We start from the raw sequence: 227,837 nt of genomic DNA, 5'->3' as shown, positions 1-227,837 counted from the left end.
GATTTGGACACGGGGGCTACTCCTTGCTGAATGATGAATGACTGGACAAGTGATTGCGCGAACGCGTTGCCGGCCGGCTTACGAAGATGCTGCCGCCAGGCGCTGGAGTTGAAAATTTATGAAGTACACACTTCATTTTTTGATATCAAGAATTTCAGCTTGCTCGCAATTCCGAAAATCGAAATCAAAAATATCGTATGTTTTTCACCTTATTAGGTGAAAACCACTACTAAAACCAGGTTGGCTACCGGCCTCACTCTTTGCAAGAATAGAGCGTATACACTTTATTTTGAATTTATCGGAAACCCTAGGTCCGATTCTCGAGGCACCCCCATGACGACGAACTCCAGCACCTATCTCTACGGCGGCCAGGTCCATGCCAACGGCATCCGCCAGCACTACCTGCGCTATGGCGGCCCTGAGGGCGAACGCGCCGAACGCCTCGCGGTCATCATCATTCCCGGCATCACCAGCCCCGCCGTCACCTGGGGCTTCGTGGCCGAACGCCTGGGCCGCCAATTCGACACCTATGTGCTGGACGTGCGCGGACGCGGGCTGTCGGCGTCCGGGCCTGACCTGGACTATGGCCTGGACGCGCAAGCGGCCGACGTGACGGCGTTCGCGCAGGCGCTGGGACTGGAGCGCTATGCGCTGGTCGGCCATTCCATGGGCGGCCGCATCGCCGTGCGCGCCGCGGGCAAGAAGCCGCAGGGGCTGGCGCGCCTGGTCATCGTCGACCCGCCCGTCTCGGGCCCGGGCCGCCGCGCCTACCCCGCCAACCTGGCGTGGTACGTGGACTCCATCCGGCAGGCGACGCGCGGCATGACCGCCGAAGACATGCGGGCGTTCTGCCCGACCTGGACCGAACCGCAACGCCAGTTGCGCGCCCAGTGGCTGCACACCTGCCATGAACCCGCCATCGTCCAGAGCTTCGAGGATTTCGGCCGCGACGACATACACGCCAACCTTCCTGGCATCGCCTTGCCCCTGCTGCTGATGACCGCCGAACGGGGCGGCGTCGTGAGCGATGAAGACGTCGCCGAATGGCAAGGCCTGGCGCCGCAGACGCAGCACGTCCGGGTGTCGGGCGCCGGCCACATGATTCCGTGGGACAACGAAGCCGGCTTCTACGCCGCCTTCGGCGATTTCCTTGGCCACGCCGTGGACTGATACCGCGCACGGGACCTGCACGCCTCCATTCAGCCGCTTCAAGGAACCCTCATGTCCGTCAGCGATACCGATCTGATCCATGCCTGGAAACAGGTGCTCACCCTCTCCCGGCTGGAAGCCGGCCAGATTGTCACCGTGCTTACCGGCGCCGACACGCATCCGCAGACCCTGCGTTGCGCCATCGCCGCAGCCACCGACATGGGCGCGCGCGTCACCCGGCTGGACCTGCCGCCCGTCAACGCCGACAAGTCCATCAGCCGCGACGCCCTGGCGTATCTGGGCGCTACGCCACTTACCGGCAATGCCGCGGCCATCGCGGCACTGACCGCCAGCGACCTGGTGCTGGACCTGATGACACTGCTGTTCTCCCCCGAACAACACGAGATCCTGCAGACCGGCACCAAGATCCTGCTGGCGATCGAGCCGCCCGAAGTGCTGTGCCGGCTGGTACCGAACGAGGCGGACCGCGCCCGCGTGCAGGCCGCCGCCCGCCTGATCGAAGCATCGCGCCAGATGCACATCACGTCGGCGGCCGGCACCGATCTGCGCTGCCAGTTGGGCGACTTCCCCGCCATTTCCGAATATGGTTTCGTGGACCAGCCCGGCCGTTGGGATCATTGGCCCAGCGGCTTCGTGCTGACCTGGCCCAACGAGGGCCATAGCCAAGGCCGCGTAGTACTGGATCGCGGAGACATCCTGCTGCCTATGAAGGATTACGTGACCGATCCGATCGAGCTCGTGGTCGAAAATGGCTACGTCACCCGCATCAATGGCGGGCTGCAGGCCGACATTCTCAAGGAATACATGGCCGCGTATGAAGATCCCGAGGCCTATGCCGTATCCCACATAGGCTGGGGCCTGCAGCCGCGCGCCCAGTGGTCCATGCTGGCCCACTACAATAAGGAAGCCCATATCGGCATGGACGCCCGCGCCTTCGAAGGCAATTTCCTGTGGTCCATGGGCCCCAACAACGAAGCTGGCGGCAGCCGTACTACCGCCTGCCACATCGACATCCCGATGCGCCGCTGCAGCGTCGCCCTGGACGGCCAGCCAGTCGTAATTAACGGAGTCGTGCAGGATGCACCGGGACTGGCCCGCGCTGCGCGCCGAGGAGAGCTCAAATGAACGCGCCCCAGCAACCCGCCCGCATCGATGACACAGCCGGCGACATCTCCGCTTATGCGCGGCAGGGTTTCGGCACTCCGCTGCCGCTCAAAGCCCCCTATGGGCTGCTGATCATCGACTTCGTCAACGGCTTCGCCGACCCGGCCGTTCTGGGCGGCGGCAACATCCCCGAAGCCATCTCGCAGACGCGCCATCTGTTGGCCCACGCCCGCGCGCAAGGCTGGCCGGTAGCGCACAGCCGCATCGTGTTCTCGGACGACGATGCCGACAGCAATATCTTCTGCCTGAAGGTACCGGCCATGCTGGCGCTGAAAGAACACAGCCACAACAGCGCCATCGTGCCGGAACTTGCCCCCGCCCCCGGCGAGTATGTGGTGCGCAAGAGCACCCCGTCCGCCTTCTTCGGCACCATGCTGGCGCCATGGCTGGCGCAGCGCGGCGTTCAGACCCTGCTGGTTGCGGGCTGCGTCACCAGCGGCTGCGTGCGGGCCAGCGTGGTGGACGCCATGCAGGCGGGGTTCCGGCCGCTGGTCGTGTCCGATTGCTGCGGCGACCGCGCGCTGGGGCCGCACGAGGCCAACCTGTTCGACATGGCGCAGAAGTACGCCGCCGTCATGCCCATGGACCAGGCGATAACCGACACGCGGCCATGAACGGCGGCCCTGCCCATGGCGTCCGGTAATGCCGGCATAATCATCCACCGGCCCGGACTCTGTCAGCCCCATGAACCTGCCTCAACCTGAAGAAATGCCTGGCGCGCTGCTCGCCCATACCGACGCCTTGCTGGTCGTGCGCGAACCCACGGCCCCGCCGCGCCCCGCGCCCGGCCAGCCCGGTGTCGCGTCGGACTATGTCCAGGCTACGCCGGAGATCTTCATTGCGTTGCTGGGCGACAGCGGCCAGCCGTCCCAGGACACCGCGTCCGCCGGCTGGCGCGTGCTCGCCTTCAACGGCCACGTGGACCTGGGCACCGGCATCCGCACTTCGCTGGCCCAGATCGTCGCGGAAGAACTCGAGGTTCCCTTGTCGCGCCTGGAGATGGTGCTGGGGCACACCAATGCCGCTCCGAACCAGGGGCCCACCATCGCCAGCGCCAGCATCCAGATATCGGCGGTACCGCTGCGACGCGCCGCGGCCCAGGCCCGCGAACATCTGCTGATGCTCGCGGCTCGGCAATGGGACATCCCGCGCGATGCCTTGCGGGTGCGCGAGGGCGTCATCCGGCCCGCCGACGCCAACGACCCGCGGCAGCTGCACTATGGACAGCTGCTGCGCGGCCAGCACATACGGCTGCTCCTGGCACCCCCTGACCAGGAGGTCCGCCTCAAGCCCGCCCACGAATACAAGATCGTGGGACAGGGCGTCGCCCGCGTCGACATTCCCGCCAAGGCCACCGGCGAACTCAGCTTCGTGCACGACGTGCGCGTGCCCGGCATGCGCCATGGCCGCGTGATCCGCCCTCCCCATCCGGGGCGTGACGCCGGCAGCTTCATCGGCCGTTGCCTGGCCGATCTGGACCGCGACTCCGTCGCCCACCTGCCGGGCAACGTGCAGGTGGTGGCGCAGGGTGATTTCATCGGCGTGGTCGCGGATCGCGAGGAACAGGCGATCGCCGCCATGCGTGCGCTGAAAGTACGCTGGAAGCCTGTTCCGCCCGCGCCGCGCCTGGATGATCTCGAGCAAGCCATCCGCGCCAATCCATCGACGGCCCGGCCGCTGATCGAGGAAGGCGACATCGATACGGCCTGCGCCCGCGCCGCCACGCATCTGCGCCGCAGCTATGTCTGGCCCTATCAAATGCATGCCTCCATCGGCCCGTCTTGCGCTGTCGCCGACTTCAGCGGCGGCCGCCTGACGGTCTGGACCGGCACGCAGAATCCCCACATGCTGCGCGCCGACTTGAACCGCTTGCTCAAGCTGGGCGAGGATCGGATAGACCTGATCCGCCTGGAGGCCGCGGGCTGCTATGGCCGCAACTGCGCGGACGACGTCTGCGCCGACGCAGCGCTGCTGTCGATCGCCGTCGGCGCCCCGGTCCGCGTACAGCTCACGCGCGAACAGGAACATCAGTGGGAACCCAAGGGCACAGGCCAATTGATGGACGTGAGCGCCGCGATCGATGCCGACGGCGAACTGCTGGCCTATGACTTCGGCGTCCGCTACCCCTCCAACGACGCGCCATTGCTAGCCCTGCTGCTGACTGGCGCCATTCCCGCCGAACCTCGCACGCTCGAAATGGGCGACCGCACGGCCGCGCCGCCCTATCGTTATCCCAACCGGCGCATCGTCTGCCACGACATGGCGCCGCTGGTACGCGCATCGTGGTTGCGCGGGGTGTCGGCCCTGCCCAACTCCTTTGCCCATGAGTGCATGATCGACGAACTGGCGCACGCGGCCGGCGCTGATCCTGTCGAGTACCGACTGCGCCATCTGGAGGATCCGCGCGCCATCGCGTTGCTGCAAGCCACGGCCGCCCGCGCGCAGTGGCGCCCGATGACGCCAGGCAGCCGGGGCCGCCCCGGCGCCGATGGCCGCTTGCATGGCCGGGGCGTCGCCTATGCGCGCTACGTGCATAGCAAGTTCCCCGGTTTCGGCGCCGCCTGGGCCGCATGGGTCATCGACCTGAGCGTGGATCCGGCAAGCGGGCGCATCGACGTCGAGCGCATCGTCGTCGGCCAGGATACCGGCATGGTCGTCAATCCCGACGGCGTCCACCACCAGATCCATGGCAACGTCAATCAGACGCTAAGCCGCAGCCTGTTGGAGAAGGTCGTTTTCGACGACGCCGGCGTGGCCTGCCGGGAATGGGGCGGATACCCCATCATCGGCTTCAAGAACCTGCCTGCCATCGACGTGCTGTTGATGCCGCGCCAGGACGAGCCGCCCATGGGCGCCGGCGAATCCGCGTCGGTTCCCGGCCCCGCGGCGATTGCCAATGCGCTCTTCGACGCGACGGGGCTGCGCTTCTACGAAGCGCCTTTCACTCCTGAAGCCGTGCATGCCGCGCTATTCCCGGCGGCTCGCGACGCGTAAATTCCGCCTCATGGATTTAACGGGAATTCCCTGATACTCCCGCTCCGGCCCGCTGGCTACCATTCGCCGCACCTCAGCCTTCGGCTGATCGCTACAAATGCGCCGGATGGCGCGGAGACACCCATGAAAGCACTCAAACTGGCCGCGGCAGGCACCGCCTTACTCATTTCGTCCTTGACCGCCCACGCCGGCGCGACTTTCGAGGCGGTCAAGAACAAGGGCTTCGTCCAATGCGGCGTGTCCACCGGCGTCGCCGGCTTCTCGGTGAACGACAGCAAGGGCGGCTGGATCGGCCTGGACGTGGACCTGTGCCGCGCACTGGCCATCACCATGTTCGGCGACGCCTCCAAGGCCAAGATCATGGCGGTCAGCGCGCTGCAACGCTTCACCGCCCTGCAGTCCGGCGAAGTCGACGTGCTGCCCCGCAACACCACGCTCTCGCTGACGCGCGACACCACGCTGGGCCTGATCGGCGTGGGCGTGAACTACTACGACAGCCAGGGCATCATGGTGAACAAGTCCCTGAACGTGAAAAGCGCCAAGGAGCTGGACGGCGCCACGGTCTGCGTGCAGCCCGGCACCACCACCGAACTGAACCTGGCCGACTGGTTCCGCTCGCAGAACATCGTCTTCAAGCCTGTGGTCGTCGAGCGCCTGGACGAGATCATCCGCGCCTTCGCAGTGGGCCGTTGCGACGCCTTCACCGGCGACAAGTCGCAGCTGGCCGCGGCGCGCAGCAACCTGGAGAACCCGGAAAAGTACGACATCCTGCCGGAGAACTTCTCCAAGGAGCCGCTGGGCCCCATGGTCCGCCAAGGCGACGAACAATGGTTCAACGTCGTGCGCTGGACCATGTTCGCCATGCTGGAAGCCGAGGAGTACGGCATCACGTCCAAGAACGTCGACGAAATGCTCAAGAGCACCAACCCCAACGTGCAGCGCCTCCTGGGCGTGACGCCGGGGATGGGCAAGAACCTGGGCGTGGACGACAAGTGGGCCTACAACATCATCAAGAACATCGGCAACTACGGCGAGAGCTTCGAGAAGAACCTCGGCCCCAGCAGCCCACTGAAGCTGCCGCGCGGCCTGAACGCTTCGTACCGCGATGGCGGGCTGATGTACGGCTGGCCGGTGCGTTAAAGTCACAGCAGGACCACGCCAGGCATCGCCCGCTACGGCTTCGCGCCGTGGAACAGCGGCGATGCCTGGATTCTTTCCAACATGCCTCTAGCCGCGCTGGTCAACGGCCGATTCGCCCGCACGATCAAGCGCGTCTGCGCCGCCTCGAAGATGGGATTGGTGGTGCGCAGCGCCACCAACTCACCCCGAGCCACCTCCTTCACCACCGAGTTCGCCGACGTGAAGGTCAGCCCCAGGCGGCTTTCCACATAGCGCTTGAGCGTCACCACCGAGTTGGCGATGAAGCTGGGCGACAGCACGATGTTCTCCGATAGTTCCGCCATCTCGATCAGCTGGCGCAAGCCGAAGCCCGGCCCCATCAGCGCAATCGGATAACGCGCCACGTCCTTCAGCGTCGGCCGCTTGCGCTGCCGCGCCAGCGGATGATCCGGCCACGCGATCACGCACAACGGATGGTTGCGCGTGTGAACCACGCGTATGCCGGGGTCCGCCGGCGCGCCGAACACCACGCCAATATGGGCGTCGTCGTGCACCACGGCGCGCACCGCGTCGGAAGCGCCGGCCACTTTCAGCGAAACCCGCACGCCAGGATGCTGCCGGCAGAATTCATCCACCACGCCGCTCATCAGGATATCGACGAAGCCCTCGCTGGTGACGATCTGGATATCGCCGCGTTGCAAACCATTGACCTCGTCCAGCCGGGCCCGCAAGGCCTGCTCGCTGGCCTGCCGGTCGCGGCAGTGGTCCATCACAATCGAGGCCATGTCGGTGGGCACGATGCCCCGGCCCTTGCGCTCCAGCAGCGCCACGCCCAGCTCCGTCTCCAGCAACTGGATCTGACGGCTGACGATGGAAGGCTCCACCCCCAGGCGCTCGGCGGCGCCGCGCACCGATCCGGTCGTCACCGCCTCGAAGAAGTATTGCAGGCGCCGCGCGCTCAGTCCTCCGTCCATGCTTGTCCCCTTTTTCTACGATTTCTCTAAATCGTTGCCTTTTTGGCAACAAAATCCCTCGCAGCTTACATTGATTTACAGGGCTGCGATTGCGAATAATGCGCGTACTTTCAAATCCGCTCGGTTGCGAGCCGCAAGCTGGAAGCCAGCAGCGGCGGCAATGCGAGGTAACGCCCATTTCGAGCCTTTAAGCATGAAACTCTTCGCTTCGATCCTCGCTGCCGCAACCCTGAGCGTATTCAGTCAACAGGCCGCTTTCGCCTCGCCGGAAGCTGCCTACCCGAGCAAGCCCGTCAAGGTCGTGGTCGGCTACGCGCCGGGCGGCTCGTCCGACGCCGTGGCGCGGCTGATCGCCGGCCGCCTGTCGGACAAGCTGGGCCAGACCTTCGTGGTCGAGAACCGTCCCGGCGCCGCCAGCAACATCGCCGCCGCGACCGTGGCGCGCTCGCCCAACGACGGCTACACCATCCTGCTGGGCTCGAACGCCAGCACCATCAACGTGTCGCTGTACAAGGAACTGTCCTTCGACTTCCAGAAGGACTTCGCGCCGGTGGCGCTGCTGACGCGCTTTCCCAACATCATGGTGGTGAACAACACCGTGCCGGCCAAGACGGTGCAGGAGTTCATCACCTACGCCAAGGCCAACCCCAAGAACATTTTCTTCGCCTCGTCCGGCGCAGGCTCGTCGACCCGCCTGTCGGCTGAACTGTTCAAGATGATGACGGGCGTGGAAATGGAACACGTGCAGTACAAGGGCAGCGCGCCCGCCCTCACCGACCTGATGGCCGGCCGCATCCAGGTGATGTTCGACACCGCGCCTTCGGTCATGCAGCTCATCCAGGGCGGCAAGCTGCGCGCACTGGGCGTCACCAGCGCTACCGTCCAGCCCTTTGCGCCCGAGATCCCCACCATCGACGCCACCGTCAAGGGTTACGAGATGACGTCCTGGTACGCGCTGTTCACGCCTGCCGGCACGCCCGCCGGCATCGTGGAAAAGCTGAACAAGGAAGTCAACGCGATCCTGGCAGAGAAGGAAATCCAGGAGAAGCTCGCCGGCATGGTCGCCACGCCCGGCGGCGGCACGACGGAAGAACTGCGCCAGCACGTCGCTTCCGAAATCGCCAAGTACGCCGACGTCGTCAAGGCCTCTGGCGCCACCGCGGACTAAGCACTCGTACCATGCGCGTTTTCACCGGTTCGCTGTCCACGGAAACCAATACGTTCGCTCCGCTGCCCACCTCGCTGGATGATTTTGCCGACCGGGGCTACTACCCCGCAGGCACCCATCCTCCCGAGATGACCATCTTCAGCGGACCTCTGTGGGCAGCGCGCCAGCGCGGCGCGCAACACGGCTGGACCGTGATCGAAGGCATGGCCGCCGGCGCCCAGCCCGGCGGCATTACCACGCGCCATGCCTACGAGACTTTGCGCGACGAACTGCTGCGCGACCTGCGACAGGCCTTGCCCGTCGACATGGTGGTGCTGGGCCTGCATGGAGCCATGGTGGCCGACGGCTACGAAGACTGCGAAGGCGATCTGCTGGCGCGCGTCCGCGGCATCGTCGGCCCCGAGGTCGTCGTCGGCGCGGAGCTGGATCCGCATTGCCATCTGTCGGACGCCATGGTCGCCAACGCCGACATGCTGGTCGCCTACAAGGAATATCCCCACACCGACATCCGCGAACGCGCGCTGGAACTGGTGGACTTCTGCGCGGCAATCGTCGATCGGCGCATCGCCCCGGTTGCCGCCGTGGCCGACTGCGAGATGGTCGTCACCATCCGCACGCCACAGGAACCGGCGCGCAGCTATATCGACCGCATCAGCGCGCTGGAAGGCAGCGACGGCATACTCTCCATTTCCGTGGTGCACAGCTTCGCCTGGGGCGACGTACCCGACATGGGGACGAAGCTGCTGGTCTATGCCGACGGCAATGCCCAAGCCGCCCAGGAGCTTGCGCGGCGCCTGGCCGACGAGCTCATAGGCATGCGCGAAGTGTTGACGCCCATCTACCCCAAACCGGACGAAGCCATCGACCAGGCTCTGGCATATGGCGCAACGCCTGTCGTCATTGCCGATGCCGCTGACAATCCCGGCGGCGGGGGTGCGGGCGACTCCACCTTCCTGCTGCGCCGCCTGCTGCAACGGGGCGTGCGCAATGCGGCGATAGGCCCCATGTGGGATCCCATCGCCGTCCGCATCGCTTTCAGCGCTGGCGTCGGCGCGCGCTTGCCCTTGCGCATCGGGGGCAAGATCAGCCCCCTGTCAGGGGAACCGCTGGACTTGATGTGTACGGTCAAGGCGCTGACGCCGGACATGGTCATGACGGGCTTGTCCGGATCGCCGGCTGTCGTGGGGAATTCCGCCCTGGTCGAAGCAGATGGTATCGAGATCGTGCTGATCACGGTGCGGGCCCAGGCCATGGATATCGATGTGTTCACGCAGTTGGGGTGCCGGCTGGAGGAGAAGGCGCTGATCGTGGTGAAGTCGGCGCAGCATTTCCAGGCGTCGTTCTCGAAAGTAGCGCGGCATGTGATCTTTGCGGATGCGCCGGGGTCGGCGACGCTGGACCAGAGGAACCTGCCGTATAAACATATTCCTAGGCCAAAGTGGCCGATCGATATGTGACAAAATTTCCGGAACGCTGGCCCCCGGACGTCTTGTATTGAAGGGATACACAACAGTCGTCAGTGGTTCATCATCCGCGAGTTACCCTAGCCTAGCCAGCGCCAGTCCGCTGAATGCGTTACTCTCCCCCTCCCCAATTCAAGTCCGCAAGGAGCCCCAAATGGCACAAGCCTCCGCCCGCCACATCCTCGTCTCCACCGAAGCCAAGGCCAACGAACTGAAGACCGCCATCGAGAACGGCGCCGACTTCGCTCAGCTGGCCAAGGAAAACTCCAGCTGCCCGTCCTCGCGCGACGGCGGCAACCTGGGTACGTTCGGTCCGGGCCAGATGGTCAAGGAATTCGACACCGTGGTGTTCAGCGCCCCGGTCGGCGAGGTCCAGGGTCCGGTGAAGACCCAGTTCGGCTACCACCTGGTTGAAGTGACCAGCCGCAAGGACTAAGTCCAGCAGTAGTCTCAAAGAAAGCCGCCGCCAGGCAACTGGCGGCGGCTTTCTTTATGGCTCGCGCATCTGGGCCGCCGCTCTCAGGCAGTCCACGAACGCGGTCAATCCGGCGCTGTCACGGCGGCCACTGCGGGTGACGATGGCGTAGTCCAGCGCGACGCGGGGCGTAAGGGCCCGGAGCTGCACGCGCCAGCGCGTGCCGGTCAAGGCGGCAAACGAGGGTACGACGGCTTGGCCCAGCCCGGACTCGACCATGGCCAGGATAGTTTCCAGGTGGCTGTAGACGCGGCGCGGCGGGAGGTTCGCGACAACGGGCATGCGAGGAACGTGCCGGTCTATCAGTTGCTGGATGGGGTTGCTGGAAGGCAGCACGATGAGACTGGCGGGATCGAGCCGCTGCCAGGGCAAGGGAGCGCGGCGGGTCCGGGCGGCATGTTCGGCCGATTGCGCCAGCACCAGTTCGGCGGGGAACAACCCGCGGCGGCGCAGGCCAGCCGCCTTCTGGAAGAAGGCGCCGAAACCGGCGTCCAGGGTTCCGTCTTCGACACCCTGTTGGATCAGGCTGCGGTCCATGTCGGCCACTTCGACACGCCATTCCGGCTGTGCTGCCGAGCAGGCGCGCAGCACCTGCGGCAGGATGCTGCTGGCGATGAGCGGGGTGACGCCCACGCGCAGCACGCGCGCCTGCGGCGTACTGGCGGCGGCCAGTTGACGCAGCGTGCCGCCCAGTTCATCGACCATGCGCTGGGCGACGGGCAGGAGCGTTCGTCCCGCATCGGTGAGCAACACGGCGCGGGTGCTGCGTTCGAACAGGCGGCTGCCTATGCTCTGTTCGAATTCGCGCACCATGGCGCTCAGGCCGGCCTGCGTCAGGTGCAGTTGGGCCGCGGCCTTGGTGAAGCTGGCATGTTCGGCTACGGCAAGGAAGCCGCGCAGTTGGCGCAGGGAGAAATTCACGCGTGGACTACCAGATAATTAATAAAACTTCTTTGTTAATAGACAAGATAACGCAGTTTTACTTGTTTATCTGTTTGCGTTGCAATTGCGAAATGCGCTGCCTTCCGTCCGGATGGGCCTAGAACAAAAGCGCAAATGCGCCTACAGGAGACAAGCATGTTCCGATTCCCCCTGCGAATTGCCTCGGCATTCGCCATCGCGTGCGCGGCCCTTGCGCCGGCGCCCGCCGTCCAGGCTGCGGACTTCCCCGAGAAGCCGATCCGGCTAGTGGTGCCATTTCCGCCCGGTGGCCCGACCGACACGAGCGCGCGCCTCTTCAGCAAGACCATGGCCGAACAGCTGGGCCAACCGGTCATCGTGGAGAACCGTGCAGGCGCGGGCGGCTCGGTGGGCACCACGTCGGTAACGCGCGAACAGCCTGACGGCTACACGCTGCTATGGGGCGGCACCAGCAGCATGGTGGTGGCGCCTGCGCTCTATCCCAAGCTGGACTATGACCCCATCGCCTCCTTCACCCCTATCGGCATGGCGGTGCGCGGCCCGCTAATCCTGGTGAGCCGCCCCGCCCTGCCCAGTGCTGACCTCAAGGCGCTGCTCGACCTTGCTCGGCGCCAGCCGCTGACGGTGGCCTCGGCCGGCACGGGTTCGGTCGGCCATCTCACGGCCGAACTGTTCGATCGCAGCGCGAACGTGGACATTCTGCACATTCCTTACCGCGGCGGCGCGCCGGCGCTCAGCGACGTGCTGGGCGGCCAAGTTGATCTGTTGTTCGACACGGTGACTCTGCTGTATCCGCAGATCGCGGCGCAGAAGCTGCGCGCCTATGCCGTTACCGGCGCGCAGCGCTACCCGCAACTGCCCAACGTTCCCACCGTGGCTGAAGTGCTGGGCAAACCTTTCGAAGCCTATTCCTGGTTCGGTCTCATGGCGCCCGCCCACACGCCGCAGCCCGTCATCGAACGCCTGACCAAGGCGCTGGCCGCCGCAGCGCGCGATCCCGAGGTCAAGCGCCAGCTGGCCGACCTGGGCCTGGAGCCTGTGGGCGATACGCCGGAGCAATTTGCGCAATCGATCCGCACGGACCTGGACAAATGGACCCAGGTCGTCAAGCAAGCCGGCATCAAGCCTGACTAACCCACACCCCCGCAACATATGTCTCACAAAGCCTCCCCCCTATATCTCATCGCCGGCGCCGGCCTGGGCGGCCTGACCGCCGCGCTGGCCCTGCAGCGGCGCGGCTTGCGCGTGCGCGTGCTGGAGCAGGCACAGGAGCTGCGCGAAGTCGGCGCGGGCATCCAGCTCAGCGCCAACGCCAACCGCGTGCTGTATCAACTGGGTCTGGAACACGCCCTGACGGAGGTCGCACGCCCGACGGCCGGAAAGCGTATCCGCTTGTGGTCCAGCGGACGAACCTGGCCGCTGTTCGACCTGGGTGCGGAATCCGTGGCCCGCTATGGTTATCCGTACCTGACGATCTATCGCGCCGACCTGCACCGGATTCTGGCGCAGGCGGTGCAGGCCAATGACCCGCGGGCCATCACCCTGGGCGCCAAGGTCACCAGGTTCACGCAGGACGACACAGGCGTCACCGCCGTACTGGAGTCGGGCGAAAAAATCGAAGGCGCGGCGCTCATCGGCGCCGACGGCGTGCACTCGCGCGTGCGCGCCGCGCTGTTCGGCGCGGACGCCGCGGCGTTTTCTGGCACCGTCGCCTGGCGCGGCGTGATCCCGGCCGAAAAGTTGCCCGCGCATCTGCGCGAGCCCTATGCCTGCAACTGGGTAGGCCCGGGCGCCCACGTCATCCACTATCCGCTGCGGCAGGGAAAACTGGTGAACTTCGTGGGCATCCTGGAGCGCGACGATTGGCAGGTGGAGTCCTGGACCGAGCGCGGTAGCGTAGCGGAATGCGCGCGGGATTTCGCGGGCTGGCATGAGGATGTGCAGACACTGATCCAGGCGCTGGACGAACCCTACAAATGGGCGCTGATGCTGCGCGAACCGCTGCCTGAGTGGTCGCAGGGCCGCGTGACGCTGCTGGGAGACGCCTGCCATCCGACGCTGCCCATGCTGGCCTCGGGCGCGGCGATGGCAATCGAGGACGGCTATGTACTGGCGCGCGCCTTGGAGGCGCAGCCGGACGATGTTCCCCAGGCATTCAAACGCTACGAAGCGGCGCGCGTGGAACGGGCATCTCGCGTGGTGCGCGGTTCGGCCGAGAACGCTCGGCGCTTCCACAATCCGGCACTGGCACACGCGCAAGGCGCCGCCGACTACGTGGACCGCGAGTGGAACGAAACGCGCGTGCGTGAACGCTATGAATGGCTGTTCAGCTATAACGCGGATGAAGCGCCGATCTGACTCTGCCGCCACATGAAAAAGGCCGCCGCCGGGTCTATCGCTGGCGGCGGCCTTTTTCATTCGCATGGCCGCTGGGGCCAAGCGCGGCCTTACTCTTTGCCCGTCATCACCATATGCGCCAACGCGTCCGCATCCAGCCCGGCCACGTCGCGCTCGATGACCTTGGTTCCGCTCTTCAGGATCGCCACCCTGTCCGCCAGCGCCACCACGTCGGCCATGTTGTGGCTGATGAGGATCACAGTGCGGCCCTCTTCGCGCAGCTTGCGCACCAGGTTCAGCACCAGCGCCGTTTCCTTGACGCCCAGCGCGGCGGTGGGTTCATCCATGATGACGACGCGGGCGTCCCAGCGCAGGGCGCGGGCGATGGCGACGGCCTGGCGCTGGCCGCCGGACATGCGCTCCACGGGCCGGTCCATGTCATCGATGGGCACGGACAGGCGTTGCAGGTAGCCGCGCGCATCCTCGGCCATGCGGCGTTTATCCAGGATGCTGAGCGGCCCCACGCGCCGCACCAGTTCGGCGCCCATGAAGATGTTTTCCCAGATCGACAAGCGCGGAGCCAGCGCCAGATCCTGGTAGATGGTGGCGATGCCTTGCACCAGGGCGTCGTGGGGCGATCCGAACGCGACCTGCTGCCCGTTCAGGCTCATCGCGCCGGCGCTGGGTTCCTGCGCGCCTGAGATGATGCGGATGAGCGTGGACTTGCCCGCGCCGTTGTCGCCGCAGATGGCCATGACCTTGCCCTGGGGCACGTCCAGGTCCACGCCCTTCAGAGCTTCGACGGCGCCATACGACTTCTTGATCTGGCGTAGCGACAACGCGGCGGTCATGGCTCTTGGCTCTTACTTGGCGGGTTGCAGGAATTTCTGGACATTGCTGGCGTCGACCAGGACGGAGTCCATGAAGAGGTAGGGCCCGGCGGCGATGCTTTCCCTGGGTTCCTTCTTTACGACGATCCGGTCGATGGCGTAGATGGCCTTGGTGCCCATCTGCTCGAAGGGAATCATCATGGTCGCGGTGATGAGACTGTTGGGATCGGCGATGCGGCGGTAGGTCTCCGGGCTGCCGTCGACGGACACGAGCGTGATGTCGCCCTTTTTCATGCCCTGGGCCTGCAGCAGATCGTCGATGACATAGGCCTGGCCGTCGAACGAGGCCCAGATACCCTTGAACTGGCCCTGATGGCGCAGCAGCAGCGCCTGCATGCCGTTGCGCACATCGTCGCGCCAGCTCTGGGTGCGGGCCATGCTGAACTTGGCCAGGTCCTTGACGGCGGTGTTCTCGGTCAGGACGGCGTCCAGCATCTTGCCGCGGATGCGGGTGCCGGAGTTGCCGTCGAAGCGGGCGGACAGAATGTTGCCCTGGTAGCCCATCTTGCCCAGCATATAGAGGACGGACTGGGCGCCAGTGGCGTATTCGTTGACCTCGACGTCGAACAGCATGTGGGGGCTGGCGCCGGACATCACGCCGACGACGGGTATGCCCTTCTCCTTGGCGGCCTGCAGCTGCGCGTCGGTTTCCACGGGCTTGCCCATGGCGATGACGATGGCGTCGACCTTCTTGTTGACCAGGGTGTCGAGCTGTTCGGCCAGCTTGGGCAGCGAGCCTTCGGCGTTCAGCTGGGTCACGGTCCAGCCCTTGGAGCGGGCGGCTTCGGCAGCGGCGTTGGCGACGCGCGCGTGGGTTTCCGAAGACATCTGGAACGCGACGATGCCCACGTCGAAGGCGTGCGCCGCCGCGCCCATGGCCAGGGCCGGCACCGAAAACGCGGCCAACAGCAGATTGCGCATCAAGGATTTACGCATGGTTCTCTTCCCCTTCCGATCAGAATTTGAAGGCCGCTTTCTTCAGCACGGCCGATGACACCGCGACGGACGCGATGATGATGAAGCCCAGAACGATGTCCTGCACGTAATACGGCGCACCCATGAGGACCAGGCCGTTGCCCAGCACCTTGAGGATCAGCGCGGCGACCAGCGTGCCGGGTATGTTGGCATGGCCGGGGTTGAACATGGTCATGCCCAGCAGCACCGCGGCGATGGCGTACAGGAAGTAGTCACCAGCCATATTGGGCGCGGCCGAAGACAGGCTGGACGTGAGCAGCACGGCCGCCAGTCCCGCGCACAGGCCTGAAAGCGCCAGGCCTATGCTTTTCATGGCACGTATGTTGATGCCGGCCAGCCGCGCGGATTCGCCGGCCTCGCCGGTAGCGGTCATGCGGGCCCCGGTGCGGGTCCATTTCACCAGGAAGAACGCCAGCAGCACGGCGCCCAGCATCCACAGCACCAGGGCAGGAATGCCGAAGGGCTTGCCGCGCGCCAGGTCGGTGAAGGCGGCGGGCCAACGGCCCACATAGGACACGCCGTCGGTCAGCATGAAGGCGAAACCGCGCGCCATGGCTGCCATGCCCAGCGTCGCGATCAGCGAGGGCACGCGCAGCCGCGTGACGGCGATGCCGTTCACGAGGCCGCACAGCAGGCCTACGCCCAGGCCCGCGCCTATGGCCAGGAGCACCGGCTGGCCGGTATGCACCAGGGCGCCCGTGACGACCGCCGCGAGGCTGGCGACGTCGGCCACCGACAGGTCCAGTTCGGCCGTGACCAGCGCCAGCGTGAAGCCGATGGCAATGATGGCCAGGAAGCTGGTTTCCTTGGCGATGTTCAGAAGATTATTGGGCGCCGCGAAATTCGGGGCTGCCAACGCGAAGAAAACCACCAGGACCAATCCCGCGATTGCCGTGCCGTACTTTTCCAGGATGCCGCGCATCGACTCAACCCTTGCTGCGTTTTGCTTGTTATGTGGGCGCGTCACTGCGCCCCGCTGATGGCGAGGTAGTTTATACCTGGGCCATCAGCCCATGTCGATGCCGGCCAGCGCGCGCGATACTGGCGCCAGCGCGGCTTCCGCGGCGCGGAACTGGCGATACATGCGGCGATAGGCGTGCGCCCGCTCGGCCTGGGGTTCATAGCGTTGCGCCACGCGCACCAGCGCGTCCTGGGCGGCCGCGAAGCTGCCGTAGCGTCCCAGGCCCGTCCAGGCGGCGACCGCCGCGCCCAGTACGCCGGGCTGTTCGGCCTGGCCGACCACCAGAGCGCGTTCGCAGATGTCGGCCTTGACCTGGCACCACTGGGCATTGGACGCCGCGCCGCCGCCGAAGCGGATCTCTTCCACAGGACTGCCCAGTGCGCTTTCGGCGCGCTCCAGCACGATGCGGTTGAGAAAGGCCACGCCTTCCAGCACGGCCCAGGCCAAGTCGCCGGGGCCGTGGCGACGGTTCAAGCCCAGAAAAGCGCCGCGCAGGTGCGGATCCCAATACGGCACCCGTTCGCCTTGCAGATAGGGCAGGAACAGCGCCGGTTGCGGATCGCGCGGCGCATCGAGCAAGGCGTCCATGGCCTCGCCCACCCCGGCCATGCCTTCGTCGCCCAGGCGGCCCAGCAGCGGCAAGAGCCACGCCACCGTATCCGCGCCATTCTGGCCTGGCCCGCCGATCTGATGATGTCCGCCGCCCCAGTCCACCGTCATCAGGCCTTGCGCCTGCACCGGCTCGGCGCCCACGGCGCCGAAAACTTCGGTGGTGCCGGAGATGTTGTAGGCGTAACCCGGCCGCAGTGCGCCCAGGCCGGCCACGGCCGCCCAGGTGTCGTTGGCGCAAGCCACGACAGGACGTCCCGACAGACGCGCCAACGCGCCCGATAGACCCTTTTGCACGACGCCGACGACCTCCAGCGGATCGAGCAGACGCGGTACCCAGGCCGGATTGGCCCCCACCGCCGTCAGCAGGTCGGCGCAGTCCGGTCCGGCCGTGGCGGCCGCCGCCAGGCGCGCCATCGACACGGTGTCGCTCACGGTGCGTCCGGTCAGGCGGAAATTCAGATAATCCTTGGGTTCCAGCACCAGCCGCACCCGCGCCGCGTGCTCTGGCTCTGCGTGCAACAGCCAGGCCACGCGCGCCCAGGGATGGAAGGCGTTGATCTGTCCATGCTCGGGATGGGAGGACGGCATGGACGCGAGCCACGCGCCCACGTCCGCCGCCGCGCGCGTATCGCGCCAGGTGATCGCCGGCCGGATGGCAGCGCCGTGCGCATCGATGAAGACCTGCGTGCGCGTGACGCCGCAGATCGCGATGGCCTCTACCGCACTGAAAGCGGCGTCCGCCTGCGCCGCCAGCGCATCGGTCAGGGCTTGCAGCCCGTTCCACCAGGCATCGGCGTCGATCTCGTCCCAGCCAGGATGAGCGGCGGGGCTGGCACGCGCCGGACTTTCGATGAAGCACGAATGCGCGATGCCGCCGCGATCGTCCACCAACGCGGCGCGAAAGCGCGTGCCACCCAGATCCACTGCCAGGACGTAGCTCATGCCGGCACCTGCATCAGGCGGATCTGGCCGCGTCCGGGCTGCATGGCCCGCAGCGGGCGGAGGGTCTGGATATCAAGCATGGGAGGCAGCTTCTGCGTGATCGGATGGCCGTCGGAACGGGCGTTCCGGCATAGGCAAATTGTAGTCCTGTCAGGGCTGGCGCGCAGCGCTGGCGTCGAGCGTCGCTGCACCGCAGCACCGGAAATCCTATCAATTGATTATTTCTGTTCAGGTGACACGGGCCGCGGGCGTGGGACAGAATGGCCCACACCCGGAGGAGACAACCGGGGCCATGAAAACCATCAAGAACGCATGCGCAAGCGCGCAGCCCGAGGCCCATGAAAAAGTCCAGGAACAAGGTCATCATTACCTGCGCCATCACCGGATCGGTCCATACGCCGTCGATGTCGCCCCATCTGCCCGTCACGCCCGATGAGATCGCGCAGTCCGCGTTGGATGCGGCCAAGGCCGGCGCCGCCATCGTGCATCTGCATGCGCGCCAGCCCGATACCGGGCAGCCTACCCAGGACCCCGCGCTGTATGCGCAGTTCCTGCCCCGCATCAAGAACGCTTCGGACGTGGTGATCAACATCACCACGGGCGGCTCGCCCGTGCTGCCGCTTGCCGACCGCATGGCGCCCGCGCTGCAATTCAAGCCCGAGGTGGCCTCGCTGAACATGGGTTCGATGAACTTCGGCATGTATGAACTGCTGGAGCGATTCAAGGAGTTCAAGCACGCCTGGGAACGTCCGTATCTCGAAGGCAGCAATGACCTGATCTTCAAGAACACCTTCAAGGACATCGAGCGCATCCTGACCTCGTGCGGCGACAACGGCACGCGCTTCGAGATCGAGTGCTACGACATCGGGCACTTGTACACGGCGGCGCATTTCGTCGACCGCAAGCTGCTCAAGCCGCCCTTCCTGATCCAGTCCGTGTTCGGCATACGCGGCGGCATCGGCACGCATCCCGAAGACGTGATGATGATGAAGCGCACCGCGGACCGCCTGTTCGGCGACGACTACATCTGGTCGGTGCTGGCCGCCGGACGCAAGCAGACGCCGCTGGCGACCATGGCGGCCACCCTGGGCGGCAACGTGCGCGTGGGCTTGGAGGACTCGCTTTGGGACGGGCCGGGAGAATTGGCGCACTCGAACGCGGACCAGGTGCGGCGCATCCGCCGCATCCTGGAAGACCTTTCGCTACAGATTGCCACGCCCGACGAGGCGCGCGAAACGCTGCAATTGAAGGGCCGCGACAACGTCGCGTTCTGAACCAGATCCATTCAGTGGGGAGACAGACATGAAAAAGACATTGTGCGCAGCCGCGCTCGCGACGCTGTTGGGGACGGCCGGCATGGCGCAGGCAGACGACGGCGTGATCCGCATCGGCTTCATCACCGACATGTCCGGCCTGTCGGCGGATGCCGACGGCCCGGGCGGAGCCGAGGCGATCAAAATGGCGGTGGCGGACCTGGGCGGCGTGGTGGCGGGGAAAAAGGTCGAGGTGCTGGTGGCAGACCACCAGAACCGGGCCGACATCGCCTCGTCCAGGGCGCGCGAATGGCTGGACCAGAAGGGCGTGAACATGCTGATTGCGGGCGCCAATTCCGCGGCAGCGCTGGCGATGGCGAAAGTGGCCGAAGAAAAGAAGACGCCGTTCTTCGTGGTGAGCGCGGGCGCCTCCGAGCTGACGAATTCGCAATGCACGCCCTACACCGTGCACTATGTGTACGACACGGTTTCGCTGGCGCGCGGCACGGCCCGCGCGATGATGAAGGAAGGCAACAAGGACTGGTACTTCCTGACGGTGGACCACGCCTTCGGACACGCGCTGGAGCGCGATGCCTCAGCGGTGGTGCAGGCCGACGGCGGCAACGTCAAGGGGCGGGTCCGGCACCCGCTGAACGCGGCGGATTTCTCTTCCTTCATCCTGCAGGCGCAGGCATCCGGCGCATCGGTGCTGGGGCTGGCGAACTCGGCCAGCGACACCAGCAATGCCGTCAAGGCAGCCAATGAATTCGGCCTGACGCCCAAGATGAAGATCGCGGGCCTGCTGGTATTGATTACGGACGTGCACGCGCTGGGACTGCAAGCCGCGCAGAACATGTATCTGACCACGGCCTGGTACTGGGACCAGGACGACGCCTCGCGCAAGTGGGCCGCGCGCTTCGAAGCCGCCATGAAGAAAAAGCCGTCGATGCTGCAAGCCGGCGACTATTCCGCCGCCACGACCTATCTGAAGGCAGTGGAAGCCACCAAGAGCACCGATGGCGACACCATCATGAAATGGCTGAAGGCGAATCCGGTCAATGACTTCTTCGTGAAGGACGGAAAGATCCGCGCCGACGGCCTGATGGTGCACGACATGTTCCTGATGCAGGTGAAGAGCCCGTCGGAGTCGAAGGCGCCCTGGGACTACTACAAGCAGGTGGCCCGCGTGCCGGGCGATCAGGTCTATACCTCGCCGGCGGAATCGACCTGCCGTTTGATGAAGCCCTGAGCCGTAACGGCAAGGATCTGGCATGACTATGAAGAACGTTGTTCCGGGGGACATTTCCGCGTTGCCCGTGGATCTGTCCGGCAAGCGCGTCATCGTGACCGCGGGCGCCGCCGGTATCGGCGCGGCAATCGCCGCCGCATTCGCGGACCGCGGCGCCAAGGTGCACGTCTGCGATGTGGATGGGCAGGCGCTGGCGGCCTGCCCTCACCCCTGGTCGCGCGCCGACGTGAGCCGGCGCGAAGAGATCGACCGCTATATGCAGGAAGCGCTGGCGCAGCTGGGCGGCCTGGACGTGCTGGTCAACAACGCCGGCATCGCCGGCCCCACGGCAGGGATCGCGGACATCCAGCCGCAGGAACTGGACGCCACGCTGGACATCAACCTGGCATCGCAATTCCACACGGTGCGGCATGCGCTGCCGGCGCTGCGTACGTCGGGCGGCGGCAGCATCATCAACATCAGTTCGGTGGCGGGCCGCATGGGCATCCCCATGCGCACCCCCTACGCAGCGACCAAATGGGGAGTGGTGGGCTTGACGCGTTCGCTCGCGGTCGAACTGGGCGGCCATGGCATCCGCGTCAACGCGCTGCTGCCCGGACTGGTGGCGGGGCCGCGGATCGACCGCGTGATCGAGGCGCGTGCCCGGAACATGGGCCTGACCGTGGAAGAAGAGACCCGGCTGGAGTTGGCCGGCGTCAGCCTGCGGCAGTTCGTGCGGGCCGCCGACATCGCCAACATGGCTTTGTTCCTGGCCAGCCCGTTCGGAGCGATGATCAGCGGGCAGGCGATCAGCATAGACGGCGACCTGCAATCGCTGCCCTGGCAGCCGCCGGCGGAGTAGGACCGGCGTCTACTCCAGCAACTGGACCGTATGCGCATATACGCCCTGGCGGCGGTCCTGAGCCGTGGCGCGCAGGGCGTCCAGCAGCCGCTCGGCCAGGTCCTGCCCGCGCTCTTCCTTGCGGGTGATGAGGTAGAAATCGAACCACTGCCGCGACGCCAGGGGCCGGGCGACCAGATCGGGATAGGCCGCCACGATGTCCCAGGCGGAGAGCGCATTGACCAGGCTGATGCCCCGGACCGCCCGCACCGTGCCGGGCAGCAGCGACATGTGCGCCCGCATGCCCGAGCTAAGCAGCAGCGTATCCGCGATGTCGCCCTGGGCCACTACATAGTCGGACCACAAGGGCTTCACATAGGTGTCTGGCGGTATATCGGCCGCCGCGATGGTGTCGCGCCCGGCCAAGGGGTGGTCGCGATGCGCGATGGCCATGACGTCGGCGCGCAGAAACGGCGTGAACGCCAGGCGGGCGCTGTCGCGCTCCACCGCGCCCAGGCCGAAGTCCGCGCGCATGGTTTCGACCGCGCTGATGGCCTGCACGGATGATTCGATGTCGATGGAAAAAGGCCGGGTGCCGTTGGCGTCCAGATAGCGCCGCACCGCGTCGGGCGCGTAGCCCAGCGCCAGCGCGGGCGAAGACGCGATGCGCAGGCCGCGCCCGCCGAATTGTTCGATGCTGTGCAGGGCCTCGTCGATGCGGACCAGCTCGTCCAGCACGAACTTGGCCTCGCTGTACAGGTACTGTCCGGCCTCGGTCGGACGCAAGGTCTTGTGGGACCGGTCAAACAGCTGCACGCCGGTCGCGCCTTCCAGGCGGGATATCGCGTGGCTGACCGCCGGCTGCGTCAGGTGCATGGACTGCGCGGCCTGCCGGGTCGATCCGGTCATGACCACCGCGTAGAAAATGCGCAGGTCGTGAATATTGAAATTGCGCTTCATGCGGCGCGAGCCTCCCTGGGTGGTCGGTTGCCCGACTGCGCCCGGCCGGACGTCGATGGCCGGCCTGCGCGAGGCCTTCTTGTAGCCCAGACCGCCGCTAGTGTCGAACCTGGAGCGGGGAAGGCGCGGACCGCGCCTGCGGCGCCTGTCTGGCCCGCTCAATCTGCGGCGAAGTCCACTTGCCTTCCAGCAGCGCGGGCTTGGGCCAGTAGTACCGCAACGTGACCATGAAGGGCCCCGCCGGCGCGGGCAGCCAGTTGGACTCTTTGCCCTTGCCGGGCGACTCCGACTGGATGTAGATCGTGATGCCGCCATCGCGATCGCGTTTGAGCGACGGCAGCATGGACGAATTGATCAGGTACCGCTTGAGCGGATTGGACGCCAGCAGCTGTTCGGGCAGGCGATACATGGTCATGGACCAGAATGCGTTGACGGGCGGCAGGCTGCGCGGGGCGAAGCGCAAGGTGTATTTGTTGCGGCCGTCCAGCGGCTGGCCTGTGCTGTCGTTTTCCAGCACGGGATAGAGCGCTTCCTCGCGGCTGTTGCCGCCGATGCCGACCTGTGTGCCCGTGGCGCGCGCGAGGTAATCGTTCTTCAGCGTATTGCGGTCGCCGAAGAGCCGATCGGTCTTGCCATTCAGGGCCTCGCGGTTCTTGTCGATATCGTTCTGGCCGTCGTGCATGCCTTCCTGCAAGGCGCGGCGCAACGCGGGGTTCATGCTGTTGAAGTCGAACTCCCGGCCGGGTTCCAGGCCGATGCTGGCAAAGCGTTCGCGCAATGATTGTTCCGAAGAATGGGTCGGCGCGAACTGCAGCAGGAAGGCAAGCTGGTTGTAGAACTCCAGCGAACTGCGCATCTGCGCGGGCGGCTCGGGCGCTATCCAGTCCACCGCCGGCGCCGGTTCCGGCGCGCGCTGCTTGCGGTAGGCGGACAGCGTCTGGATCTTGTAGCGTGACTGGATGCGCTTGACGTTGGGCAGGTCGCCCGCATTAAAGAGCTGGGTGCGCCCGACCAGATTGACCAGATCGGTCTCCGACCGGATTACCTTGGTGATGCCTGCCGGCGCCTTGCCCTTCCAGCGCGGGCCGGCCACCAGGAACCGGCCGCCGCCATTGCCCGTGCTGCGGCTGCCGATGTAGGCGAAGTTGTAGGTGTACAGGTCCATCAGCTGCAGCACGAAGTAGCGGCGCGGCTCCATGGCGGGCACGGTGATGACCACGGGTTCGGCGCGCAGGTCCAGCACCGCGAAGGTGTACGGCGTGTCGGCGTTGGGCGTGACGAAGGCGGTGTCTTCGGGCGTGAAGACGCGCGCGACGTTGTTGACCGTATTGAACGGACCTTTGTACTGGGGGTTGTTCTTGTCGATGCTGAAGGCATGCATGGTCTGGTAGCTTGCGACCATGGGCGTGCCGTAGAGATAGGCTTCGCGGGCGATGGCGCGCGCCTGCTGCGCGGTGACGCCGTCGATGCCTACCGATTGCGAACCGCTCGAATCATGGGAGTTGAAGGCGCATCCCGCCAGTCCGCCCGCCAGCGCGGCCGCGACCATCAGGCGCGCCGCCATCAGCGCGGGACCGCTGCCGCGGACCTTGGAGGAAAATCCAGTGCTACTCTGGCTATCGCGCATCCGGTGCTCCAACACAACACTGCGTGAGGTTGGCGACGCCCATGCGGCCGGCATCGCATTCAAAGCGTAAAGTCCGGGGAATTCTGGCATATTTCCTGGCGATGTAGAAGAAACAGCGAGCCAGAACAGGAACAGCACCAGCCCATGCATACGCAAGATCCGGCCGCGGAATACCCGCAGATGAACATACGCGCGTCCTCTTACTTCGTGCTGCAGGCGACGCATGCGTGCACGCGCTGCGGCGAAGAAACGCCGGTGCACGCCCTGGCGGTGCCGCCCGGCCATCAATGCACGGAAGCCGACATCGAGCTGGACGAAGCCGATGCCGACAGCCCCGGGCTGAGCCCCACGGATTTCAGCACGTGGCTGTTCAGCCCGCCGCAATGGCTGGATATTGCCGATCCCGCGCTGATTTCCCAGACCGGGCTGCTGTCGCCCGCGGTGGCGCAGGCCATGCAGGCACTGTCTCCCCACTACCGCCAGAACCCCGACAACCAAGGGCAATGGACCAACTTTTGCGCCCACTGCGGCAAGCCGATATGGGAGGGCGATCTATACCCGACACCGGGCCAGGCTTTCAGCCCCGCGGACGCCGAGGCGGCCGCGCGGATCCAGGTCCGCAAGGTGGAAGAGCCATTCGAGGCCTACTACGGCATGTGCTGGACAGCCAACTACCGCAACAAGTGGCCGCTGTTCGCCCGCCTGGGCTACGAATACAGCGAAGCGGATTGACGGCGAGGGCGGCTCCGCACTCTAGCGGGACGCCTTGCCCGCCACGAATTCCAGCCCCTGCCTGGCCACGTCGAACACGGGGTAGGCCAGCGACTGCATCTTGATCATGGTGTCCAGCACCGCCGTCAACACCGGCTGCCCGCCCGCGGCTTGCGTCCACGCCTGGTAGGTGGGATGCGAGGTCAGCGGCGTGCTGATGGCCGCGCGCGCCAGCAGGCAGACCAGCAGCACCGCGGCCAATAGCGCCCCCGCCTTGACCAGCGGACTCCTGAAGCGCCAGCCGCTCGCAAGCTGCGCCAGCAGCAGGCTGGTCTTGCCGATGTGGACCAGAGCGCCCAGCAGCGACAGCGTCAGGGCGAACACGGGCGCGATCATGGCTTCATAGGCCTTTTTTCCTTCGGCCTCGCGCTTGCCGCCGGCGCCGTAGTCGCGGGCCTGGCTGCGGTAGTCCTGCAGGCGGTCCATGGTGCGGCCGGTGAGCACCGGCTGGTAGTAGCGCTTGTTGAATTCGTCCGCCGAGATCACGGCCAGCGTCAGGCGCGCCACCTTGTCCGGATAGCCCAGGCTCATGCGCCATTTCTTCTGCACGACCGGATGCGCGGCAAACGCCTCCAGCCCCAGGTTGGGCGGCATGCCCTCCAGTTCGCGTTGCAGCGCCTCGTCCATCTGCTTGCGGTACTTCTGCTGCGCCAGGCGCACGAAGTAGGCTTTGTCGCCGGTGCGCCAGGAATCGGGCACGTCCAGCCCCATCTTGCGCACTTCGTCCCGCACGCGCGGCGCCACGAAGCCGGGTACCAGCTCGCCGCTGCGGTCGCGCAGGCGGGCGCGGCCCCACTTGCGGTTCTTGGCGTCCAGCCGGTCCAGGTAGTGTTCCCAATCGCGCTCGGCGCGCGCCGGGATTCGCGCCAGTTCTTTCTGGTGGTTCTGGATGCCGCGCTCGTAGAAGTATTTGTGGCGGCCGCGGATATCTTCCTGGCTGTCGACGAAACGCTGGTACTCCGCGTCCCGCCCGCCCACGTTCTGTTCGATCACGGCGCGCACCACCTCGGGCGCGATCGCCATGGTCTGCCGGCGCGCCGCGTCGGATTGCGCGGCCATGTAGGACACCACGCCCACGAAAGCCTTGCCGGCCACCGACTGTGCGTTCTCGTCGGCCCATAGCCCATCGAGCATGCTGGCGCTTACGGTGCCGGTGGCCAGCCCTTGACGCAGCAAGGCGCCAGTAACGGCGGCGGCGCGGCTTTCAGCGGTGGAGCTGTCCACCAGGGAGTCGATCAGCTTGCGCTCCCCCTGATACACCGCGGTGATGATGGCCAGCGACACAACGATCAACAATGGCACCGTGATCCGCCATCGGCGGGTGCGCGCGAAAATGACGGGCCAGACCAGCAGGGCCACGGCAAAGCCCGAAATCAGGCGTCCCCATGCCTCGGCCGTGTCCACGCGGTTGCTGGCGTTTTCAGACATCACGTCCAGCAGCCAGGCGCTGAAGCTGAATTCGATGTAGAGATACAGCAGCGTGACCACGGTCAGGACACGCAGGCCGCGGGCCTTGGGATCGCGAGTCAGGAAGCGCTGGCGCAGGCGCTGCCAGCGGGTGGGCGGCGGATTGGGTGTTTGGGTGGCCTGCTTTATCTTGGCTGCGAGATTTCGTCTCAGCGCCTCGATCGATACTTCACTCATGGGGGAATTCTTGGGTTGCTATGACCGGAGGCGGCAGTCTGCCATCCCGCCTGCCTGCCGGTAAGCGGGAATACGCCGCGACTAGCGGCGAAGATCAGCGTTTAGGCGGCCTGGGCCTGGGCTTCGAGCCGTTGGACCGGAATCGCGACAATGGCGCTTTCGCTGGCGGAAGCATCCGTGGTCAGGTGCTGGATCAGGTCCACTGTGGTGGAACGGCGGGTCAGCATCAGGCAGGTGACTTCCTCGTCCGTGACGCGCGTGGCGTGCCAGCAGCCCGGGCGCATGCAGACGCCCTGCCCCTGCGGCACGCGGAATGCCGCGAGCGTGGCCAGGTCCGGACTGCCGTCAGCCGCGCTGCGCGCCACGACCTGGATGATCTCGCCCGTCAGCGGCACGATGGCCTGCTGCGTCAGCAGATGCTTTTCCAGGCTGGAGATTTCAAAGGACTGGCTGCGGTAGTTGACCCACAGCAGCTCGGCGTCGCCGCCGGCGCCGGTGTTGAACAGATGCTCCTGCCAGAAGTCAGTATCCGGATTGGAGAACAGCGGCACGCCATTGCCGTCCGGCATGGGCTTGCCCAGCATCCAACCGTAGGCCCTGAAGGCGTCCGGCGTCAGATCGTTGATGTCCAGCTGCTTGTCGCTCGTCATGCGGAACCCTGTGGTGGCTTGGTCGCGCCGCCGCGCTTGGGAAACTCGGCGTCGTAGTCGAATTCGCCGCGCGCGATGGCCTCGAGGATGGCGGCCCGCCTGTCGGCGGCGCGCTTGAGGTTGGCGGCGGTGGGCTTGGCCCGGATGCGTTCGACGCAATGCCGGCCTTCATAGAAGAAGCCGATCTCGATGGAAGACTCGGACGCGGGCCTGACCCCGTCGAATCCCTGGCGCATCGCCCTCTCCTGTTATAGCCGATGAAGATGCACATGATATCGCTTTACACTGGCCCGACACTCCTCACCCCAGGAAGCGCAACATGACTACCAATCTGTCGTCGCACTATCTCCTGCTGGACGCCTCAGGCGCCTGTAGTGCCGTCGAAGGCGGCAACGCCTTCTGGTCGCAGCCCGAAGAGGAACTGGAGCGGTTCGGCCGCGGCTGGCTGGTGTCCGAATACGCCTTCGAAAAGGACTGGCCGCAATGGGAAATGCACCCGCAGGCCGACGAGGTCTTGCGCCTGATCGAAGGCGCCGCGGAATTGCGGCTGGAATGGCCGACGGGCGAGCAGGCCGTGCGGATGCAGGCGGGCGACGCCTATGTGGTCCCCAAGGGCATCTGGCACACGCTCAAGGTGGCCGGTCCCTGCCGCATGCTGCACATCACCATGGGCGCGGGCACGCAGCACCGGCCGCTGTAGGCCACCCGCTATCCGGGCGCGCCCGCGGTGCGGACGCGGGGAATCTCGCGGTCGTCTATCGGCCAATGCAGCGCCGCCGACAGCACGCCCAGCGCCATCGCGCCCAGCCAGATCAGGTCGTAGGACCCCGTGGCCTCGAACACCACGCCGCCCAGCCACACGCCCAGGAAGGAACCGAGCTGGTGGCCGAAGAACACGAAGCCGAACAGGGTCGTGATGTAGCGCACGCCGAACACCTGGGATATCAGCCCGTTGGTGAGCGGCACCGTGCCCAGCCAGACAAAGCCCATGACCGCCGCGAACACATATACGGTCCACGACGACAGCGGCAGCAGCACGAACAGCGCGATGGCGGCCGTGCGCAGCAGGTAGATGCCGGCCAGCAGGTACTTGCGGCGGTGGCGTCCGCCCAGGACGCCGCAGACATAAGTGCCCATGACGTTGGTCAGCGCGATGATGGCCAACGCCGCCACCGCGTCGGACGCGCGCAGGCCTTTGTCCATCAGGTAGGCGGGCAAATGCGTGCCGATGAAGGCCAGCTGGAAACCGCAGGCCAGGAAACCCAGGTTCAGCAACCAGAAGCCGGGTTGGGCGAAGGCCTCGCGTATGGCCGCGGACATGGACAGCCCCGCCTCGCCCGCGGACGCGCCCTGCTCCCGGCCGGGAGACTCCCTCAGCGGCCAAGCCAGGGGCAGCAGCACGGCCAACGCCAGCGCGAACGACAGCAGGGCCGCGACCCAGCCCCAGCCGCTGATCAGCCATTGGGCGGCCGGCACCATGGTGAACTGGCCCAGGCCGCCGACGGCGCCCGCCACGCCCAGCGCCCAGCTGCGGCGCTCGGGCGCCACCAGCCGGCTGAGCGCGCCGTAGATCGCGGCAAATGCAGTGCCGGACAGCGCGATGCCTATGCATACCCCGGCGGTCCACAGGAACCCGGCGGGCGTAGTGGCATGCGCCATGCCTACCAACCCCAGCGCATAGAACACCAGCCCGCCCGCGATCACCTTGGCCGAGCCGTAGCGGTCGGCAATCATGCCGGTAAAGGGCTGGACCACGCCCCAGGTCAGGTTCTGCACCGCCAGCGCCATGGCGAAGGTCTCGCGGCTCCAGCCCCGGTCCATCGTGACGGGCAGGAGGAACAGGCCCTGCACGTGGCGCACGCCCAGCGCCAGGCCCATGATGACGCCGCCGGCCAGCACCAGCAGCAACAGCTGAGAAGCATCCAGTGAAGACTTGCGCAGGACGGGCATGGCGGACCTCGGCAGTGGAACGTCGCCTGCGTGCGAGCAGGCACCGGCGTCCATTACAGGGCCGCAGGACGCGCGCATCAACCGATTATTTTTTGTCCGCTGCATGCATGGCGGGAATGCCAGCGCTGCCCCTTTCCGGACAGCGGCGGCAGTGTTGTTAACGGTTTGTTTTCTACAGTTACATTTGCCGCGCAATTGCCCGCTGACGCTGGTTACAGTGCTGCCTTTCCCATCATTCTTGGCAGGCATACGACCATGTGGCACGCCCAGCCCGGCCTTTACGCTTGCGCGGTTGCAGCCCGCGCCGCTGCACAATGAAGACCCCGCTCGCCCTCAAACCCCTGGCGCTGGCCGTGGCGCTGGCCGCCCTGCCCGCCGTGCCCGGCGCGGCGCAGGCCAGGTCCAACTGGATCGACCAGTGCGCGCCTGGCTACAACGAATACAACGGCGCCAACCTGGAATGCCAGCAGGCCTTCCACGAAGGGCTGGCCGCCGTGCTGACCGGATCGGCCGATGACGACGCCGGCCGCTGGGGCTATCTCGACAAGCGAGGCCGCATGGCCATCGCGCCGTCCTTCCAGGAGGCCAAGTCCTTTCAGAACGGCCTGGCCGCCGTGAACCAGGATGGGCTATGGGGCTATATCGATACGCAAGGGCAATGGGCGATCAAGCCGCGCTTTTCCGAGGCAACGGGCTTTAACGCCGAGGGTTCCGCACTGGCCGAGGAAGACGGGCACGATGTGCTGATCGACCGCAAGGGCAACATCATCAAGACCTTCGAGCTGGGCACGCGCTCGTGGGGCTTCCAGCGGGGGCAGAAGCTGGCATCGATGGAGATGCCCATGCCGCCGCGCCTGTTCAATACCGCAACCGGCAAGGCGGCGACGCTGCCTGCCGGCGTCATGGCGCTGGCCGCGCCCAGCGGCGGCTACCTGCCCGCCCAGTTGCGCGATTCGCGCTACAGCGGCTGGTGGGGGCTGCTGGACGAGCAGGCCCGCTGGGCGATCGCGCCGGACGTGTTGCGCGCCCGCGAGCCCGCATTGCGCGACGGCGACGTGCTGGCGGTGAGCCGCGACGCAGGCTGGACGTTCGTGGATCCGCGCGGCAAGACCATCCACAAGCAGCGCTATGAGCACGTGCAACTGGCGGGACCTGGGCTATGGCTGGTCAAGCAGAAAGGCGCGGGCAAGGCGCTGCTGTTGAACGCCAAGCTCGGCGTCCAGCATGCATTCAAGGGCAACTACATCGGCCTGGATGAACGCGAGGGCTGGCGCGTCATGATCGATGACGAAGCCGTGCTGCTGATCGATCCCGCCGGCAATTTCCGCAAGATAGACGCGCGCCATGGCCGCGTGCAGCTGAGCAACGGGCAGGCCTGGGTGACGGCTTCCTTGCCGCCGCGCGCCGTGGATATGGCGGTCGACGCGGCCGAGGCCGCGGCAGTGGCAGCCGATGCCGCAGCGGCCGGCGCCGCCGCGGTCCCTGATGACGGTCCCGGAGAGGCGGTGGAGGCCTCGGCCGACGCCGCAATTGCGGCGCAGGAGGCGGTCGCCGCGGCAGCCGCGGCCTCGGAAGCCGAGACCGTGGCCGTCGACGTCGCCACGCCTGCCGCAATGGACGTGGCCGCCGCCGCAGTGGACGCCGCCGCGCAAGCGACGAGCGCGGATGCCGCGCCCGACACCGGCGGCGGCCTGCTGCAGATCTATACGCGCGAAGGCAAGCCGCTGCTGGACGCCGACACCGTCGCACGCCTGCAGGACTACGACATCAGGGCCTTTTCCGCGCGCGAGTCCGCACACGGCCGGGCCTTCGCGGACAGCTTGCCGCTGGCCCTGTTGCGGCCCCTGGACTACACGCAGCCTCTCGGCATACTGACGTCCAAGGGCAAGATCGTGACCAACCCGGACTGGGAGGACATGTCCAGCTATGACGTGACCATGCCCTTGCCGGTGCGCGCCGCCAACGGCAAGTATGGCGCCATCGACGCCGACGGCAACTGGGCTGTGCAGCCGCGCTACAGCGTCATCCATCCGTTCCGCGGCGGCTACGCGCAGGCGGGCGCGGGGCGCAGCCGCAGCGACGGCGACCAGTTGATCGACGCCCGAGGCAAGGCCGTCGCGGTCCCTGCCGAGATACTGGACGGCGCCAGGTATTTCGACGGCGAACTAATCCAGTACCGCGCGCCGGACGAAAACCGCGAGAACCGCTGGGGCATCTGGAATGTCGCCAAGGGTGCGCCCGCCGTCAAGCCGGTGTACGAAAGCATGGAGAAGTTCGAAGACGATTGGACCAAGGTCCAGCACCAGGACCGCTGGGGCGTCATGAACCGCGAGGGCAAATGGGTGGTGCCCGCCACGCAGGACAGCTCGTACAAACTCGAATACCTGGGCAACGGCCTCATGCTGGTCGAGGACAACGCTCCCGGACAACGCTCCCGCAGCTCTTTCGACACCACCTACCGCCTGGTGAACCTGCGCACCGGCAAGCCCAGCGAGCCCGTGACCGGCAAACCTGAGCGCCTGAAGGACGGACGCTACCTGGCCGCGCTGGCGGGCGGCGGAACCATGTTGTTCGACGCCAAGGGCGGCGCCACGCGAGTCTCCGACGGCCGGGCCAAGCGCACGGAGCTCTACCAGCACTGGCTCTACATCGAACATGACGACCGCGAGGGCGCCATCGATGCCCGCGGCAACATGAAGGTCCCCGCCATCTACGGCGAGTTCAATCCCTTCTTCGCGCAGCCCGAGGGACTGGCGCGCGCCTACAACGGCTCCGACTACCGCGTGATCGACCAGGAAGGCAAGACCGTGCTGGGCAAGCTGGGCGACGGCTCGCCGCTGGCAACCATGCAGCGCATCGTGTTCCACGACTCGGAAAATTCCGTCAGCATCATGACGGACCTGCAGGGCCGCGAGATCACGCGCATCGACGGCACCTACAGCGTGGAAGACCGCAGCGCCAACGAAGGCGTGGCCCCCTATCGCAGCCGCTCGGGCAACGGCAGGCACGGCTTCATCGATGCCAACGGCAAGCGCATCGTGGGACCGCACTTCGACACGCTGGGCCCGCTGAACAACGGCCTGGCGGTGGCGCGCCGCCTGCAGTATTCCGGCACGCTATATGGCTACATCGACCTGACGGGACGCTATGCGATTCCGCCCGTCTTTACCTGGGCCGGAAACTTCAGCGAAGAACGCGCGCTAGTCCGCAGCAACCATCAGGGCCGGAACACGCAGTACATCGATACCAAGGGCGTGCCCATCGCCACGTTCACCGAGGTATGCGACACGGTGACCATCCTGGACGACCAGGGCAGGATCACCTGGCCGCAGCAGAAAATGGATTGCCCCGTGGCCGACAAGTTCGAACTCGCCCCCGACAACGCCAAAGCGAAACAACCATGAAGTCACGCGCGATACGCACCACCCGCCTTGCCTGCGCCCTGGCCGCGCTGGGCGCGTCCCTGTCGGCGCATGCGCAATACTCGTACTGCATCGAGGAAAAGCCCTACAGCGTCGCAGCCGACGACGACATCAGTCCCTACGCCAACGGCTGCATCCGCACGCTGGCGGACCAACGCGCCGCAGTGCTGCTGCCGTCCGCGCTGGTGAACATCGACCGCGTGCCGCGCGATCATTCGCTGCGCCGCCATGCCTGGGGTTTCCTGGACCAGAACGGCCGGCTGGCGATTTCGCCCATCTTCGAAGCGGTGGGCGATTTCCGTCACGGCCTGGCCGCGGTGAAATGGAAAGGCAAGTGGGGCTTCATCGACACCAAAGGCCGGATGGCGGTGCCGCCGCGCTATGACGCCGTGCAGGACTACGCCGAGATCGGCCTGACCGTGGCCATACTGGACGGCCGCTATCTATTGATAGACCGCAAGGGCCAGCCGGTGGGCGCACCGTTGGACGAAGGCGTGCAGTCCTTGCACGTGGGCGCGGGCGTGCCGGCGCTGGCGACGGTGGAATACAAGCCGGAGTACCGCTCCAGCACCGGCGAACGCCGTTACAGCGATGCCGGCGTCAGCATCATCAAGTCCTATGGCAATGGCCTGTACATCGCCACCAACAAGGAAGGCCGGCACGGCCTGGTGGACCGGGACTGGAAGTGGGTGCTCGAGCCCGACTATCAGGACATCTCGGTGCCGGGCGAAGACGGCTCGATGGCCGTCGCCTATGCCGACGGCGGTGCGCTGCTGCTGGACCTCGATGGCAAGCCCGTGGGCGCTGACCAGGGCTATCGCAGCCTGATGCCCGTGACCAAGGCATTCTGGAGCGCCGAGCTCGGCCGCGGTTCCTATGTGGTGCTGGATAGCGGCGGCAAGCCCGTCGTTACGCTCAAGTCCGCCGAAGCGCAGGAATCGCAGCGCCACGGCGACGCCATCGTCTACCCCTCGGGCGGCAAGCAGATGGCGCTGGTTCCGGGGCGCGCGGAGCCGCTGACGCTGGGCGCGGGCCTGTTCGTGGCCGAGGACCAGAACGGCTACGTGCTGTTCTCGAACGAGGACCGCGTACCGGTTGGCCTGTTGACGCCGATGGGCAACTGGCTGCACGGCGAAACGGCGCCCGCCTGGCTCAAGGACACCGGCAGGATGGTGGTCAGCCAGGGCAAGCTGTGGCTCTTCAAGCAGGAAGGCGAGCTGCTCAACGTGCTGGACGATGAAGGCCGCCTGCTGCTCAAGCCCGAAACGGTGGAAGCCGCCAAGAGCCGCTCGCTCAAGGAGCTGCCGCTGGACATACCCGGCAGCGCACTGGGCCTGCTGGCCCAGGACCACTGCCAATGCACCGAGGACGGCGCCGGCCTGCTGCTGGCCGACGGCGGCATTGCCTCCGACCCGGCCTGGCGCAGCATCATCCCGCTGGACGGATCCGACGAGGATTACGGCGCGCAGGCGGATGCGGAAGCCGCCGGACTCAAGGCGGAGCAGCTGCGCTACGCAGCCCAGACCGCCGCAGGCCTGCTGCTGCTCGATGCCGTGGGCAAGCCCATGGATCTGCCCGCGCAGCAGCACATCGGGCCGTTCCGCCATGGTTACGCACCGGCCTACGCCGATGGCGTGAGCCGCATGCTGGACCGCAGCGGCAAGACCTACGACCTGCCCCGCGACTTCTTCGAAGCGCAGATCGTCGCCCCCGGCGTGGTCCGTTTCCTCAAGACCGCAGCCGAGGGCTCGCCCTGGGGCCTGTACGACTTCGTCGCCGGCAAGGAAATCGCCGCGCCCGCGTTCCAGGACATCGGCCTCTTCCAGGACGGCCAGGCGGTCGCCTCGCTGGGCCAGGATCGCGTCGGGATCATCGACCTTAAGGGCAAGTGGATCGTGCCGCCCAGCCACCACAGCGCGGAACGTATTACCGCCAAGATCTGGAAGCTGCGCCAGGCCGGCCCGCAGCAGGAAGAGTACGAACGTCCCGCCGCCGTCTTCAACGCCGAGGGCCGCGCGCTGACCGCCTTCCGGCCCAAGCTCTCGGTCGGCGTGGACAGCGAAGGCGCAATCGCAGCCAGCGACGACAAGCACCGCTGGACCATTGCGCCTGACGGCTCGCAAGCGGTGGACATGGAAGACGCGGACTACGTGCGCATGGGCGACTGGACGGTGTTGCGCCGCCAGCCGCGCCAAGGCTATCTGGACAGCCAGGGGCAATGGCAGATCGCGCCGTCCTCGGCCGTCGCCGGCGCCTTCCGCGGCGCCCCCGCCCGCGCCCTGCTGACGGGCGAAGACGGTCCGCGCCTGATCGACGACCAAGGCAAGACCGTGATCGCGTTGCCCGCCGGCGAATGGCGCTGGCCGCTGGGCTCCGACATGCTGCTGCGGCATTACTACGCGGGCAACCGGGAGATGACCGACTACACCGGCCTGGACGGCAAGAAGCGGCTTTCCGTCGAAGGCCTTGCGTCAGCCTATTCCGAAGGGCGCGCGGTAACGCGCGTGTCCAACCGCGGCATGCGCGCGCTGGACGGCAAGGGCGCGCTGTCCGGCCCGGCATTCGACGCGCTGGGCCCGCTGCACGAAGGCCTGGCGCCGGTCGGCATCGATAGCGGCTACGGCTACGTGGATGCGCAGGGCAAGCTCGCGATCGCCGCGGATTACCGGGTGGTCGCGCCATTCAGCAAGGGCCGCGCGGTGGTATCCACGCTGGAGCAATCGATGATCATCGATCCCTCCGGCAAACAGGTGGCGCGCGTGGAAATGGAATGCGGCATGCGCACGCTGTACGGCTCGCACAACCAGCGGCTGTGGCCGCTGAGCCTGCCGAGCCGCTGCCCCCGCTAGGGTCGCGCGCTTACTGCGTGTCCAGCGCCAGGTAGCGGCGCGTCTGCACGATCTCCTCCCGCTCCTTGAAGCTGGTGAGCTGATCGGCCAGCGCGCTGCTGTCGCCTGTCTGCTTGATGGCCGCAAGCGTGGCCTGCATGGCGTGGATGGCGGCGCGCTGCAAGTCCGACGGAATGATCGCCAGGCGGTAGCCCATGGCCGCCAGGTCGGCCAGCGGCGTGAGCGGCGTCTTGCCGCCGTAGAACATGTTGATCAGCTTCAGGCCCGGCAGGCGTTCGGCGATGGCGCGGATCTGCTCCAGCGTCTCGGGCGCTTCCACGAAGATCATGTCCGCGCCCGCCTTCAGATAGCGCTCGGCGCGAGAAAGCGCGGCCTCGAAACCTTCGACCGCAATGGCGTCGGTGCGCGCGATCACCAGCGCATCGGGGTCGCTCAGCGTCTGGCGCGCGATATGCACCTTGCGGCACATTTCCTCGGCGTCCACCAGGCTCTTGTCGTCCAGATGGCCGCAGCGCTTGGGGAAGGACTGGTCTTCGATATGGAAGGCCGCCACGCCGGCGCGTTCCATGATGCGCACGGTGCGCTCCACGTTGGCCGAACCGCCAAAGCCGGTGTCGGCATCGGCCACCACCGGCAGGCCGCTGGCGTCCACGATCTTTTCCACGCGGTCCATGACCTCGGTGAAGCTGAGCAGGCCGATGTCCGGATAGCCGGCTGCGCGCGCGATGGCGCCGCCGCTGGCGTAGACGGCGGAAAAGCCGGCCGCGGCCACCAGCCGGGCCGACATGCCGTCATAGGCGCCGGGCGCCACGACGATGTCGCGGGCCAGGCGCTGGCGCAACAGGGTGCTGGGTTTGATGGGGGCAGTCATGCGGATTCCTTTGCGGGTGTCGTCGATGTATGCATGATCGGCCCGTCGCAATAGAATGTCCAATATATGGAAAATTCATAATCAATACTTTCAAAGTACCAATATGGAACTGCGTCACCTGCGTTACTTCGTCGCCACCGCCGAGGCCCAGCACTTCACACGCGCGGCCGAGCAGCTGGGCATGGCGCAGCCGCCGCTGTCGCAGCAGATCCGCCAACTGGAGCAGGAAGTCGGCACGCCGCTGTTCGATCGCACCGGGCGTGGCGTTGCGCTGAACGATGCCGGACGCGCCTTCCTGGTCTGCGCGCAAGACATCCTGCAGCGGGCTGACGCCGCCGTGCGCACGGCGCAGCGGGCCGCGCGCGGCGAAGTCGGCGAACTGACATTGGGATTCACGGAATCCGCGTCCTTTAGCGGCGTGGTGACGGAACTGATACGGCAGTACCGGCAGCGCTATCCGGACGTGGAGATGACGCTGTCGCAGGGCGATAGCGAAACGCTGGTGACGCAACTGCGCAGCGGCGCGATCGACGCGGCCTTCGTGCGCCCGCCCTTCGCGCTGGACGGCGGCCTGGCATTCACGCAACTGGCGCAGGAACCGCTGGTGGTGGCGCTGCCGCTGGGCCACGCGCTGGCGCGGCGCAAGCGGCTGGCGCCTGCCGATCTGGAGCAGGAACGCTTCATCCTGTATTCGCGCAAATCCGGCTATGGACTCAGCGCCGACATCATGGCCGCCTGCCGCCAGCATGGACTGAATCCGCAGATCGGCCAGCGCGCGCCGCAACTGTCGTCGGCGGTGAACCTGGTAGCGGCGGGCATGGGCGTGGCCATCGTACCGAAATCGCTGCGCCATCTGCGTCCCGACGGCGTGGTGTACCGCCCTTTCGCGCTGGACTGGCCGCGCGCAGTGCTGGGCCTGGCTGTGCGCGAAGAAGGCGCGGGCGGGCGGGTACGCAATCTGCTGGCGTTGGCCGGCGGCTGAAGATCTTTACTCCCTCGCCAGCCGACGATTCAGCCTTCGTGCGATTCGTGCACAGCCACGGCGCCGCGTTTCCAGTAGCTGGCCGCGCGGATGCGGCTCTTGTCGACGCCATGCTGCGCAACCATGATTTCCCGCACGGCCTTGGCCGCGGCCGATTCCGCGGCCACCCAGGCATAGCCTTCGCCCGGCGGCAGCGTCAGCTCGCGCGCGGCTTCCAGCAACAGGGTGCTGTAGCCCGCCGCGGTGCCGTTGCGGTGCAGCCAGCGCACCGAGACTTGCGCTGCGGTAGCCAGCGGGATTTCGTTGGAAGCATCCGGCACTTCGATCAGCACCAGCGCCTGCGCGCTGGCCGGCAGCTCTTCCAGTCGGCGGGCGATGGCGGGCAAGGCGGTTTCATCTCCGATCAGCACATGCCAGTCGAAGCCCGTGGGTACGACGAAGGAGCCGCGCGGCCCGCCTATGCCCAGCAGTTGGCCCGGCTTGGCCTGTTCGGCCCAGGTGGACGCGGGGCCGTCGCCGTGCAGCACGAAGTCGATGACGAGCTCCTTGCGCGCCGCGTCGAAAAAGCGCGGCGTGTAGTCGCGGGCGGCGGGCTTGGGCATGTCCTCCGGGAACTTGATGCCGTCCGGTGTCACCGCCGGCAGCGCTGGCGGCAGGGAAGGATCGGCGGGAAAGAACAGTTTGACGTGGTCGTCGAACGAGGCGGACACGAAGTCCTGCAGTTCGTCGCCGGTGAAGGTGACGCGGGCCATCAGGCCTGCGACGCGTTCGACGCTGGCCACGGTCAGCGTGCGCATCTTCAGGTTGTGGCGGACGCGTTCGACATTCAGGTCGTTGCGGGTCATGGATACTCCAGGAATGAGGTCTTCAGGAACAGCTCTGTTCCGTGATGTCGGCAGTGGCGCGGGCCAGGATGACCGCGATGCGCCGCTGCTCGGCGGGCGAGGCGTCGGTGCGGTCCAGCAACGCGCGCTTGAGCGCCTGGCGCGCGGCCACGAACTCCGGCAGCCAGCCGGTGGCGGTGTCTTCGCCTTCGGGGCCGACGTTGCGCGGCTGGCCGCTCCAGGCCTGGCGCATCCAGTCCATCTTGCGCGCCACGTGCTTGAGCTTGTTGAACATCAGCGCCAGGCGTTCGCGATTGCCGTCCAGGTGCGCACGGCCCGGTTCCGCCAGGTGATAGCGCTTCTTCGCGCCCTCTTGCTCGACGGTGGCGTAGCCCAGCTCTTCCAGGTAGGTCAGCGCGGGATACACCATGCCGGGGCTGGGCGTGTAGAAACCGTTGCTGAGCGCACCCAGCGCCTTGATCAGCTCGTAGCCATGGCTGGGATTCTTTTCCAGCAGGCCCAGCAGCATCAGCTGCAGGTCGTCGGCGCTGACTTTGCGGCTGCGGGTCCAGCCGCGACCGTCGTCGCCGAAACCGCCCCCGAAGCCGCCGCCTTCGCCGCGCTCGTCGGCCGGACCGGAGAACCAGTCCCCGCCCGCGGCGGCGTGGCGCTGGTGGTGGCCATGGCCTTCGCCGTGGTGGCGATGGTGCGCATGGGGATGATGGGAATGGGAATGACCGTGGCGGCCCTGCGGCTTCTGGCGGGCTCGGCGCACGAATGCGGTAAGGAATTGGGCGTCACGCATGGTTTACCTCCGGTGTCTATCGTACGAGTTATATCTTACGACATATATCTTACGATATACCTGCGATAGTCCGGCCGTCAAGCGCGACGTTCGATCACCCCTGCCGCGATCCCTCCCACGATGAGCGCCATGCCCGCCAGCAGCGAAACGCTGACCGGCTCGTGCAGGAACAGGGCCGAGCACAGCAAGCCGAACACGGGTACCCCCAACAATCCGATGGAAGTCACGCCCGCGGGCAAGGCACGATTTACATTCACGGCAGCCCAGTGCGCCACCGCGATGCCGAAGACACCGGCATAGCCCAGCAGCCATGCCAGGTCGGCGCTCCACGCCACTTGCGGCGGACCTTCGGTTGCGTACGCCACGGCCGACAGTACGGCCGAAGCCAACAGGGCCTGCCACAGCGCGAGTTCGAAGGGCGGCGTAACCCAGCGGTGTGCGCGCACGTAGACGATATTGGCCGCCCAGCACAGCGCCGCCAGCAGGATCAGGCCATTGCCCAACAGGGCATCGCGATTGGTCCAGTCGAAGGCCAGCGGATTGAAGATGACGACCAGCCCCAGGAGGCCCAGCGCCAGCCCGGCCCGCCGGGCTGGCCCCACTGCCTCCCTCAGGAACAGCCAGGCGCCCGGTATCACCCACAAGGGCGTGGTGTAGGCCAGCACGGCCGAGCGGCCCGCCGGCACGTACAGCATGCCCAGGCTGACCAGCGCGGCAAACGCCCCCATGTGCAGCAGCCCCACGCTGAAAATCACCGGAAGGTCGGCCTTGACCGGCCGGGCCACGCGGCGCAGCGCGAGACCCAGCAACAGCAATGCGGCGGTGCCCGCGATGCTGCGCGCGGCCGCTGCCCAGATAGGCGTCATGTACTGCAACAGCAGCTTGTTGACGATCCAGGTGAAGCCCCAGGCCAGCACCTCCACGCCCAGCAGCAGCAAGGCGTGGCGGCGGGAAAGCGCAGCGGTGGACATGGCCGGCGGAAGCATCCGCGAGGACGCGGCGGTATGAAGATGCCCCGACTATAGGAGCCGCCCGCCACGGCTCCGTAGACCCACGGCGCGCCTATTCCCTGGTGCCACGTGCGGGCTTGGATCGGGCCGCTACGCGCCCCGCGAGCCAACGCTCGAACGCCGCCGCCTTGGGTTCGTCGGGCGCGGGCGCGTAGACCACCAGCCGCAGGTGCCGGCTCTCGTCCACCGACAAGGTGGAATGCTCGAACGCCAGCGCGCCCAGGGCTGGCAGGCAGAGGCTGCGCAGGCCCATGCAGGACCCGTGCACATCGTGTTCGCGCCACCAGCTCTTGAAGTCCGGCAATACGCGCTCCAGTTCATCCACCAGCTCTCCGACGTCCGGCGCCTGGCCCGCGCTGGCGAAGTCGCGCCGGAATGTGGACAGCATGGCGGGCGCTTGCGCTGGCCAGTCCACGAACAGTTCGCGCATCGCCGGATCCGCGAACAGCATCCACAACAGGTTCCTGCGGCCCGGGGCCTGCGTTGAAAAATTGAACACGCGGTCCGCGGCCGCATTCCACGCCACTACGTCCCAGCGCAGATTGAGGATGTAGGCCGGGCGCGTGGGCAGGTCGTCCATCAGGCGGCGCACCTGCGCGGGCACCGTGCACCAGGTGCGCCCCGGTTCCGATGGCGGACGCTGGTGCGCCAGCAGGTAGAGATGACGGCGTTCGGCCGCGTCCAGCTTCAGCACGCGCGCCAGGTTTTCCAGGAAGCCTGCCGACACGCTGATGTTGCGCCCTTGTTCGAACCAGGTGTACCAGGCCAGGCCCACGCCGGCCAACGCGGCCACTTCCTCGCGCCGCAATCCCGGCGTGCGCCGGCGGCCTCCCGCGGGCAGCCCCAGCTCGGCAGGACTGAGCCGTTCGCGGCGCAGCCGCAGAAATTCCGACAGATCGGCGCGGGTGCGCTCCAGGCGCTTGGGGGCTGCGGTTGCGGTTGCGGTCATGAGTCTATTGCACCTGGTAATAGCATAAACAGCTAAATTGTATAAGGCTAAAAGCCTCTCCAGAATAGCGCCCATCCTGACTCCGATGGCGCTTTCCATGTCTTCTTCCACACTCCCCTGCCCTGGCGCGCACGCCGCGCCGCAGCCCGCCCTGGGCCGCCTGGGCCTGGCCGTGCTGCTGTCTGGCGGCTTCATCACGATCTTCGATCTGTTCGTGGTGAACGTCGCCATTCCCAGCATGCAATCCACCTTGTCCGCCAGCTTCGCGCAGATCAGCTTCATCATCGCCGCCTACGAGCTGGCCTATGGCGTGCTGCTGATCGCGGGCAGCCGGCTGGGCGACCGCCATGGCCGGCGGCGCCTGTTCATGCTGGGCATGGCGGGGTTTGCGCTGGCCTCGGCGCTGTGCGGCCTGGCGCCCACGGCCGACACGCTGATCGCCGCGCGCATCCTGCAAGGCATGGCCGCGGCCATGCTGTTTCCGCAGGTGTATGCGTTGATCCGAGTCAGCTATCAGGGCCAGGAACGGCAGCGCGCCTTCGGCTTGCTGGGCATGACGCTGGGACTGGCGGCCATCGCCGGACAGGTGCTGGGCGGCTGGATCGTGCATGCCGACCTGTTCGGGCTGGCATGGCGCAGCATATTCCTGCTCAACGTGCCGCTGGGCCTGTTGGCGTGGCGACTGGCACGCCATATCCCGGAATCACGCGAGCCCTCGGCCGCCAGCATGGACTGGCCCGGTTCGGCGCTGGTGGGCGCAGGACTGGCCCTGCTGCTGCTGGCGCTGATAGAAGGTCCCGCGCGCCGCTGGCCCGTGTGGACGGTGGCCTGCGGCGTGGCGGCGCTGATCGCGCTGGCGCTGTTCGTGCGCATGCAGCGGCGTGTCGCGGCCCGCGGCGGCGCGCCGCTAGTTGACATGGCCTTGCTGGCGCAGCCGCGCTTCGCGGCGGGTTGTCTGCTGGTCATGCTGGTGTTCTCCACCGCCAGCGCCATGTTCCTCTGCTATGCGCTGCTGGTGCAGACTGGCTTCGGCCTGGACGCGCTGACGGCCGGCCTGATCTTCGCCCCCGCCAGCGTGGGCTTCGTGGCCGGATCGATGGCGGCGCCGCGGCTGGTGGCGCGCTTCGGCACGCTCGCCATCGCACTGGCCGCCCTGCTGTATGGCGGCGCCACGGCAACCTTGATGCTGCAGGTGGACGCGGCCGGCGCGAGCCTGGCGCCGTGGTCGCTGTTGCCGGCGCTGGTGTGGCTGGGCGCGGCCCAGGGCGCCGTCAACACGCCGCTGGTGAATCTGGCGCTGGGCTTCGTCGACGACCGCCACGCTGGCATGGCGGCCGGCGTGGTGTCGACCTTGCAGCAGGTGGGCGCGGCGCTGGGCGTGTCGGCGGCGGGCATGCTGTACGCCGGCGCACTCGATGCGCATGCCGCTGCGGGCGCGGCCGAACGTCATGCCAGCGCTTTTGCCAACGCCATGCAGTTCAATGTCGCCGCGATCCTGATCGCGACGATTCTGTTGTGGCGGCTGGGGCGCCGCTACTGATAGCTCATCGTGAACGTGGCCCGCGCATTGGCGGTTCCGACAGTCACGACCTCGTCGGTTTGCACGTAGCGCGCCGTCAACGGGATGGAAAAGACACTGGCTCCGGGCGACACGGTGCCTGCCTTCCATTGGCCAGGGTTGCCAAGCACGTTCGAGTCCGCGCCATATCCCAGCACCGTGGTGCCGCTCAATATTTCGACCCCGACACCCGTGGCGCCAGACCCGGGCGACAAGGTCAGCACATTGGAGCGGTTGCCAGGGTTGGTGGCGTCCGTCAACGTGGCGTACACGTCCAGCGAACTGAGGCCATCCCCGCCCTTGCAACTCAGATCGATCTTGAACGGCCGCTCAGGCGACGTAGAGCCAAGACCCTTGAAAGCCGTCTTGGAGACCACGCCGAGCGAGGTCTGGATGGTGTCCTTCGACGAAAAGGAGCAAGTCGGCGGTCTTCTCACGCGTACGGAGCTAGTCCCGCCGTACCGGAACGTGGCATAGTAATACTTGGTGCCTGCGGGGTTCCAGTAAGCGATATCGTTACAACACGCCAGCGTTCCAGAACCCACGTTCCCGGTCTTGATCAGTTCGTACTCGATCGTTACCCTCGGAGCTGCAACCCCTTCAAACGTACTCTCGCACACCGTCGGCCAATAATCCGAAACGCAGGACCTGTACCGGGACTTGATGCGAGCGCCTACCCCCGGAATGCCAGTATCGAATACCCCGTTCTGCGCAAGTTTTTCGAGGTCGATAATCATGGCGAAATCCACGGATTCCGCGTGCGAACATACGCCATTCCTGAGCGTCCGGGTGGTGCTAGTACCGGACCACATCACCTGACCGACGCCCACGTCGGCATTAAGCTCGATCGTGGAAGGAAGGACGATCCCCAAGACAAATGGAGTCTCACAGTCAAAACGAAGGTTGTTGTCGGCGGATGCGTTGGGAGAGAAGGCCTGCGATAGCAACGCGGCGCCAAGTAAAAGTAGTGCTCGAAACGTATTCATTGTGCGATTCCGGTTGAAGGTAAGTCCTGAGATGTCTAGCCGCAGTGGGTTTCGATCTGCCGATAGCTGTCCGGACCCATGCCTTTTTCCGTGGCCGGAAGTTCATAATCCATGCGGCATACATCGCCAGGCAGTTCGCCCCACTTGACGGTCAATTGGCCGCGGTCCTGCAGGCCGCGCGCCAGTACACGGCTTGCCTGCCCGACCAGACCGACTTCCACACCATGCTCATCCACCACGCTGGCGCCGAACGGCAGCGGCTTGCCATCGGCTTTCAGCACCTGCAGCATGGCCGACCGCCCCGAGACCGTGGCGTACCGCAGCATCGCGACCGCACCGGCGCGCGGCGCCACCTGCTGGCTGGTGACCTGCAGTTCCACATCGGTGGACAGCCCCTTGGGATCGATTTCCACCGTGTTCATGCGATACGGCGTCAGATGCGGCACGACGGCATATCCACGGCTGTTGACGCGCACGCCCGAGGCATTGAGCAGACGCGCGCCTTCGGCGTCGGGCGCTTCAACGATGCCGAAGGTTTCCGAAAGCGGCTGCGACAGCGTAAGGCCGCCCGGATGCGCGACGAGCGCCCCGCGCACGCCTACCGAGCTTTGCGAATAGCCCGTACCCACGCCTGCGCTGCCCGTGAATTCGGCGACCGGCGCGCGGTAGAGCATGCTGGCGCTGCCGCCGTTCATGCTGTCGCCCGAACCGCCGGAAGCATGGTCGGCGCTAAGGCTGTAGGACAGGTCATTGTCCTCGCCCGTGGAGCCGGACAACGTGCTTTGCACCCGCAAGCGGCCGTCGGAGTCGCGTCCGGCATTGGTCGACAGGCTGAGCGGATTGCTCTTGCCCAGCGGAATGCTGATGGTCGCGTAGACCGCGGTGCCCATCTGCTGCCGGCTGTCGCGCTGACGCTGGACGCTGATGTTGTAGCCCACGGTCTTGTACCGGTTCGCATAGGCGATGCTGTAGTTCACGTCGCGGCCATCGCGGTTCCAATGGTCCACGCCCGAGGCGGTCAGGTTGATGCTGCCGCGCTGCCCGCCCAACTGCTGGCTCAGCATGATCGAGGCGCGGTTGCGCTCGCGCACCATGCTGCCGGTATAACGGTACTGGCCATAGCCGTAGAGCGAATTCATGGCTTCGTTCAGGCCGTAGAAGCCGCTGGTGGAATAGCGGTACGCCGCGATGGAGACGTTGGTGCCAGTGTTGGGCAGGTTCTTTGCATAGCTGGCGCGCATGCTGGTGCCGGTATGCGTAGCGTCTGCCTGCGACAGGCGCGACTGGGTCGCGTCCAGGCCGAACGCTCCGGCCGACGTATTCAGGGCCCCGCCCAACAAGACCGAGGTGTAGTTTTGCGCCACCGTGGCGCCGGCATAACCCGTGACCAGATTGGACAGGCCGCGTTGGTAAGTAGCCTGCAGGAAATGCGGGCTTTTCGACAACTGCTTGTTGCGCACGGCGCCGCCGACCACGCTATAGCGGCTCACGCCCGGGCGCAGCGACATCGGCACGGCGGCGTAGGGCACCGAAAACCTGCGCACGCTGCCGTCGGCTTCCTGCACCGACACATCCAGGTCGCCGCCGTAGCCGGTGGCGTACAGGTCGGTGATTTCAAAGGCCCCCGGCGCCACCGTGGTTTCGTAGATGACCACCGAGTTCTGCCGGATGGTGACCCGCGCGTTGCTGTTGGCCATGCCGCGCACCACGGGCGCGTAGCCGCGCATCGAGTCGGGCAGCATGCGATCGTCGCTGGCCAGGCGTACGCCCTTGAAGGGCGTGGACTCGAACAGTTCGCCGCTGGTATAGGCTTCGCCCAAGGTGAGTTGGGACGACAGCGCAACGATTTCGCGCTGCGCGTAAGTCGAGATGTTCTGGTACTGGCGCTGGCCCTGGGAATCGAAAGAATAGGAGCCGTTGTGGCGCAGACGCCAATCACCCAGGTTGACGCCCGCGCGCAAGCCCAGATAGCCCTGCCGCTGCGTGCCGCCAAACGCCTTGTTGCGGTAGTTGTACAGGTTGAAGTCGTAATCGACCATGGCCGCGTTGACGCCTGAGTCCCATAGTTCCGGACTGACGTAACCGCGGGCGTGGCGGCTCATGGAGGCCTGGGGAATGCTGAGGTCCAGGCGCTGGTCGCCGAAGTCGAAATCGCTGCCGGCGTCCGCGGCGATCTCGTCCAGGCGCAGGCTGGCGTCTTGCGCCAGCTTTGCGGTCGCCTCGGCGGGCAGCTTGCCCAGGTCGACGCCGATGCGCTGCAACAGCTGACGGTCGAACACGGGCTGCGCCGCCGCCTCGCCGGCAACCGCCGCGAACGGCACATCGACGCGGCCCACATAGCTTTGGTTGATGAACAAGTCCACCGAATAGTTGCCGGGCGCGGCCATGTTTCCCTTGGCGAAGCGCGACAGGTCGGTGCGCTGGCCCGAGCCGCCCATCAGGAAGGCATCCTCGAATTCCACCGAAGCCACCATCCTTCCGGATGCGTCGGCCTCGGCGGCCTGCGCCACCCGCTCATGCGCAACCAGGGCCACCAGCAGTGCCGCGCAAAGAGGGGTCAGACGCAGACTGACGCTATCTCGCGTATGCAGGAGCTTTGAAAGGGTTTTCTTCATAACGGCGGAGCTGAAAGAGTGGATTCGATGAAAACGCTGGACAACACTCTCCCCGGGGATACCGTTACCGGCATCCCTCACAAGAGGAGTTTGGCGAGATGAGGGCCGCGCGCGTGCGCGGCTTAGCGTCCTAGCGCAGGGACGAGGCGGGTCCCGACATCAGCGGCAGGGAGCCTTCGACGTTCGCGCCCCAGTCGTTGATGCTGTTGAACTTGACCTGGGCGCCGCCTGCCGGCGCCGATGTCATTCCCGCGAGGGGAAACAACGTGGAGTCGCCCGGCTTGACGTAACCGGCTCCGGCATCGAAGGTCTGGCCGCCAGACTGCAGGCTGATCTTGCCCAGGTTCACGACATAGGGCGTGGGATTGCTGGCCTTCAGCGCATAGCCTTTGCCGGCCGCGGCGGGAGCGACCTCCCAACGCAGCTGCGCCGGCGCCTCGTCTGCCTGGCCCGGCAGGCCTTGCGGGCGATACATCACCTTGATGCGCGTGCGAAAGGCAAGCTGCAGGCGATTGGCGTCTTCGCCGGCCTGAGCCTTGGGCGGGACTTCCAGCACGTTAAGCCAGTACATGCTTTCCTTATCCTGCGGCATCGATTCCTTGGTGTGGATCAGACGCAGGGTCTGCCCCTTGCCGGGATCCACGCGGAAGATGGCGGGCGTCAGCACGAAGGGGACCTTCAGCGTTTCCGGCGCGTCGGTGATGCTGCCGTCGTCCAGCCACGACTGAACCAGGGCAGGCGTACGGCCGTCATTGCTCAGCTTGATGGTGACTTCGCGCTCCTGCGCCGGATAGATCACGCGCGTGCTGGAAATAACGACGCTGGCCTGCGCCTGGAGTGCAAAACAGCCCGCGGCAAGCGTTGCGGCGGCCATCAGGGTGCGGCGTAGAGTTTTCATGATGTAGCCCTTGGTGGTGGATGCTGCGTCTATGGTCGGTTTCCTTCCAAGCCGTCTCGGGGAGCGGGTGAGACGGCTTGCAGGGAAACACCTGCCTCGGCGGCCCCGGGAGGCGGCCGCCGAGTCGGCGCATTACTCGTAGGAGATCGAGTACTGCACGCGCGAGTTGGCGGCGCCGGCGGTGGCGTTGCCCAGCGAGTGGTACTCGACGAAGTAGTCCAGGTCAGCCTTGCCGCCGGACAGCGTCACGGTCTGCGAGTTCTGCTGGCCGATGGCCGCGCCGGCCATAATTTCGCCGAACGAGTTGTTCAGCAGGCCCAGTTCGACTTTCTCGGCGCCGCCGGCGTCAACGACCAGACGGCCGGTGGTTTGCGAAACGGTGGCGCCGCCTTCGAAGTGGACCGAAACCGGCTGGTCGGAGGTGCAGCCGCTCAGCGCAATCTTGAACGGAGTGCGGCCGGCGGTGGCGCCTGCGGCTTCCAGCGTCTTGGCCGACACGGCGGGCAGCGCAACGGTGAAGTTCTCGCCGCCGTTGCCGCCGTTGATCATGCAGGTATTGGCGGTGATGTTGCCGGTGAATTCGATGGTGCCGTCGGCGGCGTGGGCGCTGGCGAAGGAGGCGAGGCCGGCGATGGCCAGAGCAGCGGTCAGGAGGGTCTTTTTCATGATGAGTCTTTTGAGTTGGGTTTTGAGGTGAGGGAAATCGCCTTTGCGGGCGGATCTTTGCTGCGTGCGCTAGTGCTTGAGGGACCGTTGGGGACAGGTCTTTTCAGTTCGCGTACTCAACAACTGCATCGTAGATTTCGCGGCGCAGGCCGCCCATCGGGCTAGTCCTCTCCGATCCGGGCAAGACATAGGACTAGGCCCATTTTTTGGCGCAGGCCCTTTCAGCACCGGAAAAAGCGCCCGCAGCCGAGCCCGCCAGCGAGCGGGCGCAGTGGTCGACAATCAAGGGGAAAGATCCCGTCAGGACACGAACCCGGACCGGGAAAGTCGGCGCATGCGGGGCCGCGCCCGGAGAGATTTCAGGCGGACAGCACGGGCCGCAGTGGCGGCTGATCGAGAAAGGAACAGCGCCGCAGAATGCGGCGCTGACTCAGAGCATCAGGCGGCCGGGACCGTCAGCGGCACGCCCGGCTGGCTGGCCGAGCGCGTGCCCGGCAGCGGATGACAGGACTGCGGATGGTAGGTATGCACCAGCGACAGCTTCACGCGGTCGCTGGCGTTGCCCTGGGCGGCATGCAGGGTGCGGCAATGGAAGAACACCACGTCGCCCGCCTGCAGTTCGGGGCAGACCGCGCGGGCGATCCACTCGGCGTTCTGGGGCGCGTCGTCGCGGAAGAACTTCTGCTGGTCGAACTGTTCCGGCGCGAAGGCGGCCGCGTGCGAACCCGGGATGAAGGACAGGCCGCCGTTGGCGCGCGTTTCCGGGCCCAGCGCCAGCCAGGTGGACACCAGATCGGTGTCGGAAAACGACCAATAGCGGATGTCCTGGTGCCAGCCGGTCAGGCTGCCATAGGCCGGATGCTTGGTCATCACGCAGTTGTGATGCACGGTGGACAGCACCGGCGTTTCGCCGAAGTAGCGCCCCAGCCACTGGCCGATGCGGGAATCGGCGGCCCATTGCGCGAACAAGGGGTCGCGGCCATAGGCGCCGAGCAGGCGCCGCACGGTCAGCCCGCCTTCGGCCGCGCGCGACTCGGGCGCGCCGGGATAGCGCAGGTCGGCTTCGTATTCGATGGGCGCGACGTGGTCGCGCAAATGGCGTTCGGCAACGGCGCGCAGCGCCGCCACCTGTTCCGGGCTGGCGAACTGGCGCGCCACCACGAAGCCCTGCTCGCGCAGGACGGCTATCTGGTCATCAGGCAACAACATGGCATTCAAGCAGCAGGGGGTTGGGCGGGAGGATTGATGCGGGCGGCATCGCGTTCCTGCACCTCATGGTGCACCCATTCGCGCCACACCGCCACCAGCAGGGCCATCAGCACGGGGCCGACGAACAGCCCGACGATGCCCATCGTCTTCACGCCCCCCACCAACCCGAAGAAGGTCGGCAGGAAAGGCAGCTTGACCGGCCCGCCCACCAGCCGCGGACGCAGGGTCTTGTCGACGATGAAGAGTTCCACGCTGCCCCACACCATCAGCGCGATGCCCGCCACCAGATGGCCCGAGCCGACCAGATAGAGCGACACCAGCGTGAACGACAGCGGCGCGCCGCCGGGTATCAGCGCCATGAAGCCGGTGACCACGCCCAGCAGCACGGGCGACGGCACGCCCGCCACCCAGTAGGCGATGCCCAGCACCACGCCCTCGCCCAGGGCGATCAGGCCCATGCCGGTGACGGTGGAGTTGATGGTGGCCGGCACCACGCGCGAAAAGCGCTGCCAGCGGGCAGGCAGGATGCGTTCGCCCAGCACGTCCAGCTGGGCCACCATGCGGATGCCGTCCTTGTAGACGAAGAACAGCGTGATCAGCATGAACAGCACGGTCAGCAGCAACTGGAACACATTGCCCGTGGCCGCCAGGACCATCCGGTAGATATTGCCCAGATGCTCGCCGCTGACGGCCTCGACCAGGGCGCCCAGCGCATGGGGCTGGCCGATATAGGATTCCCAGTACTGGCTCAGGCGCTCGCCCACCACGGGCATGGAGGTGATCCAGTTGGGCACGGCCACGCCATGGCGGTTGGCGGCGATGGCCCAGGCGAAGAAGGTACTGGCTTCCTTGATGGCGTAGGACAGCGCGAACGACATCGGCACGATCAGCACGACGATCACCACCAGCAGCGCCAGCGAGGCTGCCAGCGCGTTGCGGCCGCCGCAGCGCGCGACCAGCCGCTGGTACAAGGGCCAGCTGGCCAGGCCGATGATGAGTGCGGCGAGCGCGGGGACCAGGAAACCGCTGAGGAAGTACACCCCCGCCAACAGCACGAGCAACAAAAGCCAACGGGCGATCAGGTAAGCGGGTAGTACAGGCTGCATGGAGCGGATCGACAGTAAGGACGTTGTAGGCTTTGACTGTCGGACTATACAGACGTTTCATGCAATTCGAGGGACGCAAGGTCTGTATTTACTACGGGGTTTCCCGTGATTCCCCAGGTGGAGGGCGGATCCGCCCCCCACGCCATGCGCTTACAACGCGTACTCCGCGGCCTCTTCGCGCGCGGTACGGCGGCGCGGCGGCAGGTATTCCTCCAGCGCAGGCCTGGGCGCGGCAGACGGCGCGGCGTTCGCCTGGCCAGCCCCGCGGGCGTAGACGCTGCAACTGGCCGCGGCCGGATCGGTCTCGTCGCGGCCGCTCAGTAGCGGGCAGCTGGCGAACAATTCAGCGGCCCAGTCGGTGAAGGCGCGCACCTTGGGCGAAAGCTGGCGGCTTTGCGGATACAGCACCGAAATCGCGGTGGGGCTGGGCTTCCATTGCGGCAGCACCTCGATGAGTTCGCCCGATTGCAGGTGCGGCAGCGCCATGTAACGCGGTGTCTGGATCAAGCCGAAGCCCTTGAGCCCGCAATCCAGGTAGGCGCCGGATTCGTTCACCGACACCACGCCCTTCATTTCGACTTCCTGGTGCTTGCCGTCGACCCGGAAATCCCAGGCGCAATTGCGGCCGGTACGGCTGGAGAAATAGTGCACGGCGTGATGGTCGCGCAGTTCGTCGATGCTCTGCGGCAAGCCATGGCGCGCCACATAGGTGGGCGAGGCGCAGGTCACGCTCTGCAGCGTGCCGATGCGGCGCGCGACCAGGCTGGAATCCTCCAGGTCGCCGGCGCGGATCACGCAATCCACGGCCTCCTGCACCATGTCGACCGGGCGGTCGCCCAGGCCCAGCACCAGCTCCACGTCGGGGTATTTGTCGTGGAAATCACACAATGAGGGGATCAGGATCAGCCGCCCGATGCAGGTTGGGGCATCGATGCGCAGCCTGCCCTTCAGGCGCAGGGCCGCTTCCTGGAAGCAGGCCTCGGTTTCCTCGACGTCGGCCAGAATGCGCACGCAGTGCTGGTAATAGCCCGCGCCGTCGGGCGTCAGGCCGATACGGCGCGTGGTGCGGTTGAGCAGGCGCACGCCCAAGAGGCGTTCGAGGTTCTGGATGATGGTGGTGACGGTGGTGCGCGGAAGCGAGAGGCTGTCGGCCGCCCGGGTGAAGCTATTGGCGTCCACGACGCGCACAAACACCTGCATAGCCTGAAAACGGTCCATGGCGACGGTGTCCTTTAGGGGAAATAGTCGGTGTGGACGGAGCATAACCCGATTTCGGCGTTGATTAGTCGATCCTTACGACTAGTGTTGCCGAAACATCAGGGTTTATCCGACCCCCTAAACCGCTCAGAATGCAAACCATCTTGAAGTGCCCTTGCCGCCAGGCGCCATCAAAGGGCAAGCCTATCCTCAGATTCCGGCACCCGCAAAGACCCGCCCCGATCAGGCGCCTTTGCCTGGGATGCGCAGCAGCATTGCATGTTGCATTGCAGCATTTCCGCCGGATCCCGAGGACAGGCCTGCCCCAGGCCGCCGCAGCCGCCTCCGCCCCCAGGCTCATCCAGGCAAGCGCGCTTTCGCCCCATCATCTCTCAAGGAAACACCATGGTTTCGCGCAATCGTATTGCTGTGCTCGCCGTCTTTGCCGCCATCGTCGCCGCTGGCGGCGGTTATGCCCTCTTCCGCGCTCCCGCTGGCGCCAATGCGGCGCAGGCGCAGACTGCCCCCACGGCGCCGCCAGTCGAAGTGGCCGAGGTCCTGAACAAGACCATCGTGGACTGGCAGCGCTACTCCGGCCGCCTGGAAGCCATCGACCGCGTCGACATCCGTCCCCTGGTGTCGGGCACCCTGACCGCCGTGCACTTCCAGGACGGCAGCATCGTCAAGAAGGGCGACGTGCTCTTCACCATCGACCCGCGTCCCTACGCGGCCGAGGTGGACCGCGCCGCCGCCGCCCTGACCGCCGCGAAGGCCCGCGCCTCGTATACCGCCAGCGAACTGGCCCGCGGCCAGCGCCTGCTGACAGACAACGCCATCGCCCGCCGCGATTTCGAGGAAAAGCAGAACGCCGCACGCGAAGCCGCCGCCAACCTGCAAGGCGCCCAGGCGGCGCTGGACTATGCCAAGCTGAACCTCGGCTACACCCGCATCGAAGCCCCGGTGGACGGCCGCGTGTCGCGCGCCGAGGTCACGGTGGGCAACGTGGTGGCGGCTGGCGCCGGCTCCGTGCCGCTGACCCGCCTGGTGTCGGTGTCCAAGATGTACGCATCGTTCGACGTGGATGAACAAACCTTCCTGCGCTATGTGAACCCTGCGCGCGGCGGCCGCGCCGGCGCCGTGCCGGTGGAGCTGGGCCTGGCCAACGAGGAAGGCTATTCGCGCACCGGCGTCGTGCAGTCCGTGGACAACCGCCTGGACACCACCTCCGGCACGATCCGCGTGCGCGCCGAGTTCGACAACGCCGACGGCCAGCTGCTGCCCGGCCTGTACGCCCGCGTCCGCCTGGGCGGCAGCGAACCGCGCCAGGCCGTGCTGATCGACGAAAAGGCCATCGGCACCGACCAGGACAAGCGCTACGTGCTGGTGCTGGACGACAAGAACCATGCCGTCTACCGCCAGGTCAAGCTGGGCGCCAACCAGGAAGGCCTGCGCGTGGTCGATTCGGGCCTGGCCGCCGGCGAACGCATCGTCGTCAACGGCCTGCAGCGCATCCGTCCCGGCGATGCCGTGACCCCCACCGTCGTCCCCATGGTTGCGGCCCAACGCAACCCGGTCAAGACCGCCTCGGCCACCCTGAACTGAGCCGGCGCGTCTAACGAGAACGTCCATGAATATCTCGAAATTCTTCATCGACCGGCCGATCTTCGCCGGCGTGCTGTCGGTCCTGGTGCTGCTGGCGGGCCTGCTGGCCATGTTCCAGCTGCCCATCTCCGAGTATCCGGAAGTGGTGCCGCCGTCCGTGGTCGTGCGCGCGCAGTATCCAGGCGCCAACCCCAAGGTCATCGCCGAAACCGTGGCCTCGCCGCTGGAGGAATCCATCAACGGCGTCGAGGACATGCTGTACATGCAGTCGCAGGCCAACAGCGACGGCAACCTGACCCTGACGGTCAACTTCAAGCTGGGCGTGGACCCGGACAAGGCGCAGCAGCTGGTGCAGAACCGCGTGTCGCAAGCGCTGCCGCGCCTGCCGCCGGACGTGCAGCGCCTGGGCGTGACCACGGCCAAGAGCTCGCCCACGCTGACGCTGGTGGTGCACCTGATCTCGCCCAATGACCGCTACGACATCACCTACCTGCGCAACTACGCGATCCTGAACGTCAAGGATCGCCTCGCCCGCATCACCGGCGTGGGCGAAGTGACGGTGTGGGGCTCGGGCAACTATTCCATGCGCGTCTGGCTGGACCCGCAGAAAGTCGCCCAGCGCGGCATGACCGCGAGCGAAGTGGTCGCCGCCATCCGCGAACAGAACGTGCAGGTCGCCGCCGGCGTCATCGGTGCGTCCCCCACGCTGGGTGACGTGCCGCTGCAGCTGAACGTGAATGCCCGCGGCCGCCTGCAGACCGAAGAGGAATTCCGCGACATCATCCTGAAGACCTCGCCCGATGGCGCGGTGACCTACCTGTCGGACGTGGCCCGCGTGGAACTGGACGCGCAGGAATACGGCTTGCGGTCGCTGCTGGACAACAAGCAGGCGGTGGGCATGGGCATCATGCAGTCGCCCGGCGCCAACGCGCTGGACGTGTCCAGCCAGGTGCGCGCCGCCATGGCCGAGCTGTCGCAGGACTTCCCGCCGGGCGTGGAATACCGCATCGAATACGACCCCACCCAATTCGTGCGCGCCAGCATCAAAGCCGTGGTGACCACGCTGCTGGAAGCGATCGCCCTGGTGGTGCTGGTGGTGATCCTGTTCCTGCAGACCTGGCGCGCGTCCATCATCCCGCTGCTGGCGGTGCCCGTGTCCATCGTGGGGACCTTCGCCCTGCTGCTGATGTTCGGCTATTCCATCAACGCGCTGTCGCTGTTCGGCATGGTGCTGGCCATCGGCATCGTGGTGGACGACGCCATCGTGGTGGTGGAAAACGTGGAGCGCAACATCGCCGCAGGCCTGAGTCCGCGCGATGCGACCTATCGCGCCATGCGTGAGGTCAGCGGCCCCATCATCGCCATTGCGCTGACGCTGTGCGCGGTGTTCGTGCCACTGGCCTTCATGACGGGCCTGACCGGCCAGTTCTACAAGCAGTTCGCCATGACCATCGCCATCTCGACGGTGATCTCGGCCTTCAACTCGCTGACCCTGTCGCCCGCGCTGTCGGCCATCCTGCTCAAGAGCCACCACGACAAGCCCGACTGGCTGACCCGTGGCATGAACCGCGTCTTCGGCCGCTTCTTCAACTGGTTCAACAATATGTTCGGCCGCGCGTCCGAGTCGTACGGCACGGGCGTCACCAAAGTGATCCGCCGCAAGGCCAGCGCCATGGGCGTGTACGCCGTGCTGGTGGCCGCCACCGTCGGCGTCTCCTATCTGGTGCCCGGCGGTTTCGTGCCCGCGCAGGACAAGCAGTACCTGATCGCCTTCACGCAGCTGCCCAACGGCGCCTCGCTGGACCGCACGGACGCGGTGATCCGCCGCATGAGCGACATCGCCCTGAAGGAACCCGGCGTACAGAGCACCATCGCCTTCCCCGGCCTGTCGATCAACGGCTTCACCAATAGTTCGAGCGCCGGCATCGTGTTCGTCATGCTCAAGCCCTTCGAAGAGCGCAAGAACGCCGCGCTGTCGGGCGACGCCATCGCGGGCTCGCTCAACCAGAAGTTCGCGGCCATCCAGGACTCGTTCATCGCCGTGTTCCCGCCCCCGCCCGTGATGGGCCTGGGCACGCTGGGCGGTTTCAAGTTCCAGATCGAAGACCGCAGCGCCGCCGGCTACGCCGCACTGGACAAGGCCAAGCAAGCCTTCCTGGAAAAGGCGCGCCAGACGCCGGAACTGGGCCCCGCCTTCTCCAGTTACGAGATCAACGTGCCGCAGCTGGACGTGGACCTGGACCGCGTCAAGGCCAAGCAACTGGGCGTGCCGGTGACGGAAGTCTTCGACACCATGCAGATCTACCTGGGCTCGATGTATGTCAACGACTTCAATCGTTTCGGCCGCGTCTTCCAGGTGCGGGCGCAAGCCGACGCGCAATTCCGCGCGCACGCCGACGACATCCTGCAACTGAAGACCCGCAACGTCGCCGGCGAAATGGTGCCGCTATCCTCGCTCGTCACCGTCAACCAGACCTTCGGCCCGGAAATGGTGGTGCGCTACAACGGCTACACCGCCGCCGACATCAACGGCGGTCCGGCGCCCGGCTACTCGTCCGACCAGGCCCAGGCCGCGGCCGAGCGCATCGCCGCCGAGACCCTGCCGCGCGGCATGAAGATGGAGTGGACCGACCTGACCTACCAGCAGATCCTGGCGGGCAACGCGGGCCTGTGGGTGTTCCCGATCAGCGTGCTGTTGGTGTTCCTGGTGCTGGCCGCGTTGTACGAAAGCCTGACCCTGCCGCTGGCCGTGATCCTGATCGTGCCGATGAGCATCCTGGCCGCGCTGACGGGCGTCTACCTGACCGGCAACGACAACAACATCTTCACGCAGATCGGCCTGATGGTGCTGGTGGGCCTGTCGGCGAAGAACGCGATCCTGATCGTGGAATTCGCCCGCGAACTGGAAATGAACGGCCGCAGTCCGCTGGACGCCGCCATCGAGGCCAGCCGCCTGCGCCTGCGCCCCATCCTGATGACGTCCATCGCGTTCATCATGGGCGTGGTGCCGCTGGTGCTGTCCTCGGGCGCGGGTTCTGAAATGCGCCAGGCCATGGGCATCGCGGTGTTCTTCGGCATGCTGGGCGTGACCCTGTTCGGCCTGTTCCTGACCCCCGTGTTCTACGTGCTGCTGCGCACGCTGGGCGGCAAGACGCTGCACTCCGCCGCGCCGCACGAGGCTCCCGTGTGCGTCCCGCACGTGGCCCCGAACGCGCAACCCGCCCAGCAACATCACGCCTGAGCCGGCTCACCACAGTAGCTAGACAGCGCCTTCCGCCCCCTAGGCGGAAGGCGCCCACAAGAGAATAGTCATCATGATCAAAAGACTGACCCGCGGTTCCGCCCTGCTTGCCGTCCTGCTCGTGCTGGCCGGCTGCGCGGTGGGCCCCACCTACGAACGCCCCTCGGCCGCGGTGCCCGCGGCCTTCAAGGAAGCCGCCCTGCCCGCTTCCGAGGCCGGCACCTGGAAGACCGCCGAACCGTCGGAAGACGCGCTGCGCGGCGCCTGGTGGAAAGTGTTCGGCGACGAAGGGCTGAACCAGCTGCAGGAAGAAGCCCAAAAGGCCAACCAGAACCTGCAGGCCGCCGCCGCCCGCCTGACCCAATCGCGCGCGCTGCAACGCGAAGCCCGCGCCGGCTTCTTCCCCAACCTGGACGCCGCCTTCGGCCCCAACCGCCAGCGCCCCTCGGCCGTGTCGCAGGGCCTGCCCGACGGCACCTCGACCAGCCCGGTCACGACTTGGCGCGCCCAAGGCGCCGTTTCCTACGAAGCCGACCTGTTCGGCCGCGTCGCCTCCACCTACGACGCCGCCAGCGCCGACGCCCAGCAAAGCGAGGCCCTGTACCGTTCCGTGCTGCTGGCCCTGCAGGCCGACGTCGCCACCACCTACTTCCTGGTGCGCGAACAGGACGCCGAATCGCAGCTCTACCGCCAGACGGTCAAGCTGCGCACCGACACCCTGCAACTGATCCAGCGCCGCTACGACGCCGGCGACATCAGCGAACTCGACCTGGCCCGCGCCAAGGCCGAACTTGCCAGCGCGCAATCCGAAGCCCTGGGCATCGACCGCCGCCGCGCCGCCTCCGAGCACGCGCTGGCCGTGCTGCTGGGGCGCGCCCCGTCAGACTTCGCCATGCCCGAGCAGCCCATCCAGAAGGTCGCGCTGTCGATCCCCGCCGGCCTGCCATCCACGCTGCTGGAACGCCGCCCCGACATCGCCGCCGCCGAACGCGCCATGGCCGCCGCCAACGCCCGCATCGGCGCGGCCAAGTCCGCGTTCTTCCCGCGCCTGGACATCACCGGCGCCTTCGGCTACGAGTCCTCGGACCTGGGCAACCTGTTCCAGTGGTCCAGCCGCACCTTCCTGCTGGGCCCGCTGGTCGGCGCCGCGCTGTCCATGCCCATCTTCGACGGCGGCCGCCGCCAGGCCGGCCTGGACCGCGCCCGCGCCGTCTACGAGGAAGACGTCGCCGTCTACCGCCAGACCGTGCTGAACGCGTTCCGCGAAGTGGAAGACAACCTGGCCAACCTGCGCATCCTGGCCGACCAGACCAAGGCGCAAGACGCAGCCGTCGACGCAGCCGCCCGCGCCGCCAAGCTCTCGCACACGCAGTACCGCGAAGGCTCCATCAGCTACCTGGACGTCATCGAAGCCGACCGCAGCGTCCTGCTGCAGCAACGCGTCGCCGTGCAGCTCAGCGGCGAACAAGCGCGCTCGGCCGTAGGCCTGATCCGCGCAATTGGCGGCGGCTGGGAGAACCCGGTGCCGCCGGAAACGGTGGCGTCGAAGTAAGAGGCAGGCGCGCCGCGGGCAAGACATGGCGGCCCGTGGCGCCAAGCGCGCAGCGCCTGCGACAGCAACCGCGACCGCAGTCACAGTCGCAGTCGCAATACCAAGCGTATGCCCCAGGTCGGCCGCCCGCGCGGCCGACCTGGGGCGGGCCCCGCAAGATCTTCCACCATCCGCCACCGGCGCCAAGAACGCCAAGCAAACCACCCGCCCCAACACCCGTAAAGATTCAACCAGCCGAGCCAGTCGCTTCGGCGGCCTGGCGTGCGCGGGGCGTCGATAAGCCCGAGGGAATCGGAAGGGAAGGCCGAAGGCCTGGACGACGATGACGAAGGGGAAGTCCGGAGCGAACGCTCCGGACCGCAATCGTTGCCCCGCGCACGCCAGGCCGCCGAAGCGACTGGCGCCTTAAGAACCAACGGAAGCCACAGAAACCACAGAAGCGGCGAAAGCAGCAGCAGCCAAAGAACCTACGGCCGCCCCCGCAGCCACTCCTCAAGATCAGCAGCCGGCAACGGCGGCGAAAACAAAAACCCCTGCCCCGCCGCACACCCCTGCTCAATCAAAAACCGCCGCTGCTCTTCGTTCTCGACGCCTTCAGCCACCACAGGCAGGCTCAGGCTCTCGCCGATACGAATCACAGCGCTGGTCAACGCCCGAGCCGCGTCATCGCTCTCCAGCCCCTGCACGAAACTGCGATCCAGCTTCAGTTCATCCACGATCAGTCGCCGCAAATGCCCCAGGCTGGAATAGCCAGTCCCGAAATCGTCCATCGACAACCGCACCCCCAAGCGATGCAGCTCCGCGATCGTCCGCAACGTACCCGCCGTCGCATCCAGCACCACGCCTTCTGTGATCTCCAGCATCAGATCCGCCGCCGCCAGCCCGAACTCGGCCAGCGTCGCCTCGATCAACCGCGGCAGATTCAGATTGTGGAAATTCGTCGCAGACAGGTTCACCGACACCGACGGCACCCGCAGGCCCTTCGCCCGCCAGACCGCCAACTGCGAACAAGCCTCGTGCACCGCCCAGTCGCCCAGGTCGCCGATCAACCCGCATTCCTCGGCCAGCGGCACAAAGCGCGCCGGCGAGATATCGCCCAGCGTCGGATGACGCCAGCGCGCCAGCGCCTCGACCCCGTACAGCTGACCGTTCTTCAACCCCACCTGCGGTTGATAGTGCAACCGCAAAGCCTTCGCCTCCAGCGCATCGCGCAAGGCGGCCTCCAGCGCCAGGCGCTCCTGCGCCTGCCGGTTCATTTCGGCGCTGAAGAAAGAGATGCGGTTGCGCCCCGCCGTCTTGGCCTGGTACATCGCCATGTCGGCATGGCGCAGCAACGTATCCATGTCGCGTCCGTTCTCGGGGAACACGCTGATGCCGATGCTGACCGAGGGATTGAGCGTGATGCCGCCCACCGAGAACGGCTGAGCCAAGGCGACCAGCACATGCTCCGCCGCCGTCGTCAGTCGACCGTGTTCAAAGTCCGGCATCAGCATCACGAACTCGTCGCCCGACAAGCGGCCCACGATGTCGGTCGCGCGCGCCAGGCGGCGCAAGCGCTGCGCCACGTCGCGCAGCAACGCATCGCCTATGGGATGGCCCAGCGTATCGTTGACCTGCTTGAAGCGATCCAGGTCCAGGAACAGAATGGCGACACGCTTGCGCTCGGGTTCAGCGCGCGCGATGGCCTGCTCGGCCTGCGCCAGCAGCAGGTTGCGGTTGGGCAAGCCGGTCAGTTCGTCATAGAACGCCAACTGGCGGATACGCGCGCGGGCCTCCTCGCGCTCCAGCGCCAGCGCGCACAAGTACACGCACACGTCCACCAGCCGGTGATGGAAATCGTCGGGCAGGCGCCGCTCGCGGAAATAAAAACCGAAGGTGCCTATGACCCGGCCATCGCTGGACTTGATCGGCGACGACCAGCAGGCCTTCACGTCGTCCGGCAGCGGCAGGTGTCGATAGTCGTCCCACAGCGGATCGGTGGAGATGTCCGGCACGATCACCGGCCGGCCCAGGAAGGCAGAGGTGCCGCAAGCGCCCGCCTGCGGCCCGATGGCCACGCCGTCCAAGGCGTCGGTGTAGGCTTGCGGCAGGCTGGGCGCGGCCAGCGGCCGCAGCAGCCCGGCATCGTCCACCCGCAGGACGCTGGCCGCGACTTCGGGCGCCAGACGTTCGACCTCGCGGCACACCATGTTCATGACCTCGACCACCGAGGCCTCATTGACCATGGCTTGCAGCACGCGGCGCTGCAAGACTTCGTGCACCTTGGTGGGCGTGATGTCCGTCAGCACGTCCACGATATTGACCAGGGCGCCGCGTTCGTCGAACACGGAGTTGGCCATCACCGACACCCACAGCGGGCGGCCGGCGCGATCGTAGACCAGCACGTCCTTGTGGTAGCCCTCGCGGCAGGCGATGCGGCGGCCCAGCTCTTCGCGCGTGCCGCCGTCCGGCCTGCCTCCGGCCAGCAGTTCGCCCAGCTCCTGGTTGACGGCGTCGCCGCGGGAAAAGCCCAGCATGCGCTGGAAGCCGTCGTTCACGTAGAGGATGCGGCCGTCCTTGCCCGACACCGCGACGGCATTGCCGGTTTCGTTGATGCCCAGCAACAGGAGCCGGATCTCTTCCTGGCGGTCGGCGTCCGCGATGGATTTGCGGGAGATGACGGAAATGCGTACGACATCGCCGGCTTCGCCGGCGATGGGCATGTAGGTGGCTTCGATCCAGACGAAGCCGCCGTCCTTCTTGCGATAGCGGCAGGTGCCGGTGAAGTGCTTGCCGCCCAGCAGCCTGGCCCAGACCTGCTCGCCGCCGACGATGCCCTTGCCTTCGTCCATGCTGTCGCAAAGCATGTCATGGCGCAGCTCCAGGGCCTCTTCGCGGGCATGGCCGACCAGGGCGAGAAAATTCGCGTTGGCGTTCAACAAGGAGCCAGCCGGATCAAAATCGAACAGCAGCAGCGCCCGATCCATGGACGCCAGATAAGTGGCGGAGTGCCACGCGGCGCCTTGAGGGCGCTCGTCGGTAACGCCTGGATAAGAATCAAGCATATGGGGCTCCATGCCGGATAACAGCTGATCCGGTTTCATCTGCGCTTCGGAAACCCGAGTTCGACGCGGTCGCGTCCGTCCTGCTTGGCCAGGTACAAGGCCTGGTCCGCACGGCTGAGCGTTTCAGAGAAGGTTTCTCCCAACTGGTGATATGCCATGCCTATGCTGACCGTCAATCTCAACACGCCATCCCCCACCGTGATTGCCAAGGCGCGCACCGCGCCAACCAGCCGGTCCATGACGCGCTGGGCATCCTCGGGCTGGGTGCTGGGCAGCAGCACCAGGAATTCCTCGCCGCCCCAGCGGCCGCATAGATCGTATTCGCGCAAGTTGTCGCCCAACGCGCCGGCCAGCTCGACCAGCGCGCGGTCGCCTGTTTCATGGCCATAGCGGTCGTTGACCGACTTGAAATGATCCACGTCCAGCATCGCCACCACGAAGGTCGATCCGCCGCGAGACACGCGCAAGACCTCCTGCTTGATCATTTCCATCAAGGCGCGCCGGTTCAAGAGGCCGGTCAAGGGATCGCGGTTGGAGGTTTCCTGCAATGCGGAGTTCAGGTCCCGCATCATGTTCTGGTAGTGGTCCGAGATGCGCGCGATGCGGGTCAGCCGGCGCAGTTGCCGGTCGAAACGGTCGCACAGGCCCAGCTCGCGTTCGTGCGCCATGCTCTGGTAGGCGTCCGACAGTTGGGTCACGCGCTCGATGCGCGCCATCTGTTCGGCCGTATGCCGCCAGAGCGCGTCCAGCGCTTCATGCAACGGATGGCCCTGATAGACCGGATCCGCCAGCAATTCGGCGATGCGCTTGTCCAGCTGGGCGGCGTCGGATTTCATTGGCGGCCGACAACGGAAAAGGGAAACGTGCAGTCTTCCTTGAATTCCTCGGCCAGTTCGCCGACGCGCTCATTGCGCATGTCGTAGAACCAGGTGACGCTGACCTCGCGGCCCTTGTTGTGGGCAGCCTCCAGCAGATCGAAGATGTCCATGACGGACTTGATGCTGCTGGTGTTCAGGTAGAGCAGTTCCAGCTCCAGCTTCAGGGGCGCGGCGCTGCTCAGCAGATAGGCTTCGACCCATTCGATGACGGGACCGAACAGCTCGAAGGAATTCTCGGGATAGGAGTCGCCGCGCATCGCCAGCACGCCGGCAGCGGTGTCGGCGGTGATGGCGGGCGTGGACTGGGTCCCGGGAATGTTCAAATCGTTCATTAGTTGCTCCAAATATATTCTTGGCCCGGCACGCCTTCAGATCACGACGCTCAGGCTGAAGAAGGCCTGCCCGGGCGCTGCGGCGGGCGTCAGGCTGGCCTCCAGCGGCGCGCCAGCGCGGCGGGCGATATCGATCAGCCCCAGGCCGGCGCCCGAGGCGACGCCCTGGGCGCGCGGCTTGTGCAGCTGCGCCTTGTACTCGGCCTTCAGCGCCGCCTTGTCCAGCGCGGCCAGTTCCTGGATGCGGGCGACCAGCGCCTCGCCGTCCTCCGCCTTGACCAGGTTGCCCGCCGACACCACGTAGCGGCTTTCATCGCGGCGGCCGATCACCACGGTGGCCGAGGCGTCCAGGTCGTCATGCAGCGCGGCGTACTGGCGGATGTTCTGGATCATCTCGATGTAGACGGAGAAAACGTCCATGGCCTCGGCCGGCCGCGCGTGCTCCGCGTTCAGATAGTTCTTGAGCGCATTGCCGATTTCCTCGATCAGGCTGCGGGAAGTCGGTCCGTTGAAGCACAACAGAGTGCGATTCTGGTTGAACCGTTCGCCCAATGCGTAAAGATCGGAGGCATTCATGGGGGTAACCGCCCTGATAACGTTTATTCGAAACGGAACGACAGCAAGGTGATGTCATCACGCTGCGGCCGCCCGCCTTGGTACTCTGCCAGCGCCTGGGTAAAGGCGGCCGCCTGTTCGGTTAACGGCCGGCGCGCGTGCGTCTTGAGCATTTCCGCGAACCGGGTATTGCCAAAGCCAAAGCCGTGTTCGCCTCCCGCCTGGTCCAGGAACCCGTCCGTGACCAGGTAGTAGGTCCAGCCGGACTCCATCCGCAGTTCGATGTTTTCGTAGGTCTCGGTGCGCTTGTCGCCCAGCGCCCGCTTGCCGCCGGGCACCTCGCGCAGTTCCTCGCCGTTGCTCGCGTACAGGCTGATCTTGGCGCCCGCATAGCGCAACCGGCCGCCCTGGCGGTCAATATAAACCAGGGCCGCATCCGTGTTCGTGGCCAGCGCACGGGGCAATTGCGCGTCGGCAAGCATGGCGCGGATGGCGTTGTCGGTGCGGGTCAGGATGGCGGCGGGGTCGGCCGGGCCGGCCTCGGTGATCGCCAGATCTATGGCGGCGCGGGCCAGCATGGTCATCAATGCGCCGGGCACGCCGTGGCCGGCGCAATCCATGATGCCCAGCAGGCAGTTGGCGCCGTCGGAGCGGAATACGTAGAAGTCGCCGCCCACCACGTCGCGCGGCTTCCACAGCACGAAATGGTGCGCGCCCAGGGACTGGGTAAGCTGGCGATCCGGCAGAATGGCGCGCTGGATCAGGCTGGCGTAATCGATGGAGTCGTCGATTTTCTTGTGCGCGGCGGCCATGGCGCGATTGGCGTCCTCGAGTTCGGAGGTGCGCTCGCGCACCTTGGTTTCGAGTTCAGCCGTGTGCTGGCGCACCTTGTCCGCCATCACGCCGAAGGCGCGGCTGAGGTCGCCGATTTCGTCCTGGCCGCCCGGAGGCAGGCGCACGTCGTAGCTGCCGTCGGCGATGGCGCGCGCCGACTGCTGCAGGCGGCGCAAGGGGCGCAGCATCAGGCGCTCGATGGCGTAGCCGAAGCACAGCAACATGGCCGCGAACAGCACCACCAGGCCGATCGCCGCGGGCCAGAGCCAATCCGTGTCCAGTACCCGGGCCGCGCCCAGGTCCACCACCGTCAGCACATGCCAATGCAGTTCCGGCATGTAGGCTACGGACACCAGCTGCCGGATGCCGTCCATCTTGACCCAGGCGGATTGCACCGACTGCGGGTCGGTCCGCGCCGCCTTCATGGCCGCGGCCAGCTCGGCGCGGCCCTCGCCGCCGTCCAGCAGGTTGAACACCGTGCCGCGGGCAGCGCCGCCCGCGCCCGAGTTGTAGGCAATGAGCGAGGCGTCCATGTGGGCCTGGATCGCGCCTTCCTCGTCGACGATGATCGGCGTGACCCCGGGCTGGCCGCTGTTGACGAATTCACGCAGGAATCCGCCTACGTCCAGACCGGAACCGGTCAGGCCGATGACCCGGTCGCCGTCGCGCACCTGGACGTTGATCCAGACCTTGGTGGTCTTGAGCTTCAGGTCCGGGTTGACGTTGATGTTGTATTTGGCGGGAGACGCCAGCGTCAGGTAGAACCAGGCGTCGTCGGCCGCGCTTTTGCTCAGCGTGTAGCGCGGCGTCTCGGACAGGGGCTGGTCGTCGTTGAAGTAATAATTGCCCGAGGCGGCGCTGGCGATGAAGTAGGCGCGTCCCAGCAGATCGCGGCGGTAGCCGTCGGCTTCGCGAAAGAACAGCTCGCGCGCGGCCGGGTCGCTTTCGTGCCGCAGCCAGCGGCGAGTGACCTCGCTATCCGCCAACCGCTGCGACAGGGCCAGTTCACGGGACACCGGCGCCAGGATGCGCTGGCGGTTCAATTGCGTGAAGTTGTCGGAGAAAGCCCGTCCGAAGTGCTCCCTGACCCCGTCCAGCACCTGCCAGCCGATCAGGGCCGCCGGCGCCAGGGCAACCAGGCACGCCAGCAACAGCGCCATCAACGATTTTCTGCGCAAACCCCATTTCGCCATGCAAAGTCTTCCTTACTGCCTGATAAGACGTAACGTGCGTGAAGGGGACGCATGGGCAGACTTTCGTTGTGTAACGATGTTTCGCCGCGCGCTTGCCCCGCTTGTCCAGCCATGAGCCTGTTGCAGGCGTACCCTGGAGGCACGTCCGGCGCGACAAGTGTAGAGAACAGTGGATCCAATTGAAACAGGAGCAAACGCTTGTAAGACGCTCGGGCGTCCTAAGTTGCACTACTGCAATGTAAATATCGATTTATTGCTTTTTATTTCACGACCGGCAGCGTTTGCCTGTTTACATTGCAGCTTTCTTGCTACACGCCCAGATAGCGTTCCCAGAGGCCGCGATCCGCGTCCAGGGCCTGGGAGTCCCCCGTCCAGACGACCTTGCCGCGCTCCAGGATCACGTGGCGGTCCGCCAGGCTCAGCAGCCGTTCGACGTATTTGTCGATGACCAGGATAGTCTGCCCGGCCTGGCGCAGGCGCGCCAGGCAATTCCAGATTTCCTCGCGGATCTTGGGCGCCAGGCCTTCGGTGGCCTCGTCCAGGATCAGCAGCCGCGGATTGGTGACCAGCGCCCGGCCGATGGCCAGCATCTGCTGTTCGCCGCCCGAGAGCTGGTTACCCATGTTGCGGGCGCGTTCGTGCAGGCGGGGAAAGAGTTCGAAAACGCGCTCCGGCGTCCAGGGTTCGCCGATGTCCGGGTTGCGGGCGGCAACGAAGGCCGTCAGGTGCTCGCGCACCGTCAGGTTCGGGAAGCACTGCCGCCCTTCCGGCACGATGGCCATGCCGACCCGGGCGATGCGGTCCGGACTCCAGCCGCTGATGTCCTGGCCCGCGAACTGGATCTTGCCGCCGCGCAGGGGCAACTGGCCGAACAAGGTGCGCAGCAGCGTGGTCTTGCCCATGCCATTGCGGCCCAGCAAGGTCACGACCTGGCCCGCGCCGATTTGCAGGTCCACGCCGAACAGCACCTGGCTGGCGCCGTAACCGCTCTTGGCGGATTCGATGGTCAGCATCACGCGGTCTCCTCGTCGCCCAGGTAGGCTTGCCGCACTTCCGGGTTGGCGCGGATTTCGTCGGGGGTGCCGGTCGCGATGACGCGACCGTAGACCAGCACCGACAGGCGGTCGGCCAGGCGGAACACCGCCTGCATGTCGTGTTCGACCAGCAGCATGGCGGCTCGGCCCCGCATGGATTCGATCAATTCGGTCAGGCGCACGGTTTCGTCGGGCCCCATGCCCGCCATGGGTTCGTCCAGCAGCAGGACGGCAGGCCGTGCGGCCAGGGCCAGCGCGAATTCGACCTTGCGCTGTTCGCCGTGCGGCAGGGTGCCGGCCGGGCGTTCCAGCAGGCTGGCGTCGATGGCGCATTCCCGGGCCAGCTCGCGCGCCTGCTCGTACAGGGCCGATTCGGCGGCGCGCGGCTTCCAGAAGCGGAAGCTGCTGCCGGCATGCGCCTGCACCGCCAGCACCAGGTTGTCCAGCACGGAGGATTGCTTGAAGATATTGGTGATCTGGTACGACCGCGACAGCCCGGCAGCCACTCGCTGATGGGCGTTCATGCTGGTGACGTCGCGTCCGCCTACCGTCAGCTTGCCCGAGTCAGCCGTCAACGTGCCGGACAGCAGATGGATCAGCGTCGACTTGCCCGCGCCATTGGGGCCGATGAGGGCATGGATCTCGCCCGGGTTCAGGGACAGCGACACATTGTCGGTGGCGACCAGCGCGCCGAAGCGGCGCACCAGTCCCGTGGCCTGCAGGGCCGGCGTTACAGCTGCGTTCATGATCCCGCCTTGCCGGATTGGGTGGCAGCGGCGCGGCCGCTGAACAAGGGGCCGAACAGCCCGACCAGGCCGCGCGGCGCGCCGAACACCACGCACAGCAGCAGCACGCCCAGGGGCAGGTGCCAATATTCGGTCCACAGGCGCAGCACTTCCTCCAGGGTCAGCATGACCACGGCGCCCGCCACGCCGCCATAGCGCAGGCCGATGCCGCCCACCAGCACCATGATCAGCAGGTTGGCCGACTGGGTCCAGTGCATCAGGCTGGGCGAGATGAAGAGATTATGGTTGGCCAGCAACGCGCCGGCCAGGCCGGCCACCGCGCCGCTCAGCGTGAAGGCCATCAGCTTGATGCGATAGACCGGATAACCCATGGATTCCATGCGCGATTCGTTTTCGCGTATGCCTTGCAGGGCGGTGCCAAAGCGCGAGGTCACCACGCGGCCGAACACCCACATGATCAGCGCGAACAGCGCCAGCACCAGGTAATAGAAGCTGACGTCATTGGCCAGGTCGATGCCCGGCAGGCTGGAGTAGCCCGGCAGGTTCAGCCCGTCCTCGCCGCCGTACTGCCGCAGCGAGATGAAGATGTAGAACAGCATCTGCGCGAAGGCCAGCGTGATCATGATGAAGTACACGCCGCGGGTGCGCAGCGAAATCGCCCCCGTGATGCAGGCCAGCACCGCCGCCAGCAGCATGGCCACGGGCCAGACGATCAGGGCGGACGTCACGCCCGACATGGCCAGGATGCCGACCGCGTACGCGCCCGCGCCGAAGAACGCCGCGTGTCCCAGCGCCACCATGCCGCCATAGCCCAGGATCAGGTTCAGGCTGGTCGCGGCCAGCGCATAGATCAGCACGCGCCGCACGAAGGAAATGTAAAAGTCCAGGCCCAACGCCGGCGCGACCAGGGGGAATACGGCCAGCGCGGCCAGCAGGACCACGGTCCAGATCATGGATTTCATGCTCAACCCCGCGCCGGAAACAAGCCGGAGGGCCGGAACACCAGCACTGCCGCCATCAATACATAAATGGCGATGGCGGCCAGCGTCGGTCCGACGCTGGAGGCCACGGCCGGGGAAAAGACCTGGCGCAGCAGCATGGGCAGGAAGGCCCGCCCCGCCGTATCCACCATGCCCACCAACAGTGCGCCGACAAAGGCGCCGCGAATCGATCCGATGCCGCCGATCACGATGCATACCAGCACCAGGATCAGGATTTCCTCGCCCATGCCCACCTGTACCGACGTGATCGGGCCGAGCAAGGCGCCGGCCACGGCGGCCAGCATGGCGCCCAGCACGAATACGCCCAGGAACAGCAGCGGCACGCGCACGCCCATCAGGGTGGCCATCTGGCGGTTGGACGCCCCTGCCCGCACCAGCACGCCCGCACGGGTGCGCGTCACGAACCAGTACAGGCCCGCGGCGGCGGCCACACCGAACACGATGATCATCAGGCGGTAGGCGGGATAGAGCAGATCGGGCAGCAGCCGGACCGGGCCGGACAGCGCGGCCGGCATGTTCAGCATGACGGGGGCCGGCCCCCAGATCATCTTGACCAGATCGTTGGCGATGAGGATGACGGCATAGGTGCCCAGCACCTGGGCCAGGTGGTCGCGCAGCGCCAGGCGGCGGATCAGCGTGAGTTCCAGCACCACGCCGACGATGCCGGTGGCGACTGCCGCCACCAGGACGGCAGCGGTGAATGAACCTGTGCGCTGCATGGTTTCGGCGGCGACATAGGCGCCGGCCATGTAGAGCGAGCCGTGAGCCAGATTCATGATGTCCATGATGCCGAACACCAGGGTCAGCCCGGCCGCGATCAGAAACAACATCAACCCAAACTGCAGACCGTTCAGCAATTGCTCGACGATCAGCGTAAACGTCATGAAGACTTCCCCCTGCCGCGAAGTGCCGATGGCCTGGTTCGCGGCCTAATCAATAGAGCCATCTGATTGCGCATCGCGTCCGCGCACCAGGCACGGCGCATGCAGCGGTGTCACCCGACCCGGATGCCGCGGAGCCGGCTTCGCCGGTCCGCAGGCATGCCCCCTTGAGGGGGAAGCGCGCAGCGCTTCGGGGGTGGGTCTTTCCCTCTACAGCTTACATTCGCCGACGTAGACGTCCTGGTACTTGTCGAACACCTTGCCCACCAGCTTGTTGGTAATGCGGCCGCTGCCGTCCTTGTCGACGACACGCAGGTAATAAGACTGGATGGGATAGTGGTTCTTGCCGTAAGTGAAGCTGCCGCGCACCGAGGGGTAGTCGGCTTTTTCAAGCGCGCGCACGATGGCTTCGCGGTCGGAGGCCTTGCCGCCGGCCTGCTTGACGGCAGCGTCCATGGCCATGATCACGTCGTAGGCCTGGGCAGCGTACACCGAGGGGTAGCGGCCGTTGTATTCCTTGCGGAAGGCTTCGACGAAGGCCTTGTTCTGCGGCACGTCCAGGTCATGCGCCCACTGCGCCGTGTTGTACATGCCCAGCATGGGTTCGCCCACGGCCTGGATCACGTCCTCGTCGGCCGAGAAGCCCGGGCCGATCAGCTTGACGCTTTGCGACAGGCCGGTCGAGACGAACTGCTTGACGAAGTTGATGCCCATGCCGCCCGGCAGGAAGATATAGACGGCGTCCGGCTTGGCGGCGCGGATCTGCGCCAACTCTGCGGCGTAGTCGATCTGGCCGAGCTTGGTGTAGACCTCGTCGCCCGGGGCGGTCTTGTAGCCGCGCTTGAAGCCGTTGAGCGCATCCTTGCCGGCCGGATAGTCCGGGGCCATGATGAACATCTTCTTGAAGCCGCGATCCGCCGCAACCTTGCCGGCCGCTTCGTGGAAGGCGTCGTTCTGGTAGGACGTGCCGAACCAGTACGCATTGCACTGCGCACCGGCAAACTGGCTGGGGCCGGGGTTGTTCGACAGGTACGGCACCTTGGCCGCGAACAGCGCGGGGCCCACGGCCAGCGCCACGTTCGAGCCGATGGGGCCGGTGAAGAAATCGACCTTGTCGCGCTGGATGTAGCGCGTCACCAGTTGGCGGGCCTGGTCGGGGTTGCCGCCCATGTCGGTCTGCACGAATTCGGCGGGCTGCCCGCCCAGCTTGCTGCCCAGTTGCTTGATGGCCAGGTTGAAGCCGTCGCGGGCTTCGGCGCCCAGGGCGGAGAACGGACCGGAGATGTCGTTGGCGATGCCGACCTTGATGGTGTCGGCGCCGGCCAGTGCCGGCACCAGGGCGGCGGCGGCCAGAAGGGAAGTGATCAAACGCATGGTGGTGTGCTCCGTGCGCGAGCCCGCGCAGAGGGTGTTCTTTTTTGAAATCGCGATTCGAAAAACTTCGTGCAGCACAGCCAAGGCTGGCGTGCTTCATAGTTTAGGTTTAAAGTATTCGGCAAAACAAGTCTAGGGTTTTTACCAAAGGGTTTTTACTAATAAGCTACCGCCATGGTTACCCTCCACCCAAACTATGAACGCGCCGTGCCGGATACCCGGCGCGACGTTCGCGCGACAGTACCCGACATCCCGCCGATACTCAAGAAGCGCGCCGCCGGCAACGCCGCGGCCCGCCTGACGATCCTTGATCGACAGCATCTGGCGCCCGCCCCTCATTCCCGGTAATTTCCATAGCCATGACCGACACCCCCGACCTGGAATCCCGCGCAGCGCCCGACGATCACCATGCGCTGCGCCTGTGGCTGCGCATGCTGACCTGCGCCAATCTCGTCGAGAGCGAGATCCGCAGCCGCCTGCGCAATGAGTTCGACACGACCTTGCCGCGCTTTGACCTGATGGCGCAATTGCAGCGCGCGCCCAAGGGCATGAAGATGGGCGAACTGTCGCGCCACATGATGGTCACCAACGGCAATATCACCGGCATCACCGACCAGCTCGAAAAAGAAGGCCTGGTGGTGCGCACCAAGGTCGAATCCGACCGCCGCAGCTCGCTCATCAAACTTACGCCGCTGGGCAAGAAGAGCTTCTCCCGCATGGCCCGCGCCCACGAATCCTGGGTCAAGTCCATGTTCGGCGACCTGCCCGAAAGCACCCGCAACGCGCTGTTCCAGGCCCTGGGCGAACTCAAGCTGCAAGTGGTGGCGACCCGCTCCGAATCCGCCAAGAACTGAACGCCCGCAGGCGCCCATGTCCGCCTGCGGATTGGCGCATAATTGCCGCCATGATTCCGGTTTCTCTTCCTGGCGGTAATTTCTACGTGCTGATGGCAGCTTCGCTGGCCTGCCTGGCCACGCTGCTGACCTGGCTGGCCGTGCTGGCCACCACGTCCAGCGCCCGGGAATGGCTTGGCGGCCACCGGCGTGGCGGCGCCGTCCTGATGGCCCTGCTTGCCATCGTCGGCGCCATCTTTCCCTATCAGCAGTTCAGCCTGTGGTTCTCGGCCCGGCAAAGCGCCCAGGCCGACGCCGACCGCAAGACCGTGCTGGCCCAGTCCACCCAATTGGCGGGAGTGGAGATGCCGGCCGGCACCGTGCTCAGCCTGGCCAAGCCAGGCGATCTGGCATCGTTCGATCTCGCCGTCTTCCCCGAAAGCAACCCCGCCTCCATCCAGGGCGTCGCGGCCACGCGCATGTTCCGCTACCCGGCCAGCAGCAAGCAGGCCGAGACCCTGTCGGTGGAGATCGCGCGCGACCAGGCGCAGGACGGCTGGCTGTGCGCGCATGGGCACCGCCTTGAATTCGTGCTGCACGATGGCCGCCCGCGCTTTGCCAGTTGCCATCTGGCCATCGGCAATACCCTGAACCAGCAGCCCGTGCCGCCCGGCGCCTGGCTGAAGGTCATCAATGGCGGCAGCGCCGCCGACGCGCCGCGCTGGCTGCTGCGCACCGAAGGCAGCGAGGCGCTGGAGGTGGGGCGCATGCCCATGCTGAAGGTGGACATGCAGCTGGACAGCCAGCGCCGCATGCTGGATTTCGAAGGCCTGCTGGCGCGCGAGACCGTACTGGGCGACATGACCTACCAGCCCGGCACCCGGGTGCTGGCCGCCAACCCTAGCCTGCCCGGCGCCCAGCCCGGCGACCTGCTGTTCTCGCCGTCGCGCGGACGTTCGGCGCGGCGCGCGGGCGGCGAGGACGTGCCGGCGGGCAAGTCGGTGCTGCAGTCCCCGGACGGCGCCGTGCGCAGCGTGCTGGGCAACCGCGAGGCCGGCGTGCTGGACGTCGCGGCCATGCGGATCGGCCCCTGACCGGACGCTGTCCCAATCCGGTGGGATAATACGAAGCTTTCCCCCGCGCGCCGCCTCGCCTGGCGGCGATTCCGTCCTGCTCATACATGAGACGAAGTCATGGCCGTTAATCTGCAGATCCCCTCCGAGTCCGAAATTTTTCCTGTTGCCGGCGTTGAAATCGGCGTTACCGAGGCCGGCATCCGCAAAGCCAACCGACGCGACCTGACCGTGTTCCGCTTCGCGCAGGGCACCAGCGTGGCCGGCGTGTTCACGCGCAACCGCTTCTGCGCCGCGCCGGTGCAGGTCTGCCAGGCCCACCTGGCCGCCGGCGGCCCGATCAGCGCGCTGGTCATCAACACCGGCAACGCCAACGCCGGCACCGGCGAAGAAGGCCTGCAAAAAGCCAAGGACACCTGCGCCGCGCTCGGCAAGCTGCTGGGCGTACCCGCGGCCGAAGTCCTGCCCTTCTCCACCGGCGTCATCCTGGAGCCGCTGCCGCTGGACCGCCTGGTGGCCGGCCTGCCCGCCGCCATCGCCGACCTGGGCGCCGACCACTGGTTCAGCGCCGCCCACGGCATCATGACGACCGACACCCTGCCGAAGATCTCGTCCGCCAAGGTGCAGATCGACGGCAAGACCGTCACCTTCACCGGTATCAGCAAGGGCGCCGGCATGATCCGGCCCAACATGGCCACCATGCTGAGCTTCCTGGCGACCGACGCCGGCATCGCCCAGCCGCTGCTGTCCAAGCTGGCCGGCGAAATCGCCGACGCCTCGTTCAACCGCATCACGGTCGACGGCGACACCTCCACCAACGACTCCTTCATCATCGCCGCCACCGGCAAGTCGGGCGTCGAAGTGAACGCCGAATCCGATCCGGCCTACGCCGCCGTGCGCGCAGCCCTGACGGCCGCCGCGCTGGAACTGGCGACCAAGATCGTGCGCGACGCCGAAGGCGCCACCAAGTTCATAACCATCCGCGTCGAAGAGGCCGGCACCACCGAGGAAGCGCTGAAGGTGGCGTACGCCGTCGCCCACTCGCCGCTGGTCAAGACCGCCTTCTTCGCCTCGGACCCCAACCTGGGCCGCATCCTGGCCGCAGTGGGCTACGCCGGGATCGACGACCTGGACGTGTCCAACATCCGCCTGTGGCTGGACGATGTGCTGGTGGCCAAGGACGGCGGCCGTAACCCCGCCTACCAGGAAGCCGACGGCCAGCGCGTGATGAAGCAGGCCGAGATCCAGGTGCGCATCGCCCTGGGCCGCGGCCAGGTCAGCGACACGGTCTACACCTGCGACTTCTCGCACGAATACGTGTCGATCAACGCCGACTACCGCTCCTGATCCGAAACTTCCGGGACTTCAGACGTGACCGCAACCGAGTTCTCCACCCTTATCCAGCGCGCCGAGCGCGTGCTGGCGCAGCTGGAAGCCTGGCTTCCGCCCGCAACGCCCGAAATCGACTGGACCGCCCACGCCTACCGCTGGCGCAAGCGCGGCGCGCGCGGTTGGCTGGACGCCGTACGCCACGTCGCGCGCATCGACATGGCGGACCTGCAGCACATCGAGCGCCAGAAGGGCATCATCGATCGCAACACCCTGCAGTTCCTGGAAAAGAAGCCGGCCAACAACGTGCTCATGACCGGCGCCCGCGGCACTGGCAAGAGTTCGCTGGTCAAGGCCATGCTGGCCGCCTATGGCGACCGCGGGCTGCGCCTGATCGAAGTGGACAAGTCCGACCTCGGCGACCTGGCCGACATCGTCGAGCTGGTCGCCTCCCGTCCCGAACGCTTTATTGTGTTCTGCGACGACCTCTCTTTCGAGGAAGGCGAGGCCGGCTACAAGGCGCTGAAGTCGGTGCTGGACGGGTCGGTGTCGGCCTCGGGCGACAACGTGCTGATCTATGCAACGTCCAACCGGCGCCACCTGATGCCGGAATACATGAGCGAGAACCTGGCGGCCAAGCATCAGCCCGACGGCGAGATCCACCCCGGCGAAACCGTCGAGGAAAAGATCTCGCTGTCCGAACGCTTCGGCCTGTGGCTGTCGTTCTACCCCTTCAAGCAGGACGACTATCTGGACATCGTCTACCACTGGCTGCGCGAGCTGGGCTGCCCGGAAGCGCAGATCGAACCCTCGCGCACCGAGGCGCTGCAATGGACGATCGAGCGCGGCTCGCGTTCTGGCCGCGTGGCGTACCAGTTCGCGCGCGACTGGGCAGCCCGTCATGTCTGAAAAGATCGTCGACGTCGCCGCCGGCCTGATCCTGCGTCCGGACGGCATGCTGCTGCTGGGACAGCGCCCCGAAGGCAAGCCCTGGGCGGGCTGGTGGGAGCTGCCCGGCGGCAAGCTCGAACCCGGCGAAACCGTGCTGGAAGCCCTGGCGCGCGAACTGCAGGAAGAAATCGGCATCCGCGTCACGCAGTCGCGCCCCTGGGTCACCTACGTGCATGCCTACCCCCACACCACGGTGCGCCTGGCGTTCTGCCACGTCACCGGCTGGGAGGGCGAACCGCGCAGCCTGGAAAACCAGCGCCTGGAATGGGTCGCCCCTGCGCAGGCCGCATCGGTGGGAGATCTGTTGCCCGCCACCCTGCCCCCGCTGCGCTGGCTGCAGTTGCCCACGTCCTACGGCATCAGCTCCGTGGGTTCCCGTGCCGGCGTGGCCGCGTTCCTGGGCCGTCTGGAAGCGGCTCTGGCGCGCGGCGTCAAGCTGGTGCAGCTGCGCGAACCGCAATGGCCGGACGGCGTGGCCTCGCCTTCGCTGCATGAAGTGCTGCAACAGGTGCAGAAGCGCTGCCGCGCCGCGGGCGCCCGGCTGCTGGTCAACAGCATCCATCCCGCCGCCTGGTGGCGCGAGGCCGATGGCGTGCATCTGCGCGCGGCCGATGCCGCCAAGCTCACGGCGCGCCCTGAACTCCCCGCGGGCGCGCTGGTCGGCGTGTCGGCCCACGACAATGCCCAGGTCGTCCACGCACGCGAACTCGGCGCCGACTTCGCGGTACTGGGTCCCGTGCTGGACACGCCCAGCCACCCTGGCGCGGCGACGCTGGGTTGGGAAGGCTTCGTCGCGGGCAATCGCGACGCCGGCATCCCGGTGTTCGCGCTGGGCGGCCAGTCCACCCAGACCGTATCGCAGGCGCTGCGCCACGGCGCGCACGGCATTGCAGGGATACGCGGCCTGATCTGAGCCGCGCGGCGGCTTTGCTGAAAGCCGCCGCCTGCCAGCTCCACGGGGGCATCCAACGGCTCCCTCTGGGGCAGCCCTCCGGCCCTCACGGGATTGACGCTACTCCGCGATTCCTTGCGGAACGCCGGCATGCGCCCTGCGCCGCGACACGCTCTCCCACGCCGCCACCAGAATCATGATCAACGTGGTCAAACCGCCCACCATGAGGTTGTCGGTCACAAAGGCCACGGGCGCCAGCACGGCCAGCAGCACCAGCCCCACTACGTGCGACAGCGGGAAGCGGCCGTAGACCACTGTCTTGTAAATACCGTTGCCCGCCAGGTATAGCGCCGGGCCACCGATCAGCGCGGCGGCCGCCGGCATGGCGATGCGCCCGTCCGGATGCAATATGACGAGTTCGTTGGCCACGGCGGACACGATCACGCCGGCGATCAGGATGACGTGCACATAGTGGAACCAGGCGCCGATGCGGCCTGGATCGTCGCTATGCACGATGGCCTCGCTGCCGTCACGGCTGCTGGTGTCGAAGTACACCCACCACATGGCGGCCGTGCCCAGGAAAGCCGCCAGCAACGCGATCAGCGCGGGCGCGTTCCAGCGCTCCAGGCCTGCCAGCGTGGCGCCGGTGATGAGCAGGGTTTCGCCCAGCGCCACGATGACGAACAGCTGGCAGCGCTCGGCCAGGTGGCCGCCCTCGATCGTCCATTCGCTGGTCGCGGAACGCCCCAGGCCGGGAAACCGAAAGCCGATCATGGGCGACAGATACTCGCAGGCCACCGCCAGCGCCCACAGCGCCAGCCGCGTGCCGTCCTGGGACAGTCCGCCCGCAATCCACAAGACCGCCGACACGCACAGCCACGCCAGCATGCGGCGGAAGTTGGGCGCCAGCGGATGCGCAGGCCCCAGGTGCAGCACGATGAATAGCGTGCGTCCCACCTGGATCAGTGCGTAGCTGACGGCGAACACCAGCCCCGTGGCGCCGAACGCGCCCGGCAGGGCGGCGCCAAAGACCAGGCCGGCCAGCATCACGGCGAACAGCATGATGCGCATGGGCACGGCGTCGGGATCGAACCAATTCGTGACCCAGCAGGTGTATTGCCAACCAAGCCAGACGGCGAACCACAGCACCAGGGAGTGGAGCGCGCCCAACAAGGTCAGATCATGCAGCAGACCGTGGGAGATCTGGGTGACCGCGAAGACGTACACCAGATCGAAGAACAGCTCGACGAAAGTGACGCGGGCTTCGTGCCCGTCGCGGCGGCGCAGCAGGTTGGCGCTTGCGAGAAAGGTCATGGCATGGGCCTCGCCTTGGGGATGATGGCGCAGCCAGATTAGCGCAAGGCGGGTCGTGCCGGATCGTCAAAAAATGCAAAGCCCGGCGGGCGTGGCGGCGATGCCACGGGCCGGATCTGCGCGGCCTTGCCGCCACCCGCAACAGCACGGAACCCAGCCGAAGCCGCACTAGGCTCGCAGCGACCTGCGGTAAGCCGTCATAGGCGGGAGACATGCGGCGCGCTATAAAAGGCGGGCGCCATACATCAGTCGAGGAGAGCGCCATGAAATCAGAATCCATCTATAAAACTTCCCATGGCCGCCCAGCAGGCCGGCACAAAACCGCCGCCCGGCCAGCCAGTCCGGCACTGGGGTACATCGTCGCCATCAACCAACGGCAAACGCCGGCGCCGGCGCCCGCACCCGCCGACACGTCCTGGGACTCCTGGTTCGCAGGCGAGTCCGTCACTGCCGACTTTCTCAACGACCGCGATCAACCCGTGGACAGGGCAGGAGGCCGCTCATGCCGCTGAAGTTCGTGCTGGACACGAATACCTGCATCTTTGCCATCAAGAACAAGCCCGACGCAGTGAAGCAGGCGTTCAACCGACGGCAGGGCCAGTTATGTATCAGCGCGATCACCGCCATGGAGCTCGCTTATGGCGCGGAAAAGTCCGCCGCCCCCACCCGCAATCACGCCGTGGTCGACGGCTTCCTGAAGCGCCTGGAAGTGCTCGACTATGACCATGACGCGGCAGCAGATTCCGGTCAGCTTCGCGCGGAACTGGCGCGCGCCGGAACGCCCATCGGCCCCTACGACGCCATGATCGCCGGCCACACCCACTCGCGCGGCCTGGTACTTGTTACGAACAACACGCGTGAATTTTCCCGCGTGCCCGGGTTGCGGCTGGACGATTGGACGCTGAAACACTGAGCCTGGGTGTCCGTCGCCCCGCTGTCGTGCCCCTGTCGTATCGCTGCGCCGTCCTATCGGCTACCTTGGTGACTCCGAACCAATGGAAAAAGCGCGAGGTCGAAAAGCGGCTGGGGCGACCGCTCTGACCCGCAGTCAATCAATCTTGTAATCCATCCAGGACGCAACCATCTCGCGCAACCCGCCGCCGTCGTCGAAGGCTTCGCGCCCGCCCTCGGCCTTGTTGCGACCCAGTTCCAGGATGTACATATAGTCGGACACCTCGGCGCAGCGGCGCACGTTCTGGTCCACCAGCACCACCGTCATGCCCTCGTCGGCAAAGCCGCGGATCAGCGTGTAGATCTCCTTGGAGATCTTGGGCGCCAGCATGGCGGTGGGCTCGTCCAGCAGGATGACGGACGGCTCGATCAACAAGGCCCGCCCGAACTCCACGAAACGCTGCTGTCCGCCGCTCATGCTGGAGACGGGGTCGTCGCGCTTCTGCGCCAGGATCGGGAAGCGGTCATAGACGGAGTCGATGCGCTGGCGCACGCGAGCCTTGTCCTTGCGGAACGGCCAGCAGCCCAGCAGCAGGTTGTCGTGCACCGACAATTCGCCAAACAGGCTGCGGTGCTGCGGCACGAAGGCCACGCCGTTGCTGGCGCGCTCGTGCGAGGGCTGGGCGCTGATGTCCGCGCCGCGCAGCGTGATGCGGCCGGTGCGCGGCGGCAGGAAGCCGAACATGGTCTTCAACACCGTGGACTTGCCGGCGCCATTGGGGCCGATGACGCCCGTCACCTTGCCCGCGCGCGCCTGGATGTTGACGTGGTTCAGGATGGTGATGTCGCCGTGGTAGGCCACGGTCACGTCTTCCAGCGCGAGTATCGACGTGCTCATGTCAGGCTCCCAGATAGGCTTCGACCACGCGGGGGTCGGCGCGCACTTGCTCGGCGTTGCCCTGGCTCAGGATGGCGCCTTCGTTCATGACGATGATGTGGTGGGACAGCTGGTAGATCGAGGTCAGGTCGTGCGACACCAGCACCACCGAGCAGTCGTGCTCGCCCGGCAGTTCGCGGATGACCGAGATCAGCAGTTGCGCCAGCGCCGGATTGACGCCCGCGAAAGGCTCGTCCAGCAACACCACCTTGGGTCGCGCCACCATGATGCGCGCCAGTTCCACCAGCTTCTGCTGTCCGCCGGACAGCTCCTCGGCGTAGTTGTGGCGCAGCCGGTGCAGCTCTACCTTGTGCAGCCAGTATTCGGATTGGGCGTAACGCTCGTCGGCGCTGCGGCCGGTCTGCTGCTGCGCGACCTCCAGATTGTCCAGCAGGGTCAGCTGCCGGAAGATGCGCGGCACCTGGAAGGTGCGGCCCACGCCCAGCCGCGCGACTTCGTGGATCTGCTTGCCGGCGATGTTCTGGCCGTCGAGCTCGATACGGCCCTCGTCCGGCGTGTAGATGCCGTTGATGCAGTTGAGCATGGTGGTCTTGCCTGACCCGTTCATGCCGATGACGCCCAGGATGGAGCCGCGCGGCACGTCCAGGTCCACGCCCTGCAAGGCGACCAGCCCGCCGAAGCGCTTCTTGAGATTGCTGACTTTCAACATGTGTCCGGCTCCTGTTAGCGCAGCGCCTGGCGGCCGAAGAGTCCGCTGGGCCGGATGAAGATGGTGGCGACCATGAGCGCAAAGCCGCAGATGGTGGCAATGGAAGGATTGAAGAACACCACCGAGACCTGCTCCGTGACGCCGAACAGCAGCGCGCCGACCAGGGCGCCCACCGGATGGCCCAGCCCGCCCAGCACGATGACGATGAAGCCGATCAGCGTGTAGTCGTTGCCCATGAACGGCGAGAACGCTGGAAACACCATCGCCACCAGCACGCCGCTGGCGGCGGCCAGGCCGATGCCCAGGCCGAAGGCCACGGCCGACAGGCATTCGGCGTTGATGCCCACGATGCGCACCGCGTCGCGGTTCATGATGATGGCGCGCAGCGCCTTGCCCAGCTGGCTGCGGTACAGGAACACCGTCAGCGCTCCGATGATGGCCAGGGCGATCACCAGCGCCAGGAGGCGCACGGTCGGGATCAGCACCGGCCCGAATTTCAGGAACACGGGCTCGATCTCATAGGGCAACGAACGCGCGTCGGCGTCGAACACCAGCAGCATGATGGCGCCCAGCATGATGGACACGCCGAACATCAGCAGCAGCGAGCTGATCTCGGGATCGTCCGCCTTGGACAAGCGCGGAATCAGCACGAAGTACAGCAAGTAGCCCGCCAGGAAGAATGCGGCGAAGGCCAGCGGCAGCGCCACCAGCGGATTGATGCCGGCGTACTCCATCAGATAGAAGGCGAAGTACGCGCCCAGCACCAGGAATTCGCCGTGCGCGAAGTTGACCACGCGCAGCACGCCGAAGATCACGTTCAGCCCCACGCCGATCAGGCCGTAGATGGCGCCCAGGATCAGGCCGTTGATCAGCCCTTGGATAATCAGTCCGGTCATGGCGGTTCCTCAGGCGATGTAGCGGCGCAATTGCGGCTTGCGTTTGATCAGGCTGCCGACGATGCCGCGCGGCAGGAACAGCATCAGCAGCACGATGATCAGGCCCAGCAGCAGCAGGTTCACCACCGGGAATTTCTGCCAGATCATGTGGTCGATGCCCAGTAGCGCCAGCGTGCCGACGACTGGTCCGAGGATGGTGCCGAAGCCGCCCGCCATCGCGTAGATGATGCTCTTGGCGGTGATCAGCACGTGGAAGGCGTACTCCGGATCCACCACGTTCGTGTACCAGGCCTCGATGCCGCCAGCCAGCGCCGGGAACAGCGCGGCCAGCAGCCAGGCCTTGAGGCGGGTGTTGGGCACGTGGATGCCGACGCAGGCGGCCGCGCCGTCGTCGTCGCGAATGGCCTTGAGCGCGCGGCCCAGGCTGGACACCGACAGCCAGGTGACGGTGGCAAGGGTGGCGCCCATCACCGCCAGCATGGCGTAGTAGCTATGCGTGGGGTTGTTGGCATTGGACAGGATGATGCCCATGCTGCCGCCGGTGAAGGACTGCGGCAGGTTGGAGATGATCAGCTTGACGATGGTGGCCAGCGCCAGGCTCACGATGCCGAAGTACACCCCGCGCAAGCGCAGCGTGGGCGCCAGCAGCAGCGCGATCGCCACGCCCACGCCGCCCGCCGCCAGCAGCGACGGCAGGATGGGCCAGCCCAGGATCTTGTAGCAAATGCCGGTGGCGTACGAACCCACGCCGTAGAACACCACGTAGCCGAACGGCAGATAGCCGGTGAAGCCGACGCAGATGTTCATGGCGCTGGCCATGGTGATCCACAACATCAGGTAGAACGCGAACGAGATGTTCGACGTGGCCATCGGAATCAGAGCCAGGCCCGCGGCCAGGCCGGCAAAGACGATGATGGCGATGCGGGTGCGCAACCGCATTGCGCGCTGATCCTGCGCGCGATGCGAGGCGGCGCCCGCCGCCAGGACGGGACTGCTGCTCATATGTCTTCCTCCGGGCCGTTTCCGGGTTGGACGGCCGCTTTATTTGGAGGCGATTATGAACAGTTCAAACCATAACTGCAAGTTAAGGACTAACCCTTATTTTCGGCAGGAAAGGCCTCGACAAGCACCCCGCGCAGCTCCTTGATGAACTCCAGGGCGATGGCCGAGGGCTCGCGGTTGCTGGCATAGACGGCCGAGATATTCAGGGGAATGCGCTCGGCCAGCGGCACGATGACCACGTCCGGCATGGTGTTCTGCATGACCGTGAACTCATCCACGATGGCAATGCCCACCCCGGCATTCACCAGGGCGCAGGCCAGCTGGCTCCATGGCACGTCGGCGCACATGCGGCACGGCAGGCCCGCCTGCTCGAAGGCGCCCAGCACCAGCATGCCGAAGGGCATGCGCGTCCCCACCACGATGTGCGGATGCGGCGACAGATCGGCCAGGCTCACCTCGGCACGAGCTGCCAGCGGATGCGCCCTGGGTATGGCGGCCACCATCTTCCCCACATGCAACGGCTGGGACGTCAGGAAAGGGTGGTCTGCCTGCATCACCACCAAGCCCAGCTCGGCCTCGCCCTGCAACACGTCGGTGATCAGCGTGGGCAGCGCCGTCGTGTTCAGGCGCAACAGCAGCTCGGGATGGCGCTGCTGGAAACGCGCCACGGCGCGCGGCACCAGGAACTGAGCCAGGCTGGGAATCGACGCCAACCGCAGCACCCCCGTGCCGTGCTCCGCCAGCGCGTCGGCCAGATCGTTGACGCGCTGCATCATGCGCTGCGTTTTCTCGATTTCCTCAAACAGGCTCTGCACTTGCGAGGTCGGCCTGAGCTTGCCGCGAACCCGCTCGAAGAGCGTCACCCCCATGGCTTTTTCCGTATGCGCCAGCATCCGGCTGACCGCCGGCTGGGAAATATTCAGCAGCCGCGCGGCGCCGCTGATGGACCCGGCCATGACGATGGCCCACAACATTTCGGTCTGTCGGTAATTCAATTTATTCAAGGCGTGCGCTCCATGCCTATTTGTTATACGCTATCTCGCATGTTGAGCAAACATTGCTCAACATATGGCCTGTGTCCGATGGTCCGCCACGGAACGCGGGGCCGCATACCAAAAACGATAGGAGACCTCCCATGCACGCTAGACCCTGGCTGTCCCGCATACCGGCGCTGGCCCTCGCCGTCGCCGCCCTGACCCCTGCCCTGGGCGCCGCCCAGACCTCGGACAAGATCCGCGTCGGCATGACCGTATCGTCGACCGGCAGTTTCGCGCTCGCCTCGCAGTCGGGCGTGCGCGGCGTCGAACTGTGGGTCGACGACGTCAACCGCCGCGGCGGCATCGAAGTCAAAGGCAAGAAATACCCCGTCGAGCTGGTCAAGCTGGACGACCGCAGCGACAAGCAGATGGTGACCCGCGTTTACGAACGCCTGATTGTCGATGAAAAAGTGGATCTGGTGTTCGCGCCCTTCGGCTCCACCCTGACCGCCGCGGCCGCCACGGTGACCGAACGCCTGGGCAAGTACATGATGGTCTGGTCCGCCGCCAGCGACGACCTGTACAAGCAAGGCTTCAAGAACATGGTGTCGGGTACGCAGATGCCGGTGTCGGCGATGCTGCGCGCGAACATGGAACTGGCCGCCAAGCAGGGCGTGAAGAAGGTCGCGCTGCTGTATTCGGACGAACCGTTCCCGGCGGGCCTGGCCGAAGGCGGCAAGGAGCAGGCCGCCAAGAACGGCATGGAAGTGGTGCTGTTCGAGAAGTACCCCAAGGGCCAGAAGGACTTCAGCACGATCCTGCAGAAGGCCCGTGCGGCCGGAGCCGAGGCGCTGGTGCCGACCTCCTACGAGGGCGATCTGATCAGCATGACGCGCCAGATGAAGCAGCTGGATATCAACTTCCCGTATGTCTTCATGGTGTATGCGTCGACGCCGCAATTCCAGGCCATCGGCGCGGACTCCAACTACATCTACAGCCACACCAACTACCACCCCGCGATCAACTGGAAGGTCAACGCCGGCCTGACGCGCGAGCAGTTCGCCGCCGCCTATGACCAGCGCTTCCCCAAGGCCGAGTTCCCGCCCGATTTCCAGACTGCTCTGGCCTATGGCGCGGGCGCGCTGACCGAGGAGATCGTCAAGCAAGCCGGCAGCACCGACGCCGCCGCGCTGAAGAAGGCATCGCTGGACCTGTCGGGCAAGCTCACCGTCATGGCCGGCCCCTACGCCATCGACGAGACGGGCAAGCAGCTCTTGATGCCCTTCCCCGTGGTGCAGCTGCTGCCGGGCAAGGGCATGGTCCCGGTCTGGCCGGCCGACGTGGCCACGCAAAAACCCGTCTACCCCGCCCCCGACTGGAACAAGCGCTGATCGCGCAAGCAGGAAGGCGGCGCGCGGCAGCCCGCGCGCCGCGCTGACATCACCCGAGGAAAACATGTCTGACATTGCATTTGCCACGCTCGGCGAACTTGCGCAGGGCCTGGCCGAAGGCCGCTACAGTTCGGTGGAGCTGGCGCGGCATTACCTGGACCGCATCGACCGCGCCAACCCGGCGCTGGGCGCCTACGTCAGCGTCGACCGCGAGGGCGCGCTGCGCCTGGCCGAAGCCGCCGACGCGCGCCGCCGCGCCGGCTATGGCCTGCTCGGTCCGCTGGACGGCCTGCCCGTCGCGGTCAAGGATCTGTGCGATATCGAAGGCCAGGTCACCACCGCCGGCTCGCAAGCCTGGCGCGAGCGCCGCAGCGCCACCACCGCCACCGCCGTGACCCGCCTGATCGACGCCGGCATGGTGGTGCTGGGCAAGACCCACATGGTCGAATTCGCCTTCGGCGGCTGGGGCACCAACCCCGTCATGGGCACGCCGCGCAACCCCTGGGACCTGGTGCGCGCCCGCATTCCCGGCGGTTCGTCCAGCGGCTCGGGCGTGGCGGTGGCCGCGGGCCTGGCGCCCGCCGCGCTGGGTTCGGACACAGGCGGCTCGGTACGCATTCCCGCCGCGCTCAACGGCATCACCGGCCTGAAAACCACGCGCGGCCTCATCAGCCTGTACGGCGCGGTGGCGCTGTCCCACACACTGGATTCCATCGGCCCGCTGACCCGCGACACCCGCGACGCGCTACTGCTGACCGCAGCCATGTCCGGACCCGACCCGCGCGATCCCGTGACGCGAGGCATACCCGCCTACCGCTACCGCGATCTGCGCGCGGGCGCCAAGCCGCTGGCCGGCACGCGCATCGCCGTCATGCCGCAGGCGCAGTACCCGATCGCCATCGACGCGGCGGTGCAAGGCGCGCTGGACGACACGCGGCGCGCGCTGACCGACCTGGGCGCGGAATGCGTGGAAGCCCCCTTCCCCTTCGATTTCCACGACATGATGCTGCGCAACGGCCTGATCATCGCCGCTGAAGCCTACGCCCAGCACCGCGACTACATCGAGGACGACAGCCTGCCGCTGGGCCGCTACGTGCGCGCCCGCGTGCTGGGCGGCAAGCAGACCAGCGCCGCCGACTACGTGCTGGCGCTGCAAGCCCACGCCCGCGCCTGCCAGGCCTGGCTGGACTGGATGCGCGACTACGACGCGGTCCTCGCGCCCTGCCTGCCGTTTGCCGCCTGCCCGCTGGAAGACGTGGACGAGGCCGCCACGCCGCTGGCCGCCTTCACCCGTCCCGGCAATTACGTCAATGCCTCGGGCCTGGCGCTGCCCGCCGGCTTTGCCGCGGACGGCATGCCCATCGGCGTGCAGCTGCTGGGCAAGCCCAATGGCGAAGACGCGCTGGGCCGCATCGGCATGGCATTCCAGGCGGCCACCGACTGGCACCTGCGGCGTCCGGATCTGTCTGCGATCCAGTTGTAGACCGACGGTTGTAGACCCCAGGCCACCAAGGCCGGCCCCTCAGCAAGACGGGCCGGCCTTTTTTTGCGTTCAACCCAGTCCGCAAGCCGGCCGCAGCAGCGCCTCCAGCCAGTCCGCAAACACCTGCACCCGCCGCGATGGAGATCGCCGCTGCGGATAAAGCAGCGTCATCGGCATAGGCGCGGGGCGGTGGTCGGGCATGACTTCGACCAGCTCGCCCGCGGCGATCTGCGGCTGCACGTCGTAGGCCGGAATCTGGATCAGACCCAGACCCGCGACGCAGCTGGCGATATAGGCTTCGGCGCTATTGACCGTGACCCGCCCACGCAGAGGCGCGGTCCGGGACACGCCGCCATCCAGCCATTCCCAGGGCGCAAGCCGGCCGGTGGACGGCGAAGCGTAGTTCACGCAAGCATGCCCCGCCGCCAGATCGTCCGGCGTCAACGGCACGCCATGGCGTGCCAGGTAGGCCGGGCTGGCGACGTTGATCAAGCCCAGCATGCCTATCGGCCGCGCCACCAGGCCCGAATCCGGCAACACGCCGACTCGCAACACGCAATCCACGCCCTCTTCGATCAGGTTCACGGCACGGTCCGTCACGCCCAGCGTGACGTCGATCTGCGGATAGGCCTCCAGAAAAGACGGCAACGCTGGCGCCACGATGAGGCGGCCCACGCGTCCGGGCACGTCCACGCGCAGCATGCCGCTGGGACCCACCGAACTGTGGCGAAAGAGGTTCTCGGCCTCTTCCATGTCGGCCACCAGGCGCAGACAGCGCTCATAGAAGGCCGCGCCTTCCTGCGTGGGCGCCACCTGCCGCGTGGTGCGGTTCAGCAGCCGCGCGCCCAGCCGGCCCTCCAATTCCTGCACGGCGGCAGACACCGTGGAGCGCGGCAGGCCCAGCGTGTCCGCCGCGCGCGAGAAGTTCGCGCATTCGACGACGCGGGCGTAAACCCGGAACAGATCTATGCGGTCCATGGGGCGGATGGCTCCTGCGAGGCCTGGCCTCACTGTTCGTGATTTCTGGATAGAGATACCAGAAATATCAGTTTTGTGCGGATTTTTTGGAATATATCATCGTCGGCACAAGGGCTCGCATTCGGCAGCCCGATAGCGGAGAGGACCATGGCAGACCACGGAATCAAAGGCAAAACCGTCATCATCGCGGGCGGCGCGAAGAACCTGGGCGGCTTGATCGCGCGGGACCTGGCGCAGCAAGGCGCGCGCGCGGTGGCGGTGCATTACAACAGCGCGGCCACCAAGGCCGACGCCGACGCGACGGTCGCCGCCGTCAAGGCCGCCGGCGCGCAGGCCGTCGCCTTGCAGGCCGACCTGAGTTCGGCCGGCGCAATGGAAAAGTTGTTCGCCGACGCGGTGGCCGCGGTAGGCCGGCCGGACATTGCGATCAATACCGTCGGCAAAGTGCTGAAGAAGCCCTTCACCGAAATCACGGAAGCGGAATACGACGAGATGGCTGCGGTGAACTCGAAGTCCGCCTTCTTCTTCCTGAAGGAAGCCGGCCGCCACGTCAATGACAACGGCAAGATCTGCACGCTGGTGACCTCGCTGCTGGGCGCCTACACGCCCTTTTACGCGGCCTACGCCGGCACCAAGGCGCCGGTGGAGCACTACACCCGCGCCGCGTCCAAGGAGTACGGCGCACGCGGCATTTCCGTGACGGCGGTAGGCCCCGGTCCCATGGACACGCCGTTCTTCTATCCGGCCGAAGGCGCCGACGCGGTGGCGTACCATAAGACCGCGGCCGCCTTGTCGCCGTTCTCGAAAACCGGGCTGACCGATATCGAGGACGTGGTGCCCTTCATCCGCTTCCTGGTGTCGGACGGCTGGTGGATCACCGGCCAGACGGTGCTGATCAACGGCGGCTACACCACCAAATAGGAGCGGCGCCATGCACGTACTGTTGACCATCGTCGGAGGCCTGCTGCTGCTGGCCGTGTTCGCGCTGTTCGGCAAGCAATGGGGCGGCGACGCCGCAGGCTCGATCGCCGCGGCCAAACTGTTCCTGCCCGCGTGGCTGCTGATGGCTATCGTCAACATGTGGGTCGGCGTCACGCGCGCCGGCTACACGGTGCGCGAAGAACTGCCCATCCTGCTGCTGGTGTTCGCGGTACCCGCCGCGGCGGCCTGGCTGGTCATCGCCTTCCTGCCGCGCGGGTGAAACGCTGGCATTGACCGCGCCAGCGCTCCATTCCGCATCCGCGCGGCCCGACCTCAGGGCTGCGCGGGAGCCGCCGCAGGCGCGACGGGATTGTCCGCGCGCGCTTGCGCTCCCGCGGCAGGCAGTCCTTCCCATCCGCCGCCCAGCGCCACGATCAGATTGACGCTGGCCGCGAAGCGATTACCCAGCAGGCTCAGCGCATTGCGTTCGCTGTTGAGCGCGGTGGCGTCCACCACCGCCACGCTCAGGTAATCGACCAGACCCGCCTTGTACTGGTTCTGCGTCAGGCGCAGCGATTCACGCGCCGCTTCGAGCGCGCGGCGCTGCACCACCTGTTCGTTCTCCATGACGCGCAACTGGATCAGGTAGTCCTCGACCTCGCGCAATCCGGTCAGCGCCGTCTGACGGTAGGCGGCCGCTTGCGCGTCATAGGACGCGCGCGCCTGTTCCACCTGCGCCTCGCGCGCGCCGCCATCGAATATCGTCAGCGCCAGCGCCGGTCCCAGCGACCAGAAACGCGCCGGCGCCGTCAACAGTTCCGCGAACTGGCCGTTGCGAAAACCGCCATCGGCCGACAGCGTCAGGCTGGGGAACCACGCGGCCTGCGCCACGCCGATCTGCGCATTGGCGGCGGCGGCGCGGCGTTCGGCCGCCGCCACGTCAGGACGGCGTTCCAGCAGCTCGGAAGGCAGGCCCACCGGGATCTGCGGCAGTTGCAGCGCGAACACCGTGGGCGGCAGGCTGAATTGCGACGGCGCCTGGCCCATCAGTACGGCGATGGCGTGTTCGAGCTGGCCGCGCTGCCAATCCAGGTCGATGGATTGCGCGCGCGTGCTTTCCACCTGCGTGCGCGCCACGGCCACGTCGGCCTGCCCCGCCACGCCCACGGCGTAGCGGTTCTGCGTCAGCTGCAGGGATTTTTCATAGGCCGCCACGGTGGCGTCCAGCAGGCGTTTCTGTTCATCCAGCACGCGCAATTGCAGATAGGCCTGCACCAGCGCGGCCTGCGCGCTCAGGCGCGTGGCGCCCAGGTCGGCCAGGCTGGCCGCGGCGCTGGCCTCCGAGGATTCCACGCTGCGCCGCACGCGGCCCCACAGGTCCACTTCCCAGCTGACGCTGCCGGTCAGTGAATACTGGTTCGAAACATTGCTGCCGGACGAAGTCGAAGAACCATTCTGCCCGCCGCCGCTGCCCGAGCGCGTCATGCCCGCGCCCGCGCCCACCGTGGGGAAGAAGCCGGCGCGCGCGCCGCGCACCAGGCCCAGCGCCTGCCGGTAGTTGGCCTCGGCCTGGGCCACGGTCTGGTTGGACGCGTTCAGGCGCTCCACCAGGCCGTTCAAGGTCGCATCGTCGTAGACCTGCCACCATGCGCCGCGCTCGGCCTGGTCCAGCGGCCGGGCGGGCTTCCAGCCTTCGACCTGGTCCTGCCCTTCCTTGTAGGCCGTGCCCACGTCCAGCGCCGGGCGCTGGTAATCGGGGCCGACCGCGCAAGCGCCCAGCAGCGCGCACAGCGCGGCCGCGGCGATGCTGCGGGGAAAGAACAGGTTGGGAACAGACTTGGCGTTGCGCATCATGTGGGTTCTATGGAAGCGAAGGACCCGTTCCTGGAAGCGCGCTTGCGCGCGGCCCAGAGACGGAAGCGGTCCAGGTAAAGATAGACCACGGGCGTGGTGTACAGCGTGAGGATCTGGCTCAGGACCAGGCCGCCGACGATGGTAATGCCCAGCGGCTGGCGCATTTCCACCCCGGCGCCGGTGGCGAGCACCAGCGGCAGCGCGCCGAAGATGGCGGCCATGGTTGTCATCATGATGGGGCGAAAGCGCGTCAGGCACGCCTGGAAAATGGCCTCGCGCGGATTCATCCCCTGGGTGCGCTCGGCGTCCAGGGCGAAGTCCACCATCATGATGGCGTTCTTCTTGACGATCCCGATCAGCAGGAACACCCCGATCAGCGCAATCAGCGTGAAGTCATAGCGCACCAGCAGCAGTGCCAGCAGCGCGCCCAAACCGGCCGACGGCAGGGTCGACAGGATGGTCAGGGGATGCACGAAGCTTTCATACAGGATGCCCAGCACGATGTACATGGTGACCAGCGCCGCCAGGATCAGCCAGGGCTGCTGCGCCAGCGTCTGCTGCAGGGCCGCGGCGGTGCCCTGGAAGCCGGCCTGGATCTGGTCCGACGGCAGGCCGATGCGCGCCACCGCCGCATCGATGGCGCTGGTGGCCTGGCCCAGCGACACGCCGGGCGCCAGGCTGAACGAGATGGTATCGGCCACGAACAGCCCCTGGTGCTGCACGCTGAGCGGCGCGTTGGCGTTTTCCAGGCGGGTGAAGGCCGACAGCGGCACGCGCGCGCCGGCCGTGGTGATGACTTCGACCTGCCTGAGCGATTCGATGTCCTGCGCGAACTTCGGGTCCACGCCCAGCACCACATGGTACTGGTTCAACGGCCCGTACATCACCGACACCTGGCGCTGGCTGAAGGAGTTGTTCAGCACCGTGGAAATGGTGGACATGCTGACGCCCAGGCGGGTCGCGGCCTCGCGGTCGATCACCAGATTGATCTGGCGGCCCTTGTCCTCGACGTCGGTGTCCACGTCGGTGATCTCGGGGATCTGCGCCATGGCCTGCTGCACCTTGGGCATCCAGGTGCGCAGCAATTGCAGGTCGCCCGCCATCAGCGTGTAGTCGTAAGAGCCCTGGCTCTGGCGCCCGCCGATGCGTATGTCCTGCTGCGACACCAGGAACATGCGCGCGCCGGGCATGTTCTGCAGCTTGCCGCGCAGCCGGTTGATGACCACGTCCGCCGAAACTTTGCGCTCTTCCAGGGGCTTTAACTGGATCTGCATGAAGCTGCTGTTGCTGCCGCCGCGTCCGCCCGCGTAACCCGTCATGCTCTGCACGGCCGGATCCGCCAGCACCACCTTGCGCAGCGCTTCCAGCTTGGGCAGCGTGGCCTGGAACGAGGTGCCCTGGTCGACCCGGAAAAAGCCCAGCAGCTGGCCCGTGTCCTGCTGTGGGAAGAAGCCCTTGGGCACCACGGTGTACAGATAGACGTTCAGGCCCACGGCCACCGCCAGGATCAGCATCATCAGGCGGCTGTGCGTCAGCGCCCAGCGCAGGCTGCGGCGGTAGCCGTCCAGCATGGCGTCGAAGCCACGCTCCGACCAGCGCGCGAGCCGGCCCGGCGGCTTCTCTTCCGGTGCTTCCTGACGCAACAGGCGCGCACACATCATGGGCGTCAAGGTCAGCGACACCACCAGCGACACCATGATGGCGGCCGACAGCGTCACCGCGAACTCGCGGAACAGCCGCCCGACCACGCCGCCCATCAGCAGGATGGGGATGAACACCGCCACCAGCGACAGGCTCATCGACAGCACCGTGAAGCCCACTTCGCGCGAACCGCGCAGCGCCGCACGCATGGGCGACATGCCTCGTTCCACGTGGCGCATGATGTTCTCCAGCACCACGATGGCGTCATCCACCACGAAGCCGGTCGCCACGATCAGCGCCATCAGCGAAATGGTGTTCAGCGTGAAGCCGCTGAGGTACATGATGCAGAAGGTGCCGATCAGCGACACCGGCACCGCCACGCTGGGAATGATGGCCGCGCGCCAGCGCCGCAGGAACAGCAGCACCACCAGCACCACCAGGCCCACCGCGATGATCAGGGTCAGCTCGGCCTCGTGCAGCGAGGCGCGGATGCTGGGCGTGCGGTCCTGCGCCACCGTCATGTGCGCGTCCGCCGGCATCAGGGCCTGCAGGATGGGCAACTGGGCGCGCACCGCGTCCACGGTTTCGATGATGTTGGCGTCGGCCTGCCGCCGCACGATCATCAGGATGGCCTTGCGTTCATTGAAGAAGCCGGTCTGGTACAGGTCTTCGACCGAGTCTTCCACGCGGGCCACGTCGGACACGCGCACCGGCGCGCCGTCCTTCCAGGCGACGATCAGCGGCCGGTATTGCTCGGCGCGGCTGAGCTGGTCGCTAGCCATGATCTGCCAGTGGTAGCGGTCATTCTCCAGCACGCCCTTGGGGCGATTGGCGTTGGCGTTGGCCAGCGTGGTGCGCAATTGGTCCAGCGAGACGCCGCGGTTGGCCAGCGCCCCCGGCAGCACGGTGACGCGCACCGCCGGCAGCGAACTGCCGCCCACCGTCACCTCGCCCACGCCATCCACCTGCGACAGCTTCTGCGCCACGATGGTCGAAGCGATGTCGTAGAGCTGGCCCTGGCTGAGCGTGTCGGACGTCAGCGCCAAGGTCATGATGGGCGCGTCGGACGGATTCGACTTGTGATACGTCGGGTTGCTGCGCAGGCTGGTCGGCAAGAGCGAACGCGCCGCGTTGATGGCGGCCTGCACGTCGCGGGCCGCGCCGTTGATGTCGCGCGACAGATCGAATTGCAGCGTGATGCGGGTGGAGCCCTGCGAGCTGCTGGAAGTCATCTCGGTCACGCCGGCGATGCTGCCCAGCGAGCGCTCCAGCGGCGTGGCCACGCTGGACGCCATGGTCTCCGGGCTGGCGCCCGGCAGGCTGGCCGACACCGAAATGGTAGGGATATCCACCTGCGGCAGCGGCGCCACCGGCAAGAGGAAGAATGACAGCAAGCCCGCCAGCACAACCGCCAGGCTCAGCAGCGTGGTCGCCACCGGCCGGACGATGAAGGGTGCCGACAGGATCATGACGCATCCTCCGCCCGCGCCTGGTCCACGCCGCGCCAGCGGCGCGACATGCGGTCGAACATCAGGTAGATGACCGGCGTGGTGAACAGCGTCAGCACCTGCGACAGCAGCAGCCCGCCCACCATCACCAGGCCCAGCGGCTGGCGCAGCTCCGCGCCCGTGCCGGTCGACAGCATCAGCGGCAGCGCGCCGAACAGCGCGGCCAGCGTGGTCATCAGGATGGGCCGAAAGCGCAGCAGCGCCGCTTCATGGATGGCCGCGCGCGGACTCAGCCCGCGCTTGCGCTCCGCGTCCAGCGCGAAGTCGATCATCATGATGGCGTTCTTCTTGACGATGCCGATCAGCAGGATGATGCCGATGATGCCTATCATGTCCAGCTCGGTGCCGCTGATCAGGAGCGCCAGCAGCGCCCCCACGCCGGCCGAAGGCAAGGTCGACAGGATGGTGATGGGGTGGATATAGCTTTCGTACAGCACGCCCAGCACGATGTACATCGTCACGATGGCGGCCAGGATCAGCCACAGGGTGCTGGACAGCGAATTCTGGAACGCCAGCGCCGCGCCCTGGAAGCGCGTCTCGACGCCGGTGGGCAAACCGATGTCGGCCTCGGCCGCGATGATGTCCTCCACCGCGCCGGACAAGGACGCGCCCGGCGCCAGGTTGAAGGACACCGTCACCATCGGGAACTGGTCCAGCCGGTTCACCGCCAGCACCGTCTTGCCTTCGCTGATATGCGCCACTGACGACAGCGGCACCTGCGCCCCGGTCGAGGTAGGCACGTGGATCTGGCCCAGCGAGGCCGGCGTCACCTGGAACTGCGGCTCGACCTCCAGCACCACGCGGTACTGGTTGGATTGCGTGAAGATGGTGGAAATCAACCGCTGGCCGAAGGCGTTGTAGAGCGCCTCGTCAATTACCGCCGCCGTGATGCCCAACCGCGACGCGGCGTCGCGGTCGATCTCGACCCAGGTCTGCAGGCCGTCGTCCTGCAGGTCGTCGGTCACGTCCTTCAGGCCCGGAACCTGGCGCAGGCGGTTCACCAGCTTGGGCGTCCATTCGCTCAACACCTTCAGGTCGGGATTGGACAGCGTCATCTGGTACTGCGTGCGGCTCACGCGGTCCTCGATGGTCAGGTCCTGCACCGGCTGCATGTAGACGGTCAGGCCATCCTGCTTGGCCAGCGCCTGCTCCAGGCGTCCCATCACCGTGCGCAGGTCGCCGTTGCGCTCGGCTTGCGGCTTGAGCGCGATCTGCATGCGTCCGGCGCTGAGCGTGGCGTTGCTGCCGTCCACGCCGATGAAGGACGATACGGCCTGCACGTCGGGATCTTCCAGCACCAGGCGCGCGGCCTCGCGCTGACGCTCCGCCATGGCGGGGAAGGAAATCGATTGCGGCGCCTGGGTGATGGCCTGGATCAGCCCGGTGTCCTGCTGCGGGAAGAAGCCCTTGGGGATCACCAGGTACAGCAACACGGTCAGCGCGAAGGTTGCCAGCGCCACCAGCAGCGTCAGCGGCTGATGCCGCAGCACGACCTGCAGCCAGCGGTCGTAGCCGGCGATCACGCGGTCGATGAAGGCGCCCGTAACCTGATGGAAGCGGCCGTGCTTCTGCTCGGATTCGGCGCGCAAGAGGCGCGCGCACATCATGGGCGTCAGCGTCAGCGACACCACCAGCGATATCAGGATGGAAACGGCCAGCGTGATGGCGAACTCGCGGAACAGCCGCCCCACCACTTCGGTCATAAAGAGCAGCGGGATCAGCACGGCGATCAGCGAAAAGGTCAGCGAGATCAGCGTGAAGCCGATCTGCGAGGCGCCCTTGAGCGCGGCTTGCAGCGGCGTCTCGCCTTCTTCGATGTGGCGGGCGATGTTCTCGATCATGACGATGGCGTCGTCCACCACGAAGCCGGTGGCGATGGTCAGCGCCATCAAGGTCAGGTTGTTGATGGAGAAGCCGGCCAGGTACATGATGCCGAAGGTGCCCACCAGAGACAGCGGCACCACCACGCTGGGGATCAGCGTCGCCGTCAGGCTGCGCAGGAACACGAAGGTCACCATGACCACCAGGGCCACGGCCAGCATCATCTCGAACTGCACGTCGGCCACCGAATCGCGGATGGTCTGGGTGCGGTCGGACACCACGCTCACGTCCAGGGTCGCGGGCAAGGCGGCGCGCAGCTGGGGCAGCAGCGCCTGGATCCGGTTGACCACGTCGATCACGTTGGCGCCCGGCTGGCGCTGGATGTTCAGGAGGATGGCGGGCTTGTCGCCGGCCCAGGCCGCCTGGCGCGTGTCCTCGGCGCCTTCGACGGCGCGCGCCACGTCGGACAAGCGCAGCGGCGCATTGTTCTTGTACGCGATGATCAGGTCGTTGTAGTCGGTGGGCGTCTTGAGCTGATCGTTGGCGTTGATGGTGGTGGACCGCTGCGGTCCGTCCAGATTGCCCTTCGGCTGGTTGACGTTGGCGCCAACGATGGCCGTGCGCAGGTCCGACAGCGACAGGCCGTTGGCCGCCAGCGCCTGCGGATTGACCTGTACCCGCACCGCCGGACGCTGGCCGCCCGCCACGCTGACCAGGCCCACGCCGGGAATCTGCGACAGCTTCTGCGCCACCCGCGTATCCACCAGGTCGCGCACCTGCGGCAAGGGCATGGTGGGGGACGTGATCGCCAGCGTCAGCACCGCCGCATCCGCCGGGTTCACCTTGTTGTAGGTCGGCGGCACCGGCAGGTCGCTGGGCAGCAGGTTCGAAGCGGCGTTGATCGCCGCCTGCACCTGCTGTTCGGCCACGTCCAGGGGCAGCGTCAAATTGAACTGCAGCGTGATGACCGAGGCCCCGCCCGAACTGGTGGACGACATCTGGTTCAGGCCCGGCATCTGTCCGAACTGCCGTTCCAGTGGCGACGTCACCAGCGAAGTCATCACATCGGGACTGGCGCCGGGGTACAGCGTCACCACCTGGATCGTCGGATAGTCCACTTCCGGCAGGGCCGAAACGGGCAGCAGCCGGTAGGCGATGAAACCGGCGATCAGGATCGCCACCATCGACAGCGTGGTGGCTACCGGACGCAGGATGAACAGGCGCGACGGGCTCACGATGTTTCCCGGCTTACTTCGACGGCGGCGTGGTGCCGGCCGGCGCGCCCGCGCCCAGGGTCTTGTCGCGGGTGGCGGGGATCACGTCCGAGCCGCCCACCACTTCCACCTTGGCGCCCGCGCGCAGACGGTCGGTGCCTTCGACGACCACCCGGTCGCCGGGCTGCAGGCCTTCGTTGACGGCCACCATGCCGTTATTGACGGCGCCCAGCTTCAGCTGGCGCACCTGCACGGTGTTGTCCTGCTGCACCAGGAACACGAAGGCGCCGGCCGAGCCTTGCTGGATGGCGGCGGTGGGGATCGCGGTCACGTCCTTGCGCGTGAGCACGTGCAGGCGCACGTTGACGAACTGGTTGGGAAAAAGCGCGTCGTCGGCGTTTTCAAAACGCGCCTTCAGCTTCAGGGTGCCGGTGGTGACGTCGATCTGGTTGTCCATCGTTTCCAGCTGGCCCGTGGCGATGCGCCGGGTGTCGGCGCGGTCATAGGCATCCACCGCCAGCGTCTTGCCGGCGGCGATCTCGGCGCGCACTTCGGGCAGCTGGGTCTCGGGCAGCGTGAACACCACGGAAATCGGCTGGGTCTGGGTGATCACCACCAGTCCGTTGGTGTCCGAGCTGGACACCAGATTGCCGCGGTCCACCTGGCGCAAGCCCAAACGGCCGCTGATGGGCGCGGTGATACGCGCGTATTCCAGTTGCAGGCGGGCGTTGTCCACGTTGGCCTGGTCGCTCTTGACGGTGCCTTCGTACTGCCGCACCAGGGCGGCCTGCGTGTCGACCTGCTGCTTGGCGATCGAGTCCTGCTTGTACAGCGCCTGATAACGCTGCAGGTCGCGCCGGGCGTTCTCCAGCTGGGCCAGGTTCTGCATCTGCGTGCCGCGCGCCTGGTCCAGGGCCACCTGGAACGCCCGCGGGTCCACCTGCGCCAACAGGTCGCCGGCCTTCACTTGCTGGCCCTCCTGGAAGGCCACTTCCACCAGTTCGCCGCTGACCCGGCTGCGCACGGTAACGGTGTTGTAGGCGGTGACCGTGCCCAGCGACTTCAGGAAGATATCGATGTCCTGCTTGGCGGCCGTGGCGATGCGCACCGGCACCGCGGGGGTCATCATGGCGCCCGCTGGCGGCCGGCCGCCGGGACGCCCCCCCGGGGCGCCCGCCCCGCCCGGCTTGGCCGCGGGCCGCAGCACCAGCCAGGCTATGCCCGCCACAACGAGCAATACCAGCGCCAGCCCAAGCAGGCGGCGGCGGGTCCAACGGGTGGGCGGAGATACGGGACGGCTATCAGGCATGGAACAGTTCCGGCACGGGCGGAGGAAAGCCGTATTGTGTACCAGACCGTCCCGGTTTCCAGCGCCGCGATCCCTGGTTGAAACTGGGAGCAACAGGAATCTGGGCGGAAGGCAAAGTGGGCCGCCTGGCCCCGCAGGCTTGGTCCGCCTTGCCCCATTCAAGCGCTGCTTGGTGGGTTACGCGCGTCGGACAACGGGCGGAGTTGCGCGAGGATGCTCGCGCTCCACCCATCCTATGAGGTGCAGAGCGTCATCTGGAAGGGGACGTCGCGGGCGACCTGCTGGGGCTTGAATTCGCCGTCCTGGGTGGAAAAACGTATCCAGATCATGTACTTATTGGCACTGATCTCGGGAAATGCGCCCTGGGCCGGGTCCAGCCAGACCCGCAGCAGCTGGAACTGCTTGCCGCCCAGCATCTGCTGGTAGGCGCCCTGCTCGCCCACGATGTCCGACTTGCGGCCCGATTCGCGCAGCAGGCGCAGGGCCAGGGTCAGGCCGTCATACAAAGGAATGAAGGGTGCCACCCAGGCCTGCAGGTCGGCGCAGCGGGAGGCCTCGGATTTGTTCTGCCAGGCGAAATACGAGGGCATGTCGACCTGCGTGGCGCTGCCCGGCACCGACAGGCGTCCGCGCAGGCTGGTCAGCCATTCGTTTTCGCGCAGGGACTGGCCGGTCTTGCCAGGCGCGGCCAGCGCCGTGGTCACCTTTTCCATTTCGCGCAGCATGGCTTCAAGCGCATCCTGTGCAACGCCGGGATGATCGCGCAGCCCGACCAGCGCCATGCGCTGGCGTTCCAGGTCTTGCAGGACCGCGCCTTTTACATCGGTGCGTTCGCAGGCGTCGAGCAAGTCGAACAGGGAGGTGACGGCGACCTGATGCAGGCGCGAGTCCCCCTCGCGGGCAAAGAAGAACAGCCTGTCGAACAGGTATTCCAGCCGCAGATAAGCGCGGATGCGCTCATTGAAGGGGTATTCGTAAACGATCACGCTTCTTTACAGGCCCATCTGTGTTTGGCCGGCTGGGCCAATGTTATTCAGGGGTGCCGGCCTAGCGCGGAGCTTGCCGGCCCGTCGTGCTCGCCAGCGCCAGCCAGCGGTCATGCAGGGTCTTCGCCTGCGCGCGCAGTTGTTCCGGCGTAGTGCCTGCGTCATTGACGATGACGTCGTCGGCGACTTCCAGACGGCTTGCCCGCGCAGCCTGTGCCGCCATGATACGCCGTATGGCAGGCTCCGTCAGCCCGCTGCGTTGGCGCACCCGCGCCACCTGCGTCTCCGGGTCGCAATCCACCACGCAGATGCGGTCCAGGCGCGAGCGCCAACGCGGCAACGATTCAACCAGCAGCGGCACCACGAAGACCAGATACGCACCGGTCGCAGCCGCGGCCTGGCGCTCGGTCTCCTGCCCGATGGCGGGATGCAGCACGGCCTCCAGCCGCAAGCGCACCTGTGGATCCGAGAACGCCTGATCCCGCATCCACGCGCGATCCAGCGCCCCGTCCGGCGTCAATGCCCGCGGGCCGAACTCGCGTTCTATCGCAGGCATGGCCGCACCGCCCGCGGCGGTCAGCTCACGCGCGATCTCGTCGGTATCGACCAGCGTCGCCCCCCACTCTGCAAGCATGTCCGCCACCCGGGTCTTGCCCGATCCGATGCCGCCCGTCAGACCTATCTTCAACATACCGCCCATCCCATGGAGGACATGAACCGCCCTATTGCAAAAACCGCCCCAAGCCGTGCTCGCCGCCCACCAGCAGCGTCACGACGCCCGCCAGCGCAAGATAGGGACCAAAGGGCAATGGCTGCCCGCGGCTGGCGCGGCCGCTCAAGGTCAGCGCGCCGCCGATCAGCACGCCCAGCAACGATGCGCTCAGCAGCAGCGTCGGCAGGGCTTCCACGCCAAACCATGCGCCCAGCGCGGCGAGCAGTTTGAAATCACCATAGCCCATGCCCTCGCGCCCCGTCAGCAGGCGGAACACATGAAAGATAACCCACAGGAAGACGTAGCCCGCCACCGCCCCCACCACCGCCATCTGCAGGCTGGCATAGGCATCGAACAGATTGACCAGCAGCCCGGCCCAGAGCAGCGGCTGGGTCAATGCGTCGGGCAGCAGTGTGGACTCGAAGTCGATCCAGGCCAGCGCCACCAGCATGGCCGACAAGCCCATGGCGGACAGCGCCAGCGGCGTGGCGCCGAACCGCCAGGCGCATGCAGCGAACAGCGCGCAGGTCAGCAGTTCGATGGCCGGGTAGCGCCACCCGATGGCCACGCCGCAAGCGCCGCAGCGACCCCGCAACAGCAGCCAACCCAGCAGCGGCAGCCGCCGCCAGCCCGCCACGGGGGTGTCGCAGGCGGGGCAGTGCGATGCCGGCGACCACAGGCCATAGCGCCCCGCCGCAAGCGGCTTGCCCGAGGCTTCCTGGCAGTGCGCCTGCCATTCCTGCTCCATCATGCGTGGCAGCCGGTGGGTCAGCACCGTCAGCCAGTTGCCGACGAACAAACCCGCCAGCGCCGCCAGGCCGATGAACAGGCCCAGAGGCAGGTCGAAGACATGCCGCATCGCCGTCATCCACACGCGCGGCACTGGGCCGCAACGGCGCCACGCCAGGAGCTGGCGATAGTGCGCGGGGCAGGCTGGCGGCGGCCGTGTCGTAAATAGTGCATAAAGTGTTGAGGATGCCCAAGTGCGGCTAAGGGGAACGTATCGAATCTTCGCATAAGTGCGTAAAATCGGAGACAGACTCACCACACGGATAAGCTGCCATGACCGCGCGCGTAGAAATCGGTACCCGCTCCCGCAAACTCAGCGTCATGGGGCTGCTGCTCGCAGGCACCGCATTGGGCGCAGCTGGCTGTGCCCAACAGAAAACCGAAGGCTACTACGACCCTCCCGCCGAAAGCACCGTGACCGACGCCCAGTACCAGGGGTCGGGCGCGGGATATCGCAGCGTCATCCGTGCGCCGTCGCAAGTGCAGATCGCGCTCAAGCCGGATGCCCCCCGCAAGAACCAGAATCAGGCCGCCCAGGCCGCCGCCGGCGGTCAGACCACGGAAGACGGCCAGGCAGTCCCGGCAGACACCGAGCACACCACCTCGGCATCCGCCGCAAGCGCGCCGGCCGCCGCCAGCCCGGCAAATCCCAGCGCGCCCAATCCGGCCGTGCAGAGCCTGGTGCCGCAGCCGCAGACCTACATGGGCACCCTGCCGTGCTTCTCGCCCGCCATGCAGTGCACCGCACAGCGCGTGACGCTTACGCTGGCGCCCAATGGCCGTTGGCGCGGCCGCGTGGCCTACCTGGAAAACGATCCCAAGAAAGGCCCGCCGGTTACCGAGCAAGGCTGCTGGGATGCCACCGACGAGCGCCCGCCGCGCGTCATCCTGATGGACAGCAAGGGCAATGGCCGCGCGGAATTCGTAGTGGCTGCCAACAACGTGCTGCGCGTGCGCTCCATTGACGGCCAGACGCCCAACCTGAACTACAACCTGACCCGCCAGCCTGATCTGGACCCGATCGACGAATTGGCCAAGGCGGCCGCGCCCCAGTGTCCTTGAGGCCCTCCGGCGGCTATTGAGTACGCCGCCTGCGCAGCCTTCCTACCCGGGCCCGACGAACATCACGTTCGCCGGGCCCGGTGCTTTTGGACTACCCGGCCTGGCTGTCTGGGTCGGCGCCAAGATCGGAACGGCGTGCAGCGGGACTTGCCAGGCATGGGCTGTACGCTGGCGTCGGCGGTTCATGCAGCACATAGGTCGGACTGACGCTGCCGGGCGGGGGCATGGAAACCAGCGCATGCCGGCGGTCCGGCCCAGCCGCCCCAGGCACGGGCGAGGCGCCGGAACGGCCGTGCTCGCACAGCCGGCACGCCAGTTGCATGGCGTTGCGCACTTGCAGCTTGGTGAAGATGCGGGAGCGGTGGGCCTCGACCGTGCGCAGCGAAATGCCCAGGTCTATGGCGATGACTTTATTGGGGCGGCCGGCGGCCACATAGGTGACGATTTGCCGTTCGCGGGGAGTGAGGGAAGAAAGAACGGCTTCCAGATCGGGACGGGGAGCTTGCATGGGGCGGCTCGCTTGCAATGTAGGATTGCACCGAGTCTGACCCGCCTCCCGCCACCACGTAAGCTGGTAGTTCTTTCAGGGGTGGACATGGACGCCACCCCCGCGGCCTTGCCGTCTCAGGCCGTGTAGGCCAGTTCCAGATTGTCGATCAGGCGGGTCGTGCCCAGCTTGGCGGCCGCCAGCGCCACCAATGGTTCGCCGGCCTGCAGGTCGGCGGCTTCGGGACGCTTGAGGTCGCGTTGGCGGCGCAGAGCCACGTAGTCCACCTGCCAGCCGCGCCGGGTCAGGGTCTCGACGGCTTCGCGCTCCAGGGCGGCGGCATCGCGTTCGCCCTGGGCCAGGCGCTCGTTGGCGTGCCGCAACGCGGCATACAACGCAGGCGCCTCGGCGCGGTCGGCGTCGCTGAGGTAACGGTTGCGCGAGGACAAGGCCAGGCCATCTTCGGCGCGCACGGTCTCGTGCGCCAACACTTCGACGGGCAATTGGAATTGGCGACACATGTTGCGCACCACCATCAGCTGCTGGTAGTCCTTCTTGCCGAACACCGCCACGCGCGGCTGCACGCAGGAGAACAGCTTCAGCACCACGGTGCTGACGCCTTCGAAGAAGCCGGGGCGGAACTCGCCTTCCAGGATATCGCCCAGGTCGTCCGGGGGCTGCACACGGAAGTTCTGCGGCTCCGGATACATCTCGCGCTCGTTCGGCGCGAACAGCACGTAGACGTCGCGCTCGCGCTCGAGCTTCTCGATGTCGGCGGCGAGCGTGCGGGGATACTGGTCGAAGTCTTCGTTGGGACCGAACTGCAGGCGGTTCACGAAGATGCTGGCCACCACCGGATCGCCATGCTGGCGCGCCAGCTTCATCAGGGACAGGTGGCCTTCGTGCAGATTGCCCATCGTGGGCACGAAGGACACGCGATTCTGGCCGCGCAGGTGATCGCGCAATTCCTGGATGGTGTGTACGACTTTCAAGGAGTTTCTCCGGGGTTGGGAGCAGCCCGGTGAGGATCAGGCCGCGACCGCCGACACGCTGGTGTAGGCCAGGCGCACGTAGATGGGAGCATAGGGCTCGGCCTGCGTAATTTCCAGCAGGGACTCGCGCGCCAGCTCCAGCATGGCGATGAAATGCACGACGACCACCGCCGCGGGCGCGCCTTCGCGGACGCGCTCCATGAACAGGTCGCCGAATTCCATGAAGCGCACGTCGTTCAGGCGCCGCAGGATATGCGTCATGTGATCGCGCACGGACAACTGTTCGCGCGTGATGTGGTGATGCTGGTTCAACTTGGCCCGCTTCATGATGTCGGCCCACGCCGCGCGCAAGTCGTCCACGCTGACCTCGGGCAGCATGCGCTCGACGCTCAGGTCGGCCACCGCCTGGCTGCTGACGAAGTCGCGGCCCAGCTGCGGCATCGCGTCCAGCTTCTGGGCGGCCAGCTTCATCTGCTCGTATTCGAGCAGGCGGCGCACGAGTTCGGCGCGTGGATCTTCCGGTTCTTCGCCGGTGTCGGTCTTCTTGACCGGCAGCAGCATGCGCGACTTGATCTCGATGAGCATCGCCGCCATCAGCAGGTACTCTGCGGCCAGCTCCAGGTTGTGGATGCGGATCTGCTCCACATACGACAGATACTGCCGCGTGACATCCGCCATGGGGATGTCCAGCACATTGAAGTTCTGCTTGCGGATCAGGTAGAGCAGCAGGTCGAGCGGCCCTTCAAACGCTTCCAGAAACACTTCCAGCGCATCCGGCGGGATGTACAGGTCCGTGGGCATCTGGAACAGCGGCTCGCCATACAGGCGCGCGAACGCCACGCTGTCGATCGTGTCAGGGGTGCTGTCGACGGGCGGTTCCACTAGCGCGGCCAGGGCGTCGCCCGGGACGGAAGCGTTTTGGGCCATGATTGCCGCAATGGGCTCAGTCGGCCTGGTAGACGTACGGCTTTTGCGGCACGCGGGCCGCGCGGAAGCCTTCCAGCAGCTCCGAGTCCTGCGGTTTGTCCCAAAGGCGGGCGCGGCCCTCGCGCTGGCGCTCTTCGGTGCCAGGATGCGATTTCTTGTAGTCCTTCAGGAAAAGGGTGATCTCGGATTCGTAGTTGGTCGCCATGGCACCAATTTCAATGGGTTTCGGATGTAGGGAGTTTACTTCACGGCGGCCCACCCCCCGGCGTTACAATCTCGCGGCACCCATCGCCCCCGCCCGCCATGTCCGCAGAAACCGCAGCAGCAGCCCGCCCCGCTCCTCTTTCCAGTGAGCAAGCCGCGCGCGCGGCGCGCATGATTCCCTTCATCGTGGGCTGTGCGCTGTTCATGCAGATGCTGGACGCCACCGTGGTGGCCACTGCCCTGCCAGCCATGGCCCACGCCCTGGGTTCGACCCCGGTACGGCTGAACGTGGCCATTACTTCCTACCTGCTGTCGGTGGCGGTATTCGTACCCGTCAGCGGCTGGGCGGCCGACCGCTACGGCGCGCGGCGGGTGTTCGTGGCGGCGATCGGCCTGTTCACGCTCAGCTCGGTGGCCTGTGCGCTGTCCCAGGATCTGCCGCAACTGGTCCTGGCCCGCATCGTCCAGGGGATGGCGGGCGCAATGATGGTGCCGGTGGGGCGCATCATCCTGCTGCGCACCGTACCCAAGCAGGACTTGCTGAAGGCCATGTCCTTCCTTTCCATTCCGGCCCTGCTGGGCCCCGTGATCGGACCGCCGTTGGGCGGCTTCATGGTCACCTACATGTCCTGGCACTGGATCTTCCTGATCAATATCCCTATCGGTATCCTGGGAATTTTCCTGGTGCTGCGCTACGTCGCGGAAATCCGCGAGGAAGCCGCCCCGCGCCTGGACTGGCCGGGCTTCCTGCTCAGCGCGATCTGCCTGGCGACCCTGGTCAGCGGTTTCGAGGCCATCGGCCGCGACGTCATGCCGCCGTCCGTGCTGCTGGGGCTGATCGCGGTCGGCACGATCTGCGGCCTGCTCTATGGCTGGCATGCCAAGCGCACCGAACACCCCATCATCGACCTGTCGCTGATGCGGATCCCCACCTTTGCCATCTCCACGCTGGGCGGCAACCTGTGCCGTTTCGCCGTGGGCGCCACGCCCTTCCTGCTGGCCATGCTGCTGCAGGTGGGTTTTGGCCTCACGCCGTTCGCGGCGGGCCTGATCACCTTCGCCAGCGCCGCGGGCGCACTGCTGATGAAGTTCGTGGCCACCCCCATCGTCAAGCACTTCGGCTTTCGCCGGGTCCTGACCGTGAACGCCGTGCTGGCGGGCGCGTTCATCGTGGTCTGCGGCGCCTTCACGCCCACCACGCCGGTGTGGCTGATGATCGCGATCCTGCTGGTCGGCGGCTTTTTCCGTTCGCTGCAGTTCACCGGGGTAAATACGCTAACCTATGCCGACATCCCCCCGTCCAAGATGAGCCGCGCCAGCAGTTTCGCCGCGATGGCGCAGCAGCTGGGCATCAGCCTGGGCGTGGGCGTGGCCGCGGTGACGCTGAACATCAGCATGTCCCTGCGCGGCGCGGAAACGCTGGCGATCCGCGATGTCGTCGCGGGCTTCATCGTCGTCGGCGTGCTGTGCATGGCTTCGACCTTCTCCTTTAGACGCCTCGACCCTCTGGCCGGGGCACACCTGAACGGCGCCAAACAAAGTGACGACGAATGAATTTGTCCTAGCCCTGGACCAGGGCACGACCAGCTCCCGCGCAATCGTGTTCGACCGTGAGGGCGTGGTGCGCGGCGTGGGCCAGCGCGAATTCCGCCAGCACTATCCGCGGCCGGGCTGGGTCGAGCACGATGCCAGCGAGATCTGGCATAGCCAGCTGGACGTGGCGCGCGAAGCCCTGCGCAATGCCGGCGCGACCGCCGCCGACATCGCCGCCATCGGCATCACCAATCAGCGCGAAACCACCCTGATCTGGGAACGCGCCACCGGCCGCCCGCTGGCGCGCGCCATCGTCTGGCAGGACCGCCGCACAGCGCCCATGTGCGACCAGCTGCGCCAGGACGGCCACGCCGATTTCCTGCAATCGCGCACCGGCCTGGTGCTGGACGCCTATTTTTCCGGCACCAAGCTCGCCTGGCTGTTGGATCACGTGCCGGGCGCACGCCAGATGGCCGATCGCGGCGAACTGGCCTTTGGCACGGTGGACACCTGGCTGATCTGGCAACTGACGGGCGGCGCGGTGCACAGCACCGACCCGAGCAATGCCTCGCGCACCATGCTGTTCGACCTGCACACGCAGGACTGGAACGACGAGATCCTGGCGCTGCTGAAGATCCCGCGCAGCGTGCTGCCCACCATCGCGCCCAGCAGCGCGGTGGTGGGTGAAGCCCTGCCCGAATGGTTAGGCGGTTCGATCCCGATTGCCGGCAACGCCGGCGACCAGCAGGCCGCCACCTTCGGCCAGGCCTGCTTCACGCCGGGCATGGCAAAGAACACCTACGGCACCGGCTGCTTCATGCTGATGAACGTGGGCGAAAAACCTGTGCAGTCCCACAACAACCTGCTGTCCACGGTAGGCTGGGGCCTGCCGCAGGCCGGCAACAGCGGCTGGCGCCCGACCTACATGCTGGAAGGCGGCGTGTTCGTGGCCGGCGCGGCGGTGCAATGGCTGCGCGACGGCCTGGGCATCATCCAGCGTTCGGAAGAAATCGAATCCCTGGCCGCCAGCGTGGCCGACACCGACGACGTCTTCATGGTCCCGGCCTTCGCCGGCCTGGGCGCGCCGCACTGGGATCCGTATGCGCGCGGCACGCTGGTGGGCCTGACCCGCGGCACCACCCGCGCCCACATCGCCCGCGCCACGCTGGAATCCATCGCTCTGCAAAGCGCCGAACTGCTGACCTGCATGAACGGCGACAGCGGCATCGCGCTGACCGAGCTGCGCGTGGACGGCGGCGCCGCCCGCAACGACCTGCTGATGCAGATGCAGGCGGATTTGCTGGGCGTCCCGGTGGTCCGCCCGCGCGTATCGGAATCGACGGCGCTGGGGGCCGCGGGGTTGGCGGGGCTGGCGGTAGGGTTCTGGTCGGGGCTGGAGGAGTTTGCCTCGAAGTGGCAGGCTGAGCGAACGTTCGAACCGACTTGGCCGGAGTCCGTGCGGGCTGCGCGGATGAAGCGGTGGCGGCAGGCGGTGGAGTTGTCCAAGGGGTGGTCGGATAGTGCTGGGAAGTAGGCGGGCTTTGTCGCTTCTGGCGATGTTGCTTCGTGGTATTGAGCTCGGCCGAGGCTGCGTTTGCATGGTTTCGAGGCGCCGTTCCAGTGCTTCGTAGGCCGCCCATCGGCGCGGGCGGCCGAGAATGACATACGTGATTTCTTGAATCTCGATTGTGTTCGCTTGCGCGAATGCGGCGAGTGGTTTGCTAATGGTCGCCAGCTCATGAGGGATGGGCGGTGATGGATGGCGCGCGGTGGCGAACTGCTTGCGCATGCTGACCGTCACGCGCGCCACCCATCCCGCACTGACGTTGAATGACGATGGTTGGCCAACCGACGCGCTTCAACGTCCCGCATACCCAAAATCACCAACCACCAGCGCGCAGCGCCAACACGCGACGCAAGACACCGCGTAAGCCCCAAAAGGCCGCCCGCGCGGCCGGCCTGGGGCGGGCCCCGCAAGACACGCCCCCAACCACTGCTCTAGCGGCACGACAAGCCAAGACGCACGTAGTCCGTCGTCGCGGGCGGCGTGGCGGCTCGCAACCTCGATGCGCCCGAGGGAATCTGAAGGGAAGGCCGAAGGCCTGGACGAAGATGACGACGGGGCAGTCCGGAGCGAACGCTCCGGACCGCAATCGTGGGCGCGAGCCGCCACGCCGCCCGCGACGACGGACGACCTACGAAGCGCCTATGCGCTACAGCACACTCGAAATCGCATCCCGCGCCTGATGAGACAACTCCAGCCGCGTAGGCAAACTCCCGTCCGGATGCCGCGCCGCCAACGGCGGCAGGAACACCACTTCGACGGCCAGTCCCGTCACCCCCAGCACCCGCCAGAGATTCGCGACCAAGGACTCTTCCCCCACGAACGCCGCGTAACCGCTGCGCTTGCCATGCTGCAGGAAGCGCAAGGCCACGGGCTGGATCTCGACGGCGGCCGAACGCGCCGGCTCGAACAGGCTGGCGTGGAAGGGCAGCAGTTCGAAACCCTCGCTCGTCGTGCCTTCGGGGAACAGCCCCACCGCGTCGCCCTGCTTGAAGCGGGCTTGCATGGATTCACCCATGGCGTGCACCGCGTGGCGCTGGCCGCGTTCGATGAAGAGCGTGCCGGCGCCGGCCACCAGCCAGCCGATGATCGGCCAACTGCGGATTTCGCTTTTGGCGACGAAGGACGTGGCGCGCGCCGAGTTCAGCACGAAGATGTCGATCCAGGACACGTGGTTGGCCACCAGCAGCACCGGACCGGTCAGGCGCGGCTCGCCCTTGAGGACGACCCGCAGGCCACAGAAAGCCATCAGGCAGCGCGACCAGCGGCGGTTCAGCCAGGCACGTGATTTGGGGCCGATCAGGGGATATACCAGGCCTACACACAAGAGGCCGAAGAGAATCCAGGGCACCACGAGGAACAGCCTAAGGACAAAGCGCAGCAGCTTCAAACCGGAGTCTCCCAGGCCAGGCTGCCACCTACCACGGTGGCGCGTACGCGGCCGGGCAGCATCATACCCGCGAACGGGGTATGGCCGCTGCGGCTTTGCAGCGCGCCGGGCATCACCAGCCATTCGGCTTCCAGATCGGCCAGGCACAGGTCCGCTGACGCTCCCACGCCCAGATGGCCGGCGGATGCGGCCAGCGGAGAAACGCTGGCCAGCACCGCGGCGGGGCCGCAAGTGACCCGCGCCAGTGCTTCGGGCAGAGGTCGGCGGTGGTCGCGCGCCCACTTCAGGGCCAGGGACAGCAGCAGCTCCAGTCCGGTAGCGCCGGGCTCGGCCAACGGGAACGGCACGGCTTTGGCGGCGTCGTCGATCGGATTGTGATCGGAGCACAGCGCATCGACAGTGCCGTCGGCCAACGCGGCCTGGATCGCGTCGCGATCGCGCTGGCCGCGCAGCGGCGGGTTCAGGCGGAAGTCCGTGTTGAAGAAGCCGATGTCCACGTCAGTCAGGTGCAGACTGTGGACGGACACGTCGGCCGTGACCGGCAGGCCCTCGCGCCGGGCGGCGCGCAGCAGTTCCAGGCCAGCGGCCGAGGACAGCCGCGTCAGGTGCACGCGCGCGCCGGTGGCGCGCTGCAGTTCAAAAATGGTGTGCAGGGCCACGGTTTCCGCCTGCGGCGGCAGCCCTTCGAGGCCCAGGCGCTCGGCGTAGGCGCCGCTTGCGGCGACCGCGCCGCGCGCAAGCCACGGATCCTGTGGTCGCAGCCACAGCGCCAGGCCCATGCCGCTGGCGTAGCGCATCGCGCCCCAGAACACGCGCGTATCGGCGATGCCTTGTTCGCCGTGCGTATAGGCGAGGCAGCCCGCCTGCGCCAGCAGGCCCATCTCGGCCAGCGTTTCGCCGGCCAGTCCCACCGTCATCGCGCCCAAGGGATGGACCCGGCATTGCCCGGCCTCGGCGTGGCGCATCAAGGCCTCGGCCTTGCCGGGTTCATCCAGCGGCGCGCCAGGGTCCGGTGGCAGCACCAGCCGGGTGACGCCACCGGCAAGCGCCGCGCGCAGTTCGGCAGCGGCGAAGGCCGCCGCGCCCGGTTGCGTGACGCGCGCGGACAAATCGATCAGGCCCGGCAACACCGCCAGCCCGCTGGCGTCCAGCGAGCGATCCGCTTGAAAACCGTCGGGCGCGCGGCCCACGGCGACGACGTGGCCGTCGGCGATGTAGAGGTCGTGCTGTCCGTCCACCGCGTTGGCGGGATCGATCAGCCGGCCATTGGCGATATGCAGCCTCACGACGCGTCTCCGGTCAGCAATTCCAAGGCGGCCAGACGCAGATGCTGCTCGATATCCTCCAGCCGCGCCTCGATGGGCGCCAGGCTGGCCGACACATCGCCGTCGACCTCGATGCCGGGCGTCAACACGCCCGCCGGCAGCAGCAGGGCATCGGAGCGGGCCGCGGCCAGGGCATCCGGCGTCAGGCCGTAGGCCTGCGCGTATTCGCGTGCGGAAGGGAGTTGCGCGCCGCTGATGCCTTCCACTTGCAAGGGCAGCGCGATGATGACGTCTGCATCCTGCAAGCCCTCGCGCAGCGAGGCGCAGGCGCGCACGCCGAGCTGCGGCAGTCCGTCGGGCAACAGGGTGCGCGGCGCGGCGGCGCGGACTTCGGGCACGCCCAGCGTGGTCATGGCATGGATGACGGAACGCGCCACGCGCGAGTGGCGGATGTCGCCCACCAGCGTCACGGCCAGGTTGGTCAGGTCCTGCCGCGCGTCGAGCATGGCTTGCACCAGCGCCAGCGCGGGCAAGGGATCGGCGTGGCAGCCGTCGCCTGCGTTGAGGATGCGCAGGCCCGGCGCCGCGTGCGCGGCCGCGCAATGCGCCGCGCCGCTGGCGCCATGGCGCAGCACCAGCAGGCCCGGGGCCAGGCGCGAGACGGTTGCGGCCAGCGCGTCGCCAGCCTGCGGATCCAGCATGACCGCAGACAGCGACACGCGCTGCGCGGCGGCGGCAAAGGCATCGCGGTCTTGCGTGGACTCATCGGGCAGGCACAGGAATACCGGCATCGCGGACGACGGGCCGGCTGGCGCCTCTCCCGTTGTATCGCCGCGCGCCGCCCAGGCGCGCGCCGCGTCCAGCAGCCGTTCGACGTGCCTGCGGGGCAGCCCTTCGGTGGTCAACAGGTGTATCAGTTCGCCGCGGCGATCGAGTTGCGGATTGAGCATAGGCAGTCCGGACCGCGTGCATCAAGCCGCAGGCAGGGTGTCCAGGTATCGTTGCAGGATAACAGCCGCCGCCATCGCGTCGTCCGCCGCATGGGTGCCCAGCAGGCGCTGCGCCTCCATGCTGGAACCGCGTTCGTCGACCAGTTCGACGGCGAGGCCGAAGCGGCCGTGCAATTGATTGGCAAAGCGGCGGCAGCGCGCGGTGGCGGGTTGCTCGCCGCCGTCGGCGTCCAGGGCCAGACCCACCACGACACGGTGGGGCTGCCACTCCTGCAAGAGCGCCGCGATGCGGCCGAAGCGCGCCTCGCGGACTTCGCTGAAGATGATTTCCAGCGGACGCGCCTGGCGCGTCAGCGTATTGCCGATGGCGATGCCGATCTTCTTCTCGCCGAAATCGAAGGCAAGCAGGGTCTCTTCAGGCATGTCCGGCATCGCCCGCCAGCATCACCGGATCGATGCCCAGCAGCTTCAGCGCGGCCGGATAGCGTTCCTCGGGGGGCACGTCGAAAATGATGTCGTCGTCAGCGCCCACGCTGAGCCAGGCGTTCTGCGCCATCTCGCTCTCGAGCTGGCCCGCGCCCCAACCGGCATAACCCAGCGTGACCAGCATGCGGGCCGGCCCCTTGCCGTCGGCCACGGCCTGCAGCACGTCGCGCGAGGTGGTCAGCGCCATGTCGCCCAGCTTGATGCTGGAGCTGTAGTCGCCGGCCGGCGCGTGCAGCACGAAACCGCGGTCGGTCTGCACCGGACCGCCAAAGAAGACCAGGGTGTCCTTCACGGGACCGATCTCGAGCGTCAGGTCGATGCGCTCGAACAAGGTGCCCAGCGTCAGGTCGGTGGGCCGGTTGATGACCAGGCCCAGCGCGCCACGTTCGGTGTGTTCGCAGACATAGATGACCGAACCCGCCAGGCTGCCTTCCACCATGCCGGGCATGGCGATCAGGAACTGGTTGGCAAAATTGGCTGCCTGCGTCGCGGCGTCTTCGTGATGTTTTTCCGTCATGGCAACCCCTACATGGGTAATCTGAAAGAACCGTGGGGAGGCCGCGCGTATCCAGCAAGCATCATGCCTGGCGGCAGTCGGGTCCACGGTTGCGAGGGATGGGGCCTAGCCCCATCTTACGAGCCTTGGCGGAATATGTCGGCGCTATGGCCTCAGATTTCCATCAATTCGAAGTCCTCTTTGCGGGCGCCGCATTCAGGACAGACCCAGTTCGGGGGCACGTCTTCCCAGCGGGTGCCGGGCGCAATGCCTTCGTCGGGCAGGCCGGCCTCTTCGTCATAGACCCAGCCGCAAATCAAACACATCCAAGTACGCATAGTTCTCTCTTACATCAATCCAGGCCCTTGCCCGGCATCAGGGCAAAGGTGAGGGGCTTCCATTAGAATGGGGACAATCTTACCGAAACCCAATAGGGGTTCCCCTGATTCACCGCAAATGAGTCCGGGCGCCCCCCCACTCTAACGCTGTCCAAGTGGCCCCCGTTACTCCCCCTCTCGTTTTGGTCTTCGGTCCGCTCGATCCCTCGGGTTCCGACGGCTTGCCGGCAGATGCCGTCACTTGTGCCGGCCTGGGTTGCCATGGCCTCGCGGCCGTGACCGCGCTGACCGTGCGGGATACCGCCGGCATCGAAGAAATCCATCCCGTTACACCCGACCTGCTGGACGATCAGGCACGCTGCCTGCTCGAAGACATGTCCGTGCAGGCCATCAAGGTGGGCGGACTATACACCGCGGAAACCGCCAGCGTCGCAGCGCAGATCGCCGCCGATTACAGCCAGGTGCCGCTGGTCCTGCATCTGGGCCAGCGCGCCCAGCCGCCGGCCGACGCCGCCGACGAGGACGATGCCGACGACCTGCTGGCCGCCACCCTGGAGCTGGTGCTGCCGCAGACGGACCTGCTGATCATCGAGCACCTGCGTCTGGCGCAGTGGCACGCCGACGGCGACATTGATATCGGGGACGCACCGACACCCATGCACGCCCTGCTGGCGGCGGGCGCGGAATGGGTCCTGGTTCTGGGCAGCCCGCAGCGGCCCGGCCACTACGCCAACATGCTGCTAGGCCCCAACGGTCAGACCGCCACCCTGCCCTGGCAGGCGCCCCCGGACCGCAACGGCGACGCCGGCGGCGTGGCCGCCACTGCCATCGCGGCCATGCTGGCTCGCGGCCTGGAAATGCCGGAAGCCGTGCGCCAGGGGCTGGCGCACGCCGACGCGGCAGTCGCCGCCAGCTTCCTGCCGGGCATGGGCCGGCGCATTCCCAACCGGATTCCCTCCCAATGAAAGCGCTGCGCTTCCCCACTGGCCTGTATGGCGTCACCCCCGAATGGGACGACACCGATCGCCTGCTGCTGGCGGTGCGCCAGGCCGCCGCGGGCGGCATGCGCTCGCTGCAGCTGCGCCGCAAGAACGTGCCTGACGCCGTGCGCGCCGCCCAGGCCCGCGCGCTGGCGCCGCTGTGCCGCGAGCTGGGCGTAGTCTTCCTGATCAACGACGACTGGCGCCTGGCGCTGGAAGTGGGCGCCGACGGCGCGCACGTCGGCCGCGAGGACGAAAGCCTGGCGCGAATCCGCGCCGAGGCCGGTCCCGACCTGATCCTGGGCGGCTCCAGCTACGACGACCTGGGCCGCGCGCAGGAACTGCTGGCCGCGGGCGCCGATTACATCGCCTTCGGCGCCATGTATGCCTCCACCGTCAAGCCCGACACCGTGCGCGCGCCGCTGTCGGTGCTGACCGAAGCCCGCCGCCTGACGGACACCTGCGACGCCCCCCGGCCCGCGGTCGTCGCCATCGGCGGCATCACGCCCGACAACGCGCCGTTGGTGGCCCAAGCGGGCGCCGACGCCATTGCCGTCATCACCGCGCTATTCGAAGCGCCCAGCATCCGCGCCGCCGCGGCCGCATGCTCCGCGCCCTATTCCGCAAACCCCAACCGCAAGCCTTGAACGCCATGTCCAGTAACGCTCAGCTTTTCGAACGCGCCTGCCGCAGCATCCCCGGCGGCGTCAACTCGCCCGTTCGCGCCTTCCGCTCCGTGGGCGGCACGCCGCGCTTCATCAAGCGCGCGCAGGGCCCGTACGTGTGGGACGCGGAAGACAAGCAGTACATCGACTACGTCGGTTCCTGGGGCCCGGCCATCCTCGGCCATTCGCATCCTGAAGTGGTGCGCGCCGTGCAGGACGCGGCGGTCAACGGCCTGTCCTTCGGCGCTCCCACCGAAGCGGAAATCGAGCTGGCCGAAGTGCTGATCTCGCGCCTGCCCTCGCTGGAGCAGGTGCGCCTGGTCAGCTCGGGCACCGAAGCGACCATGACGGCCATCCGCCTGGCCCGCGGCGCCACCGGCCGCGCCAAGATCGTGAAGTTCGAAGGCTGCTACCACGGCCATTCGGACAGCCTGCTGGTGAAGGCGGGCTCGGGCCTGCTGACCTTCGGCAACCCCAGCTCGGCCGGCGTGCCGCCGGAATTCGTTTCGCACACGCTGACCCTGGAATACAACAACCTGGACGCCGTGCGCGAGGCTTTCGCCCAGCATGGCGCCGACATCGCCTGCATCATCGTCGAGCCGGTCGCCGGCAACATGAACCTGATCAAGCCGGCCCCTGGCTTCCTGGAAGGCCTGCGCGAGGTCTGCACGCAGCACGGCGCGCTGCTGATCTTCGACGAAGTCATGACCGGTTTCCGCGTCGGCCCGCAAGGCGTGCAAGGCCTGACCGGCGTCAAGCCCGACATCACCACGCTGGCCAAGGTGATCGGCGGCGGCATGCCGGTGGGCGCCTTCGGCGGCAGCGCCGAGATCATGAAGCACATCGCCCCGCTGGGCGGCGTCTATCAGGCCGGCACGCTGTCGGGCAACCCGGTGGCCGTGGCCGCGGGCCTGGCCACGATGCGCCTGATCGCCGCTCCGGGCTTCTACGACAAGCTGTCGGCCCAGACCGCCAAGCTGGCCCAGGGCCTGCAGGAACGCGCCCGCGCCGCGGGCCTGGCCTTCTCGGCCGACTCGGTGGGCGGCATGTTCGGCATCTACTTCAGCGATAAGGTCCCGACCTCGTTCGCCGAAGTCTCGGCCTGCGACACGGCGGCGTTCAATCGCTTCTTCCATGCCATGCTGGACCACGGCGTGCACTTCGCGCCGTCCGCCTTCGAAGCGGGCTTTGTCTCGGCCACGCACGACGACGCGGTGATCAAGTCCACCCTGGACATCGCCGAAAAGGTCTTCGCGTCCATGTAACGACGCCGGGGAGCCGGCCCGCGGCCGCTCCCCTTCAAGGCGCCTTGTAGTGCTCGTACAAGGCGGTCACATCCCGCACGTACGCCTGGGTTTCCGCATAGGGAGGCACGGCGTCATATTTGCGCACCGCCCCTTCCCCCGCGTTATAGGCCGCCAGCGCCAGATCCAGCCGGCCCGGATACTGGTCGATCAGCCGGCGCAGATGGCGCGAGCCCGCGTTCACATTGGTCGCCGGATCCACCAGCGCCGTCTCCACGTCAGCCACTGAAAGCAGCGGCGCCGCGGTGGCAGGCATCAGTTGCATCAGGCCCAGCGCCCCCTTGGGCGAACGCGCATCGCTGCGAAAGCCCGATTCGATTGCGATCACGGCCCTGAGCAAGGCCTGGTCCACGCCCGACTCCCGGGCCGCCCGGGCAATCAGCCCATCATGCGCCTGCGGCACCTTCAGGTCTTCCCAACGCTGCGCGCGCGAGGCAGAGGCCAGCGTCACCAGGCGCGCGCCATCGCCGGACTTGGGCTCGCAGTCCAGACAGACCTTCATGCTGCTGCCGCGCCAGGCGGTCCTGGCCTGCGCCCGCTTGTAATACTTGGCGTAACCCGTGGGCACCTTCATCGACCGCCACACGCCATAGGGATCCTTGTAGCGATAGATGTCGGCCGCCTGGGCGGAACCGGCGGGCGCCAGGGCCAGAACGCCGCTCACCAGGGCCGCCAGCGCCGCCATGCCCGCGGCGCGCGCCGCGAAGGCGCGCAGGGCCGGCAGGACGGGACAGGGATGGCGGTGCATGGGCGGCTCCGGCGGCGTCCGAAGACGCGGAATCGAGCTCCTATGCTGCTGCGGCAACGCCCTTTTGTCGCTAGTACCGACGCCCTAGTCCTGCCCGGACGGTCGCCATCCCAGGGGCAAACAGGGGCAGAACTAGGGCATGCGGCGGAATTTGCCCCACCTACTTTCCAGTAGCCTATAACGCTTGGGATAGAATATGACTTAATATTTCCTATGATTACCAAATAATTTCACCTGGCAGAAACACCAGGCTGGAGAGAGGCAAGATGGACGCAGAAAACACGCTCCGGCTGACGCTGGACGCCACGACCAACGTCCTGACGGCGGTCTACACGCCGCCCGCGCGTCCCGACTCGGCGGATTCCGCCCTGGCGCCCGCCTCGCCAGCCGAGACAGACGGCGCAACCGCCCTGGACACCGAGGTCAGCGTCGCGGTCGACGACGACGAACCGCGTCCCAACGTCAATGCCGACCTGCCCAGCTGGGACACCCTGGCAGCGGCGGCCGTCGCTCAGGGCTGGGGTGCCGAGGCGCTGGACAGCCAGGCCGTCCTGACCTTCATCGACCTGTGCCGCCACGCCAACGAAACCGTGAAGGCCCCGGTCGGCCAGGTCATCGACGGCTCACTAGAGCTGGAACTGGACGCCGAGCGCATGTCCGCCCTGCTAACCCTGCTCCCGCCCAAGGGCGGCAAGCCCGTCACGTTGGAAGCCGTGCGCCAGGTGCTGGCCGAACGCGGCATTGTCCACGGCATCCTGGAACAGGAGCTGATCGACGCCGTCACGCAGGGCCGCCGCGAAACCACGCAGATCGCCCGCGGCACGCCGCCCACCCGCGGCACCCCGACGCGCTTCGAAAGCCTGCTGGACCGCCTCAAGCCCCGCGGCCAGGATATCGACGAACTGGCCCAGGTCGACTACCGCGACCTCGGCAGCCTGCTGCTGGTCACGCCCGGCATGCCACTGATGCGGCGCACGCCGCCCCTGCCCGGCGTGGACGGCAGCACCGTGCTGGGCGAACCGATCCTGCCCAACGAACTGCCTGACACGCCGTTCGCCAGCGACCTGTCCGGCGCCGCCGTCGACCCGGAAGATCCGCTGCTGCTGCGCGCCACCATCGCCGGTACGCCCACCCTGGTCAGCCACGGCGTGCAGGTCAATCCGCTGGTCGAAGTCGACGCCGTCAACCTCAGCACCGGCAACATCCATTTCGAAGGCTCGCTGCTGGTGCGCGGCGACATCGCCGCCACCATGGAAGTCCACGTGACGGGCGACGTGATGGTCAACGGCACCATGGAAGCTGCGCTGGTCGAGGCCGGCGGCAACGTCACGGTCAAGGGTGGCATCATCGGCCTGGCCGAAGCCCTGCAAGACGCCACCGCCGCCGCGCGCACCGCGCGCGTCGTCTGTGGCGGCGCACTGCGCGCCAAGTTCATCGAAAACGCCGTCATCAGTGCAGGCAAGGACGTAGACGTGGAGCGCGAAATCCGCCAGAGCAGCATCGCGGCCGGCGGCAGCGTCAACGTCGGCCCGCCCAACACCCAGCAAAGCGCCATCACCGGCGGCCAGACCCGCGCCATGCAGGCCGTACGCGCCGGCACTATTGGTTCGCCCTCGGGCATCCCGACGCTGGTGCAGGCCGGCCTGGATCCGCATGCCGACATCAAGCGTTCGGCATTGGCGCGCAAGCGCCAGAAGATGCACGAGGAAAAATCCAAGCTGGAGCAACTGCTGATGTTCCTGAAGGCCAATCCTCAACGCGCCCCGGGCGACGTAGCCGACCGCGCCCGCAACACCCACGTCAAGCTCAGCCAGGACCTGCTGGCGCTGGACGCGGAGGAAGCCCAGCTGGTGCTGGACCTGCAGCCCCTGGCCAGCGCCACCATCCAGGCCGCGCGCCGCTTCTGCGGCGGCGCGACGATTCAGGTGGGCAACAAGGTGCAGGAATTCCTGGAAGACCAGATCGGCGGCAAGGCCGCCGTCGAAGAAGGGCAGATCGTCATCCGCTGATCCTGCCCGCTGGCGCCCTCAGGGCGCCAGCTCCTTGAACCAGGCGCGCGGCGAAATGCCGCGGTCCGGCCCCAGGATGGAAAAGCCGCCGTCCACGGGTATGTCCACACCCGTCATCCACGAAGCCGCGTCGGAGCAGGCGAAGCACACCGCCGCGGCGATCTCCTCGCCCGACCCTACCCGCCCCAGCGGATGGAAATGCGCTCCCACCGCGTCCGCCGCCGGACGCGAACCGCCCGACAACTGTTCCACCGACGGCGACCAGGTCCAGGCCGGCGACACCGCCAGCACGCGCACGCCGGCCGGCGCCAGCTCCACCGCGAAGTTCTTGGTGATCTGCAGCAGCGCCGCCTTGGACGCCGGATAAAGCGCGCGCCCGGCCGCGCCGAACTTGCCGCCGGTGCTGCCCATGTTCACCACCACGCCGCCGCGCGGCAGCAGCGGCGCAGCCAGTTGCGTGAAGATGGCCGCCGACACCAGGTTGGTGTCCAGCGTGTTGTGCCATTCCTCGCGCGACGAGGCCAGGCCCCGGTCCGCGTACTGGCAAGCGTTGTTGACCAGGATATCCAGCCGTCCGAAACGCGCCACGGCAGCATCGATGCAGCGCTGTATCTGCGCGTCCTGCCCGATGTCGGTTTCGCAATACAGCGCACGGCCGTCCAGCTCGTCTTCGAGCTTGCGGCCGGCCTCGGCGTTGCGCCCGACCAGCACCACGTTGACGCCAGCCGCGGCCAGGCCGCGCGCGATGTCCGCGCCCAGTCCCTGGGTGCTGCCAGTGACGATGGCGGTCTTGCCGGCCAGCCCGGGAAAGCCTGTGAAATCCATGATGAATCCTTGATCAATGAGGCGCGGCGGCCCAGCGCACAGCTTCCGCCACCGGCCCGGTTTGCGCAATCAGGCGCATGCTGGCCAGCGACGCGTCGTGCACCGCCGGGTCGGCGGACGCGCAGGCGTCCTGCGCCACCATGACCTCGAAGCCGATGTCGGCCGCATGGCGCACCGTGCCCTCCACCACCGAATGCGTGGCGACGCCTGCCACCACCAGCCGACGCGCGCCCAAGAGCCGCAGGGTCTCTTCCAGCGGCGTGCCGTAGAAGGCGCTGATGCGGGTGTGCTTCACCACGAACTCGCGCGCGCTGCCGGCCAGCGGCTGCAGCCCCTCGTAAAACGCGCTGCCCCACTGCCCCTCCGGCACCGCGCCGATGGCGGCCACGTTGCGGAAGATGGGGCAATTGGCCATCAGGTCGGCGTAATCCGGCCGGAATGCGATGCGCACGTGCACGATGGGCAGATCATGCGCCCGCGCCCCCGCCAGCAGGGCCGCCGCGTTGTCCAGCAGGCGCTGGCGCGCCCCGCTGTCCGCATCCAGGCCGACACGGATCTTGCCCTCGGGGTGCAGCACGTCGTTCTGGAAGTGCAGCGCCAGCACCGCGGCGTCGGTCGCAGTCACACGAACACCTCGAACACGTCGTGCACGTCGTCGCAATTGACCAGATCCACCCGCTTCATGCGGATACGCCAGCTGTCGCCCTCGGCGGCCAGCTTATGGGTATAGCGGCCCGCCAATTGGCGCGGCTGGCGCTTGCGCCATTCGGTCATCTGGAAGGTGGAATGCACCACCAGATTACCGCCGGCGTCCACGCCCTCGATCTCCACCGCGCCCACCAGCCGCGCGCTGCGCGTGGGCGGCTGCTGCGACCAGTTGCGCGGATGCTCCAGCCGGCGGATGCGCACGTCGCGCAGCATGCGGTCTTCCCAGAACAGCGAGATGTGGTCGTAGGGGCTCTGCTGGCCCGCCGTGCGCGGCATCCAGTACATGCCGTCGGCGGTCCACAGCGCCTGCCAGTCCTCGTAGCGGCGTTCGTCCAGCAGGCGGGCCTCGCGGTACAGGAACTGCGCGATGCGGTGATAGGCGTCGGCCGGGACCTCGGCCGGCGACAGGCCTTCCGTGCTCACGTCGAAATCAAGGTCTAGCAGCATGAGCGGTCTCCGGTGGCGGCTTCGGCGGCGGCGGGGCCGGCTTCCATATAGGTCTTCCAGGCGTCGAACTGGTTGCGCATGGGCAGCTCGCTGGTGCCGTTGACCGACACCAGGCCTTCGCTATCGCTGCGGTCGCTGCCGTGGTAGCGGTGCATGCTGACCCATTCACCGCCTCTCGTGGCGTTGCCTTCCTGGCAGCGGTTGTAGAGTTCGATGTCGTCCGGCATGACGTTGGACGAAGGCGAGTTAATGACGTTGGCGTACAGCATGGCGCGCTTGAAAACGCCGTCCGGCGCGCCCTTGCAGCGGAAGGTCTGAATCTCGATCATGGTGCGGTCGACGGCGATGGGTCGGATCACGCGGAACTGCTGGAACACCGTGTGGGGCGAGCCGCTGCCGTAGATCACCGTGTTGTGGCGGTTCATGCCCAGGATCTCGCGGGCGCGCGTCTCGCCATAGGCGGCGGTCAGGGTTTCGAAATGCGCGCGCGACACCGGGTCGCGCTCGGCCGCGCCCGGATTGAAGATGCCTTCCATGTAGCCGTGGCCGTTGGGATAGGCGCGCAGCTCCAGCTTTTCCCAGAATTCGTAGGGTTCGCCGTTGCCGTCCATGATGTGCAGCTCCAGCGGCATCTCGCCCATTTCCTTGGCTTCGTCGCGGGCCGCGGCATACGACGATTCATGCGTGACGCGGGCATGCATGGTGTCGTGCAGGTTCTCGTAGAACACCTTCCAGTTGGAACGCTGCATGACGCGGAAGATGCCACCGGCCACTTCCACCTCGCCCACCGGCGAACGGTCGCAAAGATTGTCGATCGACGAGCGCACGCCGCCCAGGAAGTGTTCCAGCGCCGGGCCGTCCTTGGCCTGGCTGGCGAATACGAAGCCGCGATAGCTTTCCACGCGCGCTACCCGGCGCATCGAAAAGGACGGATCGGCGGGATCGTAGGCCGTACCCTCCAGCCCCTGCTTCAACGGCACGCCCAGATGGCTGCCATCCAGCTTGAAGGTCCAGGCGTGGTAGGGGCAGCGGAAGAACTTGCCGACGCAGCCTTCGCCGTCGGCCACTACCTTGGCGCCCTTGTGCGGGCAGCGGTTGTACAGCACATGCACGCGGCCGTCGGTGGCGCGCACCATCAGCACGTCCTGGTCGCCCAGGCGCGTGGTGTGGTAGTCGCCCGTCTTGGGCACCTGGCTTTCGTGCCCCACGTAGATCCAGGCGCGGCCATAGATCCGCTGCATCTCCAGGTCGAAGATGGCGGGGTCGGTGTAGACGCCGCGGTGCACGCTGTCGCCGCGCACCATCGCGGCCAATTGCTCTTCGGTGTATGACATGTCCGGCTCCTACTTGTTCTCGCTTTCTTTCCAGCGCGCCATCAACGTGTTCGACGGCAGGGTCTCGTCCAGCAGCTTGGCAGCGGTCTCGCGACCGGCCACGGGCAGGCCCTTGGGGTCCAGCAGGCCCACCTGCACCAGCACGCTGGCCTGGTCCCAATAGATGTGCTCGTGATAGAGCTTGTCGCCGCGGAACTTGACGATGGCGATCAGCGGAATCTCCACGTACTTGCCCGTGGGCTTCACGCCCGGCAGCAGCCAGTCGATCTCGGTGGTGTGCGTGAAGCAGAACAGCAGCTCGTCCACGATCTGCGTCGCGCCCACCGTGCGCGACAGCGGCACCAGGCGCGTATCCGGCGGATTGCTGTTGACGAAGTGATGCTGGTAGAAGCGGCTCAGCTCTTTGTGGCCCACGCCCCCGGTCATGGTGGGAATGTGGTTAACGTAGGGTTCGGCCACCATGGTCGCCATGGTCGCCGCCACATCGCGCGTGCCGAATTCGTACTCGCAGTGCTTGTCCCACAAGTACGAATAGTCGAACTCCGGCCCGATGGCGCGCTGCAAGGCCGCCATGCTGCGCTGATGCGCCATCAGCGCCGAAGGCTTGTCGTAATGGTCCCCGCCCGTGCGCGCGAACGCATGGTCCATGCCCGGGTAGACGTAGATCTGCACCCCGGGCTTGTTGCCCAGCGCTTCCAGGATGCGCTGACGCGCCTCGGGCGGACAGAAGCCGTCCTGCTCGGCGATGTGCAGCACCAGCCGGCCGCGCAGTTGCGCCGCTTCGTCCAGGCTGTTCTCGATGCCTACGCCGTAGTAGCCGATGGCCACGTCCACGTCGGTGCGGCAGGCGGCCAGGTAGGCCAGCTTGCCGCCCAGGCAGTAGCCCAGCACGCCCACCCCGCCCTGCTGCTCAGGCAGCCCGCGCAGCGCGGCGATGGTGGACGCGATGTCCTTCAGGCCCAGCTCTACGTCGAATTTCTGGTAAAGCTCGAAGGCGCGCGGCATATCGGCCGGGCCATCGGTCAGCTGGATGCCCGGCTGCTGGCGCCAGAACAGGTCCGGCACCAGCACCACATAACCTTCCTCGGCCAACAGCTGCGCCGCGCGGCGCATGAAATCGTTCACGCCGAAGATCTCCTGGCACAGCACCAGGCCCGGGCCATGCCCGGACGCCGGCACGGCCAGATAGGCGCCGAAGGACTTGCCGTCATGCGAGGCCACCGTCACTTCGCGCGTCGTAATGTTCTGGGTCATACGTATCTCCTTGTTGCGGATGTCCGCCCTACTTCATCTGGCAGGCTGCGGCGAAAGGGTCCTGATACTGGGTCAGCACCGTGCCCGACAGCTTATTGGACAACTTGCCCCCCGCCCCGGCCTCGACGATGCGCAGGTAATAGTTCTGCACCGGATATTGGTTGCGGTTGAACTTGAAATCGCCGCGCACCGACTTGAAGTCCGCGCGCCGCAGCGCCGGACGCAGCGCGTCCGCCTCCAGCTTGCCGCCGGTCTGGCGCACCGCGCTGTCCAGCAGCATGGCCGCGTCATAGCCCTGCGAGGCATACAGCGTGGGGCTGCGGTTGTAGGTCTTCCGGAAGTCCTCGACGAACTTGCGGTTGGCGGGGTTGTCCAGGTCCGAGGCCCACTGCGAGGTATTGCGCATGCCCTCGATGGGCGCGCCCACCGCCGCGATGGTGTCCTCGTCGCCCGAGAAGCCCGGCGCCAGCAGCGCGATCTCCTTGGACAGGCCGGCGCCGTTGAACTGCTTGATGAAATTCACGCCCATGCCGCCGGGCAGGAAGAAGAACACCGCGTCCGGCTTGCTGGCGCGCAGGCGCGTGATCTCCACGCCATAATCCAACTGCCCCAGCTGGGTGTAGATCTCTTCGGACAGCCCGCCCTTGTACAGGCGCTTGAAACCGTTGAGCGATTCGCGTCCGCCCGGATAATCCGGCGCGATCAGCGCCACGCTCTTGTAGCCCTGGTCTGTGGCGTACTTGCCCATCGCGGCCGGGATGTCCTCGTTCTGCCATGCCACCGCGAAGAAATTCGGATTACAGCCTGCGCCCGCATAGTTCTCCGGGCCAGTATTGGTGCTCAGGTAGATGGTGCCCGACTGCAGGATGGCCGGCATCACCGGCAGCAGCACATTCGAGAACACGATGCCCGTCATGACGTTCACGCGGTCGCGCTTCAACAGCCGCTCCACCGCCTGGCGGCCCGTGTCCGCCTTCTGCTGGTCGTCCGCCACCACGACTTCCGCCGGCAAGCCGCCGAGCTTGCCGCCCGTATGTTGCAGCGCCAGGTTGAAGCCGTCGCGGATCTCGTTGCCCAGCGCCGCGCCCGGCCCCGACAGCGTGGTCAGCAAGCCGACCTTGACCTTGTCCGCCGCCGTCGCGCCCGCCGCCGCCGTCATGCACACCAGCGCAGCCAGCGCGCGCCGGCTCCATAGATTCCGATTCATGAGCCACCCCGTTATCCCCGCCTGGCCATGCCGGCGGAAAGCTGACAGAACCCGTCTGCCGTCGGTTAACGCATGCTGCCGAACAACGCCGCCAGCTTACGCGCCGCGGCGGCGCCCTCCAACCTGCACGCGAAGGGCCTGCCGGCTAGATTAGGCCGCGCCAGGGGGCCGCTCTATCCGGATTCCGTCAGCCTTATCCGGGAATCACTTAATTCCAAGTCCTTGACGTTTAAATTACCCTCGGCAGTGACACGGGAGCGTTCCCGTCCCGGAGGCATCCATGCACGGCTGGTCCCGACTTACGCTTGCGCCGCTGTTCAAGCGGCGCGTCTTCAGCTCCACCCAGCAGGACGAGACGCGCACCCTCGTATCTGAAGCCCTGAAGGAACACCGTCTCACCTGGAAGGGTGGCCGCGTCGATGCCGAACTGAACCGGGGCCGCTTCGGGTCGCTGACGGTCTGTACGCTGCGCTACGGCGCCGAAGTCCACATCGAACCCGACCGCCTGCAGGATTTCATGCTGGTCCAGGTCCCCCTGAGCGGCCGCGCCTGTATCGAATGCGGCAACGACCGCGTCGACGCCGACCCCGACTGCGCCGCGGTCATCGCCCCCAACCGCCCGCTCAAGCTGCACTGGGAAGCCGGCTGCGAACAACTGCTGCTCAAGATCCCCCGCGGCAAGCTCGAAGCCATCGGGCAGCGCGCATTCGGCGAAGCCGCCACCAGGCCGCTGGATTTCAGCCCCGCCCTGCGCCTGGATAATCCCGTGGGCGCTGTCTGGCGCAGCATGGTCGAAAGCCTGATCCACCTGTTGCCCACCCTGGATGACGGCGCCCCCCGTCCGCCCGCGGCCTGGCTGGAACACCTGGAAGACACGCTGGTGCTGCACCTGCTCTACAACCAGCCCAACAGCTGGCAGGCGCACGCCGGCATCGCCCCCGCCGTCCCGCGCCGCCTGAGCGCCGCCGAAGCCTATATGCGCGACCGCCTCGCCGCTCCGCTCACCCTGGCCGACATCGCCCGTCACGCCGGCGCCAGCGCCAGCGCGCTGACGCGCCTGTTCCAGGAACACCGCAACACCACGCCCATGAACGCGCTGCGGGCGCTGCGGCTGGACGAAGCCAGAAGCCGGTTGCGCACGCAGACAGGCGCCAGCGTCACCGAAGTGGCGCTGGGCGTAGGGTTCGGACATCTGGGGAGGTTCTCGGAGTATTACCGGGAACGTTTCGGGGAACTGCCGCGCGAGACGCGGCGGGTGATGGAGTAACTCAAGCCACCCGCGCTCCTCCGATGGAAACCACCGTCGCGCTGAAGTCCTTCAGCAACGTCTCCCTGCGCGCCGCCACGCTCTCCATCGCGGCCTCCTTCACATGCCCGTACCCCCGGATGTCCTCGGGCAAGCTCGCCAGCGCCACCGCACGATCCAGATTCCCGCGATTCAATTTCGACAGGATCGCCGTGATCGTCTCCCGGTACTCGCGGATCAGTTCGCGTTCGGCGCGGCGCTCGGCCGTGTAACCGAACGGGTCCAGTTTCGTGCCGCGCAATCTCCGCATCCGCGCCAGCACCCGGAACACGCGCAACATCCCCGGGCCATAGCTGCGCTTGATCAGGCGGCCTTCCTGGTCGCGCCGCGCGAACAGCGGCGGCGCCAGGTGGAAACGCAGCTTCCAGTCGCCTTCGAACTGCGCTTGCACCCGTTTGAGGAACTCTCCGTCCGAATACAGCCGCGCGACTTCGTACTCGTCCTTGTAGGCCATCAGCTTGAAGTAGTAGCGTGCCACCGCCAGCGCCAGCCGGTTGGTGCCCGTGGCCTCGCGCTCGGCGCGCGCCACCTTGTCCACCAGTTCGGTGTATTGCAGGGCGTAAGCCTGGTTCTGGTAGTCGGTCAGGAAAGCCTTGCGCACCGCCACCACCCGCTCCAGTTCGCCGGTCGGCTTCTTCAGTTCCATCACCGGACTGACGGCGCGCGGGCGCTTGAGTTCGATGATGCCTTCCGGCCGCGACGGCGCGCCGCCGTTGGCGATCAGGCGCTTCACGTCCGCCAGGTCGTGCGCGGCGCGGCGGCCCCAGGCAAAGGCTGCCAGGTTGTTCGGCACCTGCTGGCCGTTCAGTTCGATGGCGCGCAAGAGCGCCTGCTGCGACAGCGGGATCCAGCCCTTCTGGTAGGCGTAGCCCATCATCAGCGGATTCGAGTAGATCGCGTCGCCCAGCAAGCCCAGGGCCAATGCGGCGGCATCGACGGTGGCCAGGTGCTCCTTGCCGCAGGCGGACGCCAGGTCTGCGGTCAGGTTGGCGCCCGGCAGCGTCCAGTCCGGATTGCCGACGAAGGCCGCGGTCGGCGCGGTGTCGCTGTTGAGCAGCACGCGGGTGCGCTCCGGATTCACCCGCGCCATGGATTCGGCGCTGGTGGCCACGACCAGATCGCCTGCCAGCAGCAGGTCGGCCTCGCCCATGGCGACCCGCGTATTCAGCAGGCGGTCCGGCGTCTGCGCCAGCACCACGTGCGAGTACACCGCGCCGCCCTTTTGCGCCAGGCCCGCCATGTCCAGCACCGAACAGCCCTTGCCTTCCAGGTGCGCGGCCATGCCCAGCAACTGGCCTATGGTGACCACGCCCGTGCCGCCCACGCCGGCGATGAAGACGCCGTAGGGCTGATGCAGTTCGCGCGCCGCCGGATGCGGTACGTCGTCGTCGATGGCGCCGTCCTGCGCCAGGGCGTCCGGCTTCTTGAGCTTGCCGCCTTCCACCGTCACGAAGCTGGGGCAAAAGCCCTTCAGACAGGAGAAATCCTTGTTGCAGCTGGACTGGTTGATCGTGCGCTTGCGGCCGAACTCGGTGTCCAGCGGTTCCACCGACAGGCAGTGCGATTTCTGTGAACAATCGCCGCAGCCTTCGCACACGCGCTCGTTGATGAGCACGCGGCGGGCCGGATCCGGGTAGGCATTGCGCTTGCGGCGGCGGCGCTTCTCGGTGGCGCAGGTCTGGTCATAGATCAGCACCGATACCGCGGGATGCTCGCGCAGTTCGCGCATGACCGCGTCGAGTTCGTCGCGATGCCGCACCGGCACGCCTGGGGCCAGTCCCTCGACATGCTTGTACTTGTCGGGATCGTCGGTGACGACGATGATTTTCTCGATGCCCTCGGCCGCCACCTGGCTGCTGATCATGGGCACGCTCAAGGGGCCGTCCACCGGCTGCCCGCCCGTCATCGCCACCGCGTCGTTGAACAGGATCTTGTAGGTAATGGGCACCTTGGCCGCCACTGCCGCGCGTATGGCCAGCAAGCCCGAATGGAAATAGGTACCGTCGCCCAGGTTGGCGAACACGTGCTTTTCCTCGGTGAACGGAGCCTGTCCCACCCAGGGCACGCCCTCGCCGCCCATCTGTGTAAAGACATCGGTGCTGCGGTCCATCCAGCGGACCATGTAGTGGCAGCCTATGCCTGCCATCCCGCGCGAACCTTCCGGCAGGCGGGTCGAGGTGTTGTGCGGACAGCCCGAACAGAACCAGGGCTTGCGCTCTTCGACCACGCGCGGGCGCGCCAGCGCCTGTTCGCGACCGCTGATGAAAGCCAGGCGCGCCTCGATGCCGGCGCGCACGTCCTCGGGCAGTTCTAAGCGCAACAGGCGCGCGGCGATGGCGCGCGCGACCATCGCGGGCGAGAACTCGTAGTGCGCCGGCAGCAGCCAGTTGCCCTGCGGCACCGACCATTCGCCGCCGTCCTTGTCGTCGAACTTGCCGACCACGCGCGGAATCTTCTTGCCGCTGCCGATCCAGCTGAACAGTTCTTCCTTCAGCTGGTACTCCAGCACCTGGCGCTTTTCCTCGACCACCAGGATCTCGTCCAGGCCTTCGGCGAAATGCTGCATGCCGGTGGATTCCAGCGGCCAGACCATGCCGACCTTGAACAACCGCAGGCCGATGCGCTGGCATACGGACTCGGACAGCCCCAGGTCGGACAGCGCCTGGCGCGTGTCCAGATAAGCCTTGCCCGAGGTCATGATGCCGAAGCGCGCATCGCGCTGCGGCACGTGCCAGAGTTCGCGGTTGAGCTTGTTGGCGCGGGCATAGGCCAGCGCGGCATAGAGCTTGTAGTCCAGCAGGCGGGCTTCCTGCTGTAGCGGCGTGTCGGGCAGCCGGATGTTCAGGCCGTCGGCCGGCAGCAAAAAGTCCTGCGGCAGCAGGATCTCCACGCGATGGGGATCCACGTCCACGGAAGCCGAGACTTCGACGATGTCGGTGATGCACTTCATGCCCACCCAGACGCCCGCGTAGCGGCTCATCGCCCATCCATGCAGGCCGTAGTCCAGCACTTCCTGCACGCTGGACGGAAACAGCGCGGGAATCATGCAGGCCTTGAGGATGTGGTCGCTCTGGTGCGGCAGGGTCGAAGACTTTGCGGGGTGGTCATCGCCCGCCACCACCAGCACGCCGCCGTGGCGCGAGGTGCCGGCCGCGTTCGCGTGCTTGAAGACGTCGCCGCAGCGGTCCACGCCAGGCCCCTTGCCGTACCACATGCCAAACACGCCGTCGTACTTGGCGCCGGGGAACAGGTTGACCTGCTGCGAACCCCACACCGCGGTGGCGGCCAGGTCTTCGTTGATGCCCGGCTGGAACTCGACGTGATGCGCCTTCAGGTACTTGGCCGCCTTCCACATGTTCTGGTCCACGCCGCCCAGCGGAGAGCCGCGATAACCCGACACGAAGCCCGCCGTGTTCAGGCCGGCGCGCGCATCGCGCACGCGTTGCATCATGGGCAGGCGGACCAGGGCATGGATGCCGCTCATCCAGGCGCGCCCGGATTCCAGGGTGTACTTGTCGTCCAGCTGGACGGATTCAAGCGCGGCACGCAAGGCGGGCGAAACAGGAGCGTTCATGTCGACTCCAAGGGATCCAGGAACCCCGGCCGGCTACGCGCGACACCCTCTTGAAGCGCACGCGGGCGAGCAAGGGACGTGAATTGCGGGCGCTGGCGCGCTTCTGTTTCCATTGTTTGTAACCGCTAGCCCCAACCCGGGCAATAGGGCGATGCGATAATTGCCGCCATGGACTTCGCCCCTCGTATCGTCGACTGGCAGCGCCGCCACGGCCGCCACGATCTCCCCTGGCAAAACACCCGGGATCCTTACCGCATCTGGCTCTCCGAGATCATGCTGCAGCAGACGCAGGTGGCGACGGTCATTCCCTATTACGAACGCTTCCTGCAGCGCTTTCCGGACGTCGCCGCGCTGGCGGCGGCCGCGCAGGAAGACGTGATGCCCTACTGGGCCGGACTGGGCTACTACGCCCGCGCCCGCAACCTGCACCGCTGCGCGCAAGAAATCGCGCGCGACTGGGGCGGACGTTTCCCGCCCACGGCCGAAGCCATCGCCACGCTGCCCGGCATCGGCCGTTCCACCGCCGCCGCCATCGCCGCGTTCGCTTACGGCGAGCGCTCGCCCATCCTGGACGGCAACGTCAAACGCGTATTCACGCGGCACTTCGGCATCGCCGGCGATCCCGCCAAGCGTGAAGTCGAACAGAGGCTGTGGGCGCTGGCCGATGCGCAGGTCGAGGCCGCGCCCGGCCTGGACATGGCCGCCTACACGCAGGGGCTGATGGACCTGGGCGCCACGCTATGCACGCGCGGCAAGCCCGCCTGCGAGGCCTGTCCCGTGGCGGACAGCTGCGTGGCCAAGCGCGAGGGCCGCCAGGCCGAACTGCCCACGCCCAAGGCGCGCAAGGCGATCCCCGAACGCGAGACCTGTATGCTGGTCCTGCGGCACCAAGGCGCCTTCCTGCTGCAGCAGCGGCCCGAACCCGGCATCTGGGGCGGACTGTGGAGCCTGCCCGAATTCGACGTGTCGCAAGACCCCGACAGCGCTTCCCGCGCGCTGGGCCTGGAGCCTGAACAGCGCTTCGAGCTGGCGGCCTTCGCCCACACCTTCACGCACTACCGCCTGCACATCCGGCCCTGGCTGGTGCCGGTGCGCGCAGCCGGGCTGCGCGAGTCCGCAAGGCCGGAGCGCTGGGTGCCGGCGGATGAACTGCCGTCGATGGCGCTGCCGGCGCCGGTGAAAAAACTGCTGCAAGGACTGGTCGAAGCCGGGATGCAGGACAGCCTGTTCAAGGGCTGATCTTTCAGGGCTGCGCGCCCCCGCCCAACAAGATCACCAGCTTCAGGTCCGGATGCGTCGCCAGCCGGAACGTGATCTGCTGGTAAGCCAGCTTGCCGCGGCCCGGATGCAGGAACTCACGCAGGCCGCCTTCGCGCTCGACCACCGCGTGGCGCGTCCACCAGTGGGCGAACACCGGGCTTTGCCGGTTCAGGTTGTCCAAGAGCGCCAGCACGGCCGGCTCGTCCAGATGCGCGCCGGCGTCGGCGCGGAATTCCGCCACCACGCGGCGAGCGCGCTGGTCCCAATCCACCACCAGCTCGCGGGCGGCGGGGTCCAGGAAGATATAGCGCAGCAGGTTGGGCTCGGCATCGCGCGCCGGCCAGTTGTCGAACAGGTCGCGCAGGGGCTCGTTGTAGGCCAGCACATTCCAGGCGCGGTCCAGCACGTAGGCCGGGGCGTTGATCGCGTTCACGCATTCCTGCAAGGGACCCGGCGCGCCGGCGTCGTCGCGGGCATGCTGAGGGTCGGCGCAGTCGGCCAGGTCGAACAGATAGGCGCGTTCGGCGCGGGCCAGTTGCAGCACGCCCGCGATGCGCGACCAGACCGAGGGCGATACCGACACTTCCCGCCCCTGTTCGATCCAGGTGTACCAGGTGACGCTGATGCCGCAAAGCTGGGCGACTTCCTCGCGCCGCAGTCCGGGGGTGCGGCGGCGCATGCCTTCGGGCAGGCCGGCCATCTGGGGCGTGATGCGGGAGCGGGCGCTGCGCACGAATTCGCCCAGCGCCTGGCGGCGCAGGGGGGAGCCTTCGTGACCGGCGGCGCCGGCTTGGGGGGAAGTAGTCATACCAGGATGAGCAATGGACTTGTACGTGTATGGGCGGCCGCCTATCTTAGCGCCTGGGCCGCCGCTTCCAAATGCTTTCCGCCCCTGTACCGGCCCCAGCCACCCAAGGATTCCCATGACCGCCAGTACCCATGACGCCGCCGTCGACCGCCAATTCAGCCCGCGCGCGACCGCCTATCTGACCAGCGCCGTACACGCGCAGGGCGAAGACCTGCTGCAGATGGCCGACATCGCCGCGCAGCATCCCGAAGCCCGGCTGCTGGACCTGGGCTGTGGCGGCGGCCACGTGAGCTTTCACGTGGCGCCGCAGGTCAAACACGTCACCGCCTATGACCTGTCGCAGCAGATGCTGGACGTGGTCGCCGGCGAGGCCGCCAAGCGCGGGCTGGCCAATCTGGCCACCCGCCAGGGCAAGGCGGAGTACCTGCCCTTCGGCGACGGCGAGTTCGACCTGGTGATGTCGCGCTACTCCACCCACCACTGGCAGGACGCCGGGCGCGGCCTGCGGGAAGCCTTCCGCGTGCTGAAGCCGGGCGGCATCGCCGTGTTCGCCGACGTGGTGTCGCCGGGCGAGCCGCTCCTGGACACCTGGCTGCAAACCATCGAGGTGCTGCGCGACACCTCGCACGTGCGCGACTACTCGGTCGCCGAGTGGACCCGCATGCTGACCGAGGCCGGCTTCACCCTGCAGGGTCTGACACCGCGCCGCCTGCCGCTGGAGTTCCAGTCCTGGGTTGTGCGCATGCGCACCCCGGAGACGCTGGTGGCGGCGCTGCGCCACATGTTCGGCATCGCGCCGGACGTGGTGCGCGCGCACTTCGAGGTGCAGGACGACGCATCCTTCACCAGCGACACGGCGACCATCGTGGTGAGAAAGCCGGGCTGATTCCTGCTGCGGCGGCGGGACCTGCTCGACAGCGCCCGCTTCCCCCTGTATAGGTACGGATTCGACAGAATCCCGCACAGGTAAGGAAGCGTCATGTCCGATACGTCCAAACAGTCATTGCCCGCCGCGTCCCCTGCGGACCTGACCGTCACCGAGGCCGCGGCCCTGATCCGGCAGGGCCGCCTCACCAGCGTTGCGCTGACCCAGGCCTGCCTGGACCGCATCGAGGCGCGCGCCGATCTCAACGCCTTCATCACCGTGGACCGCGCAGGCGCGCTGGCCCAGGCCCGCGCCCGGGATGCCGCCCGCGGCCAGGCGGACCAGGCCGCGCTGCCGCTGGCGGGCGTGCCCATCGCCATCAAGGACAACATCCACGTTGCCGGCCTGCCCAACACGGCCGGCACGCCCGCTTTGAAGAATTTCCGTCCGGCCGAGGACGCGCCGGTGGTGCGCCGCCTGCGCGAGGCGGGCGCCGTCATCGTGGGCAAGACCAACATGCACGAACTGGCCTTCGGCGTGTCGGGGTACAACACCGCCTTTCCCGGCGCGCACGGCGAAGGCACGCGCAATGCCTATGACGCGCGCCTGATCGCTGGCGGCTCGTCCTCGGGCAGCGGCGCGGCGGTGGGCGCGCGCCTGACGCCGGCCGCGCTGGGTACGGACACGGGCGCCTCGGTGCGCCTGCCTGCCGCGGTGAACGGCGCGGTGGGCTTTCGCCCGTCGGTGGGCCGCTACGACGGCGCCGGCATCACGCCGATCTCGCACACCCGCGATACGCCGGGGCCCATCGCCAACAGCATGGACGACATCGTGCTGCTGGACGCGGTGCTGACGGGCGACCGCCAGCCCTTGTCCGCCCTGCCGCCTGCCGGCATGCGCCTGGGCCTGTGCGACTACTTCTGGAAGGACCTGGATCCGAAGGTGCAGGCCGTCACGGATGCCGCGCTGGCCAAGCTGCGCGCGGCCGGCGTGCAACTGGTCGAACTGGAAATGCCGGGCCTGGAAGCCAGCAACGCCGCGGTCGGCATGCCAGTCTGCCTGTACGAACAGAAGGGCGACCTGACCGACTATCTCAGCCGCTACGGCACGGGCCTCAGCTTCGAACAGGTGGTGGCGCAAATTTCCAGCCCGGACGTCAAAGGAATTTTCGACGGCCTCATCGTGCCTGGCGTGCTGCCCCTGCCCACGGGCGAGGCGCTGCCGCTGCAGCCGCTTTATGAACGCGCCATGGCGACGCACCGCGACGAGCTCATCGGCGTGTACCGCCGCGCGTTCCAGGAGCATGCGCTGGACGGCCTGCTGTTTCCCACCGTGCCGATCCCGCCGATGGCCGCCACGCCCGAGGCCAGCAGCTTCGAGAGCTTCGGCCGCCTGGCGCGCAACGTCGATCCGGGCAGCAACGCCGGCCTGCCGGGGCTGAGCGTGCCTGCGGGCTTGGCAGCGGACGGACTGCCGGTGGGATTGGAAGTCGACGGGCTGCCGGGCGAGGACCGCAAGGTGCTGGCGGTCGGGTTGGCGCTGGAAAGCGTGCTGGGGCGCTTGCAGGGGCCGGGACGTTCCGGCGGCTGAAAGGCGCCTCATGCAAAAAAATCGCCAGCCGGTTCACGGGCTGGCGATTTTTCTTCGCGAGATGACGCGTTGCGTCGGCATCAGCCTTTCAGGCAGGTGCTCATGAAGGTCTTGCGCTTGTCGCCGGTCAGTTGCTGCGAGCTGGCCTTGGCGTTGCAGTCCTTCATCTTCTGCTGCTGCGGCGTGAGCTCCTTGGCGGGCGCGGCGGTTTCGCCCTTCAGGCAACTGCTCATGTAGGCCTTGCGGTCGTCGCCCTTCTTGCCTTCAGCGGACTTGTTGCAGTCGGCCATGCGCTGCTGTTGCGGCGTAGGCGTCTTGGCGGTGGCGGGAGCTGCGGGGGTCTGGGCAAGGGCTGCGCCAGCAAAACAAGCGGTCAACAGAAAGGCCGAGGCCAACTGGCTGGTACGGGAAAGCATGGGTTCCTCCCTTGGCGCCCGCGCGCCTGGACTCAGTCGCAAAGGCGGGCCGCACGATCCGCCGGCCCAATCGCCGGCCCGGTCATGATCGAACAAACCCGAACCCTGCGCAAGAGTGCGGAAAGTCAAGAATCGCCAAGGCCTTACATGCCCCTGAAACCACCGGCCGCTTCCCTCGTGGACAGGCCATCCACGCAGGCGAATTTGCGACCAATCCAAGCACCCTGTTACCCATTCATCCCTTTGCCCCGTTGTGTACACGGCGGGAAAGGTGTGAGATAAGCATGCCCCCCAAGGTAGAGGAGGCATTGACCGCCCTGCGGACCCGAACGGCGTCCGACTGCGCGGCTGCACAGGAGACCATGATGAAACTTGCCCTTGCTTCGTTCGCGCTGCTTGCCGGCCTGTCCGGCGCCGCCAGCGCGCAGAGCCTGGTCTACGGCGTCACGCTGGGCAATGTCCAGGCCGTGCGCGACGTCAACCAGAACGTGTCGGCCATCACCGGCCTGCTGTCCAACCAGTCGGCGCGGCACATCAACAGCGCCATGCTGACCTTCGTGCTGTACGACTCGCAGGGCCGCGAGATCGGCCGCGTTCGCGACGACGTCATCGGCCCGCTGGCGCCCGGCCAGATCAAGCAGATCCGGGCCGTCACGCCGCTGCAATTCGCCCGCGTCACCGCGCTGGACGTCGACGCCCGCTAGGCGCCCGCCAGGCGCCCGTTATGGCCCGCCTGCCGGAAAAAACCCTGATTACTTCAGGGTTTAGACAGCGTGGCGCAAGGTCAAATATGGGAAAATTCCGTTCGTCGACTCAATAAAAGGGGCTTCCACACGAAGCCCCTTGTTGCGTGCGCCGACGCGCCAGCACGCCTGGCTCCAGCTACGAGGAAGAAAAGATCATGTTTCCAAAAAGACTTACCGAAGGCTATCAATCTTTCCTGGGGGGCCGTTTCCCTTCGGAAAGCAGCCGATACCAGAAGCTGGCCGAATCGGGGCAAAACCCGGAAATCCTGATCATCGGGTGCTGCGACTCCCGCGTGTCGCCTGAAGTCATCTTCGACGCCGGCCCCGGCGAAATGTTTGTCGTGCGCAACGTCGCGAACCTGGTCCCGCCCTGTGACCCTGACTCGGAATCCTCGTACCACGGCACCAGCGCCGCGATCGAATTCGCGGTCAACGGCCTGAACGTCAAGCACATCGTGGTGCTGGGCCATGCTTCCTGCGGCGGCATCCGCTCGTTCTTCGACGACGCCAAGCCCCTGACCAAAGGCGATTTCATCGGCAAGTGGATGTCGCAGATCGAACCCGTGGCCGAACGCCTGGGCCCCGGCACCGGCGACCGCCAGGCCAACCTGAAGCGCCTGGAACTGGCCGTGGTCGAGCACAGCCTGAACAACCTGATGACCTTCCCCTCCATCCGCCGCCGCGTCGAAAAGGGCGAACTGGAACTGCACGGCACCTACTTCGGCGTGGCCACCGGCCTGCTGTACCTGCGCGACCCCGCCACCGGCGAATTCAATCCCTGCCTCGAGGCGCCTGCGGCCGCAGCCTGAGGTTGGACCGCGGGCGGGCCTTACACCCGGTACGCCTGCGCCAGCCTCTCGTAGTTGTTCTTCAGGATGATGCCCGCGTAGTACACGTGTTCGCGCATCAGGTCCTCGGCCCGCGCGCCGTCGCGGGCGATGATCGCATTGACGATGCGGTGATGGTCGTCATGCGATCGCAGGATGATCCCGTGGTCTTCCCACAGGATGATCCGGTCGGAGGCGTAGGGGATAGCCTGCGCCTGCGTCGCGAAGCGCCGCACCCAGGGGTTGCCCGCCGCTTCCAGGATGCCGTTGTGCAAGGTGATGTTCACCTGCTGATACGGCAGATGGTCCTCGGCCAGCAAGACCCCCTTGCCCAGGATCCGGTCCCCTTCGTCCAGGCAATTCTTCAGCACCGCCACGGCGTCGTTCGATAGCCCGCGCAAGGCCGCCTGCCGGCAGGCCAGCCCTTCCAGCGCCGCGCGCACCTCGTAGGCCGCCACGATTTCGCCGATGTCGTAGGCGCGCACCGTGTAGCCGCGCTTGGGCAGATGCTCCAGCAAACCTTCATTGCCCAGCGTCGCCAGCGCCGCGCGCACCGGCGTGCGCGACACCCCCAGTTTTTCCGCCAGCGGGATTTCTTCCAGGCGGGCGCCAGGGCTGAACTTGCCGTGCAGCACCCAGTCCCGCAGCGTGTCGGTAACGTGTTGAGATAGCGTGTCCATAGCCGCATTGTATACATGAAGAATACATAGGGCGTCATGCGCCTTATTAGTTTTCGGAACATCTCCGTAAAACACGATGTAAATCAAGCAACACTCCGGGTAAGCCCCTATACCTGCGAATCATCCATGTATACATAATCGCAAAAAATTCAAACCAGCGGCCAGGTCCCACCCTAGGCGGACAGCACGCTACCAGGAGACAGCATGTCCAATGTATCCACGCCGGCCGGCAAGGGCCCGGCTCCCCGTCTTGCGCTCGTCACGGGCGGCGGCGGCGGCATAGGCGCCCGCATCTGCCAGGAACTGGCCAGCGCCGGCTTGCGCGTCGTCGTCTCGGACGTGGACGCCGGGCGCGCCCGCCGCGTGGCCGACGAGCTGGGCGCGCCGCACGCGTCGCTCGCCTTCGACGTCAGCGATGAGTCCTCGGTCGAAAACGCGTTCGAACAGATCGAAGCGCAGCACGGCCCCATCGCCGTGCTCGTCAGCGCCGCCGGCCTGCTGCTGTTCCAGGAAAACGGCGAACGCCCGCTCATCAAGGACACCTCGCTGGACATCTGGGAACGCAGCTTCGCCGTCAACGCCCGCGGCGTGTTCCTGTGCGGCCGCGCCTACCTGCGCCGGCGCGAGGCCGCGCCGCTGGCGCACGGCCGCATCGTCACGTTCACCTCGGTTGCGGCGCAGCTGGGCGGCTACCGCTCCAGCGCGTCTTACATCGCGGCCAAGTCCGCGGTGCTGGGCCTGACCAAGGCCATGGCGCGCGAATCCGCGCACCTGGGCGTGACGGTCAACGGCATTGCCCCCGGCCTAATCGACACCGACATGCTGCGCAGCACCGTCACAAGCAGCGGCGCGCTGGCCGCCGCGGCGCAGGCCATTCCGCTGGGCCGCATCGGCACCGTGGACGATGTCGCGGCCGCCGTGCGCTTCCTGGCGTCCGAAGAAGCCGGCTACATCACCGGCAGCGTCATCGACGTCAACGGCGGCTACCGCATGCAGTAAGGCATTCCGGCGGCCAGGCCGGCAACGCAGCAAAGCGCCACACCCAAACAAAGGCGCGCATCAAAAAAGAACGGGAGACAAAGATGAAGAAAAGCAGTCGCTACGCAGCCGCCGCCGCGCTATGCGCATGGGCGCTGAGCACGGGCGCGCAAGCGCAGCAGGAACCGGGCATCACCGACAAGACCATCAAGATCGGTCTGTTCGCGCCCTTGTCCGGCAGCGGCATGGCCTACGGCTTTGACGTGCTGAACGCCGCCAAGATGTGGTACGCCAAGGTCAACAAGGAAGGCGGCGTGCACGGCCGCCAGATCGAACTGGTGATCGAGGACGACCGCTGCAACGCCAACGACCTGGTCGCCGCGGTGAAGAAGCTGAACGAACAGGACAAGGTGTTCCTGCTGAACGGCGGTTCCTGCTCGGCCGCGGTGGTGGCCTCGCGCGAATACGTGGAACGCGAAAAGGTGCCGCTGGTCATGCTCAACGCCTCGGGCGACGGCGCGCTGTATCCGCCGTCCAAGTACATCTACGGCGCCTTCTCCATCTCCCAGCACGCCGTGGGCGGCTCGATGGTGCAGTTCGCCGCCGAGCACCTTAAGGCCAAGAAGATCGGCTACATCAACCATGACGACGCCTACGGCGGCTGGAACCTGGAGGCCGCGCAGGCCCAGGTCAAGCAGCTGGGCGACGCATCGCTGCAAGTCCAGTCGGTGAACCCGAACATCACCGACGTGACCGCGCCCATGCTGAAGATCCGCGCCGCCAACGCCGACGTGCTTCTGCTGACGACATACGCCCGCCCCGCCGCGCTCATCATCAAGAAGGCACAGGAACTGGGCTGGAACAAGCCTATCGTCCTGGCGGTGAACGGCACGGCCGACCTGAAGCAACTGGTGGAAAACGTGGGCAACAAGGACGCCTTCAAGAACGTCTACATCCAGGAAGTGCTGTCCGACGTGCCGGGCGGCGCCAAGCTGACCTGGGTGTACGACATGTACAAGCAGGCCTACCCCGACCTGGCCGCCAAGCCTGGCCATCCGCAGACCTACATGCCTTACGGCCTGCCGCCCGCGATGGCGGTGGTCAACGCGCTCAAGGCCGCCGGCCCGCAGCCCACCCGCGAAAAAGTGCTGCAGGCGCTGGAAACCATGAAGTTCGACTCCGGCGTCATGGCCGGTCCGATCGAGTTCGGCCCGAACGACCGCGCGGCGCAGGAATCCGCCATCTACATCAAGTTCGACGGCACCAACATGTCGCTCGTGCCCGGCGCCTTCAAGAGCGTCTGGCAGTACCAGAAGTAAATCAGCGGCCCGCCTTGGGCCTGGCCCGCGCGCTGGCGCAGCAGCGCGCGGGCTGCCGGAGAACATCATGAGCTTTGCCGATATCTGGCTGTTCCTGCAGCAGGGGGTGCTGTCGGGATTGGTGACGGGCAGCGTGTACGCGCTGCTGGCGGTCGCCGTAGTGATCATTTTCAAGACCACCGACGTGCCCAATTTCGCCCAGGGCGAGATCTTCATGGTCGGCGGCTACATCGCCCTGTTCCTCACCCTGGTAATGGGCTGGCCTTATCTCGTCGTCATTCCCATCACGCTCGCCGCCGTGGCCATCCTGTCCGGCCTGTTCCAGCGCGTCGTGATGGAGCGCGTCATCGCCTCCAAGGGCGTGGGCGTGCAGATGGTGATCGCCACGCTGGGCCTGGCCTATGCGCTCAAGGGCCTGGTGCGCCAGACCGGCCTGGGCGACACGCCGCGCTCGTTGCCGCCGCTGGCATCAACCGACGCCATCATCATCGGCGACGCGGTGCTGACCCAGCTGGACCTGGTGATCTTCGCGGTCGCCGTGACGGTGATGCTGCTGCTTTTCGGCATGTTCACCTATACCCGGGTCGGCCGCGCCATGCGCGCCGTGGGTATGAATCCCAAGGCCGCCCGGCTGGTGGGCGTGAACCTGACCCGCATCCGCATGCTGGTGTGGGCGCTGGCCGGCCTGATATCGGCGGTCGCGGCGCTGCTCATCACGCCCAAGATCCTGATCACCCCCGACATCGGCCACATCGCCATCCTGGCCTACGCCGCGGCCATCGTGGGCGGCATCACCAGCCTGCCTGGCGCGGTGGTCGGCGGCTTCGTGATCGGTGTGGCCGAGAACCTGGTGGGGCTGTTCATTTCGACCAATGCCATCGTGGTTGCGCCTTTCGTGGCCATCATGGTCGTGCTGCTGCTGCGTCCGCAAGGGCTCTTGGGCGGCAAACTGCAGGTGAAGAAAGTATGAGCAAGAAAATAGACCATGCGCTGCTGGCGCTGATGGCCATCGTGCTGGCGATCCTGCCCTTCGCGGCCAGCGGCTATGTCATCTACGTGGTGAACCTGCTGATGGTGTTCGTGGTGTTGGCGCTGGGCCTGCATCTGGTCATCGGCGAAACCGGGCAGTTCGCGCTATCGCACGCCGCCTTCTACGGCGTGGGCATCTATACCGCGGGCCTCATCAACAATCTGTGGCATCCGCCCTTCTTCATTTCGATCATCGCGGGCGGGCTGCTGGCCGCCGTGCTCGGCTATGTGATCGGCGCGCTGGCGCTGCGCATGCGCGACATCTACCTGGCGCTGTCCACCTTCGCCTTCGGCGAAGCGATGCAGTGGGTGTTCCTGAACTGGCAATCGGTCACCAACGGCTCGAACGGCTTCCGGATCTCGCCGGCCACGCTGTTCGGCTACGAACTGGTGTCGGACGCCAAGGCCTATCCCTTCGTGGTGCTGATCGCCGCGCTGTTGCTGTGGGCCACCATTGCGCTGTCGCGCTCGCAACTGGGCTCGGCCTTTCGCGCCGTGCGCGAGAGCGACGTGGCGGCCCAGGCCATGGGCGTGAACGTCAACGCCATCAAGCGCACGGCCTTCACGTTGTCCGCGGCCTATGCCGGCATCGCCGGCGGCATGTACACGACCTTCGCCTCGTTCATCCACCCGGAGAGCCTGGGCTTTCAGACCACCATCCTGATCCTGACGATGGTGGTGGTTGGCGGCATCGGGTCGGTGCGCGGCGCCATCGCGGGCGCGTTGGCCTTCGGCCTGATCTCCGAGCTGCTGCGCCAGGCCCTGTCGTTCCAGGAAATCATCTACGGCGTCATTCTGATGGGCTTCATGATGTTCGCGCCCAAGGGCTTGTTCGCCGGCCGAGGTGCGCGCGGACGGGCACCGGCGCCGGCTGCGCCCTTGCCTTCCGCCACGCGCCCGGCCGCGGCCAAACCGACCCAAAGGAGCGCCGCATGAGCAGCCATCCCTATCTGGACGTGCAAGGCCTGACCGTCAAGTTCGGCGGCCTCACCGCCATCAACGGCCTGTCCATGCAGGTCGAGCGCGGCCGCATCCACGCGCTGATCGGCCCCAACGGCGCGGGCAAGTCCACCACCTTCAATTGCATCTCGCGCTATTACCGTCCCAGCAGCGGCAGCATCCGGTTCGACGGCGCGGACATCACCCGCAAGAAGCCGCATGAAATGGCGGCGCTGGGCGTGGCCCGCACCTTCCAGAACCTGGAGCTGTTCGGCGCGCTCAGCGTGCGCGAAAACGCCCTGCTGGGCACCTATGCGCATGGCGCCGACAGCGCAGGCAAGCTGCTGCGCCCCGCTGCCGCGCAGACGCGCGAGCGCGTCGAGCACCTGCTGGAGCGCGTCGGACTGGCCGACTTCCTGGACACGCCGGCGTGCAGCCTGGACTTCGGCCGCCAGAAGATGCTGGAGCTGGCGCGCGCCCTGGCCATATCGCCCAAGCTGCTGTTGCTGGACGAACCGGCGGCCGGCCTGCGCAACCGCGAAATCGAAACGCTGGACCGCCTGCTGACCGAACTGTGCGAACGCGACGGCATCACGGTGCTGCTGGTGGAGCACGTCATGCAGCTGGTGATGTCGATCTCGCATCGCATCACCGTCATGTCCTTTGGCGAGAAGATCGCCGAAGGCACGCCTGCCGAGGTGCGCAGCAACCCGCGGGTCATTGAAGCCTATCTGGGCAAGGGAGCGGCCGGTGGCTGATTATTTGCTTGAAGTCGATGCGGTATCGGCCGCCTACGGCAATATCCGCGCGCTGCAGGACGTATCGCTGAAAGTGCCGCAGGGCGCCATCGTGGCGCTGCTGGGCGCCAACGGCGCCGGCAAGTCCACCACGCTGAACGTGATCTCGCGCCTGGTTGCGCCCACCGCGGGTAGCGTGCGCTTTGCGGGCGAACCCATACACCGCCTGGCGGCGGACGCCATCGTCGGACGCGGCATCGTGCAGGTACCGGAAGGCCGCGAGATCTTCCGCGAAATGAGCGTGCGCGAGAACCTGGAGATGGGCGCCTACCTGCGCACCGACCGGGCCGCGGTGCGGCAGGACCTGGACATGGTGTGCGACACCTTCCCGCGCCTGCGCGAACGCTACGAACAGAAAGCCGCGACGCTGTCCGGCGGCGAACAGCAGATGCTGGCCACGGGCCGCGCCATGATGGCGCGCCCGCGCATGATCTTGCTGGACGAACCCTCGATGGGTCTGTCGCCGCTGGTGGTCGAACAGATCTTCGACATCGTGCTGCGGCTGAACCGCGAGCAAGGCATCACCATCCTGCTGGTGGAGCAGAACGTGAAGCTGGCGCTGTCGGTGTCCAGCTACGCGTACATCCTCGAAAACGGCGAGATCGCGCTGGAAGGCGAGTCCGCCGCGCTCGCCAGCGACGAAGGCGTGCAGCGCGCCTATCTGGGCGCCTGACGCGCCGAAAGGACCGACCATGATATCGATGCAAGACAAGCGGGTGCTCGTGACGGGCGCGGGCCGCGGCCTCGGCGCGGCAATCGCGCTGGGCTTCGCCAGGCAAGGCGCTGCCGTCATCGTCGCCGATGTGGATGCGGCGCTGGCCGCAGCCACGGTGCAAGCCATCCGCGCCGCGGGCGGCAAGGCCGCCGACGCGGTGCTGGACGTGACGGATGCCGCCGCCGTGCGCGACTTTGCGCAACGGTCCGCCACCGAACACGGCAATCTGGACATCCTGATCAACAACGCCGGAATTTCGGCGCGCGCCCCGTTCGACGATCCCCATACGCCCGAGATCTGGGACCGTCTGATGAGCGTGAACCTGCAAGGCACGTTCAACGTCACCCACGCCTTCGTCGAACAGCTGAAAGCCACGCGCGGCGCCATCGTCAATCTGTGCTCCATCGTGGCCTACGGCTGCAGCATCTCGACCGCCGGCTATGTGGTGTCCAAGGGCGGCGTGCGCTCGTTCACCGAGGTACTGGCGCGCGACCTGGCGCCGCATGGCGTGCGCGTGAACGCCGTGGCTCCCGGCCTGATGGAAACCGAGATGACGGCGGGCCAGCGCGCGCAGGCGCAGGGCACGGACTGGTACATGCAGCGCGCGCCCATGGCCCGCGCGGGGCGGGCCGACGAGATCGTGGGTCCGGTCCTTTTCCTGGCCTCGGACATGGCCAGCTACGTGAACGGCGTGGTGCTGCCCGTGGACGGCGGCTACCTGGCCGTGTGAGGAAACATCATGAATCTGGGCACGGCATTGGTTACGGGCGGCGCTAGCGGCATGGGTCTTGCCATCGTGGAGCGGCTGGCGCGCGATGGCTTTCGCGTCGTGATGGCCGACCGCAACGCGGAACTGGCCGAAAAAGAGGCCGAGGCGCTGCGGGCGCAAGGGCTGGACGTGGAACACCGCGTGGTGGACCTGACGGACGAAGCCGCCACGCGGGCGCTGGCGCGTTCGCTTGCGCCGCTGGCCGCGCTGGTCAACAACGCGGGACTCTTCGACGAGCGCAAGTTCTTTGAGGTGGACAGCGCCGACTACCGCCGCGCCTTTGACGTCAACCTGCTGGCGGTCGCGACCTTGACGCAGGAGGCCGCGCGCGACATGCCGCCGGGCGCCAAGATCGTCAACATCGCCTCGCGCGCCTACCTGGGCGCAAAGAACCACCCGCACTACGTGGCCTCGAAAGCGGCCTTGGTCGGCTACACGCGCGCTTCGGCCATGGAACTGGCCCCGCGCGGCATCCTGGTCAACGCCATCGCCCCCGGCCTCATCGACACCCCGCTCTTGCGCAACCTCACGCCCGAACGCCTTGCGGCGCAACTGGCCCTGCAGCCCACCGGCCGCGCGGGCCAGCCGCAAGACATCGCCTATGCCGTGTCCTTCCTGGCCGCGCCGCACATGGACTTCATCACCGGCCAGGTCATCTTCGTGGACGGCGGAAAATCGCTGGGCGGCTCGGGAGCATAGGCAGCATGGAAGGCATTACTTGGGACAAGGAAGTCGACGCGCTGGTCGTCGGCTCGGGCGCGGGCGGCATGGCCGCGGCGCTGACGGCGCGCGAGGAAGGACTGGACGTGCTGCTGGTGGAAAAGACCGGCCGCATCGGCGGTTCCACCGCGATCTCAGGCGGCGCGCTGTGGATACCGCTGAACGCGCAGACAGAAGCCGCCGGCCATCCGGACAGTTTTGAAAAGGTCTGGACCTATCTGGAACAGACCGTGGGCGCGGCGGCCCCCGACGACATGAAGCGCGCCTATCTCGAAGCCGGCCCGCGCATGATGGATTACCTGGTGTCGCGCGGCATCCTGGATCTGGCGGCGCGCACGGCCTCGCCCGATTACTACCCCGACCTGCCCGGCGCCGCGATGGGCGGCCGTTCGCTCGACCCGCTGGAGTTCGACGGCCGCAAGCTCGGCGGCGATTTCCGTTTCCTGCGGGATCCCCTGAAGGAATTCACGGTGCTGGGCGGCATGATGGTCAACATCACCGACGTGCGTCATCTGCTGCGCGCCACGCGTTCGTTCGCGGCCTGGCGCCACAGCATGAAGCTGGTGCTGCGCTATGCCGCCGACCGCGCGCGCGGCTATCGCCGCGGCACCCGGCTGCTGCTGGGCAATGCGCTGGCCGCGCAGCTGTTCCACGGCATGCTGGCGCGCAAGATCGAATACTGGCTGGACACGCCGGCGCTGGCGCTGCACCGCGATGCAGCGGGCCGCGTGCTGGGCGCCGCGGTCCGGCGCAATGGCAAGTCGTTGAACATCCGCGCGCGCCGCGGCGTGGTGATGGCCACGGGCGGCTTTCCCTGGGATCCGGCGCGCCGCGCGCAGAGCTATCCTCAGCCCACGGGTCTGTGGTCCATGTCGCCGCGAGACAACGCCGGCGACGGCATCCGCCTGTCGGAAGCCGCCGGCGCCGCGCTCGGCTCGGGCCACGCCAGCCCCGCGTTCTGGGCGCCGGTCTCGCTGCTGGAATCCGCGGACGGCAAGCCCCTGCATTACCCGCACCTGGTGTGGGACCGGGCCAAGCCGGGCCTCATCGCGGTCAATGGCGCGGGCCGGCGTTTCGTGAACGAATCCGCCTCGTACCATGAGTTCGTGCAGGCCATGTACCGCAGCCATGGCACGACGCCCAGCATTCCCGCTTTCCTGATCTGCGACCAGCGCTTCATCGACACCTGGGGCCTGGGCCTGGCGCTGCCAGGGGGCCGGCCGCGCCAGCATCTGATCGACGCCGGCTACCTGCTGCAAGCCGGCACGCTGGCCGCCCTGGCGGCCCGGCTGGGCGTGCCCGCCGATGCGCTGCAGGCCACGGTGGAACGCTACAACACCCACGCCGCCCAGGGCCAGGACCCGGACTTCGGCAAGGGATCGACCGCCTACAACCGCTACCTGGGCGATCCGGAACACGCTCCCAATCCCTGCCTCGCGCCGCTGGCGGCGGGCCCCTACTACGCCGTCAAGGTCTATCCCGGCGACATCGGCACCGCTTGCGGCATCGCCGCCAATCCGCATGCCCAGGCCCTGGACGCCACGGGCGCGCCCATTGCTGGCCTCTACGTGGCCGGCAACGACATGCAGTCGGTGATGGGCGGCGCCTATCCCGGCCCCGGCATCACGCTTGGTCCCGCCCTGACCTTCGGCTGGATCGCTGGACAACATCTGGCCCATGCACAACACTGACGCCTCTCCACCGACAAGGATCCCCATGAAAATCTTCTACTCGCCCGCCTCGCCCTTCGTGCGCAAATGCATGGTCATCGCCCATGAGCTCGGCCTGGCCGACCGCATCGAGAAGCTTCCGAGCGCAGCCGGCCCCGTGGCCCGCGACCAGACCATCATCCCCACCAATCCGCTGGGCCAGGTGCCCACCTTCATCACGGATGACGGCCAGGCGCTGTACGACAGCCGCGTGGTCTGCGAATACCTGAACGACCTGGGCGGCGGTTCTCTGTTCCCGTCGGGCAAGACCCGCTGGCAGGTGCTGACGGAACAGTCCATGGCCGACGGCATGCTGGGCGCGGCACTGCTGGCCCGCTACGAAACCGTGCTGCGTCCGGAAGCGCTGCGCTGGGACGGCTGGGTCGAGGGCCAGCTGGGCAAGGTCCGCGACGGCCTCGCGCTGGTGGAAAAGAACGCCGCCGCGCTGGCAGGCCGCCTGGACATCGGCACCATCACCATCGGCTGCGCGCTGGGCTATCTGGACTTCCGCTTCCCCGACCTGGACTGGCGCGCCGAACATCCGGCCACCGCCGCCTGGTACGAGACCTTCAGCCAGCGTCCGTCCATGCAGGCCACCAAGCCCTGATCCGGTTTGGGCAGGCGCAGGGCCGGGAGAACCCGCCGGGCTCCCTGGCCATCACCTGCCCTGGTACGGCGCGGCCCCGAGCCGCGTCGCTAGGCCCCTGACGCGTGCAGGGGCCTTTTTTTCGCCCGGATCGCCCCCAGCTGTTACAGTGAAGTCGGCAGGCGGGCCGATCCGCCGGCCATCACCAGAAGGGGCCCAGCATGAACGTCGCTGCGATCTCCGCCATCCACCGGGCTGATGCGCCCTATCCCGCGCGCTCGGCCGCGCTGGACGCCACCCGCGCATTTCCCGAAACCCAACGCGTGGCCCACGTCCACGCGGCCCGGGCAACGGCTGCCGCCCACGCGCTGCGCGTCGAACGCGACCGCGACAGTCTGCCATTGGCGCTGGCCGTCTTTGACGCCTCGAATGCGGACGCGCTACGCGACCTGCACGCGGCATCGCGCATGCGCCGCGCCGTTGAGGATTTTGCCGCGCAGCCCGACCCCGCGGCCCAGCGCGCCGGCTCCGCCAACGACCTGGGCACCATCGAAGGCCTGATGCCGCTGCAGGCCTACCGCGTCGCGATGGGCAATCCGCAAGTGCAGGAACTGCAGACCGCAGTCGCCATGAAGGCGGCGGGCCTGGGCGTTCCCAAGGTCGCCAACATCGGCGCGACCGAGAATGTCACTGACAACGCGCGCTACCGACCGGGTTTCGCGCCCTGAACAAAAAAAACCGCCTGACGCATCAGGCGGTTCTTGATTCGGGAGCGAACGGCGATCAGTGGAAGAATTCCGCGATCATGGTCGCGCCCAGGAAGGTGCCGGCGTTGGCGGCCAGGGATACCACCACGATCTTCCAGCCCAGCTTGCGGAACGCCGGCAGGTCCTTGAGGATCGACAGGCCGGCCATGGCCAGGATCACGGTCGTGAACGGCAGGAAGTTCACCTTGCCTACCATGGCGATGATCTGGTCCGAGTACGGCAGCACGCCGGGGCAGCCCGCGGTCATGGCGATCAGCGACAGCACGAACACGGCGGGCAACTTGGGCACCACGCGCAGCACCAGGTCGGTGATGACGACCAGCAGGATGATGATGCCCATGCCCGGCAAGGCGTCGGCAAACGGCACGTTGTAGCCCAGGCGGTTGCCCACCAGCGCGAACAGGCCGCAGATGACATAGGCGGTCAGGCGATCGCCGAAGCCCATCTTGACGCCGTGCGCGGGCGCGTCCTGCGTGACCTCGTCATCAGCGGCGACGGTCTCGGCCTTGCCGCGCGAGAAGCGGCCCAGCACCGGTTCCAGCTTGCCGTACAGGAAGATGGTGGTCGGCAGCGAAATGAACAGCGTGAAGTACACGCCCACCACCGTGGTCAGCAGATTGGCGGCGGCGGCCAGCGCGGCCACCTGGTGCGCGACTTCGGGCGTCTGCTGGGACGCGATCGCGCCCACGCCGGCGGCCATCATGCTGCCCGAGCCCACCCCGGCGCCCATGGCGAGCGAGCGCGGATCGAAGATGTTCAGGCTGGTGATGAAGCCGGCCATCAACGCCACGAACAGCGCGCCGATCACGGTGCCGGTGATGTACTCGGCCATCACGCCGCGGCCTTCGGGCGAGTTCATGCCGTAGCGTTCGCCGATGATGGCCAGGCTGGGCTCTCGGCCCACCGAGAAAGTGGCGCCGATGGCCTCGCGCTTGATGCCCAGCAGCAGCGCCAGCGGCAGGCCGACGGCCATGGTGCCGAAGAAGTGGCCGAATTCCTGGAACACCAGGGCCCAGCCGGCTTCGCGCACCTGCGGCAAGGCGCCGCCCACCATCAGGCCCAGCTTGGCCAGGAAGGGCAGCAGCGCGTATTGCAGATAGCCGCTGATGCGGGTCTGCATGGCGGTGTCGATGTTCAGGCCCGCCGGCAGGCGCTGGCCCAAGGCGGCCACGATGGCGCCGATGAAGATGGCCCACAGCATCGGCTGCAGGATGATCTTGCCCGGGCCTACGTTGAAGGTGGCGCTGCCGATCGCCTCCGAAACGACAACCACCAGCAAGATGGCGGCGAGCATGCGGATGCGCCCGGATAGCGGCATGGAAGGCGCGGCCAGGCTGGCGCTGGCGTGTGACATCGGATTCCCCTGAGTATGTGAATAGTCGTCGTGGCTGCCCGCCGCGATCCCGGCCGGCCGGCGCCCGCAATGGGCGTCGCAGCGCGGCGGCGGCGACGGCGCGCGCAGCAGGGCCGATTTTCGCCGGGGGCCCGGCGCGCAACCATGACAGGGCTGGCGCATAAACGTTGCGTAAAATGCAACGGACAGGCTTTTCCAGGGAAAATTTTGCATGATCTCGATTCATGCAAGGGTAAACCCTAGATTGTATCTGTGGATCTGCCGCCGCACTCCCCGCCACGGAGCCCCGCCATGGACGAAAAACTCGACGCCCGCCGCACCCACTATTTCATGCAGGTCATGAGCCGCGGCTCGGTGCGCGGCGCCGCCGAAGTGCTGGACATGGACCCGTCCGCCGTCAGCCGCGCCATAGCCGCCCTGGAACGCGACTGCGGCATCGCCCTGTTCGAGCGCCGCGGACGGGGCGTAGTGCCGACCGACGCGGGCCACATCCTGGCGCGCTACATCAAGCGCCAGCAGGACATCCAGGAGAGCTTCTTCTCCGAGATCGACAGCTTGCGCAAGGCCGAACGGGGACACATAGACCTGGTGCTGGGCGAGGGCTTCGTGGAGCTGATGTTCGAGCGCGTGCTGCCGGGCTACTGGCGCAGCCACCCGGAGGTCACGCTGGACATCGACGTCGCGCGCACGTCCGAGATCGTGCAGCGCATCGTCGATGACCGCGCCTACATAGGGCTGGTGTTCCAGCCGCCCAACGACGCGCGCCTGCGCACCCATTATTCGCGGCCCGAACCCATCCGCGCCATCGTGCGCGAGGAGCACCCGCTGACGCTGCTGCGCCGTCCCCTGCTGCTGACCGACCTGGCCGAGTATCCCGGCGCGTCCATGCAGGAGGGGTTCGGCGTGCGCCAGCACATCCAGGCCGCCGAAATCAGCGAACAGGTCAGGCTGCGCAACGTGCTCACCACTTCGTCCTTCAAGGCACTGTGGCAATTCGCCGCCGCCGGCATCGGCTATGCGCTGACGCCGCCCATCGCGGTCACGGCCGACCTGCGCGCCCAGCGCCTGGCCAGCCTGCCGCTGGCCAACCCCATCCTCAACCAGGGCAGCCTGCATGTGCTGAGCCGCGCCGGCCGCCACGTCTCGCCCGCCGCGCGCGAACTGCTGGACCACATCGTGCGCGGCATCGGCGCCCCGGCCGGTTCGGCGTCTGATACGGTCAGGTAAGGCGGATCTGCATCTGTTTCCCCGACGTCCGGCAGCCTACATTGGCGCTATCCGCCACGACGCCAGGAGAGACAACATGCTGAGTTTCTTGCGCACGGTCAAATCCGTGCTGTGGGGATTCTTCGGCGTGCGCCGCGGGCGCGGCTACGATGCCGACATCGCCAACAACAAGCCGGCGCCATTGATATTGACCGGGCTGCTGATGGCGGCTTGTCTGGTGGTCATTCTGGTCGTGGTGGCGAAGTGGGCGGTGAACGCGGCGTTGTAAATCGGCCGTTGAGTCGGCTGTCCCGCAAAAATGGCCGTCCCGCCGCCGGGCCGTCCCAAGGCGGGACAGCCCCCTCGGGGGGCAGCAAGCACGCGCCAGCGCGTGCAGCGTGGGGGCACACACCCGCCGTCCCGCCGCCGGGCCGCCCCAAGGCGGGACAGCCCCCTCGGGGGGCAGCAAGCGCGCGCAAGCGCGTGCAGCGTGGGGGCCCCATTATCTTATTACCAGAATGACTTAGACGGTCGCTACAGCTGCCTGTTACGGTTATGAACCCCTTTCTCCTGCCGCATTGCGCCGGGCGACCGCCGGGATCCAGACCGAGAAGACTTCAAGGGCAGTAGACATGTACGTGTATGACCCCGTCGACCAGCAGCTAGTCGAGCAACGCGTGGCGCAATTCTCCGACCAGACGCGCCGCTTCCTCGATGGCCAACTAACGGAAGATGAATTCCGCGTTTTGCGCCTGCAGAACGGCCTGTACATCCAGCGCCACGCGCCCATGCTGCGCGTCGCCATTCCCTACGGCATCCTGGCGTCGCGCCAATTGCGCACGCTGGCACACATCGCCCGCAAATGGGACCGCGGCTACGGCCATTTCAGCACCCGCCAGAACATCCAGTTCAACTGGCCCAAGCTGGAAGACGTGCCGGCCATCCTGGCCGAACTTGCCACGGTGCAGATGCATGCCATCCAGACCAGCGGCAACTGCATCCGCAACACCACCACCGACCACTTCGCCGGCGTCGCGCCGGACGAGCTGGTGGATCCGCTGGTTTGGTGCGAGATCATCCGCCAGTGGTCCACGCTGCACCCGGAGTTCGCCTTCCTGCCGCGCAAGTTCAAGATCGCGGTCAGCGGCGCCGTGCAGGACCGCGCGGCCGTGGGCGTGCACGACATCGGCCTGCAAGCCGTCGAACGCGACGGCAAGCTGGGCTTTCGCGTCTGGGTGGGCGGCGGGCTGGGCCGCACGCCCATCGTCGGCAAGCTGATCAATCCCTTCGTCGAATGGCAGGACCTGCTGACCTATCTGCAGGCCGCGCTGCGGGTCTACAACCTGCACGGCCGCCGCGACAACAAGTACAAGGCGCGCATCAAGATCCTGGTCAAGGACCTGACGCCGGAAGTCTATGCGCAGCAGGTGGATGAACAGTGGCAGCTCATCAAGGGCGGCCCCGACACCATCACCCAGGAATTCGTCGACAGCATCAAGGCCCGTTTCGTCTGGCCGCAATACGATGCCGCTGCCGCGCAGGACGTGGACAACACCGCCGCGCTGGCCGCCGCCGATCCGCGCTTTGCGCGCTGGCTGCGCACCAACGTGCACCCGCACAAGGTGGCCGGCTATGCCGCCGTCACCGTGTCGCTCAAGCCCACCGGCGTGCCCCCGGGCGACATCACCGCCGACCAGATGGACGCGGTAGCCGACCTGGCCGACGACTACGGCTTCGGCGAACTGCGCGTCTCGCATGAGCAGAACCTGATCCTGGCCGACGTGCGCCGCGCGCGCCTGCACGATCTCTGGACCACGTTGCAGGCGCTGAACCTGGCCACGCCCAACATCGGCCTGCTGACCAACATCATCGCCTGTCCGGGCGGGGATTTCTGCGCGCTGGCCAATGCCGTCTCCATCCCCGTGGCCGAAGCCATCCAGCGCCAGTTCGACAATCTCGACTATCTCTTCGAGATCGGCGAGCTGGACCTGAACATCTCGGGCTGCATCAACTCCTGCGGCCACCATCACGTGGGCCACATCGGCATCCTCGGGGTCGATAAGGCCGGCGAAGAGTGGTATCAGGTCACCATCGGCGGACGCCAGAACGGCGCCGCCAAGCCGTTGCCCGATATCGAATCCACGCGCGGCGGCGGCGCCGCCATCGGCCGCATCATCGGCCCGTCGTTCGCACGCGAGCAGGTCGCTGGCGTGGTGGACCGCCTGATCCGCACTTACCTGGGCCTGCGCGACAGCGAAGAGGAACGCTTCATCGACGTGGTGGACCGGGTCGGCATCGACCCCTTCAAGCAGGACGTCTACTCCGATCCCGCCTTCGCCAAACCCGCGCAGCAAGCCGAGGCCGCCCATGTCTGAAATCTATCCGCACGACGCCCCCGGCCCGCACCTGATCCGCAACGGCCGCCTGGAAGCCGACGCCTCGCGCGTCTTCACGCCTGAACCCGAGGTCCCCGCCGAAGGCCAGGTGCCTGGCGACGCGCCGGGCTGGATCGTACCGCTTTCCATCTGGAAGACCTCGCGCGCCACCTTGCGCCGCCACCAGCATCCGGTCGCGGTACTGCTTGACCCCGACGCCGACCTGCGCGACCTGGCAGAAGCCGACGGCACGCTGGACCCCGCCGGCATCGCCTTCATCGCCGTCGACTTCCCGGTCTACACCGATGGCCGAGGCTATTCGCTGGCGCAGCTGCTGCGCACGCGCTACCAATGGCAAGGCGAACTGCGCGCGGTCGGCGACGTGATGATCGATACCATCCACTACCAGGCGCGCGTCGGCTTCGACAGCTTCCTGGTCAAGCCCGGCCACGATCCGCACAAGGCCCTGGACGCGTTCAAGACCTTCACGGTGCATTACCAGAAGACCTACCGCGTGCCGACGCCGGCAGCCGCCTAAGCCGCGGGAAATCCCGGCAGCGCCCAGCGCTGCGTCCTGACCTCATCCTGCGCCAACTGGGCGCGGATCAGGTCGGCGATATTGCGCTGGCGCGCCGCCTGCATGCGGCCGATCAGGCTGGACACGCTGACGGCCAGACGCGGATATCCGCCCGCGTCGCACAAGGCCACGCCCACCCCCAACACGCCCGGCACCGCCGCGTTGCCCACCACCGACCAGCCGCGCCCGCGCGTGTTCTCCACCAGGCGCCGCATCTGCGCCACCGTCATGCCGCCGTAGGCGCGTAGCGCCTGCTCGTTCTGCGCAATCACCTCTTCCGACTCGTCCGGCGGCAGCGCGGCCAATAGCGCCAGCCCGGCCGCCCCCACGCCCAGCGGCTGGCGGTGACCCACCGTGACCGCCAGCACCTGCACGGGATAGTTGCCCACTTCACGGTGCAGGCAAAGCGAATCGTTGCCCGCGCGGCAGATGAGAAAAGCGGAATCGCCGCTGACGTCGCTGATCTGGCGCAGCACCGGCCGTAGGTCGCGCACAGCCTGCGCATGCGGATCGCCCGCCATCATCACGCCCAGCTCGGCCACGCGCCAGCGCGGCGCCTCGGACTCGCGCAAGGCGTAGCCCTCCTGCACCAGCACGTCGAGATAGCGATAGGCCGTGGTCCGCTGCATGCCCGCAGCGCGCGCGATGTCGACCACGTGCATGCCCGCCGCCCCCGCCTGCCGCAGCACGCCCAGCACGCGCAGCCCGCGGCGCAATACGCGCGGCCCCGAGCCTTCGGATTCTGGTTTGTTCATTTTTTGGACAGCTTGCGTTGATGAGGCCCCTATCAAAGCCCAATATGGATCCGGGCAGACGCAGAGCTGTCCAAATATTAGACAAACAGGACGGAGACAACAATGAAGATGCAAAGCAAGCGGTGGGCCGCCGCGGCGGCCGCCCTGGGTGCGCTGCTCGCGGCCCCGGCCCTGGCGGCCAAGCCCTATCCCGAGCGTCCCGTGACGCTGGTCGTCGGCTACGCGGCGGGCGGCGCCACCGACATCGTGGCGCGCCTGATGGCGAAGTCCCTCTCGGAAGAATTGGGCCAGACCATCGTGGTGGAGAACAAGACCGGCGCCAACAGCAACATAGGCGCGGAAATCGTCTCGCGCGCCGCGCCAGACGGCTACACGCTGTATGTGGGTTCCATCGCCAACACCATCAACCGCACGCTGTACAGCCAGCTCAACTATGACTTCGTGAAGGGCTTCGAGCCCGTGGGCCTGCTGGCGACCATTCCGAACATCCTGGTCGTCAACCCCAAGCTGCCGATCAAGACCGTGCAGGAATACGTGGCCTACGCGAAGAAGAATCCGGGCAAGCTGACCTGCGCCTCTTCCGGCAGCGGCTCGTCCATCCACCTGTCGTGCGAGCTGTTCAAGATGCAGACCGGCACCGACATCCTGCACGTGCCGTACCGCGGCAGCGGCCCGGCCGTGGCCGACTTGCTGGGCGGCCAGGTGGATTCCATGTTCGACAACCTGCCCTCGTCGCTGCCGCACGTGCAGGCCGGCAAGCTGCGCGCCATCGGCGTGACCTCGCCGCAGCGCCTGCCCTCCGCGCCCGACACGCCCACGCTGGCCGAATCCGGCCTGCCCGGCTTCGAGGTGGAATCCTGGTTCGGCGTGATGGCGCCGGCTGGCACCCCCAAACCCGTCGTCGAGCGCTGGAACCAGGCCATCAACAAGGCGCTGGCCAGCCCGGCGCTGCAGGCGTCCTACCAGCAATCCGGCTTCTACGCGCCGCAGCAGCCCAACACCCCCGAGACCTACGCCCAGAAGATCGCCAGCGAGATCGACAAATGGGGCAAGGTCGTCAAGAGCGCCAACCTCAAAGCCAACTAGGAACACCAGGATGTACCCGATAGATTTCTTCTTCCGCGCCGCCGAGCAGTATCCGGAGCGCATCGCGCTGGACGGTCCCGAAGGCCAGGTCACTTACTCGCAATTGGCCGCCGATACGCGGGCGCTGGCCGCGGCCTTGCAAGAACTGGATCCCGCGCCGCAGACGCGGGTGGCGATCTGCGCCGGCAACTCCGCGCGGCACATCCTGGCGCTGCTGGCCGTGCTGGCCAGCGGCAAGGTGTGGGTGCCGCTCAACTACCGCAGCACGGAACGCGAGATCGGGCGCATCCTGGACGCCACCGAGCCGTCCATCGTGATCGTGGACGGCGTGGGCGCGCCGCTGGCGCCTCCGGCCCAGGCGCCGCAAGGCCGCCGCCACATTCATCTGGACGACGCATCGGCGCCGCTGGCGCTGGATGAGCTGCTGGCCCGCTGCGCCGGACGCGAGCCGCAGCGCCACGCGCTACCGCGCGACGCCACCCAGGCCATCAAGTTCACAGGCGGCACCACCGGCCTGCCCAAGGGCGTGATGCAGCCCTACCACGCGTGGAACGCGGGCATCATCAACCAGATCATGAGCTGGGGCCTGACCCACGAAGACCGCTATGTGGTGGCCGCCCCCATCACGCACGGCACCGGCACATACCTCTTGCCGGTGCTGGCGCGCGGCGGCGCCCATCTGCTGTTGGATGGCGTCACGCCGGCCAGCATCACCGCCGCCTTCCGCGAGCGCGGCGGCACGCTGAGCTTCATGCCGCCTACCCTGATCTACATGATCATGGCGCAGCCCGGCGTCTCGCGCGCCGACTTCCCGCGGCTGCGCAACCTGATCTACGGCGGCGCGCCCATGCCCGTGGAAAAGATCGATCGGGCGCGCGAATTCTTCGGCCCTGTGCTGGGCACCACCTACGGCCAGACCGAGGCGCCGCAGATCATGACGGTGCTGCGCCCCGCCGACCTGGAAGCGCCGGAGAACCGCGCCTCGGTCGGACGCGTCACCTGGCTCAGCGACGTGGCTATCATGTCGCCCGACGGCGCGCTGCTGCCGCGCGGCGAGATCGGCGAGGTCGTGGTGCAGGGCGACCTGGTCATGTCGGGCTACTGGCGCCTGCCCGAAAAAACCGCCGAAACGGTGGTGGACGGCTGGCTGCATACCGGCGACACCGGCCTGATCGATGCGCGCGGCTATCTGTTCCTGAAGGACCGGCTGCGCGACGTGATCATCACCGGCGGCTTCAACATCTACCCGGTGGACGTGGAGAACGCGCTGTCCGCGCATCCCGCCGTCTACGAGTGCTCGGTGTTCGGACTGCCCGACGACAAGTGGGGCGAAGCGGTCCACGCCGCCGTGCAGTTCCATCCCGGCGCGCAGGCCAGCGCGGACGAGTTGAAGGCGCACGTGCGCGCCCTGCTCGGCCCCGTGGCCACGCCCAAGCAATTCCACATCCATGACAGCCTGCCGCGCTCCAGCGTGGGCAAGGTACTGAAAAACGCCGTGCGCGACGCGGCCCTGAAGGAGACCTCATGAAAACGCCCGAAACCCGCCTCTGCGCGCATCACCTTACCGGCATGTCCTACCGCGACGTGGATCTGGTCGAAGACCTGATCGGCAAGAAGACCTTCACCGAAGTCATGATCATGCAGATCCTGGGCCGCGAGGCGCGCCCAGTGGACCTGCGCATCGTCGACGCGGTGCTGGTCACGCTGATGGAGCATGGCCTGACGCCCAGCGCCATCGCCACCCGGCTGATCTACATGAGCGCGCCGGAAAACCTGCAGGGCGCGGTGGCGTCCGGCCTCATGGCGGTAGGCAGCCAGTTCGTCGGCACCATGGAAAACTGCTCGCGCCTGCTGGACCGCACCCGCCAGGCCGACGACGGCCGCGCAGAAGCCCTGGCGATCGCCCGCGAGTTCCGTGAATCGCGCAGCGCGTTACCCGGCTTCGGCCACCATCTGCACAAGCCCGACGACCCGCGCTCGATCAAGCTGCTGGCGCTGGCCGAGGCCGAACCGGAACTCAAGGGCGACTCGCTCAAGGCGCTGCGCCTGCTCTCGGCCGCGATCGACGAGACCTACGGCAAGCACATCACCATCAACGCCACCGGCGCGGTGGCCGCGCTGCTCAGCGAGATCGGCGTGCCGACCGAACTGATGCGCGGCTTCGCCGTCATTTCGCGCGCGGCCGGCCTGGTGTCGCACGTGGCCGAGGAACAGCAAAGTCCATCGGGACGCTACATCTGGGAAACCATAGACCAGGCCATTCCCTATGTGGGCAAAGGCAAGACGCATCAAGACGGAGAGCAGGCGTAACGGCGCAGCCGCATGGACGGGGGAATGGCCAGCGAGTACGCCTGACCGCTCCCCCGCAGCGCTCAACCCAGGTTCGGCGCCAGGGTACGCTTCAGGTCTTCGATGCTGCGGCCACTGCGGGCGGCGTAGTCCTGCAACTGGTCTTCGCCGATCACGCCCACGTTGAAGTACTGCGACTGCGGGTGGCTGAAGTAGAAGCCGGACACGCTGGAGGCCGGGTACATGGCATAGCTGTCGGTCAGCATCATGCCGATATCGGCGCCGTCCAGCACGCGGAACATGTCGGTCTTGATGACGTGTTCGGGGCAGGCCGGGTAGCCGGGCGCGGGGCGGATGCCCACGTACTTCTCGGCGATCATGTCGTCGTTGGACAGGGCTTCGTCGGGCGCATAGCCCCACAAATCCTGGCGCACGCGGGCATGCAGGCATTCGGCGAAGCCTTCGGCCAGGCGGTCGGCCAGCGACTTCAGCATGATGCTGGAGTAGTCGTCCAGGGCCTTTTCGAATTCCGCTTCCTTCTTTTCGATGCCCAGGCCCGCCGTGACGGCGAACATGCCGATGTAGTCCAGCTTGCCGCTGGACTTGGGCGCGATGAAATCGGACAGGCACTTGTTGCTGACGCCTTCGCGCTTGGCGCCCTGCTGGCGCAGATTGCGGTAGGTGAACAGCACTTCGCTGCGGGTCTCGTCCTTGTAGACCTCGATGTCTTCGTCGTTGATGCTGTTGGCCGGATAGAAGCCCACCACGCCGTTGGCGGTGAGCCAGCGGCCTTCGATGATGCGCTTCATCATGGCCAGGCCGTCGGCGTAGACCTTGCGCGCCTGCTCGCCCACGACCTTGTCGTCCAGGATGGCGGGGAACGGGCCGAACAGGCTCCAGGTCTGGAAGAACGGGCCCCAGTCCACGTACTTGGCGATTTCGGCCAGGTCGTAGCTCTTGAATGTGCGGCGGCCGATGAACTTCGGGCGCGGCGGCGTGTAGTTGTCCCAGTCGATCGCGGGACGCGAGGCGCGCGCTTCCGCCAGCGGCAGGATGGGCGTGGCCTTGCGGTTGGCGTGGCGGCGGCGCACCTCTTCGTATTCCTCGGCCAACTCCGCCAGATACGTTGCGGACTGGTCCGACATCAGGTTCGTCGCCACGCCCACGGAACGGCTGGCGTCCGGCACGTAGATCACCGGGCCTTCGTAGTTGGGCGCGATCTTGACGGCGGTGTGCACGCGACTGGTGGTGGCGCCGCCTATCATCAGCGGCAGCTTGCGGCTGCGGAAGTACTCGTCGCGCTGCATTTCGCTGGCCACGTAGGCCATTTCTTCCAGGCTGGGCGTGATCAGGCCGGACAGGCCGACGATGTCGGCGTTCTCTTCCTTGGCCTTTTCCAGGATCTGGGCGCAGGGCACCATCACGCCCATGTTCACGACTTCGAAGTTATTGCACTGCAGGACCACCGATACGATGTTTTTGCCGATGTCGTGCACGTCGCCCTTGACGGTGGCGATGACGATCTTGCCCTTGGCGCGCACGTCGCCGCCCGCGGCCGCGATCTGGCGCTTTTCTTCCTCGATGAAGGGAATCAGGTGGGCCACGGCCTGCTTCATGACGCGGGCCGACTTCACCACCTGCGGCAGGAACATCTTGCCTTCGCCGAACAGGTCGCCCACCACGTTCATGCCGTCCATCAGCGGGCCTTCGATCACTTCGATCGGACGGCCGCCGCGCGCGGCGATCTTCTGGCGCACTTCCTCGGTGTCCTCGACGATGAAGGCGGTGATGCCGTGCACCAGCGCATGCGACAGGCGCGCCTCGACCTCGGCATTACGCCAAGTCAGGTCCTCTTCCTTCTTGGCGCCAGAGCCCTTCACGCTGTCGGCGAACTGCACCAGGCGCTCGGTCGGGGTGCGCTCGTCGTCGGCTTCCGTCTTGCCCACGGGCTCGGCGCGGTCCAGCACCACGTCCTCGACCAGGTCGCGCAGCTTGGGATCCAGGTCGGCGTACACGCCCAGCTGGCCGGCGTTGACGATGCCCATCGTCATGCCTTCCTTGACGGCGTAATAGAGGAACACCGTGTGGATGGCCTCGCGCATGGGCTCATTGCCGCGGAACGAAAAGCTGACGTTGGACACGCCGCCCGAGATGCGGGCGTAGGGCAGGCTCTCGCGGATCCAGCGCGTGCCTTCGATGAAGTCCACGGCGTAGTGGTTGTGTTCGTCGATGCCGGTGGCGACCGCGAAGACGTTGGGATCGAAGATGATGTCTTCCGGCGGGAAGCCTTCTTCCTCGACCAGGATCTTGTAGGCGCGGCCGCAGATTTCCTTGCGGCGCTCCAGCGTGTCGGCCTGGCCCTGTTCGTCGAACGCCATCACCACCACGGCCGCGCCGTAGCGGCGGCACAGGCGCGCATGGTGGCGGAAGGGCTCCAGCCCTTCCTTCATGGAGATCGAGTTCACCACGGGCTTGCCCTGCACGCACTTCAGGCCTTCTTCGATGACTTCCCACTTGGAGCTGTCGATCATGATCGGCACGCGCGCGATGTCGGGCTCGGAGGCGATCAGGTTGAGGAAGCGCCGCATGCAGGCCACCGAATCCAGCATGGCCTCGTCCATGTTGATGTCGATGATCTGCGCGCCATTCTCGACCTGCTGGCGAGCCACGGCCAGCGCCTCGTCGTATTTCTCTTCGCGGATCAGGCGGGCGAACATCTTGCTGCCCGTCACGTTGGTGCGTTCACCGACGTTGACGTACAGCGTGTCTTCGTCGATGTTCAGCGGCTCCAGGCCCGACAGGCGGGTCTTGACCGGAATGTCCGGCACGGCGCGCGGAGTCAACGACATGACCTTGGCCGCGATCTCGCGGATGTGGTCCGGGGTGGTGCCGCAACAGCCGCCCGACATGTTGACCAGCCCGGCGCGGGCGAATTCCTCCAGCAGCGCCGAGGTATCGGCCGGGGTTTCGTCAAAGCCGGTCTCGGCCATGGGATTGGGCAGGCCGGCGTTCGGATAGACGCAGACGTAGGTGTCGCAGATGCGGGCCAGCTCGGCCACGTAGGGCCGCATCAGCGCCGCGCCCAGCGCGCAGTTCAGGCCGATGGTGATGGGGCGCGCGTGGCGCACCGAGTTCCAGAAGGCTTCCACGGTCTGGCCGGACAGGATGCGCCCGGACGCGTCGGTCACCGTGCCCGAGATCATCACGGGCAGGCGCACGCCGCGCGCCTCGAACACTTCCTCGGTGGCGAAGATGGCCGCCTTGGCGTTCAGGGTGTCGAAGATGGTTTCGATCAGGACGATGTCGATGCCGCCGTCCAGCAGGCCGTTGAGCTGCTCCACATAGGCGACGCGCAGTTCCTCGAAGGTGACGTTGCGCGCGCCCGGATCGTTCACGTCCGGCGAGATCGACGCGGTCTTGGGCTGCGGACCCAGCGCACCGGCCACGAAGCGCGGCCGCTCGGGCGTGCTGTAGGCGTCACAGGCCTCGCGCGCCAGGCGCGCGGACACCAGGTTCAGTTCGTAGGCCAGTTCCGGCAGTTCATAGTCGCCCTGCGCGATGGTGGTGGCGCCGAAGGTGTTGGTCTCGATGACGTCGGCGCCGGCTTCCAGGTACTGGCGATGGATCTCGGAGATCACGTCCGGACGCACCAGCGACAGCAGCTCGTTGTTGCCCTTGACGTCCTTGCCGTGGTCGGCGAAGCGCTCGCCGCGGAAATCCGCCTCGCCCAGCTTGTAGCGCTGGATCATGGTGCCCATGGCGCCATCCAGGATCAGGATGCGCTTGCCCAGCAGGCGGGCGAATTCGCTGCCGTGGGTATAGGCTTCGGGCGGGTAAGGCAGGCGGGGATACGACACGGGCAGGTCCGGATGGAGTTGGCGATGGCGGCGCTATGTGGCGAAAAAGCGAAAAACGCCGCAAAAACAAGCCCTGATCGTAACAAAATGGGCCTATCCGCGCCTCCCGGTGATACAGTTTCGGCCCCGAACCGGTGCTTTCGGCGCACTGGGCAGGCAAGAACGCAACACTTGCCAGCCGCGCGCGAAAGGTAAACGGGAAACAGGAAGAACCTCCCAGGACTGCCGCCCCACAAGGCGCCGGCAAACCCTGGCTCCAGCCTGTGCTGCCCCCGCAACGGTCCCCATGCGCGCAATGCGCCCATGGCAGCCCGATACCGGCCTGTTCGATCGCCAGGAAGTCCATGCAATGCCGCCAGGCCCTCACCGGCCCGCCGCGGCTTGGGCATCCTCCCCATCGTGAATGGCCTGCGGGGTCGCGGGTCGCATCGAGGTTACGTAGATGAAAACCCGCTCCATCCGGCGCTACGCCGGCGCCCTGCTCTGCTCCGCCCCGGCCGTCGCCGCCGCCCAGCAAGCCGCCCCCGACACTCCCCAGTTCGACGCCATCACGGTCACCGCCCAGCGCGTGCCGACCGACGGCCGCACGCTGCCGGTGTCGATCTCGATCATCACCGCCGAGGACATCGCCGCGTCCAGCGCCCGCACCATGCAGGACGTGCTGTCGACCCAGGCCGGCATCCATCTGATCAACACCAGCAGCTCCAGCGACAACTCCATCGTCGACCTGCGCGGCTTCGGCATCACCGGCGCCAGCAACACGCTGATCCTGATCGACGGCGTGAAGCAGAACACCAACGACCTGTCGGCCCCGAGCCTGGGCGTGGTGCCGCTGGATCAGGTCGAGCGCATTGAAATCGTGCGCGGCAGCGGTTCGGTGCAATATGGCGGCGGCACCACCGGCGGCGTGATCAACATCATCACGCGCCCTGATTTCGCCAAGGAACCGGTAAGCGCCCGCGCCACCGCCACCTTCGGCAGCTACGGCCTGCGCCAGTATGACGCCGCCGTGGCCATGAACAATGAAAAGGTCGGCATCGACGCCTACATGCAGTCGCTGCACAGCGACGGCTACCGCGATCACAGCGGCGAGCGGCGCGAGGGCGGCGGCGGCGGCATCACCTTCCGCCATGACGACGGCTCGATCCGCCTGTACGGCCGCACCACCACCCAGAAGCTGGAACTGCCCGGCCCGCGCACGATCAACCCCAAGACCGGCCTGAACGAATACCAGGACGATCCGCGCGGCTCGAAGAACGACGTCGATTACGTCAAGACCACCACCACCACCTTCGGCCTGCAGCTCGAGCAGGCCATCGGCGCCGGCACCTTGTACGCCGACCTGTCGACCCGCGAAAAGAAGCTCGACGGCCTGACCTACGACGGCTTCGGCGACATCCTGCGCGACCAGAAGCTGGAAGAGAACATCGCCAGCGTGCGCTACCGCCTGCCGATCAACGGCGGCCACAGCATCGTCTTCGGCGCCGACGGCCAGGAAGCCAAGACCACCGCCAACCAGAACGCCTACTACGACTTCCAGCCCTCGAAGTGGCAGTCGCGCCAGCACCAGTACGGCCTGTTCGCCGAAGGCCAGGTACGCGCCACCGATACCACCTACGTGACGGCCGGCGTGCGCCGCCAGTACGCCTCCGACGACCTCGACGTGATTTCCGGCTCGGGCACGGCGTCGGACCGCAGCAACCACCTGACCGCCTGGCAGCTGGGCGTGCGCCAGGACCTGCCCGCCGGCTTCGGCGTGTATGGCAAGGTCGGCCGCAGCTTCCGCCTGCCCAACGCCGATGAACTGCTGTCGGTGCAGACCCCGCTGGCGCCGCAGACCTCCACCGACAAGGAAATCGGCGTGACCTGGCAATCGGCCAGCAGCAGCGCCCGCCTGTCGTACTTCCGCTATGACCTGACCAACGAGATCCAGTACAACCCGCTGGCCGACGGCATCTGGGGCCCGGGCACGGGCGCCAACACCAACCTGGATCCGACCCGCCGCCAAGGCATCGAACTGGAAGGCCACACCGCCATTTCCAGCAGCGTGTCGCTGGACGCCAACCTGACCTGGATGGAAGCGCAATTCCGCTCCGGCACCTACGCCGGCGTGGACCTGGCTGGCAAGACCGTGCCGCTGGCGCCCAAGTGGCTGGCCAACGCCGGCGTGACCTGGCGTCCCACCGATGCGTTCCTGTGGAACGTGACGGCGCAATACGTGGGCAAGTCGCGCATGGACAACGACCAGGCCAACCAGTTCGCCAAGGAACTGGACGCCTACGTACTGTTCAACACCAAGGTGGCGTACAAGTTCACGCGCAACATCGAAGGCGCCATCGGCGTGAACAACATCTTCGACCGCCAGTACGCCACGTACGGCATCCGCGGCGGCAATGCTTCGTTCGAGATGCTGGGCCCGGTCGCCAACTACAGCCTGTACCCCGCGCCTGGCCGCAACTTCTACGCGTCGCTCACGCTGCGCTACTGATCGCGGCATTCCGATATAGTCGGCGTTCCCCGCTGGCTATATCGGTCTCCTGCATGACCCGCGCACGCACCCTCCCTCGCATCGCTCCGGGGCTGTTCCTGGCCCTGGGCGCGCTGCTGTCTGCGGGACCCGCCGCGGCAAGTTCCCTGGCAGGTCCGGCAACCCGTGCCGCGGCCGGCGCGGCCATCCAGGTCCGCGACGACCAGGGACGCCAGGTCTCGCTGGCCGCCCCCGCGCAACGCGCCGTCACCCTGGCCCCGCACGCCACCGAACTCGTCTTTGCCGCGGGCGCGGGCGACCGGCTCATCGCCACCATCCGCGGCAGCGACTATCCGCCCGCCGCTCGCCAGCTGCCCGTCATCGGCGACGGCACCCAGCCCGATCCCGAACGCGTGGCGGCCGTGCGCCCGGACCTGCTGATCGCCTGGCAGCCCGCCGCCGCCGCGCCGCTGGCGCGGGTGATGGAAAAGCTGGGCGTGCCGGTGTTCTACAGCGATCCGCAGACCCTGGCCGCCATCCCCGATGCAGTCGAACGCATGGGTGCCCTGTTCGGCACCGAAGCGCAGGCGCGGCCCGCGGCCCAGGCCCTGCGCGCGCGGCTGGACGCCCTGGCCGCCCGCTATGCCGGCCGCCGCCCCGTGCGCGTCTTCGTGCAGGCGGGGCTGGATCCCATCTACACCCTGAACGACAGCAGCATCGTCAGTGACGCCCTGCGCGTCTGCGGCGGCGTCAATGTCTTCGGCCAGGCCCCCGTGGTGGCGCCCCAGGTCACGCTGGAAAGCGTGCTGGCGGCGCGGCCCGAGGCCGTGCTGGCCGGCACGTCCCGACCCGAGGACGGCGCCCGCAACCTGGCCGCCTGGCAGGCGCTGGGGCTGCCCGCCGCGCGGCTGGGGCGCGTGTACGGCGTGGACGCCGACGCCCTGTACCGCCCGGGTCCGCGCCTGATCGACGCCGCCGAGGCGATCTGCGCCGATCTGGACCGCCTGCGCTGAACCGCGTCCGCGCCGCGATCTGCAAATAGTGGAACGCTACATTTCACCGGACGGGCCTGCCGCGCGGCGCCGTGCTTTATCATTCGTCCAACGAATCGCCAGTCCCCGCGGGTCTCGCATCGTGCGCACCCGCCCTTTGAACCTCCGCCATGACCACTCAAGACACCCTCACCATCGCCGGCCGCGCCTACTCGTCGCGCCTGCTCGTCGGCACCGGCAAGTACAAGGACTTCGAACAGACCCGCGCGGCGTTGGACGCCAGCGGCACCGAGATCGTCACCGTCGCCATCCGCCGCACCAATATCGGCCAGAACGCCGGTGAACCGAATCTGCTGGACTACGTCCCGCCGTCCAAATTCACGCTGCTGCCCAACACCGCCGGCTGCTACAGCGCCGACGAGGCCGTGCGCACGCTGCGCCTGGCGCGCGAACTGCTGGACGGCCACGACCTCGTGAAGCTGGAAGTGCTGGGCGACCCGCAGACCCTGTTCCCCAACATGCCGGAGACGCTCAAGGCCACCAAGACCCTGGTGGACGAAGGCTTCAAGGTCATGGTGTATTGCACCGACGATCCCATCCAGTGCCGCATGCTGGAAGACCTGGGCGCGGTCGCCGTGATGCCGCTGGCCTCGCTGATCGGCTCGGGCATGGGCATCCTGAATCCCTGGAACCTGCGCCTGATCATCGAACAGGCCCGCGTGCCCATCGTGGTGGACGCCGGCGTGGGTACCGCGTCGGACGCCGCCATCGCCATGGAACTGGGCTGCGACGCCGTCCTGATGAACACCGCCATCGCCGGCGCGCGCGATCCCATCCTGATGGCCAGCGCCATGAAGAAAGGCGTGGAAGCCGGCCGCGAGGCCTTCCTGGCCGGCCGCATGCCCAAGAAGCTGTACAGCGGCGCTCCCAGCTCGCCCAACGAAGGCCTGATCACGGCAGGCGCCCCCAAATGAACGGTCGCCAGCAGGCCGCGAGCGGCCGCCCCATCCCCAACGCGTTGACCATCGCCGGCGTCGACCCGTCCGGCGGCGCCGGCATCCTGGCCGACGTGAAGGCCATGAGCGCGCTGGGCGCCTACGGCTGCGCGGTGATCGCCGCGCTGACGGCGCAGAACACCCAGGGCGTCACCGGCATCTCTGCGGTGCCGCCCGCTTTCGTCGGCCAGCAGATCGACACGCTGTTCGCGGACGTGCGCATCGACGCGGTCAAGATCGGCATGCTGGGCCAGCAGCCGGTGATCCAGGTGGTGGCCGAGAAGCTCGCCAAGTGGACCCCCGCCCACGTGGTGCTGGACCCGGTCATGGTGGCCAAGAGCGGCGACCTGCTCCTGGAGCGCGATGCCGTGGGCGCCATGCGCGAAGCCCTGCTGCCGCAGTCCACCCTGCTGACGCCCAACCTGCCCGAAGCCGGCGTGCTGCTGGAAGAGCGCCCGGTCGAGACGGTCAAGGAAATGCGGCGCGTGGCCGAACGCCTGCGCAACAAGCTGGCCCATTCGGGCGAGCGCTGGGTGCTGGTCAAGGGCGGCCACCTGCCCGGCAACGAGACCATCGACCTGCTGCACGACGGCGACCGCATGATCGAGCTGCCCGGCCACCGCATCGAAACCGCCAATACCCACGGCACCGGCTGCACGCTGTCGGCGGCGCTGGCCGCCCTGCTGCCGCAAACCGGGGACGTGCCCGAGGCGGCGCGTCGCGCCAAGGCCTACCTCACGGAGGCCATCCGCCACGCCGAGCGCCTGTCGGTGGGGTCGGGCCACGGCCCGGTGCACCACTTCCACGCCTGGTGGTAGATCCGGGCGTCTGAAACATCTGTCGGCGGGGCCGGGCGTCACAGTACGCTACGAATCGGTACAATGGTCTGTTGATTCCTCTGTTTTTTCTGACCGTCATGAACGCTTCGACCCTGCCCGACGTAGAACAAGCCCGCTTCAACATGGTGGAACAGCAGATCCGCCCGTGGGACGTTCTGGACGCCAACGTGCTGCAAGCGCTGTTCGATGTGCGCCGCGAACAATTCGTTCCGCCGGCCCTGCGCGCGCTGGCGTTTTCCGACCTGGAACTGCCGCTTGAGATCAACGCGGTCAACACCCGCCAGAACATGCTGGCGCCCAAGGTGGAAGCCCGCCTGGCGCAAGAGCTGCAGCTGACCAAGTCCGACTGCGTGCTGGAGATCGGCACCGGCTCCGGCTACCAGGCCGCGCTGCTGGGCTACTTGGCGCAGCAGGTCACCTCGGTCGAAATCGACAGCCGCCTGGTGACGTTCGCGCAGCAGAACCTGCAGATGAACAACGTCACCAACGTCAAGGTCGAAACCGGCGACGCCCGCAACGGCTGGGGCTCCACCGAATACGACGCCATCCTCGTCACGGGTTCCGTGCCGACCGTCCCTGACGCGCTGAAGTACCAGCTGCGCGTGGGTGGCCGCCTGGTCGTGATCGTGGGCCAGGCGCCCGTCATGACGGCCTGTCGCATCACCCGCACCACCGCGGCCAGCTTCGAAACGGTGAACCTGTTCGAAACCGTCATCAAGCCGCTGCGCGGCGTCACGGTCTCCCAGTTCAAGTTCTGATCCCCAACCCTGCCGCCCGGCGCCTGCCTCCTTGACGGGGCCGCCGCGCCCCGGGCGGCCCGGCGTATCGTTGACCACCATGCGTTTCCGATTGCTAACGGCTTTACTGGTTTTTACCTGCGCCGCAAGCGTCGGCCCGACGCTTGCCCGCGCGCAGAACCTGATCCAGATCTGGCAATCGGCGCTGGGCAATGACCCGATCTACGCCGCAGCGCGCGCCAACTATCGCGCCGGCCTGGAAAAAGAACCCCAGGCCCGTTCGCTGCTCCTGCCCTTGATTTCCGCCGAAGCCGGCGGCGCCTACCAGGAAACCCGCAGCACTCGCGGCATGGGCATCGCCTATAGCGGCGGCCGCGGCGTCTGGGATTTGTCCCTGACCCAGCCGCTGTTCGACTGGGGCCGCTGGCAGAACTTCGAACAGTCCAAGCTGATCGTCGCCGACGTCGAAGTGCAGCTGCAACAGGCTTACCAGGACTTGCTGCTGCGCGTGGCCGACGCCTATTTCAACGTGCTCTACGCCCAGGACACGCTGACCGCCACCGAGGCCGAGAAGGCCGCCGTGGCCGGGCAGCTGGAATCCGCCAAGCGCAACTTCGAACTCGGCAACGCCACCATCACCGACACCTACGAAGCGCAGGCGCGCTACGACCTGGTGGTGGCGCAGGAACTGCGCCTGCAGAACGACCTGGAAGTCCGCCGCGACGAACTGGCCAAGATCATCGGCACGCCGCCCGGCGCCTTGTCCGAACTGCCCTATGGCGTGCAACTGCCCGCGCCGCAGCCCGCCCGCGTGGCCGACTGGAGCAACCAGGCCGAGTCCTCCAGCCTGGACGTGCTGCGCGCGCAGCTCCTGACGCGCATCGCCGGCCGCGAGATCCAGATCGCCAAAAGCGGCCACTATCCCACCCTGAACCTGCGCGCCAGCAGCGGCAGCGCCAGCGACGCCGTGATGCGCAATGCCGCGCCCGGCAAGCCCATCGACAGCACCATCGGCGTGGTGCTGTCGATCCCGCTGTACTCGGGCGGCGGGGTGTCGTCGCAAGTGACCGAAAAGGTCCAGCTGGAACAGAAGGCGCGCCATGACTATGAGGCAGCGCGCCGCCAGGCCGTGCAGGCCGCGCGCCAATACTACACCGGCGTCACCAGCGGCCTGGCCCGCATCCAGGCGCTGGAGGCAGGCGAAAAATCCAGCCGCGCCGCGGTCGAGGCCAACCGCACCGGCTACGAGGTCGGCGTGCGCATCAACCTGGACGTGCTCAACGCCCAGCAGCAGCTCTATGCCACCCAGCGCGACCTGGCGCTGGCGCGCTACAGCACGGTGCTCGCCAGCCTGCGCCTGAAGGCCACCAGCGGCATCCTGGCCGAAGCGGACCTGGAAGCAATCAACCGCCTGCTGCGGGAACCGCGCTGAGCCGCTACGGGGCCCGGTTTACTTGTTCTGGATTTTCTTCACGAGCGCCGTGGTCGAGCGCTCGAACTCGAATGGAATCGCCACCGCGCGGCCGCCCCAGCTCTTGACCAGGGCGGTCTCGGGCAGCTTTTCCATGTCGTAGTCGCCGCCCTTGACGATCAGGTCCGGCTTGAGCTGGCCGATCAGGGCTTCGGGCGTGTCTTCATGGAAGGACGTGACCACGGTCACGAAGCCCAGCGCCGCCAGCAAGGCGGCGCGGTCTTCCATGCGATTCAGCGGACGCTCGGCGCCCTTGCCCAGGCGCCGCACCGACTCGTCGGTGTTCACCGCCACCACCAGGGTCGCGCCCAGTTGGGCGGCCTGGTCGAGGTAGGTCGCGTGGCCCCGGTGCAGGATGTCGAAGACGCCGTTGGTGAACACCAGCGGCCGCGGATAGCGGCCGTCGGCGACGGCAGCGACGCATTCGTCGCGGGACAGGACCTTGGATTCGAAACGGGCGGCAGGCATGCGGCGATTGTATCGCCCCGGCTCAGGCGCCGCCCAGGATGATCTGCTTTTCCTTGGGCACGATCAGGGCCGTCATTTCCTTGCGGTAGCGGTTCAGGTCCTTCACCGTTTCGAAGCTGCGGTCCATCAGCTTGGACAGGATGTGCAGGATACGGGTGGCGACCTTCTGCTCCCACACGCCGTCAAAGCGGATCTGCGTGTCCAGCCAGTGCTCCAGCCAGCCGGGTTCCGGCAGGCGCGACTGCACCGTGTCGTTGGGGAACAGGTCCTTGTTCACGTGCAGGTTGGTCGGATGCAGGGCCTGCTGCGTGCGGCCGGCCGACGCCATCAGCACGCCGATCTTGGAGAACGCCAGGCGCGCCTGCTCGCTCGTGTCCTGGCCGCGGTCGTGCAGCGCGCGGCGCATGTACTGCAGGTAGGCGCCGGCGTGGCGGGCCTCGTCCTGGGCCACGGTCTTGTAGATGGCCTTGATGACCGGTTCCGTGTGCCATTCGGCGGCGCGGCGGTACCAGTGGTTCAAACGGACTTCGCCGCAGAAATGCAGCATCAGGGTTTCGAGTTCGGGCGCGGCGTCGAACTCGAAGCGCACGTTGTGCAGCTCTTCCTCGGTGGGCACCAGATCCGGACGGAAGCGGCGCAGGTATTCGATCAGCACCAGCGAATGCTTCTGCTCTTCAAAGAACCACACCGACATGAACGCGCAGAAATCGCTGTCGCCGCGGTTGTCGCGCAGGAACATTTCGGTGGCCGGCAAGGCGGCCCATTCCGTGATGGCGTTCATCTTGATCGTGTGTGCCTGCTCGTCCGAGAGCTTGCTGCGATCGAAGTCGCCCCAGGGAATGTCATGCGCCATGTTCCAGCGCACGGCTTCCATGGTCTTGAAGAGTTCAGGATAAAGCATGGTCTGCCCTTGTATTCGTCCCGCTAGTGGGGCTATAGATATAGAGATTAAGAATGGCGCGCGCGCTGCCGGCGAGGGCGCTGCATTCATCCACCGCAGCGCTATTTTTCGCCGTGTACCGCGAAGCTATGATGACCGTTTCATGAATGAAACATGACAGATACCGTCTAGATCATCGCGCCGCCTATCGGGTCAAGGCCCATATCGCGACCCCGATGGCAACCGCGGCCACCCCAACCAGCGCTGCAACCAGCCGGTTGTTCTGTTCCTGGGCCCGCCGCAACTGGATCATCTCGGCCAGCAAGGCGGGCGAGACGTTGGGACGGCTCAGGTGGTCATGGACCAGCCTGGGCAAAGCAGGCAGCATTTGCGACCACTGCGCGGCTTCTTTTTCCAGGCTCTGCCGCAGCCCCTTGAATCCGACGCGCTGACGCATCCAGCGTTCCAGATAGGGCTTGGCGGTCTTCCAGAGATCCAGGTTGGGATCGAGCTGGCGGCCCAATCCTTCAACGTTCAGCAGGGTCTTCTGCAACAGGACCAGCTGCGGCTGGATCTCCACATTGAACCGGCGCGAGGTCTGGAACAGCCGCAAGAGCACCTGCCCCAGCGAGATCTCCGACAATGGCCGGTCAAAGTACGGTTCGCAGACGGCGCGCACGGCGCCCTCCAGTTCTTCTTCGCGCGTATCGGGCGGCACCCAGCCCGATTCAATGTGCAGTTGCGCCACGCGGCGGTAATCGCGGTGGAAGAAGGCCAGGAAATTCTGCGCCAGGTAATTCTTGTCGAACTCGGACAGCGAGCCCACGATGCCGAAGTCCAGGGCAATGTAGCTGCCCAGCGTTTCCGGACGGTCGGACACGTAGATGTTGCCCGGGTGCATGTCGGCGTGGAAGAAGCCGTCGGTGAAGACCTGGGTGAAGAAGATCTCCACGCCGGTGCGCGCCAGCGTCGGGATGTCGATGCCGGCCTCGCGCATGCGCTCCACCTGGCCCACCGGCATGCCGTACATGCGCTGCATGGTGAAGACCGTGGATGCCGTGTATTCCCAGATCACCTCGGGCACGATCAGCATGTCGCCGCGGCCGGACTCGGGGCCGAAGTTGCGGCGCAACTGGCTGCAATTGGACGCTTCTCGCACCAGGTCCAGCTCGTCGTGCAGGTACTTGTCGAATTCGGCCACCACTTCGCGCGGCTTCAGGCGGCGGCCGTCGGCGCCCAGGCGTTCGATGATGCGCGCCACCACTTTCAGCAGCGACAGGTCTTTCTCGATGATGCTGAGCATGCCCGGGCGCAGCACCTTGACCGCGACCTCGCGGCCGTCGTGCAGCACGGCAAAGTGCACCTGCGCGATCGAGGCCGAGGCCACCGGATCCACTTCGAACTGCGCGAACAGCTTCTCGGGCGGCGCGCCCAGCGCCGCCTCGATGCAGGCCGCGGCCTGCGCCGAGGGGAACGGCGGCACGCGGTCCTGCAAGAGCGCCAGTTCGTCGGCGATATCGGCGGGGATCAGGTCACGGCGGGTGGACAGCACCTGTCCGAACTTCACGAAGATGGGGCCCAGCGACTCCAGCGCCAGGCGCAGCCTCAAGCCGCGCGGCTTGCGCGGACGCGTGCCCAGGCGGATGACGCGCAACAGGCAGGTGGCCAGCGGATGGTTCAGGCTGGAGAGCACCAGCTCATCCAGGCCATAGCGCAGCGAAACCAGAATGATGCGGAAAAGGCGCAGCAAGGGAAACATGTATCAGGCGCCCCGCTTTGCGCTGGCGGATGCCAGGCGGGTTTGCAGCGCGGCGGCCGAGCGGGCCAGCGCCTCGGCGCGGGCGTTCAGCTCGGCCAGGTCCAGCCGCCACTGTTCCAGCGCCGGTCGGCTGGCCAGCATGCCGCTTTCCTCGGACAGGTACTCGGACACGTTCTCGGCCAGTCTCAGGCTGGCCGTGCGCGCGCCGCCGGCGGCCGCGCGCGCCCCGCCCACCAGGCGCAGCGCGGCGATGTCGCCCACCACCCGGGCCAGCGCGTCCTCCGGATCCCAGCGCAGCTGCTTGGACAGGTCCGACACCACCTGCGCCAGCGCCGCGTCGCCCGAGATATGGGTGGCCTCGGCGAAATCGGGGCGCTCGCGGTCCGCGCCCAGGCGCGGCAGCGGCAGTTTTTCAGGCGCGACCGTCAGGGTCACGTCGGGCACCACGGCCGCATCGGCCTGGGCCGCCAGGCCTTCGCTATCGATGGTGAGGCCCAGGCTGAAGCCGCCCAGCGCGAAACGCACCGTCTTGCCCGCATGCCGGACCAGGCGCTCGCGCGCCCAGTCCTCGCGCCGCAACAGGGCGTTGAGCGCGCTTACAGCCAGTCGCGAGGGGGTGGGCAGGAACGGAAGAGGCAGCATGGCGGTCTGCAACGGCCCCGATTGCGGGGGTTGCGGAAGTTAATGGGTAAATCGGGAGTGTAACGGGTTAGATGGCTGGGTGTTTTGCGCAAGCACATGGAAAAACCGGCCCTGTAAGGGCCGGTTCAAACAGATGCCTTGCGGCATCCGCAACGGAGGTGGGGATCGGCCCCGGCCGGCCAGGCTTAGCTGGCGAGATCCACCGGGATCTGCTGGATGCCTGCCAGCAGCCAGCCGCCATTGGCGGGCTTGAACAGGTTCCAGACTTCCTCGAAGCGGAAGGCCTCGGCGCCCGGCGCTTCGCGCAGCATGCCGGAGAAGCGCACGCTGGCCAGGTGGCCGTCGGACACGGTTTCGATGCCCAGCATTTCAGCGTTCAGCAGGACCACTTCGGTCTTGTTGGGCGCCGCGCCGCGCTCGGCCAGCTGCGGCTTGAGCTCGGTGATCAGGTCGTCGGTCAGGAACTCGCGCAGGCCATCGGTGCTGCCGCTGTCCCAGACGGCCTGGATGCGCACGAACTGCTCCTTGGCCTGCTTCAGGAAGTTGGGCGTATCGAAGTCACCCGGCACGAACCAGTTGTTGTCGTCGCCCATCTTGGGCATGGCGGCCGGCGCCGCGGCGGCGGCAACCGGAGCCGCTGCCGCAGGAGCCGCCGGCTTCAGCGTTTCACGCCACATCGGCTGCTGTTGCTGCTGGCCCGGCGCGTTGTTGGCGCCACCGAACGCGCCCTGCGTGGCAGTGCGCGGACCGGCGCCGCGCAGGCGGCGGATGATGAACATGACGGCGAACACGACCGCGGCGATCAGCAGCGCGGAGCCGAGGAACTCGGCGAAAGCGCCCGACAGGCCCATGCTGGAGAGCAGCGCGGCGATACCCAGGCCGGCGGCGATGCCGGCGATGGGGCCGAGCCAGCGCGAAGCGCCGCTCTTGGCGGCGGCGCCCGCAGTGGCAGCGCCGGCCGTGGCCGCGCCGGCGGCTGCCGGAGCGGCGGTAGCGCCCGCCGTGTTGCTGGCGGCGGTCGGCGGCGTGGTCGCCTGGCGCTGCTGGGTCACGTTGGAGGATTGTCGGCCGACGCTGCTGCCGCCGCCCGCACGGCGGGCTTCGGCGTCAAACGACGCCGTCACCAGTGCCGCGCCGGAAACGGCGATCAGCGCCGCGGCGACAAACCGCGAAAGACAGAATTTGGACATAGGTTTGCTCCCTCGTACTCGCGCTCCTGCCGCCCCGAGCAGCAGGAAGTCCCACGGACCGCGGGACCTTCGTCGCGACTTTTCTTACATTAATCTGAATACCGTAAGAATAACGGACAAGACGCCGCCCCACAAGTTCCCGCAGGGCGGCGAAAAATCCGGATGGCCGGGGCGGATCAGCCCAGCTTCACGCCTTCGTGCAGAGCGGCGATGCCGGCGGTCAGGTTGAAGTACTGCACCCGTTCCAGCCCGGCCGTGCGCAGCATGTCCGCCAGGGTTTCCTGGTCGGGGTGCATGCGGATGGATTCGGCCAGATAGCGGTAGCTGGCTTCGTCCTTGGCGACCTTCTTGCCCAGCCAGGGCAGCACATTGAAGGAATACCAGTCGTAGGCGGGGGCCAGCGGCTTGGCCACGCGCGAAAATTCCAGCACCAGCAGCTTGCCGCCCGGCTTCAGCACCCGGGTCATTTCAGCCAGGGCGCGGTCCTTGTGGGTCATGTTGCGCAGGCCGAAAGCCACGCTGACGCGGTCGAAATGGCCGGTGGGGAACGGCAGGCGCTCGGCGTCGCACACGGCGGTGGGGACCAGCAGGCCGGCATCGGTCAGGCGGTCGCGGCCCACGCGCAGCATGGAGTCGTTGATGTCCGTGAGCCAGACCTCGCCCGTGGGGCCGGCGCGCTTGGCGAAGGCCTTTGCCAGATCGCCCGTGCCGCCGGCAATGTCCAGCATCTTCATGCCGGGGCGGATGGCGGCGCGGCCGATGGTGAACGCCTTCCAGACGCGGTGCAGCCCGGCCGACATGAAATCGTTCATGACGTCGTAGCGCTGGGCGACCGAATGGAAGACTTCGGCGACTTTGCGGGCCTTTTCGCCTTCCGGCACCGTCTGGAAGCCGAAATGGGTCGATTGCGAGGCGGAATCCGCGGAATGTTGCGATTCGGAGGGGTTTTGCATGGTGAATTCCCGATATATCGTTCAATGGTAGCCTATCGGGCTCCCGCGGGCGGCCGGCGGACGCGGACGATGACGCCCGGCGGTCACATACCTGAAATATTGCGGCCATACTATCGCAATGTTCGCGCCGCGCCGGCGCTCAGAAGTGTGCCCAATCCGCCATGTCCAGCACCATCCTCGTCGTCGAAGACGAACCCGCCATCCAGGAACTGATCGCCGTCAACCTGTCCTTCGCCGGACACAAGGTGCTGCGCGCCTTCGACGCCGACCAGGCCCAGACCCTGATCCGCGCCGAACTTCCCGACCTGATCCTGCTGGACTGGATGCTGCCCGGCACCTCCGGCTTGGCCATGGCGCGCAAACTGCGCAACGACGAGCGCACCCGCGCCGTGCCGGTCATCATGCTGACCGCCAAGGGTTCCGAGCAGGACAAAGTCGACGGCCTGGAAGCCGGCGCCGACGACTACATTACCAAGCCCTTCTCGCCCAAGGAGCTGATGGCGCGCATCAAGGCCGTGCTGCGCCGCCGCGCCCCCCAGCTGACCGACGACGTGATCGACGTGGGCGGCCTGAAGCTGGATCCGGTGACGCATCGCCTGTCGGGCAACAGCCAGTCGCTGCAGATCGGCCCCACCGAATTCCGCCTGCTGCACTTTTTCATGACGCACCCCGAACGCGTGTTCTCGCGTTCCCAGCTGCTGGATCAGGTCTGGGGCGACCACGTCTTCGTGGAAGAGCGCACGGTCGACGTACACATCCGCCGCCTGCGCAAGGCGCTGGAACCCAGCGGCCACGACGCGCACGTGGAAACGGTCCGCGGCAGCGGCTACCGGTTTACTGCCCAGCTCCCGACGCGGTAAAAACTCCCGCACGATGATCTGGCTGCGCACTCTTTTCCTGGTCGCCCTGTGGGCGGTTGCCGCATTACTGGCCCAATGGCTCATAGGAGACCCGGCGGGCTGGATACTGTTTTCCTTCGCGCTGGCCGCCATGCTGCTCTGGCGCAGCTGGCGCCTGCACCTGGTGTCCCACTGGGCCAACCACCCCGATACCTCGCCGCCCGCTTCGGTCGGTCCCTGGGACGACATCCTCGCGCCGCTGTACCGCTACACCCGCGCCCGGGCCCGCGAACTGAACGAAACCCAGAACACCATGCAAGGCATGCTGGCCGCGGCGCAAGCGCTGCCGGACGGCGCGGTGACGCTGAACGAGGATTTCCAGATCGACTGGTGCAACCGCATGGCGCGCCAGCACCTGGGCCTGCGCCTGCCGGCCGACCGCGGCCATAACCTGCTGAACCTGCTGCGCGCGCCCGAATTCGTCGAATATGCGCACCGTCCGTCCTGGCCCGAGCCCATACTGGTGCGCCTGGGCCAGCAAGGCCAGGAGCGGCTGATGATGATGCAACTGACGGCCTACGCCAGCAACCAGCGCCTGCTGATCACGCGCGACGTCACCCAGATCGAACGCCTGGAAACCACGCGCCGCGACTTCGTGGCCAATGTCTCGCACGAATTGCGCACGCCTCTGACGGTACTGGCGGGTTTTCTGGAAACCCTGCGCGACATGCCCGCCGACGCCCTGCCCGCCGAACAACGCGAGCAGTACATCGACATGATGCACGAGCAGGCCCAGCGCATGCAGGCCATCGTCGAAGACTTGCTGACCCTGTCCACGCTGGAATCCTCGCCGGGCAGCGACCCGCGCGCGGTCAACATGGGCGCGCTGCTGCAGAAGGCGCGCCAGCAGATCGAGGCCCTGTCGGGCGGCCGCCACGTGCTGGAGTGGCACATCGATGAATCCCTGGACGTGCTGGGCGCCGAAACCGAACTGACCTCGGCCCTGTCCAACCTGCTGACCAACGCGGTGCGCTACACGCCGGACGGCGGCACCATCACCGTGCGCTGGGAGCGCGAGGAAGACGGCGGCGCGCGCTACAGCGTGCAGGACACCGGCATCGGCATCCCCGCGCGCCACCTGCCCCGCCTGACCGAGCGTTTCTACCGCGTGGACCGCGGCCGTTCGCGCGCGGTGGGCGGCACCGGCCTGGGGCTGGCGATCACCAAGCACATCGCCATGCGCCACGACGCCGAACTGCTGATCACCAGCGAACCCGGCAAGGGCAGCGTGTTCGCCCTGCGCTTTCCGCCCGACCGCATCGCCATCGACAGCCCGGCCTGAGCCGTCCGCCGGACCTGACGCAGCGCGGATGGTAAATTTCCTGCCATGCGCATCCTGGTCATCGAAGACGAACCCAAACTGGCCGACTACCTCAAGAAGGGCCTGTCGGAGCAAAGCCACGTCGTGGACCTGGCTCGCGACGGCGTGGACGGCCTGCATCTGGCGCTGGAAGGCGTCTACGACCTGATCGTGCTGGACGTGATGCTGCCGGGCGTGGATGGCTTCGGCGTGCTGGCCGCGGTGCGCGAACAGAAGGACACGCCCATCCTGATGCTGACCGCGCGCGACGCCGTCGAGGACCGCGTGCGCGGATTGGAAGGCGGCGCCGACGACTACCTGGTCAAGCCTTTCGCCTTTTCGGAACTGCTCGCGCGGGTGCAGGCGCTGCTACGCCGCGGACGTTCTCAGGAACCCACCCTGCTGCGCCTGGCCGACCTGGAACTGGACCTGGCCCGCCGGCGCGCCCAACGCGGCGGCCGCCGCCTGGACCTGACCGCCAAGGAATTCAATCTGCTGGCCCTGCTGCTGCGCCGCCAGGGCCAGGTGCTGTCGCGCACCACCCTGGCCGAGCAGGTCTGGGACATGAACTTCGACAGCGACACCAACGTCATCGACGTGGCGGTGCGGCGGCTGCGCAGCAAGCTGGACGACCCCTACGACACCAAGTTGCTGCATACAGTGCGCGGCATGGGCTACGTGCTGGAATCGCGCCCCGCGGATAGCCGCCCGGCATGAAGCCGCTGCGCATGCGTTCCATGCAGGCGCGGCTGACGCTGCTGCTGGGCGCCATCGCCCTGCTTGTGTCCAGCCTGGCGGGAGCCACGCTGTTCTGGGCGCTCAAGCGCGAAGTGGAACGGCAGGAAATCACCGAAGTCAGCGGCAAGCTGGAATTGATCGATCACCTGATCGACATGCAGAACAACGCCCGCGGCCTGAAAGACCTGGCCGCCACCTTCGACGAGATGCGCGCGGGCGAAGGCCAGCTGGGCATCTGGATCGTGGATGCGCACGGCCACTCCGTGTACGGCGGCCCCGCTCCCGAAACGCTGGCGACCGGCGACGGCAGGCAGGTCGTGCTGCAGACCGCCGACGGCGGCCGCATGCGCGGCCTGCGGGTCGCCATGAACGACCGCATCCTGCCCGGCGCGCAACTGACCGTGGCGGTCAGCACGCGCACCAGTTCGCAGTTCCTGTATGCCTATGGCACCGCGCTGGTGCTGATCTGCGCGCTGTGGGTCGGCGCGACCGTGGTGTTGGCGGCCTGGGCCGTCAGGCGCAGCATGGCGCCGGCGCGCAGGCTGTCCGAGCAGGCGGCCAGCATCCAGCCCGACAATCTGGCGCGGCGCCTGCCGCTGGAAGACACCGACCGCGAATTGCACGAGCTGGTCCGTTCCTTCAACCGCACGCTGGAACGCCTGCAGGCCGCCTACCAGCAGATGGAAGGCTTCAATGCCGACGTGGCGCACGAGCTGCGCACGCCGCTGGCCACGCTGATCAACGGCACGCAGGTCATGCTGTCGTCGCCGCGCGACGCGGCAGAACTGCGCGATGCGCTGGAATCCAACCTTGAAGAGCTGGAAGACCTGAAGACCCTGGTCAACGACATGCTGTTCCTGGCGCGCGCCGACCGCGGCGAACGGGCCGCGGACCTGGCGCCAGTATCGCTGGCCGCCGAAGCGCGACGCGTGGCCGAATACTACGAAGCCACGCTGGAAGAAAGCGGCGTGCATCTGCGCTGCGCAGGCGACGCCACCGTGGCCGCCAACGCCGGGTTGGTGCGGCGCGCGCTGGCGAACCTGATTTCCAACGCCATCAAGGCCACGCCCCGGGGCGGCGAAATCGTGCTGACCTGCTCGGCTTCGCCCGCGGGCGCGCGGGTGGAAGTGCGCAACCCAGGCCCGCCCATCCCGCCGACGGACCTGCCCCGCATCTTCGACCGCTTCTTCCGCTCCAGCCAGGCGCGCGCGCCGCGCAGCGAAGGCCACGGCCTGGGCCTGGCCATCGTGCGCGCCATCGCGCGCATGCATGGCGGCGAGGTCGACGCGGCCTCGGGCGCGCATGGCACCGTGGTCGGCATCACGCTGCGCGCGCCGGAGGGCCATGCCACCGCGGACAACATTACAAAATCGTAATGTGCGGGACAGAATGGGGTCACCCCCGTTCCTCTACAGTACGCTTGCAATCACATCGTCCCGCAACGGAGCATCATGAACCTTTCCCGTCTTACGCGCCGCCTGGCCCTTGCCGCGGCCCTGTGCGCGCCCGTTTTCGCCACCGCCCAGACGCCCGTCAAGGTCGAGGTCTGGAAGACCCCGACCTGCGGCTGCTGTGAAGACTGGGTCAAGCACATGCGCGACAACGGCTTCGCCGTCACCACCCACGACGTCCAGGACACTGGCCCCATCCGCCGCAACGCCGGCATGGCCAACTACGGTTCGTGCCACACCGCGGCCGTCGAAGGCTACGCGATCGAAGGCCACGTCCCGGCCAGCGACGTGCGCCGCCTGCTGCTCGAAAAGCCCGACGCAGCCGGCCTGGCCGCGCCAGGCATGCCGCTGGGCTCCCCCGGCATGGACGGCCCCGAATACGGCGGCCGCAAGACGCCGCATGACGTGGTCCTGGTGGACAAGCAGGGCGGCGCCAAGGTGTTCCAGGCCTACCGTTAACGCGCGAACCTTCAGGTTCTGTCCGGGCATCGCTCTTTGTGGCGATGCCCGTATCGTTTGTGCGCCTGAAACAATTCATCCATGCCGCCTCAATGGCTACTCCTTGCACTGCAGCAAAAATGGGCCACAATCAATAAAACGGATTCCTCACCCACCCCTCAGGCTGTCATGGCACAAATCGTCCTGTTCGAGAACATCCACCCGAGCGCCCGCGCTGTTTTTGAAGCCGCCGGCTACTCCGACATCGTCACGCATGCGGCCGCCTTGCCGGCGTCGCAATTGAGCGACGCCCTGCGCGGCGCTCAGGTGGCGGGGATCCGTTCTCGCACGCACCTGGATGCCGCCCTGCTGTCCGGCAACCCCGACCTGCGCGTCGTGGGCTGCTTCTGCATCGGCACCAACCAGGTCGACCTGGACGCGGCCATGCAGCGCGGCATCCCGGTGTTCAACGCACCGTTCTCGAACACCCGCTCGGTGGCCGAACTGGTGCTGGGCGAAGCCATCCTGCTGCTGCGCCGCATTCCCGAAAAGAACGCCCGCGTGCACCTGGGCCACTGGGACAAGAGCGCTGCCGGCGCATTCGAGACCCGCGGCAAGACGCTGGGCATCGTGGGCTACGGCAACATCGGCTCGCAGATCAGCACGCTGGCCGAAGGCCTGGGCATGCGCGTCGTCTATCACGACGTCGAAGCCAAGCTGCCGCTGGGCAACGCCCGGCCCGCGGCCACGCTCAACGAACTGCTGGAGCAGGCCGACGTGGTGACCCTGCACGTGCCGGGCGGCAAGACCACCGAAAAGATCATGAACGCGGAAACCATCGGCCGCATGCGCCGTGGCGCCATCCTGATCAACGCCTCGCGCGGCACGGTGGTGGATATCGACGCGCTGCATGCGGCGCTGAAATCCGGCCATCTGGCCGGCGCCGCGCTGGACGTGTTCCCGACCGAGCCCAAGGGCGCGGACGAGCCGCTGGCCAGTCCGCTGATCGGCCTGCCCAACGTGATCCTGACGCCGCACATCGGCGGCAGCACGCAGGAATCGCAAGAGAACATCGGCCGGGAAGTGGCCGAGAAGCTGGTGCGCTTCCTGCAGGCCGGCACCACCAAGGGCGCGGTCAACTTCCCCGAACTGCCGTATCTGGAGCCCGCCGGCGGCACGCGCATCCTGCACGTGCACCGCAACGCCCCGGGCGCGCTGGGCACGCTGGACAACCTGATGGCGCAGCATGGCCTGAACATCGTCAGCCAGACCCTGCAGACCCGCGGCCAGATCGGCTATGTGATCACCGACGTGGAAGGCGAAGTCAACGACGTCGTGATGTCCACGCTGCGCAGCCACCCCATCACGGTCCGCTGCGACCGGCTGTAAGCCACCGCCGCCGTGGCGGGCAGCGCGTCATGCGCCGCCCGCCAAACGGCTCAAGACTCTGCCGCGGCGGCCGCCAGGCATTCCGCCATCTTCTCCTGCACGCTGCCGGCATCGAACGGCAGCCGGCCTATCAGGCCGATCTCGCGGTGGAACGCCGCCTCCCCCAGCGGCAACAGCCGCAAGCCGGTCATGTCCAGCCGCCGCAGCTGCGGCAACAGCGCCACGCCCAGCCCCAACCGCACCATGTTGGCGATGGCGTCGATCTCGTCCAGCTCCACAGCCTCGCGCACCGGGATGCGCTGCTTCTTCAGGAACAGGTCCACCACGCGCCCGCCGAATGACGCGCGGTCGTAGCGGATGAAGGGCTGGCTTGCCAGCAGCTCGCGCCAGGGCGCGATGGGCATGGAAGCGGGCATGGCCAGCATCACCGGTTCACGCAGCAGGGGCTGCCAGCCGAGTTCGGGCGGCAGAGCGAAGGGCGGCTTGATCAGCATGGCCATGTCCACCTCGCCCGCATCCACCTGCCCCAGGAGCGACAGCGACACACCTGGCACGATGCGCACCCGCACATCCGGATAGACCGCGCGAAATCCGCCCAGCGCGCGCGCCAGCAGGTCCTGCTGCACCGACGCGATGGCGCCGATGCGCAGCAAGCCGCTGACATGGCCCGCCCCGCCAGCGGTAATCATCCGCTCGGCCATGGCGACCAGTTCTTCCGCCTGCGGCAGCACTTCGCGGCCGTGCGCATTCAGCACCGCGGCGCGCGCGCTACGGTCGAACAGCGGCCCGCCCAGGTAATCCTCCAGGCGCTTGATCTGGGCGCTGACGGCAGACTGGGTCAGGCCCAGCCGGGCGCCGGCTCCGGTAAAGGTGCCGTCCCGCGCCACGGCGATGAAGGTCTTGAACTCTTTGATCACGATCAATTATTTCGATGCTAAGTAGCAAAAAATATCGTTTTTCAATCAAAAAAACAATACCTAAACTACCCATCGATGCTAGGCCGTCCAAGCTTGCGATGGCTCGCAATCTGACTGATCATTTTTTCTTTGCCTGACCCGGAGCCTTCCATGACCGCTCAAACCAACCTGCCGCCGTTCCACCTCGCCTTCCCGGTCCGCGACCTGGCCGAAGCCCGCGCCTTCTATGGCGAAAAACTGGGCTGTCCGGAGGGCCGCAGCTCGCCCGAATGGATCGACTTCAACTTCTACGGCCACCAGATCGTCGCCCACCTGGCTCCCGGCGAATGCGGCCACAAGGCCACCAGCGCCGTGGACTCGCACAATGTGCCGGTGCGCCATTTCGGCGCGGTGCTTTCCATGGAACAATGGGAAGCGATGGCGAAGCGTCTGACCGACGCCGGCACCGAATTCGTCATCGAGCCCTACATCCGCTTCAAGGGTGAAGTGGGCGAACAAGCCACCATGTTCTTCCTGGATCCGTCGGGCAACGCGCTGGAATTCAAGGCGTTCAAGAACCTGGATTCCCTGTTCGCCAAGTAATCCGTCTCTACAGGTTTCGTGTCGTTGAACGCAAATTCAGAACCTCCTTCTCCGGCCGAAACCTCCTGGCGCATCCTGCCCCAGGGTGACCGCTGTCTGATCGTTTCCTTTGGCGACCAGATCGACGCCGACGTCGGCAGGACCTGTCTGGCCGCGGCCGGCAAGCTGCGCGACGCGCGGCTTGCCGGCGTGACCGATGTGGTGCCTTCCTTCGTCGCGGTGGCGGTGCATTACCGCCCCGGCGCCAGCGGCGGCCCCACCTACCCGCAACTGGCCGAGCGCATCGGACAACTATTGTCCGAAGGCATCGCCGCGGACGCCCTGGGCGGACGCGAGATCGACATCCCGGTCTGCTACGGCGGCGAACATGGCCCCGACCTCGCCGAAGTGGCCGACGCCGCCGGCCTCACTCCCGAAGGCGTCATCCAGCTGCACAGCCAGCCGCGCAGCATGGTCTTCATGCTGGGCTTCGCGCCCGGCCACGCCTATCTGGGCGTGCACGACGAAAAACTGAATATCCCGCGCCGCGCCTCGCCGCGCACCGCGGTGCCGCCCGGTGCCGTGGCGGTCGCCAACCGGCAGACCGTGATCTACCCGAACCGCCTGCCCGGCGGCTGGAACATCATCGGCGCCACGCCGCTCACCATGTTCGACCCGGCCCGCGAACCCGCCGCCCTGCTGCAACCCGGCGACTCGGTCCGCTTCGTGCCCATCAGCCCCGAGGAATTCAACCGCATCCGGGGAGCCCGGCCATGAGCGTGACCGTGATCAAGCCCGGCATGCTGTCCAGCTTCCAGGACCGCGGCCGCGAGGGCTACCAGCATCAGGGCATCCCCGCCGCGGGCGCCATGGACGAGCGCGCGCACCGGCTGGCCAACGCGCTGGCCGGCAATCAAGACGAACACGCCACGCTGGAAATAACCCTGACGGGTCCTACCCTGCGCTTTGACGCCGCGGCCTGCTTCGCGCTGGCTGGCGCCGACCTTGGCGCCACGCTCAACGGCCAGGACATTCCCGTCCACCGCCCGCTGGTGGCGCGGACGGGCGACACCTTGGCCTTCGGCGCCAGGCCGGCCGTGGGCGTGCGCGGCTATCTCGCGGTGCACAGCGGCTTTGCGCTGCCGCGCGTCATGGGCAGCGAAAGCACCTACCTGCGCAGCGGCTTCGGCGGCTTCCAGGGACGCGCGCTGGCCAAGGGCGACCAGGTGCCGCTGCATGCGCCGCTGGCCGCTGGCCGCGACCTCGACGCCTTGCAGGAAGCGCTGTGGAACCAGCGCGTCTACCTGCCGGCGGCGCTGGGCGCCAAGCGCCGCGAGTTCATCCGTTTCCTGCCCGGCATGCACTGGGAGGAATTCTCCGAGGCCACCCGCCAGGCCTTTGGCGGCGGCGCGGAGTTCCGCATCAGCCCGCAGTCCGACCGCATGGGCTACCGCCTGTTGGGCCCCGCGCTGGCCATGAGCCAGCCGCGTCAGATGCTGTCGGAAGCCGCGTGTTTCGGCACCGTGCAGGTGCCTTCGGGCGGCGAGGCCATCATCCTCATGGCCGACCGGCAGACCACCGGCGGCTACCCCAAGATCGCGCAGATCGCCACGGTGGACCTGCCCGTCCTGGCGCAGTGCGCACCGGGCCAGACGCTGCGCTTCCAGCTGATCGAACTGGAAGAAGCGCAGCGCCTGGACGGCGAACGCGAGCGCGCCTTCACGCAATTGCAGGACGCGCTGGCGCCGTTGCGCGCGCTCCTCGCCTAGAAAGGAATTTGCCATGACCACCCGCATCGACATGAACTGCGACATGGGCGAAAGCTATGGCGCCTGGACCATGGGCAACGACGCCGCGGTGCTGCAGTTCGTCAGCTCCGCCAATATCGCCTGTGGCTTCCATGGCGGCGACCCGGCCACCATGCGCAAGACCGTGGCGGCCGCGCTGGCGCGCGGCGTGGCGCTGGGCGCGCACCCCAGCCTGCAGGATCTGGCCGGATTCGGACGCCGCGTCATCCAGATCAGCCCCGACGAAGCCTACGACATCGTGGTCTACCAGATCGGCGCCTTGGCCGGCGTGGCCGCCTCGCAAGGCGCGCGGCTGCACCATGTGAAAGCGCACGGCGCGCTTTACAACATGGCCGCCAAGGACGAAGGGCTGGCGCGCGCGATCTGCCAGGCGGTCAAGGACGTGGACGCCTCGCTGATCCTGTACGGACTGGCCGGCAGCAAACTGATCGACGCGGCCCGTTCCATCGGCCTGGCCGCCGCCAACGAGGTCTTCGCCGACCGCTCCTACCAGGACGACGGCTCGCTCACGCCGCGCAGCCGCGCTGACGCGATGATCGAAGACCTGGATCAGGCGGTGGCGCAGGTGGTGCGCATGGTGCGCGAAGGCAAGGTGCGTTCGGTGGACGGCAAGGACGTGGCGGTGCAGGCCGACACGCTGTGCATCCATGGCGACCAGCCGAACGCGCTGATCTTCGCCGACGGCATCCGCAAGGCGCTGGAACAGGCCGGCATAGAAGTCCGCACCCCACCGAGGGAATAGGCGCGGCCGGCTAGGCGCGGCTGGCGAGGCGCGGCCGGCTCAGGCGCGTGCCTAGCGCGGCTGCGGTTCTTCCGCGTCCTGCAGCGCGGCCTGGCGATACGCCTGCGCCACGCTGGGCAGCACGTCCGCCAGATAGCTGCGCGTCAGATTGGCAGCACGCTCGACGTCGCGGCCGGCCAATGCTTCGATGACGCCGCTGGTGCAGGCCTGGATGCCGGTGAACGGCAGCGCCTGCCTGGCCAACAGGTAGCGCAACGGTTCGATCTGCTCGTAAAGCTTGCTGAGCATGCCCGCAAGCGGGGTATTGCCCGTGCTGCGGGCCGCAGCCAGATAGAACGCGCAGGCCGAGGCAATGGCGCCGCGCCCATCGCCCGACGCCAATGCCGCCCCGATGGCGGCGTCATGAAGGCGCAGCTCGGCCAGCAGCGGCGCCTGGTCGGCCGCTTCCGCCGCCTGGCGGATGCAATAGGCCTCGAGTTCGGCGCGCAGTTGGTACAGATGACGGATCTGCGCCTCGGTGTACAGGGTGACCCTGAAACCCTTGCGCTGGATATGGGTGACCAGGCCGCTCAGCTCCAGCAGGCGCAGCGCTTCGCGGATCGGGCTGCGGCTGGTGCCGAAACGCTGCTCCAGCTCCTGTTCGCGCAGCGGCTGGCCGGGACGGATGGTGCCGTCCACGATCAATTCACGAATCTGTTCCTGCAGGAAATACGGAATCGTGGCGGGCGCTTTGACGTCCAATCGGCTCCCCTTGTACTGCGCAATGCATGGTATGAGACTTCGTGAAGATACTAGAAATCTCTTGAAACATAAATAAGAAAATTGTTGCAGAGCGCCCTGCCGCCCTGCTTCAGTCCCAGTCGTCCCGATACACGAACTTCGGCATCTGCCAATTGAAGCGCAGGGCCAGCAGGCGCACCGCCAGGCCCGCGGCCAGCGCAATCGGCACCGCGGCGTTGGCGGACAGGCCCAAGGCCTGCGAGCCCAGGTACAGCCCGCCGGTCACGAAGGACACGCTGGCATAGAGCTCCTTGCGGAACAGCAGCGGCACCTCGTTGCACAGCACATCGCGCAGCACCCCGCCGGCGCAGCCGGTGATCATGCCGCTGATCAGCACCACGGTGATCGGCAGCTGCATCAGCTGCGCCACCTGGCAGCCGATGACCGTGAACGCCACCAGGCCCAGCGCATCGGCCAGCAGGAACAGGCTGCGCAGGCGCCGCATGACGGGCGCGATCAGGGCCGTAAAGATCGCCGCGCCCGCTGTCATCCAGAGATACTCGGGATGGACCACCCAGGTCAGCGGGTAATGCCCCAGCAGCACGTCGCGCAGGGAACCGCCGCCCAGGGCCGTCACGCAGGCAATGATGCAGACGCCCATCCAGTCCATGTCGCGCCTGCCGGCCGAAAGCGCCGCGGTCATCGCTTCCGCCACGATGGCGACAAGATACAGCGTGTGCAGCAAGGCGGGAGACAGATCCGGAAACATGGGCAGGCAGGGAGTTGAACTGGCCCCATTGTATTAAGGCAGCGGGGTAGCGGACGGCCATTGCCTGCGCGCCCGCCATCCCTTACCCTCGACTTTGCGTTGATATCTATCAAGTCCCCTTCCGCGCAGCCGCGCGAGAATGGGGATAAGGCCCGCGAGGGCGGAACGGCTGGAGCGACGCACGCGGGAGTCGGCGGTCCAACCACAACCGGGAGAGAACGTATGACACAGCAAACTGGCCCCATCCTGTTGGCGACCGACCTGAGCGCGCGCGGCGACCGCGCCCTGGACCGCGCGCTGCAGCTGGCCAAGGAACTCGACACCAAGCTCATCGTCCTGCATGTCATGGAATCCCATGCCACGCCGGCTCGCCTGACCACGCCCGTGTGGCGGCGCCTGTCGACGGACCACAAGGCGCTGGCCGAGCGCGAGCTGGCCGAGGACCTGGCCGCCGCCGACGTGGCGACCGAAGTGGTGGTGGTCAGCGGCGATCCGCTGGTCCGCATCATGGAAACCGCCGACAGCTACGGCTGCTCGCTGATCGTCACCGGCACCGCGCGCGATGAAACCCTGGGCCGCCTGCTGCTGGGCACCACGGTCGAAAAGTTGGCCCGCCAGGCACGCCAGCCCGTACTGGTGGTCAAGACCCGTCCGCGCCGGCCGTACCGCGACGTGCTGGTCGCCACGGACTTCTCCGCCGGCTCGCGCCAGGCGCTGCGCGCCGCGCTGCACCTGGTGCCGAACGCGGACCTGACCTTGTTCCACTCCTACGACGTCCCCTTCCAGGGCAAGAACACGCCGGATGACGCCATCACGCGCAGCTTCTACAAGGCGGCCGAGCAGAGCGCCCAGGACTTCATCGCCGAAACGCCCGAACTCGCCCAGGTCGCCGCACCCAAGGTGGTGCTGGAATGCGGCCAGCCGGAAACCGTGCTGTCGGAATACTCCTTCAACCACCGTTCCGATCTGGTCGTGACGGGCACCCATGGCCGCACCGGCATCCTGCGCACCGCCATCGGCAGCGTGGCCGAACGGCTGCTGGAGTCGCTGCCCAGCGACGTGCTGATCGTCAGGTTGCTCGGCGAGGAATAAACCCCGGTCCGGCCATGAAAAAACGGCGCCTCGGCGCCGTTTTTTTTGGACCCGCCGGCTTCAAGCCGGGGCCTGATCGCCCTGCTTCTCCATGGTTTCTATCGTGCCGCGCAGCAGATGCAGCAGCACCAGGCCCGGCAACGCGATGGCCACGGTCAGCAGGAAGAAACCCGGCCAGCCCATGGCTTCCACCAGCGGCGGCGTGAGAGGGCCGGCCAGGTAGGTCCGACCCACCGCCGACAGCGCCGACAGCAGCGCGAACTGGGTCGCCGAAAACTGCTGGCGGCACAACGCCATAAGCAGGCCAACGAAGGACGCCGTGCCCAGGCCGCCGCACAGGTTCTCGATTCCCACGCCCGCGGCCATCAGCCAGAGGTTCTTGGGACTGACGGCGATCAGCCAGTACGCCAGATTCGACACCGCCTGCAGCAGCCCGAACGCCATCAGCGACCGGTACAGGCCCCAGCGCGACATGAGCGACCCGCCCGCCAGTGCGCCGATGATGGTGGCGGCCAGCCCCAGCACCTTGTTCACCGTACCCACTTCCGTCGGCGTGAAGCCCGCGCCGCGGATCAGGAAGGTGGTGGACAAAGCCCCCGCGAACGCGTCGCCCAGCTTGTACAGCACGATCAGCAGCAACACCGCCAGCGCGCCGCGCCGCGTGAAGAATTCCCGCAAAGGCTCGCCCACGGCCTCGCGCAGCGTACGCGGCGGTCGGGCGACGTGCTCGGGTTCGGGCGCCCAGAAGGTCGCCAACGCGCACAACAGCATCAGCCCGCCCATCAACACATAGGTATTGCCCCAGCCTATCCACTGGTCCGCCAGGATCAGCGCCAGCCCGCCCGACACGATCATCGCCAGCCGGTAGCCCATGACCTTGATGGCCGCGCCGGCGCCGCGCTCATCCTTGCGCAGCACGTCCGTGCAATAGGCATCGAAAGCAATGTCCTGCGTGGCCGACAGAAACGCCACCAGCACGGCCAGCAGAGCCAGCGTCTGCAAGGCGGACGAAGGCGACAAGGCGCCCATCGCCATGATGGCCACGGCCAGCAGCAACTGCGTCAGCAGCATCCAGCCGCGCCGCCGCCCCAGCAAGGGCGGCGCGTAGCGGTCCACCAAGGGAGCCCACAGGAACTTGAGGGTATAGGCGCTGCCCACCAGGGTCAGGAAACCGATCTGCTGCAGCGGCACGTTTTCCACCGTGGCCCAGGCCTGCAAGGTGCCGCTGGTCAGGGCCAGAGGCAATCCGCTGGCGAATCCCAGGACCAGCAAGGGGGCCACGCGGGGGCTGGTATAGACGTTGGATGCAGCGGTAATGACGGTCTCCTAAAACAACGCGCCAGCGCACCGCTGGCGGCCGCAGGCTTGCGGCATTTTAGGGCCTATGCGCCCGCGCCGCAGGCAGCAGGCGTGTCGGAATGTCAGGGCGACGCGAAGCGGTACACCGCCAGGGTGCTGCGCCAGCTGGGCAGCAGCTTGACCTCGCGTCCTTCGTTGAAGGTGGCGCGTTCCAGGATGGACAGGCGCAATTCGCCGGCCAGCTGCTCGAAGTCGCGCAGCGTGCACAAGTGAATGTTCGGCGTGTTGTACCACTGGTAGGGCATCTGGCCCGTCACCGGCATGCGGCCGCGCAGGATGGCCCAGCCGTGCGGCCAGTAACCGAAGTTGGGAAACGACACCACGCCGTAGCGCGCCACCCGCGCCATTTCGCGCAGGATGTGCTCGGTGCGGTGCATCGATTGCAGGGTCTGCGACAGCACCACGGTATCGAACTGCTTGTCGTCGAACAGCGCCAGCCCGTCTTCCAGGTTCTGCTGGATCACTTCAACGCCGCGCCGCACGCAGGCGATGACGCAGTTGTCGTCCAGTTCCACGCCCGCGCCCCGCACCTGCCGGTGGTCGCGCAGATGCGCCAGCAGCGCGCCGTCGCCGCAGCCCAGGTCCAGGACGCGGCTGCCGGGCTCGATCCAGCTGGCGATGCGCGCCAGGTCGGGCCGCAAGACGCTGTGCGCGGGTCGGGGAGTCACGGGAGTCATGCGGAACGTCCTTCGGTCTGGGCGGCAACGCCGAGCCCGAGCTCGCGCGCGATGCGTTCGTAATAGCCGCGAACCACGGCATGGTAGCGCGCGTCTTCCAGCAGGAAGGCGTCGTGGCCGTGCGGCGCGTCGATCTCGGCGTAGGTCACGGGGCTGGCGTTCTTCAGCAGCGCCCGCACGATTTCGCGCGAACGTTCCGGCGGGAAGCGCCAGTCGGTCGAGAACGACACCAGCAGGAAATCGGCCTTGGCCGGAGCCAGCGCGCGGGCCAAATCGCCGCCGGTGGTGCGCGCCGGGTCGAAGTAGTCCAGCGCGCGCGTAATCAGCAGATAGGTGTTGGCGTCGAAATAACGGGTGAATTTCTCACCCTGATAGCGCAGGTACGACTCCACCTCGAACTCGACGTCGTAGCCGTAGTGGTACGCGCCGTTCTCGGCCGGCGCGCGCTGGGCGCGGCCGAACTTCTCGGCCATGTCGTCGTCGGACAGGTAGGTGATGTGGCCAAGCATGCGCGCCACCGACAGGCCGCGGCGCGGCACGGTGTCCTGCGCGTAGTAGTCGCCGCCGTGGAAATCCGGATCGGTAATGATGGCGCGGCGCGCCACCTCGTTAAAGCCGATGTTCTGCGCCGACAGGCGCGGCGTGCTGGCGATGACCACGCAATTGGCCACGCGGTCGGGCAACGTAATGGCCCAGCTGAGCGCCTGCATGCCGCCCAGCGATCCGCCCATCACGGCGGCGAAACGTTCGATGCCGAAGTGGTCCGCGACCCTGGCCTGTGCCCTTACCCAGTCCTCGACGGTCAGCACCGGAAAAGCGGCGCCCCAGGGCTTGCCGGTTTCCGGATTGATGCTGGCCGGGCCGGTCGAGCCGAAGCAGGAGCCCAGATTATTGACGCCGATGACGAAGAAGACGTTGGTGTCCACCGCTTTGCCGGGCCCCACCATGTTGTCCCACCACCCCACGTCGCTGGGATTGTCGGCCGCCTGCCCCGCCACGTGGTGCGAAGCGTTCAGCGCGTGGCAGACCAGCACCGCGTTGCTGCGCTGGGCATTGAGCGTGCCGTAGGTTTCGACCGCCAGTTCGTAGGCAGCCAGCGACTGGCCGCTCTGCAAGGACAGGGGCTCATCGAAACGGATGAAGGTGGGGGCAACGAGACCGACCGAACCGGGATCAGCGGAAGCGGAAGTCGTGACGGTTGCGGGTACGAACCCGCTGGCCGAATCACCGGCCAAATTTTGGGCAGGAGTGGTCATACGGACCTCTTTAGCTGGATTTATTGGAAGGCGCCCGCAAGCGGATCAGGCAAATCGGCGCCGAAAAATTTTGTACTGCGGCAGGAATTCTAGCACTGCTGACGCGCGCCGCAACGGCGGGCGGCCCATCCGGCCCGCCTGGCGCGCGCGGCGGCCATTCAGGCGCCGGCCTCCCAGGGCTCCTGGCCCAGGTACTCGTAGCGTTCGGTGTTGACGCGCGAGATGCGCCATTCCACCGCCTGCCGCTTGTAGGAAAACGCCACGCGGCGGATCTCCAGCAAGGGGCTGCCTTCGGCCACGCCCAGCGCCCGCGCCTGCGTGCGTTCGGCCACGCAGGTGCGCAGCCGCTCGTCGGTGGCGATCACATTGACGCCAAATACGTCCTGGTACAGCGCATACAGCGTGCTGGCGCGGTCGCGCAGGTGCGCTTCGGTCATGCCCGGAAAGCATGCTTCCGGCAGGCAGATCTCATCCATCATCACCACATCGCCGTTGAGCGACAACAGGTTGAGGAACTCGAACACCATGGCGCCAGCGGGCAGGTTCAGCTTCTCGCGCGCGATGGCCGAGGCCCGCACGCGGCGAAAGCGCAGCAGCTCGGTCGCGGGATAGGACTTGTCGCCGTCCTGCCGCACGATGCGGAAGAACTTGAAGAAATGGTGGTTGCGCGTGTGCACGGCCACAAAGGTGCCGCGGCCCTGATGCCGCACCAGGATGTTCTCCGCAGCCAGTTCGTCGATGGCCTTGCGCAAGGTGCCGATGGAGACACCGAAGCGTTCCGCCAGCAGCTTCTCGGGCGGGATCGCCTCGCCCTGCTTCCATTCGCCCTGCGCCAGCGCGGCCAGCACGGCCTGCTTGACCTGCGCGTACAGAGGACTGCCCAAAGGCACGGTCGAGGACAGGCTGGTGTTCATGGGTGCATCGCAAAAATCAGGAGCCCACAGTGTAGCGGCGGGGACGGAACCTGCTCAAGTCATACAATTCATATATATGATTTAGTTGACACACATGAAGCGCGGTCCTAAGATTTCCTGGCCGTAGCGATCCGCGCCCTGCCGCCGCACCAGCCGGGCGCCCCCAAGCCCAAGAGAGGAAGACAAATGATTCACGCCGTATTGCACGATGCCAAGGACACGGTGGCGGTCGCCGTCGTGGAAGGAGTCACCGCCGGAACGGAACTGAACGCCTGGATCATGGATGAAGACAAGATCATCCACGTGCGCGCATCGCAGGACATCCCCATCGGACACAAGGTGGCGATGAAGGACATGGCCGTGGGCGACACCGTCTTCAAGTACGGCGTCGACATCGGCCGCGTGGTGGAGCCCATCAAGGCCGGCCAGCACGCCCATGTGCACAACATCAAGACCAAGCGCTGGTAAGCCCCCCACCCCGCACAGGAATCCGCCATGTCCATCATCACCGCCTCGACCACCTTCCAGGGCTACCGCCGCGACAACGGCCGCGTCGGCGTCCGCAACCACGTCATCGTCCTGCCCGTGGACGATATTTCGAATGCCGCAGCCGAAGCCGTGGCCAACAACATCAAGGGCACGATGGCCCTGCCTCATCCCTATGGCCGACTGCAATTCGGCGAGGACCTGGAGCTGCACTTCCGCACCCTGATCGGCACCGGCTGCAATCCCAACGTCGCCGCAGTGGTGGTAATCGGTATCGAGGAAGGCTGGACCAAGCGCGTGGTGGACGGCATCGCCGCCACCGGCAAGCCGGTCATGGGCTTCAGCATCGAACTGCACGGCGACCACGACACCATCATGCGCGCCTCGCGCTGCGCCAAGGAATTCGTGCACTACGCCACGGCCCTGACGCGCAGCGAATGCCCTATCGCCGACCTGTGGGTGTCGACCAAATGCGGCGAATCCGACACCACCTCCGGCTGTGGCGCCAACCCCACCGTGGGCAACGCTTTCGACAAGCTGTACGCGCTGGGCTCCACGCTGGTCTTCGGTGAAACCTCGGAACTCACCGGCGGCGAACACATCGTGGCCGAGCGCTGCGCCAACGACGCGGTGCGCGAGCGCTTCATGTTCATGTTCAACCGCTACCAGGCCATGATCGACCGCTGGAAGACCAGCGACCTGTCCGAATCCCAGCCCACCAAGGGCAACATCGCGGGCGGACTGACCACCATCGAGGAAAAGGCGCTGGGCAACATCCAGAAGATCGGCAAGCAATGCCGCGTGGACGGCGTGATCGACAAGGCCGAGATCCCGGACGGCCCGGGCCTGTGGTTCATGGACTCGTCCTCCGCCGCGGCCGAAATGGTGACCTTGTGCGCGGCCTCGGGCTACGCCGTGCACTTCTTCCCCACCGGCCAGGGCAACGTCATCGGCAACCCGATACTGCCGGTCATCAAGATCTGCGCCAATCCGCGCACGGTGCGCACCATGTCCGAACACATCGACGTGGACACCAGCGGCCTGCTGCAGCGTGAAATCGACCTGAACCAGGCCGGCGACAAGCTGCTGGAATGCATGCTGGCCACCGCCAACGGCCGCTGGACCGCGGCCGAAGCGCTGGGCCACCGCGAATTCGTCCTGACCCGCATCTTCGAAAGCGCTTAATCGCGCCTGTCGTCCCTGGCAACGGCGCGTCCGCAAGCAGGATTGCGGACGCGCCGTCCTGCCGCCAGCATTTCCCCGCAGCATCGTCTCAGAACCACACCAGCAGACCCGGGCGACATCCGCCACGGCAGCACAGGCGGTTGCATTCCTACCCGGGCGTCCCCCAAGGAGGAAGACAGATGAACAGCGAACACGATCACCATCCCGACGCCGCGCAACGCCGGCGCCTGCTTGCCGCCCTGGGCGCCGCCGGCCTCTGTGCCCTGGCGCCCTGGCAGCGCGCGCTGGCGCAGAAAGCCTGGCCCGAACGTCCGATCAATTACGTGGTGCCCTTTCCGCCCGGCGGCCTGACCGACGTGGCCGCGCGCCAGGTCGGCAAAGCGCTAAGCGACGCCGAGCGCTGGAACGTGGTGGTGGAAAACAAGCCCGGCGGCAGCGCCAACATCGGCGCCGCCCACGTTTCCCATGCCGCTCCGGACGGCTACACCTGGCTGGCGATCACGCTGTCGCACGCCGCCAACGCGACGCTCTTTGCCGGCAAGGCGGGTTACGACCTGACGCGCGACCTCACGCCGCTGGCCGGCCTGGCGTCCTCGCCCATCATGGTGGTGGTCAACGCCAAGAGCGACATCAAGAGCATGGCCGATCTGGCCAAGGCCGCCCGCTCGAAATCGCTGTCGGCCGGCTCCAGCGGCAACGGCACGCCGCCGCACCTCACCCTGGCGCTGTACCAGAAGCTCACCGGCGTGCCGATGATGCACATCCCCTACAAGGGCGGCGCGCCGTCCCTCACCGACCTGATAGGCGGCCACCTGGACGTGGTGTTCTCCAACTATCCGGAATCGCTCTCGCACGTGAAGAACGGCTCGTTGCGGGCGCTGGCCATCACCACCCGCGAACGCAGCGCGGACCTGCCCGACGTGCCCACCGTGAAGGAAGCCGGCCTGCCGGACCTGATCGTCGAGAACTTCACCGGCGTGCTGGCGCCCGCAGGCACGCCGCCGGAGCTGGTGCAGCGCATCGGCGACGCCATCGTGCGCCAGGTCTCGCAGCCCGCCATGAAGCAGGCGCTGCTGCAGCTGGGCTTCGTGCCGCAGCCGCGCGGCCCCGCGGAGTTCGGCGCCTACCTGAAGTCCGAGGTCGACCGCTGGGCCAAGATCATCCGCGACGCCAACATCCAGATCGCCTGAGCACCGTGGAGTCCCAACCGATGCATATCCTCATTTCCGAGTTCATGGACGCGCCCGCGGTCGACGCGCTGCGCCAGCGGTTCAAGGTGCGGTACGAGCCCGAACTGGTGGAGCAGCGCGATGCCTTGCTGGCCGCGGCGGCCGACGCCGACGCCCTCATCGTGCGCAACCGCAGCAAGGTCGACGCCGCCCTGCTGCAGGCGGCCCCGCGGCTGCGGGCCGTGGGCCGCCTGGGCGTAGGGCTGGACAACATCGACCTGGACGGTTGCGCCGCGCGCAACATCGCGGTGATACCGGCCACCGGCGCCAACGCGCGCGCTGTCGCCGAGTACGTCGTGGGCGCCATGCTGATGCTGCTGCGCGGCGCCTACGGGTCGACGGCCGAGGTCGCGGCGGGCGCATGGCCGCGCAACGCGCTCTCGCAGGGGTTGGAGGCGCACAACCGCATGCTGGGCATCGTGGGCTTCGGCGGCATAGGCCGGCTGACCGCAAGCCTGGCGCAAGGACTGGGCATGCGCGTGGCCGGCTGCGACGCCGCGCTGCCGCCAGACCATCCCGCGTGGCGGGAGACCGGCGTCACCGCCCTGCCGCTGGACGAGCTGCTGGCCCAGGCCGATGCCATCACCCTGCACCTGCCGCTCACGCCCGGCACGCGGCGGTTGATGGACGCCGGCCGCATCGCGCGCATGCGGCCCGGCGCCGTGTTGATCAACACCTCGCGCGGCGGCATCGTGGACGAGGCCGCGCTGGCGGATGCCCTGCGCACGGGCCATCTGCGCGGCGCGGCGCTGGACGTGTTCGAACAGGAACCCCTGCCCGCCGGCAGCCCGCTGGCGGGCGCGCCCAACCTGATCCTGACGCCGCATATCGCCGGGCTGACGCAGGAAGCCAACACCCGGGTTTCCGACATGGTGGCCGCCGGGGTGACAATGGCGCTTACCGGCGGCGACCGATGAAGCCACACGGCCCGGCGCGCGCCCTTGAAGAGAAGGATATGGCTCACATCTATCTGGACGAACTGCAACTCCTGGCCGCGGCCGGCCTGGCCGCCGCTGGCGCCAACCCGGCCATGGCCGACAGCACGGCGCGTGCGCTGGTCTTCGCCGAAAGCCAGGGACTCAGCTCCCACGGCCTGTCGCGCGTGCCTTTCTATGCCGGACACCTGCGCGCCGGCCGCGCCATCGGTACGGCGGTGCCGCGCATCGTGCATGAGCGCGGCGGCGCCGCGCTGATCGATGCCGGGTCCGGCCTGGCCTTTCCCGCCTGCGCCATGGCGATCGAACAGGCCGGCCTGCGCGCCCGCGAGCATGGCGTAGCCTTCATCGGCGTGGCCAACAGCCACCACTTCGGCGAAGCCGGCTACCACCTGGAAGCCCTGGCCGACCTCGGGCTGGTGGGACTGGCGCTGAGCAACTCGCCCGCAGCCATGCCCGCCTGGGGCGGCAAGCGTCCGTTATTCGGCACCAACCCCATCGCCGCGGTCTTTCCGCGACGCGGCGGCGCGCGCCTGGTGATCGATCTGTCGCTGTCTCAGGTCGCGCGCGGCAAGCTCATGATCGCGGCCCGCGACAACCAGCCCATCCCCCTGGGCTGGGCGCTGGACGCCGACGGCCAGCCGACCACCGATCCCAAGGCCGGCCTGGCGGGCAGCATGCTGCCCGCGGGCGGCGTCAAGGGCGCGATGCTGGCGCTGATCATCGAACTGCTGGCTTGCGCGCTGACCGGCTCGCACTTCGGTTTCGAGACCGAGTCCTTCTTTGTCGACGAAGGCGGCCCGGCGCGGCTGGGCCAGGCCTTCATGGCGATCGACCCCGGCGCCCTGGCGGGCAACAACGCCTATCTGGATCGCGTCGAGGTCCTGGTCGACGCCATGCTGGAAGATGAAGGCGTGCGCCTGCCGGGTGATCGCCGCCGCAAGCTGCGCGACGAAGCGCTCAAGCATGGCGTGGAGATTCCCGATGCGTTGATGGCGCAATTGCGCACGATGTCGGGCGCGGGGTAGGTCAAACCCCGCGGCTGAACCAAAGTATCACCGGCGCCAGCAACAGGAACGCCACGGTCGACACCAGCACCGCGCCAGCCGCGGTATCGCCCTGCGTCGTGTAGCGCTTGACGTACATGTAGCTCACCACGGCGCAGGGCATGGCCATCTGCAGGCTCAGCGCCCCGGCCAGCACCGGTTCCAGATCCAGCGCCCACACCACCGCCAGCCCCGCGCCCAGGCCCACGGCCAGGCGGATGGCGGCGACCTTGGCGCCGTCGCGCAAGCCGTTGGACGGAATCAAGGCCAGCGCGTGACCCAGGCTCAGCAGCATCAGCGGCACGGTTACCGCGCCCAGCATGCGCGAGGTCTCGATCAGCCATGCGGGCACCGGCACGTGCATGAGACGCAGGGCCACGGCGACCAGCGAAGCCAGCAAAATCGGACTCTTCCAGCTGCCCTTGGTGTTGACGCCCGGCAACAGGCGCACCGCGATGGTGTGCATGACAAAGGAACTGACCGCGAAGAACGCGACCGCCACCGACAGGCCCGCGTCGCCAAAGGCCATCTGCGAAATCGGCAGCCCGAGGTTTCCGGCGTTGGGCAGGAAGGCCGTGGGCAGCAGCGTACGCACGGGCAGCTTCCATGCCTTCAGCAACAACGCGCACACCAGGGCGCACAGCAGCAGCGCCAGCAGGGTCGCCACCGCCACGTCGGCCAACGCGCGGTCGTCCAGGTGGGTGGTGACGAAAGTGTGGAACACCAGGGCCGGCGTGGTCACCGACGTCACCAGCATGGTGATGAAGGAACCGCCGAACGGCAGGTCCCGCTTGCCCCAATACACCCCTATGCCCGCGCAAAAGAGCAAAGGCAGCATCAGCACGATCGATGAAAAATAGAACTGCACGACGGCAGACATGCGCTTATTCCGTTAGAGATAAGAGGTTTGATGCATGAAGGCATCATCGCTTGCCGGGCAACGCGCCCGGGCGGCAGCATGGAGCAACTCGTCAATCGCCGGGCTTCTGCCCCCAACCGCCATGTCAGCCACCGCACATTCCGCCACGCCCCCGCATCTGGCCACACACGTGGCCACAAACCCGGCCGCGAATCCCACCTTGAACGCCGCGTCTGGTCCGGCCCGGCCCATCAAACCCCTGTCGGAACGCCAGGCCAGCTGCCTGCACTGGGCCGCCATGGGCAAGACCAGCTGGGAAACCGCCCGCATCCTGGGCGTCAGCGAAAGCACGGTGAATTTCCATCTGTGCAACGCCTGCGAAAAGCTCGGCGTGCGCGGCCGCCGCGCCGCAGTGGTCGCGGCATTGAGACTGGGCCTGATCGCGCCCGTCACGGCTTGATGACAACGGAACGCAGGAACTCATGCGCCCGCTCGGCCGGCAGGCTTTCCACGGTGCCGGCTGCCACGGCCTCGATCAACATGGTGTCGGTCACCCAGACCCTGGCGCGCAGCCAGCCCGGCTTGCCCATGGCCTTGCCCTGGACCTCGATGTCCTGCCCGTAGGCAGGCCATTCATTGGGCGGCGGCGATTGCATGTTGGCGTAGAGCGAATGCATCAGCGCCATGCCCAGCGCCTGCTTGGCGGCCGGATCCTTCGCGATGTCGGGCGGCAGCGGCGCCGATCCCACGGCGAAGACCGCCTCGCCCACGGTGGCGCTGGCCAGGGTAAAACGCAAGGTATGGGTATCCAGCTTCAGGTCGCGGGTGTCGGTCGTAACCCGGTCCGGAAACGCGGCGCGCGCGTGGCCGTCGGCCACGTCGACTTCGCGCCAGTTGTAACTGGGCGAGCAGGCCGTGATCAGCAGGGCCAGCGCGACAATTGCGCCGGCTTTCTTGAACATGAAACGAAACAGCGATGAAATCGTCATTACCCGAGGACCTGGACTGTCTATTCATTTCGAGGAAGCCAGAAATTGTCGCCGATTTCGATGACCCCCGCGCCCGACGGCACGCCACTGGCCAACTATGTGTGGCCAGCCGCGCCCAACGTGCCCCCGCCGATCGCCGGCCTGGGCACCCCCAGTATCTACCTGCTGCACGGACTTAGCGAGCATGCCGGGCGCTATGACCGCCTGGCGCGCTGGCTGACCGCGCGCGGCTGGACGGTGGGCGCCCATGACCACCGCGGCCATGGCCGCTCCGGCGGGCGGCCCGCCACCCTGAACCATGAGGACGATCTGGTCGTCGATGCGGTCGACCGCCTGCGGGCCTGGACCGCGGCCCATGGACGCCCGCCCATCCTGCTGGGCCACAGCCTGGGCGCGCTGGTCGCGGTGCGGATCGCCCTGCGCCGCCTGGCCGAGATCGACGGCCTGGTGCTCAGTTCGCCGCCGTTCGTGGTGCACGTGCCGCCGTGGGTGCGGCGCACCCTGACCTGGATGTCGCTGCATGCGCCCGACCTGCGCGTGCCCCACGGCCTGGCGCCCGCCCGCATTTCCCACGACCCGGCCGTGGTCAAGGCCTACCGCAGCGATCCGCTGGTGCGGCGCCAAATGACGGGACGCCTGGCGCGCTTCGTAAACGAAGGCGGCCGCGAGTCCCTGCGTGAAGCCCCGCTGCTGGCCTGCCGCACCCTGCTGATGGTGGCGGGCGACGATTCCATCGTCGCTGCCGAAGGCAGCCGCCAGTTCGCCCAGCGCGCACCCGCCGAACTGCTGACGCTGCGCTGGTACGACACCGCCTGGCACGAGATTTTCAATGAAACCGCCCCCATCGCCGACCCGGTCTACGCAGACCTGGACGAGTGGCTGGCGCGCACCGCTCAAGCATTGTCCCTGTCCCCAGTATTGGCTCCCTCGGCACAGGAGGCCGGCACCCCGTAAAATCCGGCGACAGACCCAAACGAGAAGAACCCGTGACTGATACTGCCGCCAACCGCCTCTCCCGCCTGGAGGCCAACCGATCGCTGCTGACCCAGACCCTGCGGGGCATCGAAAAGGAAGGCCTGCGCGTGGACGAACAGGGTGTCCTGTCCCGCAAGCCGCACCCCGCCGGCCTGGGATCGGCGCTGACCAACGAACACGTCACCACCGACTACTCCGAATCCCTGCTTGAACTCATCACGGGCACGCACAAGGACGTCGACGCGCTGCTGGCCGAACTGACCAACACCCATCGCCACGTCTACAGCGTGCTGGACCATGAACTGATCTGGAATCAGTCCATGCCCGCCACGCTGCCGCCCGAAGCAGACATCCCCATCGCCTGGTACGGCAAGTCCAACACCGGCATGCTCAAGCACGTGTACCGCCGCGGCCTGGCCGTGCGCTACGGCAAGACCATGCAATGCATCGCCGGCGTGCACTACAACTTCTCGCTGGCCGAAGACCTGTGGTCCGTGCTGGACACGCAGCCGGGTAGCCCCCAGGACCGCCGTTCGCGCGGCTACATCGGCCTGATCCGCAATTTCACGCGCTATTCCTGGCTGCTGATGTACCTGTTCGGCGCCGCCCCGGCCTTGTCCAGCGACTTCCTGCGCGGGCGCGAACATCCGCTGAAAAAGCTGGATGACAGCACGCTGTACCTGCCCTACGCCACCAGCCTGCGCATGAGCGACCTGGGTTACCAGAACAAGGCGCAGTCGCAGCTCAAGCTCTGCTACAACGACCTGGACACGTTCCTGGGCCGCTTGTACGACGCCGTCAGCCAGCCCTGGCCCGACTACCAGAAGATCGGCACGCACCGCGACGGCGAATGGATCCAGCTCAACACCAACGTGCTGCAGATCGAAAACGAGTACTACTCGAGCATCCGCCCCAAGCGCGCCACTGGCCGCTGCGAACGCCCGATCACGGCGCTGGCGGAACGCGGCGTACAGTACGTGGAAGTGCGCTGCCTGGATATCGATCCGAACTCGCCGGTCGGCATCGACGCCAGCACCAGCCGCTTCGTCGACGCCTTCCTGCTGTTCTGCACCGCGTCCGACAGCCCCTTCTTCCCCGCCAACGGCTACTGTCAGCGCAGCGCCGACAACTTCTCGACCGTGGTCAAGGAAGGTCGCAAGCCCGGCCTCATGCTGGATCGCGAAGGCCAGCCCATCGGGCTGGCGCAATGGGGCCACGAACTGCTGGACCAGATCGCGCCCTACGCCGCGCTGTTCGACTCGGCCATGGGCGGCAGCGCCTATGCCGAGGCCCTGGCGGCCCAGCGCGCCAAGCTCGATCAGCCCGACTCCACGCCGTCGGCGCGCCTGCTGGCTTCGCTGACCGACAGCGGCCTGTCGTTCCATGACTATTCGCTGGACCTCAGCCGCAAGCATGCCGACGCGCTGCGCGCCCAGGCCTTGCCCGCCGACCTGGCGGCAGCGTATGAACAGGCCGCCGCGCAGTCCACGGCGGAACAGCTGCGCCTGGAGCAATCGGACACCGAGGATTTCGATACCTATGTGGCCCGCTACCACGCCGCGCTGAAGGCCCCGCGCAAATAAGGCGTATCGTTAGGGTTTTGATCCGCGCCGCCGGCCCTCCGGCCGGCGCGGACCGCTCTGTCACATCAGGAGGTTTCCCCCATGCGCCGCACCGCAACATTCCTGTTGGCCTTGGCCACCAGCGTGGCGGGGATAGTCCATGCCGCGCCGCCGCCCATGCAAACCGTGGAATCGGTGGACCTGAAGCGTTACGCAGGCATGTGGTACGAAATCGCGAATTTCCCCATGTTCTTCCAGCGCGACTGCGTGGGAGACACCACCGCCGAATACACCGCACATGCCGACGGCACGGTCGGCGTGAACAACCGCTGCCGCACCAAGGATGGCGACATCGATTCGGCCTCGGGCACCGCCACCGTGGTGGAAGGCAGCAACAACGCCAAGCTCGAAGTTTCGTTCTTCAAGCCGTTCAAGGGCGATTACTGGGTGATCGGCCTGGACCCCGAATACCGCTGGTCGGTGGTCGGCACCCCGGACCGGAAATACCTGTGGATCCTGTCGCGCTCGCCGCAGTTGCCCAAGGAAGAACTGGACAAGGCCCTGGATGCGGCCAAGGCCCAAGGCTATCAGCTGGATGAATTGCGGTTCACGCCGCAGAAATAAGACGCGCCGCAGCGCTTAACCGGCGTAGTCCCGCGCCAGCCGCACCACCGTCACGCCCGGCTTCAGCTGGCGCAAGGACGGCATGACCAGCGTGCACTGATCGTACGGCGTCACGATGGGTTGGCCGTCGGCCCAGCCTATCGTCGATCCGACGTGCTCGAACGTTTCCAACCCGGTCCAGGGCTGCGAGAAGCGCAAGTCCATGGATGGCGCGACCACCGCGTCCGTCACTTCCAGCACGCGCTGGTTTTCGGCATCCGGCAACAGCCAGCCCGCCGGCACGTCCGCCGCATCCGCCACGCCCGACTCCAGCAGCATGCGCGCCACCATGTCGCGCGCCACGTCGCGCGCAGCCAGCTCGCCATGGAAACCGCATTCGATCAGCAAGGCGCAGGCGTCTTCTCGGGCGGGATCGCCGAACTGGCCGAAGTCGCGCATGCGCACGCCGTCCTTATGCCCCGCGTCCACGATCACGTGCTGCGGCGCCTTCAGGCGGCGCGCCAGCGCAATGTTGCGCGGCAGGACGCCGGTCAGCAGCAAGGGCGCACCCGGCTCATGCATGGAATGCAGGTCCAGCAGCCAGTCCGCGCGCTCCACCCAGGGACGCAGCTCGGCGCCGCGCCGGCGGTCCGGCGTCGTGGGATTGTCCAGGCGTTCGGCACTCCAGACGCGATTCATGTCTTCGGCGACGAAGCGCGAGGCGTCGTGGTTGGCGTGGTCGAAGCGGTCGAACGCATCCAGATTGCAGAATGCCAGCGTCAGGCTGCCGCGGCGCGGCCGCACGCCCGCCGCCAGCAGGTCCTTCAAGGCCCAGGCGCCGCACAGCTCGTTGCCGTGCACCAGCGCGGACACCATCAACGCGCGCCCCGGAAGGCCTGAATCGAAATGCCACACGCCAGGGGTGCCGGTATTGCCGGCGCGCTCGGCGCTCAGGTCGGGTACGGGAAGCTTGAATTCCATGGATGTCGTCCGCTGCGGTACTAGGGTGTTGCGATGATCCGGTTTCGGATCACTGGGCTTCGATCTTGGCGGCCTTGACCAGCGCGCCGTATTTCCTGGTTTCCTCGGCCTGATAGGCCGCCGGGTCCAGGCCCGGTTGCGACAGCACACCGCCGGCTTCCTGCATCTTGGCGCGGAACTGCTCCGACTTCAGCGTGTCGGCCAGCGCGCTGCGCAGCTTGGCGGCCACCGGCTCCGGCAAGCCGGCCGGGCCATAGAGCGCGAACCAGACGCTGATGTCCACGGACTCGAACCCCGGGGTTTCCGCCAGGGCCGGCAGGTCCGGCGCCACCGGCGAGCGCTTCTTCTCGGTCACGCCCAGCGCCACGATCTTGTCGGCGCGCACTTGCGGCAGGCCCGAGGACAGCACCAGCATGCCGTAGTCCAGTTGACCGCTCATCAAGTCCGTTACCAGCGGCGCCACGCCGCGGTACGGCACGTGCTCGGCGCGCGTGCCGGTCGACTGGTTGATCATCTCGCCGGCCAGGTGCAGGGTCGTGCCCACGCCGGAAGAACCGTAGTTGAAGCTGCCGGGCGCGGAGGCGCGCAGCTTCTGCAGGTATTCGGCGGCGGTCTTCACGCCGGAATTCTTGCTGGCGGCCAGCAGCATGGGCTGCGAGGCGATCACGCCCAGCGGCGAAAAGTCCTTCACGCTGTCGTACTTGACCGCGTTGTTGATCATGCTGGCGATGACCATCTCATTGGTCGAGCCCAGCAGCAGCGTGTAGCCGTCAGGCGCGGCGCGCGCCACGCGCTGCGCGCCGATGGTGCCGCCGGCGCCGCCCACGTTCTCGACCACCACGCTCTGGCCCAGGCGCTTGGCCAGTTCTTCGCCAAACAGGCGGGCGGTCAGGTCCACGCTGCCGCCCGCCGGGTAGCCGACCACCAGAGAAATGGCGCGTTCGGGATACTCGGCGTGGGCGGAAGGCGCCGCGGCCAGCGCCGAGACGGCACAGATAGCGGCTAGCGCGCCGCGCAATGGATGCAGGACGGATTTCATGTTTTCTCCCTGGGGTGCTGAGGCGGACGGCGGCGCCGTCTCATTTAATGTTTCGGGAGCTATTCTCGGGCGTACACCAGGGATATTTCGTGCTGAATCGACACATGGCCGTGCGGATTCGGCACACGCCGGACGCGCGGCTGACGGATTTCACGCCTTGCGACTGGCCGTCGCTTCCCAGGCCGCTTCGGCCAGGTCCGCCAGGCGCGCCCGCGAACGGTACAGCCGCACCTCGAACGAGATTTCCTCGCTACGGCCGCCCAGGGCTGCCAGCGCGCCGCGGCGGCAGTCCGCCGCCACCATGGACCACGGCAGCCAAGCCACGCCCAGCCCCTTGGCGACCGCGCCATGCGCCGCGTCCAGCGAATCGCTGCGCAAGAATGGCGCCAGGGCGTACGGCGTGGCCTCCAGGCGGTCGCCCACAATGCGTTCCATCGCGAGGCCGCCCGCATAGGTGATCAAGGGCACGGACGGACCGCCTTCCTGCAGCACGTAACGGGGCCGGCCGCGGGAATCCGCCTGGCTGACGGGCACGAGCTTGTCTGTGCCCAGGGTCATGTAACGGTAGCGCCCCGGGCTCAGCTGCACCGACAGGGCCGGATGCTCGTAGCAGCACAGCAGGTCCACCCGGCCCTGCTCCAGCCGCGCCGCCATGTCCTGCATCATGCCGGTGGACAATTCGACCTGCGTGCCCTCGGTCAACACCTTGGGCGTGCGGTGGCGCAGGCGCGCGATCCAGTCGGCCACCAACGTGCGGGCCAGGCTGCGGCCGGTGGCGATGCGCAGCACCGCCTCCCCGCCTGCGCCGAAACTGCGGATGCGATGGCGCACCTGCCCCATCTGCTCCACCACCTGCGTCGCGGTCTTGAGCAAGGCCTCGCCTTCGGCGGTCAGGACCACCGGCAGGCGCTGGCGTTCGATCAACGGCGCGCCGGCCCAGGCCTCCAGCGCGCGGATGCGTCGGCCGAACGCCGGATGAGTGACGTGGCGCAGCTCGGCCGCGCGCACGAAGCTGCCGGTCTGCGCCAGGGCAATCAGGTCTTCAAGGAGTTTCAGGTCGGCCATGGACGTCAAGCTTACGCCATCGGCCGGCCGTTCACTTGGCGCCCAGCCCCATCATCGCCAGGGTGGCGCGGGTCAGATCGCTGTCCGGATTTTCCAGTTCATTGACCAGGTCAAAATGATTGCAGTGCGGCGTCGGAATACGGGTGGAGGCCAGCCCCGCAGCATTCCACGCCGCTTCGTACGCCGCCGTCTGGTTCTTGAAACCCTGCGTCTCCAACCCGCCCACGGCCAGCAGCATCGGGCCTGCACGTTCCGGCAGATGGAAGATCGGGCTTTGGTGCGCGGCCTGCTCGGGCGTGAGCTGCAGCCAGGTGTTGGGCAGGATATCGCACAGCGGCCGCAGATCGAACAGCCCGCTCAATGCCAGCGTGCCCTTGATCACGTCGTCCGGCACGCCGTAGCGTGCCTGCCATTCGGGCGCGACCAGCATGCCGGCCAGATGGCCGCCCGCCGAACTGCCGCTGACGTAGATCCGTTCAGGGTCCACGCCATAGGCCGCCACGTTGCGGTACAGCCAGGCCACGGCGGAGCGCACTTCGCGCACCACTTCGCCCAGGGTCGCCTCGGGCACCAGCGTGTATTCCAGGGTAGCCACGGCGGCGCCCGCGGCGTTGAAGGCCTCTGCCATCACGGGCGCGTCTTCCTTGCGCTGCGCGCGCCAATAGCCGCCATGGATGAACACGAACAGCGGCGCCCGCGCCTGCGAGGCGGCGGGCAGGAACAGGTCCAGCCTTTCATCCTGGCCCATGCCGTAGCGCAGGTCCAGCACGCCCGGGCGGCGCGTGCGCACCCGCGCCGAGGACTCGGCATAGCGGCGCACGCAGGCGTCGAAATCCGGCACCGATTCGCGCGCGTTGTATTGCACCTCGCGCTCGGCGATGGTGGGAAAGAAGAGATCGATGTCGCTGTTATGCATGCCTGGCCTGCGATGTTGGCTGCGATTGGGGCTGGGAGATGATGCGTTCGATGAACTGCGCGGTCTTGCGGTAGTGCGCGGCGAGCATGGCGACCGAGCCTTCCACGTCGCGCGAGATGGCGGCGTCCAACAGCTGGCGGTGCTCGTCGTCGACGTTGCGCTCAGGCCCGTAGGCGGTCGCGCCGGCGCGCGCCGGACGGCGGTAGCGCTCGGTCTGCGCGTAGAGCTGGGTGGACAGGTCCAACAGCCAGTTGGAACGGCACGCGCCGATCAGCGCGTGGTGGAACTCCAGGTGGCGCGCCTCCAGCAGCTCGTCCAATTCTTCCGACGGCTCGGCGGCCTGGTCGGCCCGCTGCGCGGCCAGCGTCAGCGCATGGTACGCGCCGACCAGGCGCGTTTCCCAGGCGTCGTCGGCGTTGGCCAGCGAGCGGCGCAGCGCGTCGCAGTCGATCAGGATGCGGGTTTCACAGGCGTCCCACATTTCTTCGACCGACAAGGGCGCGATGCTGAAGCCGCGCGACGTGGTGCTGATGACCATGCGCTCGCTGCGCAGGCGGTTGAGGGCTTCGCGGATGGGAGAGAAGCTGCTGCCGTAGCGCTGCTTCAGCAATTCCAGCCGCAAGGACTGGCCCGGCGCGAAGGCGCCGCGCATGATGTCGCGCCGAAGCAGGCGGTAAACCTGCTCGGACAGCGTGATTTCCTCAATGCCGGCGCTCCCGTCCGATCCGGGATCGTCCTGGCGGGAAGCTTTTATTCTAGGCTTCAAGATGGTCTCCAGATGTCAGCGGCCGGGGCGCGTATCCGCGCACAGGCGGCTCATTCTACCCGCGCGGCCTGTTCATATGCCCAGGTAGCGCTGCGCCAGCTCGGGCTGGGCGGACAGCTCGGCGGGCTGCCCCGACCAGGCCACCCGGCCCTTGTCCACGATGTAGTGGCGGTCCACCAGCGTCGCCATTTCGGGCAGGTTCTTGTCGATCACCAGGATGGTCTGGCCTTCGGCCTTCAGCGCCCGCAGGCAACGCCAGATCTCCTGGCGGATGAGCGGCGCCAGCCCCTCGGTGGCTTCGTCCAGGATCAGGAGCTTGGGGTTGGTCATGAGGGCGCGCCCCACCACCAGCATCTGCTGTTCGCCGCCCGACAGCGTGCGCGACGACTGGCCGCGGCGCTCTTTCAAACGCGGGAACAGCGTGTAGACCCGCTCCAGATCCCATCCGCCCGGCGCGGTGCGCGAGGTCGCCACCAGGTTTTCCTGCACCGTCAGCGAACCGAACACGCGCCGGCCCTCCGGCACCAGCCCCACGCCCAGCCGCGCCACGCTGCTGGGCGCGGAGCGGCCCAGCGTGCGGCCGCGAAACTGCACCGCGCCGCCGGTGGCTGGCAGCATGCCCATCAGGGTCTTGATCGTGGTGGTCTTGCCCATGCCGTTGCGCCCGATCAGCGAGATCACCTCGCCTTCACTGGCCTCGAACGACATGCCGAACAGGACCTTGCTGGACCCGTAGCCGCCAGTCAGCCCTTCAACCTTCAACATGTTCTTCTCCCAGATACGCCGCGCGCACCTCCGGATGGCGGCGCACCTCCTCTGGCGAACCACTGAACACCACGCGGCCGTAGACCAGCACGCTGATGCGGTCGGCCAGCGCGAAGACCGCGTCCATGTCGTGTTCCACCAGCAGGATGCCGTAGTCGCCCTTCATGCCTTGCAAGAGCCGGGTCATGCGCGCCGATTCCTCCGGCCCCATGCCGGCCATGGGCTCGTCCAGCAGCAACAGCCGCGGCGAACGCGCCAGCGCCACCGCCAGCTCCAGCTGCCGTTTCTCGCCGTGCGCCAGGTCCGCCGAACGCACGTGGCGACGGTCCTCCAGCCCCACGTGCGTCAGCCACTGCATGGCCTCGGTCTTCAACGCCGCGTCATGACGCGGATTGGACCAGGCCTGGAAGGCGCGGCCGCTCTTGAGCATGCGCGACAGGATCACGTTCTCCAGCGCGGTGTACTCCTGGCACAGCTCGGTGATCTGGAACGAACGACCCAGCCCCAGGCGCGCACGCTCGAAGGCGCGCAGCGCGGTCACGTCCTGCCCATCCAAATGGATGGTCCCGGAGTCCGGCCGGATCTCGCCGCAGATCTGCGCGATCAGGGTGGACTTGCCCGCGCCGTTGGGGCCGATGATGGCGTGGATCTCGCCGGCGCGTACGTCCAGGTCCACGCCGTTGGTGGCCACCACCGCGTCGAAAGCCTTGCGCAGCTGCGTCAGGCGCAACAGGCTGGCGCTTGCGTCAGTCGGCATGGCGCGTCTCCAGCAGCTTTCCGAACAGGCCCTTCTGGCCCCACAGCACCACCAGCACCAGAATCGGCCCCATGTACAGCAGCCAGTGCTCGGTCAGGGACGACAACATCTGCTCCAGCCCCAGGAATACCGCCGCGCCCGCGATCGGCCCGAGCAAGGTGCCCACGCCGCCCAGGATGACGATGGCCATGAGTTCGCCGGACTTGGTCCAGGCCGCCATGTCGGGCGTCACCAGCCCGGCATAGTTGGCCCACAGCACGCCGGCCAGCCCCGTGCCCACCGCCGACAGCACGAAGGCGCTGAGCCGGTACGGCGTGGGCGCCACGCCCAGGTTGATGGCGCGCCGCTCGCTCTGGCGCAGCGCCTGCAGCACCATGCCGAAGCGCGAGTTGGTCACGCGGATGCACAGCAGCGTCCAAAGGGTCAGCAGCGCCAGGCACAGGTAGTAGAAAACCATGGGGCTTTCCAGATTGATGCCCGGCAGCTCATTGCGCTGCGGAATCATCAGGCCATCGTCCCCGCCGTAGAACTGCAGCGACACCAGCACGAAGTACACCATCTGGCCGAACGCCAGCGTGATCATGATGAACTGCACGCCGCGCGTGCGCAGCGCCAGATAGCCGAACAGCCAGCCGGCCAACGCGCACACGATGAGCGCTATCGGCCACACCACAAGCGCCGCGTTGCTGCCAGCCCAGCCGAAGATCGGACCGGCTTCCGAAGTATGGAAGGCGATGATGCCGACCGCATAGCCGCCCAGCCCGAAGAACATGGCATGGCCGAAACTGACCATGGCGCCATAACCGATCACCAGGTCCAGGCTGACCGCGGCCAGGCCGTAGATCAGAAAGCGCGTCACCACGCCGATCAGAAACGGCGAACCCGAGGCCAGCGCCGCGGCCGGCAGCAGGATCAGCACCGCCAGGCCGCCCAGCCCCCAGCGGGCGCGGTTCGTAAGTGTGTACGCCATCTTCATCCTCGCGCCGGGAACAGCCCGCCCGGCTTGGCGATCAGCACGATCGCCATCAGTACATAAATGCTTGCCGAAGCCATGCCTGCGGCCAGCGGGTCCGCGGTGGCGGGCGAGAACATCGTCGACAGCAGCTGCGGCAGGAACGCGCGCCCCAGGCTGTCCACCATGCCCACCAGCAAGGCGCCAGCCAGGGCGCCGCGCACCGAACCGACCCCGCCGATCACGATGACCACGAAGGTGGTGATCAGGATGCGTTCGCCCATGCCGATTTCCACCGCCAGCAAGGGCGCGGCCATCACGCCGGCCAGCCCGCACAGCAAGGCGCCCAGGCCAAACACCAGCGTGTAGAGCTTGCGGATGTCTATGCCCAACGCGTCGACCATCTCGCGGTCGTCGGCGCCCGCGCGGATCAGCATGCCGATGCGCGTGCGGTTGACCAGCCACCACAGGCCCACCGCCACCAGCGCGCCAATGGCGATGAACGACAGGCGGATCAGCGGATACTGGAATCCCGGCGCCAACGTCACCGCGCCTTCCAGGAAGCTTGGGATGCCCACCAGCGGCGGACGCCGCCCGAAGATCAGGCTGACCGCTTCGTTCGAGAACAGCAGCAGGCCGAAGGTGGCCAGGACCTGGTACAGGTGATCCCGCTTGTACAGCTTGCGTATCACCACCACTTCGACCGAAATGCCGTACAGGCCCGCCCCCAGCAGCGCCGCCAGCACGCCCGCGAGGAACGAGCCGGTGGTGCCGATGGCGTACGCCGCGCAGTAGGCGCCCACCATGTAGAACGAGCCATGCGTCAGGTTGACCACGCCCATAATGCCGAAGATCAGCGTCAGTCCGGCTGCCAGCATGAACAGCATGGCGCCGAACTGCAGCCCGTTGAGCAGCTGTTCAAACAGGAGCGTCATGACGGCATCTTGCAGAGTTGCGCGTAGGCGTCCTTGTCATCGGACACCAGCTTGCGGACCAGCTTCGGCGACAGGCTGCCGTCGCTGCCTTTCTCGATGCGCATCAGGTACAGATCCTGGATCGGATGCTGGTTGGTGTTCATGCTGAACTTGCCGCGCAGCGACGTGAACTCGGGCTTGCGCAGCGCGGCTCGAAACTCAGCCGCCTTGGACAGGTCGCCGCCGGTAGCCTTCAGGCCCGCGCCAATCAGCTGCGCGGTGTCGTAGGCCTGCATGGCGTAGTCCGTCGGCACACGGCCATAGGCGTCCTTGAACGCTTGCACGAAGGCCTTGGATTGCGCGTTGTCGAAGTCCTGCGACCAGATGCCGGTGATGTAGGCGCCGGCCGACGCGTCACCCGTGGCCTGGATCATGCGCGCATCCATCGAGAAGCTGGGCATCAGCATCGGGATGCTCTTGTTCAGCCCGGCCGCCGCGTACTGCTTGACGAAGTTGATGCCCGTGCCGCCCGGATGGAACTGATAGATGGCGTCGGGCGCCAGCGAACGCAGGCGCGCCAGCTCGACCGAGAAGTCCGACTGGTCGAGCTTGGTGTAGATTTCGGCGACCACTTCGCCCTTGTAGGTGCGCTTGAAGCCTTCGATGGCGTCGCGGCCCGCCTGGTAGTTGGGCGCCAGCAGCACGACCTTCTTGTATCCCAGTTCGTTGGCCGCCACGCCGCCGGCCGTATGGAAGGCGTCGTTCTGGTAGGACGCCACGAAGTAATTGGGATCGCACTTTTCGCCCGCGAAGTTCGACGGGCCGGGATTCAGGCTGACATAGAAGGCGCCGGACTTCACCACGCTGGGCACGACCGCTGCCAGCACGTTGGAGAAGTTCACGCCGGTATAGAGCTTGACGCCCGATTGCAGCAGGCGGTCGGCCGCCTGCTTGGCGTTGGCGGGCTTCAGGCCGTCGTCCTCGATCACCAGCTGCACGGGCACGCCGCCCAGCTTGCCGCCGCCCTGCTTGATGGCCAGGTTGAACGCATCGCGCTCGTCCTCGCCGATGTAGCCCGCCGGCGTGGACAAGGTGGCGATGAAGCCGATCTTGACCGGTTCCGCGGCATGGGCCGCTCCCATGGACGCCGCGGCGCCCAGCGCGACGGACAACGCGCCGCCCAGTATCTGTTTCTTGATCATGTTTTTCCCCTTGGAGACTGCGTTGCCCGCCGCGGCGCGGCCAGGCGTTTTCTAGACCGCCACCACCGGATGGCGCAGCGTGCCGATACCTTCGACGCAGGCCACCACCACGTCGCCCGGCCACAGCCATTCCTGCGGCTTGCGGCCCGCGCCCACGCCTTCAGGCGTGCCGGTGGCGATGATGTCGCCCGGCTCCAGCGTGATGCCCGCGCTGATGTCCGAGATCAGGAACGGCACCTTGAACAGCATGTGGCGCGTGTTCGAGCCCTGCTTCTTCTCGCCATTGACCGTCAGCCACAGATCCAGCACCTGCGGATCCGGGATCTCGTCGGCGGTCACGATGCACGGGCCGAAGGGCGCATAGGTGTCCTGGCCCTTGGAATAGATCCACTGGCCGGCGCGGCGGCAATCGCGCGCGCTCATGTCCAGCATCACGCTGTAGCCGAACACATAGGACAGCGCATCGGCTTCGGCCACGCGCGAGGCGCGGCGGCCCATGATCACGGCCAGCTCCACTTCCCAGTCCAGCTGCTGCGTGATCTTGGCGTTGTGCTCGATGGCGTCGCCCGGGCCGATGACGGTGGTGGGCGGCTTGGAGAAGATCACCGGCTGCTTGGGCAGGTCGGCCGAGGTATCCAGCGTGCGGCTGGATTCCGCCACGTGCTCCACGTAATTCAGCCCGATGCCGAAGATGTTCTTGCGCGGACGCGGAATCGGCGCCAGCAGCTTGACGTTTTCCTGCGGCAGCGCGCTGCCCACGGGCCAGTTGCCGCGATAAGCCTCCATCAGCTTGCTGGCCTGCGCCACCGCCACGGGGCCCAGGTCGATGAAAGCCAGCATGTCGTCGGGCAGGTCCACGCCGCCTGCACGGCCCAGCAGGGCCAGGTCAATCACATAGCCTTCGGCCAGCGCGCCCAGGCGGGCAGCGGCGGTGGGATGGGCGCGAAAAGTTACCAAGCGCATAAGAACTCCATAAATTCAGGACGAGTTGAGTCAGGCGCGCGGGCCCGGCCCGCGCGGCGGATGAAAAATTCAAGAGGGATCGGGCAGCGCTAGATCAGCACTTGATGGCCGTCGTTTTCCTTGACCGCTTCTTCGCGGTAAAGCGCCAGCGCGCGCATCACGGGCAGGTCGTTGAAGCTGAACAGGCAGGCGTCGTCGTTCGATGAAAGATTGACGTGTTCATGGATGGCCCACGAGGGCACGCAGAAGATGTCGCGTTCGGTCCAGTCGTAGCGCTTGCCGTCGATGATGGAATAGCCGCTGCCCTTGGCCACCTGGTAGATGAAGCTGCCGGTATGGCGGTGGGCCTTGGTGTGCTCGCCGGGCCGCAGCAGCTGCATGCTGGCGCCGATGGTGGGCATGACCGGGCCGCCCGTGGCCGGGTTGACGTATTCGAGCAGGATGCCGTCGTAGGGGCTGCCGGCGGTAGTGCGCGCATAGCGGCGCAGCGCCTCGTAGGTGGGCTCCCATTCGTACTTGAAGAGCGGCGAATACGGCTTGGTCCAACCGGACACCTGAGGCCGTAGCGCCGGGTTGGCCCAGGCGGCGGTGGTGTCGTCCACCGGATAGGTCACAGTCTGGTTCAGGTCCGGATGCACGGCATAGAAACCGGCCTCCATGGCGTTGACCAGCGGAATGTCCAGGCCGTCCTGCCAGATGCAGGTAGTGCCGTCTTCGGCCACGCCGTGCTCGTGCCAGGTGCCATTGGGCGTCAGCACGAAATCGTTCGCGCCCAGTGTCATCTTGTGGCCGTCGACCACGGTGAAGGCGCCCCGCCCTTCCATGATGAAGCGCAGCGCCGAATGCGAATGCTTGTGGGCGGAAGCCAGTTCGCCCGGCTTCATGACCTGCAGGCCCGAGTACAGCCAGCCCACGGCGGCGGCCACGTCGCGCCGGCCCGGGTTGTTCAGGTAGATCACGCGCCGGCCTGCCTCTTCGGGCGAAACCAGCTCGGAAGAACGCAGCACGTGGCCGCGCAGGTCCTGGTAGCGCCACACCACCGGCACCGAGGCCGACCGCGGCGCCCACGGTTCGATCTTGTTCGCCACCGTCCACAGGGCGCCGGTCTCCAGGCGGGCCAGCTCCTGGTAGTAGGCGATGAGCTCGGGCGAGTCGGCCACATTGGCGCGGCCTATGGTGTCCTCGCGGTACGCGTCATAGCGGTTCGCTTCCATCCCTTGCCTCTTTTTATAAAAATTTAAATATTTTCGAAAATAATAGAGGCCAGCGGAAAATCGGGCAATGAATGCGCGCTAGGGGTTTTCCCAGGCTGATTGAAAATTGTTGGCGCGGTGTCAAACAATACTGTACAAAAACACAGTGCAACGTGATACATTTCGCTCGCCCAAAAACTGTCGTCCAGGAGAACCCTGTGTCAGAAGCTGCCCATCTCGTTCAGTACATCGTCGTTCCCTACCGCGCCGCCGCCGATGGCGTCGCGCCTGGTGAAATCCGCGCCGCCAGCAGCGAGTTCGGCGCCATCCGCATCGCCAACTCCATGGCCTCCAAGTTCGCCGGCGTTGCCGCCTACGAAGTGCTGGTGGACAAGGAAACCGGCGACATGGAATCGCCGCGCATCCTCGCCCAGATCGGGACCGTACCGGCGTTGGACGATTGAACGCGTATCCGCCGTGCCGGGCCCAATTCGGCCCGGCGACGACGCCTGCTCGTCAACGAGTCAGGTTATGAATTTTCTTTGATTTGAATAAGTATTTTCTAGCTTCATTAACGCAAGGATGTCCGGCAGCATGCGGGGTTGCGCGCAATTCGCCCACCCACTCTTGCCACCAAGAAGCAGCATGATCCGCCGACTCCCCTTGCACGGTTCCGCCATTGCCGGGCTTCTGTTCCTTGCTTGCGCGCTGACGCCCGCTGCGCACGCGGCCGAATCCCCCGACTGGCCAAGCAGACCCGTGACGCTGGTGGTGCCTTTCCCCCCCGGCGGCGGCAATGATGCAGTGGCCCGGCAGATCGCCGGCCCGGTGGGCCAGGCACTGGGCCAGCCGCTGGTCATCGAAAACCGGCCGGGCGCAGGAGGCACCATAGGCTCGGCGGCCGTCGCCCGGGCACGCCCCGATGGATATACCCTGCTGCTCTGCTCCACCAGCAGCCTGGTCATGGCGACAGCGCTTTATCCCGGCTTGCCGTACCGCGTCGAGGATCTGGCTCCCGTCGTCCACATCGCCGATACGCCGACTATCTGGGTGGCCGATCCGGCCGTATCTGCCAACAATCTCCAGGAATTCATCGCGGCGGCCAAACAGGCGCCCGGCAAATACGGCTACGCCTCGGGCGGCAAGAACACCATGCCCCACCTTGCGGGCCAGACAGTCAGCGCGCGCAATGGCCTGGACATGCTGCATGTGCCCTACCGCGGATCCACGCCGGCTTATGCGGATCTGGCCACGGGGCGCGTGAACGTGATGATGGACAGCATCATTTCAGCGTTGCCCTTTATCGAGTCTGGCCGTGTCAAGGGTTTGGCCGTCAGCACGGATCAACGCCTGCCGCAGATGCCGTCCGTACCGACCTTGGCCGAACAGGGCCTGGACGATTTGGGCTTCGAAGGCTGGGTCGGCATTTGCGCGCCGCGCGACACCCCGCCCGAGATCAGCGCCAAGGTCGCCCGCAGCGCGCAGCTGGCCTTGGCCCAACTCGCGTTGCGGGAAACATTCGCCAGGCAGATTGCGGAACCGGTAGGAGACGGCCCCGAAGCGTTTGCGCAGACGATACAGCGCGATGCCATCGCGTGGCGGCAGATCATCGCGGCGTCCCCCAACGAACCGGACTGAGGGGCAGACAGCGCAGACCGAAGCGCGGCTGCGCTCAGGCGGCAAAAGTTGTCTCGTCCGCCACGCCATCTGAGACCAGCCGCGCTACCTCGCAAATGCAGTCGGCCATGGCTGCGCGCAACGGAATCGCAGGCTGGTCGACATAGGCGGCGAAGTAGGTCTGCTTCGGAAAGGGCCTGGGAAATGGCAGCCGCACCAGCTTTTCCGAATCGAGTTCGCCGCGGATGAGTTCGAGCGGCAGTACCGCGTAGCCCGCACCCGCAACGGCCAGCCGCAGCATGACCGTCAGCGACCTCACGACGATCAACTTGAAGCCTTGCATCTGCGGAGATGAGAAATAGCTGGCAATCGAGGAGTACAGCAGCGAATCCACCGGATAGGACAGCAGAGGCAGCCGCTTCAACTGATTCATCGACGGCTCGACCTCGCCGCGCATCAGGCTCGGGCTGCAGACCCAGACGTAATCCAGCCCCAGCAATTGCCGGTTGACCACCGTCGGCTCTTCGATGCTGCCCAGCAACAGTCCGATGTCGAGCGCCCCCCCAAGCAATTGCTGTCGTATATCCGTACTGGTCAACGATTGCAGGTGCACGGTGACGTTCGGCCATTGTCTGCTCAAGGCGGCGGCCATAGGCTCGAGTATGGCTTCCGCGACGGTTCCGCTCAGGCCGATGCTGATCTGGGTAAGCCGTACGTCCGTGGTCGCGAACCGGCTGGTGAAGGCTCTCGCATGAGCCAGCAGTTCTTCCGCGGGTCCAAGCATTTCAGCGCCGACTGGCGTCAAGCTCAGTTGCTTGCCCTTCTCCCGCACAAAAACCCTCACCCCCAGTTCTTCCTCGAAGGCTGCGATGCGGGCAGAGATGGCCGCCTGGGACGCGTGCAGTTCTTCCGCGGCCAAGGTCATTTTCTTGAGCCTGGCGGCTCGGACAAACGTTTCCAGAAACCGGAGATTCATGCGTGGATATCCTAAGCCTGAGACGCAACCCAAGCCCCCGGCCGGCATCAGGACAATCCGCCAGGAATGGGATAGGCCATCAGAATCAGAATCTGCAGGGAGCTGGGCTTCGTTGTTGCGATGCTGCAATGCATCAAAATGCTGACTGGATTAGCCAGCAAACGCTGATTCCAGAAAAAAATACGGCCGGTCAACCCATTTTTTTCGTGGACCGCAGACGCGGGTGGCGACCTGCGGATCTGAACACAAAGCGGGAGACAAGGCTCCCGCTCATAATCCCAAGCAATTGATTTTAACGAATTTTCCGAGATTTCCACATAAATGGACCCTATCAGAACTTCGTGTTTTTTTGTGTGCTTCAACCTTGTAAGAGTTTGCCAATCGACGCGGGATCAGGATGCTGGATAATCGAAATATTCCGCGTGTTTCACTGCAACAAAATTAATCCACATTGCCGTCGCCCAGACGGGCGCATACCTGGTCAGATCCAGTACCTGCGGGTAGACAGCCGCGTATGGCGCTGGAACGTCTGCACAGGATCGGTTGTTCAAATTGTGAAGAATCGGCAATAAACAATCGTTGCCTGAATTTGAAATCCGCCACGCGCAGAGGCAATCAAACGTTTCCGATCCAGCGCCTGCCATCGTCCGCCCGCGTTCTGCCAGGCAGTGATGATCCAGTTAAGTCAGCGCGATGCCGCCGTCGACGCGCAGATTGACCCCGGTAATGAACCCGCCGTCGTCCGAAGCGAGAAACAATGCGGCGCGCGCCAATTCCGCAGATTGCGCCAGCCGCCCAAGCGGAATCAATGAGGCCATGCCCTGTTCGAATGCGGGCCGATGCGCCGCGCCCACGCCCAGCTTTTCCAGAATGGGCGTATCCGTAGGACCGGGGCTCAATACGTTGAAACGAATCTTGCGCGACTTGAATTCCAGCGCCCAGGCGCGCGCAAACGCCTCGATGGCGGCTTTGGAGCCGGCATAGACCGCATGGTTTTCCAGCACTTTGGCGCTGGCGATGGAGCCAGTGATGATGATGGAACCACCGTCACGCACCAGCGGCAGGACCTTGGTGACGCCGAAGAACACGGCGCGCGTGTTGGTGTCGAACTGGACGCCATAGCTGTCCACGCTTACCGCGGTCGAAGGCTCGATGTTATTCATGCCGGCGTTGGCCATGTAGATGTCGACGGCGCCGAACCGTTCACGGACTTCTGCCGCCACGCGGTCATGCGTGGCCAGGTCGGCAACGTCCCCAACCATGCCGAAGGCGGACGCTCCAAGTTGCGCCACCGCCGCGTCGACGGCATCTTTCCTGCGCCCGAGGATGGCCACGCGCGCGCCTTCGGCAATGAAGGCCTCGGCCGCGGCATAGCCTATGCCGCTGTTGCCGCCGGTGACGACGGCAGTCTTGCCCAACAGTTTTTTCATGATGATGTTCCTTCGTACAGGTAAGACGCCGGCCGACGCGACAGGCCTCGTCGGCCGGCATCGGCGCGCTTAAAAGTCCCAGATGACCGGCACCCAGCGGAACGCGTCGCCGTCGACCGCCACACGTCCCAGGGACGGGAACGGCAGATGGGCGGCGACCAACAGCCCGCGGTTCTGCGCCAGCTCCTGGAACAGACCGAGGCGGACGCGGGCCGATTCCTCGGGGTCGTGCTCGAAACCGTTTTGCCATTCGGGATGGTCGAACGCGACCGGGAACATGGCGTCGCCAGCAAACGTCAGCCTTTCGCCGCCCGAGATCAGGTCGACCACGCTGTGCCCGGGAGTATGGCCGCCGGTCATGCGCACGATGACGCCCGGCGCCACCTCATGCCGATCGTCGAAGAGGCGCAGCCGGTCGCGGTACTCGTTGTAGAAGCTGGTCGCCGTCGACTTCAATACCGCAGGCACAGGCTTGGGCATGACGGTGTGCGAGAAATCCGGCGAGGTCCAGAACGCCACTTCGGTCGCGGACACGTGGATGCGCACGTCGGGACGCAAGCGCTCCTTGACGTCCGGCACGAGCAGCCCGCCCACGTGGTCCATGTGCATGTGCGTGATGATCACGTCGGTCACGGATTCCAGCGCGATGCCGGCGGACTCCAATCTCTGCGGGAACATCCCGGCGCGCGGAAAGCCCGCGAACTGCCCGCCCAGCCCCGCATCGATGAGGATGGTCTGGTCGCCGCTGCGCGCCACCATCACGTTCAGCGGCCAGTCGAACGCGTCCGGAGGCATGAACATGTGTTCCAGCCAGGCAGCGAGATCGGCAGGATCGGCATTGGTGGCCATGGTCGAAGTCGGCAGCGGCAGCACGCCGTCGCTCACGACCAGGGCGTCGATGTCGCCGATCTGCAGCGCGTAGCGCGACGGGACCAGGTCGAGGGATTCGGTGTTTTCAATGGCAAACATGGCGGTATCTCCAGGTAGGTGCGCCGTTCAGGCGGTGGCGCGGATGAAGGCGAGCAGGTCGTCGTTGATGCGGTCCTGCATGGTGGCGGTCAGGCCATGCGGCGCGCCGGGGTAATAGATTTCCCTGGCGTTCTTGACCAGGCGCGCGGCCTTCTTCGCCGAGTCGTGCACCGGCACGATCTGATCGTCTTCGCCGTGCATGAACAGGGTCGGGACGTCGATCTTCTTCAGGTCCTCGGTGAAGTCGGTCTCGGAAAACGCCTTGACGCATTCGTAGGCGTTCTTCTGGCCGCTTTGCATGCTCCACAACCAGAACTGGTCCAGCATGCCTTGCGAGACCTTGGCATCGGGGCGGTTGGCGCCGTAGAACGGAACCGCCAGCTCCTTGTAGAACTGTGAGCGGTCTCCCGCCACGCCCGCGCGGATGCCGTCGAAGACCTCGACAGGCAGGCCTTCGGGATTGGCAGCGGACTTCAACATCACCGGCGGCACCGCGCCGATAAGCACCGCGCGGGCCACGCGCTTGCTGCCGTGGCGGCCGATATAGCGCGCCACTTCGCCGCCGCCGGTGGAATGGCCAACCATGGTGATGTTCTTCAGATCGAGCGCCTCGATCAACTGCGCCAGGTCATCGGCATAGCCGTTCATGTCGTTGCCGGCAGACGGCTGCGAAGAACGGCCGTGGCCGCGCCGATCATGCGCGATGACGCGAAAGCCATTGCGCGCCAGGTAGTGCATCTGCCCGTCCCAGGCATCCGCGTTCAGCGGCCAGCCATGTGAAAAGGTGACCACGGGGCCCTGGCCCCAATCCTTGAAGTAGATCTGCGTACCGTCGTTGGTGGTGAAGGTATTGCGGGTCATGGTCGTGCTCCGGTTGGATTGCGCGTTGCTCTGCGCGGCTGCTTCGGCGCGGATGGCGAATGCCCCCGTCGCCAGGACGGCGCTGCCGGCAAGAAGACTGCGGCGGGCCGGGTTGTGCGAGTCGTTCATGGGAACTCCTGTTTCGGCAAAGTGAGTGAGGGCATGGTAGGTATGCGGTCTGGTCCGCGGTAGGCACGCGGCGGGAAGCACGCTGTTGCGCGACGGGCACCAATGCGCCGCGGCATGGACATGACGCGCGCCACACAGGCCCACGTCACGCGGGCCGCACTTATTCGGAAGGAGAAACGATGATTGGTGTCGCGCCGGCAACACCATGCGTCCTTGCATGGCCCTACCGCGTCACGCGCGACGCTCTTAGGATGAGCGCACCCATACACACCAGACGCGCCGCTGCGCGCCGACCGGGGGGCCGACATCATGCATCTGGGAAAATCCTATCGCCTGGGCGAGTTCATCATCTGGACCCGCAGGAAGATCTACGTCCTGCTGGCGCTGGGCTTCGCGCCAGTGCTGCTCCATCAGCTGGCTGGCCTGAAATGGCTGACCTTGCCCTTGTCGGTGGTTTCGCTACTGGGCACCGCCACCACCTTTGTCGTCGGCTTCAAGAACGTGCAGACCTACGCGCGCACGGTCGAAGCGCAGAAGGTCTGGATGAGCATTGTCAGCGCCAGCCGCTACTGGGGCGTGATCAGCCGCAACTACGTCGGCGACGCCGAACGCGGCACGGCCTTGGTGCAGCGGCATCTGGCCTGGTTGACGGCGTTGCGCTACCAGCTGCGCGAGGCCCGCCTATGGGAGACCGTCGGCAACCGTCCCAATGCCGAATACCGCAGGCAGTACGTGATCCCGGAACGCGCCGAGCCCCTGGAGTCCGCGCTTTCCCGCTACCTGCCGGCACAGGACATTGCCGGTTTGATGCAGACCGACGACAAGGCCGCGCAAATGCTGGCAATGCAAGGCCGGGCGGTCCGCGGACTGCTGGATGCAGGCGCCATCACCGCGGCGGAATACGCCGAGCTCAACAGCCGCATCCGGGAACTGCTGGATCTGCAGGGACAGGCCGAGCGCATCAAGAATTTTCCGTATCCACGCCAGTACGCCATCATCAACACCTTGTTCGTGCGCTCTTTCTGCGTGGCGCTGCCGTTCGGACTGACGGGCCAATTCGCCCAGCTGGGCCAGGATATCGGCGGCTACATGCAAGGCCAGATGGCGTGGCTGGCGGTGCCGTTCAGCGTAATCATCTCGTGGATCTACACCTCGCTCGAGCAGGTGGGCGAAAGCACGGAGAATCCCTTCGAGGGCAGCGCCAACGACGTACCCATCAGCCGCCTGAGCGTCATGATCGAAAGGGATCTGAAGCAGATGGCAGGCAGCGCCAACCTGCCCGCGCTGCCTGCCTCGGTGATCGCGCTGTAGCGCGCGCGGCACGCGGCGCGCCCCTCCGCCCGGGACTGGCTGGCAGAGGCTTGCGCAGCTTGTCCTGCCCGGGCCGCTGCGGCAAAATACTCTGCCCTCCCGCCCCCCCATTTCCGCTAGGCATTGGCCCATTCCATGACCGGCTCCGTGACCCTGTTCGACCGCCATCGCCCGCGCCTCTACGCGATCGCCTATCGCATGCTGGGCTCGGTGGCCGAGGCGGAAGACGTGGTGCAGGATGCGTGGCTGCGCTGGCATGGCGCGGACCGCTCCACGCTGGAGAACCCCGAGGCCTGGCTCGTCACCGTCACCACCCGTCTGGCGATCGACCGCCTGCGCGCTGCCCGAACGGAACGGGAAAACTACGTGGGCGTCTGGCTGCCGGAACCGATGCTGATGGCCGCGCCGTCCACGCCCGAACAGATCCATGAACTGGCCGACGATGTGTCAGTGGCATTTCTGTTCATGCTGGAGCGCCTGTCGCCGGACGCCCGCGCGGCCTTCCTGATGCGCGAAGTGTTCGACGCCGACTACGAGGACATCGCGCAGACCCTGGACAAGACCCAGGCCGCGGTCCGCCAGCTGGTGCGGCGCGCCAAGCAGCAATTGCGCCAAGGCACCCCGCGCGAGGCCGTGCCGCGCGCGACGCTGCACCGGCTGCTGCTGACCTTTGCCGATGCGATGGACCGCAGCGACTTCCACGGCCTGCATGCGCTGCTGAGCGACGATGCCGAACTTATCGGCGACGGCGGCGACAAGGTCACCGCCTTTGCCAGCCTGGTGGGCGGCAAGCGGCTGGCGCAGCTGTTCTACGCCGGCAAGCGCCGCTACCGCGACGCGTTGCGGACCGAGGTGGTCCAGGTGAACGGCCAGTGGACCTTGCTGCGCTTCATCGATGGCGATCTCGAATCGGTGCAGTCCTACGAAACGGACGGCAAGCGCCTGACCCGGGTGCTGGTGCAGCGCAATCCGGACAAGCTGGCCCGCATCGCGGCCGCCCTGGCGCAACGCTGAGACCGCCCGCAGCGGCGTTGGTGCATCGCGGGCAACATGGTGGTCCCTTGCGCGGACCTACCGCCGCGCCGCCCTCGCTTCTACGATGGACCTGTCACCACTCCACTCAGGACAGGCCATGCCGAAACTCACCAAACTCGCGTTGTCTTTCATCGCCGCCGGCGCGCTGCTGGGCCAGCCCGCCCATGCTGCATCGCACCACGGCGCGCCCGCCGGCAAGCCGGCCGATCCCATCGTCACCGAAGTGATGAGCAAGGACCTGCCCGACATTCCCGGCCGGGATGCCGTCATGCTCGTCGTCGACTACCCGCCCGGGGCCGCCGACCCCTTGCACCGCCATGACGCCTCGGCCTTCGTCTATGTGCTGGAGGGCAGCATCGTCATGCAGGTCAAAGGCGGCAAGGAAGTGACGCTGACCCCGGGCCAGACCTTCTACGAAGGGCCGGACGACATCCACACCGTGGGCCGCAACGCCAGCCAGACCAAGCCGGCCAAGTTCGTGGTCGTGCTGATCAAGAAAAAGGGCGCTCCCGCCCTGATCCCCGTTCAATAAGGGACGGATATTTATCCCTTCCTGGCCATCCCCGGGTGTCTCCCCGCCCGGGGATGGCCATTTTTTTCAAGGAGGCGTCACAAAACCGTCCAGCGCAACGTCTTAGCAGGTAGGATCAACCAACTTGCGGCGCTGCCACCATGCCTACCCCTATCCCAGCCTCCCCGGTCACCCCTCCCGCGAACGGCCCGGACTCCCTGGCCGACAGCTTTGCCACCAGCTATGCCGGCGTCATGGCCTTCCTGGCGGTCGCCGCCGAGGGCAACTTCGCCAAGGCCGGCGACCGGCTGGGCATAGGCCGTTCGGCAGTCAGCCGCAGCGTGCAGAAACTCGAAGACCAGCTGGGCGTGCGGCTCTTCGTGCGCACCACGCGCAGCACCTCGCTGACCGCGGAGGGGCAGCGCTTCTACGAGCAATGCCATCCCGGCGTGGAACGGATCATCCAGGCACTGGACAACATGCGCGACCTGCGCGAGGGCCCGCCTTCCGGCCTGGTGCGCGTCTGCTCCACCGTGGGTTTCGGCCGCAAGGTCGTGGCGCCCCTGCTGAAGGCGTTCCGCGAAGCGCATCCGAACATCTCGGTGGAGCTGTTGCTGGATGACGGCCCGACCGACTTCACCACGGACCGCGTCGACGTGTCGTTTCGCAATGGTCGCATGGAAGACAGCCAGGTGATCGCCAAGAAAGTCATTCCCATGCAGATGATCCTGTGCGCCTCGCCCGACTATGCTGCCAGGCACGGGCTGCCGCTAAGCGTCGACGAGCTGTCCGGCCATAGCTGCGTGAACTTCCTGCTGGCGTCCGGCCGCGTATTCGAATGGGAATTCAAGGTCGGCGGCCATCTGCGCAAGTTCGCGCCGCCCGCCATGCTGACCTTCAACGATGCCGACCTGGTCCTGCAGGCCGTGCTGGACGGCCATGGCATCGCGCAGATGGCGGCGTACCAGGTCTGCGAGCATCTGCGCGCAGGCACGCTGGTCGCCTGCATGCCGCAGTACTCGCCCGACGACCGCGGGCACTACCTGTGCTTTCTCAGCCGCCAGCACCTGCCCGCCCGCATGCGGGTCTTCATCGATTTCATGACCGAGAGCATCCGCGCGCAGGACCTGCTGATCATCGACAGCCTGCTGCCGAAACAGGCCTGAGCGCTATTGGGTCAGGGCCACGACGCTCTGGATCCCGCCCTGGGCCATCTTGGCGTAAGGACACAGGCGTTCCGTATTGCGCACCAGCTCTTCCGCGATGGGCGTGGGCACGCCCGGAAGGTGGATATTGACGTCCGCCGTCAGCGCGAAAAAGCCATCGACGGGGTCCCGGCCGAACGAGATGGTGGCCGTCACGGAAGCGTCCGGGATGGCCAGGCCGGCGCGTTCGGCCAGCATGCTGAGCGCGCCGTGGAAGCACGCCGCATAGCCGGCGGCGAATAGCTGTTCGGGGTTGGTGCCCCCGCCCGTGCCGCCCAGCTCCACCGGCAGGCGCAGTTCCACGATCAGCTCGCCATCGTCCGAAATGGCCATGCCGGAGGCGCGTCCATGCGCGGCCTCCCCGCCGCGCACCGTCACGCTGGTGGTGTACAGGGGATGGAAATCCTTCCCCCGGTACTTGTCCAGGAGACTCTGGGGAGGAGGCCGCAGTTTGCTCATGAGGGTCCTTGCGCCTGCCGCTACTTTCTTGCGCCCGAACGGCTGAACCAGGTTTCGAAGCCGATCTGGCCCAGGCGCGGGCCGGCTCCCGGAACCAGCGTGTCGTCATCGAGCAGCGCGCCGAAATAGCGCGCGCCGGTGTCCGCCCGCACGGGGCGCGCGTCACCGATCTTGGCCATGTAGCGCTGCACCAGCTCGGCCAGGCGTACCCGCTCGGGGCCGGCGATTTCGACGATGCCGTTCACCGGCGGCGCCAGCGTGGCGTCGGCCATGGCCAGGGCGACGTCGTCCGACGCAATGGGCTGGACGTAGGCGGGCGACAGCCGCACTTCCGCCCCTTCGGTCCCCGACTGCACGATACCGCCCAGGAATTCGAAGAACTGGGTGCTATGCACGATGGTGTACGGGATTCCAGCAGCCACGATCAGCGCTTCCTGCGCGATCTTGCCGCGGAAGTAGCCGCTTTCGGCCAGGCGCTGCGTGCCGACCACCGACAGCGCGACGTGGTGGCGCACGCCGGCGCGGGCCTCCGCCGCCAACAGGTTGCGCCCCGAGGTCTGGAAGAACTCCAGCACGGCGCGGTCTTCGAACGACGGCGAGTTGGCGACGTCGACCACCGTGTCGACGCCGGCGAGCGCGGTGTCCAAGCCCTCGCCAGTCATGGTGTTGACGCCCGTAGCGGGCGATGCGGCAATCGCCTCATGGCCGCGCTCAGTCAGCAGTTTGACGAGTTTGGAGCCGATCAGGCCCGTGCCGCCGATAACCAGGATTTTCATGGTAGTCCCTTAGTTGAACTTGGCCTTATCCAGGCCATATGCCTTGTCGGCAGAACCCGGCACGGTGCGGAAGCCCACGTTCAGGCGGTTCCAGCCATTGATCGCCATGACGGCGAAGCTGAGGTCCGAGATTTCCTTTTCGGACAGTTGCGTGCGGACGCGTTCATAGATCTCGTCGGGCACGCCCTGCGCGCCCAGCGTGGTCAGCGCTTCGGTCCAGGCCAGGCAGGCGCGTTCACGCGGCGAAAACTCGGTCGATTCGCGCCAGATCGCCACGTGATGCAGGCGCAGTTCGCCTTCGCCGTGGATCTTGGCATCCTTCACATGCATGTCCAGGCAGAAGCCGCAGCCGTTGATCTGCGAAGCGCGGATTTCGACCAGGCGCAGGATCGATTGCTCGATCGCGCCGGACTTCAGGAGCATGCCGAACTCGACGAATTTCTTGAACAGTTCGGGCGATTGCGCAAAGGCATTCAGACGTTGACTCATGGTGACTTCCTCGATGGGTTGAACGACGCCCAAATCGTAGGTCTGCCGGCAAAACGGCAGTAGGCCCGCGGAGGGGACCATGATGTTGCCGCGGCGGCAACAATCGTCAGCGCGCGCTGACGGCCATGTTCAGGTTCAGGATTTCGGTTCGATCCCGAGTTGTTTCATGGCCCGGCCGATGGCCTGGGGCGCGTAATCGTCCCAAGGCTCGTTGCCCGCATCCAGGCGGGTGTGGATGTTGGCGATGGTCCATTGCGCCGAGCCTTTCAGCCCGTCCAGTTCGTCCCAGCGGACCGGTACGGACACGCCCAGGCCGGGCCGGGCCCGGGCCGACCAGGCCGCCACGGTCGTGGCGCCGAAGCCGTTGCGCAGGTAATCGGCGAATATCTTGCCCACGCGGTTCTTGGGCCCGCTTTTGGCGACGAACAGCTTCGGCAGCGTTTGCGCCAGATGGCGCACCATGGCTTCGGAAAAGTCCTTCACGGCGTCCCAGCCGTATTGCTTGCGGATCGGCACGACCACATGCAGGCCCTTGCCGCCGCTGGTCTTCAGCCAGCCGCGCAGGCCTAGCTCCTGAAGCAGCACGCGCACCAGCTCCGCGCCCTGCTGCACGGCAGGCCAATCCACCCCTTCTCCAGGGTCCAGGTCGAACAGCATCCGGTCCGGCTTGGCGATCGAGGTCTTGATCGCATTCCAGGTATGGAACTCCACCACGTTCAGTTGGGCGGCAGCGAGTATCGCTGCTTCGTTCGAGATTTCCATGAGCGGCGGATGCTCTGGGTACAGGCGTTCAGGCAGCGCCAGCACCCCCGCGATGGGTGATTCCGAGTGCCGCTGGAAGAAGTGCTGACCCTGGATCCCCGCGGGCGCCCTGACGAAGGAAACCGGGCGGCCGCGCAGGTGCGGCATCATCAGTGGCGCCACCAACCCGTAATAGCGCGCCAGATCGAGCTTGGTCGCTCCCGAAGAGGGATCTATGACGCGGTCGGGATTGGACAGTTTCATTCCCTTCGGCGGCGTTGCCGCGCCCTCTTTCAAGGCCTTGGCGGGACGTTCGCGGGTGGATATCTTTTCAGCCGGCATGGCAACCTCGCGCGTGATCTTCTTGGGGGGTTTGTCGGTCCGCAGCCCGCGAAAGGTCGAATGGCGCACATGGCCGTCGCCAGTCCATTCGCCGAACGAAACCTCTCCCACCAGCGTAGGCTGGACCCAATGGACCTGCTTGAGGGCGCGCGGCTTGCCCTGGGTCAACGCGCTGGTTTCTTGTTCAATGCCGGCCAGCTTGCGATGCAGGTCCAGCAGCGTCCTGTCGTCGAAACCCGTGCCCACATTGCCGGCGTAGCGCAGCCCGCCATCCGGCTCGTGCACCGCCAGCAGCAGCGCGCCAAAGCCCTGGCGGCTGCCCTTGGGCTCGGTGTAGCCCACGATGACGAATTCCTGGCGCTTGGTGCACTTGAGCTTGATCCAGTCGTCCGTGCGGCGCGACACATAGGGCGCGGACAGACGCTTGCCGATGATCCCCTCCAGGCCCAGCTTGCAGGCCGAAGCGACCAGGTCTGCCGGCGGCTTATCGAAGGCCTCGCTGAACTTCACGTGCTGGCCCTTGCACCTGGCGATGACCTGCCGCAGCAGGTCCCGCCGCAGCCCGAGAGGCTCGTCGCGCAGGTCGCGTCCCGCGACGTAGGGCAGGTCGAAGGCGTAGAAGACGATATCCGCCGTGCTCGCGGCATCGAAGGCGTTCTGCAAGGCCTGGAAGCTGGGCACGCCTTCGCGCGTCAGCACCACGATCTCGCCGTCGATCCAGGCATTGGCGATCTCCAGTGCCGCCAGCTCCTGGGCCAGCCGCGGAATCCTGGCTGTCCAATCGTGGCCGTTGCGCGTGTACAGCTTCGCGCTGCCGCCATCCAGCCTGGCCAGGATCCGGTAGCCGTCGAACTTCATTTCATAGGACCAGTCGTCCGCGCCCCGCGGCACGCCGTCGACCAGGGTGGCCAGCTGAGGCTTGAGCGACACGGGCAGGGGAGCGGCCTTGCCCGGCAAGGCCGCGGTGGATTCTGTTGCATTCACGGCGCGGGCTTGCGGTTTGCTGCGCGCCGCCGCCTTCTTCTTCGTGCGCAGCGGCACCACGCTGTCCGGCATCTCATCCACGACGCTGAAATCCCGGTCTGGCCGCGCGTACTCGTCGTTTTCCTTGATCAGCAGCCAGGGCGGCTGGCGATCGCTCTCTTTGCCCTTCATGCGGATCAGCGCCCAGCGCCCGCGCAGCTTCACGCCGTCGAGCGTGAACTTCAGATGACCTGTCTTGTATCCCTTGCGCGGATCGCCTATAGGCGTCCAGCGCCCCTCGTCCCAGATGATCACCTTGCCGGCCCCGTACTGCCCCTCGGGGATGGTGCCTTCGAACTGGTTGTACGCGATGGGATGGTCTTCGACCTGCACCGCCATGCGCTTGACGGAGGGATCGAACGACGGCCCTTTCGGCACCGCCCAGCTTTTCATCGCGCCATCCAGCTCCAGGCGGAAGTCATAGTGCAGGCGGCTGGCCCAGTGCTTTTGTATGACGAACACCAGGCCTGCGCCGCCTGATTCACCGCCTTCCGCCGGTTCCGGCGTGACGGCGAAATTGCGCTTCTCGCGGTATTTCTTCAGACTGTCCGCCATTTTCAGGCCGCCTTTTTCGCCTGCCTGGCGCTCTTGGCGGCCTTCTTCGCAGGCGCCTTTTTCACAGCGGAACTACGCGGCGCGGCTTTCTTGGCGGGCTTGGCCTCGGCCTTGGCGCGCCCCTTGGACGCGCCGCCGCGCAAGCTGCGCTGCAACAGGTCCGTCAGATCGATCACGTTATCCGCATACGCAGGCGCTTCCTCCTGCGGCGCGATCACGGTTTCGGTCTTGCCCGCCTGGGCCTTCTGTTCCACCAGCCCCATGATGGCCGCCTTGAATTCGTCCTGGTATTCGGCCGGATCCCACTCTGCCGACATTTCGTCCACCAGCATCTTGGCCATCTTCAATTCGGACGCGCTGGGCGACATGCTCTTGGCGCCTGCCTTGGGCAGATCCAGTCCCTCCACGGACTTCACCTCGTCGCCCCAACGCATCAGATTCAGGACCAGCGCGTCTCCCATGGGAATCAATGCCGCCAGATGCTGCTTGGTCTGGATCACGACCTTGGCGATGCCTATCTTGCCGCTTTTCACCAGCGTGTCGCGCAGCAGCGCATACACCTTCTGCCCCTTGTTGATCGGGGCGATGTAATACGGCCGCTCCAGGTAGACGAACGAGACTTCGGCCGATTCGACAAATTGCTGGATTTCGATGGTTTGCGTCGTGCGCGGATAGGCCTCCGCGATCTCCTCGGGGGAGATGATGACGTACTGGCCGTCCTCGTATTCGACCCCTTTGACGATGTCCTTGGATTCGATCTCCTTGCCCGTGCGCTTGTTGATGCGCTTGTAGCCGACGGGGTCCATCGACCGGCGGTCCAGCCAATCGAAATCCACGCCCGATTCCGTCGTGGCGGTATGCAAGCCCACGGGGATGTGGACCAGGCCGAAGGTGATCGCGCCCTTCCAGATGGTTCGCGTGGCCATAAGAATTTCTCCTAGGTGATGTGCACGCGCTCTCGCCGCGGCTTCGGATGCCACCACAACGGCAGCCATCGCCACGGCGGAAAACGCAGAGCAGCAACTTCCATGCCCGACGCCCGGCCCGCGCCTGACTGCGCCGCCGCCGGCTCCCCGGACCGCGATTCCTGCACAGGCACGCCGCTTGCTGAGTTGCCTGCCATGACATCCCTACCCGATTCCCGCTCGGAAGGCATCGTGGCGGCTTTTCCCCGGCGCGCGCGGGCCTCCGAACACGAGGTGGCATCACTCGATGCCCAAGCCGCCCGACTGGCCGCGTTGCTGGGCAGACGCTACGTGCCCGATTACCGACCCAGCCGCCACGGCGGCGGGGTGGTTCCCTATTATGTGCCTGATCGCACCATCATAGGCGCCAGGCGCGCCGCCGTGCTGGGCATCGTCAGCGAGACAGACCTTTACGGCGGCGTGGCGCCGCATGCGTTCGTGGCCACCAAATCCATCAGCCACGGACTGGTGGGGCCGCAGGCCTCCCGCCCTGCCAGCTGGTCCATGGCACTGGCGGACATGCTGGGCGACGCCGTGCTGGAAGGCTATACCGCCTTTTGCCCCGAAGACGCCCTGGCCGCAGGACGACGCTTGCTCGCACGCGGCACGGTACGCGTGAAGCCCGCGGACGCCACGGCGGGTCGCGGACAGGTCGTGGTCAGGAGCCTGGATGCGCTGCGGGCTGCCCTGGCCGAGCAATCCCCGCGCTTGATGCAGCGCCTGGGTCTGGTGCTGGAAGAAGACCTGGAGGAAATCGAAACGTATAGCGTGGGCTGGTCGAAAGTGGGCCAGATGGAGATCGCCTACGTGGGCACCCAATCGCTGACCGACGACAATCAGGGCTGCCAGGTGTACGGCGGGTCCGAGCTGCGCGTGGCGCGCGGCGGTTTTGACGCCCTGCGCGCGCTGGATCTTCGCGCGGATGAGCGACGCGCCATCGAGCTGGCGTGCCGTTATGACACGGCGGCCTGGGCCGCCTATCCGCAATTGATCGCATCGCGGCGCAACTACGACGTGGCGATCGGGCGCGCGGCGGACGGCGGCGCGCGCGCCGGCGTGCTGGAGCAATCCTGGCGCGCTGGCGGCGCCAGTCTGGCCGAACTGGCCGCCATGCAGGCCTTCGCGCTGTCACCGGCGCTGATGGAAGTGCGCGCCGAGACCCGCGAACGCTACGGCGCCGGCGAACCCGTGCCAATCGCGCAACGGCTGGTGTTCCACGGGGTCGACAGCGCCATCGGCCAGATCAGCAAATCGGGAGGCATCCTGGAGGCGCAAGATGGCGGCGCATAGCACCCCTACCGCTCTGGAAGTCGACGACGTGTCGCTCGAGGCGACCTTTCTCACTCCGCAGGACAAGGTCCCTGGCGTGCTGTTTATCCACGGCTGGGGCGGCAGCCAGGAATTTGACCTGTCCCGGGCCAAGGGGATCGCCGCGCTGGGCTGTGTCTGCCTGACCTTCGACCTGCGCGGTCATGCGGGCACCCGGGCCCAGCAACTACAGGTGACCCGCGAGGACAATCTGCGCGACGTGGTGGCGGCCTACGACAGGCTGTCGCTCCACCCCGCGCTGGACTCCGGTTCCATCGCCGTAGTGGGCAGCAGCTACGGCGGCTATCTGGCCGCCCTGCTCTGCACGCTGCGCCGGGTGCGCTGGCTTGCGTTGCATGTCCCCGCCTTGTATCGCGACGACGAATGGCTGGTGCCCAAGAACCAGCTCAACCGCGACACGCTGCGCGCCTACCGCAGCGCCTACGTGCCGCCGGAAGAAAACCGCGCGCTGAAGGCTTGCACGGAATTCTCCGGCGACGTGCTGCTGGTGGAAGCGGAGCACGACATCTATATCCCGCACTCCACCATCATGAGCTACCGATCGGCCTTCCGCCGTTCGCACTCATTGACCCACCGCATCATCGACGGCGCCGATCACGCGCTGACGGAAAAGCCGGCGCAACGCGCGTATACCTCGATCCTGGTCAACTGGGTGACGGAGATGGTGACGGGCGCGCGCATGGGCGAGGGCCGGGCGAGCTTCTGAGCGCAAGCGCAATCTCCCTGCCGGCCAAAGACCGATGCGCACGCACCGCGCGCGTGATCGTGGCGCATCGCCCCGACACGATTGCGACGGCCGGGCGCGAGATCTCGCTGGTAGCCGGCAAGGTGGCCAGCGACAGCGGGCTGCCGCCTATGCCGGCTTCCCGAACACGCCGCCGCGCCGCGCCACTAGCGTCGCCTGCGTACGATTGAGCACGCCCAGGGTGCCCAGAATGGCCGACACATGCGTCTTGACGGTCTTTTCGGTCATGTTCAGCCGTTCCGAGATTTCCTTGTTGCGCAGTCCGTCGCACATCAGGCATAGCACCTCGACCTGGCGAGGCGTCAGCGCGCGCAGCAAGGCTGCTTCGTCCTGGTCGCCTGCGGACAGCGCGCGGCGCTGCGGCGGCGCCGCCTCGTTGACCGCTTCCAGCGCGGCGGCCAGCTCCTGGCAGCTGGCGGACTTGTTCAGGAAGCCCTGCGCGCCGGCCTCCAGCGCCCGGCGCATGTCCTCGGGATCTTGCGAGGCCGACAGCACCAGGATGCGCAACTTCGACCGGCGCTGACGCAAGCGTTTGAGCAAGTCGGCGCCAGCCATGTCGGGCAGGTAGAAATCCATGATGACGTGCTGGATCGCCGTATGCCGATCCAGTATCTCCAGCGCTTCCTGGCCGCTGGCCGCGGGATGGATCTCCAGGCCGGCCACGCCCTGGCCCAGCGCCATCACCAGCGCTTCGCGGAACATGGCGTGGTCGTCGACCAATAACACTGCCGTCATTCGGCATCTCCGGGAAGGGGCGCTGCTTCCCTGGCATGCAGCAGGCCCGTCACGTGCTCGCGCAAAGCCTGGACTTGCACGGGCTTGTGCAAGAGCGGCACGCCGCGCGCGGCGGCCTCGGTCAGGCGCGCCGGATCGGTATCGCCGCTGACCAGCAAGGCAGGCAGATCGGGATCGTTGTATTCCTCGCGCAGCCTTTCGATTACGTGAATGCCGGTCTCGTGTTCGCGCAGCCGGTAATCCGTGACGATCAGGGCCGGCGTTTCGGCCAGCGGCAGCACGCGCTCGAACAGCGCATTGCCGCTGGTCGCGGCGATGACGCGGCAGCCCCAGCTTTCGAACAGCATCGACAGGCCCGCCAGGTTCTGCGCGTCGTCGTCCACCAGCAGCGCCAGCTTGCCGCGCAGGCTGTCTTCACTTGCAGGCGCCCGGGGCAGTCCCACATTGGCATCCGTGATCGAAAGGCCTGCCGCGGCCGGATCCGACAGCGGCGCCGTGACCGCGAACACCGTGCTGCGGCCTTCTTCCGAGCGCAGCGCCAGTTCGTGGGCCAGCAGCCTGGCGGTGCGGCGCACGATGGCCAGGCCCAAGCCCAGGCCCTTGCTGCGGTCGCGCTCGGGATTGGCCAGTTGATGGAACTCCCAGAAGACGCGCTCCTGCTCGGCCTTGGGAATCCCCGGGCCGTTGTCCCAGACCTCGATGCGCAATCGGCTTCCGCGCCTGCGGCAGCCCACCAGGACGCGGCCGCCGTCGGAGTGCACGATGGCATTGCTGATCAGATTGCGCAGCATGCGCTCCAGCAGCACGGGATCCGAACGCACGCTGGCCGCGCACGCGCGCACCCGCAGCCGTATCCCCTTCTCGCTGGCCTGCGGCGCGTATTCGGCCTTGAGCTGGTCCAGCAGCGGCTGCATCCTGAACGTCTCGAAACGAGGTTCGATGACGCCGGCGTCCAGCCGCGACAGATTCAACAGCGCGTCGAACAGATGGCCCATCGCCGACAGCGCGCTGGTGATGTTGTCGACCAGATAGCGCCCGTGCCGGGACAGGGGTTCGTTCGCCAGCAAGCCCAGGAACAAG

General features: G+C 66.8%; 208 protein-coding genes and 1 riboswitch (2 of these 209 running past the window's edge). Of the genes, 97 read left to right on the top strand and 111 right to left on the bottom strand.

Annotation, left to right across the window (positions count from 1 at the left end):
- Positions 1–11, bottom strand: the beginning of a protein-coding gene (locus IB268_RS03435) for an FAD-dependent monooxygenase (RefSeq protein ID WP_192353808.1). 1,147 nt of this gene lie to the left of the window's left edge; only the first 11 of its 1,158 coding nucleotides appear in the window; it begins with the start codon at positions 9–11; its stop codon lies off the left edge, out of view.
- A gap of 322 nt (positions 12–333) precedes the next feature.
- On the opposite strand from IB268_RS03435, the gene IB268_RS03430 reads away from it, so the two are divergent.
- The 5 genes from IB268_RS03430 to IB268_RS03410 all read left to right on the top strand — a co-directional run bounded on the left by IB268_RS03430 (position 334) and on the right by IB268_RS03410 (position 6,468).
- Positions 334–1,170, top strand: coding sequence for an alpha/beta fold hydrolase (locus IB268_RS03430; protein WP_192353807.1), 837 nt, complete (start codon positions 334–336; stop codon positions 1,168–1,170).
- Between the two features lie 51 nt (positions 1,171–1,221).
- Positions 1,222–2,295: a 2,5-dihydroxypyridine 5,6-dioxygenase gene (locus tag IB268_RS03425; RefSeq protein ID WP_054458875.1), complete on the top strand. Its 1,074-nt coding sequence runs from the start codon at positions 1,222–1,224 to the stop codon at positions 2,293–2,295.
- Entirely contained in the window at positions 2,292–2,948 is a 657-nt protein-coding gene (locus IB268_RS03420) for an N-carbamoylsarcosine amidohydrolase (protein WP_192353806.1), read from the top strand. Before IB268_RS03425 ends, IB268_RS03420 begins: the two co-directional genes overlap by 4 nt.
- 70 nt (positions 2,949–3,018) lie before the next feature.
- The gene (locus IB268_RS03415) at positions 3,019–5,328 is read left to right on the top strand and encodes a molybdopterin cofactor-binding domain-containing protein (protein WP_192353805.1); all 2,310 of its coding nucleotides are present in this window, start codon (positions 3,019–3,021) and stop codon (positions 5,326–5,328) included.
- Between the two features lie 123 nt (positions 5,329–5,451).
- Entirely contained in the window at positions 5,452–6,468 is a 1,017-nt protein-coding gene (locus IB268_RS03410; protein ID WP_054458869.1) for an amino acid ABC transporter substrate-binding protein, read from the top strand.
- Between the two features lie 32 nt (positions 6,469–6,500).
- On the opposite strand, the gene IB268_RS03405 is transcribed toward IB268_RS03410, so the two are convergent.
- Positions 6,501–7,421 carry a LysR family transcriptional regulator gene (locus IB268_RS03405; protein ID WP_119451701.1) on the bottom strand — a complete coding sequence of 307 codons (921 nt, stop codon included), beginning with the start codon at positions 7,419–7,421 and terminating at the stop codon, positions 6,501–6,503.
- A 193-nt stretch (positions 7,422–7,614) separates the two neighbouring features.
- Between IB268_RS03405 and IB268_RS03400 the strand changes: the two genes are divergently transcribed.
- From IB268_RS03400 to IB268_RS03390, 3 genes are all read left to right on the top strand, one after another.
- On the top strand, positions 7,615–8,589 hold the full coding sequence (locus tag IB268_RS03400) for a tripartite tricarboxylate transporter substrate binding protein (RefSeq protein ID WP_054458863.1): 975 nt from the start codon (positions 7,615–7,617) through the stop codon (positions 8,587–8,589).
- An 11-nt stretch (positions 8,590–8,600) separates the two neighbouring features.
- A complete protein-coding gene (locus IB268_RS03395; RefSeq protein WP_054458861.1) occupies positions 8,601–10,046 on the top strand; it encodes a M81 family metallopeptidase in 1,446 nt (481 codons plus the stop codon).
- 160 nt (positions 10,047–10,206) lie between these two features.
- On the top strand, positions 10,207–10,488 hold the full coding sequence (locus IB268_RS03390) for a peptidylprolyl isomerase (RefSeq protein WP_006385706.1): 282 nt from the start codon (positions 10,207–10,209) through the stop codon (positions 10,486–10,488).
- A 54-nt stretch (positions 10,489–10,542) separates the two neighbouring features.
- On the opposite strand, the gene IB268_RS03385 is transcribed toward IB268_RS03390, so the two are convergent.
- Complete coding sequence (locus IB268_RS03385; protein ID WP_175180477.1) at positions 10,543–11,448, bottom strand: LysR family transcriptional regulator; 906 nt, start codon at positions 11,446–11,448, stop codon at positions 10,543–10,545.
- A gap of 156 nt (positions 11,449–11,604) precedes the next feature.
- On the opposite strand from IB268_RS03385, the gene IB268_RS03380 reads away from it, so the two are divergent.
- Together IB268_RS03380 and IB268_RS03375 are read left to right on the top strand one after the other, a co-directional pair.
- The gene (locus IB268_RS03380) at positions 11,605–12,582 is read left to right on the top strand and encodes a tripartite tricarboxylate transporter substrate binding protein (protein ID WP_054458858.1); all 978 of its coding nucleotides are present in this window, start codon (positions 11,605–11,607) and stop codon (positions 12,580–12,582) included.
- A gap of 18 nt (positions 12,583–12,600) precedes the next feature.
- Positions 12,601–13,806: an FAD-dependent monooxygenase gene (locus tag IB268_RS03375; RefSeq protein WP_192353804.1), complete on the top strand. Its 1,206-nt coding sequence runs from the start codon at positions 12,601–12,603 to the stop codon at positions 13,804–13,806.
- A gap of 89 nt (positions 13,807–13,895) precedes the next feature.
- Here IB268_RS03375 and IB268_RS03370 read toward each other — a convergent pair whose 3' ends face one another.
- The 4 genes from IB268_RS03370 to IB268_RS03355 form a co-directional block, all read right to left on the bottom strand.
- Positions 13,896–14,636 (bottom strand): ATP-binding cassette domain-containing protein, encoded by a 741-nt coding sequence (locus IB268_RS03370; protein WP_054458855.1) that lies wholly within the window; start codon positions 14,634–14,636, stop codon positions 13,896–13,898.
- A 12-nt stretch (positions 14,637–14,648) separates the two neighbouring features.
- Positions 14,649–15,611: a substrate-binding domain-containing protein gene (locus tag IB268_RS03365; protein WP_175212723.1), complete on the bottom strand. Its 963-nt coding sequence runs from the start codon at positions 15,609–15,611 to the stop codon at positions 14,649–14,651.
- Positions 15,612–15,630: 19 nt separating this feature from the next.
- Positions 15,631–16,572, bottom strand: a complete 942-nt coding sequence (locus IB268_RS03360) for an ABC transporter permease (protein ID WP_054458851.1) — start codon at positions 16,570–16,572, stop codon at positions 15,631–15,633.
- A gap of 84 nt (positions 16,573–16,656) precedes the next feature.
- Complete coding sequence (locus IB268_RS03355; protein ID WP_175212724.1) at positions 16,657–18,165, bottom strand: FGGY-family carbohydrate kinase; 1,509 nt, start codon at positions 18,163–18,165, stop codon at positions 16,657–16,659.
- A 338-nt stretch (positions 18,166–18,503) separates the two neighbouring features.
- Here IB268_RS03355 and IB268_RS03350 point away from each other — a divergent pair, with 338 nt between their 5' ends.
- Genes IB268_RS03350 through IB268_RS03340 form a run of 3 tightly spaced genes read left to right on the top strand, consistent with a single transcriptional unit; the run spans position 18,504 to position 21,508 of the window.
- On the top strand, positions 18,504–19,439 hold the full coding sequence (locus IB268_RS03350; protein ID WP_054458847.1) for a 3-keto-5-aminohexanoate cleavage protein: 936 nt from the start codon (positions 18,504–18,506) through the stop codon (positions 19,437–19,439).
- A gap of 28 nt (positions 19,440–19,467) precedes the next feature.
- The gene (locus IB268_RS03345; protein WP_192353803.1) at positions 19,468–20,667 is read left to right on the top strand and encodes an ABC transporter substrate-binding protein; all 1,200 of its coding nucleotides are present in this window, start codon (positions 19,468–19,470) and stop codon (positions 20,665–20,667) included.
- A 22-nt stretch (positions 20,668–20,689) separates the two neighbouring features.
- Positions 20,690–21,508 carry an SDR family oxidoreductase gene (locus tag IB268_RS03340; RefSeq protein WP_119451694.1) on the top strand — a complete coding sequence of 273 codons (819 nt, stop codon included), beginning with the start codon at positions 20,690–20,692 and terminating at the stop codon, positions 21,506–21,508.
- A 9-nt stretch (positions 21,509–21,517) separates the two neighbouring features.
- Here the strand turns inward: IB268_RS03340 and IB268_RS03335 are convergent, their stop codons facing one another.
- The gene (locus IB268_RS03335) at positions 21,518–22,447 is read right to left on the bottom strand and encodes a LysR family transcriptional regulator (RefSeq protein ID WP_054458840.1); all 930 of its coding nucleotides are present in this window, start codon (positions 22,445–22,447) and stop codon (positions 21,518–21,520) included.
- A gap of 97 nt (positions 22,448–22,544) precedes the next feature.
- Positions 22,545–24,074: a DUF1254 domain-containing protein gene (locus tag IB268_RS03330; RefSeq protein WP_054458837.1), complete on the bottom strand. Its 1,530-nt coding sequence runs from the start codon at positions 24,072–24,074 to the stop codon at positions 22,545–22,547.
- Between the two features lie 144 nt (positions 24,075–24,218).
- On the opposite strand from IB268_RS03330, the gene IB268_RS03325 reads away from it, so the two are divergent.
- Positions 24,219–24,806 (top strand): hypothetical protein, encoded by a 588-nt coding sequence (locus tag IB268_RS03325; protein WP_192329575.1) that lies wholly within the window; start codon positions 24,219–24,221, stop codon positions 24,804–24,806.
- 21 nt (positions 24,807–24,827) lie between these two features.
- Here IB268_RS03325 and IB268_RS03320 read toward each other — a convergent pair whose 3' ends face one another.
- From IB268_RS03320 to IB268_RS03310, 3 genes are all read right to left on the bottom strand, one after another.
- The gene (locus IB268_RS03320) at positions 24,828–26,489 is read right to left on the bottom strand and encodes a hypothetical protein (protein WP_192353802.1); all 1,662 of its coding nucleotides are present in this window, start codon (positions 26,487–26,489) and stop codon (positions 24,828–24,830) included.
- A 101-nt stretch (positions 26,490–26,590) separates the two neighbouring features.
- Positions 26,591–27,139: an ureidoglycolate lyase gene (locus tag IB268_RS03315; RefSeq protein ID WP_054458830.1), complete on the bottom strand. Its 549-nt coding sequence runs from the start codon at positions 27,137–27,139 to the stop codon at positions 26,591–26,593.
- Complete coding sequence (locus IB268_RS03310; protein ID WP_054458828.1) at positions 27,136–27,375, bottom strand: Arm DNA-binding domain-containing protein; 240 nt, start codon at positions 27,373–27,375, stop codon at positions 27,136–27,138. The genes IB268_RS03315 and IB268_RS03310 overlap by 4 nt, the downstream gene beginning before the upstream one ends.
- Before the next feature lie 83 nt (positions 27,376–27,458).
- Between IB268_RS03310 and IB268_RS03305 the strand changes: the two genes are divergently transcribed.
- Complete coding sequence (locus IB268_RS03305) at positions 27,459–27,839, top strand: cupin domain-containing protein (RefSeq protein ID WP_054458825.1); 381 nt, start codon at positions 27,459–27,461, stop codon at positions 27,837–27,839.
- Between the two features lie 8 nt (positions 27,840–27,847).
- Here IB268_RS03305 and IB268_RS03300 read toward each other — a convergent pair whose 3' ends face one another.
- A complete protein-coding gene (locus IB268_RS03300) occupies positions 27,848–29,089 on the bottom strand; it encodes an MFS transporter (RefSeq protein ID WP_054458823.1) in 1,242 nt (413 codons plus the stop codon).
- A gap of 314 nt (positions 29,090–29,403) precedes the next feature.
- Here IB268_RS03300 and IB268_RS03295 point away from each other — a divergent pair, with 314 nt between their 5' ends.
- Complete coding sequence (locus IB268_RS03295; RefSeq protein ID WP_192353801.1) at positions 29,404–32,493, top strand: WG repeat-containing protein; 3,090 nt, start codon at positions 29,404–29,406, stop codon at positions 32,491–32,493.
- Positions 32,490–35,360, top strand: a complete 2,871-nt coding sequence (locus IB268_RS03290) for a WG repeat-containing protein (RefSeq protein WP_192353800.1) — start codon at positions 32,490–32,492, stop codon at positions 35,358–35,360. The genes IB268_RS03295 and IB268_RS03290 overlap by 4 nt, the downstream gene beginning before the upstream one ends.
- 10 nt (positions 35,361–35,370) lie before the next feature.
- On the opposite strand, the gene IB268_RS03285 is transcribed toward IB268_RS03290, so the two are convergent.
- Entirely contained in the window at positions 35,371–36,231 is an 861-nt protein-coding gene (locus IB268_RS03285) for an oxaloacetate decarboxylase (RefSeq protein WP_192329585.1), read from the bottom strand.
- 103 nt (positions 36,232–36,334) lie between these two features.
- On the opposite strand from IB268_RS03285, the gene IB268_RS03280 reads away from it, so the two are divergent.
- On the top strand, positions 36,335–37,213 hold the full coding sequence (locus IB268_RS03280) for a LysR family transcriptional regulator (protein ID WP_192353799.1): 879 nt from the start codon (positions 36,335–36,337) through the stop codon (positions 37,211–37,213).
- 29 nt (positions 37,214–37,242) lie between these two features.
- Here the strand turns inward: IB268_RS03280 and IB268_RS03275 are convergent, their stop codons facing one another.
- The 4 genes from IB268_RS03275 to IB268_RS03260 all read right to left on the bottom strand — a co-directional run bounded on the left by IB268_RS03275 (position 37,243) and on the right by IB268_RS03260 (position 40,801).
- The gene (locus IB268_RS03275; RefSeq protein ID WP_192353798.1) at positions 37,243–38,058 is read right to left on the bottom strand and encodes a siderophore-interacting protein; all 816 of its coding nucleotides are present in this window, start codon (positions 38,056–38,058) and stop codon (positions 37,243–37,245) included.
- Positions 38,059–38,080: 22 nt separating this feature from the next.
- Positions 38,081–38,842, bottom strand: a complete 762-nt coding sequence (locus tag IB268_RS31015) for a PadR family transcriptional regulator (RefSeq protein WP_225591288.1) — start codon at positions 38,840–38,842, stop codon at positions 38,081–38,083.
- A gap of 77 nt (positions 38,843–38,919) precedes the next feature.
- Positions 38,920–39,813 (bottom strand): DMT family transporter, encoded by an 894-nt coding sequence (locus tag IB268_RS03265; RefSeq protein ID WP_192353797.1) that lies wholly within the window; start codon positions 39,811–39,813, stop codon positions 38,920–38,922.
- A gap of 91 nt (positions 39,814–39,904) precedes the next feature.
- The gene (locus IB268_RS03260; protein WP_192353796.1) at positions 39,905–40,801 is read right to left on the bottom strand and encodes a helix-turn-helix transcriptional regulator; all 897 of its coding nucleotides are present in this window, start codon (positions 40,799–40,801) and stop codon (positions 39,905–39,907) included.
- A 97-nt stretch (positions 40,802–40,898) separates the two neighbouring features.
- Between IB268_RS03260 and IB268_RS03255 the strand changes: the two genes are divergently transcribed.
- The gene (locus IB268_RS03255; RefSeq protein ID WP_225591287.1) at positions 40,899–42,341 is read left to right on the top strand and encodes an MFS transporter; all 1,443 of its coding nucleotides are present in this window, start codon (positions 40,899–40,901) and stop codon (positions 42,339–42,341) included.
- Here IB268_RS03255 and IB268_RS03250 read toward each other — a convergent pair.
- From IB268_RS03250 to IB268_RS03220, 7 genes are all read right to left on the bottom strand, one after another.
- Positions 42,335–43,345: a fimbrial protein gene (locus tag IB268_RS03250; RefSeq protein WP_192353795.1), complete on the bottom strand. Its 1,011-nt coding sequence runs from the start codon at positions 43,343–43,345 to the stop codon at positions 42,335–42,337. The two genes, IB268_RS03255 and IB268_RS03250, sit on opposite strands and share 7 nt — an antisense overlap.
- A 35-nt stretch (positions 43,346–43,380) precedes the next feature.
- Entirely contained in the window at positions 43,381–45,960 is a 2,580-nt protein-coding gene (locus tag IB268_RS03245) for a fimbria/pilus outer membrane usher protein (RefSeq protein ID WP_192353794.1), read from the bottom strand.
- A 130-nt stretch (positions 45,961–46,090) separates the two neighbouring features.
- Positions 46,091–46,858 (bottom strand): molecular chaperone, encoded by a 768-nt coding sequence (locus IB268_RS03240; protein ID WP_192353005.1) that lies wholly within the window; start codon positions 46,856–46,858, stop codon positions 46,091–46,093.
- A 132-nt stretch (positions 46,859–46,990) separates the two neighbouring features.
- Positions 46,991–47,524: a fimbrial protein gene (locus IB268_RS03235; protein ID WP_192353004.1), complete on the bottom strand. Its 534-nt coding sequence runs from the start codon at positions 47,522–47,524 to the stop codon at positions 46,991–46,993.
- Between the two features lie 438 nt (positions 47,525–47,962).
- Positions 47,963–48,733 carry a phytanoyl-CoA dioxygenase family protein gene (locus IB268_RS03230; RefSeq protein ID WP_119451679.1) on the bottom strand — a complete coding sequence of 257 codons (771 nt, stop codon included), beginning with the start codon at positions 48,731–48,733 and terminating at the stop codon, positions 47,963–47,965.
- A 5-nt stretch (positions 48,734–48,738) separates the two neighbouring features.
- Positions 48,739–49,839 carry an AI-2E family transporter gene (locus IB268_RS03225; RefSeq protein WP_054458797.1) on the bottom strand — a complete coding sequence of 367 codons (1,101 nt, stop codon included), beginning with the start codon at positions 49,837–49,839 and terminating at the stop codon, positions 48,739–48,741.
- Positions 49,840–49,989: 150 nt separating this feature from the next.
- A complete protein-coding gene (locus IB268_RS03220) occupies positions 49,990–51,057 on the bottom strand; it encodes a LysR family transcriptional regulator (protein ID WP_054458795.1) in 1,068 nt (355 codons plus the stop codon).
- 384 nt (positions 51,058–51,441) lie between these two features.
- On the opposite strand from IB268_RS03220, the gene IB268_RS03215 reads away from it, so the two are divergent.
- The 3 genes from IB268_RS03215 to IB268_RS03205 all read left to right on the top strand — a co-directional run bounded on the left by IB268_RS03215 (position 51,442) and on the right by IB268_RS03205 (position 57,431).
- On the top strand, positions 51,442–52,638 hold the full coding sequence (locus tag IB268_RS03215; RefSeq protein ID WP_054458793.1) for an efflux RND transporter periplasmic adaptor subunit: 1,197 nt from the start codon (positions 51,442–51,444) through the stop codon (positions 52,636–52,638).
- 25 nt (positions 52,639–52,663) lie between these two features.
- Positions 52,664–55,879 (top strand): efflux RND transporter permease subunit, encoded by a 3,216-nt coding sequence (locus tag IB268_RS03210; protein ID WP_054458791.1) that lies wholly within the window; start codon positions 52,664–52,666, stop codon positions 55,877–55,879.
- A gap of 73 nt (positions 55,880–55,952) precedes the next feature.
- On the top strand, positions 55,953–57,431 hold the full coding sequence (locus IB268_RS03205; RefSeq protein ID WP_054458788.1) for an efflux transporter outer membrane subunit: 1,479 nt from the start codon (positions 55,953–55,955) through the stop codon (positions 57,429–57,431).
- A gap of 467 nt (positions 57,432–57,898) precedes the next feature.
- Here the strand turns inward: IB268_RS03205 and IB268_RS03200 are convergent, their stop codons facing one another.
- The 10 genes from IB268_RS03200 to IB268_RS03155 form a co-directional block, all read right to left on the bottom strand.
- Positions 57,899–60,475: an EAL domain-containing protein gene (locus tag IB268_RS03200; RefSeq protein WP_054459221.1), complete on the bottom strand. Its 2,577-nt coding sequence runs from the start codon at positions 60,473–60,475 to the stop codon at positions 57,899–57,901.
- A gap of 35 nt (positions 60,476–60,510) precedes the next feature.
- Complete coding sequence (gene siaD, locus IB268_RS03195; protein ID WP_054459223.1) at positions 60,511–61,311, bottom strand: biofilm regulation diguanylate cyclase SiaD; 801 nt, start codon at positions 61,309–61,311, stop codon at positions 60,511–60,513.
- A complete protein-coding gene (gene siaC / locus IB268_RS03190; RefSeq protein WP_054459225.1) occupies positions 61,308–61,685 on the bottom strand; it encodes a biofilm regulation phosphoprotein SiaC in 378 nt (125 codons plus the stop codon). Before siaC ends, siaD begins: the two co-directional genes overlap by 4 nt.
- Positions 61,686–61,721: 36 nt before the next feature.
- Complete coding sequence (gene siaB / locus IB268_RS03185; RefSeq protein WP_054459227.1) at positions 61,722–62,261, bottom strand: biofilm regulation protein kinase SiaB; 540 nt, start codon at positions 62,259–62,261, stop codon at positions 61,722–61,724.
- Positions 62,262–62,284: 23 nt separating this feature from the next.
- Positions 62,285–64,267 carry a biofilm regulation protein phosphatase SiaA gene (siaA, locus tag IB268_RS03180; protein ID WP_199728345.1) on the bottom strand — a complete coding sequence of 661 codons (1,983 nt, stop codon included), beginning with the start codon at positions 64,265–64,267 and terminating at the stop codon, positions 62,285–62,287.
- Between the two features lie 308 nt (positions 64,268–64,575).
- Entirely contained in the window at positions 64,576–65,280 is a 705-nt protein-coding gene (locus IB268_RS03175) for an ABC transporter ATP-binding protein (RefSeq protein ID WP_059373986.1), read from the bottom strand.
- Positions 65,280–66,047: an ABC transporter ATP-binding protein gene (locus tag IB268_RS03170; protein ID WP_054459230.1), complete on the bottom strand. Its 768-nt coding sequence runs from the start codon at positions 66,045–66,047 to the stop codon at positions 65,280–65,282. The genes IB268_RS03175 and IB268_RS03170 overlap by 1 nt, the downstream gene beginning before the upstream one ends.
- Positions 66,044–67,009: a branched-chain amino acid ABC transporter permease gene (locus IB268_RS03165; RefSeq protein ID WP_054459232.1), complete on the bottom strand. Its 966-nt coding sequence runs from the start codon at positions 67,007–67,009 to the stop codon at positions 66,044–66,046. Before IB268_RS03165 ends, IB268_RS03170 begins: the two co-directional genes overlap by 4 nt.
- A 2-nt stretch (positions 67,010–67,011) precedes the next feature.
- Complete coding sequence (locus IB268_RS03160) at positions 67,012–67,932, bottom strand: branched-chain amino acid ABC transporter permease (protein WP_013391329.1); 921 nt, start codon at positions 67,930–67,932, stop codon at positions 67,012–67,014.
- A 207-nt stretch (positions 67,933–68,139) separates the two neighbouring features.
- The gene (locus IB268_RS03155; protein WP_054459234.1) at positions 68,140–69,303 is read right to left on the bottom strand and encodes an ABC transporter substrate-binding protein; all 1,164 of its coding nucleotides are present in this window, start codon (positions 69,301–69,303) and stop codon (positions 68,140–68,142) included.
- 359 nt (positions 69,304–69,662) lie between these two features.
- On the opposite strand from IB268_RS03155, the gene IB268_RS03150 reads away from it, so the two are divergent.
- The 5 genes from IB268_RS03150 to IB268_RS03130 all read left to right on the top strand — a co-directional run bounded on the left by IB268_RS03150 (position 69,663) and on the right by IB268_RS03130 (position 74,402).
- Complete coding sequence (locus IB268_RS03150) at positions 69,663–70,157, top strand: MarR family winged helix-turn-helix transcriptional regulator (protein WP_054459239.1); 495 nt, start codon at positions 69,663–69,665, stop codon at positions 70,155–70,157.
- 50 nt (positions 70,158–70,207) lie between these two features.
- On the top strand, positions 70,208–71,230 hold the full coding sequence (locus tag IB268_RS03145) for a hypothetical protein (RefSeq protein WP_192353793.1): 1,023 nt from the start codon (positions 70,208–70,210) through the stop codon (positions 71,228–71,230).
- A 99-nt stretch (positions 71,231–71,329) separates the two neighbouring features.
- Positions 71,330–72,556 carry a bifunctional glutamate N-acetyltransferase/amino-acid acetyltransferase ArgJ gene (gene argJ, locus IB268_RS03140; RefSeq protein ID WP_192353792.1) on the top strand — a complete coding sequence of 409 codons (1,227 nt, stop codon included), beginning with the start codon at positions 71,330–71,332 and terminating at the stop codon, positions 72,554–72,556.
- A 24-nt stretch (positions 72,557–72,580) separates the two neighbouring features.
- Complete coding sequence (locus IB268_RS03135; RefSeq protein ID WP_054459246.1) at positions 72,581–73,447, top strand: ATP-binding protein; 867 nt, start codon at positions 72,581–72,583, stop codon at positions 73,445–73,447.
- Entirely contained in the window at positions 73,440–74,402 is a 963-nt protein-coding gene (locus IB268_RS03130) for a Nudix family hydrolase (RefSeq protein ID WP_119451845.1), read from the top strand. The genes IB268_RS03135 and IB268_RS03130 overlap by 8 nt, the downstream gene beginning before the upstream one ends.
- Positions 74,403–74,501: 99 nt before the next feature.
- Here the strand turns inward: IB268_RS03130 and IB268_RS03125 are convergent, their stop codons facing one another.
- Complete coding sequence (locus tag IB268_RS03125) at positions 74,502–75,695, bottom strand: low temperature requirement protein A (protein WP_054459250.1); 1,194 nt, start codon at positions 75,693–75,695, stop codon at positions 74,502–74,504.
- Between the two features lie 502 nt (positions 75,696–76,197).
- Between IB268_RS03125 and vapC the strand changes: the two genes are divergently transcribed.
- Positions 76,198–76,608 carry a tRNA(fMet)-specific endonuclease VapC gene (vapC, locus tag IB268_RS03120; RefSeq protein ID WP_192353791.1) on the top strand — a complete coding sequence of 137 codons (411 nt, stop codon included), beginning with the start codon at positions 76,198–76,200 and terminating at the stop codon, positions 76,606–76,608.
- A 135-nt stretch (positions 76,609–76,743) separates the two neighbouring features.
- Here vapC and IB268_RS03115 read toward each other — a convergent pair whose 3' ends face one another.
- The 5 genes from IB268_RS03115 to IB268_RS03095 form a co-directional block, all read right to left on the bottom strand.
- Entirely contained in the window at positions 76,744–77,484 is a 741-nt protein-coding gene (locus IB268_RS03115; protein ID WP_054459254.1) for an ABC transporter ATP-binding protein, read from the bottom strand.
- A gap of 1 nt (position 77,485) precedes the next feature.
- A complete protein-coding gene (locus IB268_RS03110; RefSeq protein WP_054459256.1) occupies positions 77,486–78,193 on the bottom strand; it encodes an ABC transporter ATP-binding protein in 708 nt (235 codons plus the stop codon).
- Positions 78,194–78,207: 14 nt separating this feature from the next.
- Positions 78,208–79,089 carry a branched-chain amino acid ABC transporter permease gene (locus tag IB268_RS03105; protein WP_192353790.1) on the bottom strand — a complete coding sequence of 294 codons (882 nt, stop codon included), beginning with the start codon at positions 79,087–79,089 and terminating at the stop codon, positions 78,208–78,210.
- Between the two features lie 9 nt (positions 79,090–79,098).
- The gene (locus IB268_RS03100; RefSeq protein WP_054459260.1) at positions 79,099–80,091 is read right to left on the bottom strand and encodes a branched-chain amino acid ABC transporter permease; all 993 of its coding nucleotides are present in this window, start codon (positions 80,089–80,091) and stop codon (positions 79,099–79,101) included.
- A gap of 89 nt (positions 80,092–80,180) precedes the next feature.
- On the bottom strand, positions 80,181–81,065 hold the full coding sequence (locus IB268_RS03095) for a LysR family transcriptional regulator (protein WP_192353055.1): 885 nt from the start codon (positions 81,063–81,065) through the stop codon (positions 80,181–80,183).
- Between the two features lie 161 nt (positions 81,066–81,226).
- Here IB268_RS03095 and IB268_RS03090 point away from each other — a divergent pair, with 161 nt between their 5' ends.
- Both IB268_RS03090 and IB268_RS03085 read left to right on the top strand, forming a co-directional pair.
- Positions 81,227–82,459 (top strand): amino acid ABC transporter substrate-binding protein, encoded by a 1,233-nt coding sequence (locus IB268_RS03090; RefSeq protein WP_054459264.1) that lies wholly within the window; start codon positions 81,227–81,229, stop codon positions 82,457–82,459.
- 64 nt (positions 82,460–82,523) lie between these two features.
- Positions 82,524–83,942 (top strand): amidase, encoded by a 1,419-nt coding sequence (locus IB268_RS03085; protein WP_192353789.1) that lies wholly within the window; start codon positions 82,524–82,526, stop codon positions 83,940–83,942.
- Between the two features lie 69 nt (positions 83,943–84,011).
- Here the strand turns inward: IB268_RS03085 and IB268_RS03080 are convergent, their stop codons facing one another.
- The gene (locus IB268_RS03080; protein WP_054459267.1) at positions 84,012–84,920 is read right to left on the bottom strand and encodes a LysR family transcriptional regulator; all 909 of its coding nucleotides are present in this window, start codon (positions 84,918–84,920) and stop codon (positions 84,012–84,014) included.
- Between the two features lie 147 nt (positions 84,921–85,067).
- Between IB268_RS03080 and IB268_RS03075 the strand changes: the two genes are divergently transcribed.
- Entirely contained in the window at positions 85,068–85,841 is a 774-nt protein-coding gene (locus IB268_RS03075; RefSeq protein ID WP_054459269.1) for an SDR family oxidoreductase, read from the top strand.
- Positions 85,842–85,851: 10 nt separating this feature from the next.
- Entirely contained in the window at positions 85,852–86,121 is a 270-nt protein-coding gene (locus tag IB268_RS03070; RefSeq protein ID WP_054459270.1) for a hypothetical protein, read from the top strand.
- Positions 86,122–86,174: 53 nt separating this feature from the next.
- On the opposite strand, the gene IB268_RS03065 is transcribed toward IB268_RS03070, so the two are convergent.
- From IB268_RS03065 to IB268_RS03035, 7 genes are all read right to left on the bottom strand, one after another.
- The gene (locus IB268_RS03065) at positions 86,175–87,695 is read right to left on the bottom strand and encodes an efflux transporter outer membrane subunit (RefSeq protein ID WP_175180457.1); all 1,521 of its coding nucleotides are present in this window, start codon (positions 87,693–87,695) and stop codon (positions 86,175–86,177) included.
- Positions 87,692–90,805: a multidrug efflux RND transporter permease subunit gene (locus IB268_RS03060; protein WP_192353788.1), complete on the bottom strand. Its 3,114-nt coding sequence runs from the start codon at positions 90,803–90,805 to the stop codon at positions 87,692–87,694. Before IB268_RS03060 ends, IB268_RS03065 begins: the two co-directional genes overlap by 4 nt.
- Complete coding sequence (locus IB268_RS03055; RefSeq protein ID WP_175212740.1) at positions 90,802–93,900, bottom strand: MdtB/MuxB family multidrug efflux RND transporter permease subunit; 3,099 nt, start codon at positions 93,898–93,900, stop codon at positions 90,802–90,804. The genes IB268_RS03060 and IB268_RS03055 overlap by 4 nt, the downstream gene beginning before the upstream one ends.
- A gap of 13 nt (positions 93,901–93,913) precedes the next feature.
- On the bottom strand, positions 93,914–95,188 hold the full coding sequence (locus IB268_RS03050) for an MdtA/MuxA family multidrug efflux RND transporter periplasmic adaptor subunit (protein ID WP_054459279.1): 1,275 nt from the start codon (positions 95,186–95,188) through the stop codon (positions 93,914–93,916).
- A gap of 233 nt (positions 95,189–95,421) precedes the next feature.
- The gene (zapD, locus tag IB268_RS03045) at positions 95,422–96,174 is read right to left on the bottom strand and encodes a cell division protein ZapD (protein ID WP_192353787.1); all 753 of its coding nucleotides are present in this window, start codon (positions 96,172–96,174) and stop codon (positions 95,422–95,424) included.
- 61 nt (positions 96,175–96,235) lie between these two features.
- On the bottom strand, positions 96,236–96,865 hold the full coding sequence (gene coaE / locus IB268_RS03040; RefSeq protein ID WP_125472749.1) for a dephospho-CoA kinase: 630 nt from the start codon (positions 96,863–96,865) through the stop codon (positions 96,236–96,238).
- A 31-nt stretch (positions 96,866–96,896) separates the two neighbouring features.
- The gene (locus tag IB268_RS03035; protein ID WP_192352999.1) at positions 96,897–97,745 is read right to left on the bottom strand and encodes an A24 family peptidase; all 849 of its coding nucleotides are present in this window, start codon (positions 97,743–97,745) and stop codon (positions 96,897–96,899) included.
- A gap of 203 nt (positions 97,746–97,948) precedes the next feature.
- Here IB268_RS03035 and IB268_RS03030 point away from each other — a divergent pair, with 203 nt between their 5' ends.
- On the top strand, positions 97,949–98,737 hold the full coding sequence (locus IB268_RS03030) for a copper resistance protein NlpE N-terminal domain-containing protein (RefSeq protein ID WP_119451858.1): 789 nt from the start codon (positions 97,949–97,951) through the stop codon (positions 98,735–98,737).
- A gap of 91 nt (positions 98,738–98,828) precedes the next feature.
- Here the strand turns inward: IB268_RS03030 and IB268_RS31165 are convergent, their stop codons facing one another.
- From IB268_RS31165 to IB268_RS03010, 4 genes are all read right to left on the bottom strand, one after another.
- A complete protein-coding gene (locus IB268_RS31165; protein WP_192353786.1) occupies positions 98,829–99,245 on the bottom strand; it encodes a response regulator transcription factor in 417 nt (138 codons plus the stop codon).
- A 116-nt stretch (positions 99,246–99,361) separates the two neighbouring features.
- A complete protein-coding gene (panC, locus tag IB268_RS03020; protein WP_054459288.1) occupies positions 99,362–100,216 on the bottom strand; it encodes a pantoate--beta-alanine ligase in 855 nt (284 codons plus the stop codon).
- A 36-nt stretch (positions 100,217–100,252) separates the two neighbouring features.
- Positions 100,253–101,143, bottom strand: a complete 891-nt coding sequence (locus IB268_RS03015; protein ID WP_054459290.1) for a ScpA family protein — start codon at positions 101,141–101,143, stop codon at positions 100,253–100,255.
- Positions 101,144–101,159: 16 nt separating this feature from the next.
- Positions 101,160–101,348: a DUF3460 family protein gene (locus tag IB268_RS03010; RefSeq protein ID WP_042796240.1), complete on the bottom strand. Its 189-nt coding sequence runs from the start codon at positions 101,346–101,348 to the stop codon at positions 101,160–101,162.
- A 98-nt stretch (positions 101,349–101,446) separates the two neighbouring features.
- On the opposite strand from IB268_RS03010, the gene IB268_RS03005 reads away from it, so the two are divergent.
- Positions 101,447–102,901: a DHA2 family efflux MFS transporter permease subunit gene (locus IB268_RS03005; RefSeq protein WP_119451859.1), complete on the top strand. Its 1,455-nt coding sequence runs from the start codon at positions 101,447–101,449 to the stop codon at positions 102,899–102,901.
- A complete protein-coding gene (glpK, locus tag IB268_RS03000) occupies positions 102,888–104,414 on the top strand; it encodes a glycerol kinase GlpK (RefSeq protein WP_119451860.1) in 1,527 nt (508 codons plus the stop codon). Before IB268_RS03005 ends, glpK begins: the two co-directional genes overlap by 14 nt.
- A 679-nt stretch (positions 104,415–105,093) precedes the next feature.
- Here glpK and IB268_RS02995 read toward each other — a convergent pair.
- The 6 genes from IB268_RS02995 to IB268_RS02970 form a co-directional block, all read right to left on the bottom strand.
- Positions 105,094–105,834 (bottom strand): 1-acyl-sn-glycerol-3-phosphate acyltransferase, encoded by a 741-nt coding sequence (locus IB268_RS02995; protein WP_054459385.1) that lies wholly within the window; start codon positions 105,832–105,834, stop codon positions 105,094–105,096.
- Entirely contained in the window at positions 105,831–107,120 is a 1,290-nt protein-coding gene (locus IB268_RS02990; RefSeq protein WP_175212745.1) for a dihydroorotase, read from the bottom strand. Before IB268_RS02990 ends, IB268_RS02995 begins: the two co-directional genes overlap by 4 nt.
- Entirely contained in the window at positions 107,117–108,049 is a 933-nt protein-coding gene (locus IB268_RS02985) for an aspartate carbamoyltransferase (RefSeq protein ID WP_054459388.1), read from the bottom strand. The genes IB268_RS02990 and IB268_RS02985 overlap by 4 nt, the downstream gene beginning before the upstream one ends.
- A 21-nt stretch (positions 108,050–108,070) precedes the next feature.
- A complete protein-coding gene (ruvX, locus tag IB268_RS02980) occupies positions 108,071–108,472 on the bottom strand; it encodes a Holliday junction resolvase RuvX (protein ID WP_054459420.1) in 402 nt (133 codons plus the stop codon).
- Positions 108,465–109,052 (bottom strand): YqgE/AlgH family protein, encoded by a 588-nt coding sequence (locus IB268_RS02975; protein ID WP_054459390.1) that lies wholly within the window; start codon positions 109,050–109,052, stop codon positions 108,465–108,467. The genes ruvX and IB268_RS02975 overlap by 8 nt, the downstream gene beginning before the upstream one ends.
- A gap of 152 nt (positions 109,053–109,204) precedes the next feature.
- Positions 109,205–109,369, bottom strand: a complete 165-nt coding sequence (locus IB268_RS02970; RefSeq protein ID WP_003814980.1) for a rubredoxin — start codon at positions 109,367–109,369, stop codon at positions 109,205–109,207.
- Positions 109,370–109,524: 155 nt separating this feature from the next.
- On the opposite strand from IB268_RS02970, the gene IB268_RS02965 reads away from it, so the two are divergent.
- The 3 genes from IB268_RS02965 to hemL are packed head-to-tail and all read left to right on the top strand — an operon-like array spanning position 109,525 to position 112,279.
- A complete protein-coding gene (locus tag IB268_RS02965) occupies positions 109,525–110,334 on the top strand; it encodes a bifunctional hydroxymethylpyrimidine kinase/phosphomethylpyrimidine kinase (protein ID WP_119452196.1) in 810 nt (269 codons plus the stop codon).
- Positions 110,331–110,996, top strand: a complete 666-nt coding sequence (gene thiE, locus IB268_RS02960) for a thiamine phosphate synthase (RefSeq protein WP_054459393.1) — start codon at positions 110,331–110,333, stop codon at positions 110,994–110,996. The genes IB268_RS02965 and thiE overlap by 4 nt, the downstream gene beginning before the upstream one ends.
- 5 nt (positions 110,997–111,001) lie before the next feature.
- The gene (gene hemL / locus IB268_RS02955) at positions 111,002–112,279 is read left to right on the top strand and encodes a glutamate-1-semialdehyde 2,1-aminomutase (protein ID WP_054459395.1); all 1,278 of its coding nucleotides are present in this window, start codon (positions 111,002–111,004) and stop codon (positions 112,277–112,279) included.
- A gap of 34 nt (positions 112,280–112,313) precedes the next feature.
- Here hemL and IB268_RS02950 read toward each other — a convergent pair whose 3' ends face one another.
- On the bottom strand, positions 112,314–113,066 hold the full coding sequence (locus tag IB268_RS02950; RefSeq protein WP_054459396.1) for a lytic transglycosylase domain-containing protein: 753 nt from the start codon (positions 113,064–113,066) through the stop codon (positions 112,314–112,316).
- A 266-nt stretch (positions 113,067–113,332) separates the two neighbouring features.
- Here IB268_RS02950 and IB268_RS02945 point away from each other — a divergent pair, with 266 nt between their 5' ends.
- Positions 113,333–115,075, top strand: coding sequence for a DUF342 domain-containing protein (locus IB268_RS02945; protein ID WP_119452195.1), 1,743 nt, complete (start codon positions 113,333–113,335; stop codon positions 115,073–115,075).
- 18 nt (positions 115,076–115,093) lie between these two features.
- Here IB268_RS02945 and IB268_RS02940 read toward each other — a convergent pair whose 3' ends face one another.
- From IB268_RS02940 to IB268_RS02915, 6 genes are read right to left on the bottom strand one after another with little or no spacing between them, the layout of a single operon-like run.
- Positions 115,094–115,900 (bottom strand): SDR family oxidoreductase, encoded by an 807-nt coding sequence (locus IB268_RS02940; RefSeq protein WP_054459400.1) that lies wholly within the window; start codon positions 115,898–115,900, stop codon positions 115,094–115,096.
- Positions 115,901–115,913: 13 nt separating this feature from the next.
- A complete protein-coding gene (locus IB268_RS02935) occupies positions 115,914–116,525 on the bottom strand; it encodes a cysteine hydrolase family protein (RefSeq protein ID WP_054459402.1) in 612 nt (203 codons plus the stop codon).
- Positions 116,522–117,055, bottom strand: coding sequence for an aromatic-ring-hydroxylating dioxygenase subunit beta (locus tag IB268_RS02930; protein ID WP_192353785.1), 534 nt, complete (start codon positions 117,053–117,055; stop codon positions 116,522–116,524). The genes IB268_RS02935 and IB268_RS02930 overlap by 4 nt, the downstream gene beginning before the upstream one ends.
- Entirely contained in the window at positions 117,046–118,389 is a 1,344-nt protein-coding gene (locus IB268_RS02925; protein WP_192353784.1) for an aromatic ring-hydroxylating dioxygenase subunit alpha, read from the bottom strand. Before IB268_RS02925 ends, IB268_RS02930 begins: the two co-directional genes overlap by 10 nt.
- A gap of 9 nt (positions 118,390–118,398) precedes the next feature.
- Positions 118,399–119,643 carry a dienelactone hydrolase family protein gene (locus IB268_RS02920; RefSeq protein WP_054459407.1) on the bottom strand — a complete coding sequence of 415 codons (1,245 nt, stop codon included), beginning with the start codon at positions 119,641–119,643 and terminating at the stop codon, positions 118,399–118,401.
- Between the two features lie 28 nt (positions 119,644–119,671).
- Positions 119,672–120,850, bottom strand: coding sequence for an ABC transporter substrate-binding protein (locus IB268_RS02915; protein ID WP_054459409.1), 1,179 nt, complete (start codon positions 120,848–120,850; stop codon positions 119,672–119,674).
- A 280-nt stretch (positions 120,851–121,130) separates the two neighbouring features.
- Between IB268_RS02915 and IB268_RS02910 the strand changes: the two genes are divergently transcribed.
- Positions 121,131–122,117: an AraC family transcriptional regulator gene (locus tag IB268_RS02910; protein WP_192353783.1), complete on the top strand. Its 987-nt coding sequence runs from the start codon at positions 121,131–121,133 to the stop codon at positions 122,115–122,117.
- 1 nt (position 122,118) lies between these two features.
- Here IB268_RS02910 and IB268_RS02905 read toward each other — a convergent pair whose 3' ends face one another.
- Positions 122,119–125,730, bottom strand: a complete 3,612-nt coding sequence (locus IB268_RS02905) for an indolepyruvate ferredoxin oxidoreductase family protein (protein WP_192353782.1) — start codon at positions 125,728–125,730, stop codon at positions 122,119–122,121.
- A gap of 168 nt (positions 125,731–125,898) precedes the next feature.
- Here IB268_RS02905 and mutY point away from each other — a divergent pair, with 168 nt between their 5' ends.
- Entirely contained in the window at positions 125,899–126,969 is a 1,071-nt protein-coding gene (gene mutY, locus IB268_RS02900; protein ID WP_192353781.1) for an A/G-specific adenine glycosylase, read from the top strand.
- A 4-nt stretch (positions 126,970–126,973) separates the two neighbouring features.
- On the opposite strand, the gene IB268_RS02895 is transcribed toward mutY, so the two are convergent.
- Positions 126,974–127,798 (bottom strand): helix-turn-helix transcriptional regulator, encoded by an 825-nt coding sequence (locus IB268_RS02895; protein ID WP_192353780.1) that lies wholly within the window; start codon positions 127,796–127,798, stop codon positions 126,974–126,976.
- 115 nt (positions 127,799–127,913) lie between these two features.
- Between IB268_RS02895 and IB268_RS02890 the strand changes: the two genes are divergently transcribed.
- Together IB268_RS02890 and iaaH are read left to right on the top strand one after the other, a co-directional pair.
- On the top strand, positions 127,914–128,684 hold the full coding sequence (locus tag IB268_RS02890) for a class I SAM-dependent methyltransferase (RefSeq protein ID WP_054459418.1): 771 nt from the start codon (positions 127,914–127,916) through the stop codon (positions 128,682–128,684).
- A gap of 93 nt (positions 128,685–128,777) precedes the next feature.
- Positions 128,778–130,253, top strand: coding sequence for an indoleacetamide hydrolase (gene iaaH / locus IB268_RS02885; RefSeq protein WP_119452190.1), 1,476 nt, complete (start codon positions 128,778–128,780; stop codon positions 130,251–130,253).
- Between the two features lie 80 nt (positions 130,254–130,333).
- Here the strand turns inward: iaaH and IB268_RS02880 are convergent, their stop codons facing one another.
- Positions 130,334–130,669, bottom strand: a complete 336-nt coding sequence (locus tag IB268_RS02880) for a PsiF family protein (RefSeq protein WP_192353779.1) — start codon at positions 130,667–130,669, stop codon at positions 130,334–130,336.
- A 365-nt stretch (positions 130,670–131,034) separates the two neighbouring features.
- Between IB268_RS02880 and IB268_RS02875 the strand changes: the two genes are divergently transcribed.
- Positions 131,035–131,373, top strand: a complete 339-nt coding sequence (locus IB268_RS02875) for an FxLYD domain-containing protein (RefSeq protein WP_192354071.1) — start codon at positions 131,035–131,037, stop codon at positions 131,371–131,373.
- Positions 131,374–131,570: 197 nt separating this feature from the next.
- On the top strand, positions 131,571–132,224 hold the full coding sequence (locus IB268_RS02870; RefSeq protein ID WP_054455866.1) for a carbonic anhydrase: 654 nt from the start codon (positions 131,571–131,573) through the stop codon (positions 132,222–132,224).
- A 20-nt stretch (positions 132,225–132,244) separates the two neighbouring features.
- Here the strand turns inward: IB268_RS02870 and IB268_RS02865 are convergent, their stop codons facing one another.
- Complete coding sequence (locus IB268_RS02865; RefSeq protein ID WP_013391284.1) at positions 132,245–132,922, bottom strand: GntR family transcriptional regulator; 678 nt, start codon at positions 132,920–132,922, stop codon at positions 132,245–132,247.
- A gap of 204 nt (positions 132,923–133,126) precedes the next feature.
- Between IB268_RS02865 and IB268_RS02860 the strand changes: the two genes are divergently transcribed.
- The 11 genes from IB268_RS02860 to IB268_RS02810 all read left to right on the top strand — a co-directional run bounded on the left by IB268_RS02860 (position 133,127) and on the right by IB268_RS02810 (position 143,211).
- On the top strand, positions 133,127–133,921 hold the full coding sequence (locus IB268_RS02860; RefSeq protein WP_054454930.1) for an SDR family NAD(P)-dependent oxidoreductase: 795 nt from the start codon (positions 133,127–133,129) through the stop codon (positions 133,919–133,921).
- An 83-nt stretch (positions 133,922–134,004) separates the two neighbouring features.
- The gene (locus IB268_RS02855; protein ID WP_054454932.1) at positions 134,005–135,219 is read left to right on the top strand and encodes an ABC transporter substrate-binding protein; all 1,215 of its coding nucleotides are present in this window, start codon (positions 134,005–134,007) and stop codon (positions 135,217–135,219) included.
- 67 nt (positions 135,220–135,286) lie between these two features.
- The gene (locus IB268_RS02850; RefSeq protein WP_054454934.1) at positions 135,287–136,189 is read left to right on the top strand and encodes a branched-chain amino acid ABC transporter permease; all 903 of its coding nucleotides are present in this window, start codon (positions 135,287–135,289) and stop codon (positions 136,187–136,189) included.
- A complete protein-coding gene (locus tag IB268_RS02845) occupies positions 136,186–137,184 on the top strand; it encodes a branched-chain amino acid ABC transporter permease (RefSeq protein WP_054454937.1) in 999 nt (332 codons plus the stop codon). The genes IB268_RS02850 and IB268_RS02845 overlap by 4 nt, the downstream gene beginning before the upstream one ends.
- The gene (locus IB268_RS02840) at positions 137,181–137,945 is read left to right on the top strand and encodes an ABC transporter ATP-binding protein (protein WP_054454939.1); all 765 of its coding nucleotides are present in this window, start codon (positions 137,181–137,183) and stop codon (positions 137,943–137,945) included. Before IB268_RS02845 ends, IB268_RS02840 begins: the two co-directional genes overlap by 4 nt.
- Entirely contained in the window at positions 137,938–138,657 is a 720-nt protein-coding gene (locus IB268_RS02835; protein ID WP_119452187.1) for an ABC transporter ATP-binding protein, read from the top strand. Before IB268_RS02840 ends, IB268_RS02835 begins: the two co-directional genes overlap by 8 nt.
- Positions 138,658–138,676: 19 nt before the next feature.
- A complete protein-coding gene (locus tag IB268_RS02830) occupies positions 138,677–139,429 on the top strand; it encodes an SDR family NAD(P)-dependent oxidoreductase (RefSeq protein WP_192353778.1) in 753 nt (250 codons plus the stop codon).
- A 9-nt stretch (positions 139,430–139,438) separates the two neighbouring features.
- Complete coding sequence (locus tag IB268_RS02825; protein WP_192353777.1) at positions 139,439–140,167, top strand: SDR family NAD(P)-dependent oxidoreductase; 729 nt, start codon at positions 139,439–139,441, stop codon at positions 140,165–140,167.
- A 5-nt stretch (positions 140,168–140,172) separates the two neighbouring features.
- Positions 140,173–141,879, top strand: a complete 1,707-nt coding sequence (locus IB268_RS02820) for an FAD-binding protein (protein ID WP_119452185.1) — start codon at positions 140,173–140,175, stop codon at positions 141,877–141,879.
- A gap of 25 nt (positions 141,880–141,904) precedes the next feature.
- On the top strand, positions 141,905–142,504 hold the full coding sequence (locus IB268_RS02815) for a glutathione S-transferase (protein WP_054454949.1): 600 nt from the start codon (positions 141,905–141,907) through the stop codon (positions 142,502–142,504).
- Between the two features lie 200 nt (positions 142,505–142,704).
- Entirely contained in the window at positions 142,705–143,211 is a 507-nt protein-coding gene (locus tag IB268_RS02810; RefSeq protein ID WP_054454952.1) for a hypothetical protein, read from the top strand.
- A 55-nt stretch (positions 143,212–143,266) separates the two neighbouring features.
- Here the strand turns inward: IB268_RS02810 and IB268_RS02805 are convergent, their stop codons facing one another.
- On the bottom strand, positions 143,267–144,604 hold the full coding sequence (locus IB268_RS02805) for a DUF3100 domain-containing protein (protein WP_054454954.1): 1,338 nt from the start codon (positions 144,602–144,604) through the stop codon (positions 143,267–143,269).
- Between the two features lie 291 nt (positions 144,605–144,895).
- Here IB268_RS02805 and IB268_RS02800 point away from each other — a divergent pair, with 291 nt between their 5' ends.
- The 4 genes from IB268_RS02800 (at position 144,896) to IB268_RS02785 (ending at position 148,723) form a co-directional block, all read left to right on the top strand.
- Positions 144,896–145,831, top strand: a complete 936-nt coding sequence (locus IB268_RS02800; protein ID WP_192353776.1) for a LysR family transcriptional regulator — start codon at positions 144,896–144,898, stop codon at positions 145,829–145,831.
- Positions 145,832–145,907: 76 nt separating this feature from the next.
- Entirely contained in the window at positions 145,908–146,099 is a 192-nt protein-coding gene (locus IB268_RS02795; RefSeq protein WP_059377509.1) for a DUF2970 domain-containing protein, read from the top strand.
- A 343-nt stretch (positions 146,100–146,442) separates the two neighbouring features.
- The gene (locus IB268_RS02790; protein ID WP_175159681.1) at positions 146,443–148,185 is read left to right on the top strand and encodes a nitrite/sulfite reductase; all 1,743 of its coding nucleotides are present in this window, start codon (positions 146,443–146,445) and stop codon (positions 148,183–148,185) included.
- Positions 148,178–148,723 carry a DUF934 domain-containing protein gene (locus IB268_RS02785; protein ID WP_192353775.1) on the top strand — a complete coding sequence of 182 codons (546 nt, stop codon included), beginning with the start codon at positions 148,178–148,180 and terminating at the stop codon, positions 148,721–148,723. The genes IB268_RS02790 and IB268_RS02785 overlap by 8 nt, the downstream gene beginning before the upstream one ends.
- Here the strand turns inward: IB268_RS02785 and IB268_RS02780 are convergent.
- Positions 148,720–149,517: an IclR family transcriptional regulator gene (locus IB268_RS02780; protein ID WP_054454964.1), complete on the bottom strand. Its 798-nt coding sequence runs from the start codon at positions 149,515–149,517 to the stop codon at positions 148,720–148,722. The two genes, IB268_RS02785 and IB268_RS02780, sit on opposite strands and share 4 nt — an antisense overlap.
- A gap of 102 nt (positions 149,518–149,619) precedes the next feature.
- Between IB268_RS02780 and IB268_RS02775 the strand changes: the two genes are divergently transcribed.
- The 3 genes from IB268_RS02775 to IB268_RS02765 are packed head-to-tail and all read left to right on the top strand — an operon-like array spanning position 149,620 to position 152,913.
- Positions 149,620–150,603: a tripartite tricarboxylate transporter substrate binding protein gene (locus tag IB268_RS02775; protein WP_192353774.1), complete on the top strand. Its 984-nt coding sequence runs from the start codon at positions 149,620–149,622 to the stop codon at positions 150,601–150,603.
- A gap of 10 nt (positions 150,604–150,613) precedes the next feature.
- Positions 150,614–152,131 (top strand): class I adenylate-forming enzyme family protein, encoded by a 1,518-nt coding sequence (locus IB268_RS02770; protein WP_192352985.1) that lies wholly within the window; start codon positions 150,614–150,616, stop codon positions 152,129–152,131.
- Complete coding sequence (locus IB268_RS02765; RefSeq protein WP_192353773.1) at positions 152,128–152,913, top strand: citryl-CoA lyase; 786 nt, start codon at positions 152,128–152,130, stop codon at positions 152,911–152,913. The genes IB268_RS02770 and IB268_RS02765 overlap by 4 nt, the downstream gene beginning before the upstream one ends.
- Before the next feature lie 62 nt (positions 152,914–152,975).
- Here the strand turns inward: IB268_RS02765 and metH are convergent, their stop codons facing one another.
- Positions 152,976–156,749, bottom strand: a complete 3,774-nt coding sequence (gene metH / locus IB268_RS02760) for a methionine synthase (protein ID WP_192353772.1) — start codon at positions 156,747–156,749, stop codon at positions 152,976–152,978.
- A gap of 442 nt (positions 156,750–157,191) precedes the next feature.
- Between metH and IB268_RS02755 the strand changes: the two genes are divergently transcribed.
- The 6 genes from IB268_RS02755 (at position 157,192) to IB268_RS02730 (ending at position 164,211) form a co-directional block, all read left to right on the top strand.
- A complete protein-coding gene (locus IB268_RS02755; RefSeq protein ID WP_054454975.1) occupies positions 157,192–159,237 on the top strand; it encodes a TonB-dependent receptor in 2,046 nt (681 codons plus the stop codon).
- A 53-nt stretch (positions 159,238–159,290) separates the two neighbouring features.
- Positions 159,291–160,229, top strand: a complete 939-nt coding sequence (locus IB268_RS02750) for a cobalamin-binding protein (protein WP_192353771.1) — start codon at positions 159,291–159,293, stop codon at positions 160,227–160,229.
- Between the two features lie 149 nt (positions 160,230–160,378).
- Positions 160,379–161,182, top strand: a complete 804-nt coding sequence (locus IB268_RS02745; protein ID WP_054454980.1) for a thiazole synthase — start codon at positions 160,379–160,381, stop codon at positions 161,180–161,182.
- Positions 161,179–162,021, top strand: coding sequence for a bifunctional hydroxymethylpyrimidine kinase/phosphomethylpyrimidine kinase (thiD, locus tag IB268_RS02740; RefSeq protein ID WP_054454982.1), 843 nt, complete (start codon positions 161,179–161,181; stop codon positions 162,019–162,021). Before IB268_RS02745 ends, thiD begins: the two co-directional genes overlap by 4 nt.
- Positions 162,022–162,119: 98 nt before the next feature.
- Positions 162,120–162,800 carry a protein-L-isoaspartate O-methyltransferase gene (locus IB268_RS02735; protein ID WP_054454984.1) on the top strand — a complete coding sequence of 227 codons (681 nt, stop codon included), beginning with the start codon at positions 162,120–162,122 and terminating at the stop codon, positions 162,798–162,800.
- Positions 162,801–162,879: 79 nt separating this feature from the next.
- Positions 162,880–164,211 (top strand): TolC family outer membrane protein, encoded by a 1,332-nt coding sequence (locus IB268_RS02730; protein ID WP_175180440.1) that lies wholly within the window; start codon positions 162,880–162,882, stop codon positions 164,209–164,211.
- 18 nt (positions 164,212–164,229) lie between these two features.
- Here the strand turns inward: IB268_RS02730 and rfaE2 are convergent, their stop codons facing one another.
- From rfaE2 to ubiE, 6 genes are all read right to left on the bottom strand, one after another.
- A complete protein-coding gene (rfaE2, locus tag IB268_RS02725; protein WP_054454986.1) occupies positions 164,230–164,718 on the bottom strand; it encodes a D-glycero-beta-D-manno-heptose 1-phosphate adenylyltransferase in 489 nt (162 codons plus the stop codon).
- A 22-nt stretch (positions 164,719–164,740) separates the two neighbouring features.
- Positions 164,741–165,619 carry a ferritin gene (locus IB268_RS02720; RefSeq protein WP_054454988.1) on the bottom strand — a complete coding sequence of 293 codons (879 nt, stop codon included), beginning with the start codon at positions 165,617–165,619 and terminating at the stop codon, positions 164,741–164,743.
- A 184-nt stretch (positions 165,620–165,803) separates the two neighbouring features.
- Positions 165,804–167,357: a ubiquinone biosynthesis regulatory protein kinase UbiB gene (gene ubiB / locus IB268_RS02715; RefSeq protein ID WP_054454990.1), complete on the bottom strand. Its 1,554-nt coding sequence runs from the start codon at positions 167,355–167,357 to the stop codon at positions 165,804–165,806.
- 3 nt (positions 167,358–167,360) lie between these two features.
- Entirely contained in the window at positions 167,361–167,999 is a 639-nt protein-coding gene (locus IB268_RS02710; protein WP_192353770.1) for an SCP2 domain-containing protein, read from the bottom strand.
- Positions 168,000–168,184: 185 nt separating this feature from the next.
- Positions 168,185–169,189 (bottom strand): Tim44 domain-containing protein, encoded by a 1,005-nt coding sequence (locus IB268_RS02705; protein ID WP_119452176.1) that lies wholly within the window; start codon positions 169,187–169,189, stop codon positions 168,185–168,187.
- A 176-nt stretch (positions 169,190–169,365) separates the two neighbouring features.
- Positions 169,366–170,142, bottom strand: a complete 777-nt coding sequence (ubiE, locus tag IB268_RS02700) for a bifunctional demethylmenaquinone methyltransferase/2-methoxy-6-polyprenyl-1,4-benzoquinol methylase UbiE (protein WP_192353769.1) — start codon at positions 170,140–170,142, stop codon at positions 169,366–169,368.
- Positions 170,143–170,303: 161 nt separating this feature from the next.
- Here ubiE and phoB point away from each other — a divergent pair, with 161 nt between their 5' ends.
- The 6 genes from phoB (at position 170,304) to serA (ending at position 176,357) form a co-directional block, all read left to right on the top strand.
- A complete protein-coding gene (phoB, locus tag IB268_RS02695; RefSeq protein WP_006227196.1) occupies positions 170,304–171,002 on the top strand; it encodes a phosphate regulon transcriptional regulator PhoB in 699 nt (232 codons plus the stop codon).
- Between the two features lie 13 nt (positions 171,003–171,015).
- Positions 171,016–172,323, top strand: coding sequence for a phosphate regulon sensor histidine kinase PhoR (gene phoR / locus IB268_RS02690; RefSeq protein ID WP_054454997.1), 1,308 nt, complete (start codon positions 171,016–171,018; stop codon positions 172,321–172,323).
- A gap of 45 nt (positions 172,324–172,368) precedes the next feature.
- Positions 172,369–173,058 carry a heavy metal response regulator transcription factor gene (locus IB268_RS02685; protein WP_054454998.1) on the top strand — a complete coding sequence of 230 codons (690 nt, stop codon included), beginning with the start codon at positions 172,369–172,371 and terminating at the stop codon, positions 173,056–173,058.
- Positions 173,055–174,455: a heavy metal sensor histidine kinase gene (locus tag IB268_RS02680; RefSeq protein ID WP_119452175.1), complete on the top strand. Its 1,401-nt coding sequence runs from the start codon at positions 173,055–173,057 to the stop codon at positions 174,453–174,455. Before IB268_RS02685 ends, IB268_RS02680 begins: the two co-directional genes overlap by 4 nt.
- A 75-nt stretch (positions 174,456–174,530) precedes the next feature.
- Complete coding sequence (locus tag IB268_RS02675) at positions 174,531–174,989, top strand: DUF411 domain-containing protein (RefSeq protein WP_054455004.1); 459 nt, start codon at positions 174,531–174,533, stop codon at positions 174,987–174,989.
- A 168-nt stretch (positions 174,990–175,157) separates the two neighbouring features.
- The gene (serA, locus tag IB268_RS02670; protein ID WP_054455006.1) at positions 175,158–176,357 is read left to right on the top strand and encodes a phosphoglycerate dehydrogenase; all 1,200 of its coding nucleotides are present in this window, start codon (positions 175,158–175,160) and stop codon (positions 176,355–176,357) included.
- A 50-nt stretch (positions 176,358–176,407) separates the two neighbouring features.
- Here serA and IB268_RS02665 read toward each other — a convergent pair whose 3' ends face one another.
- Positions 176,408–177,274 (bottom strand): LysR family transcriptional regulator, encoded by an 867-nt coding sequence (locus IB268_RS02665; protein ID WP_054455868.1) that lies wholly within the window; start codon positions 177,272–177,274, stop codon positions 176,408–176,410.
- A 150-nt stretch (positions 177,275–177,424) separates the two neighbouring features.
- Here IB268_RS02665 and IB268_RS02660 point away from each other — a divergent pair, with 150 nt between their 5' ends.
- Genes IB268_RS02660 through IB268_RS02645 form a run of 4 tightly spaced genes read left to right on the top strand, consistent with a single transcriptional unit; the run spans position 177,425 to position 180,385 of the window.
- Positions 177,425–177,856, top strand: coding sequence for a VOC family protein (locus IB268_RS02660; protein ID WP_054455008.1), 432 nt, complete (start codon positions 177,425–177,427; stop codon positions 177,854–177,856).
- Positions 177,857–177,880: 24 nt separating this feature from the next.
- Entirely contained in the window at positions 177,881–178,612 is a 732-nt protein-coding gene (pxpB, locus tag IB268_RS02655; protein ID WP_054455010.1) for a 5-oxoprolinase subunit PxpB, read from the top strand.
- Positions 178,609–179,604: a biotin-dependent carboxyltransferase family protein gene (locus tag IB268_RS02650; protein WP_192353768.1), complete on the top strand. Its 996-nt coding sequence runs from the start codon at positions 178,609–178,611 to the stop codon at positions 179,602–179,604. The genes pxpB and IB268_RS02650 overlap by 4 nt, the downstream gene beginning before the upstream one ends.
- A gap of 13 nt (positions 179,605–179,617) precedes the next feature.
- On the top strand, positions 179,618–180,385 hold the full coding sequence (locus IB268_RS02645; protein ID WP_192353767.1) for a LamB/YcsF family protein: 768 nt from the start codon (positions 179,618–179,620) through the stop codon (positions 180,383–180,385).
- 51 nt (positions 180,386–180,436) lie between these two features.
- Here IB268_RS02645 and IB268_RS02640 read toward each other — a convergent pair whose 3' ends face one another.
- Together IB268_RS02640 and IB268_RS02635 are read right to left on the bottom strand one after the other, a co-directional pair.
- Positions 180,437–181,126 carry a GntR family transcriptional regulator gene (locus IB268_RS02640; protein ID WP_192353766.1) on the bottom strand — a complete coding sequence of 230 codons (690 nt, stop codon included), beginning with the start codon at positions 181,124–181,126 and terminating at the stop codon, positions 180,437–180,439.
- A gap of 109 nt (positions 181,127–181,235) precedes the next feature.
- Positions 181,236–181,874, bottom strand: a complete 639-nt coding sequence (locus IB268_RS02635) for a trimeric intracellular cation channel family protein (protein ID WP_054455018.1) — start codon at positions 181,872–181,874, stop codon at positions 181,236–181,238.
- Positions 181,875–182,096: 222 nt separating this feature from the next.
- On the opposite strand from IB268_RS02635, the gene IB268_RS02630 reads away from it, so the two are divergent.
- Complete coding sequence (locus IB268_RS02630) at positions 182,097–182,966, top strand: universal stress protein (protein WP_192353765.1); 870 nt, start codon at positions 182,097–182,099, stop codon at positions 182,964–182,966.
- Between the two features lie 60 nt (positions 182,967–183,026).
- Here IB268_RS02630 and IB268_RS02625 read toward each other — a convergent pair whose 3' ends face one another.
- The 4 genes from IB268_RS02625 to IB268_RS02610 all read right to left on the bottom strand — a co-directional run bounded on the left by IB268_RS02625 (position 183,027) and on the right by IB268_RS02610 (position 187,172).
- Positions 183,027–184,283 carry a muropeptide transporter gene (locus IB268_RS02625; RefSeq protein ID WP_119452172.1) on the bottom strand — a complete coding sequence of 419 codons (1,257 nt, stop codon included), beginning with the start codon at positions 184,281–184,283 and terminating at the stop codon, positions 183,027–183,029.
- Between the two features lie 104 nt (positions 184,284–184,387).
- Positions 184,388–185,002: a methionine biosynthesis protein MetW gene (gene metW, locus IB268_RS02620; protein ID WP_054455023.1), complete on the bottom strand. Its 615-nt coding sequence runs from the start codon at positions 185,000–185,002 to the stop codon at positions 184,388–184,390.
- Positions 184,999–186,258: a homoserine O-acetyltransferase gene (locus tag IB268_RS02615; RefSeq protein WP_192353764.1), complete on the bottom strand. Its 1,260-nt coding sequence runs from the start codon at positions 186,256–186,258 to the stop codon at positions 184,999–185,001. Before IB268_RS02615 ends, metW begins: the two co-directional genes overlap by 4 nt.
- Positions 186,248–186,329, bottom strand: a riboswitch (SAM riboswitch). It overlaps the preceding gene by 11 nt.
- 87 nt (positions 186,330–186,416) lie before the next feature.
- Positions 186,417–187,172, bottom strand: coding sequence for a GntR family transcriptional regulator (locus tag IB268_RS02610; protein ID WP_054455025.1), 756 nt, complete (start codon positions 187,170–187,172; stop codon positions 186,417–186,419).
- Between the two features lie 186 nt (positions 187,173–187,358).
- Here IB268_RS02610 and IB268_RS02605 point away from each other — a divergent pair, with 186 nt between their 5' ends.
- From IB268_RS02605 to IB268_RS02585, 5 genes are all read left to right on the top strand, one after another.
- On the top strand, positions 187,359–187,640 hold the full coding sequence (locus tag IB268_RS02605) for a UxaA family hydrolase (RefSeq protein WP_042795507.1): 282 nt from the start codon (positions 187,359–187,361) through the stop codon (positions 187,638–187,640).
- Positions 187,641–187,667: 27 nt separating this feature from the next.
- The gene (locus IB268_RS02600) at positions 187,668–188,843 is read left to right on the top strand and encodes a UxaA family hydrolase (protein ID WP_054455027.1); all 1,176 of its coding nucleotides are present in this window, start codon (positions 187,668–187,670) and stop codon (positions 188,841–188,843) included.
- A gap of 179 nt (positions 188,844–189,022) precedes the next feature.
- The gene (locus IB268_RS02595; protein ID WP_054455029.1) at positions 189,023–190,033 is read left to right on the top strand and encodes a tripartite tricarboxylate transporter substrate binding protein; all 1,011 of its coding nucleotides are present in this window, start codon (positions 189,023–189,025) and stop codon (positions 190,031–190,033) included.
- Positions 190,034–190,053: 20 nt separating this feature from the next.
- Positions 190,054–190,989 carry a hydroxyacid dehydrogenase gene (locus tag IB268_RS02590; RefSeq protein ID WP_054455031.1) on the top strand — a complete coding sequence of 312 codons (936 nt, stop codon included), beginning with the start codon at positions 190,054–190,056 and terminating at the stop codon, positions 190,987–190,989.
- Between the two features lie 38 nt (positions 190,990–191,027).
- On the top strand, positions 191,028–192,035 hold the full coding sequence (locus tag IB268_RS02585; RefSeq protein WP_119452170.1) for an Ldh family oxidoreductase: 1,008 nt from the start codon (positions 191,028–191,030) through the stop codon (positions 192,033–192,035).
- Position 192,036: 1 nt separating this feature from the next.
- On the opposite strand, the gene IB268_RS02580 is transcribed toward IB268_RS02585, so the two are convergent.
- Positions 192,037–192,933: an AEC family transporter gene (locus IB268_RS02580; protein WP_054455035.1), complete on the bottom strand. Its 897-nt coding sequence runs from the start codon at positions 192,931–192,933 to the stop codon at positions 192,037–192,039.
- Positions 192,934–193,132: 199 nt separating this feature from the next.
- On the opposite strand from IB268_RS02580, the gene IB268_RS02575 reads away from it, so the two are divergent.
- Complete coding sequence (locus tag IB268_RS02575) at positions 193,133–193,372, top strand: helix-turn-helix transcriptional regulator (protein WP_082401106.1); 240 nt, start codon at positions 193,133–193,135, stop codon at positions 193,370–193,372.
- Here IB268_RS02575 and IB268_RS02570 read toward each other — a convergent pair.
- On the bottom strand, positions 193,362–193,901 hold the full coding sequence (locus IB268_RS02570; RefSeq protein ID WP_054455039.1) for a hypothetical protein: 540 nt from the start codon (positions 193,899–193,901) through the stop codon (positions 193,362–193,364). The genes IB268_RS02575 and IB268_RS02570 overlap by 11 nt on opposite strands.
- Before the next feature lie 60 nt (positions 193,902–193,961).
- Here IB268_RS02570 and IB268_RS02565 point away from each other — a divergent pair, with 60 nt between their 5' ends.
- The 3 genes from IB268_RS02565 (at position 193,962) to IB268_RS02555 (ending at position 197,062) form a co-directional block, all read left to right on the top strand.
- Positions 193,962–194,855, top strand: a complete 894-nt coding sequence (locus IB268_RS02565; protein ID WP_192353763.1) for an alpha/beta hydrolase — start codon at positions 193,962–193,964, stop codon at positions 194,853–194,855.
- A gap of 32 nt (positions 194,856–194,887) precedes the next feature.
- Positions 194,888–196,459, top strand: a complete 1,572-nt coding sequence (gene gshA / locus IB268_RS02560) for a glutamate--cysteine ligase (protein WP_054455045.1) — start codon at positions 194,888–194,890, stop codon at positions 196,457–196,459.
- An 81-nt stretch (positions 196,460–196,540) separates the two neighbouring features.
- Complete coding sequence (locus IB268_RS02555) at positions 196,541–197,062, top strand: lipocalin family protein (RefSeq protein WP_054455046.1); 522 nt, start codon at positions 196,541–196,543, stop codon at positions 197,060–197,062.
- Between the two features lie 15 nt (positions 197,063–197,077).
- Here the strand turns inward: IB268_RS02555 and IB268_RS02550 are convergent, their stop codons facing one another.
- The 12 genes from IB268_RS02550 to IB268_RS02495 all read right to left on the bottom strand — a co-directional run bounded on the left by IB268_RS02550 (position 197,078) and on the right by IB268_RS02495 (position 208,575).
- Positions 197,078–198,022: a succinylglutamate desuccinylase/aspartoacylase family protein gene (locus IB268_RS02550; RefSeq protein WP_192353762.1), complete on the bottom strand. Its 945-nt coding sequence runs from the start codon at positions 198,020–198,022 to the stop codon at positions 197,078–197,080.
- A gap of 49 nt (positions 198,023–198,071) precedes the next feature.
- On the bottom strand, positions 198,072–199,061 hold the full coding sequence (locus IB268_RS02545) for a tripartite tricarboxylate transporter substrate binding protein (protein WP_054455051.1): 990 nt from the start codon (positions 199,059–199,061) through the stop codon (positions 198,072–198,074).
- 150 nt (positions 199,062–199,211) lie between these two features.
- The gene (locus IB268_RS02540; protein WP_013391216.1) at positions 199,212–200,126 is read right to left on the bottom strand and encodes a LysR family transcriptional regulator; all 915 of its coding nucleotides are present in this window, start codon (positions 200,124–200,126) and stop codon (positions 199,212–199,214) included.
- A gap of 31 nt (positions 200,127–200,157) precedes the next feature.
- A complete protein-coding gene (locus IB268_RS02535) occupies positions 200,158–201,042 on the bottom strand; it encodes an alpha/beta hydrolase (protein ID WP_054455052.1) in 885 nt (294 codons plus the stop codon).
- Complete coding sequence (locus IB268_RS02530; protein WP_119452167.1) at positions 201,035–201,808, bottom strand: GntR family transcriptional regulator; 774 nt, start codon at positions 201,806–201,808, stop codon at positions 201,035–201,037. Before IB268_RS02530 ends, IB268_RS02535 begins: the two co-directional genes overlap by 8 nt.
- Before the next feature lie 72 nt (positions 201,809–201,880).
- A complete protein-coding gene (locus tag IB268_RS02525; protein WP_175212767.1) occupies positions 201,881–202,573 on the bottom strand; it encodes an ABC transporter ATP-binding protein in 693 nt (230 codons plus the stop codon).
- The gene (locus tag IB268_RS02520; RefSeq protein WP_175180433.1) at positions 202,560–203,330 is read right to left on the bottom strand and encodes an ABC transporter ATP-binding protein; all 771 of its coding nucleotides are present in this window, start codon (positions 203,328–203,330) and stop codon (positions 202,560–202,562) included. Before IB268_RS02520 ends, IB268_RS02525 begins: the two co-directional genes overlap by 14 nt.
- Positions 203,320–204,306 carry a branched-chain amino acid ABC transporter permease gene (locus IB268_RS02515; protein ID WP_054455058.1) on the bottom strand — a complete coding sequence of 329 codons (987 nt, stop codon included), beginning with the start codon at positions 204,304–204,306 and terminating at the stop codon, positions 203,320–203,322. Before IB268_RS02515 ends, IB268_RS02520 begins: the two co-directional genes overlap by 11 nt.
- Entirely contained in the window at positions 204,303–205,217 is a 915-nt protein-coding gene (locus IB268_RS02510) for a branched-chain amino acid ABC transporter permease (protein WP_054455060.1), read from the bottom strand. The genes IB268_RS02515 and IB268_RS02510 overlap by 4 nt, the downstream gene beginning before the upstream one ends.
- Positions 205,214–206,398 (bottom strand): ABC transporter substrate-binding protein, encoded by a 1,185-nt coding sequence (locus IB268_RS02505; protein ID WP_054455062.1) that lies wholly within the window; start codon positions 206,396–206,398, stop codon positions 205,214–205,216. The genes IB268_RS02510 and IB268_RS02505 overlap by 4 nt, the downstream gene beginning before the upstream one ends.
- Positions 206,399–206,449: 51 nt before the next feature.
- A complete protein-coding gene (locus IB268_RS02500; RefSeq protein WP_013391208.1) occupies positions 206,450–207,361 on the bottom strand; it encodes a fumarylacetoacetate hydrolase family protein in 912 nt (303 codons plus the stop codon).
- 89 nt (positions 207,362–207,450) lie between these two features.
- Positions 207,451–208,575, bottom strand: coding sequence for a cupin domain-containing protein (locus IB268_RS02495; RefSeq protein ID WP_054455064.1), 1,125 nt, complete (start codon positions 208,573–208,575; stop codon positions 207,451–207,453).
- Between the two features lie 197 nt (positions 208,576–208,772).
- Between IB268_RS02495 and IB268_RS02490 the strand changes: the two genes are divergently transcribed.
- Positions 208,773–209,018 (top strand): hypothetical protein, encoded by a 246-nt coding sequence (locus IB268_RS02490; RefSeq protein WP_054455066.1) that lies wholly within the window; start codon positions 208,773–208,775, stop codon positions 209,016–209,018.
- 181 nt (positions 209,019–209,199) lie between these two features.
- Positions 209,200–210,192, top strand: a complete 993-nt coding sequence (locus tag IB268_RS02485; RefSeq protein ID WP_225591286.1) for a tripartite tricarboxylate transporter substrate binding protein — start codon at positions 209,200–209,202, stop codon at positions 210,190–210,192.
- Positions 210,193–210,226: 34 nt separating this feature from the next.
- Here IB268_RS02485 and IB268_RS02480 read toward each other — a convergent pair whose 3' ends face one another.
- From IB268_RS02480 to IB268_RS02465, 4 genes are all read right to left on the bottom strand, one after another.
- A complete protein-coding gene (locus IB268_RS02480; protein ID WP_192353761.1) occupies positions 210,227–211,147 on the bottom strand; it encodes a LysR family transcriptional regulator in 921 nt (306 codons plus the stop codon).
- A 680-nt stretch (positions 211,148–211,827) separates the two neighbouring features.
- Positions 211,828–212,577 carry an SDR family NAD(P)-dependent oxidoreductase gene (locus tag IB268_RS02475; RefSeq protein WP_192353760.1) on the bottom strand — a complete coding sequence of 250 codons (750 nt, stop codon included), beginning with the start codon at positions 212,575–212,577 and terminating at the stop codon, positions 211,828–211,830.
- Between the two features lie 69 nt (positions 212,578–212,646).
- Positions 212,647–213,546, bottom strand: a complete 900-nt coding sequence (locus tag IB268_RS02470; protein WP_175161156.1) for an MBL fold metallo-hydrolase — start codon at positions 213,544–213,546, stop codon at positions 212,647–212,649.
- A gap of 27 nt (positions 213,547–213,573) precedes the next feature.
- The gene (locus tag IB268_RS02465; RefSeq protein WP_217481772.1) at positions 213,574–214,407 is read right to left on the bottom strand and encodes an alpha/beta fold hydrolase; all 834 of its coding nucleotides are present in this window, start codon (positions 214,405–214,407) and stop codon (positions 213,574–213,576) included.
- 438 nt (positions 214,408–214,845) lie between these two features.
- On the opposite strand from IB268_RS02465, the gene IB268_RS02460 reads away from it, so the two are divergent.
- From IB268_RS02460 to IB268_RS02445, 4 genes are all read left to right on the top strand, one after another.
- Complete coding sequence (locus IB268_RS02460; RefSeq protein WP_175180430.1) at positions 214,846–215,847, top strand: bestrophin family protein; 1,002 nt, start codon at positions 214,846–214,848, stop codon at positions 215,845–215,847.
- A gap of 135 nt (positions 215,848–215,982) precedes the next feature.
- Positions 215,983–216,861, top strand: a complete 879-nt coding sequence (locus IB268_RS02455) for an RNA polymerase sigma-70 factor (RefSeq protein ID WP_054455078.1) — start codon at positions 215,983–215,985, stop codon at positions 216,859–216,861.
- A 118-nt stretch (positions 216,862–216,979) separates the two neighbouring features.
- Entirely contained in the window at positions 216,980–217,414 is a 435-nt protein-coding gene (locus tag IB268_RS02450; protein ID WP_054455081.1) for a cupin domain-containing protein, read from the top strand.
- 140 nt (positions 217,415–217,554) lie between these two features.
- A complete protein-coding gene (locus IB268_RS02445) occupies positions 217,555–218,559 on the top strand; it encodes a LysR family transcriptional regulator (RefSeq protein WP_054455083.1) in 1,005 nt (334 codons plus the stop codon).
- A 3-nt stretch (positions 218,560–218,562) separates the two neighbouring features.
- On the opposite strand, the gene IB268_RS02440 is transcribed toward IB268_RS02445, so the two are convergent.
- From IB268_RS02440 to IB268_RS02420, 5 genes are all read right to left on the bottom strand, one after another.
- The gene (locus tag IB268_RS02440; RefSeq protein WP_054455086.1) at positions 218,563–219,057 is read right to left on the bottom strand and encodes an Ohr family peroxiredoxin; all 495 of its coding nucleotides are present in this window, start codon (positions 219,055–219,057) and stop codon (positions 218,563–218,565) included.
- A gap of 20 nt (positions 219,058–219,077) precedes the next feature.
- A complete protein-coding gene (locus IB268_RS02435; protein WP_175161164.1) occupies positions 219,078–219,833 on the bottom strand; it encodes an SDR family oxidoreductase in 756 nt (251 codons plus the stop codon).
- A 9-nt stretch (positions 219,834–219,842) separates the two neighbouring features.
- Positions 219,843–220,322 (bottom strand): carboxymuconolactone decarboxylase family protein, encoded by a 480-nt coding sequence (locus IB268_RS02430; RefSeq protein ID WP_119452206.1) that lies wholly within the window; start codon positions 220,320–220,322, stop codon positions 219,843–219,845.
- Positions 220,323–220,457: 135 nt separating this feature from the next.
- Positions 220,458–222,983, bottom strand: a complete 2,526-nt coding sequence (gene ligD, locus IB268_RS02425) for a DNA ligase D (protein WP_192353759.1) — start codon at positions 222,981–222,983, stop codon at positions 220,458–220,460.
- Between the two features lie 2 nt (positions 222,984–222,985).
- The gene (locus tag IB268_RS02420) at positions 222,986–223,909 is read right to left on the bottom strand and encodes a Ku protein (protein WP_054455092.1); all 924 of its coding nucleotides are present in this window, start codon (positions 223,907–223,909) and stop codon (positions 222,986–222,988) included.
- Positions 223,910–224,104: 195 nt separating this feature from the next.
- Here IB268_RS02420 and IB268_RS02415 point away from each other — a divergent pair, with 195 nt between their 5' ends.
- Together IB268_RS02415 and IB268_RS02410 are read left to right on the top strand one after the other, a co-directional pair.
- Entirely contained in the window at positions 224,105–225,238 is a 1,134-nt protein-coding gene (locus IB268_RS02415; RefSeq protein WP_054455094.1) for a DUF3182 family protein, read from the top strand.
- Positions 225,225–225,983, top strand: a complete 759-nt coding sequence (locus tag IB268_RS02410) for a S9 family peptidase (protein ID WP_054455097.1) — start codon at positions 225,225–225,227, stop codon at positions 225,981–225,983. The genes IB268_RS02415 and IB268_RS02410 overlap by 14 nt, the downstream gene beginning before the upstream one ends.
- Before the next feature lie 147 nt (positions 225,984–226,130).
- Here IB268_RS02410 and IB268_RS02405 read toward each other — a convergent pair whose 3' ends face one another.
- Positions 226,131–226,757 (bottom strand): response regulator transcription factor, encoded by a 627-nt coding sequence (locus IB268_RS02405; RefSeq protein ID WP_054455098.1) that lies wholly within the window; start codon positions 226,755–226,757, stop codon positions 226,131–226,133.
- Positions 226,754–227,837: the 3' portion of a hybrid sensor histidine kinase/response regulator gene (locus IB268_RS02400; RefSeq protein WP_192353758.1), read on the bottom strand. 746 nt of this gene lie beyond the right edge of the window; 1,084 of the gene's 1,830 nt are visible here — the last part of the coding sequence; its start codon lies off the right edge, out of view; its stop codon occupies positions 226,754–226,756. The genes IB268_RS02405 and IB268_RS02400 overlap by 4 nt, the downstream gene beginning before the upstream one ends.

The organism is Achromobacter sp. ACM01, from assembly GCF_014851745.1.
GTDB classification, from domain to species: Bacteria; Pseudomonadota; Gammaproteobacteria; order Burkholderiales; family Burkholderiaceae_B; genus Achromobacter; species Achromobacter aegrifaciens.
The sequence above is the reverse complement of the archived record's forward strand: the minus strand, read 5'-3'. Positions and strand labels throughout refer to the sequence as shown.

Excerpts from the sequence above, each read along its gene's own strand:
- IB268_RS03220 (WP_054458795.1), bottom strand. The coding sequence starts at position 51,057 with ATGGACCGTTTTCAGGCTATGCAGGTGTTTGTGCGCGTCGTGGACGCC.
- IB268_RS31015 (WP_225591288.1), bottom strand. The coding sequence starts at position 38,842 with ATGCGTGACGCCCAATTCCTTACCGCATTCGTGCGCCGAGCCCGCCAG.
- IB268_RS03200 (WP_054459221.1), bottom strand. The coding sequence starts at position 60,475 with ATGCTTGATTCTTATCCAGGCGTTACCGACGAGCGCCCTCAAGGCGCC.
- IB268_RS02845 (WP_054454937.1), top strand. The coding sequence starts at position 136,186 with ATGAGCAAGAAAATAGACCATGCGCTGCTGGCGCTGATGGCCATCGTG.
- IB268_RS02635 (WP_054455018.1), bottom strand. The coding sequence starts at position 181,874 with ATGTTTCCGGATCTGTCTCCCGCCTTGCTGCACACGCTGTATCTTGTC.
- IB268_RS02485 (WP_225591286.1), top strand. The coding sequence starts at position 209,200 with ATGATCCGCCGACTCCCCTTGCACGGTTCCGCCATTGCCGGGCTTCTG.
- IB268_RS03240 (WP_192353005.1), bottom strand. The coding sequence starts at position 46,858 with ATGAAAACTCTACGCCGCACCCTGATGGCCGCCGCAACGCTTGCCGCG.
- IB268_RS03390 (WP_006385706.1), top strand. The coding sequence starts at position 10,207 with ATGGCACAAGCCTCCGCCCGCCACATCCTCGTCTCCACCGAAGCCAAG.
- IB268_RS02615 (WP_192353764.1), bottom strand. The coding sequence starts at position 186,258 with ATGACCACTCCTGCCCAAAATTTGGCCGGTGATTCGGCCAGCGGGTTC.
- IB268_RS02910 (WP_192353783.1), top strand. The coding sequence starts at position 121,131 with ATGCACGGCTGGTCCCGACTTACGCTTGCGCCGCTGTTCAAGCGGCGC.
- IB268_RS02875 (WP_192354071.1), top strand. The coding sequence starts at position 131,035 with ATGAAACTTGCCCTTGCTTCGTTCGCGCTGCTTGCCGGCCTGTCCGGC.
- IB268_RS02510 (WP_054455060.1), bottom strand. The coding sequence starts at position 205,217 with ATGACGCTCCTGTTTGAACAGCTGCTCAACGGGCTGCAGTTCGGCGCC.
- IB268_RS02505 (WP_054455062.1), bottom strand. The coding sequence starts at position 206,398 with ATGATCAAGAAACAGATACTGGGCGGCGCGTTGTCCGTCGCGCTGGGC.
- IB268_RS03275 (WP_192353798.1), bottom strand. The coding sequence starts at position 38,058 with ATGACCCGCAACGACCTGAATGTCGAACGCGTCCGCCACAACCTGAAG.
- coaE (WP_125472749.1), bottom strand. The coding sequence starts at position 96,865 with ATGTTGAAGATAGGTCTGACGGGCGGCATCGGATCGGGCAAGACCCGG.
- IB268_RS03065 (WP_175180457.1), bottom strand. The coding sequence starts at position 87,695 with ATGATGCGCAACGCCAAGTCTGTTCCCAACCTGTTCTTTCCCCGCAGC.
- IB268_RS02710 (WP_192353770.1), bottom strand. The coding sequence starts at position 167,999 with ATGCTGCCTCTTCCGTTCCTGCCCACCCCCTCGCGACTGGCTGTAAGC.
- IB268_RS03210 (WP_054458791.1), top strand. The coding sequence starts at position 52,664 with ATGAATATCTCGAAATTCTTCATCGACCGGCCGATCTTCGCCGGCGTG.
- IB268_RS03100 (WP_054459260.1), bottom strand. The coding sequence starts at position 80,091 with ATGAGCAGCAGTCCCGTCCTGGCGGCGGGCGCCGCCTCGCATCGCGCG.
- IB268_RS02600 (WP_054455027.1), top strand. The coding sequence starts at position 187,668 with ATGTCCATCATCACCGCCTCGACCACCTTCCAGGGCTACCGCCGCGAC.
- IB268_RS03320 (WP_192353802.1), bottom strand. The coding sequence starts at position 26,489 with ATGAGTGAAGTATCGATCGAGGCGCTGAGACGAAATCTCGCAGCCAAG.
- phoR (WP_054454997.1), top strand. The coding sequence starts at position 171,016 with ATGATCTGGCTGCGCACTCTTTTCCTGGTCGCCCTGTGGGCGGTTGCC.
- IB268_RS03050 (WP_054459279.1), bottom strand. The coding sequence starts at position 95,188 with ATGCCTGATAGCCGTCCCGTATCTCCGCCCACCCGTTGGACCCGCCGC.
- IB268_RS03255 (WP_225591287.1), top strand. The coding sequence starts at position 40,899 with ATGTCTTCTTCCACACTCCCCTGCCCTGGCGCGCACGCCGCGCCGCAG.
- IB268_RS02805 (WP_054454954.1), bottom strand. The coding sequence starts at position 144,604 with ATGTCACACGCCAGCGCCAGCCTGGCCGCGCCTTCCATGCCGCTATCC.
- thiE (WP_054459393.1), top strand. The coding sequence starts at position 110,331 with ATGAAAGCGCTGCGCTTCCCCACTGGCCTGTATGGCGTCACCCCCGAA.
- IB268_RS02435 (WP_175161164.1), bottom strand. The coding sequence starts at position 219,833 with ATGAAAATCCTGGTTATCGGCGGCACGGGCCTGATCGGCTCCAAACTC.
- IB268_RS02840 (WP_054454939.1), top strand. The coding sequence starts at position 137,181 with ATGAGCAGCCATCCCTATCTGGACGTGCAAGGCCTGACCGTCAAGTTC.
- IB268_RS02775 (WP_192353774.1), top strand. The coding sequence starts at position 149,620 with ATGAAGATGCAAAGCAAGCGGTGGGCCGCCGCGGCGGCCGCCCTGGGT.
- IB268_RS02440 (WP_054455086.1), bottom strand. The coding sequence starts at position 219,057 with ATGAGCAAACTGCGGCCTCCTCCCCAGAGTCTCCTGGACAAGTACCGG.
- IB268_RS02480 (WP_192353761.1), bottom strand. The coding sequence starts at position 211,147 with ATGAATCTCCGGTTTCTGGAAACGTTTGTCCGAGCCGCCAGGCTCAAG.
- IB268_RS02660 (WP_054455008.1), top strand. The coding sequence starts at position 177,425 with ATGACCGCTCAAACCAACCTGCCGCCGTTCCACCTCGCCTTCCCGGTC.
- IB268_RS03245 (WP_192353794.1), bottom strand. The coding sequence starts at position 45,960 with ATGAAGAAAACCCTTTCAAAGCTCCTGCATACGCGAGATAGCGTCAGT.
- IB268_RS03225 (WP_054458797.1), bottom strand. The coding sequence starts at position 49,839 with ATGCAGCCTGTACTACCCGCTTACCTGATCGCCCGTTGGCTTTTGTTG.
- IB268_RS03015 (WP_054459290.1), bottom strand. The coding sequence starts at position 101,143 with ATGGCCCAAAACGCTTCCGTCCCGGGCGACGCCCTGGCCGCGCTAGTG.
- IB268_RS02970 (WP_003814980.1), bottom strand. The coding sequence starts at position 109,369 with ATGCGTACTTGGATGTGTTTGATTTGCGGCTGGGTCTATGACGAAGAG.
- IB268_RS03350 (WP_054458847.1), top strand. The coding sequence starts at position 18,504 with ATGAAAAAGTCCAGGAACAAGGTCATCATTACCTGCGCCATCACCGGA.
- hemL (WP_054459395.1), top strand. The coding sequence starts at position 111,002 with ATGTCCAGTAACGCTCAGCTTTTCGAACGCGCCTGCCGCAGCATCCCC.
- IB268_RS02475 (WP_192353760.1), bottom strand. The coding sequence starts at position 212,577 with ATGAAAAAACTGTTGGGCAAGACTGCCGTCGTCACCGGCGGCAACAGC.
- IB268_RS02865 (WP_013391284.1), bottom strand. The coding sequence starts at position 132,922 with ATGGACACGCTATCTCAACACGTTACCGACACGCTGCGGGACTGGGTG.
- IB268_RS02520 (WP_175180433.1), bottom strand. The coding sequence starts at position 203,330 with ATGCCGACTGACGCAAGCGCCAGCCTGTTGCGCCTGACGCAGCTGCGC.
- IB268_RS02825 (WP_192353777.1), top strand. The coding sequence starts at position 139,439 with ATGAATCTGGGCACGGCATTGGTTACGGGCGGCGCTAGCGGCATGGGT.
- IB268_RS02595 (WP_054455029.1), top strand. The coding sequence starts at position 189,023 with ATGAACAGCGAACACGATCACCATCCCGACGCCGCGCAACGCCGGCGC.
- IB268_RS03230 (WP_119451679.1), bottom strand. The coding sequence starts at position 48,733 with ATGTTGTTGCCTGATGACCAGATAGCCGTCCTGCGCGAGCAGGGCTTC.
- IB268_RS03295 (WP_192353801.1), top strand. The coding sequence starts at position 29,404 with ATGAAGACCCCGCTCGCCCTCAAACCCCTGGCGCTGGCCGTGGCGCTG.
- IB268_RS03410 (WP_054458869.1), top strand. The coding sequence starts at position 5,452 with ATGAAAGCACTCAAACTGGCCGCGGCAGGCACCGCCTTACTCATTTCG.
- IB268_RS02555 (WP_054455046.1), top strand. The coding sequence starts at position 196,541 with ATGCGCCGCACCGCAACATTCCTGTTGGCCTTGGCCACCAGCGTGGCG.
- IB268_RS02415 (WP_054455094.1), top strand. The coding sequence starts at position 224,105 with ATGACATCCCTACCCGATTCCCGCTCGGAAGGCATCGTGGCGGCTTTT.
- IB268_RS03170 (WP_054459230.1), bottom strand. The coding sequence starts at position 66,047 with ATGAACGCAGCTGTAACGCCGGCCCTGCAGGCCACGGGACTGGTGCGC.
- IB268_RS03330 (WP_054458837.1), bottom strand. The coding sequence starts at position 24,074 with ATGCGCGATAGCCAGAGTAGCACTGGATTTTCCTCCAAGGTCCGCGGC.
- IB268_RS02495 (WP_054455064.1), bottom strand. The coding sequence starts at position 208,575 with ATGGAAGCGAACCGCTATGACGCGTACCGCGAGGACACCATAGGCCGC.
- IB268_RS03430 (WP_192353807.1), top strand. The coding sequence starts at position 334 with ATGACGACGAACTCCAGCACCTATCTCTACGGCGGCCAGGTCCATGCC.
- IB268_RS02755 (WP_054454975.1), top strand. The coding sequence starts at position 157,192 with ATGAAAACCCGCTCCATCCGGCGCTACGCCGGCGCCCTGCTCTGCTCC.
- thiD (WP_054454982.1), top strand. The coding sequence starts at position 161,179 with ATGAACGGTCGCCAGCAGGCCGCGAGCGGCCGCCCCATCCCCAACGCG.
- IB268_RS03160 (WP_013391329.1), bottom strand. The coding sequence starts at position 67,932 with ATGACGTTTACGCTGATCGTCGAGCAATTGCTGAACGGTCTGCAGTTT.
- IB268_RS02645 (WP_192353767.1), top strand. The coding sequence starts at position 179,618 with ATGACCACCCGCATCGACATGAACTGCGACATGGGCGAAAGCTATGGC.
- IB268_RS03265 (WP_192353797.1), bottom strand. The coding sequence starts at position 39,813 with ATGTCCACCGCTGCGCTTTCCCGCCGCCACGCCTTGCTGCTGCTGGGC.
- IB268_RS02890 (WP_054459418.1), top strand. The coding sequence starts at position 127,914 with ATGACCGCCAGTACCCATGACGCCGCCGTCGACCGCCAATTCAGCCCG.
- IB268_RS02790 (WP_175159681.1), top strand. The coding sequence starts at position 146,443 with ATGTACGTGTATGACCCCGTCGACCAGCAGCTAGTCGAGCAACGCGTG.
- IB268_RS02855 (WP_054454932.1), top strand. The coding sequence starts at position 134,005 with ATGAAGAAAAGCAGTCGCTACGCAGCCGCCGCCGCGCTATGCGCATGG.
- IB268_RS02795 (WP_059377509.1), top strand. The coding sequence starts at position 145,908 with ATGCTGAGTTTCTTGCGCACGGTCAAATCCGTGCTGTGGGGATTCTTC.
- siaD (WP_054459223.1), bottom strand. The coding sequence starts at position 61,311 with ATGAAATCCGACGCCGCCCAGCTGGACAAGCGCATCGCCGAATTGCTG.
- IB268_RS03370 (WP_054458855.1), bottom strand. The coding sequence starts at position 14,636 with ATGACCGCCGCGTTGTCGCTACGCCAGATCAAGAAGTCGTATGGCGCC.
- rfaE2 (WP_054454986.1), bottom strand. The coding sequence starts at position 164,718 with ATGCCTGCCGCCCGTTTCGAATCCAAGGTCCTGTCCCGCGACGAATGC.
- IB268_RS03380 (WP_054458858.1), top strand. The coding sequence starts at position 11,605 with ATGTTCCGATTCCCCCTGCGAATTGCCTCGGCATTCGCCATCGCGTGC.
- IB268_RS03205 (WP_054458788.1), top strand. The coding sequence starts at position 55,953 with ATGATCAAAAGACTGACCCGCGGTTCCGCCCTGCTTGCCGTCCTGCTC.
- IB268_RS02410 (WP_054455097.1), top strand. The coding sequence starts at position 225,225 with ATGGCGGCGCATAGCACCCCTACCGCTCTGGAAGTCGACGACGTGTCG.
- IB268_RS02570 (WP_054455039.1), bottom strand. The coding sequence starts at position 193,901 with ATGACGATTTCATCGCTGTTTCGTTTCATGTTCAAGAAAGCCGGCGCA.
- IB268_RS03090 (WP_054459264.1), top strand. The coding sequence starts at position 81,227 with ATGCACGCTAGACCCTGGCTGTCCCGCATACCGGCGCTGGCCCTCGCC.
- IB268_RS02950 (WP_054459396.1), bottom strand. The coding sequence starts at position 113,066 with ATGCACCGCCATCCCTGTCCCGTCCTGCCGGCCCTGCGCGCCTTCGCG.
- IB268_RS02680 (WP_119452175.1), top strand. The coding sequence starts at position 173,055 with ATGAAGCCGCTGCGCATGCGTTCCATGCAGGCGCGGCTGACGCTGCTG.
- vapC (WP_192353791.1), top strand. The coding sequence starts at position 76,198 with ATGCCGCTGAAGTTCGTGCTGGACACGAATACCTGCATCTTTGCCATC.
- IB268_RS02720 (WP_054454988.1), bottom strand. The coding sequence starts at position 165,619 with ATGCTTTATCCTGAACTCTTCAAGACCATGGAAGCCGTGCGCTGGAAC.
- IB268_RS02470 (WP_175161156.1), bottom strand. The coding sequence starts at position 213,546 with ATGTTTGCCATTGAAAACACCGAATCCCTCGACCTGGTCCCGTCGCGC.
- IB268_RS02420 (WP_054455092.1), bottom strand. The coding sequence starts at position 223,909 with ATGGCCACGCGAACCATCTGGAAGGGCGCGATCACCTTCGGCCTGGTC.
- IB268_RS02515 (WP_054455058.1), bottom strand. The coding sequence starts at position 204,306 with ATGAAGATGGCGTACACACTTACGAACCGCGCCCGCTGGGGGCTGGGC.
- IB268_RS02550 (WP_192353762.1), bottom strand. The coding sequence starts at position 198,022 with ATGGAATTCAAGCTTCCCGTACCCGACCTGAGCGCCGAGCGCGCCGGC.
- IB268_RS03345 (WP_192353803.1), top strand. The coding sequence starts at position 19,468 with ATGAAAAAGACATTGTGCGCAGCCGCGCTCGCGACGCTGTTGGGGACG.
- IB268_RS03145 (WP_192353793.1), top strand. The coding sequence starts at position 70,208 with ATGATTCCGGTTTCTCTTCCTGGCGGTAATTTCTACGTGCTGATGGCA.
- IB268_RS02535 (WP_054455052.1), bottom strand. The coding sequence starts at position 201,042 with ATGCATAACAGCGACATCGATCTCTTCTTTCCCACCATCGCCGAGCGC.
- IB268_RS02565 (WP_192353763.1), top strand. The coding sequence starts at position 193,962 with ATGACCCCCGCGCCCGACGGCACGCCACTGGCCAACTATGTGTGGCCA.
- IB268_RS02540 (WP_013391216.1), bottom strand. The coding sequence starts at position 200,126 with ATGGCCGACCTGAAACTCCTTGAAGACCTGATTGCCCTGGCGCAGACC.
- IB268_RS02650 (WP_192353768.1), top strand. The coding sequence starts at position 178,609 with ATGAGCGTGACCGTGATCAAGCCCGGCATGCTGTCCAGCTTCCAGGAC.
- IB268_RS02750 (WP_192353771.1), top strand. The coding sequence starts at position 159,291 with ATGACCCGCGCACGCACCCTCCCTCGCATCGCTCCGGGGCTGTTCCTG.
- IB268_RS31165 (WP_192353786.1), bottom strand. The coding sequence starts at position 99,245 with ATGCAAGCTCCCCGTCCCGATCTGGAAGCCGTTCTTTCTTCCCTCACT.
- IB268_RS02860 (WP_054454930.1), top strand. The coding sequence starts at position 133,127 with ATGTCCAATGTATCCACGCCGGCCGGCAAGGGCCCGGCTCCCCGTCTT.
- IB268_RS02930 (WP_192353785.1), bottom strand. The coding sequence starts at position 117,055 with ATGCTGCTAGACCTTGATTTCGACGTGAGCACGGAAGGCCTGTCGCCG.
- IB268_RS03335 (WP_054458840.1), bottom strand. The coding sequence starts at position 22,447 with ATGAAGCGCAATTTCAATATTCACGACCTGCGCATTTTCTACGCGGTG.
- IB268_RS03260 (WP_192353796.1), bottom strand. The coding sequence starts at position 40,801 with ATGACCGCAACCGCAACCGCAGCCCCCAAGCGCCTGGAGCGCACCCGC.
- argJ (WP_192353792.1), top strand. The coding sequence starts at position 71,330 with ATGGCCGTTAATCTGCAGATCCCCTCCGAGTCCGAAATTTTTCCTGTT.
- IB268_RS03420 (WP_192353806.1), top strand. The coding sequence starts at position 2,292 with ATGAACGCGCCCCAGCAACCCGCCCGCATCGATGACACAGCCGGCGAC.
- IB268_RS02405 (WP_054455098.1), bottom strand. The coding sequence starts at position 226,757 with ATGACGGCAGTGTTATTGGTCGACGACCACGCCATGTTCCGCGAAGCG.
- ubiE (WP_192353769.1), bottom strand. The coding sequence starts at position 170,142 with ATGCAAAACCCCTCCGAATCGCAACATTCCGCGGATTCCGCCTCGCAA.
- IB268_RS02940 (WP_054459400.1), bottom strand. The coding sequence starts at position 115,900 with ATGGATTTCACAGGCTTTCCCGGGCTGGCCGGCAAGACCGCCATCGTC.
- IB268_RS03035 (WP_192352999.1), bottom strand. The coding sequence starts at position 97,745 with ATGCGGCATGTCTTCGACCTGCCTCTGGGCCTGTTCATCGGCCTGGCG.
- IB268_RS02610 (WP_054455025.1), bottom strand. The coding sequence starts at position 187,172 with ATGAACACCAGCCTGTCCTCGACCGTGCCTTTGGGCAGTCCTCTGTAC.
- IB268_RS02895 (WP_192353780.1), bottom strand. The coding sequence starts at position 127,798 with ATGACTACTTCCCCCCAAGCCGGCGCCGCCGGTCACGAAGGCTCCCCC.
- IB268_RS03235 (WP_192353004.1), bottom strand. The coding sequence starts at position 47,524 with ATGAAAAAGACCCTCCTGACCGCTGCTCTGGCCATCGCCGGCCTCGCC.
- IB268_RS03365 (WP_175212723.1), bottom strand. The coding sequence starts at position 15,611 with ATGCGTAAATCCTTGATGCGCAATCTGCTGTTGGCCGCGTTTTCGGTG.
- IB268_RS02525 (WP_175212767.1), bottom strand. The coding sequence starts at position 202,573 with ATGTTGAAGGTTGAAGGGCTGACTGGCGGCTACGGGTCCAGCAAGGTC.
- IB268_RS03110 (WP_054459256.1), bottom strand. The coding sequence starts at position 78,193 with ATGTTGAAAGTCAGCAATCTCAAGAAGCGCTTCGGCGGGCTGGTCGCC.
- IB268_RS02585 (WP_119452170.1), top strand. The coding sequence starts at position 191,028 with ATGGCTCACATCTATCTGGACGAACTGCAACTCCTGGCCGCGGCCGGC.
- IB268_RS03375 (WP_192353804.1), top strand. The coding sequence starts at position 12,601 with ATGTCTCACAAAGCCTCCCCCCTATATCTCATCGCCGGCGCCGGCCTG.
- mutY (WP_192353781.1), top strand. The coding sequence starts at position 125,899 with ATGGACTTCGCCCCTCGTATCGTCGACTGGCAGCGCCGCCACGGCCGC.
- IB268_RS02945 (WP_119452195.1), top strand. The coding sequence starts at position 113,333 with ATGGACGCAGAAAACACGCTCCGGCTGACGCTGGACGCCACGACCAAC.
- IB268_RS02985 (WP_054459388.1), bottom strand. The coding sequence starts at position 108,049 with ATGCTCAATCCGCAACTCGATCGCCGCGGCGAACTGATACACCTGTTG.
- IB268_RS02730 (WP_175180440.1), top strand. The coding sequence starts at position 162,880 with ATGCGTTTCCGATTGCTAACGGCTTTACTGGTTTTTACCTGCGCCGCA.
- IB268_RS03095 (WP_192353055.1), bottom strand. The coding sequence starts at position 81,065 with ATGTTGTGGGCCATCGTCATGGCCGGGTCCATCAGCGGCGCCGCGCGG.
- IB268_RS02765 (WP_192353773.1), top strand. The coding sequence starts at position 152,128 with ATGAAAACGCCCGAAACCCGCCTCTGCGCGCATCACCTTACCGGCATG.
- IB268_RS03215 (WP_054458793.1), top strand. The coding sequence starts at position 51,442 with ATGGTTTCGCGCAATCGTATTGCTGTGCTCGCCGTCTTTGCCGCCATC.
- IB268_RS02975 (WP_054459390.1), bottom strand. The coding sequence starts at position 109,052 with ATGACGGAAAAACATCACGAAGACGCCGCGACGCAGGCAGCCAATTTT.
- IB268_RS03305 (WP_054458825.1), top strand. The coding sequence starts at position 27,459 with ATGACTACCAATCTGTCGTCGCACTATCTCCTGCTGGACGCCTCAGGC.
- IB268_RS03105 (WP_192353790.1), bottom strand. The coding sequence starts at position 79,089 with ATGACCGGACTGATTATCCAAGGGCTGATCAACGGCCTGATCCTGGGC.
- IB268_RS03290 (WP_192353800.1), top strand. The coding sequence starts at position 32,490 with ATGAAGTCACGCGCGATACGCACCACCCGCCTTGCCTGCGCCCTGGCC.
- IB268_RS02800 (WP_192353776.1), top strand. The coding sequence starts at position 144,896 with ATGGACGAAAAACTCGACGCCCGCCGCACCCACTATTTCATGCAGGTC.
- IB268_RS03285 (WP_192329585.1), bottom strand. The coding sequence starts at position 36,231 with ATGACTGCCCCCATCAAACCCAGCACCCTGTTGCGCCAGCGCCTGGCC.
- IB268_RS03115 (WP_054459254.1), bottom strand. The coding sequence starts at position 77,484 with ATGAGCACGTCGATACTCGCGCTGGAAGACGTGACCGTGGCCTACCAC.
- IB268_RS02925 (WP_192353784.1), bottom strand. The coding sequence starts at position 118,389 with ATGTCATACACCGAAGAGCAATTGGCCGCGATGGTGCGCGGCGACAGC.
- IB268_RS02455 (WP_054455078.1), top strand. The coding sequence starts at position 215,983 with ATGACCGGCTCCGTGACCCTGTTCGACCGCCATCGCCCGCGCCTCTAC.
- IB268_RS03060 (WP_192353788.1), bottom strand. The coding sequence starts at position 90,805 with ATGATCCTGTCGGCACCCTTCATCGTCCGGCCGGTGGCGACCACGCTG.
- IB268_RS02905 (WP_192353782.1), bottom strand. The coding sequence starts at position 125,730 with ATGAACGCTCCTGTTTCGCCCGCCTTGCGTGCCGCGCTTGAATCCGTC.
- siaC (WP_054459225.1), bottom strand. The coding sequence starts at position 61,685 with ATGAACGATTTGAACATTCCCGGGACCCAGTCCACGCCCGCCATCACC.
- IB268_RS03325 (WP_192329575.1), top strand. The coding sequence starts at position 24,219 with ATGCATACGCAAGATCCGGCCGCGGAATACCCGCAGATGAACATACGC.
- IB268_RS02460 (WP_175180430.1), top strand. The coding sequence starts at position 214,846 with ATGCATCTGGGAAAATCCTATCGCCTGGGCGAGTTCATCATCTGGACC.
- IB268_RS02770 (WP_192352985.1), top strand. The coding sequence starts at position 150,614 with ATGTACCCGATAGATTTCTTCTTCCGCGCCGCCGAGCAGTATCCGGAG.
- IB268_RS02675 (WP_054455004.1), top strand. The coding sequence starts at position 174,531 with ATGAACCTTTCCCGTCTTACGCGCCGCCTGGCCCTTGCCGCGGCCCTG.
- phoB (WP_006227196.1), top strand. The coding sequence starts at position 170,304 with ATGTCCAGCACCATCCTCGTCGTCGAAGACGAACCCGCCATCCAGGAA.
- IB268_RS03075 (WP_054459269.1), top strand. The coding sequence starts at position 85,068 with ATGGCAGACCACGGAATCAAAGGCAAAACCGTCATCATCGCGGGCGGC.
- IB268_RS03005 (WP_119451859.1), top strand. The coding sequence starts at position 101,447 with ATGTCCGCAGAAACCGCAGCAGCAGCCCGCCCCGCTCCTCTTTCCAGT.
- IB268_RS02465 (WP_217481772.1), bottom strand. The coding sequence starts at position 214,407 with ATGACCCGCAATACCTTCACCACCAACGACGGTACGCAGATCTACTTC.
- IB268_RS03070 (WP_054459270.1), top strand. The coding sequence starts at position 85,852 with ATGCACGTACTGTTGACCATCGTCGGAGGCCTGCTGCTGCTGGCCGTG.
- IB268_RS03030 (WP_119451858.1), top strand. The coding sequence starts at position 97,949 with ATGACCGCGCGCGTAGAAATCGGTACCCGCTCCCGCAAACTCAGCGTC.
- IB268_RS03425 (WP_054458875.1), top strand. The coding sequence starts at position 1,222 with ATGTCCGTCAGCGATACCGATCTGATCCATGCCTGGAAACAGGTGCTC.
- IB268_RS03300 (WP_054458823.1), bottom strand. The coding sequence starts at position 29,089 with ATGCCCGTCCTGCGCAAGTCTTCACTGGATGCTTCTCAGCTGTTGCTG.
- IB268_RS03355 (WP_175212724.1), bottom strand. The coding sequence starts at position 18,165 with ATGAGCTACGTCCTGGCAGTGGATCTGGGTGGCACGCGCTTTCGCGCC.
- IB268_RS02915 (WP_054459409.1), bottom strand. The coding sequence starts at position 120,850 with ATGAATCGGAATCTATGGAGCCGGCGCGCGCTGGCTGCGCTGGTGTGC.
- IB268_RS03080 (WP_054459267.1), bottom strand. The coding sequence starts at position 84,920 with ATGGACCGCATAGATCTGTTCCGGGTTTACGCCCGCGTCGTCGAATGC.
- IB268_RS03315 (WP_054458830.1), bottom strand. The coding sequence starts at position 27,139 with ATGACGAGCGACAAGCAGCTGGACATCAACGATCTGACGCCGGACGCC.
- IB268_RS03280 (WP_192353799.1), top strand. The coding sequence starts at position 36,335 with ATGGAACTGCGTCACCTGCGTTACTTCGTCGCCACCGCCGAGGCCCAG.
- serA (WP_054455006.1), top strand. The coding sequence starts at position 175,158 with ATGGCACAAATCGTCCTGTTCGAGAACATCCACCCGAGCGCCCGCGCT.
- IB268_RS03405 (WP_119451701.1), bottom strand. The coding sequence starts at position 7,421 with ATGGACGGAGGACTGAGCGCGCGGCGCCTGCAATACTTCTTCGAGGCG.
- IB268_RS02450 (WP_054455081.1), top strand. The coding sequence starts at position 216,980 with ATGCCGAAACTCACCAAACTCGCGTTGTCTTTCATCGCCGCCGGCGCG.
- IB268_RS02590 (WP_054455031.1), top strand. The coding sequence starts at position 190,054 with ATGCATATCCTCATTTCCGAGTTCATGGACGCGCCCGCGGTCGACGCG.
- IB268_RS02820 (WP_119452185.1), top strand. The coding sequence starts at position 140,173 with ATGGAAGGCATTACTTGGGACAAGGAAGTCGACGCGCTGGTCGTCGGC.
- IB268_RS02850 (WP_054454934.1), top strand. The coding sequence starts at position 135,287 with ATGAGCTTTGCCGATATCTGGCTGTTCCTGCAGCAGGGGGTGCTGTCG.
- IB268_RS02580 (WP_054455035.1), bottom strand. The coding sequence starts at position 192,933 with ATGTCTGCCGTCGTGCAGTTCTATTTTTCATCGATCGTGCTGATGCTG.
- iaaH (WP_119452190.1), top strand. The coding sequence starts at position 128,778 with ATGTCCGATACGTCCAAACAGTCATTGCCCGCCGCGTCCCCTGCGGAC.
- IB268_RS02430 (WP_119452206.1), bottom strand. The coding sequence starts at position 220,322 with ATGAGTCAACGTCTGAATGCCTTTGCGCAATCGCCCGAACTGTTCAAG.
- IB268_RS02810 (WP_054454952.1), top strand. The coding sequence starts at position 142,705 with ATGAACGTCGCTGCGATCTCCGCCATCCACCGGGCTGATGCGCCCTAT.
- IB268_RS03415 (WP_192353805.1), top strand. The coding sequence starts at position 3,019 with ATGAACCTGCCTCAACCTGAAGAAATGCCTGGCGCGCTGCTCGCCCAT.
- IB268_RS03010 (WP_042796240.1), bottom strand. The coding sequence starts at position 101,348 with ATGGCGACCAACTACGAATCCGAGATCACCCTTTTCCTGAAGGACTAC.
- IB268_RS02830 (WP_192353778.1), top strand. The coding sequence starts at position 138,677 with ATGATATCGATGCAAGACAAGCGGGTGCTCGTGACGGGCGCGGGCCGC.
- IB268_RS02445 (WP_054455083.1), top strand. The coding sequence starts at position 217,555 with ATGCCTACCCCTATCCCAGCCTCCCCGGTCACCCCTCCCGCGAACGGC.
- IB268_RS03360 (WP_054458851.1), bottom strand. The coding sequence starts at position 16,572 with ATGCGCGGCATCCTGGAAAAGTACGGCACGGCAATCGCGGGATTGGTC.
- ruvX (WP_054459420.1), bottom strand. The coding sequence starts at position 108,472 with ATGCCTGAAGAGACCCTGCTTGCCTTCGATTTCGGCGAGAAGAAGATC.
- IB268_RS03395 (WP_054458861.1), top strand. The coding sequence starts at position 8,601 with ATGCGCGTTTTCACCGGTTCGCTGTCCACGGAAACCAATACGTTCGCT.
- IB268_RS03310 (WP_054458828.1), bottom strand. The coding sequence starts at position 27,375 with ATGCGCCAGGGATTCGACGGGGTCAGGCCCGCGTCCGAGTCTTCCATC.
- IB268_RS02500 (WP_013391208.1), bottom strand. The coding sequence starts at position 207,361 with ATGCGCTTGGTAACTTTTCGCGCCCATCCCACCGCCGCTGCCCGCCTG.
- IB268_RS02630 (WP_192353765.1), top strand. The coding sequence starts at position 182,097 with ATGACACAGCAAACTGGCCCCATCCTGTTGGCGACCGACCTGAGCGCG.
- ligD (WP_192353759.1), bottom strand. The coding sequence starts at position 222,983 with ATGGCGGACAGTCTGAAGAAATACCGCGAGAAGCGCAATTTCGCCGTC.
- IB268_RS02920 (WP_054459407.1), bottom strand. The coding sequence starts at position 119,643 with ATGACCCAGAACATTACGACGCGCGAAGTGACGGTGGCCTCGCATGAC.
- IB268_RS03155 (WP_054459234.1), bottom strand. The coding sequence starts at position 69,303 with ATGCGTTTGATCACTTCCCTTCTGGCCGCCGCCGCCCTGGTGCCGGCA.
- IB268_RS03165 (WP_054459232.1), bottom strand. The coding sequence starts at position 67,009 with ATGAAATCCATGATCTGGACCGTGGTCCTGCTGGCCGCGCTGGCCGTA.
- ubiB (WP_054454990.1), bottom strand. The coding sequence starts at position 167,357 with ATGTTTCCCTTGCTGCGCCTTTTCCGCATCATTCTGGTTTCGCTGCGC.
- IB268_RS02685 (WP_054454998.1), top strand. The coding sequence starts at position 172,369 with ATGCGCATCCTGGTCATCGAAGACGAACCCAAACTGGCCGACTACCTC.
- IB268_RS03130 (WP_119451845.1), top strand. The coding sequence starts at position 73,440 with ATGTCTGAAAAGATCGTCGACGTCGCCGCCGGCCTGATCCTGCGTCCG.
- IB268_RS03150 (WP_054459239.1), top strand. The coding sequence starts at position 69,663 with ATGACCGACACCCCCGACCTGGAATCCCGCGCAGCGCCCGACGATCAC.
- IB268_RS02870 (WP_054455866.1), top strand. The coding sequence starts at position 131,571 with ATGTTTCCAAAAAGACTTACCGAAGGCTATCAATCTTTCCTGGGGGGC.
- IB268_RS02785 (WP_192353775.1), top strand. The coding sequence starts at position 148,178 with ATGTCTGAAATCTATCCGCACGACGCCCCCGGCCCGCACCTGATCCGC.
- IB268_RS02545 (WP_054455051.1), bottom strand. The coding sequence starts at position 199,061 with ATGAAATCCGTCCTGCATCCATTGCGCGGCGCGCTAGCCGCTATCTGT.
- IB268_RS03250 (WP_192353795.1), bottom strand. The coding sequence starts at position 43,345 with ATGAATACGTTTCGAGCACTACTTTTACTTGGCGCCGCGTTGCTATCG.
- IB268_RS02705 (WP_119452176.1), bottom strand. The coding sequence starts at position 169,189 with ATGTCCAAATTCTGTCTTTCGCGGTTTGTCGCCGCGGCGCTGATCGCC.
- IB268_RS03175 (WP_059373986.1), bottom strand. The coding sequence starts at position 65,280 with ATGCTGACCATCGAATCCGCCAAGAGCGGTTACGGCGCCAGCCAGGTG.
- siaA (WP_199728345.1), bottom strand. The coding sequence starts at position 64,267 with ATGGCGAAATGGGGTTTGCGCAGAAAATCGTTGATGGCGCTGTTGCTG.
- IB268_RS03340 (WP_119451694.1), top strand. The coding sequence starts at position 20,690 with ATGACTATGAAGAACGTTGTTCCGGGGGACATTTCCGCGTTGCCCGTG.
- siaB (WP_054459227.1), bottom strand. The coding sequence starts at position 62,261 with ATGAATGCCTCCGATCTTTACGCATTGGGCGAACGGTTCAACCAGAAT.
- IB268_RS02745 (WP_054454980.1), top strand. The coding sequence starts at position 160,379 with ATGACCACTCAAGACACCCTCACCATCGCCGGCCGCGCCTACTCGTCG.
- IB268_RS02735 (WP_054454984.1), top strand. The coding sequence starts at position 162,120 with ATGAACGCTTCGACCCTGCCCGACGTAGAACAAGCCCGCTTCAACATG.
- IB268_RS03400 (WP_054458863.1), top strand. The coding sequence starts at position 7,615 with ATGAAACTCTTCGCTTCGATCCTCGCTGCCGCAACCCTGAGCGTATTC.
- IB268_RS02605 (WP_042795507.1), top strand. The coding sequence starts at position 187,359 with ATGATTCACGCCGTATTGCACGATGCCAAGGACACGGTGGCGGTCGCC.
- IB268_RS03125 (WP_054459250.1), bottom strand. The coding sequence starts at position 75,695 with ATGACCTTTCTCGCAAGCGCCAACCTGCTGCGCCGCCGCGACGGGCAC.
- metW (WP_054455023.1), bottom strand. The coding sequence starts at position 185,002 with ATGACTCCCGTGACTCCCCGACCCGCGCACAGCGTCTTGCGGCCCGAC.
- IB268_RS02780 (WP_054454964.1), bottom strand. The coding sequence starts at position 149,517 with ATGAACAAACCAGAATCCGAAGGCTCGGGGCCGCGCGTATTGCGCCGC.
- IB268_RS03085 (WP_192353789.1), top strand. The coding sequence starts at position 82,524 with ATGTCTGACATTGCATTTGCCACGCTCGGCGAACTTGCGCAGGGCCTG.
- IB268_RS02815 (WP_054454949.1), top strand. The coding sequence starts at position 141,905 with ATGAAAATCTTCTACTCGCCCGCCTCGCCCTTCGTGCGCAAATGCATG.
- IB268_RS02880 (WP_192353779.1), bottom strand. The coding sequence starts at position 130,669 with ATGCTTTCCCGTACCAGCCAGTTGGCCTCGGCCTTTCTGTTGACCGCT.